Here is a 226,844-nt window from a genome sequence, read left to right as displayed (position 1 = left end):
GTACGACGCCCCGAACACTGCGATCGCGGTCGAGTCCACCTCGAGGCGGGCGTCGTCCACCACCTGCCCGACGAGGCTGCGGAGGTCCGCGCCCTCGACGTCGACGTCGGCGAGGTTCGTCTGGCCCCACGAGTCGCCGAACCCGCGCGCGCTGTAGCGGAGCAACTCGTACCCCGCACCGGTGAGCCGGTCGTCGTACCTCGCCATCGACGCCTGGCTCCCGCCCCAGCCGTGCAGGACGACGACGAGCGGGTGCGGGCCCGCGGTCCGGGGAACCCGGACCGTCGCGTCGAGGAGCGTTCCGTCGACGCCGCTCGCGAGGAAGCCGCTGCAGGTGATCGCCACGCCCGGATCGGCGGGCGCGTCGCACGCGAGCCCCGGGGAGGAGACGCCCTCGCCGGTGAAGACGCCCGTGGCGCGCTGGTCGGGGCCGAAGGCGCGCGCCGGGGGCGGCGCGGCGGGGTCGTGCTGCGCCCGGGCGGGGAGCGCGACGAGCGCGAGCGCGAGCGCGATGGAGGCGACGGGAGCGAGCCGCGGCATGGGCGGGGGTCCTCCGCGCGTGAAAAGCGCGGGAGGAAAGCTGCGCACCGCTCGCCTGCCGGGAACGCCCCGCCTCCGGAACGCCCCGGCGCGCCCTTCGACTCCGGCGCTGCTTCGCACCGCCTGCGCTCAGGGCGACCGGATCCCTCAGCCACGCTCGGGGGACGGGATCCCCGGCCATGCCGGGGTCCCGCCCTCGCTCACCCGAACAGCAGCTCCATCTCGCGGCGGACGCGGACCACCTCTGCGTCCTCGTCGAGGGCGACGTCCGCGAGCGTCACCGGCGCGTCGGCGGCGACCGCGCGCACGAGGGGGACCCCGGTCGCGAGGCCGATGGGCAGCGCGCGCAGCCGGCGCGACACCTCGGCCGGGACGAGGCGCCCGTACACCGCGTACCCGCCCTCGCCGTCGAGCTGCGCGCCCGGCGCGAGGTCGCGGCGCGCGACGGCGATGACATCCGCGCGCCACGCCACGGGCTCGCCGGTGGACTCCCCGCGGAGCGCGGCGGACGCGACGCTCACGCCCAGCTCGAGCCCGGCGAGGTGCGCCGGGCGCCACAGCGCCGCGTACCGCCCGGAGTCGTCCGTCGCGACGCCGTGCTCGCCGAACGCGGTCGCCACGTGTCGCGACGACGCCGCGATCACCACGAAGACGCCGTGCCGGAGGTCGTCCGGTACCGGCGCGCCGTCGCGCTCGATGCTCGAGACCACCTCGACCTGCCCCGCGCGCGCGAGCACGCCGCCGTCCGCCTCGGGCCGGAGCACGCGCGGGAGCTCGCGCGCGCCGCAGGGGTGGAACCCGAGGCCGTTCGGCGGGGCGTCGAGGCCGGTCGCGTTCGCGACGATCGCCATCTCGACGGCCGACTTCGTCCCGTCGAGCACCGCGTTGTACCGCCGCGCGTTCAGCCCGGCGGCCGCCGCCTGCTCGGGCGTGACGCCCGTGTCCGCCCACACCGTCTCGGGCGTGGAGCGGCGGAACCGGGGCAGGAACCGGGTCCCCTTCCCCGCCGCCACGACGTCGAAGCCGGACGCGCGCGCCCAGTCCACGAGGGCGCAGACGAGGGCGGGCTGATCGCCGTTCGCGAGGGAGTACACGCCGCCGCCCTGCCGGACCCGCTCCGCGAGGAGCGGGCCCGCGAGCGCGTCCGCCTCCGCGTTCGCCATCACCAGGCTCTTCGCCGTCGCGGCGCAGGCGAGCGCGTGGCGGACCCCCGCCGCGGGGCTCCCGGTCGCCTCGACGACGATCTCGATCTCCGGCGCGCGGACCACGGAGACGGCGTCCTCGCCGACCCACGTCGTCCCGAGCCGCGCCGCCTCCGAGACGTCGTCCGCGGCGCAGCGCTCCGCGGCGAAGCCGGCCCGCGCGAGGGCGAGCCGGGCGTGGTCCGGCCGCAGGTCCGCGACCGCGACCACGTGCACGCCGGGCGTGCGGCGCGCCTGGGCGAGCCAGGTGCCCCCGAGCTTGCCGGCCCCGACGAGCCCGACGCGGATGGGCCGCCCGTCGGCCTCCCGCTGCGCGAGGAGCGCGGAGAGGGTCATGGCGTTCCTCCGCGGCGCGCCGCGGCGATGGCGCGATCGAGCAGCTCCAGCGGGTGGGCGGCCTCGATCGTGGCGCCGCGCTCTGCGAGGTGGCGCCGGAGCTGGAGCGTGCAGCCAGGGTTCGCGCTCACGACGAGCCGGGCGCCGGTCGAGAGCAGGTTGGCCGCCTTGCGGCTGCCGATCTCCGCCGCGCTCTCCGGCTCGACGAGGTTGTAGACGCCCGCCGAGCCGCAGCACTGGTCACCGTCGGGGATCTCGACGAGCTCGAGCCCCGGGATCGTGGCGAGGAGCCGGCGCGGCTGGTCCACGAGCCGCTGGGCGTGGCCGATGTGGCAGGGCGAGTGGTAGGCGGCGCGGGCGGCGATCGGCGCGCGCGGCGCCCGCGGCGAGAGCGCGGCGAGGAGCTCGGTCGCGTCGCGGACCTTCGCCGCGATGGCCCGGGCCCGCGGCGCGAGCTCCGGGTCGTCCGCGAAGAGGTGGCCGAGGTCCTTGAGGTGAGACCCGCAGCCGGCGGCGTTCACGACGAGCACGTCGTAGTCCTCGCGCTCGAGCCGCTCGATGAGGTCGCGCGCGAGCCGGCGCGCCTCGTCGGCGCGGCCCGCGTGGACGGAGAGCGCGCCGCAGCACCCGAGGCCGCGCGGGGCGACGACCTCGACGCCCTCGGCCGCCAGGACGCGGACGGTGGCCCCGTTCACGTTCGGGAAGAACACGCGCTGCACGCAGCCGGCGAGGAGCGCCGCCCGGAGCCGCCGCTCGCCCACGGCGGGGGTCCGTGCCGGCACCGGCGCGAGCGCCTCCCGGAGCGTGAGCGGCGGCGCGAGGGCCTCCAGCCGCGCGATCGCGGGGAACGCCCGCTGGAAGCCCAGCCTCCGCGCGAGCCATGCGAGCCCGCTCCGGCGCCACGCCCAGAGCGCCAGCGCGGCGACGCGGAGCCGCCGCGGATACGGGAACATCGCGAACACGAGCGAGCGGAAGAGCCGCTCGCGCGGAGACCTCCGGATCGTCCGCTCGACCCGCTCGCGCGCGTCCTCGATGACGTGATCGTACCGCACGCCGGACGGGCACGCGGTGACGCAGGCCATGCACCCGAGGCAGCGGTCGAAGTGCCCGGCGACCACCGGCGAGAGCTCGAGCCGGCCGTCCGACACGGCCCGGAACAGATCGATCCGGCCGCGCGGCGAGTCCATCTCCTCCTGCCAGCTCTGCCACGTCGGGCACACCGGCAGGCAGAAGCCGCAGTGGACGCAGTCCTCGGCGGCGTCGAGCCCGCCGCCGTGCTCGCCGTGCCGCGGCTCCCCCGGCGCCGCCTCGGGGAGGCCGCGCTTCTCCGGCGCGGCCCGGGCGCTCTCGGTGCTCCGTCGTTCGGTCGTCGTCTCGGGCGCCACTTTCAGATCCCCCCCGCCAGCCGGCCCGGCGCCAGGCGGCCGTCCGGATCGAGCTCGTGCTTCAGCCGCTGCATGACCGCGAGGCCGCCCGGCGCGGTGCCCCACGCGTCGAGCCGCGCCCGGAGCGCGGTCGGCGCCGCCGCGACGACCACGGAGCCGTGACCCGCGCGGAGCGCGCCCCGCGCCGCCTCGACCGCGGCGGCGACCGCCGGCGCGGCGCCGTCCTCGAGCGTCCCGGTCACCCAGGCGAGCCCGAGGGTCGGGTAGAGGAGCAGCGCCCCGCCCCGGAGCGCCCGCCCGGCCTCCGCGAGCGAGGCGGCGGCCGCGTCGATCGCCGCCGGGACGAACGCCGCCTTGAGCCACACGTCGCCGGCGGTCCGGAGCGCGTCGTGGCGCGCCCAGGCCGCGGCCTCGTCGGCGCCCGCGAGCCGCTCCGGCCGGCGCCCCTCCGCGACGGCGAGGGCGGCGAGCCGGTCCGCCTGATCCTTCACGCCCGGCCCGAAGCCCTCGAACCGGAGCAGCAGGCGGAACCGGCCGCCCTCCTCCGGGAGGGCGATCGCGGCCGTCGGCTCGAGGAAGGCGGCGGCCGCCGCGCGCGCGACCCCCCGCGCCTCGACGGCCGAGAGGCCCGGCACGACGACGGTCTCGCTCGCCTCCGGCAGCGGGTGCAGCCGCAGGATCACCTCGGCGACGAGCCCGAGCGTCCCGAGCGACCCGCAGAACAGCCGGGGCAGGTCGAAGCCCGCCACGTTCTTCACGACCTTGCCGCCGCCGCGCGCCACCGTGCCGTCCGCGCGCACGACGGTGATGCCGATGACGAGATCCCGGAGCGTGCCGTAGCGCGTCCGCCGCGGGCCGAACCCGTTCGCCGCGAGGAGGCCGCCCAGGGTCGCCCGTTCCGGCCGGGGCGCGTCGAGCGCGAGCCGCTGGCCGTGCGGCGCGAGGTGCCGCTGCAGGGCGGCGAGCGTCAGGCCCGCCCCGACGTGCACGATCTGGTCGGCGGGGGCGTGATCCTTCACGCCGGCGAGGCGGTGCGTGTGCAGCACCGCATCGAGCCTCGCGGGCGCCGCGCCGAGCCCGAGCTCGGTCCCCCCGCCGACGAACGTCACGCAGAGGCGGTCGCGGGCGAGCGCGCTCATCGCGTCGGCCGCCTCCTCGAGCGACGCCGGCTCGAGCGCGACGCGGGCCGGGACGCCGGCCACGACGTCGCTCGCCGCCGCCGTGTGCGCCGCCCAGCTCACCAGCGCTCCGCGAGGCCTGCGACCTCGGCCGGGTGCGGGCGGTAGGGGCCCGGCCGCTCGCCGCAGAGCCGGGGCGTCGGGAAGACCTTGCCGGGGTTGAGCAGCGCCACCGGATCGAACGCGCAGCGGACCTTCCCCATGGTGTCGAGGTCCTCCGGGCGGAACTGCTCGGCCATGTACGCCGCCTTCTCGGCGCCGACCCCGTGCTCGCCGGTGATCGACCCTCCGGAGCGGATGCAGAGGCGCAGGATCTCGCCGCCGAGCCGGGCCGCACGCTCCTCCTGGCCGGGCACCGCCGCGTCGTACAGCACGAGCGGGTGCAGGTTGCCGTCGCCGGCGTGGAACACGTTCGCGACGCGGAGCCCCTCCGCCCTCGCGAGCGCCTCGATCTCCCGGAGCACGCGCGCGATCTCCGAGCGCGGGATCACGCCGTCCTCCACGAGGTAGCTCGGGCTGATCCGCCCCACCGCCGCGAAGGCGCTCTTCCGCCCCTTCCACATGAGCTGCCGCTCCCCCTCGTCGCGCGGCACGCGGACCTCGAGCGCGCCGGCCGCGCGGGCGATCTCCACGGCGCGGGCGGCCACGTGCTCCACCTCCGCCGTCGTGCCGTCCGCGTCCATGAGGAGCGCGGCGCCGACGTCGGGCCAGTCGAGCCCCGTCGCGGCCTTGGCCGCCACGATCGCGAGCCGGTCCATCATCTCGATCGCCGCCGGGAGGATCCCCGCGGCGATGATCCCGGAGACCGCGTTCCCCGCCTCGTCCGTGGACGGGAACGTCGCGAAGAAGGTCCGGGTCGCCTCCGGCTTCCGGAGGAGCCGCAGCGTCGCCTCGACGACGATCCCGCAGAGCCCCTCGCTCCCCACGAGTGCCGCGAGCAGGTCGTAGCCGGGCGCGTCCGGTGCGGGACCGCCCAGCTCGACGAGGCTGCCGTCGGAGAGCACGACCCGGGCCGCGAGGACGTGGTTCGTCGTGAAGCCGTACTTGAGACAGTGCGCGCCGCCGGAGTTCTCCGCGACGTTGCCGCCGATCGAGCAGACGCCCTGCGAGGACGGATCGGGCGCGTAGTACCAGCCCTTCCCCGCCACCGCGCGCGTGACGTCGAGGTTGATCACGCCCGGCTCGACGCGGATCCACCCGTTCTCGAGATCGACCTCGAGGATGCGGCGCATCCGGGCGAGCGACAGCACCGCGGAGCCGATCACCGGCCTCGCTCCGCCGGAGAGCCCCGTCCCCGCGCCGCGCGGAACGAGCGGGACGCCGGCCTCGGCGGCGATCCGCACGACTGCCTGAACATCCTCCGCCGTGCCGGGCAGCAGGACGAGCTCGGGACGGGTCCGGCCGTGGGTGAGGCCGTCGCACTCGTACACGAGCAGCTCGGCCGGATCGCTGATCACGTGCGCGGCGCCGATCGCCGCCGCGAACCGGCGGACGAGCACGTCCGGAGCCAGCGCGTGGTTCGTCGCCTGCTGCATGCGCGCACCTTCCTGGGGACGGAACGCTTTTTTCCCCGGTCCCCGGCGGCGGCAACCTTCGACAGGGTACAGCGTGCCTTTTTCGGTGGCAGCACCTGCGCGCTCGCCGGGTCGCGGCACGCGCCCCCCCGGCGCCGCCGAACCACACGCGCTATCGGGAGGCGGTGCCCTCCCGCCGTGCGCCTCCCGCGCCCGCCGCAGCGCCGCCGCGCACGCTCCGCCGCCGCGCCGCGCTGGTCGTGCCGCTCCGGCCGCCGTTCCGGCTCGATCTCACCGTCCGCCTCCTCCAGCGCCTGCCCGCCCACCCGGTGGAGATCCGCGACGCGGGACGCTACGTCCGCGCCTTCCAGACCCCGGCGGGGGCGGCGGGATGGGTCATCCGCGAGGCGCCGGAGGGAGGCGCTCTCGCGGTGGACCTGTTCGGCGCCGCCGGCGATGCCGGGCCGTGGGTGGCCCGCATCCGGCGCGTGCTCGGGCTCGACGTGGACCTCGGCCCGTTCCACCGGCGCGCGGCCCGGCTCCCCGCGCTCGCGCCGATCGCGCGAGCCGTGTCCGGCGTCCGGCCGCCGCGCTTCGCGGCCCTGCACGAGGCCTTCGCGTCGGTGATCCCGTTCCAGCAGGTGAGCCTCGCGGCGGCCGTCGCGACGCTGCGCCGGGTGGTCCTCTCCCTCTCCGCGCCGGTCCGGCTCGACGGCGTCGTCGCCTGGCCATTCCCCTCCGCGGAAGCGTTCGCCGCCGCGCCCGCCCGCGTCCTCCGCGCCTGCGGCCTCTCGGACGCGAAGGCGCGCGCGCTCCAGGGCGCGTGCCGAGCCGTCGCCGACGGGGCGCTCGACGAGGCATCCCTGGAGCGGCTCCCGACGCGCGCGCTGCTGGAGCGCCTCCGGGAGGTCCCCGGCATCGGCCCGTGGTCGGCGGCGCTCCTCGCGCTCCGCGGCTTCGGGAGGCTCGACGTGTTCCCACCGGGCGACGCCGCGGCGGTGCGCCTCCTCGGCGGCCTCGGCGGCGAACCGCTCGTGGAGCGACTCGGGCCGTGGAGCGGAATGCTCTACTACGCGCTCTTTCTCCGCCGGATGATCCTGTCCCCCGAGGGGGCCTCGGCCGGCGGAGGCGCCCCGACGGTGTCGCACGGTCGGTGACGTACCCGTGACGCCGCGGCGGGAGTGATGAGGGTCATGCGCGCCCTCCTCGTTCAGGCCGCTTCGCCCGCGACGTACTGGGGGTACCAGCACAGCCTGCCGTTCGTCGACAAGGGCGCGACGCTGCCGCCGCTCGGCCTCGCGACGCTCGCCGCGCACCTGCCCGCATCGTGGGAGCTGCGGATCCGGGATCTGCACCTGGAGCCGCTCGACGACGCCGACGTCGCGTGGGCCGACGCCGTGCTCGTGACGGGCATGCTCGTGCAGGCGACGTCGATGCACGCGGTGCTCTCCCGCGCACGCTCGCTCGGGAAGACGACGGTGGTCGGTGGTCCCGCCGCGACGACGAGCCCCGCCGCGTTCCCCGACGCGACCCACGTGTTCCGCGGCGAAGCGGAGGGCCGGCTCGGGATCCTCGTGAAGGCGCTCGAGTGCCCCGGCGCATGGCCGCGCGACCTCACGCCGACCGGCGAGGCGCGACCGGATCTCGCGCTCGCCCGCGTCCCCCGCTTCGACCTGCTGCGGCTCGATCGCTACGCCACCTACGCGATCCAGGTGTCGCGCGGCTGTCCCTTCACCTGCGAGTTCTGCGACATCATCGAGATCTTCGGCCGCGCTCCGCGCGTGAAGGCGCCGGCGCAGGTGCTCGCCGAGCTCGACGCGCTGCATGCCCTCGGCGCGCGGGGGCCGCTGTTCATCGTGGACGACAACTTCATCGGGAACCGCCGCGCGGCGGCCCGCCTCCTGCCCGAGATCGCCGCGTGGCAGCGCGCGCGCGGCACCCCGTTCGACCTCTTCACCGAGGCGAGCCTCGACCTCGCCGCCGAGGATGCCCTCGTCGCGGCCATGATCGACGCCAGCTTCTCGGCGGTGTTCGTCGGGCTCGAGACGCCGGACCCCGACACGCTCGCGCGGACGGGGAAGCGCCAGAACCTGAAGGTCGACCCCGCCGCCGCCATCGAGAAGCTGACCCGCGCCGGCCTCGAGGTCTTCGCCGGGTTCATCGTCGGCTTCGACGGCGACGACGCCGCGGCCGTCGATCGGCAGCGCGCCTTCGTGTCCGCGCTCCCGATCCCGCGGGCGATGGTCGGCATCCTCACGGCGCTACCGGGGACGCAGCTCTGGCGCCGCCTCGAGCGCGAGAGGCGGCTCCGGACCGGCGGCAGCGGCGACCAGTTCGACCGCCCCAACTTCGAGACGACCATGGGCGACGAGGCGCTCGTCGCGGCCTACCGCGACCTCCTCGCCGCCCTCTTCTCGCCGGAGGGCTACTTCGCCCGGTGCGAGCGGCACCTCGACCTCTCTCCGCCGCTCCGCGGCGCGCTGCGTCCCGGCGCCCTCGGGACGGTCCGGAGAGCGCTCTGGGGGCTCGGGATCATCGGCCCGCGGCGGCGCTGGTTCTGGCGGCTCGTCCTCCGCGCCCTCCGCCGGGGCCCGGGCGCGATCCCGCGCGCGGTGACGCTCGCGATCATCGGCGAGCACTTCATCCGCTACACCGAGGAGGCGGTGCTCCCGCGCCTCGACCGGCGCCTCGCGGAGATCCGCGCCGAGCGCGCGGCGCGGCGCCCCGCGCTCCGGGTCCTGCCCGGCGGCGCGCGCGCGGCGGCGCCCGGCGGACCGGCCCCATCCGACGCGCGGGAAGCCGTGCCGGCGGGCGTCCCGGCCGCGCCGCCCGGCGAGCGCTGAGCGCCCCCGCTCCGCCCTCCGGCGCGCCCGGCGCCGCCCGCGCCCGACCTCGACCGGCGCCGCTACCGCGCCGTGCCGCCGGCGGCCGGCTTGCCGCCCACGAGCAGGCGACGGCGCGCGAGGTCGAGCCACGCGCGGGTCGCGGGCGAGACGTGGCGGTCGCGCCGCCAGATCATCGCCACGTTCCAGGGGATGGTGTCCTCGCTCATCCGCACGGCCCGGACCTGCTTCGGGTCGAGCTGCCGGCAGATCGTGTCGGGCAGGAGGGCGACGCCGATGTTCGCGGCGACCATCGCGACGAGGAAGTCCCAGTGCGAGCTCTCGCTCACCACGGTGGGCTTGAACCCGCTGCGCCGGCAGGCCTCGAGGATGTGGCCGTGGAGGGCGAACTCCGGACGGTAGAGGACGAACGGCGTGTGCTCGAGCTCGCGGAGCGCCACCGTCCGCCGCGACGCGAGCGGGTGGCTCGGGTGGAGGACCGCCCGGAGCTCGTCGTGCACGAACGGCATCGTGCCGAACGCCTTCTCGTCGGTGGGGAGCACGATCGCGCCAACGTCGAGGTCGCCCTTCATGATCAGATCCTCGATGTGATGCGAGCCCTCCTCGCGCAGCTCGAGGGCGATGCCGGGGTAGGCGCGGTGGTACTCGGCGAGCAGCGACGGGAAGAACACGACGCCGACGATGGGCGGGATGCCGACGCGGAGCCGCCCGCGCCGCAGCGACGAGAGCTCGACCACCTCCTCCTCGATGAGCCGGAGCGAGTCGAGGACGCCCTGGGCGCGCTCGAGCACGACGCGTCCGGCCTCGGTGAGCTTCACGCGGCGGCGCTCGCGGATCAGGAGCGGCGTGCCGAGCTCGTCCTCGAGCGCCTTCACCATCTTGCTGATCGCGGGCTGGGTGACGTGCAGGGACTCGCTCGCTCGCGTGAAGCCTTCCTTGCGCGCGACCTCGACGAAGTACCGCAGGGCCTGTACGTCCACGTGTGCCTCCATTCCCTGTTGTTATGGTGATGATAGCAAGAATGCATTTCCGTCATGAACGGTTCCTCGGTAGTGTGCCGACCATCGCCGCAGGGGAGCTGCTGCCCCGCGAGACGAACGGAGGAAGACGTGAAGAACGAGGAGCTGCTGCGCGAGGAGGAGCTGGAGCCGGCCTGTTCCATGGGACTCGTGAGCACCGCGCTCGCGACCCACAGGGACGCACCCGGCCGCTTCGCGTGGAGTGCACGCGCACCGGCGCGGGAGGTGACCGCCCTGCTCGGCGGCACCGACCCGCTGCCGCCGCTCTGCGCCGAGGACTTCGTCTTTCCGGTCTGACGCAGCGAATCCCGCGCCCCGTTCTTGACCCGATCGCCGCGGGCCCATAGGCTCGCAAGGCGGGTCGTCGCAAGGGGGGCGACGGGGGATGCCAGGGTCCATCACGACATTGATGGCCGAGAGCCGCGCGCCGCGTGCGCGACGGCTCGCCGTGGTCTCCGTCGCCGCCTTCGTGGCGTTCTGGTTCTTCGACGCGGCGGTCGACGCCTACATCTGGCACGAGGGCACGCTCCGCGAGACCCTCGTTCGCCCGGAGCCGATCGAGCTCTGGTTCCGGGCGGTCGTCACCGCGCTCGTCGTGCTGGTCTACCGCGGACGCTGGGCGTCGGCGCGCCTGCGCCTCCTCTACTCCGCGCTCGACGCCGCACCCGACGGGATCCAGGTCGTCGACCTCCAGGGGGGGATCGCGTACTCGAACGCGGCGGTCGAGACCATCTACGGCTTCTCGCCGGACGAGTTCCACGGGCGCAACGTCAACGACATGAACGCGGACCCGACCTTCGCGGCGCGGGTCATCCTGCCCGCGATCCAGCGCGAGGGGCGCTGGGCGGGCGAGATCGAGGTGAAGCACAAGGACGGGCGGACGTTCACGATCTGGCTCAAGACCTCCGTCGTGCTGAACCGCCGCGGCACCCCCATGGCGGCCATCGGCGTCATCCGCGACATCGCCGAACGCAAGCGCCAGGAGCAGGAGCTCCGGAACTACGCGCGCCAGCTCGAGGAGGCGACGCGCATCAAGGACCTGTTCGCGGACATCCTCCGCCACGACCTGCTCGGCCCGGCGGCGGCGATGCAGATGTCGGTCGAGACGCTCCTCAAGCAGGGGCCGTCCTCGCCGGCCGCGGCCCGACTCCTCGCCGGCGCGAAGCGGAGCTGCGCGAAGCTCACCGACATGATCGAGGCCGCCGCCACGTATGCGAAGCTCTCCGCGGCGCGCGACATCGAGTTCGGGACCGTGGACCTCGGCGGCGTCCTGAACGCCCTCCCCTACGAGTTCGAGCTGCCGCTCGCGGAGCGGAACGCGCGCCTCACCGTCGATGCGCCGGGCGCGTACCCGGCGCGGGCGAACGAGATCGTCTCGCAGGTCTTCTCGAACCTCGTCTCGAACGCGATCAAGTACGGTCCTCCGGGCGGCACGATCGAGGTCGCGGTCTCGGACGCCGGCGAGCGCTGGCGGGTGTCGGTCGCAGACTCCGGCGAGGGGATCCCGGATGCCGACAAGGAGCGCGTGTTCACGCGCTTCGAGCGCGCCGCGAAGGAAGGCGTGAAGGGCACGGGGCTCGGCCTCGCCATCGCGCGCCGGATCGTGGACCTGCACGGCGGCCGGATCTGGATCGAGGACAACCCGCGCGGCGGCGCGGTGTTCTGCGTCGCGCTCCCGAAGGCGTAGGCGCTCGCGGGTTCGCCCGCCCGGGCCACTCGCCGGGTCGTCCCGCCGGCGGGCGACCGCCCGCGCGCCCGCCGGCGTGCTACAGTCGGGCTCGTCGGTGCTTGACCGGCCCCTGGGACGCGTTATCTAGGGACCGTTGGTCTTTGGTTCGCCAGGGGGCGAACTGGTTTCGACGGAGGACGGAAGGCGTCTGGTGCGCGCCGTGGTTGGTCACGAGGCCACGTAAAAACGGGACCAAGCAGAAACGCGAACGAGCCCATGGCTCTCGCGGCCTAACTAAAGGCCGTGCGTTCCCCCGGAAGCGCCGGGTACCGGGTGTGGACGTCAGCTCCGGCTGGACCGAAGCGGGAAGCGACCCGCCTTGCCTCGGTCGAGATCAAAGGGTGAGGACGTGAGCGGTTGCAGGTCCGGAGGCTGCCGCTCACGTAAATTCTCCGGGCTACGCGCGTAGGGCCATTCACTGGAAGTCTTTCGGACCCGGGTTCGATTCCCGGCGCCTCCACTCAGAAGCCCCCGTGACCCGGGGGCTTTTTTCTTGCGGAAGCAAATTGGTAGCAGGTGCTTGGTACCGAGGTCCGGGTTCCAAAGACTTGGGTGTTGGACGGGACCCAGCATCTTGAACTGGGTCCTCCTCTTACCGTAACGACTGCGACCGAGAACGACCGCCGCCGTGGGGCGCGCAACTCCGCGCCTGCACCGTCAGTCTCGGGATGTATGGAAGCGATCTGGAATTCGGAGGTCCTCCGTGCCCCCATCCTCTCCGCCGCTCCAGTCGGTGCTCGACCCCTTCGTCGAGAGCTTCGGCGGGGAACTCGTATCAGGGCTCGTCCCGACCCAGCATCCCCAGCCTGAGCAGGCGGACTATCTCTTTCGTGAGCATGGCGTGATCGCCGAGCTCAAGGCACTCGAAGTGGACAGCTTCGGTGAGGCGTACTCGAGAAAGCTCGGAGAGCTGACCCACGACTGGATGCGGCGTGGCCTCATGCTCGTGTACGGACGGGCGCGCATCGAGATGCACCGGCTTCACCGCATCTGTCAGAACGAGTGGATGGAGGTGCTGACCGAGCCGCTCCAGAAGAAGGTCGTCGCAAAGGCGAACCGCCAGCTGAGGCAGACAGCGGAACTGCTCAACATGCCCAGTGCGAAGGGAGTGCTCTGGGTCGCGAGCGACGGAAACCTTGATCTCCAGCCGCACGACGTCTGGAGGCTGATCGGCAGGATTCTGCGAAAGAAGAACGAGGACGGATCGCGCCAGTATTCGAGCATCGACGGCGTTATCTACTTCAACCCTAGGACGCCCGTGCGGGTTCCAGGAAGCCCAGACGCCGGGATGTTGTGGGTGAGCCACGCACGAGACGACGATCCCGCACTGCTCGCCTTTTTCGAGGCGCTGTCGAACGCGTGGGCCGACCACCTGAGGACGAAGGCCGCCGCGCAAGGCCAGACCTTCACGCAATTCGCGAGCCCGCCCGACATGAGCGCATTCCGGTTCTACGGATCGAGGCCGACGCTGCCCCGTGCGACGGCGTCGCCAAAGACCAAGTAGGGGCTGAGCGCCAGCGCGGCCGCCCCGACCGATCCTCGGATCGCGGGTCGCGTTGTGCGGTGATTCAGGTTCCAGGTCAGGATGCGCAAGGCATCTGGGATGCGGAGTCGGGCGCCGGTCCAGCTAACAGGCGTACCTCAAGTACCGCTCCTGAAGAGCCTCGACCCACTCGCCATCGCAGGTGATGCGACGGGCTGCGACTGCTTCCTCCAGTGTCATCCGCTGGAATGCGGTGCTCTCGGAGTTTCCCAACGTAGGCGTTCACGACGCGGTAGCAGGCTTCGTTTGCAACCGGGCGCATAGACACGAAGAGGCCGTTCTTGCTACATCTCGCCGCGTCCGCCTCGAGCATCGAGAGGGCCAGCAGGTGATCGAACCAGACCTGTTGGGCGTTCTTCCACAACGCCAGTAGCAGCTTGAATAGCACTTTCCATGCTCCTCCCTAAGGAGAGCGAGGGCGTCCCCGAGCAGCCGAGACACCCGCGTGCGCTGTGTCACGGCGGCGACTAACTTCGCGCGATGAGCCGGGACGGTCGGTGCGATCTCACTTCGCCGACGAGGGAAGCTGCTCGATGTACCGATCACCGCTCCAGACGTACGGCACGCGCGAGACTGTTTGCCTACCCTTGCGCAACAAGACAGCTAATCGATACGGGCCCTCGCGCGATGTCTCCGTTTCCAACGCGACCGGATACGGTGACTCCGGTTCGAGCGGGATCTCGACCGATCCGTTCTTGATGAGTCCCTCGCCGGTCAACCGGAAGAACGTCCAGTCGGCGCCTCCGTACCCCTGGTGCAGTTCGCCGTACCGGACCGCGCACATCGTTGTCTTCGCATCGAACTGGTACAGCTTCGGTTCAACAGAAACGATGCCCGGCGTCGGATTGCAGAAATGTGGGGGGACATCAACGACGCGGGTCCGCGTGATCCGATGGTCGGAGTTGACGTCTGAGACCTGAAGGAAGCACGCTGTCTTTGCGTCAGCGCGTGAAGCCTCCACGATCATGCCCACGCGAATCGCGCCATGATCATTCCAGACGATCTGTGACTCGATACGCGCGTCTGTCCACTGGCTCCGGTCGGGACTTTCGCCGGCGGAGGAAAAGAATGCGGCCATCGCTTCAGCATCGTCGATCGGGACCTTAGGAGCGGTTCCCTTCGGCGTCGAAACGGAAGCGCGTCCTCGCTGGGCGGGTGGCGGTGCACGTGACGGCTCACCCGAGGTCGGTCGTGACGACTCGCGTAGAGCAGCGGTCGCGGGCGGATCGCCGCGACGGAGCGCTTCTGGGCCCGGAGAAGACACCGAAGCCCACACGCACAGTACCACTGTTGCTACAACTGCTATTCCCGCTAGGGTGAGCCGCCGATCGCGCTCCGCAGCAGCCCGCTCCGCAGCAGCCCGCTCCGCAGCAGCCCGTTCCGCGGCTGCCCGTTCCGCGGCTGCCCGTTCCGCGGCTGCCCGTTCCGCGGCTGCCCGTTCCGCAGCTGCTCGTTCCGCGGCACGTCGAGCGGCGCGTTTCGCCTCCGCTCGTTCCTTGGCAGCTCGTTCAGCGGCGTCCCTGTCAGCCCCTTCGCGCCCCCTGGTCGCGCGAAAGCCCTCCTTCGTAAGGACGTCGTAAGCCTCCGCGATCCGCTTAAAGGTCTCCTCTGCGATTTTGTTACCAGGGTTCCTGTCGGGATGCGACCAGAACACCAGCTTCCGGTAAGCGGCTTTGATCTCCTCGCTCGAAGCGCTGGAGTCGACCCCCAACGCTTCTAGAGCTTCGGTGCGCGTCATGCGCGTGCCGCGGGTGTGCGCGGCGACTCACGAACGAGCGCGCGGATCTTTGAGACGACCGCCTCCACCTGCTTTCCGGCGTCTCGGAACCAGTCGGTCGACCAGACGCGGTGGATGGTCCACCCGTATCCCTCAAGGACCCGCTGACGGAGCCTATCCCTGTCTCGCGCGGACCTCGCGGAGTGGTAGCTCGCGCCGTCGCACTCCACCCCGAGCACGTACATGCCTGGACGATCCGGATGTACGATTCCAAGATCGATCCAGTATCCGGCGATGCCGACCTGCGGGTGCACCTCGAACCCGTGGGCGCGGAGAGCACGCGCGACCGCCACCTCGAAATCCGAGTCCGGCTCCCTTCCGCTCGGCGCCCCCGTCGCCCACGTGCCGTCCTCCGCGTACCGCAGGTAGTCGTGAAGGACTCGTAGCCCGCGTGGGCTGGCATCTGTGACGCCGAGTTGTCGTGCATCGAAGGAGCAGAACACCTCAACGCGGTGCTTTGCGCGAGTGAAGAGGACGTTCAGGCGGCGCTCCCCGCCTGCTTGGTTAATGGGGCCGAAGTTACGGGAGAACTGACCATTCGGTCTCGGGCCGAACGTGATCGACACGAGAATGACGTCTCGTTCGTCACCCTGCACGTTCTCGAGGTTCTTCACGTCCAGCGGTTCCGGCCCATCCGCATGGCGCCGGCGATACTCGGCGAGCGCAGGGTCCAGGGTCTCAGCCCTCTGGAGCAGCTCGTCGATGAGGTCTGCCTGATGGTAGTTGAGGGTCGCGATCAGCAGCGTCTGTTCCGGGCGCTCGACCGCGTGCTTCCGCACGGCTTCGACGACCGCCTCCGCCTCCTTGAGGTTGCGGTGTCCCTCGTAAACGGCCCCATCCATCCGCCTGAAGAAGACGCCCTCCGTTGCAGTTGCGAACTCCGGAGTGGGAAAGACGATGAGGTCCTCGCCATAGAACTCGCGGTTCGAGAACGCGATGAGCTTCGGGTGGCGCGAGCGGTAGTGCCACCGAAGCATCCGTAGTGGGTACCGAGCCTGTGCCGCAGTGAGGATGCTCTCGGAGCGCTCCAGCACCGTCGGGCCAGTCACAGGAGGCGGTGCCGCGGCACCGTCCGGTCCCCCCTCGGTCTCGTCGTCGTCCCCGTCTCCGTCGCCATCCATCTGGCGATCGAAGAAGCTCGTGGGCCCGAGCTGCATCGGATCGCCAACAACGACCATCTGCTTGGCGCGCGCTATAGCGCCGAGCGCGTCCTCTGGACGGATCTGCGAAGCCTCGTCCATGACGACGAGATCGAAGTCCATGAGGCCTGGGGGGAGAAATTGCGCGATTGCCTGCGGGCTCATCATCAAACACGGCTTCAGGTTGACGATGGCCCGCCCCGCACGCCGGAACAGGTCGCGAATCGTGACCCGCGGCCGCTGGAGCGCCGCGTGGTGCTTGATCAGCGACTCATCCGTCAGGTCCCGAATCGCGCCGTAGCGGTTCCCCGGAATTTCCGGCGCGCTCGCGAGGCTGTGCGCGATGAGCTCCGCAGTGAGGTCGAGCGACTTCTCGTCCAGTTCTGCGAAACGAGCACGCATCTGTTCATGTGCCGTCCCGGAGAATCGGAGGAGCTCGGGATCGCCGCGCAGCATTCCATTCGCAACGGTCCCGTAAGCGGCCGCTTCAAACGCGTCCACGGCGGTAGACGGCGCTATCCGTCGTGCGTCGATGAGCCGACAGATGTGCTCGGCACCCGCAGCGACAGCGCGTGCGCGCGCGTGGACGTACCGAGCCCATGTGTAGATGGCCTTGTCCGCGTCGAGCGCGAGCCGAAGCCGGTGGCGAACCGCTTCCAGGTCCGCATCGTCGACTTGAGATGCCGAACCTCCGAGCCACGCTTTGACGTCGAGGTGAGCGAGTTCGGCGAAGCGATCGCCTGCGGTCCGCACCGAGCGACCATCTTCGACGGCCTCTTCGACCCGCTTCCTGAAGGCGTTCAACGCCTCCTGTTGATCCCCCGTCAGGAGCGCGGCAACCGCCGCCTCTGGTAGGCTCGTCCCCCGCAGAGTGGCGACGTACGACAGAGCTTCACGCAACTCCGCACAGGCAGATGGATCGCTCGCATCCGCCTCGACCCGCGCGAGCTCGGCGATGAGTGGCCGCGCCGCGTCGTCGCGCGTCCACGCGGTGCGTACGAGCTCTAGTCTCGACTTCAGCGCCCTGACCGTCAGCCCCTCCCCCGCTCCAGCGCTCGCGAAGACTCGCGCGACCCCCTCGAGTGAGGTCGCGATGCCAAGAAGGTCGGCGCGCACTTCTGCAAGCGACGCGTCGGGCCAGCGTCGATGAGCGCGATTGAGGTCGCTCGCCAGTGCCGTAAGCCCTTCGACGAGCTTCGACGCATAGTCCGTGGCGGTAGGCTCCTGGGCAGACGCCGCGGCCGCCTCACGCCAGAGCGCCGCTGGAACGTTCCACGCTGCTCCTTGTAGCTTGATACCTTCCGCCCCGGTCCCCAGACCGAGACCTTCGACCTGCCGGAGCCATCGCACCGCGTCGCGGGCAGCTGCGAGCGGCGAGTCGATCCCGCGCGCTGCCGGTCCCAAGAGACGCGCCAGCACAGGGGAAGCGGCAAACCGAGCTGCGTCGTCCTCGAACTCCAGCACCCCCCGGAGTTCCCGAAGCATTTCCAAGCGCTTCGCGCGACGGCCGGTCGCCGTTCGGAACGCGGATACGGCCGCGCGGTACTTCCCCGAGAAGACGCTAGGAAGAAACCGCGGCGCGTTCGCCATCGCGGCGACGTGCTCGCGAATCGCGTTCACGTCCGGCCTCAACGAGATCGGCCATGATTTCGCGAGCTCGTTTCGGCGTTCGATGAGGCGAGCGCCGTTTCCGGATAACTCAACCAGCTCCGCTTCGGCCGCTTCGGCCTTCAATGCGTCATTCCGCAGCTCGAACGCGGCATTCGAGACCGAGCTCGACAGCTGCGCTGCCTTGACGAGCCGCTCGGCAACGCGCGGCGTGATCGCGAACGTCTGGCCGATGGCCTTCTGCATCGTCCACGCGAGCCGCTCGATCGAGTCGATGGCTCGCGCGAGATGATGAATTCGCGTCGCAAGCGCCGTTGTCTCGCCTGCCGTGAGCTGGTCTCCGAACGACTGCTCGGCATCTCGAATCGCTGCCGCACACCCAGCGCCTGCCTCACGCGTCAGCGCGCCTGGACTGCCCCAAGGCCCCTCGATACTTGCCCACGTCTCGCGGCTCGCACGAACGGCGTCGAGAGCACGACCCAGCTCGGGCTCGCGGTGCGTTGCCAGAACGCGCATCGGCATCTGAGAGCGTGCGATCGCCGGGGGAACCTCGACGACGGCCAGGCTGGCGTGCAACTTCTTCAGCGAACTTAGAGAGCGTGCAACGGGTACGCCGGTGGCGCGCTCCACCGCTTCGAGCTTGCCTTCTAGAGCTGCGATCGCGACCGCCCACTCTCGCCCGTCCTCAACCAACTGAACCATCTGGGGCTGCGTCAGCTCGGCATTCGTGAGACCGAACCAGGGATGCGCCCCGAGTGCGCCGCACTCTGCAAGCACATCAGACGTATTCGCGCCGAACTCGCGGACGACCCCCTTCGCCTCCTCGAGTTGCTGCCGAGTGAACTCGAGCGCAGCCGGAACCGCTGCATCGGCGATGACTCGCTGGACTTCAGGCGAGAGTGGCTCGAGCAGCCTCCGCGAACGCCACAGGATCTCGAATCCCGTGAGCTCGAGCTTGGGGTGTGGAGCATTCAACTTCCGGACGTACGCGTTCAGGCGCGCCCGGTGTTGGTCCAGTTCCTCTTGTACGGCGGTCAGGTCGCGTGGGTAGACGACCGTTCCACGCACGCGGATGCGGTCCGCCAGATCGGTCAGGAACGCCTTCTTGTCGGACGTATGACTGTGAAGCGCGAGGCAGTACGGTCCGAGGCCGATTTTCGTGAGGCGCCGGTGCACCACGTCGAGCGCCGCCTTCTTTTCGGCAACGAACAGGACCCGCTTGCCGCGGTGAATCTCGGCAGCGATCAGGTTCGCGATGGTCTGCGACTTGCCGGTTCCCGGGGGCCCCTGCACGACCAGGCTCTTCCCCCTGGCTACGTCCACCAGCACGGAGTGTTGCGAACTGTCCGCGTCGACGACGACCGGCGGGACCTCCACGTGTGGCGGTGGGCTGTCGATCTGATACTCGTCTGTCAGCGCCTCCGGTTGCTCTTCGTCAGGGGCTGGATCGTCCCCGAGCACCTCTCGAAGCAAGCTTTTCGCGAGCAACGACGAATCTCGCGGCCACGTGTTCGCGTCGAGATCCCTCCACATCAGGATCTTGCCGAACGAGACGAGACCGAGCGTGACCCCCCTTCGAACCCGCCAGCCGTCAGTGTGCTGTGCGAGCCATGCTTCGATCCGCGCGAAGTATATCTCGAGCGCTTCGTCGTCCCCGATACCCGGCAGCTCCACACCCTTCTCTCGACGACACTTCTCTTGGAGCGTGACGTTGGTGTCCCAGTCCTCGCCCGTCGCTTTCACCGCGTAAAGGTACGTTCTCGGCCGCGTCTCCGTATCCAGGCGTCCACGCTCGATCCCTACCGGCACGAGGACCAACGGAGCGAGACGGAGGTCCGATCTCGTCGCCTGCCCAGCGGGGACGTCACTCCACTCGACGAACCCGAACAGCAGATGCAGAACGTTCGCGCCTGTCTCCTGCACTGCCGTGCGAGCCTTCTGATGGATTTTGCGCAGGACCGACTCGAGATCCTCCGGCAGCGCAAGCGTCTGAAGAACTCTGTCCCTGTGGCGGCGGTGCTCCGTTTCCTCCACTGCTGGGAGCTCGTACGAGGGGTCCAGGCCAAGCGCAGCCGCGATCGACTTCAGTCTCGCTTCGTGACGGTCGCGCTTCTTTGCTGCCTGGGTGGCTCCCGGTTCCGCAGGGAGGGGCAACTCGAGTTCTTCCCCGTCTTCTGCCTCCTCGTCGGAGCGAAGAGGCGCGAACTCCATCACCTCGCCCGCGGTGATCCGGTCGAAGACCTGTGACGGGATCTCCTCGATCATCCGTACGCAGCTGGTTGGCGTGTGCCGAAAGTTGAGCAGACGGTTCTTCGCCGAAAGGTCGAGAAGCCTGCGACGCATTCGGTCAAGCTGCTGATGGAGCGGCGCGTCCTCCGGAAGGAGGACCTCCAGCGGTTCGGGAGGCGCGGCTCCGAGCGGCTCACGATCCTCAGGCGGTACGCGTGGCCCACGTATCTCGACGGGAGCACCATTCGCAGACCGGAGCGCACCATTTCGCCGTTCACCAACGGTACCGTCGGCCCCTGCGCGCGTAAACGCGAGCGTCACGAGGTGCTGCGCGACCTTCTCCTTGAGCGCGAGCGCCCTGACAGTGTTGCGATGACCGAGTTCTTCGCGGATGGCTTGAAGAACCTTCGAGTCCTGCTGAGATCGGGCTACGAGAGCCTCGAGCCCGTCAATCCCAAGCGATGAGTACGGTCGATCCGGCACGCGTCGCCCCCGCGCGTAGTCAGGCGCTTCAGCGCTCTGACTCGAAGTGAGTGCGAAGAATACCACTGGGGCGGACGACCACAGTGCCCCCGTACTGAGGGACTAGCGACCCTCGAGTGAGTACTGCTTTGCGATCACACGAGATGCCGAGCATCAAGGCATGGCCGCGCAGTCGTCACCGAGACGCTCTGCCGCGCTCTAATCGGGTGACGGGCTGTGCCACACGGATCGCTCGTGACGACCTCCGCCTACTCCCGGATGGCAGCGTGTGTCTCACGTACAACCGCGAGCAACGCTTGGGTCTGCGAGTCGCTCGTCGTGCTCGCCTCGAGCCCTGACTGGATTTGCCCGAGAACGCTTCGCAGCAACTTGTTGACCTCGCGAACGGCGACGGCCTCCACCGCGGTCGCGCCGGGTGACCGCGCGAAGTACTCACTGACCTCAGGAGCGACGGTGCGGCACTCAGCCACGAACCGGCTCCAAGCCTCGACGTTCCGTGCTTGACCGTTGAATTGCTGCAGGTCGCGCTGCAGAAGCTCCGCGAACCTCATCATCGTCTGGACAGCGTCGTCGACAGCTGTAGCTGATGCTCCACGGATGAGGTCGAGCGACTTCCATGACGGCGGCGGCGGCAGAGACCCTCGACGCGTGTTCGAGGCCGGAACCTCCACGGGCGGCCCGAGGGCGCGCGTAGTCGAGTCGGTTGGCGACCGTTCCCCAAGGCGCCTGAGCGCCGTCTGGTACTCGGCCAGTGCTCGCGCGAACAGCTCCACCTTCTCGGCGTTCGAGAACATGTACTGTTCGTTGAGTCCGCTCGGGCTGGTGAGACGAACCCTCCCGTACTGCGCGAGGGGTATCTGGTAGTTGTCCCGGAATCGACGATCCGGGGAGCCGTCCTTGTTGCATTTAGCCCAGGTATGGCCGACTACCGCTGCGTCGGAAGGAACGCTCTCATGCTCGACGAACTGAGACAGGGAGTACTCCACCTGCACTTCCCGTAGATCGACGAGGGCGAGATCGGTTCTGCTTCGCATCAGCAGAAACGCGGGGAAGATGACAAGGTCGGCGCCGTTCGCGTTCTCGAGCCTCAGGCTCTTGCTGGTTGTCTGTAGAACGTCGTCCTCGTCCGTGATGGCGAATCGAACGGGCCGACGGTCGACGGCGGTGTCTGCAGCCGAACGGGTACGGTGTCGGTCGTTCGCGCTCGCGCTCGTGATGTCCCAGATGCAGGCGCATCCGGAGACAGAGACGAACGCTTCCGCCAACTTCGCGAACGATGCGCGCGCTTCATCGTCGAGCGCGAACTCTGCATCGACGAAGGAGCCCTCGAGGCGCTCCTGAAGCGCGCTCAGTTCGGCAGCCTTCGCTTCTACGGCGGCACGCCGCTCCGGAATCTTCTTCTTGAGGAAGAGCCCGAGGAACCAGTTCTGTGCGTTGCGCAGCCGCCGCTCGGCGCGAGCAAGATGATCCTGCGCTCTGGGTATCTCTCGAGACAGTTCGGCTCGTTCGCTCCTCACCCTTAGGATCAGAGCCTTCAGGGCTGCGAGACCATCACTCGTGACCTCCGCGACCGGAGCGCTCTCGATCGCGATCGGCTGAACTCCGACATCGGCCATTGGCGGAGGAACGAGCGACCGGAGCTCCGGAACGGAAGTAGAGGGACCTCCAGCTGAGAACTGATGCCGATAGGATAGACCGGTTCCCGGAATGCCGAGGTTCAGCGCGGTTCCGCGTGGTCCGATGTTTACGCTCGCGCCGCGAGGGCCGACCGTCGCGGAGATGCCACGCGCCGAAAAGTTCAGCCGCACGCCTGGGAACAGCGTGACCCGACGCGAGAAGCGAAACCCCATGGTGATCCCCCTACGTGCGGAGACGCACGGTCATCAGCCGATCACGGCAGAGATGCCGCATAAGCGCAACTGGAGCGTGCGTCACCCAGGCCCGCTTGTACGTCTGTGCGTCTGATAACCTCCCGCCACTCAGCGCGGCCTCGAACCGCGCTCGCGTACTCCGGGGGGAGGCGCCACATGACGCCCGTCGTGGTCGGCCTAGTTACGGTGGCGGTGGTCATCCTCGTAGGGGCAGTTGTCTTGCTCGTGCTGCCGGGTCGCGTCGCGACTGCGACGAGGGCGATCGCGGCAGATCGCTTGGATGAGTTGGAGCGAGGGCTCGAGAAGCTCGACCACGCATTCCGCGATGAGATCGCGCGAAACCGGACGGAGGCGACGCAGTCCGGAGGACTGCTTCGCGACGAAGTGCGGTCAACCCTGAAATCTACCGCCGATTCGCTAGAACAGCGGCTCGACCGTTTTGGCTCGCAGCTGAGCGACCTTTCGGCAGCGGTGGCTCTCCGGCTCGAGGAGTTCCAGAAGACCACTGACGAGCGCCTCCGCACGTCGCATGTTGAGCAGACCTTGAAACTCGATCAGACGAAGGATGCGCTGACGGATGCCGCCGCACACCTTCGGGCTGAGTTGACCCAGTCGATGAAGGGGTTTGGTGATTCACTCGACAGACGGCTCGCGGAGACGGCCAGCTCGCAAGGAGCTCAACTCGGTCTGTTTAGGGCTGGGCTCGACCAACTTCAAGCGACTACTGACGACAGGCTGCAGAGATCGCATGCCGAGCAGACTGCGAAGCTCGATGAGACCAAGACCGCACTGGCGGACGCGACCACGCATCTGCGCTCCGAGTTGACGCAGTCAATGAAGGGGTTCGGTGACTCGATCGACAAGCGCGTAGCCGATACCACCACGGCTCAGATCAGCCAACTCGGCACGTTCGGTACCCGTCTTGACGAGTTTCAGAAGACGATCGACGAACGACTGCACAGCTCGCACGTGGAGCAAACGACAAAGCTCGACCAGACTCGGGGATCGCTCGCTGACGCGACGGTGAATCTTAGAACGGAGCTTACCCAGTCACTGAAGGGCGTAGGGGACTCGCTCGACAAGCGCTTCGCCGAGACGACCAACAGTCAGGTATCGCAGTTCGAGTCCTTCGGCGCGCGCCTCGAGAAGCTCACGGATTCGAACGAAAAGAAGCTCCAAGAGGTTCGCGTCGAACTCTCAGGCGCTTCCGCAACGCAGCGCGCCGAGATGGCGCAGTCCCTCAAGACGCTCTCCACGACTCTCACTGAGCAGGTCACGGCGATTGCTGCCCTCTTGAAGAAGGATATGGAGGCGTTCTCGGGGACGCTCCTCCGGCTCACGGACACCAACGAGAAGCGGCTCGGCGACCTCCGTCAGACGGTAGACACGAAGCTCCAGACGATCCAGGAAGACAACGCCAAGCGCCTCGAGAGCATGCGTCAGACCGTCGACGAGAAGCTCCAAGGCACGCTGGAGAAGAGACTTGGAGAGTCCTTCAAGCTCGTAGGTGACCGCCTGGAGGCGGTCCAGCGTGGCCTCGGCGAGATGCAGACACTCGCCAACGGCGTTGGCGACCTGAAGAAGGTACTCGCGAACGTCAAGGTCCGCGGGACGTGGGGCGAGATTCAACTCGGGAACCTTTTGTCCCAGATGCTCGCCCCCGACCAGTACGCGCACAACGTGGCAACGAAGCCGCAGTCCTCGGAGCGCGTCGAATACGCGATCAGGCTGCCCGGCGGCGAGGACGGGCACGAAGTGCTCCTCCCGATCGATTCGAAGTTCCCGATGGAGGACTACCAGCGTCTTGTGGAGGCATCCGAGCGCTGCGATGCGGCTGCGATAGATGACTGTGCTCGCCAACTCGAGCAGCGGATCAAGGCGTGCGCTCAGGACATCAGCGCCAAGTATCTGAACCCGCCATACACAACCGACTTCGGCATCCTGTTCCTTCCGACCGAAGGCCTTTACGCGGAAGTCGTGAGACGAGACGGCACGCTGGAGGTGCTGCAGCGAGATTACCGGGTCGTCATCGCTGGTCCGACAACCCTCGCCGCGCTGCTGAACAGCCTTCAGATGGGCTTCCGGACTCTTGCGATTCAGAAGCGCTCGAGCGAGGTCTGGCAGGTTCTTGGCGCCGTAAAATCCGAATTCGGCAAGTTCGGGGACGTGCTCAAGGCCGTTGAGAAGAAGCTCGTCGAGGCGTCCAACAAGATCGCTGCGGTTAACACGCGGAGCCGCGCCATCGAGAGACAGCTGAGGACCGTGCAGGAGCTCCCTGCTGCCGAAGCAGAGGCCCTGTTGCTTCCGTCCGGTTCCGACGCCCTCGAGCCACTCGACAACGACGTTCAAGTGCAGCCGTCTCGGCGCGAGCCACTCGTTCCAGCCTAGTTCGGCTGGCGCGTGTGCGAACGATGCGAATGAGAACGCACAGCCAGCTGCGGGCGCGAGCGACCTCAACTGCCTGGAACGACGCGGACTCCGGCTCCGGTCGGACGCGCATCTTCAACCCGCCTCCAGCGGAGACGCCTCGCACCGCGGGAGGGCGCGCCCCTCTCGCCCCGCTCGCCTTGAGCGTAGCCCCGCCAAAGGTGAGCCGAGTCGAAGCGCTCCGGCGACCACGAGGCGTGTGGCACGTTTCTTTCGATGCCAGGTAGAGAGCATCCGATGACCTATTGCCGCACATCGAATATAGCTGTTGACATTTTTCTGCTGTTATGAGATGTGACCAACTCAGGTTGGGGTCGAAGCCCCCGCACGCAAGCCGCGACGATCGCGGCTTTTTTGTGCCCTACGCCGCGGCGACGCCCGCGGCTTTTTTGTGCCCGCTGAGCCGAAAGGAGGCCGTCTTGTCGCGAAAAGCATGGAATGACGTGCCCCTCGGCGACCCCGACCCCGACCGCGCGTCGAGTCTCGCCTAAAGACGCTCCATTCCTAAATGTCCGTCAGCACACGTGGACCAAGCGCCACGAGGGGAAGGACTACGCCTGCCGAACGCTTGGGGTGAACGCGGGCCGAGGAGTTCAGCATCCTTCGCGCTTTCGTAAGACCCAGTCGGCCACACGTTCACGATGAAGGCACCCGAAGGAGTTGTCGCCCCCGTGATCAGCGGGTTCGGAGAGGCGATCCTCTCGAATCGGCGACCCCGAACTAAGGAGGAACCAAACATGCACGTCATCTCTGGTCGCAATGAGTGGCAGTGCGAGACAGTGCCCTGGACAGACAAGCGGCTCGCGAGAATCACCTCCCTGTGCCTGTACGCACCTAGCGGAACTTAGTTGGTTCGACGTCCTCTTTTGTCGCGGGGAAATGCTGGACGGTTCCGGATGCCGGGTACGGCTCCCGTTTGAGCAGCTACCGAAGGGACTCGAGAGAATCACCATCGTCCGGCACGCAAAGAGCGACAGCGTGTTCGCAAAACGCCTGAAGGTGCTCGAGTCGATCATCTACTTGAGTGATGAGAGCCGGAAGCCGCACCTAAAGGCCAATCAGGACGTATCGAACGACTTCGCCGTGCCGTGCCGCAGCGCGGAGTACGTCGCCCGGCGGGGGATCGCCGCATAGCACCGGTTCAGCACCTGCAGATGCCGACACTCCATCCATCTCACACGCGCATTTCGTGCTTGGAGGAACTATGCTGCACGCCTTCGACGAGATCGTACTGGCGTACCGACCTGACCAGCTTGCCGCCTGGAAGCTCGCCCACAAGTAATTGATGCCGCCCTTCGTCGAGAAGAGGTCCATCGTCGCGAACCAGCCGTCCTACTGGTTCGGTGAGGCGTTCGTCCTCGATTACTTCCACCGTACCGAAGGGTGGCTCGGCTTCCGCGACTACATGCTGATGTCCGAGGTCGTCATCGCGCGCCACTACCGCGGGCGCACGACACTGGAGCAGATCGCCCCGGCAGCGAAGCTGCGAGTTCTTCGCGAGGAGAGACGCCGATCGGTCGATCGGTCGGAAGGGCTACGCCTGACCTTTTCTTGTACAAGCCATCGGGCGGATGCAGTTCATCGAAGTGAAGAAGCAGAGCGACGCGGTGAAGGACAATCAGCTCGTGTGCCTCGCGCAGATCCGGGAGTTGCTGGGATGCGCGGCGCACATCGTCTACCTGCGAGAGGCCAGCGGACACCGGAGGGTCGCGACGCGGTACGTCGTCACGCTGCACGCGAGCGCGGCGCCGAAAGTACGCCACGAGCGACGGCCCATCCCGGACAGCGTGACCCGCCCCGAGGACGAGTGCGAGTGCTGTCCCGAGGGACGGACCACGCTGGCAGTGGACGAGTGTGTCCTCTGTTGCAGGCTCGTCTGCATCGAGCACGCGGCAACCGTAGTCGCCACCGCACGCACGATCTGCAGCGAGTGCCTGCGTTTGAGGAACGAGATCGGGCCGTATGTACCGACTATCCGGTTCACGGCGGCGTAGTCGTCCCCACCACGTTGACGCACGACGCAGTTGCGTCTGACTGGAGGAATACGAATGGCGAAGCAGCGTACGTGGACGCATCCGCCTCCCCAGCGGCAGTTCACGATTCTGGGAGTTCAGCCTTGGGGCGGCCCCCCCGGACATTCCAACTCTCGTGACGTGCTCTCAGGCAAGGAGCCGACGCCGCAGGAGTACACCGAGGTACTCGCGGGCTGCGCACTGCTCGCCGACACGGCAGTCGAGGTGAGTAAGTACGTTCCCGAGGAGGTGACACGACTCCAAGAAGTGCACTGCGTGGACCTTCCTGTTCATCCGTACGCGCTCGAAGACGCGATCCGAGAGTACTACACGCGTCACCCGTGGCTGTCTCCGGCCGACGTAATGCGGCACTGTGGTCGCGCCGTGGACCGACTGCTCTTTCTGACGGGTAACCGTGAGTCGCCGAATCCGGAGGTCGCGCAAAGCAACGAGGAGGAGGCACGCCGGGCACAGATGCGCGCGAACAACGTCAGGAAAGCGATCCAGCGCCATTCAATGCGATAGTTGCGAGCGGCTCCATCGGCGTCGGCGCGACCACAAGCGACTCGCAGCGCTCACGGCGGGCGTGCAGGATGGACTCCTCGTCGGCACCGTCCGCACGATGCCGCTCCGAGAAGAAGACGCGCACGGCGTGGCTCTGGACCTTTATCGCCCGCGACGAGGCCGAGAAGGAGACCATCTCCTACGTGTTCGCGCGCAGCCGCTCGGGCGACCCGCCCGTGCGCGTGCTCAGAGAAACGCTCGGAAAGCTCGTGGTGGACGGGTACTCCGGGTACAACCGCGTGACCGTCCCCGGCCGATGCGAGCGCGCCGGCTGCCTCGCCCACCTGCGCCGCAAGTTCTTCGACGCGCAGTCCTCCGCGCCGGACGCAGCGAAGCGCGCGATCAGCTTCATCCTCGATGTTTACCGGATCGAGCGCGCCGCCCTCGACGCCGATCTCCTCGGCACGGACGAGCACCTTGAGATGCGGCAGACGCGGAGCCGCACCGTGATGGACGAGTTCAAGGCGTGGCTCGACGCCGAGCAGCCTCGGCACCCGCCGAAGAGCCCGATCGGCGAGGCGATAAACTACGCCCTCGGCCAGTGGGACGCGCTCACGCTGTTCCTCACTGACCAGCACCTCCCCATCGACAATAACGCCTCGGAGCACGCGTTGCGCGTCGCCAATTAGTCGCGCTTCTTCTTCCGCGGGTGGAGGGTCTCGCCCTCGGCGAGCATCTGCACGTAGGCAGCGATCCGCTTCGCGCGGGTCTCGGGCGATCTCGCGTCGTGGACCCGATAGAGGATCGCGTAGCGGTTGTGGCTGTCCAGCGTCTCGAAGAAGCTTTGCGCCTCCGCATTCGAGTCCAGCGCGCGCTGCAAGTCGGACGGTACCGAGGCGCGACTCTGCGAGTCGTACGCTGCCGCCCACCGCCCGTCGGCCTTCGCGCTCTCGATCGCGGCGAGCCCCGCGGGTCTCACGCGCCCCTCCTTCATGAGCCGCGTCGCGGTGGCGCGGTTCGCCTTGGACCATCGACTCTTTGGGCCGCGAGGCGTGAACTTCTGAAGCCAGAAGGCGGCGTCGAGCGCCCTTTTCTGCCCGTCGATCCAACCGAAGAGAATCGCAACTTCGAGCGCCTGCGCGTACGTGACGGAGGTTGCCCCCGCTCCCCGCTTCGAGATCTTCAGCCAGACGCCCCGTGAGCGACCGTGGTTCGTCTCGAGCCACTTCTCCCACTCGTCCGCTGATGCGAAGAGTTTCGTGGGCAGCTCGTGCGCCCCTGGCTCGAACGATGTCTTGGGCATGTGGTCGTTCTCGTCAACCTTCGGGTCGGGCAAGGCCGTACCGAAGAAAGGCCTCTCCGAACACCCAGCATCACCGGCTCTAGCGCAGCGTTGAGCGGAGTCCGCCGCCTGTGCTGCGAGTCTTCGCTTCGACGGGCCTCATGACAGGCAGCGCCCGGTTCGAGGTTGAGCGTCGAGGAACCTGACCGCAGCTGGACCCCTGCGATCAGACGAGCGGGTCGAACATGATCTCCCGGACCTCCTGCGCGCAGCGGCAGGCCGCCGCGAAGCGGGCAGCCCACTCCAGGGCCTCATCGCGCGAAGGCACGTCGATGATCACGAACCCCCCGATGACCGCCTTCGTCTCCGGGAGCGGGCCGTCGGTGACCGTCCCATCGGTGGCCACGACGCTCGCCCTCTGACGAGCGACCCCGCCACCGAAGATCCACACTCCTGCTCCCTGGGCAGCCCGAACCACCGCGTGCGCAGCCTCTCCGACCGCGGCCAGCTCCTCCTCGGGGAGCGACATCGCGCCGTCGTCGAACGAGATCAGGTACCGCGGCATGTCATGACTCCTTTGTCTGGCGGCGTCTGGACGACCCGTCGACGAAACGCCAAACGAGTTCCGATGCAGCGGTCCCCAGGCGCTGTTCGACCGACACTGCTCGCCAAGCGATCTCATCGGCACCCGAACCGGGCGTGCGACGGTCTGTCCGGTGGCGCCATCTGGGTGCCAGGCTTCCCGGCCTAGCTCGGCACCGGCATCGTCTCGGCGCTCAGCGTCGACGCTCGGGCTCATGCTCTCCGGTGTCAAGGCTCGCCCTCACTGATCGCGCCTGGTTCGTCGCCCGCCTCGCGCGCGGACGTGCTCGTCCTCGACGACCGGGGCCTGGCGCCGCCCAAGGACAGGAGCGGCGTCCCCGGATGCCCTCTCGGAGAGCCCATCGAGCGCCCAAAGACCCGAAGTCGATTCCCGGCGCCTCCACTTCAAGCCTCCGAATCTCGGGGGCTTTTTCTTTTCCGGGCTTGGTCTCGCGTGGTCTCCGCGGCTTGGTCTCGTTCCCCACGCGGACCCCGAAGTCGGGCAGGATTGCCGCGTGACCCGGACCGACGAGACCAAGGACGCCGCGAGCAATGACCTCACGCTCCACCTCCTCAAGTACCGTGAGGCCGCTCGCCACCTCTGGAACTCCTTCCTCCGCGAGGACGACTCGAACGGCGCGGTCCCGGACGGCTTCCTCCTCGACCGCTGGGAGGGCATCCAGGACGAACTCTTCGCTGCCCTCGTACTGCGCTACACGGGCGACGACACCCCGGAGAAGGTGAGACTCGCCCCGGGCGCCGCGAAGCCGCTCCCCTTCCTCAAGGTCGTGCCGACGAGCCCGGACGTTCCCGCCCACGTCAGCAGGACGAAGCCTGCGCAAACGTACTGGGACCATCCAGTCCGGAGGCTCGGCCCGACCGACGACCTGCGGTTCATCGCCTTCTTCGACTTCGGCTCGTATGACTACGTGGACTTCAAGTTCTTCCACGTCTTCATCCAGGGCTCCGAGAGACACCCGGAGCTTGCGGGGCATGAGGCGCTGGTCGAAGTCCAGTACGCCCGAGTGCTCTTGCACGAAGAAGGAACCAGCCCTGCGTAGCCGCGGCACTCTGGGACCGGGGTCGATGCGCGACCTCTCGGAAGTCGGCCTCGACTCGCACTGTCTGTCGTACCTCATCGACGCGCTTGAGGGCATCTCAGCACCGACCGACGGCCTAGCCGACCAGAATGTGGCGCTCGCTCCGGCTGTACCTGTACACGCCCGGCACGCTTTGGGTGACGCCGACGGTCGAGCGGGAGTTCCTGCGCATCCGCCACGCTGTTGTCCTTCGACGCCGATTTCGTGAAGCACCTCGACGCGCACACGGTCCTACTGCTGACGAGGCCCGCCGCGTACTGGGACAGTCTGGGCGTCCCGAGGGGCACCACTCCGACCAAGCTCCCTGCGTATGGCAACCGCTCGCCAACGAGGGCTGGTGGAGGTGGTGATGGCTTGCAGCCGGCCGGCTACGGCGCGGTCCGCTTGCACTCCGCGATGAGCGGCTCAAGAACCTCAAACGGCTCCCGCTTCCCGATGGCCAGCCAGCGTTCCCGTTCCGCGATGGATGCCTCGCCGCCGCCGCCGGCCGGCGACATCGCCATGATGGCGAGCAGGTCGCGCTCCAGGGCGTCGCGCGCCTCCTGAGACGCCTTCATCACTTCGTTCGGGAAGTCCCTGACAGCTTCGACGGCCAGCCACTCAGCCCGGGCCTGGTGGGCCTGGGTCCAGCCGATGGCCACTCGTTCTTGGCTTCCGGTGCCGACGAAAGCCCATCCGACAAGCTGGTGCATCTTGAGCGCCGCGCCGAGGAGCTCGTAGACGCTCGGCGGATCCCCGCGTCCAGGCACAGCGAGGATTTCGGAACGGCTGCGCGCGAGCCAATCCCAGATCTTGCCTCCGACGGTCGCGGTCGTTATACATTCGTCAGAACCGATGAACAGGTGATCTCATGCGCAAGAAGCTCTCCGCCATCGGCAACAGCCTCGGGATCGTCATCGAGAAGCCCATCCTCGAGCTCCTGGACATCGACCGCGACACCGAGCTGGAGATGCGCACCGATGGCGAGCGCCTCATCATCGAGCCCGTCCGGGGCGCCAAGCAGGCGAAGGTCAAGGCCGCTTTGCGGCGCGCGATGCCCGCGCACGACGCGACCCTCCGGAAGCTCGCGAAGTGAGCGACCCAGGATTCCTCGACGTCGAGGACGTGCTCCTGATCCACGAGCAGCAGCTCGCGCGATACGGCGGCTCCGCGGGTGTTCGCGATGCGGCACTGCTGGAGTCCGCCGTCGCAATGCCTCGCGCGACCGCGGGCGGCGAGTTCGCGCACGCCGATCTCTTCTCCATGGCAGCCGCGTATGCGTCGCGCAGAACCAGCCGTTCGTCGACGGCAACAAGCGAACGGGCTTGCTCGCCGCCATCGTCTTCCTGGATCTGAACGGCATCACCATCCGTGATCCGAACGGCCGCCTGTACGATGCCATGATCGCCCTCGCGGAGCGCCGGATGGACAAGCGCGATCTCGCCGAGATCTTCCGGGAGCTCTCGGGGACTGACTGAGCCCGGCCCCAACTACACCACTCTGAGTCGCTTAGCGCGCGCCCACACCTTGTGGGCGCAATGGGCTCTCGATGGGCGCTCATGGGCCATCGAGAGCGCCCGCGATGTCCCGGAATGTCCGCTCGGAGCGCCCATCGAGCGCCCAAAGACCGGAATTCGATTCCCGGCGCCTCCACTCTGAAGCCCCCGGGAACGGGGGCTTCGTCGTTTCTGGGATCAGGCGTTCCATCCAGGCCTCGAGACGACATACGCGCCTGGTTGGCTGTAGACTTCGAAAGGTCCCGCCCCGAGTGCGACGGCCGCCCACACCGAATGGCCGCGATTCGCGTTGCAGACTCCGTCCCGCCTCCTGATTCGACGAGGATCGAAGCGCTCGTCCGCGCCGAGCAGGTCCGCGCGCTGCACGAGAAGCTCGCCATCGCGCAGGCAACGGTCTTCCTGAACTCGTTCGTGGTGGTCCTGGTCGTCTGGGAACGATCCACGCCGTACCGCCTCCTTTCTTGGCTCGCGTTCATCTGGCTGATCGCGTGCGCGCGCGTCTTCGCGGCATTCAGGTATCACCGCTCGACACTCGAGCCGGGCGACGCGGCCCGCTGGGAGTGGACCTTCACCTCGGGCGCCGCCCTGAACGGCATGGGATGGGGCTTGTCCCCGTTGCTCCTGGCCGGCGGAACCCCGGTCGCGTACCTCATGTTCCTGGCGTTCGTCCTCGCCGGGATGACCGCCGGAGCTGCCCTCAGCAATGCGAGCCATCAACCCGCATTCGTCGGGTTCGCCATCCCCGCGCTCGTGCCGGTCACCGCGCTGTTCCTCTCGGCCGGAGACCGCCTGGGGCTCGGAATGGCGGTCATGCTCGTGGTGTACGGGAGCGCAGTCACCGCGGTCTCGCGGTCGGGCGGCAGGGCGCTGGCGGAGGCCACCCGCCTCCGCTTTCGCAACGCGGACCTCGCCGAGCGACTCGCGACATCCGCCGCCGAGCTGGAGCGACGCGTCATCGAGCGCACGTCGGAGCTCGAGGCGTCCGTGTTGCGTGAGCGCGAGGCGGAGCGTCAGCTCGTGAACTCGGTTCGCCTCGCCAGCCTGGGGACCCTCTCCGCAGCCGTGGCGCACGAGGTGAACAGCCCCCTGGCGTCCGTGAGCGCTAACCTGAACTTCGTCCGGCAAGAGTTCACTCGCGCGGCGACGAACCCGGACGTTCACTCGGCGATGGTCGCCGCGCTCGATGACGCCGCCACCGGCCTCGAGCGGGTCAAGAAGATCGTCCGTTACCTCAACGACACCTCGCGAGTCCACCTCCGCGCCGTGACGGAACCCGTCGACCTCCACGCCACGCTCGACCTTTCCATCGGCATCGTCGAGCGTGCGATCCACGCGCGCGCCGTCCTCGTTCGCGAATACAGCGCGGCGCCCCCGGTGATCGCCGGCCATACCTGCCTCGTCCAGGTCTTCCTCAACCTGCTCCACATCACGAGCGAGTCGATCCCCGACGGCGGCTCCGCCGCCCATCGCATCCGGGTCGGCACGAGGTCGGACCCGTCGACGCGGCAAGTCGCCGTCGTGATCGAGGATACGGGCTGCATGCCCGCTGGCTCGCAGCTCGAGCGGACGTGGCCGCCATCCCTCACCGCCCAGCCGTTCCACGACGGGAACGGCCTCGAACTCTCGATCTGCAAGGACCTCCTCGCGCGATGCGGTGGCCATCTCGACGTGCACAGCCGTGATGGCGCAGGTACCACTTTCACGGTCTGGCTCAATGCGGTCGAGCGCGAGCAGGCCAGGTGAGGCGCTGGAACAGGACGCCTCCGGGCGGTACGTCGGCCCAGGCTCGGGACCGTCGCTGCCAGCGCGGATGACTCACTGCCCCTGTCCGCTTCCGGTGCTCGAGGCCCCCGACCCTGGCTTCGCAGTGGCCACGCCTGCGGCGCAGCCCACGGTCTCCCTGCAAGCCTGCGCGATGGTGGACTGGGCGCGGGCCACGTCCTTGTCGTTCACGAAGCCGGAGATGGCATCGGTGATGGGGGTGAGGAAGGCGGGCACGGTCGCGGGGCCGTTCGCCTCGCTCGGGACGAGCGCGTTGGCGGCGAAGTCGGCCATGGCGCCCTTCGAATAGGCGTCGTACTTGCTCTTGTCGGCGTCGACGCGCGCCGGGATCGAGCCCTTCTTCGGGTTGAAGGCGTCCTGGCCCGGCACCGAGGCGAGCACCGCAAGCCACTCGAGCGCCGCCGCCCGGTTCTTGACCTTCTTTGGCAGGCCGAAGGTGTCGGTCACCACGATGAAGCTCCCCTTGGTCCCCGGGGCGGGCGCCCAGCCGAAGTCGGTCCCCACCTCCCAGCCGTTCGAGGTGAAGTACCCCTTGGCCCAGTCACCCATGAGGTTCATCGCAGCCTTGCCGCGCAGGACCAGGCCGGTGGCCTGATCCCAGGTGAGCGTGGCGTGGTCGTCGTTCACGTAGCCGACCACGCGCTTCATGGTCTCGAGAGCCTTTGTGATCCTGGGATCGGTCCACGCCAGCCTGCCGGCCCAGAGCGCCTTGTAGTCGTCCGGCCCGAGGGTGGCGAGCAGGATGTCCTCGAAGAGCTGGAGCGACTCCCACTTGTCCTTGTCGCCCAGGGCCAGCGGCGTGATCCCCTTGGCCTTGAGCTTGTCGGCGGCCGCGAAGAAGGCATCCCATGTCTCCGGCGGCGTGAGGCCGTTATCGGAGAAGATCTTCTTGTTGAACCAGAGGACGCCGTTGCGGTGCACGTTGACCGGCACGGAGTAAGGCTGTCCCTGGTAGCTGACCAGGTCGATGAGCTGCTTCGGGAACTTCTGGTCGAGCCCCTCGTCCTTGTAGAGCTTGGTGAGTGGTTCCATGAACCCCGTCTTCACCCAGGTGTCGATGAGCTCCGCGCCGCCGTGGATCTGGAACGTGTCGGGCGGGTTCCCGCCCTGCATGCGCGTGGCCAGCACGGCGGTGGCGTTGGACCCTGCGCCCCCGGCCACCACGGCATTGCGAATCTGGACGCCCGGGTGCTTCGCAGAGAAGACCTTCTCCAGCGCCGCCAGCCCGTCCGCCTCGCCGCCGGCGGTCCAGTAGGTGAAGATCTCCAGGCCCTGGTCCGCGGCCGCGCCTCGCGACGGCAACCCCGCCGTCAGCACCATCATCGACAGCATCGCCTCGACCTTGAACTTGCCTCGCATCGTCCCGCCCTCCCAGCGTGGCTCGGCCCACCGGGCCGCCGGCCGCCATCCGGACCTGGGGGCCCCACGGCGATAACGTGCGGCCGCGCGGTACCGCGGGCGACGCTACTCGGAGCGCCCCCACGAGCCGACGAGCGGGAAAGGAGGGGAAGGATCCGACCGGACATGCGTCCCCCGCGCCGCCTGGAGGGCGGCGTACCCGGGCGAGCAGGTGCCCACCGCGGGCCTTCGCGGCGCGCCTCCCGCGGTTAGCGCAGGCTCGTGCGAAACGCCCGGCTCACGTTGCTGCTCCTCGCCCCGGCCCTCGCTACCACCGTGCTGTTCGTGTACCTGTTCATCGCCTGGACCGGGTACGCATCGCTGACCGGCTGGAATCAGATCGCGCCGGCGGAGGGCCTGCTACCGCGCTTCCCGTTCGTCGGCCTGGAGAACTACCGCAGCCTGTTCTCCGCCCGCCGCTTCTGGCCCAACGACGCCTTCAACACGGTGGTGTTCACGGCGGCGTTCGAGTTCGTATGCCTGGGTACGGGGCTCTTCCTGGCCATCCTGCTCGATCGAAAGCTGCGGGGCGGGGCCGTGTTCCGGAACGTCTTCCTGCTCCCGATGTCGCTCTCGTTCGTGGTGACCGGCACGATATGGGCCTGGATCTTCAACCCCACCACCGGGATCAACGAGCTGCTGGAGCCCATCGGCGTGAACGCGGTGCGCCGCTGGCTGCTCGACGTCCGGCTGCTCCTGCCGCTGTGGCACCTGCTCGACGCCCTGCGCGTGAACGTGCTCCGGCCAGGGCTCACCACCGACTCCCGCGCGGCGCTGGGAGCGGTAGTGCTCGCCGCTGCCTGGCAGATGTCGGGCTTCACCATGGCCATGTTCCTGGCCGGCCTGCGGGGCATCTCAGACGAGGTACGCGAGGCGGCGCGGGTGGACGGCGCGAGCGAGGTTCAGCTGTACCGGCACGTCCTAGTCCCCATGCTCAGGCCAGTGGTGGTGAGCGCGGTGGTGATCCTGGGCTACACCTCGCTGAAGATCTTCGACCTCGTCTTCGTCATGACCCGCGGCGGACCGGGAACCGCCACGGACTTTCCGTCCATCTACCTGTTCGACTCCGCGTTCAAGGGGAACCAGTGGGCGCGCGGAGCCGCGGTTGCGATGGTGATGCTGCTCGCTTCGGCCGTGGTGGTGCTCCCCTACCTGCGTCGCGAGCTCCGCGCCGGAGGACGGGCGTGACCGCCGCCCGCCGTTCCCGGCGGATCCGTCCCTCGCGCATCGCCCTCTACGCCGCTCTCTGCGTGCTGACCGCCCTCTTCCTCATACCCGTCTACGTGGCCCTGGCCGGGAGCTTCAAGACGCTCCGTGAGGTGAACACCACCAGCATCTGGAGCCTCCCCAGCGGGCTCCACACCCGCGCCTGGCGCGACGCCCTCACGCCGGCGCTGGAGGGCTCGGGCGGAATCGCCCCGGGCCTCCTGAACAGCCTGCTCATGACGATCCCCGCGGTGGCCATCTCCTCGGCCTGGGGTTCACTCAACGGCTATCTCCTGGACAAATGGCGCTTCCGCGGCTCCGAGGCCGTCTTCGCGTTCCTGCTCTATGGAATGTTCATCCCCTACCAGGCGATCCTCATCCCACTGGTGCAGTTCCTGCAGCGGCTCGGCCTCTATGACACGCTCTTCGGGCTGGCGCTCACGCATGTGGCGTACGGCATCCCCATCACCACGCTCATCTTCCGAAACTACTACGCCGGAGTCCCACGCGAGCTCATCGAAGCCGCCGCGCTCGACGGCGCCGGGATCCTCCGCGGCTACCTGCGCATCGCCCTTCCGCTGTCGGTGCCGGGGTTCGTGGTGGTGGGCATCTGGCAATTCACCAGCATCTGGAACGAGTTCCTGTTCGCGGTGACCCTCACGAGCAATCCGGCCTCGCAGCCCGTCACGGTCGCGCTGCAGAACCTCGCGGGCTCCTTCGCCGCCCTGTACAACGTGCAGATGGCCGGCGCCCTCGTCACGGCGCTCCCCACCATGGTGGTCTTCGCGTTCCTGGGGCGCTATTTCCTCGGCGGGCTGATGGCGGGCTCGCTCAAGGGCTGACGGCCCGGCAAGGCTCGGATCGTTCGAGACACTCGAGCGCCTCATGCTCGCAGCCGGCTCACGGGAGTCGGGTGGCTACGTCGTCGGTCGGGTCCTCATGACCGCGCCCGGCGGAACGGCAGGCGTACCTTCTTCGTGCACCGACCAAGATCGACGGCGTAATGCAGCAGTTCACGTTCGCGTCTCGAACGCCCGTGCTCGTAACGCCGCCCATTCAGTGCTCGACGCCGCCCGTTCATCACGGTGCGCAGACCAGCGTGGACGGATAGGCGGCCACGCGCCGCGAGGTCCCGGCGGGCAGCTTGGCGCGGCGAGACCGAAGCGTCGCCTCGACCAGCGCGCGGTTCGCCTCCTCGCGGTAATGGACGAAGGCCGAAGCCACGTCGCCCGCCTGGTCCGAGGCCATGTCGAGCATCAGGACCGGCTCGGCGCAGGCGGACGGGAAGTCGCCGAGCGCGACCGTCTTGACGCTGGGGTGGCGGAGATTCCGGAAATGCACGCGCCGCGCCCGGAGCTCGTAGACGATCTGCCACTGCGTCGAGTCCTCGAACCGAACCGAGTCCAGGATCGCGAAAGCAGCTGCGACGGGGTCGCCCTCGGAGGCGTCCCGGAGCTCACCCGCGAGCCGTGCGAAACGCGTCAGGGACCCATGGGCATTCCCTGCTGGTCTCGTCAGCACGCGGATCGACGCGGCATAGGAGCTGTTGGTCACGGCGCGCACCGGCATCGCGTCGGCGGTCGAGACCACGAGGGCACCGCGCAGGAACTCCAGCGTTGCGCAGGTGGCCCGCGCATCACACAGGAAGTAGTGAAGCCGGGCGTGGACCGGAGCAACGCGGACCTTTCGCGCCAGCTCGACCGCCTCGGACGTGGTGGAGGCCTGGTCGAGCAGGTACTGCACCAGGCCGAGCTCCGTCACGACCGGCCGCCCATCGGGCTTCTCGTACGCGGTGTCGGGCAGGACGAGCACCTCGACCGCGAGCCCAGCCTCGTTGATGCCGCCGTTCGGTTGCTCGCGCCCGTACTGGTTGAAGGTGAGGCTCGAGAGGCGACTGCTCCAGGCCGCGGGCGTCTGGCCGGGCGACAGCACCAGCGCGCGCTTCTCCATCCCGCGCTTGTTCACGAGCACCAGGCCGCGCTCGTCGTCCCAGTCGTAGCTCTTCCCCATCACCGGACCGGCCGGGCCCTCGCGCAGGAAGGCGCTGCACGGGAGCGCCGGCCGGGCGGCGACGACGAGCAGGACGGCGAGGAAAGTGCGCACGCGGAGACGGTAGCACGCGTACGAGACGCGCTCTGGACACCGCGGACCGACCCCCACAATCAGTGGGCATCATGAGCTCTCGATGGGCGCTCGTGGGCCATCGCGCGCGCCCACGATGGCCCGAAATGTCCTCTCGGAGAGCCCATCGAGAGGACAAGAACCGGCATTCGATTCCCGGCGCCTCCACTTCAAGCTCCCGGAACTCGGGGGCTTTGTCGTTTTCGGGTTTGGTCTCCCGTGGTGCCGCGGCTTTGGCCCCCCACTCCGAGTCGAAGTCGGGCAGGATGGGAAGGTGCGAGGCCGGGTCCGGTTCAAGATCCCCACGTTCATCCCCACGTTCAACAGCACGCAGTACAAGGACTCCTTCATCAACCCGTGATGCTTCGGGCATGACGTGTGCCGCTGGGTGAGCAGCGAGTTCCGCGCCCTAGGGTTCGCTGCCGATGAGGAGCCGGGCCGGGAGGACTGTGGGCTGGTATCTTTCGATTTGAGGCAGACGGGACCGAGCACCTCCTTCTCGTCGGGTTCGAGCCCGGCGACGGCGGGACGCCGGGACCTGGCACGGGGTTTGGAACCCACTCGTCCAGGGTGCGGCATCGTCGTCCCCACGCCCCGAGGCCATCACTCATGGCAAAGTTCCGCGACGCGCAGCCCCACGAACAGCCCACGGTGAAGCCAATGATCGACAAGGCGGCTGCGGCGAACCGGATCCTCCTACTCTCTGCACTTGCCCTGCTCGGCGGTTGCGTGCATTTCCCGCAGACCGCGCAGGAATTCCGCGAGCAGATCCCTGGCGCCACCTTCGGACAGAAGCTGACCATCGAGGCGAAGCGGCCGTTCCGCGACGTCGCGAAGACATTCCAGGCGAAGGCCCCTGAGTGCCTCCAGGTGAGCGTACGCACCGTCTCGCACGCGGGAGGCAGCTACCAGAACATCCTCGCGACGTACAAGCCGACGGTGCTGGTCAACCGGCAGAAGCTCGAGCTGCACGTACAGCGCCATTACCAGGGCGGCGGCGTCATCATTCCCGGCAAGGAGCCCGAGGGCGGGCTGTACCTGCTGGTCGCCGACGCCTTCCCGCTCGACGGCAACCGCACGCGCCTCGACGTCTATGCGCCAACCGTCGGGTCCGACCCGCTCATCCGCGCGATCACCGGCTGGGCCACGGGCGAGAACGTCGGCTGTCCCGACATGACGAAGAACTGACGGGCCCGTGCGCCGCGCAATCGCTCTGCTCTGCGGGCTATGTGCCTGCTCCGGCCTGCGAACGTACCCCACCGTCCCGGGTGGCAACCTGTCGGTTCGGCCGCGCCTGGAGGCCGGGGTAACCGCGGCGCTGCACGTCCACCGGCTTGATGCACAATGCCGCGTCGAATACCTGGGCACGGTGAAGCTCGACGACGCGCAACTGACCCTCGACTTGCCTGCCGGCCAGGCAAGCTACCTCTTGGTGACGTTCGACACCTCGTCGTTCTTCGCCGGCCGCCGCAACACGAGCGCGGCCGCGCTGCTCAACCCCCGCGCCGGCTGGCGCTACGAGCTCGACGTGCGCTACCGCGAGGACATCTACGACGTGGCGCTCTCAGAGGCCGACCCGCACACAGGGCAGCGCCGGGTGCTCGCGCGCCGCGACTTGGACGCTTGCCGCCCCGGGCGGTGATCGCGTAGCGGCCGTAGCGTCGCGCGGCCGTACAGACCGAACTACACCAGGACCCACGACGAGAGCGGCTGCGGCTCAGCGGCATCCTCAAGTCGCTCGAGCTCCGCAACGTGGCGCCACCGACTCGAAGCTCTCGTACGTCGAGTTCCTCGCCCAGCTCGTAGAGGACGAGGTGGAGCGACGCGCCCAGCACAAGCTGAAGATGCGCCTGCGCCGCGCCGCCTTCGATCCGCAGACGACGCTCGAGACCTTCGACTTCTCCACCTGTCCGAAGGTCTCGCAGAAGGAGATCGCCGACCTCGCCACCTGCCGCTTCGTCGAGCAGCACCAGAACGTGTTCTTCGTCGGCCCGTCCGGCGTCGGCAAGAGCCACCTCGCGCAGGCCCTCGGTCACGAGGCGTGCCGGCGGGGGTACGATCTGGCCGAACTGGCACCGAACCCTCGTCGCGACGCAAGCCCCACAGTCACCAACGCTTTTGACTTTCGCCCGCTCGCCCGCCCGTCGCATAAACTTAGAAGGAAGCCCCGGAATCTCCGGGGCTCTTCTTCTTTTCGGACCCCTGGGCCCACAACCCGGGTCCGAAAGGGCATGAGCCCCAGAGCTTACTTCAGATCGCGGAAGTCCAGGGTCATCTGACGGCGCTCGACACGAATCTGCCTCACGCGACCGGCGGTGGGCGCGAGCGGCGTGAGTCGCTCCTTCATCTGCGGCGACGGGAGCGCTCCGAACTGAACGAGCCCCTCGCAGCGGCTCGTGCCCGGACACTCGTACAGCTCGGGAACCGGTCCTTGGGCTTGATCCGTTTCGTGGACACCGACCGAAGGGCGGATACGGTCCGTATTCCGGAGGCTTATTCTTCTCGTACCGTAGGCAACCTACCCTGCGGCCACGTACTCGCGCCGCCGAGCCGTGGCCTCGGCTCGGCCATGCGCGCTCCATCTGCGCTCTCGGCAACTTGAATCGGCTGATATGGTCAGCACCCCGAGTTCACTCACGACGACGCGTCGGGAGTATCGTGCCGTTTCGCTGGCGGACACGGGAGCGTGCGCCAGCGACTCACCGCGGACGTTTGTGCCGACAATCAAGGAGTCCCGATGAGCAGCAGGAGAGCCGCGACACACCAAAAGCGCGCTGAGTCTTTTTGGCGACAGCTAAGACACTCTTGGAAGGTGGTCCTTATTGGGACGTCGATCATTGCTGCCACTGCCGCGATGCTCAAGAACACTTCCGAAGTGTCATCATTTTGGGTTCGCCACTTCACTGCCGCCGGAAGAGCACGGGCTTATCTGAATGAGCGCCACATTAGCGAAACCGAGGAGCAGTTGCTGCGATGCGTTCAGGATGACGATTACGGATGCGTGAAGGCGTTTCTCGATTCCAGGAATATAGCTGTTGGCCGGAGGCGCACGCCGCGACAGGATTCCGCGTTAAGCCGTGCCGCCAAGTTTCGACGGATAGAGATTGCACGCCTTCTCGTTGACGCTGGCGCTCGAACCGGCGATGCGTTCGTTCACCTGATCTCGGAAGACAACGTCTTCGCGGTTAGCCAACTATGCGAATGGGGCATGGACGGAAACGCGCCCGACTCGTTCACCGGGTCGCCTCCCCTCTGCTATCTGACTACGACGTGTGAAGCCACGAACAGCTTGGCTTTTCTAAACGTGATGCGTCTGCGTTGCGGTGTGAAGTTGAATGTGACGTGCCCCTCATCGAATTCTAGTCCTTTAACTCTTGCCGCCCAAACGTGCGGCAGTCCCGATTTCATTCAGGCGCTCGTTCGGTACGCCGCCGCTCCCGATGCCAAGGATCCGTTCGGCAGGAGTGCGCAAGATGGCGCGACTCACCCGTCTCGCATTCGAGCCGTCCACGAGACCGCGAGGCAAAGTGACACCAACGCGCGCGCCCCCTGAGGCGGCGGCGTGAGTAGAGGAGGCGTCGGTCTCGTCCACCCCCTCGCGCCCACAACTCGTGGGCGTCGTAGGCTCTCGATGGGCTGTCATGGGTCATCGCGAGCGCCCACGATGTCCCGAGATGTCCTCTCGGAGAGCCCATCGAGAGGACAAAGACCGGAATTCGATTCTCGGCGCCTCCATCTAGAAGCCCCGGATGTTCCGGGGCTTTTCTTCCTTTCGGTTCCTTGGGCCGCAACCCGGGTCCGAAAGGGCATGAGCCCCAGCGCTCACTTCAAATCGCGGAAGTACCGGGTCATCTGACGGCGCTCGACACGAATCCGCCTCGTGCGACCGGCGGTCGGCGCGAGCAGCGTGAGTCGCTCCTTCATCTGCGGCGACGGGAGGGCTCCGAACTGAACGAGCCCTTCGCAGCGGCTCGTGCCCGGGCACGCGTACAGCTCGAGAACCGGTCCCGGCTTCACTGCACAGCCCGCCGGGAACGCAGCGCACAGCGTGCTGACGATGTCCTGCTCGACGTCCTTGCGGGCAGGGCCGTCGCGAAGCAGGACGTGATCCCCGGTCGCCGCGACGTCGTAGCTCACCGTCAGCTGCGTCGGGGCCTCGTCCCTGACCCGGCCGATCTCGGCCCAGACGGTCGCGTCGATCCTCGCGAGCGCGGCTGCATTCGCCTGGACGAACGATGCCACGGTGAACAGGACTCGACGCGGGTCCTGGATGGCACGATCCGCCTGGTCGCCGTACTGCACGACGTCGACGTAGGTGACGCGCAGCGTGAACGTTCCTACGGAGATCTCGAGGCCAGACGACGAGCTCGCGGTCGCACGATGCGGCCACGCGACCAGGAACGCTGCAAAGACACCGAACCCAGCCGCCAGTCCAACGCGCATCGACCGCCCCCACTCGAACGTGCGAGCCCGCGAGAACGCGACGCGATGCAGACCGCGGCACTGCGGCGAACGCCGCGCGCCAGTATATCGCGCACGCGCACCGTGAACCGCCGGGTGACGCCGCTGGCCAGCGGCACGCGTCGAGGGGCCGGCGAACCGCCGCGAGGCCGCCTCATCGCTTCGAGATCGGTCGCGTGGGGGACGGGAGGATCAGCCGCCCGCGATCGCGCCGAGGATGATCAGGGGCTCGACTCCCTTCGCCACCGCTTCCGGCAGCGGAGCGTCGGGCGGCGCGTGGGACAGGTCGTCCTCGCAGGCGAAGAACCGCAGGAACGGGCGGCGCTCGAGCGTGACGTGCTCGCGGATCGTCCCGCGGAGCGCCGGGTAGCGCGCCTCGAGCGCGTCGAGCGCCGCGCGCAGCGTGACGGGTCCGTCGACCTCGACCGTCACCTCGCCGTGGACGCGCGCCAGCGTGCGTAGGTGCGGCGGGAGCACGATCCGGATCATCTCAGCGCCTGCACCTCGACGGAGAGGACGGCGGGCAGATCGCGCACGATGGGCGCCCAGCTCTCGCCGGCGTTGGCCGAGGCGTAGACCTGCCCGCCGGTGGTGCCGAAATAGACGCCGCAGGGTTCGAGCGCGTCGATTGCCATGGCGTCGCGCAGCACGTTCACGTAGCAGTCCCGCTGCGGAAGGCCTTCCGTGAGCGCCTCCCACTCGCCTCCGCCCGTGCGGCTGCGGTAGACACGGAGGCGTCCCTCGGGAGGGAAGTGCTCGGAGTCGCTCTTGATCGGAACCACGTAGATCGTCTCCGGCTCGTGCGCGTGGACGTCGATCACGAACCCGAAGTCGGACGGCAGGTTGCCGCTCACCTCGCGCCAGGACTCGCCGCCGTCATCGCTGCGCATCACGTCCCAGTGCTTCTGCATGAACAGCACGTTCGGGCGCGAGCGGTGCATGGCGATGCGGTGGACGCAGTGGCCCACCTCGGCGGTGGGCTCCGGGATGTACTCCGAGCGAAGCCCACGGTTGATCGGCTTCCACGCCCGGCCGCCGTCGTCGGAGCGGAATGCGCCCGCGGCCGAGATGGCGACGTACATCCGATCGGCGTCGCTCGGATCGAGCAGAATCGTGTGCAGGCACATCCCACCCGCCCCGGGCTGCCAGCGCGGCCCGGTGCCGTGGCCGCGCAGCCCGGGCAGCTCGTGCCACGTCCGGCCGCCGTCCGTCGTCCGGAACAGCGCCGCGTCCTCCACGCCGGCGTAGACGGTATCGGGGTCGGTGAGCGACGGCTCGAGGTGCCACACGCGCTTGAACTGCCAGGGCCGCTGCGAGCCGTCGTAGTGCTGGTGCGTGGTGAGCGGCTTCCCGGTCTCGGGAGAGGTGTCGTAGACGAACTTGTTGCTCTCGCCCTTGGGCATGCCGTCGGGCGTGGTCGTCGACTCGCCGGGAGGGGTGCCGGGCTGGTGCCACGTCCTGCCGCCGTCGTCCGAACGCTGGATGATTTGCCCGAACCACCCGCTGGTCTGGGACGCGTAGAGCCGGTCCGGATCGGCCGGCGATCCCTTCATGTGATAGACCTCCCAGCCCGCAAAATGTGGGCCGGAGACGTCCCACCGCCGGCGCGTGCCGTCGGAGGTGAGCAGGAACGCTCCCTTGCGCGTACCGACCAGGACTCGCACTCCACCACTCATACGCGTCCCCTTTCCGAGCCGCCGCGCGCGCGGGGCGCTCGTCACGCGCACGGCTCCACGCTTCATGCGGCAGCGCAGTTGCCCGGCCGTCCGTCTCTTGGCGCGAGCGCGTCGTGGCCGCACGGGTTTGACCGGGGAGCGTCCTTCGAATCATCGGGCTCATGCGGGACGCCTCGCCTGCCTCCCCCGTCGGGGCGGCAGGACCGTGGGGCGACCTATCACTGGCACGCGATGGCGACCGTCTTGTCCACGAACTCGACCGGGCCGTCATGGCGCGGGACTCTCGCCGCCGCCACGGGGCTGGTGAGGACGGTCGCGAAGACGCAGCCGCTCCCCGGGGTCGTCTCGACGACGCCGACTCGGAGCGTCCCCGCATCGAGCGCGGCGTCAGGGATGGTGATGTCGTAGCCAGTGGAGCCACGCGTCCCAGTCGCCGCGACGACGACCATGTCCGCGCCGAAATCCACCGGAGGCAGCGGCGACGTGGACGCGCTGCCGTGAATCAGCGCCCAGGTGCTGGCCCACTCCTCCTGGGAGCGGATGACCAGTCTCGCAGGCTCCGTGAAACCGGAGCCGCTGGCCCGAGCAGGGGCCGGGGGAGGCGCTCCGCTGGTCCTGATCTCGGTCACCGCCACCGCCGTCCCGGGAAGGTCAACGTGGAGCGAGCTTTGCGGGTGGTCGGCTCCGCAAGCGAGAACGACTGCCGCGGCGGGCAGGATGGCCAGGAAGGTCTTCATGTAGTCAGGCTATCACTCCGACAGTCAAACGGCGGTGCGAGCTGCGCCCCCCGGGTCTGATCGCGCGCGGGTCCCATCTGACGGTGGACCTACGAGCCCGTCGCCGGAGCGGCGCGGTAGACTGGGGCGGAGGGAACCGATGAAGCTGGAGTACTTGGACCAGGCGACCCCCAACCGAAAGCCGACGTTGTTGCTCTACGGCGGTGGCGCCGACGTGGTCCGCGCACTCGCCGAGGCGCTCTCCAGCCTCACGGAGCAGGGGGTCGATCTTTCGACGTTCCCCGGCGTCGAAGCCGTCGATCAGTGCCGGGTCCTCGTGCAGCGGTCGAAGCGGGAGACCGGGATCCGGCGCACGGGGCGGAACGCATTCACGTGGCGCCTCACCAAGGACTCTCTGGATTACGTGCTCGGGCTCTTGGAGCCGTTCATGGAACCCTCGACCGAGAACGGCTTTCAGTGGTTGGAGGAGTACGGCGAGATCGACTTCATCGTCTCGCGGGGGCGGTACTGCTGATTCACATGCGCCTCTTTCTTCCAGAACCGATCTTCTGGGCGTCCGCGATGCACCGGGTCCTCCGATTGCTCGGGCTCTCGCGGAGGATTGCCTACAGGGTGATCGTGCGCGCGGAGCCCGTGTGGTTCAAGGACGTTCCGACCATCTGCGCGCTCGACACATTGAATCGGCTGAAATGGTCAGCGCCCCGGACATGCCGGACTCCGCTTCGAGCGTGAACGCGAACCTTCAAGGCTACGTGGCCGCTGGCTACTTCGTGTCTCGCTGGACCGGCGCCCACGACTGCACCGGCACAAAGCTGCGCCGCGTGTCCATGGCGCACGACCATTCGCAACGCCGCTTCTTCCCCGAGACCTGGGCGCTGTCGTGGTGCAACGAAGCGCGAGAGCGGCGGATCGGGGAAGCGGCGATGTTCGGGATCGCCGAAGCCGAGCTCGACCAGGTGATGAGCTGGGCGGACGCTGCCTTCGGCTCGGTGTTCGGCGCGTGGGATCTGTTCTTCGACCTGGACGATGCCCGCGCCGCTGCGCGGTCGTTCCTGCGCAACGCGGCCGATCTCGAGCTCTGGGGAGTCGGCCTGCACCAGACACTCGTGAGCACGTTCTGCCAGAAGTCCGCACCATCCGCGCCGAAGGCCGGTCACGAACCCCTCCCCACCGCACTCCATCGCGCGATCTGCATGCGCCCTTCACCGCTCGTGGGAGGGGGCATTCCGCTGGGACACGAGGTCCTCGTCGCCTCCGTCGGCTGCACCTTTAACAGCCCAGAGTCGCTCCACATCGACGAGGGAGAGCTCCTGCGAGATGCGAGCGTCGTTCGGAACGCCGATGGCCTCATCGACTCGCTCGATGACGCGCTCGCGTGCTGCCGGCTGCTCGAGCCCGCAGCATCGGACGCGCGGGGCGAGAGTGAGCTGTGGCTGCCATGGTTGATCGCTCGATACGCGCCCTGAGCGCGTTGACGCGCGTCGCCTGCTCCTCGCGGAGTACGCCCGACAGCGCGACGCCCTGTCCCCTCTCCGTGAAGACGTCGTCGGGCGAGGCCGCCAACACGGAGTGCGTCCACATCACCGACTACTCGGAAAACCTCGGGGAGGAAGGCCTCGAGGTCACCGCATGGCTCAGCCAATGGTCTGACTTCGAGCGGCTGGTTCCGGAGCCAGGCCAAACCGTCCACCTCGAGGAAACATCGCAGTAGCGGTCCTTGATTTGGACGCGACGCGCCCCGCAGCCTCGGATGAAGAAACCCGAATCGCGAGCCGGAGGTGTCGCGGATTCGTCACCGGCGCGGGCCGAGTACGCGAATAGGGAACTGGGCCACCACCTCCACGTACGTGCGGTAGCCGGCAGGCTCCTTTGGCCCGCACGCGAGCATCAGGCCTTTCAGCGTCACGAACTTGACCTCCGGGCGCACCTTGATCAGGACGGCGCGCGAAGGTGGCGTATTCGTGTCCAGCGCCTCTCTCACTTCGTGTCGGGTCCTCTCGTCGAGGCTCTCTGCAGATCGCCACTCGCGGACGTACACGCCGTTGGCCGTCTCGAGAACGATCCGCGAATAACCCGCCCCGTCGTCGTGGAGCCAGAGGCTAAGAGCGTCCTTCGGGGCGCGCTCGGCGTCTGTGCGCGAGCGCTCCTCGGCGGGTCCGGCTCCCTGGCTCAGGCTCCACGTAGGCGCGGCAGCCACCGCGATCAGAAGGAAGAGCAGGAGCGTCGCGACCATCGACGGCCACGGACGCTGCGGCGACAAGCTCCGGCCGGGTGCCTCTACGAGAGCCATCGACTCCCCCAGCGTGGGTCGAAAACCTCAGAAGATCGACATTCCCAGGCTACGACATCCACTTCCTCCATCCCAGGCGATTGCCCTGCCGCCCGTGCGGAGGGACGGGTGGGTAGTCCGGTCGTGGTGGGCCCCGTCTCCCCCACCGGGAGCATGACGATGGGAAACCGCACGCATCTTGGGCTCGTCCCCCGTCCTCTGCCTCTGCCCGACGGCTCGGCGCGGACGGGTACTCGTGGTCGTGGGGCGTCGCCGTGAGTGGCGCGAAGAGCTCGTCGCCGCGCTTCCTCTCGTCGAGGTTCGGCCCAGCACCGAGGTCCAAGAATCACCTCTGTCGCCCGTCACTGTCGTGGCGGTTGTTGCCTGTGCCCCATTCACTGGATATGAGATCGTCATGCCGGACTTTGACGCCGCCAGATACAAGCAAACGCAGCATGATCAATGGAACAAGGACGGAGCCGCCTGGCATCGATGGGGACCGACCCTGGAGAACTGGTTCGCAGAGGTGACCGCGACGATGCTCGATCTCGCGGGGATAACCCACGGCGACCGTGTCCTGGACATCGCCGCTGGCGCCGGCGAGCCGGCGCTCAGCGCCGCTGAACGGGTCGGAGCGAGTGGCTACGTGCTGGCGACCGATCTTTCCGAGAACATCATCGCGTTCGCCCGACAGACCGCCGAACAGCGCGGCATGCGGAATTTCGAAACCCGCGTGATGGACGGTGAAAACCCCGATTTGCCCGGCGCTTCATTCGATGCCATCCTGTGTCGCTATGGCTTGATGTATATGCCCGACCGCCATCGCGCTCTCTCTGAATGGTATCGGGTGCTGAGACCCACCGGAAGGGTGGTCGTCGCTGTCTACACGGCGCCAGAGAAGAACGATTGGGGTTCGACGCCACTTTCGGTGATTCGCGGACGTGCCCAGCTTCCGCCGCCCGCTCCGGGGCAGCCGGGACCGTTCAGCCTCGGCGCGGATGGCGTCTTGCGGGACGCGCTGGACCGAGCCGGGTTCGGCAACGTCGTGACGCGCGTTGTTTCCACACCGTTACGGATGCCATCCGCCAGACACTGCATTCGGTTCCAGCGCGAATCGTTCGGTGGGTTCAATCACATGATGGCGCATCTCTCGACGCAGGAGCGTGAGTCGATCTGGGATGAGGTTGAGGAAGTCATGAAACGGTACGAAAGCCCGGACGGATTCGTTGCCCCGTGCGAGTCGCTCGTCGCGGTGGGCTACAAACCGTAGGACTCGCCATTCGCCAGGCGATGGATCTCATCGACGGTGGGATGCCACTGCGTGGGGTTCGCGCACTGCGTCCACTGCGGTCAGCTCACATGATACGACAAGTTCACCCGCGCCCGACCGGCCTCGCGCTCCTGCACCACTCGCTATACGAGCCGACGTACAGGGACGCGCCGTCGAGCTCTGCAATTTCGAGGGCCAGAAGCGTGTGACACGCCGTTACGCCCGAGCCGCAGTGCACCACGACTCTCGCGGGAGGTGTCCCGCCAAGTACGGCCAGGTATTTCTCCCGGAGCGCCGCCGACGACTTGAACCTTCCGTCCGGCTCGAGATTTTCGGCGAACGGCAGATTCACCGTTCCGGGAATCCGGCCGGCCACCGGATCGAGAGTCTCCACTTCTCCGCGCCAGCGCTCTCGGGCTCGAACGTCGAGCACCTTCCAGCTCGGATCCTGCAAGACCTGTTCAAGATCTGCGATCCCGACCCTCGGCCGCTGCCAGTTACCGCAGGGATAGGCGGCGCGTTGTGCCGGCGAAGACGGATCCTCGGTGACAAGTTGCAGGCCAGCACGCAGCGCCGACTCGAGGCCACCGTCCAGCACGCAGACGCGCTCATGGCCAACTGCGCGCAGCATCCACCACATCCGCGCCGCGGCATTACTCCCGTTCGCGGCGTCGTAGATCACGACCGTCGTCTCGGGACCCACTCCCCAGGCGCCCAGCAGGGCGGTCCACGCAGCCAGCGATGGCAGCGGATGTCGGCCACCCATCGCGGGATTGAAGCTCGGCTCGGAGGCGCTGCTGAGGTGAACGTTCAGATCGGCATGGAGGGCACCCGGCACGTGACCAGCTGTGTATGCCGTGCGACCCGGGCGTGCGTCGAACACGCGAAAGGCCGGCAGACGGGCGACCAACTCTTCCCCTGAAATGAGCGGCATGCTCGGTTCTTACCACGGTCGCCGCCCGAGGGTCCGCGCCTGGCGATGGACGCCGATCACGCGGCGCGGCGCGGCGTGGCGCGGATGCGGTACGTCGGTCGACTCGACCGATCACCGCTGTGACAGCGCTGATCAGTTCCCATGAGCCCCGTATCCGTAGCGCCTGAACCCGACGGAAGACTAGAACCTTGCGCGACAGCAGCAGCCGCTGAAGCGAACGGCCCCATTGGAATAAGGACGATGCTGATGGATGTCGATTCCGGAATACGCCGCGGCCACCAAGCGGTAGCGACAAGCCGTCGATGGCCGAACCCCTGCCGTCGTGGTCCTGACGCCGGCTAGCCGTGCTTGACTACCCCATCGCCGGGAGTGTTGCGTAATGCGACCGCTTCGGTATTACATCAACGTCACATTGGACGGGTGCTGCGATCATCGTGCAATGTTGGTGGACGAAGACCTGCATCGTCACGCGACCGAGAACCTCGTCCGGGCCGATGCCCTCCTCTTCGGCCGGGTGACGTACGAGATGATGGAGGCAGCGTGGCGGCCGTCGGCGCCGACGGCAGCGAGGCCTGCCTGGATGGAACCCTTCGCCCGGACGATCGACGCGGCAAAGAAGTACGTCGTGTCGAGCACCCTGGACCGGGTCGATTGGAACGCGGAGCTCGTGCGCGGGGATCTGGGGAAGGCCGTTCAGCAGCTCAAGCGGGAGTCGGGTAAGGGACTGTTGGTGGGAGGCGTGAAGCTTCCGCTGGCGTTGACGGAGCTGGGATTGATCGATGAGTACGAGTTCGTGGTGCAGCCGAGGCTAGCGGGCCACGGGCCGACGTTGTTGGCGGGGCTATCGAAGCATGTCGATCTGAGGCTCGTGAGCCGGTTGGAGTTCGGCTCGGGGGCGGTGGCGATGCGGTATGAGCCGAGAAGGTAGCCGTCGGCCTCGCCAGCCCGAGTCGGCCGCATCACGAAATTCAAAGGAAGCTCTGCAGGGAGCTGCTCGGTGAGATGGACGCTTGCAGCGGCCGCGCTCGCACCCCGGTCCCATCCGGAAGCCTACACGGCCCGGCACGATGAGCGGGGGATGGCCCGATGCGTGGTATTCATGCGCCCTTCACCGGAGTCGCCCGCGATCGAGGCGACAGGAGCGACGGCGATGGATTTCGTGCAGCCCACCCTGACGACCTGGTTCGAGATCCAGACGAAGGACCACGACATGACGGCCCGGGTTCTCGCCGCCGCCGCGAGGGCCTTCGCGGAGCCGTTGCCGCCGACGTCCGGATTCGTCGCCGACCTTCGCGACTACCTCGTGGGCTTCGTCCAGGGGTGGCATCACCAGAAGGAGGAGCGGGCCGTCTTTCCGCGCCTCGCCCAGCGGGCAGCCCAGGCGGAGGGCGGTCTCGTGGCCGCGATGGTGACCGAGCACGCGCAGGCGCGGGAGCTGGTGAGCCGGTTCGATGCGGCGGCGAAGGCATACATCGACGGCGCGCGCGACCGGATCGGCGAGCTCGTCGAGACCTTCCGTGCGTACGCGTCCTTCGACGAGCGGCACCGCCGGAAGGAGAGCGACGTCCTGTACCCACTCGCGAACCGGCTCTTCTCGCCAGAGGACGCCGAGGACGTCCTCGAGGAGATCGCGGAGATGGAAAGGGATCTCGGGTGGGGGACGCGCGAGCGATACTGGAACCTGGCGGCGGAGATCGTCTCGCGCGTGGAGCTGAAGGACCTCTCCTGGGGGCTGAAGCCCGAGGTGCTCGCGGCGATCCTCAACACGCTCCCCATTCAGCTCACCTTCGTCGATCAGGACGATCGCGTCCGGTACTTCAGCCACGAGCGCGGCGCGCAGATCGTCGACCGGTCCCGCGGCGTCATCGGCAAGGAGGTTCAGCGCTGCCATCCGCAGAAGAGCTTCAGCCTGGTCGAAGAGATCCTGGGCGATTTCAAGGCGGGGCGCCGCGAGCTGGTCGAGTTCTGGTTCGACATGGGGCCGCGAAAGATTCACGTCCGCTACTGGCCGGTCCGCGATGAGGGCGGCAAGTACCTCGGCTGCCTCGAGACGGTGCAGGACGTCACCGCGATCCAGAAGCTGACCGGCCAGAATCGGCTGCTCGATCCCGTTGGCTGAACGCGGTGGGCACGCAGCGTCTTCTCAATACTCGCCTTTGATCACGAAGAACGAGCCGCGGATGGTGCCGGCGAGCTTCGACTTCTGCTTCGCGAATTTGAAGCGAGGCGCGAGCTCGGGCGGGACTTCCATCCCGTCGGAGAGCTTGAAGCCGACGGCGCGCTTCTTCTTGTCGTCGATCGTGTACATCACGTTGATCGAGAGCCCGCTCTCGTAGAACACGTACGCAATTCGGATGTTCTCGACCTGAAATGCCGTCGCCTCGAGTGGGCGGGACTGAATGATGAGGTCGCGCTCCTGCTTCAGAATCCGGTGCACCCATTCGATCGTCTTCTGGGCCTTGTCCGCGGGCTCGACCACGAAGTCGTGGTCATACTTGTTCTTGAAGTAGCGGGCCTCGTTGGCACGCAAACCCGCGAGCGCGGCCGCCACTGGCGACGACTCGAGCCCGATGGTCGACACGTTCGTGAAATCCACCTCGTAGGTCATGACCGCAAGCTACGTCGGGCTGAACCCGAAGCCTAGATGCGTCTTCGTCGAAGTCGCCACGAAGCGCAGCGCTCGCGTGCCCCGAGCGTCTCGTGGTCACCGCCCTATCGTGGCGATCTAAGTGCCGATCCGCCCGTACTCCGGCTTCCCGACGCGCTCGAACCGGTGGCTCCTCCCCTTCCCGCTCGCCAGCTCGCTCACCGCTCACGCGCTCGTCGCCAGCGTGCTCTGCCATTCCGTGGTGCAGCGTCGAGAACGGAGCCAGAGTCACGCCTCGCGCAACCACCTTGCGCCCGACGCGTCGATTTCCAGGTACGGCTCCCGTGAGCCTCCGCTGGGATCGCGCCGCCGCGCGCCGAGCGGTAGAAGACCACGCATGCTCGCCGTCCGTTACGACGCCTTCCGCGCTCCGCTCCGCCTGCTCGAGCTCCCGGATCCCGCCCCGGAACCGCACGGCGTCGTCGTCCGCGTCATGGCCACCGGCGTCTGCCGGAGCGACTGGCACGGCTGGATGGGGCACGACCCGGACATCCGGCTCCCGCACGTCCCAGGCCACGAGCTGGCCGGCGTCGTGGAGGCGGCGGGCCCCGGGGTGACGCGGTGGCGGCCGGGCGACCGCGTCACCGTCCCGTTCGTGTGCGGGTGCGGCACCTGCCGCGAGTGCCGCACCGGGAACCACCAGGTCTGCGAGGCGCAGTTCCAGCCGGGTTTCACGCACTGGGGCTCCTTCGCGCGCTACGTCTCGATCCACCATGCCGACGTCAACCTGGTGCGCCTGCCGGACGCGCTCGACTTCACGACCGCGGCGAGCCTCGGCTGCCGCTACGCCACCTCGTTCCGAGCGGTGGCGGATCAGGGTCGGGCAGGCCCGGGCGAGTGGGTGGCGGTGCACGGCTGCGGCGGCGTGGGCCTCTCCGCCGTCCAGATCGCCGCGGCGCTCGGAGCGCAGGTCGTGGCGGTGGACATCGCCGACGACAAGCTCGCCTTCGCGCGCTCGCTCGGCGCAGCGGTCACGGTGAACGCGCGCGCGGTCCCGAGCGTGGTGGACGCCGTGGTCGAGGCCACCGGCGGGGGCGCGCACCTCTCCCTCGACGCGCTCGGGCACCCATCGACCTGCTTCGACTCCGTCGCCTGCCTCCGCCGGCGCGGGCGTCACGTTCAGATCGGGCTCATGCTCGACGAGCACGCCACGCCTCGCATCCCCATGGCCAAGGTCATCGCCCACGAGCTGGAGCTCCGCGGCAGCCACGGCATGCAGGCGCACCGCTATGGCGAGATGCTCGCCATGATCGCGTCGGGCCGCCTCGCGCCGGCGCGGCTGGTCGGCCGGACGATCACCCTGGCGCAGTCCGTCGAGGCGCTCACCTCGATGGATCGCTTCGAGGGCGTCGGCGTCACCGTCGTCATCGAGCCCTGACGGCCTTCGATGTGATCGCAGCGCCCCCGACGCCGGCATCGGGGGCGCTGCAGCATCCTGTCCACGCAAGGGACGCGTGGAGGACCTCCCGGGCGCCTAGCCGGCCAGGTCGTCGCTGACCATCACGATCGTCGGCGGCCCGCCGGTGCTGATGGAGCTCGCGTGCTGGAGCGCCTCGGCGGCGCCCGGCGAGCTGGCGCACTCGAGCAGCGCGTCGAGGCTGGGGAACGTGACGTCCGAGATGGCGTAGTAGGGCGCTCGCTTACCGTCGGCCGACACGACGCGCTGGCTGACCACGCCGGTCGCGCCTCCCAGGCGAGGTCCTGCGTACGGCAGGTGCTCCTCGCGGTAGACGCGGTCGAAGGCCGCGGCGTTCTTCGGGTGGGGGTACATGATGAGTAGATGGGCTGACATCCTGGCTTCCTCCTGCGCCGGGGAATCCGGCGCGCGAGGACTGGTTAGCCAGGTGCCGCCGGCGCGTCCGGTACGGAATTCGTACCGGTTCGCGAACGCGCGGCACGGGCCGCCCGCCGGCACGGAATCCACCAGCCCAGGCCTGCGGGCCCGACTAGGCTACCGGCATGACGAGCTACGGTCAGTTCTGCTCCATCGCGCGCACGCTGGACGTCCTGGGCGAGCGCTGGTCGATCCTCATCGTCCGCGAGCTGCTGAGCGGGAGTCGCCGCTTCAGCGAGATCCAGCGAGGCATCCCGCGCATCTCTCGAACCATGCTCTCCGCCCGCCTGCGCGAGCTGGCCGATCTGCACGTCCTCGTCCGTCACGACGAGGACGGGCCGACGTACTCGCTGACCGAATCGGGCCGGGAGCTGGGCAACGTCGTTCGTGAGCTGGGGGTGTGGGGGCAGCGCTGGTTGCCACGCACGCTCCCGCCCGAGCAGCTCGACGCCGATCTGTTGCTCTGGGACATGCACCGGCGCGTGCGACCCTCGGCGCTCCCCAGCTCACCGTTCCTCGTCCGCCTCGAGATCCCCGACGCCGGCCGCACCGGCGCAGTTCGCTACCTCCTCCTCCGCGCCAGCGAGGTCTCACTCTGCGCGGAGAACCCCGGATTCCCGGAGCGGCTCGTGATCCGCTCCGGCTTGCGGACCCTGGTTGCGTGGTGGCGGGGCGACCTCAGCCTGGCGAAGGCGCGCCGCGAGGGGATGAGGATCGAGGTTCGGCACGGCCGGATTCGGGACCTGGAGCGCTGGTTCGAGCGGTACCTGTTCGCAGATGTCCCGCCGGCGAACGCCGCGGCGGGGTGAACTTCGGCCGTCGCGCGCGGCGATCGCGCGGCGAGCGCGCGACGCAGGAGCTACATGGGCGGCATGAGCTGGCGTTTCGGAGCGTACGAGCTCGACCTGGCGCGCCGCGAGCTGCGAGTCGCCGGGGAGCCGCGGCCGCTCCAGCCGCAGGTCTTCGCGGTGCTCGCCTATCTCGTCCGGAACCGGCATCGCGTCGTCCCCAAGGAGGAGATCCTGCGGGAGCTCTGGCCGGACGCGGTCGTCACGGACGCGTCGCTCCAGCGGGCGGTGAGCCTCGCGCGCCGCGCGCTCCGTCCGGCAGATCGCGGGCTGCTGCGCACCCACGCGCGGCAGGGATACCGGTTCGTGGGCGAGCTCGCGGAGGTCGAGCCGGACCCGGCGGACGCCGTGGCGGACGCGCCCCCGAGGTACGTCCGCTCCGGCGACGTCCACGTCGCGTACCGCACCGTCGGGCGGGGTCCCCTCGACGTCGTCCTCGTGCTCGGGTGGTCGCTCGGCATGCGCGCGGCGCTCGAGCTGCGGGGCGTCTCCGAGATCGTCCGCGCGCTCTCCGCGCGCGCCCGGGTGCTCCTGTTCGACAAGCGCGGGACGGGCGCGAGCGATCGCGTGAAGGCGCTGCCGCAGCTGCCGCAGCGGGTGGAGGACCTCGACGCCGTCCTCGACGCGGTGCGGTCCCCCGGAGCGGTGCTGGTCGGGTTCTCCGAGGGAGGTCCGCTGGCGCTCACCTTCGCCGTGACGCGCCCGCTCCGCGTGCGCGGCCTCGCCCTCGTCGGCGCCTTTGCCCGCATGACGGCCGCGCCGGACCACCCGGCCGGCTGGAGCGAGGTCGAGGTCGCGACGCTGCGCGGGTACATCGCGCACGGCTGGGGCACCGGCGCGACGATGCGCGCGTTCGTCCCCGCCCGCCACCTCACCCCGCCGCTTCGCGCCTGGGCGGCCCGGGCCGAGCAGGAGGGCGCGAGCCCCGGCGCGGCGCTCGAGCTGCTGGGGATGAACCTCGGGATCGACGTCCGGCCGCTGCTGCAGCGCGTGCAGACGCCCTCCGTCGTGCTGCACGCGACCAGCGACCGTGTCGTGCGTGTCGGGAACGGGCGCGCGCTCGCCGCCGCGATCCCGGGCGCGCGCCTCGTCGAGGTCCCCGGCGAGGACCACGCGTTCCTGTTCGGCGGTCGCCCCACCCTCGAGCGTGAGCTCGTGGCGCTGCTCGAGCGGGCGGCCGCCCGGCCCGGCGCGGCGCTCACCTGACCGCGACCGCAGCGATCTGAGGGCGGATCGGCAGGAAGGCCGTGCGCAGCGTGAACGGCGTGATCTCGACGGCGGCGAACCCGGCTTCCCGCAAGAGCGCGGCGACGTCGCGTTGCGTGTCGCAGCCCTCGAAGAACCACCGCCACGGCCGCTTCACGAACCGCTGCACGCGCGCGATCCGGCTCCCCTCCGGCGCCGCGACGTGCTCGACGCACCAGAAGCGGCCGCCGGGTCGGATCACGCGCCGGACCTCCGCGAGTGCGCGCGTCGGATCGGTCACGGTGCAGAGCACGAGGCTCGAGATCACCGCCTCGACGCTCCCGTCCGGCACCGGCAAGTGCTCGGCGACCGCGGCGCGGACGTCCACCGTGACGCGGTGCCGGGCGGCCGCCGCCCGCAGGCTCGCGTGCATGTGGACGTTGGGCTCGATCGCGATCACTCGTGTTCCCGGCTCGAGGTAGCGAAAGTTGGCGCCGTCCCCGGCCCCGATCTCGAGGATCGTGCGCGGCAGCCCTCCGAAGAGCTCGCGCTTCACGCGCCGGTACTTCCGGTGGACGTAGCCGTCCATCGCGCGGAAGAACCACGCGTTGATCCGGGCGCGGATGGGGTGGTCCAGGATCTCGCTCGCGCTCATCGTGTCCCTCAGGTGCGGGTGCATGTCCGTCCTCCTCGTGCGCACGTCGGCGCCACGGGCGAATACGTACGGAGGGGTTCCGCTCACGTCCTGACCGAACCCTGATCTCGCGCCGAACCTGCCGGGGGATCGGCCAAACGTGCACGGGTGAGCCCGTCCGCGGGCGGTGGGAATCCCCGTCGCTCGGGGCATCGGTCGGTGCGTTGGTCGTACAGCAGGTGCGTGCCCGATCTCGGTATTGCGGGAGCCGAGCACGGGAATCAGAGAATTCCACCAGGAGGGGAGACGCGCATGGCCCAGGCGACGACGAAGTCATTCGTGAAGGGCGTTCACGGCGTCCGCTATCAGGTGAAGGACGTCGCTCGCGCCGTGGCGTTCTATACGCAACATCTCGGATTCAAGCTGGAGCACCAGCAGCTCCCCGCGTTCGCGAACGTCTCTCTCGGCGAGGCGCACATCCTGCTCAGCGGCCCAGGCGCATCAGGCTCGCGACCGATGCCGGATGGTCGGCAGCAGGAGCCGGGCGGCTGGAACCGGGTGGTGCTGAAGGTCGCGGATCTTCCGGGCCTCATCGCCGAGCTGAAGAACGCCGGGGTTCGCTTTCGCAACGAGATCGAGACAGGACCTGGCGGTCGACAGGTCCAGCTCGAGGACCTGGACGGGAATCCCATCGAGCTCTTCGAGCCCGCTCGATAGCCGGTGCCGGCGGGCGGGCCCGACCTGACGTGCATCTTCTGCCGCCCCGACCTCGATGGAGGAGCACTCGCCATGGCCAGAGCCGACCTCTCCGACGTCTACCGGGACTACATTGCCTGCCTGAATGCGCAGGACTGGTCGAGGCTGGGACAGTTCGTTCAGGACGAAGTGCGCTACAACGGCCAGCGGATCGGGATATCAGGCTATCGGGAGATGCTCGAGAGAGACTTCCTTTCGATTCCGGACCTTCATTTCGACATTCAGCTGCTCGTCTCGAAACCGCCCCTTGTAGCGTGCCGGCTGCGCTTCGACTGCACGCCGGAGGGAGAGTTCCTCGGCCTGCACGTCGACGGAAGGAAGGTCTCCTTCAGCGAGAACGTGTTCTACGAGTTCCGGAGCGGGAGAATCGCGGAGGTGTGGTCGGTCATCGACAAGGCGGCCATCGAAGCCCAGCTCACGCAAGGCGGCGGGAGGGTGGCGTGAGCGAGTGCGAGCGGTATCCACCTGGCGTCCCCTGCTGAGTCGATCCTGAAGGGCCAGGCGAAGAACTGAGGCGCTGCGGATTCCGGCTGCACGGGGCAGCGGGCTAGCGTTGCCAGAGTCCGTGCTGCACGTCGCCCTGGATCACGATCGCAAAGGTTCCCCGCTGTCCCTGTCGGGTCGGGGGATACGCGATCGTCGCGCCGAGCTCCTCGGCCTTCTTCACCGCTTGCTGGATGTCTTCGACCGCGAGGTAGGTCCGCATGATCGGCTGCTCATGCGCGGCCAGGGGCTTCCGGATGCCGACCAGAGATCCGTCCGCTCGAGTCGCAACTCGGGCCTGCCCGAGATCGGGGTCTGGGGGACCGAAGGAGAGACCGTGCATGCGCTGGTAGAGCGCAGTCAGGGTGTCCACGTCGTTGCTGACGATCTCCAGATAGTGAACAGTCATCTCTGAATTACCCTCTGTCTCGTCGCCCGGCGTCATCCTTGAAGCCGAACGAGTCGCCGTACTTCATGTCGCAAACATACCCGAGCGGCTTCAGGACGCGTTCGTAGAACTTCCGGCTCGCCCTCGAGTCGCTACATCGGAGGCTGACGTGCTCGAGCATGGCGCGGCTCCCGTCTGATGCGTTCGACGGGGACGATGGGCCCTCGGCGCCCGAGTTGCCAGCCCGCCGTGCTCGCAGGGAGACCGCACGGGTGAAGCCCAGGCCCCAGGCCGCCGGCGAGGCGATCAGCTCTTCTCCCCGCAGCCCGCCAGCGCGTCCCCCAGCGCCCGCAGCAGGGCAGCGCCGTCGCCCTTCCATGCGTGCCCGTGCATGCACGCGAGCGTCGAGGGACGGAGGGCGGCGAGCTTCTCGATGAGGGACGAGACCTTCCGCGTCGCGCTGAAGTAGTCGAGCGCCCGCCGCATCGCCTCGCTCGGCGAGAGGATGTCACCCTCGGTCACGGCCGGCCCCTCCGCGCAACCCGGCTGCGTGAAGAGGTCACCGCAGAGCAGCGTCGCCGTGCTCCGCTCGAACAGGTACCCGCATTCCCAGCCGTGAGGGAGGTGCGGGGTGTCGGTCCAGGTCACCTCGTGTCGGCCGAGCCGGAGCGTCTCGCCGTCCGCCATCGCCCTCGGCGCCCGGTCGGCGACGTCGCCGATCGAGACCATCGCGGCGATCTGCCCGCACAGCGGCTCCGCGCGCGGCGCGATCGCCAGCCACTCGTTCAGCGACCCGCACTCGTCCGCCTCGTAATGCGAGAAGCTGATCCAGCGCAGTCGCTCCTGGGGGATCAACGCGCCGACCGCCTCACGTACCAGCGGGAACAGGCGCCGCGGCCCGGTGTGGAAGAGGAGCGGCTCCTCGTCGACGACGAGATACTGGTTGAAGCTGAAGCCGCCCGGCATGGCCGCCGGCGGGATCGGGGTGGAGATGCGGTAGATCCCGCTCGAGACCTCGTCGACGCGGGTTCCGGAGGCGGTGTTCGTGACCATGTGCGTCCCTCGCTTGCCGCGCCCGAGTGGCGGCGCGCGTGCATCGCGGAGGTGCCGCGACCGCGGCCAGCGTTTCGCCGCCACGGAAGGGGCGCCCGCGGCGCCCGACGCCGGCCCGCGTTACGGCCCTGGCCATGGATTGGGCGGAGGCAGCGGGCGCCTTGCAGGACGCGTCCGATGGAGAGCTCGCTCGGCGTGCGGCTTCCGGCGATGGCGCGGCCGAGGAGGCGCTGTGCCGGCGGTTCCACCCGCGGATCCGGCTCTACGGGCTGCGTCACCTTCGCGACGAGGCCGCGGCGGCGGACCTGGCGCAGGACGTCCTCGTCGCCGTCGTGGCGCGGCTCCGCGCGGGCGGCGTGCGCGAGCCGGATCGCGTCGCTTCCTTCGTGCTCGCGACGTGTCGGCAGCTCGCCTGGAGCACGGTCCGCACCCGGCGCCGCCGCGACGCGCTCCTGGCCGCCGACCCCCTCCCCTCCCCGCACGATCCGACGCCGGAGCCGTTCCCGCGCGAACGGCTCGCGCGGTGCCTCGAGGCGCTCGCCTCGCGCGAACGGGCCGTCCTGCTGGCGACGTTCTACGCGGAGCAGGCCGCCGACGAGATCTCGCGGGAGCATGGCCTGAGCGCCGGGAACGTCCGCATCGTGCGCCACCGCGCCCTGCGGCGCCTGCGAACGTGCCTCGGTGTCGAGGAGGCCGCCGGATGACCACCGACCTGCGCTGCGTGACCTGGGACGACCTCGCGGACTGGTGGGCCGGTGACCTCGCCCCGTCGCGTGCGGACGCGCTGGAGGAGCACCTCCTCGATTGCGACGCCTGCTCGCGCCGAGCCGAGCGCGTGGGCGATCTGGCGCGCGCGGTCGCCGCCCTGGCGCGGAGCGGCGCCGTGGCGGGTCCCGCGACCTCCGGCCTCGTGTCCCGGCTCGAGCGCGACGGGGTGCGCGTGCACCGGTACCGGATCGGTCCGGGACAGGTGGTCCCCTGCTCGGCGTGGCCCGAGGATCAGGTCATGGCGGCCGTCCTCGACGTCAGCGCGCTGATCGGCGAGCCGGGCAGCCGGTTCGACCTCCTCGCCCGCTTCGGGGACGAGCCCGTGCTCCGGGCCGAGGACGTGCCGCTGGACCGGACCACCGGCACGCTGACCTGGCTCACGCCCGCCGCCGTCGAGCGAAGCCGACCGGTCACGCAGGTCTCGTTTCAGGTGGTCCGCGTCTCCGGTCACGGTGAGTCGATCGCCGGTGAGTACGCGCTGGCGCACGAGCCCTGGACCGGCCCCGCCTCGCCGCGCTGAGAAGCCGTTGCTCGCGAAGCGCGTGGTAGGGCCGTAGCCCGGCTCGACCGGCTTGACCCGCACGTCGAAGGCCTCGACCTCGAACGCGCTACTTCGTCTTCGTTCACCCGACGCGGCGTTGCTGGTCTCGCTGTTTCCGGCGATGGTGCACGTGCGCGGCGCCGAGCGGCTCTCGGTCCTGGTGCGGCTCAACCGCTGCTCCAGGTAGGAAGAATCAGCGTACTGACCGGTGAGGGACCTCCGCCGCCCCCACTGGGCTCGCGCGCACGCCGCGGCCCCGGCGGATCATGGCTCCGCCGCCTGCGCCCTCCTGGGCGGCGGCCTTTCCCGGGGGTGCGACGTGGCGCTGGAACAGGACTTCGCCGCCGCGCAGGAGCGCGTGAAGAAGCTCGCGAAGCGGCCATCGAACGATCAACTGCTCGCGCTGTACGGCCTCTTCAAGCAGGCCACCGAGGGCGACGTCACCGGCAAACGCCCGGGGATGCTCGACATGGTCGGGCGGGCGAAGCACGACGCGTGGACCGCGCGGCGCGGCACCGACAAGGCTGCCGCGATGCAGGCCTACGTGGCGTTGGTCGAGTCGCTCGTCAAGACGATTGGCTGAGGCGCGGGGGCTGCGGGCTCGCGTTGACGTCCGCGCAAGATTGAGGACTTCGTCGCGCTGGTGGCATACGCTCAGCACGATCCCCGGTTCCTCCGCGCCGTCTCGCCTCGTCGAGCACGCCGACTGCCTTCTTCTCGTCTCCGTTCGTGACCTCGATGGCACCCAGACGCAGGAAGGCCACGGCGACGGTTGCCCGTGCCGTGATCGCGTATCTCGCGTCGAGCGTCGCGTTCACGGTTCTGTTCTTCGAGTTGGGAGGCGGGCACGCCGACATTCCATTCACGATGTTTCCCGACTACTTCGTGGTTGCTCCCGTGCTTCCGGTCCTCGCCATCGTCATGGGCTGGTCCCAGATGCAGGCGAGCGATCTGCTGAGCGTCGCAGCATTCGTCGCGACCTTCGCACTGACATGGATCGGCACCGCCGTGGGCGCGAGAAGATTGCGCAACGAGAAGGACCCCGACCGCCGCGTCGTGTGAACGACCGCCTCGATGACCGTGACGCCCGCCAGCCGTGGGGCCATGGGTGGGCTCTCGCGGGCATCGCGAGTGCGCACGATGTCCCGCGGTGGGCGCTCGGATGCCCCATCGAGCGCTCAGGGACCGGAATGATTCGGGTGGCTACGGTATTGCGAGAAGCCCCGGATTCTCTGGGGCTCTCTTCTTTCGGTCGCCCATCGCGAGCCCCGATGATCGGAAGGGCGCACTTGGCCGCCCTCACGACGGCCCGTATGCACCGAGGCGTCGGCTTCCCGCCTCTCATCGAGGCGCCCGTGGATACCGATCGCGCGGCCCTCACCCGACGCAGACCAGCTCCGCTGTCATGACGGCGGCCTCCCGGACGAACACGGGACAGCGCGTCACGAACAGCCCGTCGCGCATCGCGCGCTCCCGTCCCTCGCTCGTCCCGATGTCGACGCCGAGTAGCTCACGGCAGTTGACCGAGCCGTGCCGCTCGCGAAATCGGTCGAGGAGGGTCCGGGTCGCGGCGTACGTGTTCTGGCGGGCGGGGCCGTTCCCGGGCTCAGCCGTCGCGTGGGCGAGGCCGAGAACCATGAGCGCGCCGTTCACGGCGCCACACGTCTGGGCCGTCCCGGCGATGCCTCCGCCGAACGCGCATGCGGTCCGGACAGCATGCTCCAGCGGCATCCCGTATTTCTCGGCGAACCCACCGAGCACGGCCTGCCCTCAGGTGAAGCCTCGAGAGAAGAGCTCAGCCGCCCGATCCGCGTCCGCGACGTGTGTCATGGCGCAGAGGATACACGGTCGCCCTGGACTGAGTCCGCTGCCCACGACTCGTCGGCATCGTAGGCTCGATGGACGCTCGTGGGCATCGCGAGCGCCCGTCCCGAGATCCACATGTCGTAGCCCACTGGAGCCGCGCGCGACCTGACGGCGCTTGGCGCAGGGGCGAGCGGTCCCGTACTCAACGAGCGTCACAGCGCCCGCACTCCAGTTTTCCCGGCGGTCGGAAGACCTGCTGAACCCCTCGGGGCACGCCAGGTCACCATCAGCCGGGCGGGGCACCTGCCGCTGGGAGTTGCTTCAAGCGATCCGCCGGGAGGCGGGGGAAGTGCGAATCGCTCGTCTCTTGCACCCTCCGCCGCAGCGCCGCAACTCACAGACCAGGCCCTCCGGCCGCTCAGGCGCCGCGACGTGTCTACGTCATCGCCGATGCCCCGAAAGCCAGTCATTCGCGGGCACCACGATGCCTTCTGGCTGAGCTGCTCAGCCGCTGAGGCAACAAGATGGATTCAGGACAGGAGCAGTTCCCGGCGCCCAGCGAAGGTATCGTCCTGACGCACTTCATCACGAGCCGTGACGTCGCTCGTTCGGCCGCGTTCTATCGGGACGTGCTCGGTGGACAGGTCGTCTTCGAGGGCGAGCCAACGGCTGTGAAGCTCGCCAACAGCTGGATCATCATCAACGTCGGAGGTGGACCGACCGACGACAAGCCGGACGTGATCCTCGAGCCACCACGGGATCCTCACAGGACGAGCTCGTTCCTGAACATCCGCGTCGCCGACATCCACGCCGCCTACGAGGAGTGGCGGCGCCGGGGCGCGGAGTTCCTCACGCCCCCGAAGCAGCACGCGGATGAGATCCGTTGTTACATGCGGGATCCCGACGGCTATCTCATCGAGGTCGGACAATTGACCGAGATGCCGGCGTGACCGCCGTCGCGCTCCGGGTCACTGCGAACTCGGGACTTGACCAGCGGTCGCCGAGAAGCGCGGATATCTGAACCTGCCGGTCAGACCGCCTCCTGCGCCGGCGGTTGGCAGTGGCCCGTAACCACGCATGATTCTGGAGGCGATGCACCATGGACCGATTCACCGGCGGTTGCCTGTGCGGCAACGTCCGAATCGTGGCGTCGGGACACCCATACCGGGTCGGCCTCTGTCACTGTCTCGACTGCCGCAAGCATCACGGGGCCCTCTTTCACGCTTCCGCGGTGTTCCCCCAGGATGCGGTGACGATCGATGGGGAAACACGCGACTACGCCGGGCGGTATTTCTGTCCCCGCTGCGGCTCGTCCATCTTCGGACGCAGCGCAGACGAGATCGAAGTGAACCTGGGTTCCCTGGATGCCCCTGACCAGCTGATGCCAACCTACGAGAGCTGGATCGTCCGTCGCGAGTCCTGGTTGCCGCCGTTTCCGCTCACGAGACGATACGACCGCGATCGTGACGCCACGGGTCGCTTCGAGGAGTAGGTCGCAGGAACGGTGCCTGGGCAGGTCGCGGCTGAACGCGAGGGGGGTACGCGCGCGAGCGCCAGAGCGACGGGTGGCTCGTCCCGGCGCACCGCCGAGGCGGCGGAGCGCCGGGAAGTGCGGTTCGCCCTCGGCGTCGACCTCAGTGCACGGTGGGCTGCGACTGCGCGCCCCGCAGCGACCTGAGGCCCGCGCGAACCTCTTGCGACAGGAGTTGCGGCTGTTCCCAGGCCGCAAAGTGCCCGCCCTTGTCGAGCTTGTTGTAATGGATCAGCTTGGGAAACGCCCGCTCTGCCCAGCTCCGCGGGGCTGGATAGAGTTCGTCAGGGAAGACGCTCACGGCAACCGGGATGGAGACGCCTTTGACGTTGAAGAACCCGACTTTGCCCCAGTTCTCCCAGTAGAGACGGGCGCCAGAGAGCGCCGTGTTCGTCAGCCAGGTGATCGTGATGTTGTCGAGGATGTCGTCGCGCGTGAGGCCTTCGGATGCGCCCTGGAAGACGCGCGAGATCAGCTCGTAGCTGCGCGCGTCGTGATCGAGGAAATAGGCCGCCAGGCCGACGGGTGAGTCCGCGATTCCATATAGCGTCTGCGGTCGCAGCCCCATCTGGTACCCGTAGGCGATTCCCTTCTGATAGACGAATTGCAGACGCTCGTAAGCGACCTTCTCATCGGCCGAGAGCCCCGATGGCGCCGGCGCCCCGGAGAGAGCCGCCTTGTCGATGTCGGCCTGAAAGACGCCAGGCATGTTGGTGTGAATGCCGAGCAACTCCGGAGGCGCCTGTACGCCCATGAGCTCGGTGATGATCGCGCCCCAGTCGCCGCCTTGCGCCACGAATTTCGTGTACCCGAGTCGCTTCATCAGCACGACCCAGGCACGCGCGATGTGGGCTGCATCCCACCCCGAGGTGGTCGGTTTGCCCGAGTATCCGTAGCCTGGCATCGACGGGATCACCACATGGAAAGCATCCGAGGCGCTGGCGCCATGCGCCGTGGGATTGGTCAACGGATCGATGACCTTCAGCTGCTCGACGACCGACCCGGGCCATCCATGCGTGACGATGAGCGGCAATGCGTTCTCGTGCTTCGAACGAACGTGAATGAAATGAATGTCCAGCCCATCGATCTCGGTCATGAACTGCGGCAGGGCATTCAGTCTCGCCTCGCACTTGCGCCAGTCGTAATCCGTTGCCCAATACCGGGCGAGCTGCTGAACCGTCGCGAGCTGCACGCCTTGCGATTGATCCGTGACCGTCTCCCGTTCAGGCCACCTCGTCGCCTTGATGCGCCTGCGCAATTCGGTGAGCTCCGCCTCGGAAACATTCACGCGAAACGGACGAACATCTGCGGTCTCTTCGCCGCGACGAACAGCGGCCTCACTGCCGGTCTGGGATACCTCGGTCATGGCTGGTGGCCTTTCTGACGCGCCCGCAAGCGAACGCTGCACCCGGGCGCGAGGGATGCGCGACGTCTCGGCGGCGGAGAGGTGTGCTCGAGCGTGTCGTACGGCGTCGTCGAGGGGCGGGAGGATCGTCCCCTGGCAGTGAGGGCGCAAGAGACGAGCGTCACACCCCCCGCCTCGCGGTCGGCGCTCGCAGCGTTCTCCAGCGGCACGCGCCCCCGACCGCCTGGTCCTCGTGTCGAAGCGTCGTGGGTCCGGCACTCCGCTCGTCGTTTCCAGCGAATCTGTGGTGCACCCGTTCGGCGCGACCTCTCGTGCCTACGCTCTTCGCGTCAACGAAATCCTGTTGCCTTCAGAGCAGGAGGGCTGACCAACGCCTTTCCAGAGGACCGACGCCCATCACGCGACCTGATCGCAGATGAACCGCGCTCGAGCGGGATCCCGCCCGGCGCACGCCGCAGCCCTGACGGCGCGCGCTCGACGCCGGCCTTCGTCCGCTGGTTGGGTCGCGTCCGCCGGTGGAAGGAGGTCAGCGCCGCAGGTAGCTCAGCTCGCCGGGCAGAGCGATGTTGTTTCCGTACGCATCCTCACCGTAGCCATTCGAGGCCAGCAGCCGGATGTCCTCGAGCACACGCCGATCTCCTCGGAAGGTCGCGGTGATGTTCGCGACGATGTCGATCTTGCCGAGCGCCTGGAGCCTGGCGACCGCCTCGACGACGAAGGACAGCACCGGCTGCCCCTCGCCGACGTTGCCTTCGATGGGCGGCAGCGGCTGCTCGTAGAGGATCACCTTGGCTTCCGCTGCCAGGCGCACGAGCACGCTGCGCACGGACCGGACCAGGTCATCGCCCAGCCGGCCGTCGGTCCCACTCACGAGGGTTCCGATCTCCTGGGCCAGCCAGCGGCGCTTCTTGGCGTTGATCAGCTCGTTGGCGCGAAAGAGCTCGAGCGGAGAGGCCGCGTCGTACGTCTCGTCCTCCAACGTCATCGAGACCGCGCTGCCGTAGTGAAGGGCCACGCGGGCCACGAGCGTGGAGGGCCGCACGTGAAAGCCGCGAAACCGCGGAACCGGCACGGTGATCTCGCCCTGCTGGGCGTAGCGCCGGAGCAGCTGCTGGGCGAGGGTCCGGCCGATCTGCACGTACCGGGCTGCGAGCGCGAGCAAGGAGTCGCGCAGCACCGATTCCAGATCCTCCGGCTCGATGCAGTCGGGCTGGCGCGCGAAGAGGCGGACCTCACCATTGGCCGTCGGCGCGTGGAGCACGTGGCGTTCTCGGTAGTGAGTCAGCTCCGTCGCCACGTCGAGGAGGTGATAGACGACCGAGGCGTGACCGCGGAGCGAGAGAAGCTCCGCGTCTCCGTGCTCCGCGTCCGTACGAGCCACGTGGGTGTCGTAGAGCGCCTGCAGGTTGTGGAAGTCCTCGGCCACGAGGCGTAGCTCGTTCTCGGTGGGCAGGGCAGCTCGCGGGCTGTCCCCGCTCCCGGCCGGCGATGCCAGCCGGGAGGCTTCGCCGGCGAGGTTGAGGAAGGCGGTGGCCAGGCGAGCCACCGTCTCCGCAACGTCGTTCACGTGACGAGGGGTACAGTCCTGAGGCAGGCGACCGACGGGCAGGGACTCCTCGCAGATGTCGGCGGGACGAAGCGTGAGACCCAGGGATGGGGCCATCTCCACGAGGCGCCGGCTCCCCGTCTGGAGCACCCGTGCAGCGAATCTCCGAGCCGGGAGCAGACCGGCGGTCAGGTCTCCTTCTTCGGAGAGGAGGCGGTAGTGCGGCGAGGCGTGGGTCAGGTGGACCAGCGTGTAATGGACGCGCGCGAAGAGCTTCATGGCTGCGACCACGCCGCGGAACGGGCGCCAGCGCTCGTTCGCGAGGGCCCCGTAGGCGTCCAGGAGCTCCTCGAGCTGCATGGCCTCGGAGTGGATCACCGCCAGGCGCGGCCGGGTCAGGAACGTGAGCGTGGACTCGAGGTCCGCGAGGTCCACCGCGCTGATCCGCCCGGCGATGCCCAGCAGAGAGCTGGCTCGGGAGGCCACCATCGCGCTGAACTCCGAGGCATCGACGATCGGAGGCTCGCTGCTCATGTACCGTCCTCCTCCCGGAGGAGCTCTCACGCGCTCCGCGGTCGCCCCCTCTTCTCGTTCCGTCGAGCATGATCGAGAGGCTACGGGCGTTCCACTCCGTGAAGGGGCAAGCGCTCCGCTCCCGTCGATGCGAGGAGAGGCGAGGTGCCGGGGCTCGGGAGCCCGCCGGCAGGGCAGGCGCCGTCCCGGATACCTCCCTCCGGGGGTGGGCGCGCTCGGGAAGGCGAGTGGCCGGTCCGGTTCCGGTTCGACGAGGGACTGTCACCTCAACCGAAGGATACGCACGGCTCCGGCGAGCACGAGGAGGCCGACGGCGGCCCCGACGACGAGGTCCGGGATCCGCGACCCCGTCCACGCGACGAGGGCGCCCGCGACGATGACGCCGAAGTTCGCGAGCACGTCGTTCGTGGAGAAGATCCAACTCGCCCTCATGTGCGCGCCGCCGTGGCGATGCCGCGAGATGAGCACGAGGCAGCTCACGTTCGCCGCGAGCGCGATGAGCGAGATCCCGACCATCGCGGGGGCTTCGGGCGCGCTTCCGGCCACGACCCGCCGGAAGACGTCCGCGAGGACCCCGACGGCGAGCACGCCCTGGAACATCCCCGACACGTGCGCCGCGCGGACCTTCGCCGCTGCGGCCTTCCCAACCGCCCACAGGCTCAGCCCGTACACCGTCGCGTCGGCGAGCATGTCGAGCGAGTCGGCGATGAGCCCGCTCGACTGAGCGAGCCAGCCCGCCACGAGCTCGACGATGAACATCGCCGCGTTGATGGCCAGAAGGACGCGCAGCGTCCGGGCCTCCGTCGCGTCGTCCACCGGCACGGCGAGGTCTACGGGGTCGGCCTTCTCCGTCCGCGAGAGGCGCGCACCCAGGCCGAGCGACTCGAGCTTCGCCAGGAGCGGGGCAGGATCTCCCGCATGAGCGACCGTGACCGTGCGCGCCCCGAGGTCGAAGCGGAGGTCCGAGATCCCGACCACACCGTCGAGTGCCATCCGGATCATCCGCTCCTCGGACGGGCAGTCCATCCTCGGCACGGCGAACACGCTCTTCATCGGACCGGGTGCGACCATGGCGGTGCTCAGTAACCCGTCGTCTCGTCGGTGTCCACGGGAGCACGGTGACCTGCTCGAGGTCCGTGAACCAGGTCGTCCGGACGCAGCCGCCGCCGGCGCGGCAGGTCCCGCCTCCCCTTCCCTCACTGGCAGGCGCCGGCGACGCAGGTCGATCCGGCCACGCAGTCTCCGTCGATGGTGCAGAAGGTCCGGCACGCGTTCCCGGTGCCGGTGCACGTGTACGGCGCGCACGACAGCTGGGCCCCGGAGAGGCACGTCCCGGTGCCGTTGCAGCTCGCACCCAGCGTCAGCGTGGAGCCAGTGCAGAACTGCGCGGCGCACTGCGTGGCCGGCGAGGCGTACACGCAGGCCCCGGACCCGGAGCAGATGGCGAGGTTGCAGGTCGTGGCGGAGCCGCACTCGTGCTGCGGGTCGGTCCCGAAGGAGATCGGAGTGCAGCTGCCCGTCGTCCCGGGCGCGTTGCACTCCATGCACGTCCCGGTGCACGAGGTGTTGCAGCAGACCCCGTCCACGCAGAACCCGGTCCCGCAGGAGGAGCTCGAGGTGCACGCGGCCCCCTGAACGAGTTTCGGGACGCAGACGTTGCCCTGACAGAGCCCGCTCGAGCAGTCGGCGTTCAGGTTGCAGCCCTTCCCGTCGGTGCACGGCGCGCACACGCCGCCGCCGCAGTCCACCCCGGTCTCGGCGCCGTCCTGGACCCCGTCGACGCAGCTGGCGGCCGTGCAGACGTTCCCGAGACACAGCCGGCTCGTGCAGTCGCCGCTCGCGAGGCAGGACTTCCCGTCGGGACAGGCTGGGCAGGTGCCGCCGCCGCAGTCGATCGAGGTCTCGGCGCCGTTCTTGACGCCGTCGGTGCAGGTCGCGGCGGTGCAGAAGCCCCCCGAGCAGAAGCCGCTCGCGCAGTCGGTGCCCTGGTTGCAGAGCTTTCCGTCCGGACAGCCCGGGCAGACGCCGCCGCCGCAGTCCACGTTGGTCTCGGCGCCATTCTGGATCCCGTCGCTGCAGGTGGGCACGGTGCAGACGCCACCGAAGCAGAAGGCGCTCGAGCAGTCTGCGTTCAGATTGCAGGCCTTTCCGTTGGAGCAGGGCGGGCAGGTACCGCCGCCGCAGTCGACGGAGGTCTCGGCCCCGTCCTCGAGCCCGTCGCTGCAGGTGGGGGCCCGGCAGGCGCCTCCGATGCAGAGGTTCCCGGCGGTACAGTCGGTAGAATCCGTGCAGCTCGTCCGGCACGCGTCCCCGGCCGCGTTGCAGGTGTACAGCCCGCAGCTTCCCGAGCTCGCCACGGCGCAGGTACCCGTCCCGTCACAGGTCGCCGCCGGGGTGACGGTGCCGCCGCTGCAGGAGCCCGGCGCGCACACCGTCGAGGCGGGCCAGAGCGCACAGCTCCCGGTTCCGTCGCAGACGCCGGCGTTGCCGCAGGTCGACGGCGCCGACGCGGCGCAATCGTTCCTCGGGTCGCTGCCCGCGACGCTCGACGTGCAGGTGCCCCGCGCACCGCCGGCGTCGCACCGCGTGCAGGTGCCGGTGCAGGCGGTGTTGCAGCAGACCCCATCCACGCAGAAGCCGCTCGCGCAGGCGCCGGGCGCGGCGCAGGCGTCGCCGTCCGGCGCGGCGCAGACGTTGCCCCTGCAGGCGCCGCTCGCGCAATCGCCGTTGGAAGCGCAGGTCCTCGCAGTGCCGCAGCGCGGGCAGGTGGTGCCGCCGCAGTCCACGTCGGTCTCGGTGCCGTTCCTCACCGCGTCGGCGCAGCTCGGCGACTGGCACGAGCCCGACGCGCAGACGCCGCTCGAGCAGTCGCGCCCGAGGACGCAGGCCTTGCCGTCGGCGCACGCCGGGCAGGCGCCGCCGCCGCAGTCCACGCCGGTCTCGGCGCCGTCCAGGATCCCGTCGACGCAGGTCGGCGTCGTGCAGACGTTCGCGAGGCAGAGCCCGCCGGCACAGTCGGTCCCGGTGAGGCACTGGACGCAGGTCCCCGCGCCGTCGCACAGCGTGCCGCCGTTCGCGGCGCAGGGCGCTCCGGCCGCCTTGTCCTGCTGGCCGGGCACGCCCGCCGTACAGGAGCCCGAGGTGCACGGTCCGGCCGAGGGCACGTCCGCGTCGTCGTTCCCCAGCACGAGGTGACCGATGCCGTCGCACTGGCTCGACTTGCAGTCACCCACGGTCGCGTCCGAGATCACGGTCCCGGCGCTCTTGTTCGTCTCGCCGCACTGACCGTTCACACAGCTCGGGGTCACGCAGGGTCCGGACGCCGCCGGACAGGTGGTGGCGTCGGTGCAGCCGGGAGCCTTGCTCGAGCCGCTGCTGCAGCCGGCCGCGCCGAGGACGACGAAGAGGGCGACGGCGATCCCGGCGAGGGCGAGGCGCATCACGGCTCCTTGGTGCGGATTGGGTGACATGCCCCCCGTGCGAGTCAGCGACTCGATGCTGGGAATCCGGAGGTCCAGCGGGTGCGGCGGAATGACGCTGCCACCATCGCGGCGGCCACGCAAGCGAGCGCTCGGATCCCCCGTCGGCACTTCCCGCGATCACGGGACATCGACGGCCCCGAGTTCGACAGGGCATCCGAGCTGTTCCCAAGCGAGATGGCGGCCAGAGGCGCGGCGACCCAGCGCCTGACTACGCCGAACGTGATTCCTGCTACTCGCGCAGCGCGGGCAGGACGGCGTCGACGAGGAGCCGGTTGAACTTCTCCCTCTCCTCGGTGTTGGGGAGGTGCGCGGAGCGCTCGAACCAGACGAGCTGCTTCCGGGGAGCCTCGAGGGCCTCGAAGTACCTCGCCGACAGCGCCGACGGCACCTCGCGGTCGTGGCGCCCGAGGCAGAACCAGACCGGCACCTGGAGTGCCGGAGCCTGGACGAAGAGGTCGGTCCGGAACAGCTCCTCGTGGAGAGCATCGAGGGACTGGGAGATGCCGCGGAAGAAGTTGATCCGATCGGTCATCGTGTACTCGCGGGAGAGCACGAGGTTCCGGAGCACGACGCCCAGGGCCCCGATCCTGCTGCCGTGGTACTCGCCGCCGTACCTCGCGAGGAGCTGCCGCTCGGTCAGGAACTTCGACCGGAAGGCGCCCTCATAGGGCGGAGGGCCGATCGCGACGAGCTTCGCGACCGATCGCCGGTCCCCCGCGCTCCGCGCCTGCTCCAGCGTCCACTCGTAGGACAGCCGCTCGCTCTCGGCCATCGTCGACATCTGCCCGATCCCGACGTAGGCGGAGAAGAGGTCCGGCCTCCGGTGGACCGCGAGCGCCCCGATGACGGTGCCCCAGGAGTGGCCGACGAGCAGGATCCGCTCCTTGCGGAACCGCCTCGCCAGGTACGACGACAGGTCGACGACGTCGTCGACGAACTGGCCCATGGTCATCCGGGCTCGATCACGGCCTGCGGCGAAGGACTTGCCGGCGCGCCGCTGATCCCAGTTGACCACGGTGAAGTACCGCTCGAGGGGCCGGGTGTTCCTCCTCATCAGGGTGAGCTGGGCGGTGCCCGGTCCCCCGTGGACGAACAGGACCACCGGGTTGGCCACGTCCTCCGTGCGGATGAGCACCCACTGCCGCGTCTCGGAGACCGGGACCTGCTCGAGGACGGCGAGGCCGTCGGGGTGGGCGCGCGCGTCCATCGCCGGGGTCGAGCCCGGGAAAAGGAAGAGCGCCAGCACCGCCGCCACGATCGCGAGCCAGGGGAGGAGCACGCGCCACCTCAGCCGCGCACGGCTCCTCAGCCCTCGCCGCATCGCGGTGGATCTACAGGAGGTCGTCGACCGCTCGAAGTTGAGCATGGAGGAACGCCCTCCGGTGCTTCCGCTTCGGGTTCCGGACACACTGAGGGTCGTGGGCAAGCACAGGGGACACTCTCGTCGACCTGCGCGAGACTGGGCGCGGCCGCGCGCCCCAAGGAGGCGACCATGGACATCCCGACGCTCACGACGGAACGTCTCGTACTCCGCCCGTTTCGCCTGGACGACGTCGACGCGTACGCCGCGATGAACGCCGACCCGACGGTCATGCGGTACATCGGCGAGGTCCAGGACCGCGCCGCGGCGTTCCGCTCCCTGTGCGCGGCCCTCGGTCACTGGCACCTTCGAGGCTTCGGACCGTGGGCGATCGAGGAGCGCGCCACCGGCGCATTCGTCGGGCGCGCGGGGCTCGTGCGCTTCGAGCCGTGGACCGACGTCGAGGTGGCCTACGCGCTGGTCCCCTCCGCGTGGGGGAAGGGATACGCTCGCGAGGTGGTGGCGCGGTCGCTGCGCTTCGCGCACGAGGTCGTCGGCGCGCGCGGGGTCGTGAGCCACATCCTCGCCAGGAACGCGGCTGCGATCCGCGTCGCGGAGCGGCTCGGCGCGAGGTACGCAGGCGATGCCGACGTAGAGGGGGAGGCCACGGCGATCCGCATCTACGTCTACCCGGACCCGGGCTGACGAGAGTCAGTCCACCGGCACCACTGCCTCAGCGCCCCCGCTCGCGCGACAGCCGGCGCAGCGCCTTCGACACCGCCTTCCATCGCTCGCGCTCCGCCCGCGCCGCCCCGCCCTCGCGCCGCTCCGCCTGCCGCGCGAGCTCGAGCGCGAGCTTGCGGTGGCTCTCGACACGCGCGGCGTCGATGCGCCCGCCGGCGATCGCCTCCCTGACGGCGCACCCTGGCTCGGCCCCGTGCGAGCAGTCCCGGAACCGGCAGCGCGCCGCGATGGCGGCGAGGTCCTCGAACGTCGCGTCGAGCCCGCTCGCGTCCCAGAGCCGCAGCTCGCGGATCCCCGGACCGTCCACCAGGGCACCGCCGCCGGGCACCGGGAAGAGCTCGCGGGCCGACGTCGTATGGACGCCGCGGTCGTCGGAGGCGCGCACCGGCGCGGTGCGCTGCGCCTCGCGGCCGAGTAGCGCGTTCGTGAGGGTGGACTTCCCCGCGCCGGAGGGGCCCACGAGGACGCCGGTCCGGTCCGGGCGCAGGCGCGCCGCGAGCACGGCGACGCCCTCGCCCGTGAGCCCGGACGCGACCTCGACCTCGACGGCGGGCGCGGCGGCGCGCGCCTCGGCGAGCGCGGCGGCGAGGTCCTCCGCCCGGTCCGGCTTCGTGAGGACGATCACCGGCTCCGCGCCGCCCGCATGCACCGCCGCGAGCGTCCGCTCGAGGCGGCGCGGGTTCGGGCCCTCGTCGAGCCCCTGCACGACGAACACGACGTCCACGTTGGCGGCGAGCACCTGCTCCGCGGTCGCGCCGCCCGCGGCGTTCCGGGAGAGCCAGGTGCGGCGCTCGAGGACGCGCGTGACGGTGCGAGCAGGCCCGGGGCTCGCGACGACGAAGTCGCCCACCACCGGGAGGGCGCCCTCGGCGCGCAGCCGACCCGGGACGACCACCGGGTGGTCGCCGTCCGGGAACCGGACGAGGAGGCTGCGGCCGCGGTCCGCGACCGCGCGGCCGACGAGGGAGGACTGGAGCTCCTCCAGGGAGAGCTGTGAAGAGAAGAAGGGACCGAAGCCGATGAGCTCGGGATGGACCACGGCGTACCTCGAGAGCGCGAGTGACGGACGGGATCCGCACCGCTCGACGGCGGCGGCGGGATCCGGACGGGCGCGTCACCTGCCGTTCGGCGGGCGGACGCGGCAACTCGGGCTAGCGGGCACGATCCACGCGTCCCGAATAGACCGGATGCGGGTGCGCTGGCAAGCGGCGCTTGCGGGGCCCCCCGACCGCGACCGCGGCCGCGGACCGCGGCGTTCTGCCCGAAGTGCGAAGCTCGTCCAGTACGTACCCCTTGCGCTCCCTACCCGCGCGCGCGCCCGGGCTCCAGCGCGAGGTCCTCGGCGATCCGCTCGCCCGTCACCCTCGTCCAGCGCTCCCCGTCGCGCCGCAGGATCGCGTGCACCTTGAGCGGCAGCCGCGAGGAGCGCGGGTCGAGCTCGTGGTGGAGCGGCAGGTTGAAGTAATAGAGCCGCGTCCCGGTCCCGAAGCGCAGGCGGCACACCGGCGCGCCGCCGAGGTCGTCGGTCGAGAACTCCGGCGTCTCGATGCGGGCGAGCTTGTGGCGACCGCCGATCACCACCTGCGAGACGCCGTAGCCCGCCGCGGCGTCCACGCCCTCGAGCGCGCTCTCGGCGGAGGCGTTCGCGAAGACGGTGACCGTCTCGCGGACGCCGGGCGTATCCTCGAGGTACTCGCCGTAGAACCCCGAGAGCACGTCGCGGTACGCGCGGTGCTCCGGCTTCGGGTTCGCCTGGAGCACGAAGAGCGCGTCGAGCGTCTGGCGCTCGGTGAAGAAGAGCCGGTTCGCGTGGTCGATGATCCGTCGCGCGTTCGACGCATAGAGATCGCGCCAGAGGTAGTCGAGGCAGACGAGGACCATGCAGTTGAAGCAGGCGGGGCGGCCGCGGAGCAGCCACAGGTGCCGCCCGCGGTAGAGGTCCTGCCACGCGTCGACGAACTCCTCGCCGCGGAACGGGTGCGTCTTCGCCTCGAGGAAGACGCGGAGGCGACCGCTCGCCTCCTTCACCGCGACGCAGGCCGCGTTCACCGGCAGGTCGAGCACGTCGCCCGAGTCCACGTCCCGCTGCACGAGCGCGAGCGCCTCCGCGTTGTCGCGCTCGAAGCGCGCGAGGAGCGCGCGGTAGTCGCGGACGCGCAGGTGCTCCATTCCGAACGCGGTGACGGTGCTCGGCCGGAAGCGGGCAGCGACCGCGTCGAGCACGTCGTCGAGGCGTGCCGCGGGCACGGCCGCCTCTGGGAGCACGAGGAAGTGGAGCTTCTTGAGGTTCTGCTCGCCGTCCGCGACCAGGTCGAGGACCGAGCGGACGAGGTGCCAGTGGCGCTCGGGATCGACGAGGGTGAACCCGTGCTCGCCCCGGCGCAGGCGCACCGGGAGCTGCGCGACGAGGCAGTGGAGGTGGTGCCCGAGGGGGTACTCGAGGTGAACCTCCGTGTCGAGGATCGCGACCATGGCCGTTCACGTCTCGAGGTTCCGCAGCTCCGGGTCGTGCAGCTCGGGGAAGAGCTTCCCGAGGACGTACCGCGTCCCCTCCGGCATGTCGAAGCGCGAGAGCTCCGCGCGCGGGACCCAGCGCGCCTCCGCGACCTCCTCGGGGTTCGGCGCGAGGTCGTGGCGAGACGGCCTGCAGCGGTAGTACAGGATCACGAAATGGTCGTTGTCGGGACCCGGCGTGAGGTGCTCGAAGACGTCCACGAGCGCGCCGACGACGACGTCGATCCCGATCTCCTCCCGCACCTCGCGGTGGAGCGCGCTCAGGATCGGCTCGCCCAGATCGATCTTCCCGCCCGGCATCACCCAGAGCCCGTGGAACGGCGCGACCGCGCGCCGCGTCAGCGCGACGCGTTCGGCGTCGTCGACGATCACGGCGACGACGGACGTGACGACGTGCTGCTTCCGGTACAGGTGCCCGGACACGCGCGGGATCGTACGCCCCACGACCGGCGCGGCGCCGGCCCGCTCGGGGCGGCCGCCTCGCGCCCCGGCTGGCATCGTCGGGCGGAAGCCTACCCGTTCGAGGATGCGGGTAACGGCACCTCGACAGTCGCGTGGAGCGGGGCGCCTTCACGCGCTCGCCTCGCGCGACTTCGCCGCGGCGCGAACCGCCGCGCCGACGAGCGACCCCCACGCGACGGTCGCGAGCAGGAACGCGCCGGACGCGAGGCCGAGCCACGGGCGCGAGCGCGCCGCGTCGACGCCCGCAAGGAGCCGGGACGCGAGCGCGACCAGGAGCAGGCCGGCCATGGCGCGGACCTGCCAGGGCGAGCTCGCGAGCGCATCCGGGCGGCCAGCGTGCGAGAGCGCGACGTGCAGCGAGACCGATAGCGCCATGAGGGCGAAGCCCCCGACGAACACCACGTGCAGCGCGGTGCTCCGGGGCTCCGGAGCGGCCGCCGCGGCGAGATACCCGGCGGGAAGGAGCCAGGCCGAGCTCCAGATGAGCCACCGGTGAAGTCCGGGGATCGACGGGGGCCTCCAGAGCCGCGCCTCCGAGACGAGGACGGCGCCGGAGATCACGCCGCGCAGCGCCAGGCCGGCGCGGGGCGCGAGGTATGCCTCGAGCGGGAAGCTCGCGAGGAAGAGCGCAGCGGCGATCGTCTGCGCGGCGCGGCCCGACGCGGATCCCGCCGCCGGCGCGGCCGCGCCAGGACCACGCGTGAGGACCGGGATCATCGTCCCGCCCACGCCCACGACGAGCGCGGTCAAGAAGCCCTGGAGGAGCAGGCCGCGACCGAGGCGCCAGAGCTCGGGCTCCTCGGCCGGGCCGAGGACGGCCGCCACCGCGACCAGCACCGCGCCGATCACGGCTGCCGCGAGCCCCGCCGGGACCCACACGAACACGCCCGGAAGGCCGCGCAGGCCAGCCCGGCCGAGCACGCGCCGGGAAACGAACACGGCCACGTTGAGCAGACCCGCGCCCCAGAGCGCCTGGGCGAGCGCCACGCGGCCATCCAATGCGGCGAGCGTCGCGGCGACCGGCGCGGCGGCGGCGACGGCGAGCTGGAGGTGGGTGGGCTCGGCCGCCGCGGTGCGGCGCGGGACGAACGTGTAGAGGAACCCGACCGCGAGGCACGTCATGAACCCCTGGATCTGGGCGGTCGCGTGAAAGACGGCGCGGTACTCCGCGGTGGCCCCGACGGCGTACAGGAGCCATTCGAGGACGCCCGCCCACGCGAGGAGCACGCCGAGAGGGAAGAGCACGCGCCATGGATCGTGACGGAGCGTCATGGCCGGTCGCGCCGGAGGGCGCGGAGCCGAAGCGCCTCGTGGGCGGTGCGGAGCCGGGCGTGGACCCCCGGCAGGTACCGCGCGATGAGCCCAGGGGCGGTCATGGCATCGTCGTAAGGCGCGGACCCCGGCCTGGCCACCTGCGGTCGCCGAGACGAAGGTCCGCGACACGCGCACGCGTCGGCCGACGATGATCCGCGCATCGCCGACCCACCTCGGTCACCACCCCTGCATCAGCGTGTAGGAGGCCGACCAGACCGTCGCGTCCTGCGAGATGTCCGGCGCGAAGGGATAGCTCGCGTGGCGGCGCGCCCAGTCCACCGTTCCGCTGACCGCGTGCGGACCGTGGACACGCACCGTCAGCATCGTCTTCGCGAACGACATGTCCTCGTACGAACCCGTGGCGTAGGCCCCCGAGATCCAATACTCGCGAAAGGAGAGGTCCAGGGTGGCGCGATCCGCGAAGTGCCCCCGAAGCTCGAGCATCCCCTGCGCGCCCGGGCCGTAGTGGTAGTCACGGGCGAACAGCGTCTCCATCGAGCCGCCGCCGCCCCACGGCAGGAGCTCGGCCAGCGCCGTCCCGTGGAGCTCGAACCAGCCCCAGCGGTTCATGAGGCTCACGCCCGGGCCGAGGCCCACGCCGGTCGCCTTGAACACGGGAACGCCGATCACGTCGTACGAGGCGAAGAGTCCCCACAGGCCGCCGAAGCCCTCGCCGCGGCCGATCCCGTCTCCGAGGACGAGCCCGCGGATGAGGAGGCTCGCGGTGGGCTCCGCCTTGCCGGCGAAGGCGAGCGCGAAGCTCATGTCGAAGTGGTCCATCGGCTCGCGCAGGCGCAGGTCGGGCGTGCCGGGGACGCCGTAGAGGACGTGGAACCCGACGCTGCCCCACGGCCCGACCGTCGTCTCGGTCGCGCCGGTGCGGTGATCGGCGGCGGAGCCGCCGATCACCATCCCGAGGTGGAGCTGGCCCATCCACGAGGGCGGCAAGAGCATCTCCCCGCGGTACCGGTCGCCCGTCGCCCAGCGGTTGAACCCGGCCACGGGCGCGACGAGGAACGCCGCCGCCTCGCGCCAGGGCGTGGGCTTCGCGCCGCCCGAGTCGAGGACGAGGCGGTACATCCGGTACAGCGCCTCGCCGAGCAGAGTGCCCCCGATCGACGTCGTGATCTGGTCGTTGACGGACGGTGACTGCACCTCCATGAACTGCTCCCAGACGAGCGAGCCGACGAACGACGCGCCGAACGACTCGTAGAAGTCGTGTCCGGTCGAGCGCGCCGCCCAGTAGAAGAGCGCGCCTTCGTACGGATGCCCGAGCTGGTTCACCCAGTACGAATCGGTGTCGATGATCCAGCCCTTCCGGAAGTTCTGGCCGATGGTGTCGAAGCCGATCTTCGAGAAGTCGTTGCCGATCCAGTAGCTGACGAACCACATGCCGAAGTCGATGCCGACCACCTCGCCCAGCGCGAGCGCGGTGTTCTTGCGGGGCTCGAACGCGAACGGCTGGAACCGCGGGTCGGCAAAGGGCGGGGAGAGTCGGTACCACACGGCCCCGCCGTGATCTCCCGTCGCGCCGAACGGCGCCTCGAGCTTCAGGGATTGCTCGCTCGAGGCGACGCGAGCGGGCGGCGATGGGGCAACGGCGGCGGCGCGCTGCGCGGCGGCGACCCGGGGAACGAGCGCGAGGAGCGCCACGGTCGCGACGACGCCCGCGCGGGATGGGAGCTCGGAGGTCATCCGAGCGGATCCGGGTTGCCGTCGCGGTTGTCGTCCATGTAGCCGTCGATCGACGCGGCGACGTTGGCCTCGATCGCCGCCCGCACCGCTGGATCGGCGCTGCCGGGATCCAGGGGCGCACCATCCTGGCCGACGAACCAGCGGTTCGGCGCGATGTTGATCGTGGTGTTGTTGTGGTTCAGCCCGTTACGGAAGGTCGCCGGCCGGACCAGCACCGTCTGCATCGACGACCCGAGGGTGAACGGCCCGCTCGACGCCGTGCGTCCGTGAATGACGAACGTGAGGCCGAGCAACGGCGCCAGGGCAGGGTTCGCGTCGACCTCCGCCTGCGTGACCGGGCGCAGATCGAGGTCCACCTCGTAGTACGACTTCCAGGCGACGTGGGCGGCCGGGACGACCTCCGTCATCGCACCCGGGTCGAGCTGCGTCCCGGAGAGATCCACCAGCACGGGCCCGGGGCCGATCACGGCCTCGCCAGGCGTGTGCTCACCGTTCTGCGTCCTGGACGATTCGAGGCGGATGTCGTGGAGGACGATCTGGAACCGGTCGATGGCGACGCCCGCCGCCAGGAGCGCGCTCGACGTGCTCGACGTGGCCGGGGCGCCGCGCGCCGCGACCTCCTGGGACGAGGGAGGCGGCGAGTCGGGGTTGGGAGGGCGATCCCCCATCCGCACGTCCACGGTCATGTCCTGCCCGCATGCGGTCGCGAACAGCGCCAGCGCGAGCCGCACGAGGGATGAACGGAGTGGGAGCCGACGCGGATCGCGCAGGTCCGCCGTCGAACCCACGCCGCTCTCTTGCCCCGCTGTCACCGACCTGACCGTCATTCTGGCCGACGTTGCCGTACGGGAGACGAAGCCAGCGTACGACTTGGCGTCAAACGATGACGTGGACCTGAGGTGTTCACCTCGATGACCTGCCCTGCTCGCAGCAGTCCGCGCGGGGATGCCCCTCGCAGTGCCGGGAGCCGGCCCCCGGCTCGTCGCGCCTGTAACCGGAGGGTCCCGCGCGCGTATTGGCTGCAACGAGGTCTCCATCAGGTGGTGATGAGACACGTTGCGCCCGCACCCGTTCGCGAAACGTCGATCGCTCGCGAGGACGTCGCGCATCACAATGGAAAGGTGGTAGCGAATGAAGACCCAGGTGGCTCGCTCGGTCGTGGCTGGCTTCGTCGTGCTGACGGTCATGACGTGGCTCACTTCGGAGCCGACGCAAGCGCAGGGCAACACCTCGAGTGATTTCTCCCCGCCGAAGGTGTTCCAGGCGGCGGGGCCGGGCGCCGCCTCGATCCAGGGCACGGTCGACGACTACCGCCACGCCCTGGGAGCGCCCAACGGCAACACGGCAGGGCCCCTCGCCAGCGGTCGTCGCGAGATCAACTGGGACGGCGGCGGCGGGGTCGACGCGACCACGGCCCCGGTCACGCCGTTCAACGTGTTCCTGAATACGCGCGGCGCCCAGTTCACCACGCCGGGGATGGGCCTTTCGCAGGCGCCGCCATCGGGCGGGCCCCAGGGCGGCCTCGCGGGCCTCTTCAACAATCCGACGTACGGCACCATCTTCAGAACCTTCAGCCCGTTGCGGCTCTTCACTCCCGTGGGCAGCAACATCACCGAGGCCTCGTTCTTCGTACCCGGCACGAACGGGACCGTCCCAGCAACGGTCAGCGGCTTCGGCGCGGTGTTCACCGACGTCGACGAGCCGGATGGAAGCGGACCTGGCAAGAAGGAAGGAAACCGTGGAGCCAGCACGCGGATCGAGTACTTCGACATCGACGGACACCTGCTGTTCAGCAGCTTCGTCCCCGCCTCGCCAGGCGATGGAAGCCTGTCCTTCTTCGGCATCAGCTTCGATGCACCGGTCATCGCGAGCTTGCGGATCACGACCGGGGACGTGGCGCCTGGGCCGAATGACGAACCGGGCCGCGACATCGTGATGATGGACGACTTCATCTATGGCGAGCCGCACGCCGTTCCGTGACGCCTTCCGAGCTGAGCCGCGCAATCCCGCATGGCGTGATGTTCCGCGCTACCTCTCGGCGATCGCGATCGCCGAGAGGTCGTCCTTCTCGCGTGCTCGAGGTCGTTGGGCGTGTTCTCAGGACTTGGAAGTGATCTTGCCGGCAAACGATTGCACTCGAATCTTCCCGTCGCGCACGACGAACGTGTCCGTACCCAGCTCATACACGTTGTCGGCAGTCTCTGCCGCCCAGAGGATGAAGCCGTGGTCCCCATCGACGGTGAGCTGCTTCAGTTCGAAGGTCGCTCCGGGCTTTCCGAACTCTGCGAGCATCGCGCGGAAGAACCCCCGAATCGATTCGACGCCTCTGAGCGGGCCCTCCGGCGTGAACAGGACGGCACCCGGCGCGTAGTCGGAGAGGATGCCGTCGAGATTGCGCTCGCCAAAGTGTCCCAGGTGATCATCGATCACCTCCTTCGTCGAACGCTCGTGGTCCTCCACGGCGACGTCGGGACTCGGCCCGGCGGGCCGCTGCGGGTCGAAGGTCGTGTTCGTGGGCTGAAGCATGTTCGTCCTCCTCGTCGCCGAGGCAGTTGGGAGCGGCGACGGAGAGAAGCTAGGCGACGGCGAGGAGCCCCGGCTTGATTCCTCGTCCGGCTCTCTTGCCCTCGCGTCCGCGGCCCGCTCGGAGATTGTCCGCCCGGCCGCGGCGGCTGCCATCGGCCCTGCGACCGGGACGGCACTACTCGTGGCCGGCTGGGCTCGCGGCCGGCCCGGCGAAGCGGCGCGACGACTCGTCGTGCACGAGCACGATCTTGCCTGTCACGCCTCCCTTCCCGAGCAACTCCTGCGCCTGTCTTGCCTCGGCAAGAGGAAATCGCTGCGCGATGAGCGGCTTGATCTTCTGCTGTCGAAGGAGGTCGAGCAGAGCGAGCAGATCCTGTCGAAACCATGCCGGCTTCAGCCGCTTGAGCGTCTGGATGCTGTAGGGGACGACCCGCCTCCGGCCCGGGAGAACCCAGCCGCCGGCGATGTACAGCGCGAAGATGGCGGTTCCGCGAAAGCGCTGACGACGACCTGGACGACTCGAGGTCAATCCCTCCCCACGAATGGAGCTGATGAGGCCATAGCCCACCACCCTCCCGCCAGGACGGAGAGCCTTGCGGGAATGCCAGAGGTGAGCACCACCGATAGGGTCGAAGACGACGTCCACGCCCTCCCTCGTGCGGCGGTGAATTTCCTTCACGAAGTCCTGATGCTGGTAATCAATCGGGATACCGCCCAGGTCGGAGACGGTCTGCGCCCCTCGCGATGAACAGGTCCCGTACATCTCCAGCCCGGCGAGGCGCCCAAGCTGCAATAACGCCGTGCCGACCCCGCCTGCCGCGCCGTGAATCAGCGCGCGCTGGCCCGGTCCGATCTTCGCGGAACGATGCATCATCTGGTACGCCGTGATGTAGTTCAGCACGAGGCAGACAGCCTCGGCGGCGTCCAACCCCGGTGGCACCGGAACCAGTTCATGGTGCGGCAGGCAGACGAACCCCGCGTACGCACCGTGGATCGGCATCGCGGCAACCATCTGGCCTGGTTGGACTCCAGGGACACCGGCGCCGACCCGATCCACCACGCCGACCAGATCCCACCCCGGCGTGAAGGGCACCGGAGGCGTCTCGGGATGAACGCCCTCGCGCGCCATGATGTCGGGCAAGGAGACGCCTGCGGCCAGCACTCTCACCCGCACTTCACCATCCTTCGGCTCGGGGCACTCTTCTTCTATCACCCGAAGTGCATCGGGCCCGCCGTAATGAGTGACGATGATGCGAGTGTTTCTCATGGTCTCAAACGACGGGGGAGACTGCCGCCCAAACGACAGCCCTCGCTCGAGCTGGGCGCCGGCCCGAGATCGACCCGGACTGTGCGCCGATCGGCCGCACGCCGGAACGCGTAACACCATGGGTCGTCGGGTCGCCCCGAACGATGGGGGTCAGGCGCCGTTTCGCGCCACCCTGACGGCAGCGTCTCGGGCCGGTGAGCGGGCGCCGGCTGGCGCGCCCGGCGGTTGGCCAGCGGCCGACGTCCGCGGGCGCTATCCGAAGCCGGCGGTGTGACCGCGGCCGCGTCTCCCCCATCGGGGACCGCTGAGCCTCGGCGTTCCGGCGAGTCGATTCCTCGGCAAGAGCAGAGGGCCCAAGTGAGAAAGCTGATCGTTTCAGAGTTCGTCTCGCTCGACGGTGTCATGCAGGCGCCCGGGGGCGCCGACGAAGACACCGAAGGCGGCTTCCGGCACGGCGGCTGGACCATGCCGTACTGGCACGACGACATCGGGAAGGCGTTCGGTGCGTTGATGCAGGAGGTCGACGCGTTCCTCCTCGGACGCAAGACGTACGTGATTCACGCGACCGCGTTCGAGCCGATGAAGCCTGGCGACCCGTTCGGCGACATGATGAACCCGCCGGCGAAGTACGTCGTCTCGAGGACCCTCGACAAGCCCATCTGGCGGAACACGACCATCATCCGTGACAACCTCGTCGACGCCGTTCGAAAGCTCAAGGCAGCGCCCGGCAAGAGCATCCTCACCGACGGCAGCCACCAGCTCGTGCACACGCTGCTCGAGCACGACCTGGTGGACGAGCTTCATCTCCTGCTCTACCCGCTCATCCTCGGCGGCGGAAAGAGACTGCTTCCGGAAGGCGTTCACAGAACGTTCAAGCTCAGGTCAGCGACGCCCTATCCAAGCGGCGTCGTCGGCCTCCACTACGAACGTGCGCGGTGAGCGGCGCTGGGAAGCCGAAGCCTCTCGCCGCGCTCGGGCCGCGCCGACGAGGGCTCCCCTCGGGTTCTCGGCGGGGCGCCTACCCGCTTGCCGTGGCTCCATCGCCGCACCCGGGCCCGGTCCGCTGGGCTGGAGCTCCTTATCCCTGCCACTGCGATGACGAACGCGATCGAGACGACAGGACTCGTCAAGCACTTCGGTTCGACCCGCGCGCTGGATGGCGTGGATCTCCGCATCCGCCGGGGAAGCGTCTACGGCTTGCTGGGTCCGAACGGAGCCGGCAAGACCACCACCATCCGCATCCTCGCCACGCTGCTCGAGCCGACCGCCGGTAGCGCGACGGTCCTGGGTCACGACGTCGTGCGCGAGGCCGGCGCGGTCCGCAGCAAGGTGAGCCTGACCGGGCAGTTCGCGTCCGTGGACGAGGACCTCTCCGGCCACGAGAACCTCGTGCTCGTGGCACGGCTGCTCGGGCTGTCCTGGCGCGACGCGAGACGGCGCGCGTCGGAGCTCCTCGAGGCGTTCGGGCTCGCCGAGGCCGCCGGGCGGCAGGTGCAGACCTACTCCGGAGGCGAACGACGCCGGATCGACATCGCCGCGAGCCTCGTCGCGATCCCGGAGATCCTCTTCCTCGACGAGCCCACCACCGGCCTCGACCCGCGCAGCCGCACCCAGGTCTGGGACCTCGTGCGCCGCATCGCGGCCGAAGGCACCACGGTGCTCCTGACGACGCAGTACCTCGACGAGGCGGACCGGCTCGCGGAGCGCATGGCGGTGATCGATCACGGTCGGGTCATCGCCGAGGGCACCAGCCGCGAGCTGAAGGCATCGGTCGGCTCGAACGCGCTCCACGTGCGTCTCGTGGACGCCGGCCAGCGCGCGGAGGCGCAGCGGCTCATCACCCGGGTGCTGGGCGACGGCGTGTTGCCCGCGTCGGAGCCGACGGAGGTCACCGCGCGACTCGAGAGGGCGGCGCAGGCGGCGGCCGTCCTCTCGGCGTTGAGCGAGCGCGGGATCGAGGTCGCCCAGTTCTCGGTCGGAGATCCGAGCCTCGACGAGGTGTTCCTCGCGCTCACGGGCCGGCCGGCGGAGACGACGCACACGGAGGCGAAGCGATGAACGCAGCCCACGAGGCCCTCTCGATCCGCGGGCGGCCCCGTCCGGCCTCCGCGGCGTCGGCCGTGCTGACGCTCGCGTGGCGGGCGCTGCTGAAGATCAAGCACGTCCCTTTCCAGCTCTTCGACGTGACCGTCACGCCGATCATGTTCACCCTGCTCTTCACCTTCATCTTCGGCGGGGCGCTCGCCGGCACGCCGCGCCAGTACGTCCAGTACCTGCTTCCGGGCGTCCTGGTGCAGACGGTCCTGTTCATCACGGTCTACACGGGCGTGGGGCTCAACGCGGACATCCACAAAGGGCTTTACGACCGCTTCCGCTCGCTCCCGATGTGGCAGCCCGCCCCGCTGCTCGGTGCGCTGGCGGGCGACGTGTTCCGCTATTCGGTCGCTTCGGCGCTGATCCTCGTCGTCGGGTTCATCCTGGGCTTCCGGCCGCAGGGCGGCGCGACGGGCGTCCTCCTCGCCGTGGCGCTGGTGCTGACGTTCAGCTTCGCGCTGTCCTGGCTCTGGATCATCGTGGGCATGCTCGTTCGAACGCCCGAGTCGGTCATGACGACGAGCTTCGTGTTCCTCATGCCGCTCACGTTCGCGAGCGACATCTTCGTGAACCAGCAAACAATGCCCGGCTGGCTCCAGGCAGCCGTCGGACGCAATCCGGTGACGTACCTGGCGAACGCGTCCCGTAGCCTGATGCACGGACAGCCGGCGGGGGACGCCGTGCTGTGGACCCTGCTGGCGTCCGCCGTCATCGTGCTCGCGGCGTCGCCCGTCGCGATGCGGCTGTACCGCAAGGAGCGCTGACGGAGGCCGCCCCCTCGCGGCTCCGTCGCTCCGTGCTCGGAGAGCTTCGCGAGCCTGTTCGCTACCGCGACGACGAGCTCGCCTGTCCCGGAGGAGCATGGTCGCGGCGCCCATTCGAGGGCGTCAGGACGCCGTGCGGGGGACGTCCACCGAGTACGGTCGAACGGTGCGATGCGAAGCGCCGCAGCGACCCCGGAGGACGAACCATGGCAGCGAGACACGACGCGAAGACGCCGAAGCACGCCGCGATTGCCCTCGAAGATGAAGCGCTGGCCGCCGTCGCCGGCGGGATGGAAGTTCGCGTCGGGGAGGTGTCATCCACCGTCCGAACCACCGACGGCGGCTCGCTGTTATCTCCGGATCTGCTCGGCAACCTCGTCGGCACGGTGCTCGGCGGGATCCGCGACGCCGCGGACCGCGGGAGGCGGCGGCCGCAGTGATCCGGCGGTCGTCCGCACGACGTACCGCTCAGCGCCCCGCTCGATGGTATTCCCTCGGCTTCGAGCTGCGGGCCGCCATCCAGTCGAATGCGGCTCCGGCGGCCCGCTTCAGCGGGCCGAGCCTCGTCGGGTAGTAGTAGTCGGAGTCGAACCAGCCGTGATCGCGGTAATACGCGTGGTCTCGCCTGTCGTCCGCGAGCTCCAGCTCGATGCTCGTGCGGGCCATCCTGAACCCGAAGAGCTGGAGCATCGTCGGCTCGGGATACGGCGGGCTCGCCAGCTGCTCGTGGAATCGCCTGCTCTGCCGGGCGAGGGCTTCGTCCATCTTCCGGCGCTCCTCGTCCAGCATCGGCTCGTGCGCCGTGTCCGGGTTCTTCCTGCAGACGATGCGGCTGCCCTTCACGACGTTGAAGCCCAGCCCGCGTCCGACCAGGCCGAGGTACTTCACCACGCCCCTGCCCCCGTAGAGCCCCTCGACGACGATCGACGTGTACGCTTTCCCGTGGAACCGCGGCCGGTGGAACGCGAAGCCGAGCCGGTCGAGGAACGCCTTCATGTGGGCGGAGACCTGGAACGAGTAGACCGGCGAGGCGAGGACGACGCCATCCGACCTCGCGATCTTTTCGATGAGCAGGTCCCGGTCGTCGTGGAGCGGACAGAACTCCTCGCCCCGGATGAAGCACGCCTTGCAGCCGCTACACAGGCCGATGTCGTACTCGCTCAGGAACACGACCTCGCTCCGGACGTCGCCGAACGACTGCAGGTCGTCGAGGAGCTGAAGCGTCGCGCGGTGGGTCACCCCGTGCCTGCGCGCGCTGCCGACGAAGGCGGTGACGGACTTCATGACGAGGGTCCTCCGCCGCAAACCACGCGCGCCACGCGACGCGAACGCAATCCGGCGGTGAGGCTGGTTCGTTCGCGTGCGACAGACGGGCCCGCTCGGTCGGGCGCCGTGCTCTTGAGCAGGTTCGGGCCCGGCTACGGCTAGTTGCTGCTGCCGTGGGGGCTCTCCGCCTTCTTCATCGCGCCCTCGATCGCCTTCCTCATGGAGAGCGTGTCGGCGCCCTGGCTGGGCGGATACTCCGCAAGGCTCTTCAGGTGTGCCTGGAGGAAGGGGACCGCGGCGGTGGGCGCCCAGAGCTTCGCAGCCACGAACTTTCGGCCGACGTAGCCCCACTCCTCGGAGTCGGGGGTCATCTTCTCCATCGGATCCATGAGCAGGTTCACCACGTAGGGCACGCTCGGATACGACTTCTCGTCGAACCAGGTCCCCTTGTGCTTCACGCCGATGTGCATCTTCCAGCCGTCGACGCGGACCGCCATGAGATCCGTCTCGTCGTAGTAGAAGATCTCGCGGCGGGCCGACTTCTCGCTCTGGCCGGTCCAGTGGGCGAGGTTGTCGTAGCCGTCCAGATGGACCTTGTAGGTCATGCCGCCGATCTTCTTCCCGGTGAGCAGCTCCTGTTTCAGGTTCGGCAGGCCTGCTGCCGCCGCCAGCGTGACGAAGAGATCCTCGTGGCTCTGGATTCCGTTCGAGACGCTGCCCGGCTTGATCTTCCCGGGCCACCGCACGAGCAGCGGCACGCGGAATCCGCCCTCCCACGTGGTGCCCTTCTCGCCGCGGTACGGCGCGTAGCCGCCGTCCGGCCAGAGTAGCAGCTCGTTCCCGTTGTCCGTGGTGTAGACGACGATGGTGTTGTCGGCGACCCCGAGGTCATCGAGCTTCTTGAGGAGCGCGCCGACTTGCTCGTCGTGCTCGATCATCTTGGCCCGCACGACGTCCTCCTCGGCCCGCCCCTCGTCCACCGCCATCTGGACGTACTTCTTGGGCGGGTGCGACCAGATGTGGATCGCCGTCGTGTTGAACCAGCAGAAGAACGGCTTCCCGCTCTTCACGGCCTTGTCGAGCCAGCTCAGCGTCTCGTTCGTGACCTCCTGGTCGAACGTTTCCATGCGCTTGCGGGTGAGCGGTCCGGTGCTCTCGATCCTCTGCTTGCCGACGCGCCCGAACTTCGGGTCCGTCGTCGGGTCGTCCTTGTCCGTGGCCCAGGCGTGCAGCACGCCGCGCGGTCCGAACTTCTTGAGGTACTCCGGGTTCTTCTGCCCCGGATAGTCCAGCTCTTCGGGCTCCTCCTCGGCGTTCAGGTGGTAGAGGTTGCCGAACCACTCGTCGAAGCCATGCACGGTCGGCAGGAACTCGTTCCGGTCGCCGAGGTGGTTCTTCCCGAACTGGCCGGTGGCGTAGCCCTGGGCCTTGAGGACCTCGGCCAGCGTGGGATCGGACTTCTGGATGCCCCTCGTGGATCCGGGGATGCCGATGGTGGTCATGCCCGTGCGGATCGGAAGCTGGCCCGTGATGAACGCGGCGCGGCCCGCCGTGCAGCTCGGCTGGGCGTAGTGATCCGTGAAGAGCATCCCGCCGCTCGCGAGGCTGTCGATGCTCGGGGTCTTCCCCATCATCCCGTGCGTGTAGGCGCCGACGTTCCAGGTGCCGATGTCGTCGCCGAAGATGACGAGGATGTTCGGTCTCGCGGCGGGGGCTTGCGCCTGCGCCATCGCTGGCGCCGCCAGGATCATCACCGTGAGTGACGCACGGATCCCGCTCAGCGGCTTGCGCATACGGTTCCCCCTCGGCCCGCGATGAGCTCCGGCAGCGAGCCTACACGCCGCCGCTGCGGCGCGGTCGCGCTCGACCGGGATCACACCTCCTGGTCAACGCACGCGACACCGCGGCGCGACGTCGCGCTGGCCTTCCGGGATCGGCGCTCGTAGAGCGGCTGCCAGAGGGCGAGTTCAGTAGGGCGTTCCGTGCGCCGCCGCCCCGACCACGCGGCCCGCGACGAGGCGCACCCGCCACACGCCGCCGTTCGGAATGAACTGCGGCGGCGCGACCGGCCCGGGTCCCGGGGCGGCGCAAAGCGCGGCGGCGAGGAACGCCCGCATCACGCCACCGTGGGTCACGAGCACGGCCGGCGACTCGAGGCGCTCGGCGGCCCGGTGGATCGCCGGGACGACACGCGCGAGCAGCGCGTCCGTGGACTCGCCTGCGGGAGGCGGCGCGCGCGGATCGGAGACGTGGCGCGCCCACTCCTCCGGAAACCGCGCCTCGCACTCGCTCCGGGTGAGGCCCTCCCAGCTGCCGTAGGCGCGCTCGCGCAAGCTCGCGTCCACGAACGCGACCTCGAGCCCGAGCGCCTCTCCCACGATCTCCGCGGTGCCACGGGCCCGGCAGAGGTCGCTCGCCGCGATCGCGCGGACGCCCTCGGCGCGCAGCCGCGCCGCGAGCGCGAATGCCTGCGCCCGGCCGGTCGCGTTGAGCGGCACGTCCGTCTGGCCCTGCCACCGCCCGGCGGCGTTCCAGTCCGTCTCGCCGTGGCGCACGAGGAGGAGGTGTCGTTCGGTCGACGGCATCGGAGGGAGTGACCGACGGTGTCAGCCGCGCCGGCGCCGTGCGAACGCCAGGTGGAACTCGGCGATCCGCTTCACGACGGTCTCGATCTCGTCGAGCGGCGGCAGGATGGTCGTGCGGAAGTGGGACGTCCCGGGCGCCTGCCCGAAGCCCGTCCCGTCCACCACGCAGATCCCGGTCTCCTCGAGGAGCGCCATGCACCACTCGGCATCGGTCACGCCGGGAGGGAGCGCGATCCGTGGGAACGCGTACATCGCGCCCGCCACCCGATTGCAGGTGATCCCCTCGACGCGGTTCAGGCCGCGCTCGACGAGCTCGGCCTTCCTCCGGAGCGCCTCGAGCACCTCGCCCTTCTCGCGCGCCCACTGCTCGTACGAGGGCTCGCCGGGGCGGGGCGGATGGACGAGGAGGTACGTGAGCACCTGGCCGACCGAGTTCGCGCACAGCGAGATCGACTGCAGCTTCGTGATCTGCTCGAGCACCGGCTCAGGCACGTTGCGGCACTCGAGGTAGCCGCCGCGGTGGCCGCACTCGCCGAGGTAGCCCTTCGAGGTGGAGTGCAGGCTGAACAGCGAGACGTCGCGGATCCCGCGCTGCTCGAGCACGCTCGCGAACGAGACGAAGCGCGCGCCCGGCTGCCACAGGTTCGTCTGGTAGACCTCGTCTGCGATGACGGAGAGGCCCTTCTCCCGCGCGAACGCGAGGACCATCTCGACGTTCGAGGCGTCGAGCACCCCGCCCGTCGGGTTCCCCGGGTTGATGACGACGATGCACCGGACCCGGATGCCCTCCGAGCGCGCCTTCTCGAACGCGACGTCGAGCGCCTCGCGCGAGAGCTTCCAGTCGTGCGCCTCGTCGAGGTGGTAGCCGACCTGCGCGCCGCCGTAGAGGGTGATCGTCGCGGAGTAGAGCGGGTACTGTGGGATCGGGATCATGATCCCGTCCCGCGGCCCGCCGATGAGGATCCGGAGCACGGACTGCGCGCCCTTGCTCGCCCCGTCGGTCAGGAAGATCGCCTCCGGGTCCGCTGCGATCCCGTCGCGCGCGTGGATGAACTCGGCGATCGCCTCGCGGACGAACCGGTATCCCTTGCTGTCCGTGTACGCGCCGACGCCGTGACCGGAGCCGCGAAGGACGCTCCGCGCGGTCTCGATCACGTCGGCGGGTACGGCGCCGGCCGGGAGCTTGTCCGCGAGCTCCGGCCACTCGACGAGGGAGAGCACCTGGCGAACCCAGGTGAGCGGCTTCTGCCCGAGCGACTGCGGGTTGCCGATGTTGCAGTAGATGATGCGGCGCCCCTGGCGCTCGAGCTCCTGCGCGCGCGCCACGATGGGCCCACGCACCGCGTATTCAGCCTCGCGCACCGCGCGGTCGACGTCTTCGATTCGGATCACGTGTCTCGCCCGTCTGATGGTCCCGGAAATGGCCAGCCTACCGAACCTCGCGGCCGGACGCACCCCGTACCGGCGATCGCGCGCCCCTGCGGCGGAAATCGGTCCTGAAGGAAGCCGCGGGAGCCGCCTTCGACTGGATGGCGGGAGGTCTGCGAGGAGCGCGGCGAGACGATCGCGATCCCGAACCGCTCACATGAGGTGACTCCCTCGTCCGAACGAACCCGGAGGACCCGAAGCTCGCGAGACACCTTCGCGCACGTTCGGGGTTTATCCGTTCGAAGGCCAGGAGGCGCAGCCGAAAGCAAGGACGAGAGGTGATCATCCATGTTCCACGCACGAATCTGGGCCGCGGGCATGCTGGCGCCTGCGATCGCGATCGCGGCGCCGGTGACCTCGGCGCTGCGCACGCTCCACGTCGCGGAGATGACGTCGGCGGGCGGGAACCAGCCCGCGGGGCAGGTCGACCGCTGCCTGGCTCGGCACCTGCGCGTCCCAGCCGACATGGCGGAGCACCTGCCGGACCGGACGGACCTCTGGCTGCACGTGAACCGCTCTGGTGAGGTCAGGGGCGTTCACGCGGCAGACGTCGCGACGAAGGAGATCACGCCCTACATCCGCGAGGCGCTCGGCAAGTGCGACTGGCATCCGCTCGCCGGCGACGAGGTCGACCTGAAGCTCCGGTTCGAGCCGTAGGCGTCTCTCACTGGGGTCATCGACATCGCCATGACGCGCGGGCGCCCGAGATGGGCTATAATGCAGGAGCGCCCAAGGACCTGGATCGATCCTCGGCGCCTCCATTTCAGAAGCCCCCGGTCGTCGGGGGCTTCGTCTTTCTGGGCTGGACTCCGTACCGGGTCCGGCTCGGCGACCACGATCCGATGGACTGACCAAGGAGAGCGATGAGCGAAAAGGAAGAAGGCATCGAGGTGCAGGGCAAGGTGGAGGAGTCGAGCGGTGGCATGTACCGGGTGAAGCTCGATCAGGGCCCCGTGGTGCTGGCCTATGCATCCGGCAAGATGAAGAGGTTCCACATCCGCATCATCACGGGCGACCGGGTGAAGGTGGAGCTGTCTCCGTACGACCTGACTCGCGGCCGCATCACGTATCGCGACAAGTAGGGCCGCCTGAGCGGCGCCGCGTCTACGTGGCGGGCCTTGCTCGAACGAGGGGCGCGACCTTCCCTCGGCATCAGGCGGGCCCCGACGCGTTCACGTTCAGCTGCGCCGACACGAACGACACCAGCGCGCGGTTCACGTCATCGGGCCGCTCCATCGGGCTCAGGTGACCCGCGCCTTCGATCCAGCGCAACTGTGCGCCTGGAATCCCCCGCGCCATGCGTTCGCTCGCCTCGGGCGGATACCCACGGTCCTCCGTTCCACAGACGACGAGCGACGGGATCTCCACTGCGCCGAGACGGTCGAGGATGTCGGGCGCATCGATGGCGACGGCCAGCGCACCGCGGATCAACGCCTCGCGCGGGAGCGCAGTCGCGCTGCGCACGAACTCGTCGACGAGCTCGGGACGCTCCCGACGCGACCGGGGCGAGAACATGGTCGGCGCGATCTGTGTTCTCGCCAGCCACGGAGTCAGTCCGAAGCGCCGCACGATCTCCACGAGGAGCCGGTACTTCACCTTTCGATACCGGGTCGGCGCCTCGGCCGTCGTATCGAGCACGGCCAGGGCGGACACGCGGTCCGGATGCCGCAACGCAAGGTGCAGCGCGAGCGACCCGCCCCAGGACCAGCCGATGCAGACGGCACGCCGGATGTCCATCGCTGGCATCGCACCGGCGAGCGCGTCGGCGTGCTGGGGAAGATCGAACGGCGGCGGGACCTCGCTCCGCCCGTGGCCTGGCATGTCGAGCACCACCACCCGCCCGAGCCGGGCCAGCGGCTCGATCTGGGCCCGCCACATGGCCGAGTCGATGAAGAGGCCGTGGGCGAGGAGGATGTCGGGATCGTCCGGCCGCCGCCGCGCACCGTGGATGGCGTACCCCCACCTGCCCATCGGCGTCTGAACGTCCCGCTGCAGCCCGGTGACGACTCCGGACGTCGCGATGGAGCTCACTGGCATGGCTGCTCCCGAGAAGCAGGATGAGCCGTCGCGCTGCTCCCTCACACCGGAAAGAACGGTATCCCCGGCCGAAGCACGCGGGCGCGACCGCCGCCTGGTCGACGATCAGCAGACGAGCCGGCCGAGCTCGCTCCGAGCCATATCGTTTCACGTCCCCGGTTCGTCGACGGAGGAGACGAACCCGTACGCCGCCGAGGTCGCGTGGACGAAGGGGCCGACGTACGGTGAAACGACGTCGAAGGAGGCAGTCCCATGCCGTGGTGTGGATACTGGGGAACGACCGCCGCTTACTGGTGGATCCTGCCGCTGATCGGTTTCGTCCTCATGGGCATCATGTTCTTCGTCTGTTTCCGTGGCTTCGGATGCATGGGCGGACGCCGGCGCACCTCCGGAGATGTCTCGGGCCTGCAGCGCGAGGTCGAGACCTTGAAGGACGACGTCCGGAAGCTGATGCGCAACCCGAGCTGAGGGAGAAGACACGGCTGCTGCGGTCCCCGCTCACGAGGCGCGCCGAAGCGCCCGTGAGAAGATGGAGCTCCTCGCCGAGCACCCGAACGACCGAGGGCCTGGGTGCCTGCCAGTCACGCGGACGGCCAGCCACGCGGAGAACGCACGGAGCCACTCGCATGAACAGGTCGCGCTCCATCATCGGCGGAGTCGTCCTGCTGTACTTCATCATCGCTCTCGAAGTCCTGGTGATGATCAGCCCGTTCGCTGCGTTCTTCTACTCGGTCTTCAACCCGTTCCTGCTCCTGCTCGCGCGATGGCCAGCCACTCACTGGCTCGCCGACTTCTTCCTGCCGCACATGGTCTCGCCGCCGGGATTCTTCCTGAAGGCCATTCGCGTGGCCGGCTCCGTGCTGTTCGTGGCAGGCGCGATCGCGTTCCTCATCTGTGCGGGGCAGGTGTACTTCCACAAGCTCGCGCGCCGCGGTCCGGCGCTGGGCGGCCTCTACGCCTGGATCCGGCACCCGCAATACCTATCCCTGTCCGTGACCGGCCTCGGGCTCGCCATCCTCTGGCCACGCTTTCTCACGCTCGTGCTCTGGACCGTCATGATCGCGCTCTACGTCCTGCTCGCACGGGACGAGGAGCGCCGGATGGTCGGAGCCTTCGGAGACCAGTACCGAGCGTACATGTCCCGAACTGGAAGGTTCTTGCCCCGGAGCGTGGAGGGCCTGCTCGCGCGCATTCCAGGTCCGAGGTCCGCAGCCCTGCGTTCCGCGCTCGGGCTTCTGCTCATCCTCGCCGTCTCACTGGGGAGTGCGTTCGCGCTCCGTGCCTACACCATCGAGGAGCTGCCGCTCTGGTCCAACGGAAGGGTATGGGTGCTGGCGATCCTTCCGGGTGACGGGGTCATGCTCCAGCACCGCATGGAGGACGTGCTCGAGCTGCCGGAGGTCGAGTCCCGCCTCCCCAGGAACGGTGCCGTCCTCGGTTACTCCGTCCCAGTTCGATACGTGATGCAGGGGATGATCGCCGACACGGGCCCCGCGTATCGCCTGTACGAGCATCACCAGACCGTGCCGATGATCCTCGACTGGATCTTCCACCCGTTCCGGCACCTGGAGGGTGGGCACATGATGATGCATCAGGCGGGAAACGCGACCGGCAACGTCCCGCCGAGCGTCACCGCCAGGCGGATCATCTTTCTTCAGGTCCGGACCAACGGCGACGGCGCCCATGTCGATCCGTCCTCGCTCTTCGCCGTCGGCGCCGTTCGCGTCCCACGGTTCTACATCGACGTCGACATGCACACGCTCACGCTCCTCGACGTCCAGGCCCTTGGACCGGGCACGGGTTGGGGGAGCGTTCCGACGCCGATGTTCTGACCGCGAGCCTTGCCGCCCGCGTTCGCCTCACCGCGCCTCGTGCCTGGACTCACGCCGGCCGGTGCGTCGCCGGCGCACCGGGCGCGCCGGAGTCGACGTGCCGCCGCGGCCAACCGGCGAGCGCGGACACGATGAGCGCGACGCCCAGGCCGATGCACAACAGCGGCACGAGCTCGACGCTCCCGCTGACGCTCTCCCAGATCCCACCCGCGACGAAGAGGCCTCCGACGGTGAGCGAGAAGCGATCGAGCGCGAGCCCCATCAGCTTCCGCGCGACCTGGACGCCGAGCGTGATGAGCCCGACGCCGACGAGCGTGGCGCCCCAGCCGATGCGGGTCGCCAGGGCGATGCCCACCCAGATGAAGAGCAGGCCCCAACCACCGGCGTGCAGCCTCTTCTCGGGCGGTTCGCGTTCCGAAGTGGCAAACATGATCTACCTCCTCGGCAATCATGTAAGCGACCGATGGTGAGCGCCGCGGGGTGCGCAGGGCGCCCCACGCGCGTGCGGCGCGAATGCCCGCGCGGGCGAGCGCTCGCCGAGCGACAGCGGTAGCCCACGGTGGCTCTTCAAGCCTGCGAGCGCGGCGCCTCACGCGGCCCTGCGCCGAGCTCGACGACCTGATCGCGAGGCGGCCTGTCAGATCCTGCACGCTCGACCATCCAAGCCATCAGACCTAGGAGGTCGCCATGAAGACCAAGCGCGAGAACCCGAAGACGGTGCCTGCCCCCCGACGGCTGGACGATGAGGAGCTGAGCGCCGCCTCCGGGGGTGGTGGCGCCAAGGCCGGTCCTTCTGCAGCCGGTGCCGATTCCCGCCCGACGGAGAGCTGTCAATTCTCGTTCACCCAGATCCAGTGGACGTACACGTAGCCGTCGGCGGCGAGAGCGCGGCCCGACGCGAGACGCCAGGTCCGCGCCGGGCCTCGATGGCACGGCCGGCCGCCTGCACGACGCACGATCGGCACCGCGGGACCTGCGGCCGCGCGGCCCGACCCCGCCGAGACCGTGCGCGGGGGTCACGTCCGCGTGCCGACAGGGCACGCGGGGCGCCGGAATAGTCCAGTGATTCGCGAACCGTCGAGCGGCACGCCCTATGCTCCACTCGGGGCAGGTGACGACCATGACCAAGCGGATCGTGACGCTGGTGCTTTCGGGCGTGCTCGGCCTCATCCCGATCGCGACTCATGCCCAGTACGACGAAGAATGGACGGACGAGGGCGCGGGTGCCGCGCCGGCCGCCCCGGACTCCAGCGCCCCCGGGACCCAGGCGCCGACCGACCTTCCGCCCGCACCGCCGACCGCAACGCCTGAAGCTTACGGGCAACCGCAGGCCCCCGCGGCGGTCCCGCCGGGCCAGTGGGTCTACACGCAGCAGTACGGGTGGATCTGGATGCCGTACTCGGACGCGTACGCCTACGTTCCGCCCGGCGGGTACGGCTCGCCGTACGCTTACGTCTACTACCCCGCCGACGCCTGCTGGACGTGGATCTCGGCGCCCTGGATCTGGGGCATCGGACCGTGGCCCTTCTTCGGCACGATCGGGCCGGTGCGGTTTGCCTGGTACGGCCATGGCTGGTGGCGGTACCCATCCCGCTGGCATTACGCGCCGGCGTATCACGGTGGGTATTACGCCGGCCGGCCGGTCCCCGGGTACCGCGGCGGCTACGCGGCGAGGCCGGCGCCGTACGGCGGCGGTTCGTACGGGGGCCGCGCCTTCCCCGCTTCCCGCGGCGGGTACGCGGGGAGGCCGGCGCCGTACGGCGGCGGATTCCGCGGCGCGGGACCGGCACCATCCGCCCGCGCGTTCGTCGGCGGCGGACACGGCGGCGGCGGCTTCGCGTCGCCCCGCGGCTCCGCGGGACGAGGCGGTTCCTGGTCCGCGGCCCCGCGGTCCGGCGGCAGTGGCGGTGGCGGTGGCGGGCGCGGCGGCGGGTTCGGAGGGCACGGCGGGCGCGGTCACCGGTAGGTTGCGCGCGCCGCGAGGTGAACGGAGAGGTGGAGAGGTCTCCCCGTCGGGTTCACCGACGGTTCACCGTCCCGACGCCCCGCGGCCGGCCACCCGGGACCGACGCGCGCGTGCAACCGAGCTCACCAGCCAGCCCGCCGGCTGATGAACGCCCACCACCGTGAGTCACTCCGGCGTCCCCACGCAGCGTGGACTCGCCGGCCCCCGATCGGGTATACGTCCACCCCGGGAACCAGCCACGGCGAGTCACCGCCGCTCGGCACCTCGTGGGGGGGACATGGGACCGGACTGGCTCGACGTCGCTCGGCGTGCGCTCGTGGGCGCCGCCCTTCTCACTGCGTGCACGCGATCCGGCGCGCCCACCCAGCAGCCGTCGCCGCGGTCGCGCGTGGTCGCGACGATCTCGGGCGAGGTCGACGCGGTGGCCGGCACGCTCGCGCTCGGCTCGGACGAGCGGTCCACCTCGGCATCCGTGAGCGGGCCCTACGTCGCCGCCGCGTTCGTCGACGTCCCGGTCGTGCAGGACGGCGTCCCCGGGCAGGGGCCGGCGAACACGGTCGAGCTCGTGACGGAGCGCGCCGCCACCGTCGCCGGAGGCTGCGGCGCCGTCGACGGGTTCGAGGGCGACATCCGGCTGCGCTCGTTCTACGCAGGGTACGAGCTGCGAAACGCCTACGTGGAGATCGTCTCGATCACGCCGACCGGTCGTGAGGCCTGCAACAGCGCGCCGGCGGTCGACGGGGTCTCGGACCAGTACGGGCTCTTCGCCTACGGGACGCTGGCCGGCACGGGCGCGAGCGCGGTGGCGACCTGGCGCTTCCGGTTGCCCGACGCGACGCGGTTCACGTTCACCGGGCGCGTCGTCGCCGAGGTGGTCGACGCGACGCCGCCCACGACGTCGGCCACGCCGCTCGGCAAGGCGTTCGATGCCCCGCAGGTCGTCACGCTGGCCTGCGCCGACGCCGGCAGCGGCTGCGCGGCGACGTACTACACGCTCGACGGCAGCGAGCCGACCACGACGTCGCCCGTGTACGCCGGGCCCATCGCCGTCACCTCGTCGGCGACGATCCGCTTCTTCTCGGTGGACGCCGCGGGAAACGCCGAGGCTCCGCAGGCGCAGACGTACGCGATCGACACCGTCGCGCCGACGGTGGTGGCGGTGAGCCCGCGCGACGCGCAGGGCGACGTCACCGCCGGGGCCGTGGTGCGCGTCACGTTCAGCGAGCCCATGGACCCGGCCACCGTCGCGGAGGCGGTCACCCTGACCGGGCCCGGCGGGCGAGTCTCGGGGACCGTGGCGCTCGACTCCGGCAGCACCTGGGCCTTCACGCCGGCGGCGCCGCTCGACGTCGCGACGCGCTACACGGTCGCGGTCTCGACCGCCGCGCGCGATCCGGTCGGGCACGCCCTCGCCGCCCCGCACGCCTCGTGGTTCGTGACCGTCACCTCGCCGGTCGTGGTGAGCGGCGCTGGCTCGGCGAACTACGTCAACCGCGGCGTCGCGCAGGACGCGAGCGGGAACCGGCTCGCGATCTACAGCGCGAACACGTACGCCGGCGCGAAGCTGCTGTGGTCCTACTACGCCGCCGCCACCGGAACTTGGACGCCCGCACAGGCGATCTACAGCTACCGGAGCATCGCGCCCCCGGAGCTCCCGGTGAACGCGAAGGTCGTGGCGAGCGGGTCGAAGTTCCTCGTGGCCTGGCAGAACCAGAAGGACTCCGCGCTCGAGTCGGCGATCTTCACGAACGGGACGCCGGGCACCGTCACGAAGCACTGGCAGCTCCGCTACGAGTCGAGCGGGCCGGCGTTCGACCTGGCGGGAAACGGAACCGGCTTCGCCATCGCGGGGAGCGACTACGCCACCAATCACGTCTACGGCGCCGTCTACAACGGCACCTCCTGGGATTTCGTCACGGGGAGCGTAGACAGCGGGGCGAGCAGGGCCGATTACCCGTCGGTCGCGCCGCTCGGGACCACGTCCTACGTCGCCGCCTACCGGGCGAGCGGCACGGCCGTGTACACGAGCCGCTACAACGCGGTGTCGCACACGTGGAGCCCCACGCTCCTTCCGGGCGCCTCGGGCACGTCCACGATGCTCGCTCCCGCCGTCGCGGCGAGCGGCACGCGCGCGTGCGTCGGGTGGGGGACGACGACGGGCGCGGTGATGGTGTCGACCGATCTCGGCACGGGCACCTTCGGCACGGCGACCAACCTGAGCACCGGGGTGGGCGAGCCCGCGTCCGCGATCTCGGCGGCGGCGAACGGCAACCGGTTCGCCGTGGTGTGGAACAAGTACGGTGCCACGTACCAGCCAGGAACACCGAGCTACTGGACCGGAGGCCGCGAGCTCACCGGGACGCTCCCAGGCTACGTCGTGTCCTCGGCGGTCGCCCCTGCAGGCGACGGGTTCGTTGCGTCGCTGCGCATCAATGCGACGCTCGGCTCCCCGCCTGCCCACGTCTCCGTCAACAAGGACGTGGCCGCGAGCGGGTTCGCGTGGATGAACGAGGTCCAGGCGGAGAGCTGGGCCGAGGACGTCAAGGACGTGACCATCTCGGGGCGGGCCGGTGGCCCCGCCCTCCTCGCCTGGGATCGCGACGACGGTTCGGCACCGCGAGTCGAGGCGAAGACGTACGACGGCACCACCCTCGGCACCGAGGTGCTGCTGTCGGACCCGCCGGTCCCGGGGAGCGCGGGCGCCGCGGTGCGGCTCGCCCGCAACGGCAACGGTGACGTGCTCGCCGCGTGGCACCAGGACGACGGGGGCATGCTCGCCGTCTTCGCCGCGCTCCGCCGCGGCGGCGCCTGGGGGCCGCCGTTGCGGCTGGCCCGGCACGCCCGCGACCCCGAGGTCGCGTCCGATGGGACGGGGTTCCTGGTCGTGTTCCGGGACATGCCGACGTTCTCGGCGTCCAACCTCACCGCCGTCGAGTACGCCGGCGACACCTGGGGCGCACCGGTGACCCTGCAGACGAACGCATCGCGCCATGCGGTCGCGTCGGACGGCAGCACCTACGCCTCCACCTGGGAGTACGGCGGTGCGCTGATCAACGCCGCGATCAAGGGCACCGCGGGCTGGAGCGCCAGCGTGACCGTCAGCACCTCCACGACCGCGAAGCGGCCCGCGATCGCCGCTCGCCCGGGCGAGTACGTCGTGGCGTGGTACCTGGACGTCAACACGAACAGCCGCTACGTCCGCGCGCGTTCCGCCACCGTGACGAGCACGAGCGGCGCGTGGTCCTGGGGGGCCGACACGACCGTGTTCTCCGGCAGCGCGGCGGTCTCGTCCGGCCCGGCCCTCGCCGCCGGCCCGGGCGGCTACGCCGTCGCCTGGGGCGACGCGACGGCGGCGCGCGCGGCGCTCCGCTCCGGCGCGACCTGGGGCACGCCCGCGGTCCTCGCCTCGACCGGAAACTGCGGCCTCACGAGGATCGCCCCGTCGGCGACCGGGTGGCTCGCCGCCTTCGACTGCTCCGGCGTGCAGCTCGCGTCGTACGCAGCGGGGGCGTGGGGCTCGCCCATCCAGCCTGGCCTGGTCGCGACCGACCTCGCCGTCGCGAGCGACGGCGCCCGCTACAAGGTGCTGGCGCGCGTCGCCGACGGCGCGAGCACGAGCCTGAAACAGATCGACGTGGCCGCCGGCACGGCGTACCCGCCGCTGGTCCTCTCGAGCGGCACGTCCCCGTCCGTCGCTCCCGTCGAAGCCGGGCTCTCCGTCCTGCACGACGGGACGGACTGGGTGGGCGCGTGGATCCAGCAGGGACCCGACCCGGTGGTGAACCGGGTGAACGTCCGGACGGCCTTCTAGTCCGCGGAGCCGACATGAAGACGATCGAGCCTCAGCCGAACGACACGCCGGAGACCGCCTCCGGCCTCGATTCCCCGGCGCAGCCCACGCGCCCCGCGTACGAGCCCCCGCGCATCGTGAAGAAGCGCTCCGTCTCGCGCGCCACCCTGTTCAGCGGCAGCGGCGCCGGCCCGGACCCCAGGGGCGGGCTGGTCGGGAGCGGCTAGCCCGTGCGCCGCGCCGCCCTCGCGCTCGCCGTGGTGGCATCCTCCGCCTGCGGTGGCCCCGCCGCGGTGCCGCCGCGTGACCCGCCGCCGGACCCCTGCGCGGTGAGCACCGACGGCGCTCCCTGGCTCGCCTTCGTCTCGCGGCGGACCGGCGACTACGAGGTCTGGCGGATGCGCATCGACGGCACCTGCCTCGCCCAGGTGACGCACGATCCGGCGGCGGACCTCTTCCCGACCTGGGCCGGCTCGACGCTGGCCTTCGCGAGCGAGCGCGGCGGCAAGCTCCACCTGCGTGCCCACGACCTCCTTACCGGCACCGACGCGCCCATCGCCACCGGCGATCTCGCCTCCGCGACGGCGCCGGCGTTCTCGCCGGATGGCGCATCGCTCGCGTTCGAGGGCCGCGCCGCCGGAGCGACCACCTCCGACGTCTTCGTCGTCCCGGCCGGCGGCGGCACGCCGCTGGCCCTCGCGCCGCACGGCGCGGACGACGGCGGGCCGACCTGGGCGCCCGACGGGCGCACGATCTACTTCGTGTCCACGCGGAGCGGGTCCTACGAGGTCTGGAAGGTCGCGGCGACGGGCGGCGACGCGACCCAGGTCACGACCGCCTCCCGCATCGTGGGCAAGCCGGCCGTGACCGCGGACGGCGCGGCCCTCCTGTTCGCCCGCACGATCTCGGGCTCCACGCTCACCGAGGTGGTCCGGTTCGACCTCGCCACCGGCGAGGCCGTGCCCGTGTCCAGCCTCGACGACTCCGAGCCCGCGGTGTCGCCCGACGGCGCGCACCTGGCCCTCCGGTCCTTCCGCGACGGCCACGCCGACATCGTCCTCGCCTCGCTCGACGGCTCGGGCGCGGCCCTCCTCACCGCCGACGGCGCGTCGGACGGCGCGCCCGCCTTCGCGCTGTCGCCGTAGGACGCGATGCCCACCGCCTGGGTCGCCTTCCACGTCACCGAGCGGTGCTCGCTGCAGTGCCTGCACTGCCTGCGCGACCCAGGGCGTCCCCCGGCGGACCTGCCCGCCGCGCTGGTCGAGCGCGTGCTCGACGAGGCGGTCGCGCTCCACCGGGTGGAGCACGCCAGCTTCACGGGGGGCGAGCCGCTCCTGCACCCCGACCTCGCCGCCGTCGTGGACGCTGCCGTCCGGCGCGGACTCGGGTGGCACCTCGTCACGAGCGGCCGCGAGCTGGACCGCCTCCTCGCGCTGCTCGAGGGCGATCCCCGCCGCCGCGCCGCGCTCACCGCCGTCGATCTCTCGCTCGACGGCGCGACGGCCGCGGTGCACGACCGGATCCGCGGCGACGGCAGCCACCGGGCCGTCCTCGCCGCCGCGCTGGCGCTGCGGGCGCGGGAGGTCCGGTTCAACGTCCAGATGACGGTGCACGCCGGGAACGCCGCCGAGGTGGAGGCGCTCGCGCTGGAGGCGGCCACCCTGGGCGCGGCGAGCGTCTCGTTCAATCTCGCGATGCCCACGGGGACGCCGGCCGACGTGGAGCTCTGGCAGTCCCGGGAGGGCTGGGCGGCGGTGCGGGATCGCGTCGAGCGGCTCGCCGAGGTCCTCGCGATCCCGGTCCGGGCGCCCGAGGGATTCCAGCGCCCGCAGCCGTTCCACGTCTGCGCGCCGTGGCGATCGGAGGTCCTGCACGTCGATCCGCACGGCCGGCTGACCCTGTGCTGTCAGCTCGCCGGCGCGCCGGGCGGCGACGAGGACGTCGTCGCGGACCTCGCCTCCACGCCGCTGCGCGAGGCGCACCGGCTCCTGCTCGAGCGCGTCCACCGCCTGGAACGCGAGCGGCTCGATACCTGCGCAGCGGGCGCGAGGGGGTGGGACGCCCTCCAGTGCAACTGGTGCGCGCGCGTCCATGGCCGGCCGCACTGGGTGGACGGCGGGAGCGCCGGCCCGCGCGCGCAAGGCGCGGGCGGGGGGCGGCGGTGATGCTCGGGGCGCTCGCGCGGGCGGCCACGCTGGGCCTGGCCTCGACCGGGCCCGGGCCGTCCTGGCAGATCCGCGCGAGGGCCGCGGCGCTCCGCGTGGTGCTCGGCGCCCTCCTCCGCCGGCGGCACCTCCCCAACCTGCTCGAGGCGCTCGACGGCAGCGCAGCCGGAGGTGGACCTGCAGGAGATCCCGCCCTCCCCCGCCGCGTCCTCGACCTGCTCCGAAGGTGGCCGGTGAGCTGCCTCTGGCGTGCGCTCACCGGGTGGGCCGCGCTCCGGGACGCCGGCGCGCCGGTGCGGTTCGTCATCGGGGTGCGGGCCGCGGGCGGCGACCTCGTCGCGCACGCCTGGCTCGAGCAGGACGGCGTGCCGCTCGGCGAGGCAGAGGATCCGCGTGCATGCTTCACCGTCGCATTCGTCTTCCCGCGCCCGCCGACGGGCAGCCTCGAGGAGCGCCGCATGGCCGAGCCGACGTCCCACCCCGACGTGATCCTGACCGAGCTGCAGGATGGCACCGGCGTGCTGCTGCACCTCGGGACGAAGTTCTACTACGCGCTCAACCGGACCGGCGTCGTGGTCTGGAAGCAGCTCGAGCAGGGCGTGCGCGAGCCGGACGCGCTCGCGCGCGAGATCGTCCGGCGGTTCGACGGAGTCGCGGAGGCGCGAGCACGGGCGGACGTCGGCGCGCTCCTCGAGGCACTGCGCGCCGAGCGGCTGCTCGCGGGCGAGGGCTGAGCCTGGGGCGCGCGCGGACAGACCGGGCGCTCGTCGTGGAGTGCCTGCTCGCGGTCGCCGGGCCGCGCCCGGCGCTCGCGGGGCTCGCCGCGCGCGCGGCCGACGTCGCCCCGCTCCGGGTCCTCGAGCTGGCGCGGTCGTTCGCGGTCTCGGAGACCTGCGCCCACGCGCTGCTCGCGGCGGACGCGCTGGGTCGCCTCGGCGCGGCGGGGGCCGCCCTGCGCGGCGACGCCGAGAACGCGGCGGCGAAGAACACCCTCCTCGTGGCGGAGGCGGTCCGGCTCCAGCGCGCGCTCGAGGAGGCGAGGATCCCATCGGTCGCGCTCAAGGGTACGGCGCTCGTCGCCGCGCACTACCCCGCCATCGGCGCGCGCCACGTGGGCGATCTCGACCTCCTCGTCCCCCCCGCCGACGCCGCGCGCGCCGCCGAGGTGCTGCAGGCGGCCGGCTGCGCCAGCGATCCGTACGCGCTGCCGGCGCTGGACGGGCGCCCTGCCGCTCCGCGGCCCGGGCACCACCACCTCGCGCCGCTTCGGACCCAAGGCGGGATCTCGTGCGAGCTCCACGTCGCCGTGCCCGGAGTGCGCGGGCGTCGCGCCGACGCCGAGGACGTGCTCGCGCGTTCGGTCGAGGTCCGCTGGCGCGGGTCCGCGCTGCGCGTCCCCTCGCTGGACGATCTGCTCGGCATCGCCTGCACGCATGTGCTCGGCGCGCACCGCGCGGAGCCCCGGTTCGTGCCGCGCCACGTGGCGGACGTCGCGGTGCTGATCGCGGCTGGCGCGGACCCGGGCCGGGCGGAGCGACTCCACCCCGGGCCGGAGGTGGCGGAGTCGCTCGCGCTCGTCGCAGCCGCCCGCGCCGGCCACGCCCCGATGCCGGGCCGCGCCGCCTCCGTTTCCGCGCGAGCCCGGTCCGTCGCCGCCGCGATGGCCGAGGCGCGCCGCGGCGGCGAGCTCCTCCGGCTGTTCTTCCCGGCGCGCCCGTACCTCGCCGCGCGGTACCGGGTCGCGGAGCGGTCCCCCTGGCTCCCCGTCCTGTGGGCGTGGCGCCCGCTCCGCGCCGCGCTGCGGCTGGTGGTCGGCCGATGAGCCCGCCGGCGTTCGACGTCGGCGGCGTGAAGGTCGAGGTCGACGCGGCGCTCGCGGCCGGCGCGCTGCTGGGCGGGTTCCCGCCGGCAAGCCCGGGCCCACCCGCGCTGGTGCTCGCCGTGGCGCCGGATCCGCTCCCGCCGCAGGACCCGGGGGCAGTGCCGAGCTTCTTCCACGAGACGCTCCGCTGCTCGGTTCGCCACGGCTCGTTCCGGGTGCGGGACGGCGCCAGCGTCCTCACCGTCGCCGCCGACGGTCGGCGCATCGAGGTCGCCGGCCCGACCACCGATGGCGTCTCGGAGCTCGCGGTCCTCGTGGCGGTCGTGGTCGCGCTCCGGCACCACGGGCTCTTCCACCTGCACGCGGCCGCCCTCGAGGGGGGCGACGGGCCGCGGGTGCTCGTGGTGGGGACCTCCGGGGCCGGCAAGACGACGCTCGCCCTCGCGCTCGCCGCGGCGGGTCTCACGCCCCTCGGCGACGACGCGGTGCTGCTCACGCGCCGCGGCGGGCCCCTGCGCGTGGTCGGCTTCCCGCGCCCGTTCCACGTCGGCGCGCGCACGGCGGCGGCGTTCCCGGCGCTCGCGCCTCACCTGGGCGCGCCCGGCCGCGAGGGGAAGCGACCGCTCGACGCGCGCGCGGCGCTCGGTGCACATCCGTCCGGCGCGATGCGGTCACCGGACCTGCTGCTCCTCCCGGAGATCACCGCCGACGACGAGACGCAGGTGGAGCCGGCGGGGAGTGCCGAGGCGTTCGGCGCGCTCCTCGAGTCCGGCGCGCTGCTGGTCGCGGACGGGATGCCCGAGGTGGCGGAGCACCTCGCGGTGCTGCGGGCGGTCGCGGACGGCGCGCGCACCGTGCGCGTGCGACTGGGCGGAGACGTGCTGAGCGCGCCTGCGGCGTGTGCGCGTCGGCTGCTCGCGGCCGCAGGTCGAGCCCGGCGATGTGCTCACGGACGATAAGGGTTCGTCTCGCCGATCGAGCGGTACATCGCCCTGCGCAGCGCCGCCTCTCGCGGGTCCTCCAGGTGGGCGCCCATCTGGTTGGGGATGTACGCATAGCCGACCTCGGCATGCGGATCCGCAAGACCGAATGACCCCCCCGTTCCCGGGTGTCCAAAAGAGCTCGGATGAGCGAAGGGATCCGTCGGGCCGGGCTTCGCGAAACCCAGCGAGAACTGGATCTCCACCTTCAGGCACGCATCGCGGAACCCCCGAGCCGGCGGGACCGCGGGCGCCATGAGCTGCCGGAGCGTCTCCTCGCGCAATCCAAGCTCCCTTCCGCCGGTCGCGAACACGCTGTAGGCGCGAGCCATGGCGCGCGCCGTCCCGACGCCTCCCCCGGCAGGCACCTCCAGGTTCCGGGCATAGACGCGCTCGCTCTGCTCCGGCAGCTCCGATCCCAGCAGCGCCCGGCGAAAGCGTGACCGCGGGTTCATCGCCGCGAGCGCCAACGGAACGGGCAGCGCGAAGATCGCGGCCGCCATGTCGAACCGGTGAAGCGGCGCCAGCCTGGAGTCCGGGATCTCCTCCGGCAGCCGGATGTAGAACTCGAGCCCCAGGGGAGTCGCGAGCTCCTCCTGGAAGAACCGGCCCAGGGTCCGGTGCTCGGGATCGACCCGGCGCAGCAGCTCGCTCTCGTAGAATCCGAGGGTGATCGCGTGATAGGCCTGGCGCGTGCCTGGCGGCCAGACCGGCTTCTGCCGGGCCAAGACGGCAGCCAGCCGGTCGGGATCGGCGACGAGGCTCCTGACCGGTCGCTCATCCAGGGCGAACAATCCGGCCTGGTGCGACAGCAGCTGACGGACCGTGATCCTTTCCTTGCCCTGCTGCGCGAACTCCGGCCAGTAGGTGCTCACCCGCTCGTCGTAGTCGAGCAATCCCCGCGAATGGGCGAGCGCCATCGCCAGGCCGGCCATGCCTTTGGTCGTGGAGTGGACCAGGGCCATCGTGTCCGCCTCCCACGGCTCGCCGGTCGCCTTGTTCCGGATGCCGCCCCAGAGGTCGACGACCTTCTCCCCGCGGTAGTAGACGCAGCAGGCCGCTCCCAGCTCGCCGCGGCGTTCGAAGTTCTCGATGAACGCTTCCCGCACGGCCTCGAAGCCTGGCTTGGCAACCCCCGCGACGGCATGACTTCCCGTCTCCGTGCCTTCACGCCGTCTCACCGTCTCCGTCGCTGAACCGGCCATGGATTCCTCCGCGCCGAACCGCGATCTCCGTTCGCGAGGATAGCCCTCCGGACCCACCCGCCCGAGTCGTCATGGGGGGAGCGCCGGATCGGCGCTCGGGCGCCAGGACGCGGGGATCCCCCTTACCGAGCAGGCAACCGCCGCGGCCGCCTTGTGGAGCGTGAGCTGCACCTGTGGATCCCGGTCGACGCCCTGCCGGCGTGCCTCGGCGACCCTCGACGGATGGGATCCGGCCCAGCCGGGAACGAGACGAGCGCTCCGGACGTTGGAGCGTTGCGGCCGCTCGAATGAACGCGCGCTCGCGGGCGACAGCCCGGGGCCGAGCCGTCGCGTGCGCCCCGACACGCGACCTCGACGGCGCACATCACCTCACCGGTCGCGGGACCAAGAGATGACGAGCGCGAGCCGAGAGGCCTTCGAGGCGGTGACGGCCGCGTTTGCGTCCCTCGGCCGCGTGTGCCTGGCGCTCGACGCGCAGTTCGACATCCGCCACCTCTCGCCGAAGCTCGACGGGCTGCTCGGCGACGGCGCGACGAGCCGTTACGAGGGGGCGGCAGCGGAGGCGCTGCTCGGCTCCGAGCTGTTCGGCGCCGCGGGATCGATCCGCGAGGCGCTCGCCGCCGGCGAGCGGCGCGAGGGCTGGCGCGCCTGGCTCAAGACGGAGCCGGAGGGAGCGCGGCTGGTCTCGGTCTCGGCGGCGCCGCTCCTCCACGTCTCCGGCGCCTGCGATCCCGAGGCGGCCTACCTCGTCGTGCTCCGGCCCGCCGACGAGGAGGAGGTCGCCTCCGCCGGCGTGCCCACCTCGTTCGCCGGCCTCGTCGCGCGCTCCCGGCCGATGATGGAGGTGCTCCGGCTGGTCGAGCGGCTGCAGCACTCCGACGTCTCGGTGCTCGTGACGGGGGAGAGCGGCGTCGGCAAGGGCGTGATCGCGCGGGCGCTACACGCGAACTCCCTCCGGCGCGACGGGCCGCTCGTCTCCGTCAACTGCGCCGCGCTCCCGGACGCGCTGCTCGAGAGCGAGCTCTTCGGCCACGTGCGCGGCGCCTTCACCGGCGCGGTGCGCGACCGCGTCGGGCGCTTCGAGCTGGCCGCCGGCGGGACGCTCTTCCTCGACGAGGTGGGCGACCTGCCCCTGCACCTTCAGGCGAAGCTGCTCCGCGTCCTGCAGGACCGCACCTTCGAGCGCGTCGGCGAGAGCCGGACGATCGCCGCGAACGTCCGCGTCATCGCCGCCACGCACCGCGATCTCCGACGAGCCGTGGAGGAGGGGCGCTTCCGGGAGGATCTCCTGTACCGGCTGCGCGTCTTCCCGATCGAGATCCCGCCGCTCCGCGCGCGGCGCGAGGACATCGAGCCGCTCGCGCGCTACCTGCTCGCCCAGATCGGGCAGCGCATGGGGCGCACCCTGCGGCTGTCCCCGGCGGCGAGGCGCGCGCTCATCGCCCACGAGTGGCCCGGCAACGTCCGGGAGCTCGAGAACGCGCTCGAGTACGCCGCCACGGTCGCCCAGGGGCCCGCGCTCGACCGCACCGACCTGCCGCGCGAGATCGGCGACCCCCCCGCAGCCGCGCCGGCGAGACCGCCCGGTCGCGACGCCGGTGCTGGAGCGCTCGTGACATCGCCGCCGGCGCCGCAGGAGGCGGACGATGCCGCCGGATCGCGGCGGCCCGGGCGCGACGCGCCGACGCGCGAGGAGATCGTCGCGGCGCTCGAGACCCGCCGCTGGCGCATCGCCGATGCGTCGCGCTCGCTCGGGATCTCGCGGACGACGCTCTGGCGCCGGATGCGCGAGCTCGGCATCGACCGCTGAAACGTCGCGTTCCGTCCTGGAACGGGACGTTCCACCGACACGTTTCATCGGCGCTCGATGGGCCCATAGGGTGCCGCCAACCCACCATGATCACGGGACATGCGCTCGCTGGCACGCCTCCCGCTTTAGGCCGCCCGCGGGGAGGGAACGGGTCGCCATCGGGGTGCCGATCTCGGGCGAACTCACAACCGATCGGCATGAACAGGAGCAGGGATGGTCAAGACGGTGTTGCGCGTCGCGGGCGCGCTGGCATTGCTCGCCGGAATCGCGTGCGGAGGCTCGCAGGAGAGCGCGGGTGGCACGCCGGAGCAGGTGGCGGCGGCGGCGGCCAATGGCGGTCGAGGCGGCGGCAAACCCAAGGGAACCGCCGCGGTGACCGGCGTGGTGAAGGACATCGCGACGGGCGCGCTGCTCTCGGGCGTGACGATCTCCGATGGGACCCACAGCGCCACGACCTCCAGCACCGGCGCGTACTCGCTCTCGGGCACGGCCGCGGGGACTGCGACGCTCACGGCGACCGGGAACGGCTACCTGCAGACGTCGCAGCTCGTGACCGTCTCCTCCACCGCCGCGAGCACCGTGGACTGGGCCCTCACCCGGTCCTACGGCAACCAGAAGATCCCGGCGGCGAACATGTCGACGGTCGTCCTCGCGTGGAACGACCTCGGCATGCACTGCGATCAGGACGACTACTCGTACTTCATGGTGCTGCCGCCCTTCAACACGCTGCACGCCCAGGTGATCCAGCGGAACAGCGAGTCGAGCGGCCTCACGGTGAGCTACGCCTTCCCGAAGAAGACCGACTCGACGCTCCACACGAACTTCTGGCAGTACGCCGCGCAGTACGGCTACGCCGTCGCGCCCAACGTCGGCATCTCCGGGTCCCCGCTCGCCGGTGACATGAAGCCGGACCCGAACGGCCACGGCTTCATCGCGCAGGGCATCCCGGTGACGCCCTACGACGACGACGGCACCTGGGATCCTTACGGGACGGCGACGCTCACGGTGAAGGACTCGACCGGGAAGGTCCTCCAGACGGCCACGGTGGTGGCGCCGGTCTCCACCGAGATGATGTGCTCGAACTGCCACGGGACCACGAACCCGCAGCTCGACATCCTGCAGAAGCACGACGCCCTGAGCGGCACCTCTCTCGCCGCGGATCACGCGGCCGGCAAGGTCCACGCCTGCTCCGAGTGCCACTCGGACAACGCGATCGGCGCGCCGGGCAAGGCCGGGGTCGAGAGCCTCTCGCTCGCGATGCACAACTTCCACAAGGACAAGATGTCCACGACGTCCGTCGCGGCGAGCACCACGCCCGACTGCTACAACTGCCACCCCGGGCCGAAGACGCAGTGCCTGCGAGGCATCATGGCGCGCGCGGGGAAGACCTGCCACGACTGCCACGGCGACATGAACGCCATGACGAGCGGGCTCCAGGGCGGACGGAAGCCTTGGCTCGAGGAGCCGCGGTGCGGGAGCTGCCACGACGCGAAGCACGCCGAGAACTCCGGGACGCTCTACCGCAACTCACTGCTGCAGAACTCGCCCTCGGGCGAGATGAACGGCCGCTTCTACTGCGAGGCGTGCCACAACGGCCCGCACGCCGAGCTGGCGACGGCGAACTCCGCCGACCCGACCATCCCGATGCAGTTCCAGGGAGACAACTACTGGATCTGGAGCTGCACGGTCTGCCACACGAGCCAGCCGCAGTCGTCGATGCACCGGTAACGATCCCCGCGAATCGAGGAGCTCCCGCCATGTCCGCTCTCCGTCGTCACGTCGCCGTGCGCGCCCTCGCGGGCGTGTTCCTCCTCGCCCTCGCGGCCACCGCCTGCCGGCGCGGCGGAGACGGGCCGCGGGAGCTCCTCGATCGCTACTTCTCCACCGCCGTGCGGCAGGACTACTCCGCCACCTGGGAGTGCTACGACCAGAACTACCGCTCGAAGGTGGACCGGGACGAGTACGTGCAGCACCGTCGCGACGCGTCGCAGCTCGTGACGTGGAAGGTCGTGTCGCTCGAGGAGCACGGCGACACCGCGCGCGCCCAGGTCGACCTCGTGTTCGCGCCTTCGCCGAGGCTCGGCCGTCCCGACCCCGCCGAGAAGAAGGTCGTGGAGGACCTCGTGCGTGAGCGGGGGGAGTGGCGGGTCAAGGTGTGGTGAGGCGGGGCTGGCGCGTCCGTCCTCGATACCGGCGCGTCAGCCGAGCAGCACCTCGTTCCAGTCCTTGATCTCGTACCCCGCGACGACGCCGTTCTCGATGAACGGGTCCGCCTCGACGAAGGCCTCGGCGCCCGCGCGGGACCGGAAGACCGCCATCGATCCGTCGCGCGGGTCGGCCCAGGTGCCGACGGCGAGGAGCTCGCCGCGCCTCTGGAAGTCGTCGAGCCGAGCCTTGTGCGCGGCGAAGTGGATGGGCGCCTTCGTCAGGACGTCGGGACCGGACCGGTAGAACAGCACGGCCTTCATCGTGACCTCCCGCGGATGCCCGGCGCGATGCCGGCGAACGGTGACCGTGATCACCTACGCCACGTCGTCGATGCGTGCACGAGATCCTGTGGCACGACCGGAAGCTCGGCTAGATCCGGTCACGGCCGCGGGCTGGACAGGACGGGTCGAAGGAGGGCAAAAGAACGGTCCCATTCGCGGATGCGGCCCGCGCCGCCGCGAGCAAAGAGAAGGCGACATGCTCGAAGCGAGAAATGGCCCAACGGGCTTCCGGGTGCTGGCCGCGGTGAGCTTCTGTCACTTGCTGAACGACATGCTCCAGTCCGCGATCCCGTCCGCCTATCCGATCTTCAAGAGTGCGTACCACCTCGACTTCGGTCAGATCGGCGTCATCACCCTCACCTCGCAGATCACGGCATCGCTGCTCCAGCCCGTCGTCGGCATGTACACGGATCGGAGGCCGCTGCCGTACTCGCTGGCGATCGGGATGGGCTTCACGCTCGCCGGGCTGCTGATGCTGGCCGTGGCCCCGAGCTACTTCCTGGTCCTGCTCGCCGTCGCGTGCGTGGGCATCGGCTCCGCGGTGTTCCATCCCGAGTCGTCTCGGATCGCGAGGATGGCTTCCGGCGGGCGCCACGGGTTCGCGCAGTCGTTCTTCCAGGTGGGCGGGAACGCGGGCTCGGCGGTCGGGCCGCTGCTCGCGGCGTTCGTCATCCTTCCGTTCGGCCAGCACAGCATCGCGCTGTTCTCGCTGGGCGCGGCGGCCGCGATCCTGGTGCTCCTCCAGGTCGGGCGGTGGTACGCCGGACGCGCGTCGATGGGCAGCCACGCGACGCGCCGAGGCTCGCCGCTTCCCCGCCGGCGCGTCGCCGTCGCGCTGGCCATCCTCGTCGCGCTGGTCTTCTCGAAGTACTTCTACATGGCGAGCCTGAGCAGCTTCTACACGTTCTTCCTCATCCAGAAGTTCCACGTCTCGGTCCGCACGGCGCAGCTGTACCTGTTCCTGTTCCTGGGCGCCGTCGCCGTCGGGACGTTCGTGGGCGGCCCCGTCGGCGATCGGATCGGGCGGAGATACGTCATCTGGGGCTCGATCCTCGGAGTGCTGCCGTTCACGCTCCTGATGCCGTACGCCAACCAGCTCTGGACCGCCGTGCTCACGGTGATCATCGGCCTGGTCCTCTCGTCGGCCTTCTCCGCCATCGTGGTCTACGCGCAGGAGCTCATGCCCGGGAGGATCGGCGCGGTGGCGGGCCTGTTCTTCGGGATCGCGTTCGGAGTCGGCGGGCTCGGAGCGGCACTGCTCGGCGAGGTCGCGGATCTGCGAGGCATCGAGTTCGTGTACCGCGTCTGCTCGTTCCTGCCCGCCATCGGCCTGCTCACGGCCTTCCTCCCCGACATCGAGCGTCGGGCCGCGGCTGCCCAGACGCGCGCGGCCGGTGCGTAGACGGCCCCGGGGCGGGTGCGCTTCCTCGGCTCCCAGGCGACCCGCTCGTCCCCGCCTCAGGAATGGACGGGTCGCTCGCACCACCGTGCTACGGCCGGATGGCAGCAGCCACCCTCCCCGCCCGCCAGGTCCCCACGCTTCTGCACCGGAGCCGCTCCGCCGCCTGCGCGGCGACCCGCCACCTACGCCGCCGGCATGTCCCGCAGCCCACCGGCGTTCACCACGTCCAAGAAACCGGCGCGGCGGAGCACGCCGGCGGCGGCGCCGCTCCGGGCACCGGAGGCGCAGTAGAGCACCACGGGCCGGTCCTTCCGGAGCTCCGAAAGTCGTGACGACAGCGAGCCGAGGGGGATGTTCACCGCCCCGGGCCAGGCGCCCCGCCGGAACTCGTCGGGGGACCGTACGTCGACCACCTTCGCGCCGGCGGCGAGCTTCGCCGCGACGACGCTCGCCGGCGCCTTTCGTCCGGCGACCGCGCGGAGCAGCACGAATACGCCGCCGGCGACCACCGCCCCCACGATCCATGGATCCACGCTCACCGCTCTCTCCTCCGCAGGCGGCCGCCGACGTCCTGCCGGCCCGGACGCGCCCCGCGCGGTGGATTCGAGCGCGGGTGCGCGCAAAGGGTTCTCGGCTCGTGCCAGCTGCCGGTCGAGCGTGGGGATGAGAGCTCCCGCGGCGCGTCCGCGCCGTCGAGAAGAACGCCTCGAAGTTCCGCCGGGTTGGGTTCGCCACGTGGGTCGCGCTCGGATGGGGCTCAGGAGTCAGCCTCGCCCGCCCGCGTCGTCCGTCCCCGAGACGTGGATCGGCATTCCGCCGTCCACCACGGGGGACGCTCGATGACGAGAGCCGCGACGATCGTGTTCGCAGCTGTGGCGCTTGGCGTGACGGTACCCTCCGGCGCGAGGGCCGGGGTGAAGGTGGAGGAGCGGAACACGTTCGAGCTCACAGGGGCGCTCGGCAGCATCGCGAGGATGGTCGGCGCGGGCTCGGGCGAAGGCGAGGTGACGACCGTCGCGGTGAAGGGCGACCGCAAGAAGTCGACGTCCGGCGACACGGGCGACATCGTCGACCTCGGCGAGGGCCACCTGTACGCGTTCGACGTGAAGCGCGGCGAGTACCACGTCTCGAGCTTCGAGGAGCTGCGCCAGGCGGTCGAGAAGGCACGGCGCGACGCGACCACCGAGCGGGAGAAGGCGCCGCCTCGCGCCCCGCGCGCGGCGGACTCCGAGCGCCAGCTGGACGACGCGCTCGCGCAGCTCGAGATCGACGTCGAGCTGAAGAACACGGGCCGGACGAGGACCATCAACGGCTTCGAGACGCGCGAGGTGATGATGACCGTCGCCGCCCACGCGAAGGGGGCGACGCTGGAGCAGAGCGGTGGGATCGCGCTCCGGTCGGACATGTGGCTGGCGCCGAGGATCGCGGCGCTGAAGGAGCTCGCCGACTTCGACCGGCGCTATGCGGGCAGGCTCGCGACCTCGATCTACGGAGGCACGTCGCCGAAGGACGCGTCCGCGATGGACGCCGCTGTGGCGATGCACCCCATGCTGAAGGACGTCCTCGTGCGGATGAAGGCCGAGGGCGGGAAGGTCGAGGGCTCCCCGATCCTGACGGTCGTGACGGTCGACCTCGTCCCGTCGGCCGAGCAGCGGGCGAAGATGGCCGCCGAGGCCGCGCAGCAGAAGCGCGAGGCGAGCGAGCGCTCCCGGCCGGAGCTGGGCAAGGGCCTCGGCGGCCTCCTGGGCGGCTTCGCCAGGCACGCGATCCAGAAGAAGGTCGAGGCGAAGGTGGACGCGAAGCTCGAGGGCGCGAGCGCCGACGCGCAGAGCCCGACGATCCTGAAGTTCACGACCGAGGTGCTCCGGGTCGCGACCACCGTGGGCGGGTCGGACCTCGCGCTCCCCGCCGGGCTCCGCCGCATCAACTAGGGCGGCCGGTCACGAGCTTGCGATGGCGCCGCACCGCCACTCCGGCGCGCTTCAGAGATCGATGACCACGTCCGCGGTGGGCCTCGAGCAGCAGATGAGCAGGCTGCCGGTCGAGGGCGGGTCGAGTGGCTCGGGGTCATAGGCCACCGATCCCGAGATGAGCCCGCTCTTGCAGTTGTGGCAGACGCCCGTGCGGCAAGACCACCTGGCTGGCACGTCGCAGGCCTCGGCGAGCTCGAGCAGGCTCCCGAACGACGGGTTCCACGCGACGGCGACGCCGCTCCTGGCGAAGGAGACGAGCGGTCCAGTTCCGGGCGGCCCGGGGGGTGGGTGCGGCGTGCGGGCGACGGCGGGCGCGATCCCCGGCGTCATCGACTCGCCGGGACCGAACACCTCGGTGTGGATCCGGCCGCGTGCCACCCCCCACCCCGCGAGGCCGCCGGTCAGGTCGCGCAGGAACGCGGGAGGGCCGCACAGGTAGAAGTCCGCATCCCGTGGAACCCCCACCTCCTCGAGTGCGGCGATGGTGAGATGTCCGGGGGCGTCGAAATCGACCCCCGGCAGCTCCTCGGGGCGCGGCCTGCTGTAGCGGACGTGAGAGTGCCCGCCGGAGAGCGCACGTAACAGGCCGCGGGACTCCTCGCGGAACGGGTGCTCGTCGCGGTTGCGTCCGCCGAACAGCCACCACACCGCCCGCCGCGAGGCCTCCGCCGCCAGCACGTGGAGCATCGCGAGCACGGGGGTCGCTCCCACCCCGGCGCTGAGCAGGACCACGGGGCCCTCGCCAGCACGCATCGTGAAGGTTCCCCGGGGCGCGCTCACCTCCACCAGATCGCCCACGCGAGCGCGGTCGAAGAGGTACGTGCTCGCCACGCCGTGGGGCTCGAGCTTCACGCTGATGCGGTATCGCTCGACGCTCGGCGCACCGGAGAGCGAGTAGCTGCGCAGCACGGGAGGCTCACCGGGAGCGGGCCGGAGCCGCAGCACCGCGAACTGTCCACCCAGCGCGGCCACGAGGGGGCGCCCGTCGGCGGGCTCGAGCTCGAAGGACGTCACGCTGCTGCACTCCGGGGCGATGCGGGCGATGCGGAGCGGGCGGAAGCCGGGCCACGCCGGCGGCGGCCCGGACGGAGCGTCGAGGCCGGGGTTTCCGGCCGGCGCCCCTGCGCTCCCTCCCTCGTCATCGAGCATGGCCTGGAACGACCCTCTCCAGCCCGGGCTCAGCGCAGGGATCCGGAGCGCCTTCTCCAGGTCGGCGCGGTCGTGGCCCGGCAGGTAGAGGAGCGCGTTCACCCGCGCAACCGTCATGCGCTCGGGGCCGTCTGCCACCTTGACGATCTCGTCGCCCGCCGCGACCTCGCCCTCCTGGAGGACGCGCAGGTAGAACCCGGGCCTGCCGCGCGAGACGAGCAGCGCAGGCATCCGGGGCTCGTCCATGCGGAGGCCGACGCGGTAGCAGGTCACGCGCGGCTGCGTCACCTCGAAGATCGCTCCCCCGATCCGATACCGGTCCCCGATGCACACCTCGTCATCGGGCAGGCCCTCGACGGTGAAGTTCTCGCCGAATTGCCCGAAGGTGAAGCCACTCCGGCCGAGCTCGGCCTCCCAGAACCGGTAAGAGTCGATCTGGTACACGAGCACGGCTCGCTGCTCGCCGCCGTGGCCGGCCAGGTCGCCCTGCCCGTCGCCGTCGATGTTGAGCCGCCTCACCATGCGCCGGCCAGCGACGGGCGCCTTCCAGACCGACGTGTGAACGGTCCGGCCGTGCCACGAGCGGTCGCGGGGAAGGCCAACGTTCACTGATAGCAAGCGGGCCACCTGGTACCCCCTCGCTCCGTCTCCTCGTCGGCAGGCGCGGCCGACCGGGAAAGAGATGCGTCGATGTTAGGAGGCGGCCTTCCCGGGCGCGATCCGAACCGAACGGCACCTCGTGCTGGCGGCCCAGGGCATGACCTTCCGCGCGTTCATGGGCGTTTCGCCGATTCTGGTTGCGGGCGTCGCGATCCTGCCCATCCTCCAACGAAGGTCCCCGTCCTCCCCGGCACCGCTATCCCCGGCCGCCGGTACGATCCCTCGCGTGAAGGGCGACCGGCAGATGCTGGCGACGCTCGGCGCGTCCGAGCTCCTGCTCCCGGCGCTCGTGAACCGGGCGCTCGCCGCGAACGATCGCGCCAAGTATCTCTTCACCCTCCTGCAGGCCGCGGCGCGCCACGGGGACGACCCCGACGAGCCACCGGTCGACCTGCGGCGCGAGCGGCTGCGTTCCGGCGTCGGGGACGCCGACCTCGACGACGTGCCGGCGCGGACGAGGCGTTGCGCGGACGGGACCTATGAGCTCGCCCGGGCCGACCGGATCCACGCGGCGCTCGGCGACGCGGTCGGGGAGATGGTCGCGGCGGTCGAGGCCGCGCCCGGCCCACCGGAGCGGTGGGGCGAGCGTTCCAGCCGGCTGCTCGCCGCCGCGGTGCCGGTCGATGCCGCTCACGTCTCGGCCGAGTACGTCCACCGCCTGACCTCGGGCGACCGCGCCGCGGGCGACTCGCTGCACCTCCTGGTCATGGACCTCCACCGGCGGCTGCACGAGATCCAGGTCGCCCTCGCCAGCACGTCGGTGGACGGCGCGAGCGCCTACGGCCTGTCCGAGGACGCGACCGAGCTGGTCCGCGCCTTCATGCACGGCGTGCATCGCACCGCGGCGCTCAAGCTCGACCACCCGGGCCTCGGCACCACCGCCACGCAGGTCGGGGCCCGCGTCGTGGTGGAGAACGACCTCGGGACGACCGACGCCCACCTCCTGCTGGTCCGCGTGGAGGGCCTCGAGGCGCGCGTGGTCGCGACCGACGTCCACCTGGAGCGGCTCGGCTTCCTCCGGTCGCTCCTCGCTCCGTTCGACCTGCGCTGGGACACGATCGTCACCCGCCGGAACGATCGGATCGAGGAGGGCGCGTACCACCTCGCGACCGGAGAGTACACCGCGAAGGACCGCGCGGACCTCGCCGGATACCTGGAGCACCTCGGGTCTCGCCTCGTCTTCCTCATCGACTGGAACCGCGCGCGCAAGCGGCTCCGGCTCTTCGTGAAGGCGAAGGACGCGGTGGACCTTCTCCGCTGGGCTGCGGAGCGCGAGCTCGGACACATGCCGTTCCTGGCGCTCGGGGGCGAGCGCCTCGTGTTCGACGCGCTGGAGCGCCTGCCCAGGATCGCGATCCGGTACGGGGAGCAGCTCCATGAGGTGCTGGGGCGCGATCGGGCCATCGCCTTCCTCCGTTTCGTGCTCGAGCGTTGCTCCACCGGGATCCGCGAGGGCCGGTCCGAGTTCCTCATCCGCGACGAGATCCGGGCGGAGCTCATGTCGCAGCTCGCGACGGCGGAGCAGTCGCTGCTCGCCGCGGCGGCGGAGCACGCGTCCCTCGTCGTGGAGCTGGCGGCGTCGGTCCGGGACGCGCTCCAGCGCTTCCCGGGCGACGGACGGGAGGAGCTGGAGCGCGCTGCGGCCCGGGCGGCGGGCTGGGAGCGGCGGGCCGACGGGCTCGTCGAGCGCGCCCGGGTCGCCGCCCGGCGCTGGGAGGGTTCCGACGCGATCGAGCGAATCCTGGTCGAAGCGGACGACATCGCCGACCACCTGGAGGACGTCACGTTCCTCCTCACGATCCTGGCGACCGCTCCGCCGAGCGCAGACGACGTCCGGCCGCTCGCCGAGCTGGCGGAGCTCACGCTCGCCGCCGCGCGCCAGCACCTCATGGCGTTCGAAGGCGCACGGGCGCTCCGGCGCAGCGGAGCCCGCGAGGACCTCCATGACGTGCTCGAGGCGGTCGATCAGGTCGTGCTCCTCGAGCGGCGCAGCGACGATGCGAACCGGCGCGCCAAGCGACGCATCCTCACCACCGTCTCCGACTTCCACCACGCCGAGATCCTCTCCGACATCCGCCGGCACCTCGAGGCCGCGAGCGACGCGCTGAAGCACGTCGCGCTCGCGCTCCGCTCCGTCGTCATGGGCGAGGTGGGGACGGCCTGAGGAGCGATGACGTCGCTCGCGTTCTTCGGCAGTGGTGCTCCGCCGGTCACCGCCGACGCGTCGAGCGCGTCGATCGGTGGCAAGGGCGCGAACCTCGTCGCGCTCACCGCGGCCGGGTTCTCGGTCCCGCCCGGGTTCGCGCTCTCGACCGAGGTGTGCCGACGCGCGCTCCGGGGCGAGGCCGATGACCTCCGCCCCCTGCTCGCCTGCGGTCTCCGCGCGCTCGAGCAGGCCACGGGCCGGAGGTTCGGCGCGGCGCGCCACCCGCTCCTCGTGTCCGTGCGATCGGGCGCGCCCGTCTCCATGCCGGGCATGCTCGATACCGTCCTCGACGTCGGGCTCAACGAGGCGGTCGTCTCCGGGCTCGTCCGCGCCACCGGGAACCCGCGGCTGGCCTGGGACGCGTTTCGGCGCCTCGTCGAGTCCTACGCCGGGACGGTCCACGGCGTCGCTCCCGGCCCGTTCGAGCGCGCGCTCGAGTCGGAGCTCGCGCGGACCGGTGTGGCCTCGGAGCGGGAGCTCGACGTCGCGGCGCTGCGATCGGTCTCCGCGCGGTTCCTCGAGGTCTTCGCGCGCGAGGTCGGAAGGCCGTTCCCGGAGGACCCCATGGAGCAGCTCGCGGAGACGGTGCGCGCCGTCTTCGCGTCATGGAACGGCGCGCGCGCCGTCGCGTACAGGCGCCATCGCGGGATCGACGACGCGCTCGGCACCGCGGCGCTCGTGCAAGCCATGGTGTTCGGCAACGCGGGAGGCCGCTCGGGCGCGGGCGTCGCGTTCACGCGCGACCCGGGCACCGGGGAGAAGGGCATCTACGTCGACTTCCTCCTCGACGCGCAGGGGGAGGACGTCGTTTCGGGGCGGAGGGCGGCGTTCGGGGCCCGGGAGCTCGCTCGCGCGGCGCCGGAGGTCGCCGCCGAGCTCGTTCGCGTCGCCGACCGGCTGGAGCGGCTCTTCCGCGACGTCCAGGACTTCGAGTTCACCGTCGAGGACGGGACGCTGTACCTGCTGCAGACCCGCGCGGCACAGCGAGCGCCCTGGGCGGCGCTGCGCATCGCCGTCGACCTCGTGCACGAGGGGCTCGTCGACGAGCGGACCGCGCTGGCGAGGCTCGACGGGATCGAGCTCCAGCAGATCTCGCGCACGCGGCTGGTCCGGGGACCCGGCCAGTCGCCCGTCGCGCATGCCATCCCGGCCAGCCCGGGCGTGGCGGTGGGGCGCGCCGCGTTCGACGCCGGCACCGCCGTGGCGCGCGCGGCCGCCGGCGAGCCGGTCATCCTGATCCGGCGCGACACCGCCCCGTCGGATCTCCCTGGCATCGTCGCCGCGCAAGGCGTCCTCACCGCGCTCGGGAGCCGCACGGCGCATGCGGCCGTGGTCGCCCGGCAGCTCGGGAAGGTCTGCCTGGTCGGTTGCCGCGAACTCCGGGTCGACCCGTTCGGCGGAGGGGCGGTACTCGGTCCAGCTCGTCTCGGCCCCGGCGATCTCCTCTCGCTGGACGGGGCCACCGGGGACGTGTACGCCGGCGCGCTCGAGGTGGCAGTGGAGCGCCCCAGCGACGAGATCGCGACGGCGCTCGGCTGGGCGGCGCGGCGCGGGACCAGGGACTAGAGCGCCGCGCGCTGAACGTCGTTCCGCGCCGCGGAACGCTCCAGATCACGGGGACGTCCCCGCGCTGGAAGGCCAGCGATGCGACGCCGGCGCGAAGCCGGACGCCGCGTTACGTCCTGGCGGCCAGGCAACCTTTGGAGCGATCGAGGAGTGAGCGTCATGCATGAGCCGGAGCGTGTTCACGCCGTCGTCATCGGAGGTGGCCAGGCTGGCCTCTCGGTCGGCTACCAGCTCGCCCAGCGCGGGGTGGGTTTCGTGATCCTCGACGCCCACGAGCGGATCGGCGATGCCTGGCGGCAGCGCTGGGACTCGCTCCGGCTGTTCAGCCCCGCCCGCTTCGACGGGCTCGCCGGGATGCCCTTCCCCGCCCCGGCGAACGCGTTTCCCACGAAGGACGAGATGGCCGACTACCTCGAGGCCTACGCCGCCCGGTTCGACCTGCCCGTCCGGACGGGCGTCCGGGTCGACGGGCTCTCGAGGCGCGGCGGCCGCTATCTCGTGACCGCAGGTGACCGGTCATTCGAGGCCGAGCAGGTCATCGTGGCGATGTCGAGCTACCAGAGCGGCCGGGTGCCCGCCTTCGCGAGCGAGCTCGTCCCCGGGATCACACAGCTGCACTCGAAGGATTACCGGAACCCGTCCCAGCTGCGGGACGGAGCCGTGCTGGTGGTGGGCGCCGGCAACTCGGGGGCGGAGATCGCGCTCGAGGTCGCGCGCAGCGGCCACCCGACCTGGGTCTCGGGGCGGGACGTCGGGCAGATCCCGTTCCGCATCGGGGGGCTCGCGGCGCGGCTCTTCCTGGCGCGCCTGGTCTTCCGGCTCGTCTTCCACCGGCTGCTGACCCTGAGGACGCCGCTCGGCCGCAAGGCGCACCTGAAGCAGGGCGAGCGAGGCGTGCCGCTCATCCGCACGAAGGCCGAGCACCTCGCAGCGGCCGGGATCCGGCGTGCCCCCCGGGTGGTGGGCGTCCGGGACGGGCTCCCGCTGCTCGAGGGCGGTCGCCCGCTCCCGGTGGCGAACGTGATCTGGTGCACCGGGTTCCATCCCGGGTTCTCCTGGATCGACCTGCCGATCTTCGGCGACGACGGCGCGCCCAGGCACGAGCGCGGCGTGGTCGCCGAGGAGCCGGGCCTCTACTTCGTGGGCCTCCACTTCCTGTACGCGCTGTCGTCGGCGATGGTCCACGGCGTCGGCAGAGACGCGGAGTACGTGGCGGAGATCGTCGCCGCCCGGGCACGCGCCCCTCGCCTCGCCGGAGGCGCGACGCCCTCGCTGCCGGCCGCCGTCGGCGCGTGACGGGAAGCGCGGTCACGGCTTCCACGAGCAGAACACCCCCGTCTTCACGTGGAGCTCGAGGTGCCGCGCCAGCGCCGGGTCGACCTCCGCGACGCGCGTCAGCACGTCGCGGATCCGGCGCTGCACGTTGACGCGCGCCCGCTCGGAGATCGAGCTCGCTCGCCGGTCTCGGCCCCCGAGCCCGACCGCGCGCGCGAGCTCGCTCGCGAGCACGTCGCGCTCGTGCTCGAGGCGGGCGACGCCCTCCCGGTCTCCCCGTTCCTCGGCGTCCTCGAGCGCGTCCTTCAGCTGCTCGAGACGACGCCGGTACGCGGCCTTCGCACGCGCGTCGAGCAGCTCGCCGGCGTCTCCTGGACCATCCACCGCGAGCCCCGACGCGCGCAGCTCGGCCACGCCCGACGCGTCCGCCTGAGCCGCGGCGAGGGTTACGAGGTCGCCCACGTGGAGCTCGCGCCCCGGGTCGCGCAGGAGGGCGGCGAGATAGTGGAGGCCCTTGCTGTCGCGGAGCCGTGCCTGTCGCCCCCCGTGGCTCAGCGTCCAGAACTCGCCATCCTGGTGGAGCCTGGGCGGCGGCTCGGCCTCCGGGGCGCGCGCCGGCGCGCCGGGGCCGAGCGCTTCCAGGGCCCGACGGGCGCGGTCCTCGAGCAACCCGAAGCCGCAGTGCCGGCACAGCGCGACCGCCTCGCGGAGGTGCGCGGCCGCCTGGTCGCGGTCACCGAGTCGCTCGGCGAGGCAGCCGAGATGATACGCGACGGGCCCATCGCACACGAGCAGCCCCACGTTGACGGCGTTCCGCGCGCCGAACGGGAGGAGCCGCTCGTACATGCTCCGCAGCACCTCGGCGTCGCCGAGACGCAGGCAGATCGGCAGCGCCAACCCGAGCAGCGCGGGCCCGAGCGCGGAGAGCGCGGCGAGCGGGCCCTCCGGCGCGAAGCGAGACAGCTCGCACCTCGCCTCCTCGAGCCGGCCCTGGTCGGCGAGAGCCGCCGCGCGCCGGATGGGGGACGACCACGCGCCCATGGGGTCGGGCGCGAGCAGGGCCTCCATCCTCGCGAGCGCCGCGCTCGCCTCGTCGGTGTCGCCGCGAAGCCTCGCGCGCGCGTGCCGGTTCGCCTCCAGGACGGCGAGGCCACGCTGGTCGTCGACCCGGTGCACGAGCTCGCACACCTCCCGCTCGGCGCGCGCGACCTCCTCCTCGTCGCCGCGGAGCGTCGCCCACAGCAACCGCGTGGAGGCGGCCCGCAGCTGGTGCTGCGGCACGCGTGTCGCGTCGGCCAGCTCGCGCTGGATCCGCAGCTGCACCTCGACCGCACCGGGATCGCCCTCCTCGACGGCGAGCAGCGCGAGGCGACCGTGCGCCTGCACCGCGAGGATCCGATCGCCGATGGCGGCGGCGAGCGATGCCAGCTCGCGATCGAGCCCCAGGCGCTCGTCGAGGTCCTGCGCGGGCGTGAACGCGCCGCGCGCCGTGGAGAGCACCTGCGCGAGTACCCGCGGATCCCCGACGGCGCGGGCCTGCGCGATGGCCTCGCGGGCGAGCGCCAGCGGCCGCTCGGCGTGGAGGGTGGGCATCATCGCGGCCGCGAGGCGGGCTGTCACCTGGGCGCGGAGGGCCTCGCTCCCCGGTCCGAGCCGCAGCGCCGCCTCGAGCAGCTCGACGAGCCGCGGGTCGACGCCCCCCGACATGAACTCCGCGCCGCGCGCGAGCGCGGCGCGGGCGAAGATCTCGGGTCGCCCTGCGCGCCCGGCGAGCACGGCTGCGCGCTCGCAGGTGTCCCGTCCCGCCCTGCCCTGCCCCATCCGCACCTGCGAGACGCCGAGCCGCCACAGCAGCTCGGCCCGGCGCGCGTCGTCCGCGCTCCCGGCGTGGTCGAGCGCGGCCAGCGCTCGTTCGAGGTGCCTGGCGGCGTCGTCGAACGCGAAGAGCTCCATCGCGCGGACCGCCGCGCGCGACGAGACCTCCGCCGCCTCTTCCCAGGAGCCGGCCGGCGCGCCCTCGAAGCAGTGGTGCGCCAGCTCGGCGAGGTGCGCGTCGAGCTCGGATGCCGGGAGGCGCTTCAGGACGCCGGCGCACCTGGCGTGCAGCTCGACGCGGCGGGCGGCGGTGAGCGCCTGGTACAGCGCCTCGCGGACGAGGACGTGCGCGAAGCGCACCGGGCTCGACGGCAGGGCCTGCGGTGCGAGGACCCCTGCGCTCACGCCTTCGGCCAGCGCCGCCAGCACCCGCTCCATCGGCCGGTCACACACCCGCTGGAGCCACGCGAGCGGGCACTCCCGGCCGAGCACGGCCGCGGCGTCGAGCACCTCGCGCAGGTCCGGCGAGATCCGGACGAGGCGCTCCTCGACCGTCTCGCGGATGCTGTCCGGCAGGGTGAACCCGGGGAGCAACGCCGCCTGCCCGCGCGAGGCGAGGAGCTGCGACAGCGCGTCGACGAAGAGCGGGTTCCCCTCGGTGGCCGAGAAGACCGCCTCCGCGAGGGCGGGCGACGCCGTGGCGCCCAGGACGTCCTCGAGCCATCGCGCGACGGCCGGGAGGTCGAGCGGCCCGAGCGGCCGGGCCGAGCCCTCGCGCGCGAGCCTCGCCAGGAGCGCGGACACCCGCGGCGCGCGGCGCGCCTCGATCTCGCGGTAGGTGCCGAGCACCAGCACGCGGAGGTCGCGCAGCTCGCGGGCGATGCGCTGGAGGAGGTCGAGGGAGGCGAGGTCGCACGCGTGGAGGTCGTCGAACACGAGCACGAGCGGATCGTCGATGGAGAGACGGCCGAGCAGCGCGACCACGGACTCGCCGAGCCGCAGCGACGCGAGCTCCGGGTCGTCCGGCCGCGGCGCCTGCCCACCGAGGAGCGGCGCGAGGTCGGAGCCGCGCGGGTCCTCGTCGACGAAGCTCGCGCCGGCCCGGGTCTGCGCGCAGGCCCTCAGGATCTGCATCCAGGGCCAGCACGCCGGTGCGCCCTCGACCTCCCAGGCGCGACCCCACACGACGCGAGCGCCGCGCCGGCGCGCGTCCTCCGCGAGCTCCTCGGCGAGCCGGGTCTTCCCGATGCCGGGCTCACCCGAGAGCAGGAAGGTGCTGCCGTGCCCGGCGATGGCGCGCTCGAGGGCGGCCTCGAGATCGGCGAGCTCGCGAGAGCGCCCGAGCAGCGCGCGAAGGCTCATCGACCTCGTACATGTCTCGGGCGCTCCGCCCCGTCGACCCCAAGGTGCGCCTCCGACCGCGCGCCCCGCTCGGGGCCGGCTGGCCGCGCGAGCCGCGAGCTCCCGTCGCGCGGCGGGTGGCCGACGCCGGTGGTCGACCGCATCTCCATCGGCGAAGGCCTGCCATGGCCACCACGCCCCAGAGCGCGCTCGTGCTCATTCCACCTCCGGACGTGTGGCCGCCGATCCAGGCCATCCGGCGGGTGCACGACCGGCAGGTCCGCCGCTGGATGCCACACGTCACGCTGCTCTATCCGTTCGTGCATCGAGCCGCGCTCGAGCAGGCGACCCCCGCGGCGCGAGCGGCGCTCGGGGCGATCCCGCCGTTCGAGGTCTCGCTCGGGCGGTTCGAGGTATTTCCGCATCGCGGCGGCACGTTCACGGTCTGGCTCGCGCCCGAGCCGAAGGAGGCGCTCGTCGCGCTGCATGCGGCGCTCGTGCGAGCGTTCCCGCGGTGCGACGACGGGAACCGCTTCGCCGGCGGGTTCACGCCGCACCTGAGCGTCGGGCAGGCGCGCGGGCCGGAAGCCTTGGACGAATTCCAGCGGGAGCTCGGAGGCTGGATGCCGGTCGTGTTCTCGGCGCGACACGTGACGATCATCGTGCGCGACCCACCACCGCACGACGTGTTCCGGACGTTCGCCGAGGCTCGGCTCGGCGAACCGCAGGGAGATTGAGCGCAGATGCTCGCGGGCAGGGCGGCCGCCCCGGCGCTATTCATCAACCGGGTCCGCACGGACACGAGGAGTCACGCGATGAATCGCCAGTCTGCTTTTCCCGAGCAACCCCAGAGGGCGAGCGGCGCCCACGTCCAGCCGCCGGTCGTCTACGTCGAGCCCACGTGGGAGTACAAGCACGTCGCCCGTGATCTCGAGAAGGAGGCCGCGCCCGACGAGGCCGAGCTGAACGCGCTCGGTGCGGACGGATGGGAGCTGGCCGGGGTCCTGGCCCATGGCAACGCGGCGCACTTCTACTTCAAGCGCCAGAAGGAGTGACGAGCTCGCCCTCGTCGCGAAGGAGCGTTCGGATGAGCCTCCACGAAACCTTCAATCGGTCGGCCTTCTCGCAGTTCATCAACGGCCCGACGGGCCGGATCTTCCGCCTGGTCGCCGGCACGGGATTCCTCGTCTTCGGCTACGCGTATCGGGGTCATGCGCTCGGCCTCCTGTCCATGGCGTGGAGCGTCCTCCCGTTGAGCGCCGGAGCGTTCGACGTCTGCTACATCAGCGCCGCGCTGGGCGGCCCCTTCTCAGGCGCGAGGATCCGGGGGCTGACGCGTGGTGGGGGCCCACGGAGCGCGCGGAGCAGCGATGAAGCATCGCTCGCCCGAGCGCCGGGCAGCGGCGCGCATGACCATCCCGCCGCGCGGTAGGTCACGCGGGCGTCGACCGATCGATCAGCCGGACGGTCCGCTCACGCCGCTTCCGGTGTCCACGCGTGGTAGGCGCGCGACAGCGCCCACCGCGACACCTCCCTGGCTCCACGCTGGACGGAGGTGTGGCCGTCGGTGCACTGAGCCGGGATGACGATGCGTCTCCGGATCGATCGAGCACCGGAGACGCATCGCCCGCGTCGGGCCCATTCGTGGACCATGGCCGCGCGGCGCTCTGCGTTGAGCGCCAGGGAGCATGATCAGGTGAAGAAGTTGAAGCCCGCGACGAGCATGACGGCGAGAACGAGGCCCACGCCGACCGTGAGCTTCGTCTGCAGGCTCCACGTGCGCCAGCCATTGCTGTCTGCCATGTTCGACTCCGTTCGGCGCAGTCTTCCGGCCGTTCCCAGCACCATGTTCCCTTTTCACGCGCGGCGATAGGCCCCGCGGTCGAGAGGCCGTCCGAACCCGCGCTTCGAGTCACGGCTCCCACGATGGCAGCGCTGCGCCCCACGGGCCGTTCGCGCGCGCTGCACCATGTCAGTCCGCGATCACGACGAGAGCCACGACCGGATCTTCTCGTACACCTCGGCCCGGCTGAGCAGGTCGAGGTGACCCATGCCGTGAGCGATCCACTGGTTTGCGTCCGGGATCTCGAGCGTCAGCTCCGGCTTCGCGTGCCGGCCGAGCGCGCTGTCCACCGGTACCAGGCCGTCACCCGGGAGCTTGCCGCCCGCCTCGGACGCCCTCGTCGCGGCGATCGCGTAGCATCGCACGCCGTCGGGGAGCTTCAGCTGGCGGCGGTGATCATGGGCCCGAGCGAAGCGGTCGCGCCCTTGCCAGTGCTCGTCCAGCACGTTGCCGAAGCGCATGTCCGTGACGCCGGCGCTGCGGATCTTGCCGAGCCGCGCGAGCGGAGCGCTGTACCGGCTGACGCCGAGGAGCACGTCGACCCAGTGACCCCCGCGCTCGAGCGGTGCGCCGTGGTGAGGCGAGCCGAGGCAGACCAGCTTGCGCAGCTTCCGGCGCCAGCCGTGGCCCGCGGCCTCGCCGAAGTGGCAAGCGCTCCGCGCCACCAGCCCGCCCATGCTGTGAGCGAGGATCACCAGCTCGTCGAGCGGCGCGGGCCACTCGGCGACGAGCCTCTCGAGCATCGCGGCGAGCGCGCGGCCGTTCGTCGAGATGTGCAAGCCGCTGTTGTAGTGGAGGTAGACGGGCGTGAAACCCAGGTCGCGCGCCAGCGCGCCGCCGTGGTCGTGTCCCAGCCGACTCCATTGCCGATCGCCGAGGCAGGACCCGTGCACCAGGACGAGCAGCTTGCCGCCCGCGTGCGGGAAGGCTGCGCGCAGCGCCCGCTCCTCGAGCTCCAGGGGATGGCCGTCGTGGCGCAGCCGCATCTCGATCGCGAGCGGATTGCCGCTCTCGGCCAGGTAGTCGCCGAGCACGCCATTCAGCGCAGCGAGCACCGCTTCGCGCTCGATCCCGGGCACGCTCTCGCCGAGCAGCGGCGCGACGAGCGGGGCGAGCTGCCCGAGGGCGCGGTCGATGCCGGCGCCCACCATCCGCGTCACGCCCCGGACGCTCCTGTAGATCGGCCCGGTGAGGAGGCGAGTGGGGCCCATGAGCGGGCGGCCCAGGATGGCGGGCCCAGCGCCGATGTTGTGGTGCATCGCCTCGACCAGGTCGACCACGCTCCTGGTCGCCTCGATGGCGAGGCGGGTCGCGCCTCGCAGGTCGTCGAGCGGGTTGCGCGTCTTCTTCGTCAACGGGACAGGCTCACCACGAACGGTTCTCGCGATCAGACCCGGAACAGCCCCGTCGACAGGTACTTGTCGCCGCGATCCGGCAGGATCGTGACGATGGTGGCGCCGTCGACCTCGCCGGCCAGCACGCGCGCAGCCCAGAGCGCCGCGCCGCTGCTCATCCCGGCAAAGATGCCTTCCTCGAGGGCGAGCCGGCGCGCGAGGTCGAACGCGTCCTCGGACTCCACCATGATGTGGCGGTCGATCTTCGCAGGGTCGTAGATCGCCGGGACGATCGCCTCCTCCAGGTTCTTGAGCCCCTGGATGTAGTGGCCGCGGACCGGGTGCGCGCTCACGATCTTCACCTTCGGCAGGCGTTCCTTCAGCGCGAGCCCGACGCCCATGAGCGTGCCGCTCGTCCCGAGCGACGAGACGAAGTAGTCCACCTCGCCGCGGGTCTGCTCCAGGATCTCGACCGCCGTCCCCTCGTAGTGCGCGAGCTGGTTGTACTCGTTCGAGAACTGATCCGGCATGAAGTAGCGGTCCGGGAAGTCCTTCACGAGCTGCCTCGCCTTGAGGATCGCCCCGTCGGTCCCGAGCTTCGGGTCCGTGAGCGTCACCTTGGCGCCGAACGCCTGGATCATCATCCGGCGCTCGATCGACACGGCCTCGCTCATCACGATCTCGACGGGGTAGCGCTTCACCGCCCCGATCATCGCGAGCCCGATCCCGGTGTTGCCGCTCGTGGGCTCGAGGATGGTCTTGCCGGGAGTGAGCGTCCCCTCGCGCTCCGCCTGCTCGATCATCTTGAGCGCAATCCGGTCCTTGATGCTGCCGGTCGGGTTGAAACCCTCCAGCTTCGCGAAGAGGCGCACGCGTGGATTCGGGTTGAGCCGCTCGATTCGCACCATCGGCGTCTTGCCGACGAGCTCGAGGATGTTGTCGACAGGCCCGGGGAATGAAGAGTTCGTCATCTGCCCTCCGTAGGCGCGCAGTGTACCGCCGGAGCGGAGGACGCCGGGCGCGGCGAAGCGCCGAGTCGCGAGAGGGTGCGCCGGGACCGCGCCGCCGCCGCGGCGTGGGCGCGTTCTGGCGCGGGAGCTCGACCCGGGAGAGACTGGGGTTGCATCCCCCCACTCGGAGGTGCTCCAAGCAGACGCGGGGCCCGGCGTCGCTCGCTCCGGTGCCGGCGATACGATGCGTCGAACCGCCAGCACGCGCGCGCCACGGGGGGTGAGGTCATGGGCAAGGACCACCTGGCGTTCATGATCCGCGACAGCGCTCGCGCCCACGGCGCGAAGACCGCCATGCGCTACAAGGACGGCGGCGCCTGGCATTCGATCTCGTACGCCGAGCTGGGTGAGAAGGTCCAGGCGGTGGCGAAGGCCCTGCTGGAGTCCGGCATCCAGGAAGGCGACATGGTCGGGATCTTCGCCCGGAACGCGCCGGAGTGGGCCATCGCGGACTTCGGGATCCTGAGCGCGAGGGCCGTGGCGGTCCCCATCTACGCGACGAACACCACCAGGCAGGCCGAGTACATCGCGCGCGACGCAGGGCTGAAGCTCGTCTTCGTCGGCGATCAGGTCCAGTACGACAAGGTCATGTCCTTCAGGGCCGGCACCCCGCAGCTGCGGAGGGTGATCGCCCTCGACCGGACGACGAAGCTCTCGGGCGACGGCGCCCTCCATTTCGACGACTTCGTCCGCATGGGGGCAGCCTCGACCCGCGACGCCGAGGTGGAGCGACGCCTCGACGCGGCGACCAGCGACGACGTCGCCACGGTCATCTACACCTCGGGAACCACCGGCGATCCGAAGGGCGCCGTCCTGACCCACGCCAACCTCTTCCACCAGTTCCGGGCCATCGACGAGCGCTTCGAGGTGGGCTCCGAGGACAGGAGCATCTGCTTCCTCCCCTTGAGTCACACCTACGAGCGGACCTGGTCCTACTACGTGTTCCGGTGCGGCGCGGAGAACGACTACCTCGCGGATCCGAAGGACGTCGTCACCTACATGCCCGAGGTCAGGCCGACCGCCATGGTGAGCGTCCCGCGCCTCTACGAGAAGATCTGCGCGACCGTCCTCGACCGCATCGGGAAGGCGTCCGCGCCGAGGCGAGCGCTCTTCCGGTGGGCCATGGGCGTCGGCAGGGAGTACCAGTACCGCGAGAAGGAGAAGCGGCGGATCGGCCCGCTGCTGGCGCTGCAGCACCGCGCCGCCGACGCGCTGGTGCTCTCCAAGATCCGGGACGTCGTGGGCGGCGAGAAGAACTTCTTCTCCTGCGGCGGCGCCCCGCTCTCGAAGGACGTGGAGGAGTTCTTCTTCGCCGCCGGCCTCCTCATCTGCCAGGGTTATGGTCTGACCGAGACCTCCCCCATGCTGACCTGCAACGCGCCCGGCGCGTTCAAGTTCGGAACCGTCGGCCGCCCCATCCTCGGCTGCGAGATCAAGATCGCGGACAGCGGCGAGATCCTCGCCCGGGGCGGCAACGTCATGAAGGGCTATTACAACAAGCCGGCCGAGACGGCGGCGAGCTTCGAGGACGGCTGGTTCAAGACCGGGGACGTGGGCGCGATCGACGAGGACGGGTACCTGCACATCACCGACCGCATCAAGGACCTCATCATCACCTCGCACGGCAAGAACGTCGCCCCCCAGCACATCGAGGCCATGTTCGGCAGCGACCCCTACGTCGAGCAGGTCGCGATCCTCGGCGACAAGCGCAACTACGTGAGCGCGCTCGTCGTCCCGTCCTTCCCGGCGCTGGAGCAGCACGCCAGGGAGCACGGCATCGCCTTCGCGTCGCGGGAAGAGCTCGTCACGCGGCCGGAGATCGTCGCGCTCTACGAGGGGCGCATCCGGGCCCTCTGCAAGGACCTCGCCGGCTACGAGCAGATCAAGCGGTTCACGCTCGTGCCCGGGGAGTTCACGCAGGAGGGCGGCGAGCTGACCCCCACCCTCAAGATCAAGCGCCGCTTCGTCGAGCAGAAGTACCGGGCCGTCATCGACGCGATGTACGCAGCCCCGTCGGCGGCCGCCGCGGGGACCAGCATCCGCTCGGCCTGACCGCGAGAACCGCTCGTGGTGAGCCCGTCGAACCACGAACGGGCGCGACGAGCCGCCCTTCGGCAGGCTCGGGGAGCGGCGTGCTCATGCAGCGGCGAGCACCGCGGTCAGGCTCCGCGCGATGGGCGGCCCGGGCTCGCGGCGGAAGCCCGCCCGCTCGGCGGCGGCGAGCGTCGCCTCGAAATCCGCGCGCTTCACGTGCCCGGCAGGCTCGGCCACGAGGACCTTGCCGCTTGGTGCGAGGGCCGCGCGGATCTCGGCGAAGAACCGGGCGGCGTCCGGCAGCTCATGGACGAGCGCGAACGCGAGGACGAAGCTCACGGCGCCGCGGAGGTCCTCCACGCCGAGAGAGTCCCGCGCCGCGACGCGCGTCACGACCCGCGCGCCGAGCCCGGCGCGGTCGGCCCGGCGCCGCAGCCCCGCGAGCATGCGCGGCTGAAGGTCGACCGCGAACACGCGGCCGGCAGGCCCGACCCGCCGCGCCAGCTCCAGCGTGAAGAATCCCATTCCAGGACCGGGCTCGAGGACGGTCATCCCCTCCCGCACGTGAGGCGCCAGGATCCGGGCAGGGTCCTGGAAGAGCTTCCGCACGGGGCTCGCAAGGAGCCATCCGAGCCACCACGGGCACACGCGGGTGCTCATGCTTCCCTCCTCACCGCCCACCATCGCGCCGGGCCATCATGCGCCGATTGCGAGACCGTGAAGAACCCTGAAGCGCGCCCCGCGGTGCCCATCATCGCTCCCCGCCGTAGCGGGAGCCGTGGGGGCTCACCCCGCCGGCCGAGCCTGCTTGCGAACCTTCTTGATGAAGGTCTTCGTGCACCGTCCGTGCGTGCTCTCGTGGTTCACGATCTCGGCGATGAGGCGCGTCTTCGCGTCCGCGGCCAGTACCGTGGAGGCATTCACCTCCTGGGCGAGCTGCAGCCCTTCCGACGTCGCGGGCCCCCTCGGCCCCGTGGACACCGTGACCGCCGGGCGGTGGTGCGATGGCTTCGTCTTGGTGACGTCGTGGAACCCGGACGACGCCTCGGCGCGTCGCCCGGACCCGTGGCAGCTGGGACAGGTGGCGGAGCTGCCGCCGAACGCGTTGCCGACGCGCCCGTCCCCGCCGCATACGCGGCAGGTCTCACCTTCCATGGGATCCTCCGAATGTCGCCCCCGCACGGACCAGCCGGTTCACTCGCATGCGAAGACCGTAGCATGCTGGTCGATCCGACGCCGGGCGGGGGCCGAACCTGCTGCCTTGCCCCTCCCCCACGCACGCTCGCGTGGCTGCCGGGGAGAGTGGTCGCCCTTCGCGCACTCCTCGGCCGCTGCGGCTTCGCGCCGCGCCCCACGCGCTTCCGATTGCTCGCGCTCTCTCCGGAGGCACCTTCAAGACCTCGCTACGTCCCGGACCGACCGATGGCCGCATCGTTCCCGCCATCGCGGCCACCCGGCGAGCTGAACGGGGACGAGGCATGCACCGCGACCGAAAGAGTCGACACGCGCTCACTTTTCGTGAATACCGGAGCCTGCTCGGGGTCCTTGCCCTGGCGGCATGGGGCTGCACGACGGTCCAGCAGGGGGGCACGCAGCGCACGGCGCTGATGGAGGCCAGCGGCACCAGGTTGACCGTCGCCGACCTGCGAGCGATGAGCAACCTCCTCGCCGTGAGCGTGCCGGGGACGATCGAGGCAGCGGCGGACGAGATCGGAGCCCGGAGCCCGGACGCCGCGACGAGGCGCCGCGCCGTCCTCTGGAAGGTCGAGGTGATCCCCGCCTTCTACCAGGCCCTCTTCTACTCGGACAGCCTGGCCGCCGCGCTCGACGCGTGGTCCCTCTCCATCCAGCTCGAGCAGGCCGTGAGCACCGGCGCGTGGCGGGACCGGCTCGGCACGATGCAGCCCGCCGCGGTCGAGGCGACTCACAGGGTTCGCATGCAGATCGAGGCCACCGTGAAGGCCACCGCCAGGACCACGGAGGGCTTCGACCGCGCACGCGTCGTCGTGGAGCGGTGGGCGGGGAACAATCCCGTGGTCGGCCCGATCTCCTCCCGGCCCTCCATCATCCCCGAGCTGGTCCGGCTGGCCGAGGGCGGGCTGGACATCAGCGTGTTCCAGGTGATGGCCAACATCCCCGCAACGGTCGCCGACCTCGCCACGAGGATGGACATCTACGCGGCGTACCTGCCCAAGGCCGCGCGGTGGCAGGCCGAGCTGATGGCCGACGACTTCGCGGGCGGCGCGGAGATGCAGCGCGCGCTCGCCACCCTCGCGTCCGTCGAGAGGCTCACGGAGCGGACGAATGCGCTCCTCTCGCCCGCGGGGCTCCGTGGCGCGCTCGACGACGCCAGCGCCCGGGTCCGCGCCGAGCGCATCGCCGCGCTCGCCTCGATCGACGGGCAGCGCGTCGAGACGCTGGCCTACTTGACGCGCGAGCGCGTCGCCGCCGTCGCCGACCTCGACCACCAGCGCGAGGCCATGGCGCGGCAGGTCGACGAGCTCCGCGGGAAGGTCTCGTCCGACGCGGACGAGCTCGCGGGCCGCGTCATTCGCCGGGCGACGCTGGCGGTCGCGCTGCTGCTCGTGCTCGCCGCGGCGCTGGCGCTGGCCGTCATCCGCCTCGGCCAGCGGTCTCGACGAGGAGGTCCGCGGACCTCCGAGGAAACGTCGAGCGCGCCGCCGATCGTCCCGCCGTGAACCCCCTCCGCGGCAGCCCGCTCGGCGGCGCGTGGATCACTGCCAGTAGTAGCGAAGGCCCAGCGTCGTCACGTACGTGCTGAAGCTCACGTTGACATCCGGGGTGACAGCGAACCTCCGGCCGATGACCTGGATGCCCGCCGCCAGGTCCTTGCGTCCCGTGTAGAAGATTCCGCCGCCGACGTCGGTCACGTGCTGGAGGCCAGTCCCGCTGAAGGGCGCCGTCCAGTTGATCTGCGCCATCAGTCCGATCGGTACGGACGAGATCGCCCGGAAGTCGAAGTCCGCCGCGCCGCCGAGGAACATGGCCTGCCCGTCGAAGGTGCTCCCGGTCTTGGTCTGGGTCGCGCGGACGTACCCGGCGTTGCCGGTGATCCCGAGCGACGAGAACGGGGCCCAGCTCACGGAGACCGCCGGCTGGACGGTGGCCACGTTGGTCGACCCGAACAGCTCGCCCGTATTGACGGTGCACCCCTGACCCCCGGACGCCTTGCACCGATTGACGATGTCCGCGATGCCCGTCCCGATGGTGAGCGACAGGTTCGGTGTGGAGCCGGCGTCGACCAGGAACGCGAGGCGCAACGAGTCTCCCAGCGGCATGCTCGCCGTGAGCCCCAGGGACGCTCCCACCTGCGCCGTCGTCCCGATGACCAGGGCGGACTTTCCCGTGATCCCGGAGTAGATGATTTCCGTGAGGGTGAACCGCGCCGAGAAGTAGTGGAAGAAGGCGTACTCGTAGGCCAGGACCCCACCGACCCCCGCGTAATCGAAGGTGCCGCTGTAGACCTGATCGCCCACCTGCAGGGTCCCGGTGGTGTTCCCGGCGGCGACGACCAGGTAGGAGGCGAGGCTGGTGGTCGTGAAGGGCTGGGAGACGACCGCGGTGGGCATGAAGCGGTGGCCGTTCAAGGTCCGCCCCACCGGCGGACTCGCCGGCTCCGCGCCGGCGACCGGCTGCGCCGCGGCCGGCGTTGCGGGCTCGGCGGCCGGAGCTGCAGGCTCGGCGGCCGGAGCTGCAGGCTCCGTGGCCTGAGCTGCGGCCAGGGTCGGGTGAGCGGCCAGCGCCACCATGAACAGGGCGGCGAGTGCGAAACGGGCGGTACCGGTTCGTCGCATCGGAGCTCCTCGTCGGCCGCGCGGCCGACAGCCGAAAGACGCACTACAGGTGCTACGGCAACGCAACGGTCGCGGGACCGTCGATGCTCCGCAGAGTAACTCCCGCTGGGAGTTGCCGCGGCGTCACCGAGGTGGCTCCAGCGAGATGGGAGGGGGTCCCAAACCGCGCAGCCGGACGGACGCGAACGCACGGGCCGGGCGGCACGGCCTTGGCTCGGGCTCCAACACCCTGAGTGATCGCTCGCTCTCGGGATGGCGCTCTGAACGGACGGTTACGCTCCGGCGCTGTACGCCGGGCGCGCTGTCGCAGCCACACGGGTCAGCTCCCAGCACGCTCTGCCGCCTTGGCGGCACCGCGGGGACGGCGACGGCGAGCCGCCATCACCGATCGGGGACCTCGCTGCGATCACCGGGCGCCGCCGCAGGGTGCAGCCGTCCGACCTCCAGCCTCTCCGCCGGCGCCGGTGCGGACGCCATCTTCGAGGCCGTGAGGCGCGCGGGCGCATCAGCGGCGCTGCGGCCGCCGCCACGCTAGGGATCGCGGGGCGTCCACGCGGTCGCCGAGCCCTCACCGCAATCTCGGAGATCCACATGCAGCCTGAACACGCGCCGGGACCGTGGCCTGAACTGCCGCTCGAGCCGTGGCGAGCGACGCGCGACGCCCTCCACATGTGGACGCAGATCATCGGCAAGACGATGCTCGCGCGCTGCTTCCCGCAGAACCACTGGTGGCACACCGCGCTTCGCGTGTCGGCGCGCGGGCTCGCGACTCCCGCGCCGCTGTGTGATGGAGCGCGGGCGCTGGACGTCGAGCTCGACCTGGTCGATCACCAGCTCGTCATCCGGTGCGACGGACGGTCGATGGCGATGCCGCTCGGGCCGCGCAGCGTCCACTCGTTTTACGACGAGTACCTGGCGATGCTCCGGGCGCTCGGGGTCGAGGTCCACATCTGGCCGATGCCCGTGGAGGTCGCGCACCCGGTCCGTTTCGACGCGGACGACGCGGTCCGCGAGTACGACCCCGCGGCGGCGCACCGATTCTGGCAAGTCCTCCGGCGCTGCGACGCCACGCTGAGGGACCTCGCCGGCTCGTACGTCGGGAAGCAGAGCCCGGTTCAGTTCTTCTGGGGCAGCTTCGATCTCGCCTACACGCGCTTCTCCGGCCGGCGCGCACCGGAGCGGCCGGGGCAGGACCCGGTGACGCGCGAGGCGTACTCGCACGAGGTGATCTCGTTCGGCTTCTGGCCGGGGGGCGTGACGCAGACCGGCGTGGAGGTCGCGGAGCCCGTGCTGTACGCCTATGCCGCGCCGGAACCCGCCGGCTTCCGTGATGCACCGGTGCAGCCGTCCGCGGCCCATTACGACCTGCGGCTGGCCGAATTCATCCTGCCCTACGAGGCGGTACGCACGACCCGCGATCCCGCCGCCGAGGTGCGCGCGTTCAGCGAGGACGTGTACGACGCGGGGGCGACGCTCGGCAGATGGGATCGGGCGGCACTCGAACGCCCTCCGCGATACGTGGCGGAGCGCGGGGGTGCCCACCCCGATGTCCATCCGGCGAATCCCTGATTCGCGCGCTACTTGGGCGGAGCCGCCGCGACGACGCCGAGCATCGCCTCGACGCCCGCCTTGAGCGCGGTCCGCTTGACGTCCTCCCCGGCGAGCCGTTCCCCCTTCTCCTTGCCGTCCCGGAGGAAGACGACGGTCGGGCTCGCGGTGACGCCGAGCTTCGCCGCGAGGCCCGCGTTCGCCTGCCGGTCGACCTTCACGAAGCGGACCTTGCCGGAGAACTTCTCCGCGACTGCGCCGAAGCGGGGGTTGAGCGCCTCGGACGCGCTCGACTCGGCGCCGTGGAAGTGGACCACGACGGGCAGCGCCGCGGCGAGGACCTCCTTCTCCCAGTCGGCCTCCGCGACCTCCTGGACGTGCTTCGCCTCGACGGCCTTGACGGCCGGATCCTCGTTCACGGGAAGTCTCACATTGAATCGATTCGCCATTCGACGGGGTCCTTTCGGCGCACGTGCAGCGGGCTCCGGCGCCGTCGGGCGCGCAGCCGGCTCGTCGTGGCACGAGGGGTGGTGCGGGTGATCGCCGTGTCGCTCACGGCGGCGTACGGGCCGGCGAGCCTCGCCGGCGACTTCACTCATACACCCGCGCGCGCCCCGGCGCTCGTCACAAGCGCGCCGGCGGCATTTCGGGGGCCCCTCCGTGTGCCGCCGCGCGATGCGCGCTAGAACACAGGTCCACCACGAACGCAGGACCGAGGCGGTCGATGAGCTTCAAGGATCTCGAGAAGAAGAACGCAGCGCCGCATGTGGACACGCCGGCCCAGGCCGAGGCGAGGGCTGCGGCCGCCGCCGACCTGAAGGCGAAGACCGACGCGAAGGCGGCCCGGAACGCCGCGCAGCGCGACGCGAAGTCGAAGCACGAGCCCGCGAAGGCCGGCGCCGCTGCCCACGAGCCGAAGGGCGCCCCGACGCAGAAGTAGCTCGCCTCCGGGTTCGGATCGGCACGTCACGAGCGATGGCGCGAGCTGCCGGCTCTGCCATCCGATGTGCAGGACCCGCCGCGGCTCACCACCGGCCGGCCCACGAGGATGAGCGCCTCCTTCTCGCCCACGTCTACCTCGAGCGAGCGCGGGCCGGCGCGCCGGACCGGGACGTCGCGCTCCGCGATGGCGTCCCACGACGGCAACGGCCCTCCCGGTGAGACGTCGAGGCGGAGCCGCGCGGCACCTCCGAAGTTGAGCACCACGAGGGCGCGCCCAGCCGGACCGGCGTCGCGGAGGAACGCGAACGCGGCCGGCTGACCGGGCACGGCGACGCGGCGGTACGAGCCGCGCCGCAGCGCGGGCAGCTCCTCGCGGAGCACGGCGAGCCGGCGGTACAGCGGGCGGAGCCCGTGCGCGTCCACCCAGGAGATGGGCGGGCCTTCCTCGTAGGGCTCGAACTCCGCCCCGACCTCGTCGCCCGTGTAGACGACGGCGATGCCCGGCAGCGCGTGCATGAGCACCGCCGCGACGCGCGTCGTCGCGAGGCCGTGCCGCGTGACGAACCTCTCCCCCGTGTCGTTGTTGTTGAGGAAGCGCGCCACGCGGTACATGGGGGTCGCGTGAGAGGAGAGCGCGGCGTCGAGCGCGCGGCCGATCCGGGAAGGATCGTCGAAGACCTTCTCCCACGCCCACTTGCCGAGCTCACCGGTCCAGTCGTACGCCGCGTCGAAGCCGCTCCGGACGTAGAACGGATCGCGCGCGCTCGCCTCCGCGAGGAGGAAGATCCCGGGCTTCACGCGCGCGAGGTGGCGGTGCAGCTCGGCCCAGAAGCCAGGCGCGCGCTGGCGGATCCCCCAGGCCGCGTCCACGCGGAACCCGTCCACGTCGTACTCGCGGACCCAGTACGTGAACGCGTCCTCCATCATCTGGCGGACCGTGGCGTTCCGGTAGTCGAGGTTCGCGAGGTGCTTCCAGTCGAAGTAGTGCCTCACGTTCCCCCGTGCGTCGCGGTCGTACCAGCCCCAGTAGGGCGAGGCGCGACCGCGCGCCTCGGCGTCGCGATAATGCGGATGCCCCACCGACGTGTGGTTCGGGACGAAGTCGAGCAGGATGCGGATGCCGCGCGCGTGCGCCTCGCGGACCAGGGTGCGGAGGTCCTCGGGCGTACCGAAGTCCGCGCGGACGGCGAAGTAGTCCGTGATCGCGTAGCTCACGTCGCCCGGATCGTCGGTCGGGTTGATGGGCGCGAGCCAGAGCGCGTCCACGCCGAGCTCGCGGAGATCGTCGAGCCGTTCGGTGACCGCCTTCAGGGGGTGGGGGCCGAAGCGTGGCGGGATGACGCCGTAGACGACGGCGCTCCGATACCAGTCCGGGTCCTTCGGGACGTCGGCTTCCGCCCGGAAGGCAGCGGTGCCGAGGAGCGCCAGGACGGCGGCGAGGCGGGCGAGGCGGGCGAGCGGACGGGACCGCATCCCCGCATCAACGCGCTTCGCGCGGCGGGTGTTCCGGCGTCGTCGATCGGCCGATCGGCGGTGCCGAAGGTCCGCGCGGTCACCCCATCCTCGCCCCGCGCGCCGCGAGCAGCTCGCGCAACACCGAGCGGTGGCAGCGCGCCTCGTCCTCGCAGTAGCACCCGACCGAGAAGCTCGCCGTATGCGAGAGGGCAGCGAGGAGGTCGAGGGTGCGGCTCGCCGTGGGGTCGGCCATCTCTGCGCGGAACCTCTTCGCGAACACCGCCCACTCCCGCTCGGTCTGCGCCGTCCTGCCGAGCTTCATCGTCTCCACGCTCGGCGCGAGGTTCGGATACCAGACGTCGTACCAGTCCTCCGAGGCGAAGCGCGCCGCCGGCACGCCACGCGGCGGACGGCGCACCGTACCGATGCGCAGGCCCTCGCCGGGGGCGCGGGGATTCCCGAGGCGAACGATGAGAACCGTCATGACTTCCCCTTGCCTACCTGGCAGGCGACATCGAAGCTGGCTTCGACGATGGCACGTAACGCGAGCCGCTGCCGCGTATACAACACCAGCGGCCCTCGGGAGACCCGTCCCGTGTCACGTCTGCTCGTCCCACTCCTCCTCCTCACCGCCGCGAGCCGCGGCTCCCCTGCCCTCGCACCCGCGGTCCCGAACGAGGCCGTGGTGCTCGTCGAGCTCTTCACCTCGGAGGGGTGCTCGTCCTGCCCACCCGCAGACGCGCTCCTCGCGGAGCTCGCAGACGAGCGCGCATCGGGGTCGCGCATCGTCGCGCTGTCGGAGCACGTCGACTACTGGGACGGTCCCGACTGGCGGGACCGGTTCTCGTCACCGGTCTTCACGCAGCGGCAGCAGGCCTACGCGCGCCGGCTCGGGCTCTCCTCGGTCTACACCCCGCAGCTCGTGGTGGCGGGCCGAACCGACGTGCTCGGGAGCGACCGGCGCGCGGCGCGGGCCGCGATCGCCCTGGCGGCCCGGGAGCCGTCCGGGCGCGTCGCCGCCCGGATCGTTTCCGCTGCTGCCGCGAAGCTGTCCCTCAGGGTCGACGCGACCTGGTCGGGCAGCGTGCCCGCCGACGTCCTCGTCGCCGTCGTGCAGGACCGCGCGACGACGCGTGTGGCGGGCGGCGAGAACGCCGGCCGCACCATCGAGCACGTGGCGGTCGCACGGTCGCTCACGGCGGTCGGCAGCGGGGCGGGGGCCTTCTCGGGGTCGGTGACGCTCGCGCTCCCGGACGCGAACCGCGCCGGTCACGTGGTGGTGTTCGTGCAGGAACGCGAGGGCGGCCCGGTGCTCGGAGCGTCGACCGTCCTTCTCCCATGAGCCTTGGGTGGGCAGCGCCTCGAGCGCGCCCTCTCCGCGGCGCGCACCAGGTGGTCCCGCTCCCCACAGACCCTCGACGCCTGCTTGCTCGCCTGTAGGGCGAGCACGACTCGCGCGGTACCTTGGCCCCGAATGGATCCTCGTCCCCTCTCCGGGCGCTCGCGCGGGCGTCGCTGGTCCCGTCTACGCCCCCGCGCCGCCGCTTTCGTCCTGGCGCTGCCCGCGGCGGCGAACGCGGTCACGGAGAGCTCGGCCGGGCACGTCGCCCCGCCCGAGCGGCCCGAGCTGATGATCAAGACGATCCTCGGCCTGCTCGCCGTCGTCGCGCTCGCGTACCTCGGCGGCCACGCCCGGGTGCGCAGATGGGAGGAGAAGCTTCGCGTCTCCCAGGTCATCACCGCGGGCTTTCCGTTCGTGCTGCTCGGCCTCGCCGCCCGGCACCCTGCGGTCGGCATCGTGACCGAGCCGGTGCTCGGTCAGATGAGCACGGGGCTCGCGGTCGCGCTCGGCTGGATCGGGCTCGTCGCGGGCTTCCGCTTCGACGCACGGCTCGTCAGCGGCGTCCCCGCGGGGGCCGCGCGCGTGGTCGCGCTCGCCACGTCGATGCCCTTCGCCTTCGTCGTCGGCCTCGCCGGGCTCGCGCTGCTCTCGCTGGCGGGCGGCCTCTCGAGCGAGGCGGTGCGCGACCCGGCGTTCCTCCGCGACGCGCTCATCCTCGGCACCGCCGGAGCGATGACCGCGAACACGAGCGCGCGGCTGGTGCGGCCCACCGAGTCTGCCGAGATCCTCTCGCGAACGATCCGCGTCGAGGAGCTCGCTGGCGTGGCCGGCCTCGCGTTCGTCGCGGCGTATTTCCGTCCGCTCTCCGAGGGCGCCTGGCGCCTCCCCGGCACCGCGTGGCTCCTGCTGACCCTCGGCGTCGGCGTCGCCGTGGGCATCGTGACCCACGCGATGCTGGAGTGGACGAAGCACGGGCGAGCCGAGTTCGTCGTCCTCGCCCTCGGGTCGGTCAGCTTCGCAGCGGGCGTCGCCGGCTCGCTGCACCTCTCGCCGCTCGTGGTGACCTTCATCGCCGGCGTCTTCCTCGCGAACTTCCCCGGCACGTACCACACCCGGCTGGGCGCGGCGCTTCGCCGGTTCGAGCGGCCCGCGTACCTCGTGTCCCTCTTCGCGATCGGCGCCCTCTGGGACGTCCGCGACTGGCGCGGGTGGCTCCTCGCGCCCGTGTTCATGGCGACGCGGCTCGTGGGCAAGCGCGTCGGCGCGAACCTCGCCGCGCGGGCGCCGGAGCTGCGCCTCGGCCCCGCGGAGCGAGAGGCGCTCGCCGTCTCGCCGATGGGGCCGCTCGCCATCGCGATCGTGGTGAACGCGCAGCTCCTCAATCCGGGAGGCTCCATCTCGCTGATCGCGTCGGCCGTGATCGGCGGGGCCATCCTCACCGAGGTGGTGGTGCAGCTCGTGACCCATGGAAAGCTCGCGACGCTGGAGCGCCGCCGCGGGCCCCGCGCGTCGTCCGGGGATGGCGGCGACGATCCGTCGCGGGAGGTGGTCGGTTGAACCTCGTCATGCTGCTCGTGCTGGCCGGCCTCATGCACGCGACGCGCTCGTTCGGCAGCGCCGGCGCGGGGAGCGCCTCGACCCTGCTCGCCCTCGGCTACGTGCTCGTCTCGGCGTTCTTCGCGGGCGGGCTGTTCAAGCAGCTGCGGCTCCCGCGGCTGACCGGCTACATCGTCTCGGGCGTCGTGGCGGGCCCGATGGTGCTCGGGCTCCTCTCCCGGGACATGGTCGCGAGCCTCGAGCTCGTGAACGGGATCGCCATCGCGATGATCGCGCTCACGGCCGGGAACGAGATCGAGCTTCGCTCGATCCGGCCGTTGCTGCGATCCATCGGCGGGATCACGATCCTCGGCGTCCTCGGGACCACCGTGCTCCTCGCCGCCGCGGTCTGGTTCCTCCGGCCGCTCCTCCCGTTCATGCGGGACCTCCCCGCCGCCCAGGCCGTCGCGGTGTCGGCCGTCCTCGGGGTGGTCCTGGTCGCCCAGTCACCGGCGGTCGTGGTCGCGCTCCGGGACGAGCTGCGCGCCGACGGCGTGGTGATGCGCACCGCGCTCGCCGTCGTCGTCCTCGGCGATCTCCTCGTGGTCGCGCTCTTCCCAGTCGCGTCCACCCTCGCGAAGGCGACGTTCGGCGCCGGCGCGAACGTGGCGCACACCGCCCGGCTGCTCGCCTGGGAGATCTTCGGATCCCTCGGCGCCGGCGCCGTGGTCGGCGTCGTCCTGGCGGTGTACCTCCGGAAGGTGAAGGGTGCCGCCTCGATGTTCCTCCTCCTCGTGGCGGTGGTCGTCGCCGAGGTGGGGAAGCGCCTTCATTTCGATACGCTGCTCGTGGCGCTCGCCGCCGGGGTCATCGTCCGCAACGTGACGCGCGTGGGCGACGCGCTCCACCACGAGATCCAGCCTTCCTCCCTTCCGGTCTCGATCGTGTTCTTCGCGGTCGCCGGCGCGAGCCTGCACCTCGACGTCCTCGCGGTCGTGTGGCTCCCCGCGACGCTGCTCGTGATCGTGCGCGCGGCCGGGCTGCTGCTGGGCTCGCGGGTCGGAGCGCTTCTCGCCGGCGCGCCCCGCCCGGTGCAGCGCTGGGCGGGCGTCGGGCTCCTCCCGCAGGCCGGCCTCGCGCTCGGGCTCGCGGCGCTCTTCGCGAACGCGTTCCCGGAGTTCGGCGCAGCGGCGAGCGCGCTCCTGATCGGCGTGGTCACGCTCAACGAGCTGCTCGCGCCGGCGGCGTTCCGGCTCGCGTTGATCCGGACCGGCGAGGTCGGGCAGCGCGGCGCCGCGGACGCGGCCGTCGACGACGCGCCCGTGGAGCTCGCGATCCACTGACGGTCGAGGCCGCGTCGCGAGCGCCTGCCCCCACACGTCGGGAGCAGCGTGAGCGCTGCGTGCGGGCGCCGACCGCCGCTCCAGGCGCGGGCGCCGGCCGACGCCGACCTGCCACTACCCTCGAGTACGGGTTCGGACGAGCGAGTCCCGACGCGAGCCGATCTGCCGCGCTCGCCCGGGGGTCTCCGTCAGGCGATGCCAGCCCCCGGTCATCGCCCTCGCCCGATGCTGCTAACGTGGTGCGCACCTGAACGGAAGGCGGGCCGCTCATGCCGCGATCACTGATCGTCGCTGCCGCCGTCGCCGCCGAGCTCCTGGGCGTCCCCTCCGCGCGAGCCGAGTACCCCTGCGCCGACGACGTGAAGCAGTTCTGTGCGGAGGTCCGGCCTGGCGGCGGCCGCGTCCACAACTGCCTCCGTGAGAACGCTGCGAAGCTCTCGCCCGCGTGCGGCGCCAGGCTCGCCGCCACCGAGGAAAGGATCCGGAGCCGTCTCGAGCGATTCGGCGTGGCCTGCCGGCGGGACATCGGTCGGCTCTGCGGCGCGGTCAAGCCGGGCGGCGGCCGCCTCCTCGCATGTCTCTTCAGGAACCAGGATCGGCTCTCGAGCGCCTGCGAGGAAGAGGTCGAGAGCATCCAGGAGGCGCGGGAGAAGGTCACCGCGGTGCGGGAAGCGTGCAGGGCGGACGTCGAGCGGCTGTGCAGCGACGTGCCGTCCGAGGCCGGCCTGCTGGTGGACTGCCTGAAGGCGAACGAGGGCCAGCTGTCCAGGTCCTGCCGTTCCGTCGATCCCGGCCTCACGAGCGCGGCGGCGGAGCTGATCGACGCGGTCGAGGCGATGTCGGGCCAGGAGCGGACGCGGGAAGCCCTGGAGATCCTCCAGGGCGTCGACACGATCGCCTTCTCGCGGAGCCAGGTGCTGTTCCAGGTCGACAGCTATCAGGGGCTGGGGGGGCGCGGGAACGCCAACCGGCTGCTGTTCAACCCTCAGCTCGTCTTCGGCGACCGGAGCCAGTTCGCGCTCCAGCTGAAGGCGCCGGTCCTCGCGGTCTATCCCGGCGCGGTGGGGGGCTCTGCCCAGACCGGGCTGGGCGACGTCACGACGTCGCTCGCGTGGGCCTTCTCCGGGAGCCGGCGGTCCCACCAGTACCTCTCGCTCGGGCTCCAGTGGCACACGGCCGCGCGGCCCGCCCTCGGCGGCACCTGGGCCGTGACGCCCGCCTATGCGACCTCCTTCGGGCTCGCGCGATGGCTCTCGCTCACCGGGCAGCTCGCCTGGGCCCGCTCGTTCGCCGAGGACGGCAACCAGAAGCTGAACCTGCTGGTGCTCGAGCCCGTGATCGTCGCCAATCTCCCCGGCCGGTCGTTCCTGGTGCTCGACACCAGGCTCGGATGGAACCTCGTCGACGATTCGTTCGTGCCGGTGATGAAGGGAGTCGTCGGCATCTTCACCGACCGGCAGAAGTCCCTGTCCATCTCCGCCTGGTATCAGGCTGCACTCTCGAGCGCTGCGAAGGCTCAGTTCTTCGAATGGGCGGTCGGGTCCGGCCTCGCGTACTTCTTCGACTGGTGACCTCGCGCTCCCCTCCGTCGCTCAGGGCAGCGCCGCGAGGAGCGCCAGCGCGAACTGCGGCATCGGGACGTCCGGGAACTTCTGCGCGTTGCCTCGCGCCTCGAGCCCCGAAAGGCCCGCCGCGGTCCTGCCCGACCAGAGGTTCTTGGCCGTCCGGGTGAAGTCGTAGGACGGGCCACCCGCGCGACCGGTCAGCTTCTTCGGGCTGATGTCGAGCCAGACCTTCCGCTGGAACCACAGGCCGCGGATGGTGACCTGATCGCCCTCCGAGATGATGTTCAGGTCGACGCCGGCCCCGGTGAGCTTGCCGGGCGCGGCGGTGAGCCGGACGTCTCGCCCGTCGAGGTTCCCCGCCCACTTCCCGTCGGCGGTGTACGTCAGGTTCACGGTCGGCCCGACCACCCGGTGCAGGCTGTACGCGGCGCTCCGGCCTCCGGTGAAGAGGAGCTCGCCGATCGGCTCGAACGGCGCGCCGCTCGGCGGCGGTGCCCCGAGCTCGGTCATCTTCACGGGGGTACCGGAGGGCGTCGTCGCGCACGCCGCGAGCAGGAGCACGGCGATGGCGCCGTGACGCGCTACCCCGCGAACGGACCGGCGAGGCGCGATGGGCTCGGCGCCATGGATCAGGCGGTTCATGGCAGCTCCTTCGCCGCACCCGGCACGCCGCGATGGCGGGCTCGGACCGTCGGCTGAGCCATCTCTCGCGCGATCGGCCGGCCATGAGAATTGGGCCTTGTGCCGACGACGGCACGCTCGCCGCAGCTCGAGGCGGCGGACGGACGCGCAGCACCGCCCCGATCGGGGCCGGCCGCGCGCCGATGGATGACTGCGCGATCCTTGCCGCAGCCGGCGCTGGGCCTGCGGTTCGAAGGCGCACCCGCCTTGACGTCTCTTCCGCACGCGCGCACAGACTGGTGCGTCTCGAACCGGAGGAGTCCGATGATCCGCCGACTCTGGCTCGCCGTTGCGCTGCTGACCTTCGCAGCGGCGGCTCGCGCGGAGGACCCCTGCGCGGCCGAGATGGCCAGGCTCTGCCCGCAGTCCCGCGGCGACCTGGAGCCGATGAAGTGCCTGCGGGCACACGAGGCGCAGCTCTCACGCGCCTGCAAGAGCGACCTCGACGCCGTGGTCGCGAAGGCCCGGTCCATCGCGAAGGGCGACTGCGACGGGGACGTCTACCGTCTGTGCAGGGACGTGGAGCCGGGCGAGGGCCGGGTGGCGGCGTGCCTCAGGGATCACGAGAGCGAGCTGTCCCAGTCGTGCCAGGGGGCGTTCAACAAGTGGCGCGTCGCGCGCATGGAGCTTGCCGCCGCGTGCTCGGGCGACGTCGGCAAGTTCTGCCACGACGTCCCGGAGGGCAGCGGCCGGATCTGGACCTGCCTGAAGGCTCGCCTCCCGGAGCTCACGTCCGACTGCAGGGCGGCGGTCCAGAAGCTGTAGCAGCCGTGGCGCCTCGCGGTCCTCCTCGACCGTGCAGAGCGCGCGCCGGTAGTCCCGCTCACGTCTGCCTCGAGAGCCGGTCGAGCCTCTCCAGCTCGTCGCGGCCGAGGTCGAGGTTCATGGCCGCCGCGGCCTCGGTGGCCTGGCTCGGCTTCGACGCGCCGGGGATGGCCACGACGACGTCTCCCCAGAAGCTCACCACCCAGCTCAGCGCCACCTGGCTCGGAGTGGCGCCGTGGGCGGCCGCGATGCGCTGGAGCTCCTCCACGAGAGGGCGCGTCCGCTTCAGCGCGGCGGGCCCGAGCGAGCCGGACACCCTCCTCCCCCAGGACACGGACGCCACGGCCGCCGGATCGTCATGGAAGCGTCCGGTGAGCACCCCCTGGGCGAGCGGCGAGTAGGCGATGAGCGTGATGCCGAGGCGCCTCGCGGCCTCGAGGACGCCGTTCCGCTCGATCGAGCGGTCGAGGAGGCTGATCCTCACCTGGTTCGAGACGAGCGGGATGCCCCTCCTCGCGAGGACCGCGTGTGCCTCCTCCATGGCGTTCGCGGAGAAGTTGCTCACTCCGACCGACCCGACCTTCCCCGCCTCGACGAGATCGCCCATCGCGTCGATCTGCTTCGCCACCGACGAGAGGCTGAAGGGCTGGTGGATCTGGTACAGGTCGATCGCCCAGGGCGAAAGGCATTCGAGCCGCTCGTCGATGGTCCTCGGGATGTTGCCCGCGGTCCTCAGCATCGGCCACCACTTCGTCGCGATCCGCACCGATCCCGGGGTCACCTTCAGGGTCGTGAGGGCACGCGCGAGGCTCCGCTCGGATTCGCCCCGGCCGTAGATCTCGGCCGTGTCGAACCAGGAGACGCCTCGTTCGAGGGACGCCGCGACGACTGCAGTCGTCGCCTCGTCGTCGAGGCTCTTCCAGAACCCTCCCACGAGCCCCCGGCCCTTGGAGAACTGCCAGGTGCCGAGACCGACGGGCGTCAGCTCGATGTCGCTCCTGCCCAGCCTGCGGCTCTGCGTCGACACTCCTCGACCCTCCAGCGGTCCGCCGCGCACGGCCGGCCTGCCGCGTGTCATATCGACACGCTCCAGGAGCTCATCGAGGGGGCAGAGGTGCTTCGGGACCTCCCTACCGCCCGACCTGCAGCACCACCCGGAAGCGCGCCCGGTTCGTGATCATCCGCTGGTAGGCCTCGTTCACCTGCGCGAGGGGGAACGTCTCGTTCCGCGAGGCGACCGCGTTGAGCGCGCTGAACGCGAGGGTCTCCTCGGAGTCCTTCGCCGTCCCGCTGGGCCAGCCCAGCACGCGCCGGCGGCGGCCGATGAGCTGGAACGGCGAGACCTGGATGGCATCCGCCGTCGCGCCGACGACGAGGAGCGTGCCGTTGCGGCCGAGGCCGTCGATCAGGCTCGACATGAGCTGCGCGTTCGGCGCCGTGGCGAGGACGACGCGGGCACCGCCCAGCTTCTGCAGCGCAGCCGCCGCGTCGCCCGTCTCCTGATCCACGTACTCGTGCGCGCCGAGCTCGAGCGCGAGCGCGCGCTTGTCGGCGCCGCGAGAGAGCGCGACGGTCCGGAACCCGAGCCTGCGGGCGTACTGCAGGCCGAGGTGCCCGAGCCCGCCGATCCCCTGCACCGCGACGAGATCGCCCGCCCGGGCATCGCTGTGGCGCAGCGAGTTGAAGGTCGTGACCCCGGCGCAGAGCAGCGGCGCGGCGGCCACCGCGTCGAGGGCGTCGGGGATCGCGGCGAGCGCCTCCTGCGGTGCGACCATGAACTCCGCGTAGCCGCCGTCGTAGCTGATCCCGCAGACGAGGCCGCGCTCGCACTCGATGAAGTCGCCCGAGCGGCACGCCTCGCACACGAAGCAATGCCCGCCGTGCCAGCCCACGCCGACCCGTTGCCCGGGGCGCCAGGCGGTCACGCCGGCGCCGACCGCATCGACACGGCCAACCACCTCGTGGCCCGGCACGCGCGGATAGGCCAGGCCCGGGTAGGTACCGTCTCGCACCAATGCGTCCGAATGGCAGATGCCGCAGGCGTCGACCGCGATGCGCACACGGCCGGCCGCGGGCTCGGGCACCGGACGCTCGACCAGCGCGAAGCCTGCGCCGGGCTTCGTGACCTCGACGGCTCGCATCGTCCTCGCCACGGCGACACCTCCGACCCGCGTCCGCCCGGCGCGCGACTCCGCCATCCGCCGGACGCGGCCGCCTCACGATGATCACCGTGCGATCGCGGGGCCCGCTGCGACGGCCGGTCCTCGTTCGCTCGGGTGACGAACGTCCAGCCCGCCGCCGGTACCGGTCCCCCGCAGCGCTGACGCCGCCACTGGCGACGCCTCGAGTCCTTCCTCGGCGAGACGCTCGCGTGACGTGCCTCGGTGGTCCACGGCCCGCTCGACCTCGAGGATCCAGCCCGCCTCGCCGCGCGCGAGCGCTACTCGAGCTGCCGCGTGCCGCCCGTCGGCCTCGCGTTCACGGCGGCGTCCGATGCACCGTGCGGACGAGCCGGGCGGTCTCGTACCCCTGCGCGGAGAGCCTGCCGAGGATGGACCGATACAGCTCGGGGCTCATGGACGGCGTCCGGGAGAGGATCCAGAGGTAGTCGCGGCCGGGGTGCCCGACGACCGCGTGGCCGTAGTCGTCCCCGAGCTCGACGATCCAGTAGTCGCCCCAGAACGGCCGGAAGAAGCTCACCTCGAGCTTGGCGTTCGTCGCCCGGTCGACGACTCGCGCGCGGCCCCTGGCCACCTTCTCCGGACCGTCCGGCGATCCTTGCCGGCAGCGGTTCACGACGTCGATGTCGCCGTCCTCGCGCAGCGTGTAGGTCGCCGTCGTCGCGGTGCAGCCCCGCTGGAAGCTCTGCGGGAAGCTGGCGATCTCGTACCAGGTGCCGAGGTAGCGCCCGAGGTCGACGTGCGGCACCGTCTGGAGCGGCGGCAGGTGCAACCGATCGGTCGTCGAGGTCGCGCAGCCGGTCGCGAGCAGGCTCGCGACGAGCGTCCGGAGACGCCTCATGGTGTCCTCCTCCATCTTCAGTAGTCCTTCGACCAGATGACGCTCGCGTCGCCTGCGTGCGCGTCGCCGTACCGGAGCTCGAAGTTCCAGCGCGGCGCGATCTGGTACTCCGCCTTCACCTCGTTCACGTTCTCGTTCTCCTCCGGCTTCGCGTCGAAGCTGTACGCGTAGCCGATGAAGAGCTTGTCCGTGAGGTACTTGCCGGCGCGGACCCTGGAGGTCTCGACCGAGATCTGGTCGACCGGCAGCTTGTTCGCCACGAGCCCCGTGAAGACCGCGCTCACGGCTGCGCTGACCATCGCCGCACCCGCCTCCTCCGACGAGACCGTGTTCACCCCGCTCGTGTTCAGGTTGATCTCGGTGCGGCCGGTGGCGATGAGCATCGCGATGGAGGCGTCGTCCATGCTGGGCGTCGAGGAGAGCCGGATCGACGGCCTCGCCACCGTCTCGCCGATGGTGACGGTCACGACCGCCTGGGGGTTGTCGTAACGAGCCACCACGTCGAGCTGAGCCGCCTTGACTCCGCCGCCCGGGAAGATGACGCGCCCCCGCTCGACGTGGAACACGCGCCCCGAGATCGGCTCGACCGTGCCGCGCACCACCTCCACGACCCCCTCGACCGTGAGCTCGCCGGCCAGGAGGTGCCAGGTCGAGTCTCCCTTCAGCTCCAGGTTCACCGCGGGGTACTCGCTCCTCACGAAGAGCTTGCCGGGGATGAGGAGTCGACAGCGCACCTCGAGCGGCTTCGGCGCCTCGGCCGTGGCGACCGCAACCTGCCTGCCCTCCGGCTCCACCTCCACGATGTCGCTGCGCTTCTCGACCGACTGGAGCGCGCGCGACGGCTTCAAGGGGAGCCGGATGGTGCCGGCCGCGAGCGTGACCGTGGCGTCGAGGAGCCGGTCGCCGAGGCTCGCCTCGAGCTCGATCGGGAGGTCCAGCGTGGCGAGCTCCTCGCCGTCCCGCGTCACCGTCACGCGCTGGAACTCCAGCCGGCCGGCGCCCCTGGCCACCGTCGTCCCCAGGCCGTGCACGGAGACCCGGCCGGAGACGCGACCTGCGCCGTGCCGGGCCTCGAGGCGCGACACCTCCATCGACCGATCCCCGAGCGTCGCCACGAGCTCGACGCCGGACCAGTCACCCAGCGTGGCGATGGCGGCGCGCCCGCCCTCGAGCTTCACCGTTCCGCGGGGTCGGAGTCCCCCGAGGGGGCCCGAGGCGGCGAGATCGATGGTGAGCCGCCCCGACGCGCTCCGCACCAGCCCGGGCACCAGCGCCGGGAGGAAGCCGAGATCGAGCGCGTCGCTCTTGATCTGGAGCGTGGCCGCCGCCTGGCGCAGCGCCCGTGGCTCGCGGAGCCCGTGCGGCGCGACCAGCGTGCCGCCGGCCCACAGGACGCCGCCCGACGGCGGGCGAAGGGAGAGCTCGGCCGTGGTGGTCGTGGCCTCGTGGCGGACCACGGCGGCGAGATCGCCGAGCGGCCGGCCCTCCAGCTCGACGGCCTTGCCGCCCAGATCGAGCCGCGCCTCGAGGCGCGCCAGCGTGCCCTTCGCCGAGAGGTGGCCGGAGAGCGTCCCGGCGATCGGCGTCGAACCGCCGGCGGCCCGCGCGAGCGGCAGCGGGGGCACGGTCGCCTCGAGCGTCAGCTGCGCCGCGCGCAGCTTCGCCGGGTCGGAGAGCCGCTCGACGGGGGCGCCGAGCGCGCCGTCGGCCCGGAGCGCCTCCGCGCCGCCGATCGAGGCTCGCGCGGTGAACGCGGTTCGCTCCGCCTCCGCCGTCAGCTCCACGCGCGCCGCGACGTCCCTGTAGCCCCCCCAGGCGCCGCCCGCGACCGAGAGCGTGCCGCTGCCGCGCAGAGCGGACGGCATGCCGCCGAGCGAGGCGGTACCGCTGACCGTGCCCGCCAGACCCTCCGGAAGCCCGGCCTTGCCGGCCAGCTTCGCGAGATCCACCCCGGCCAGCTCGAGCGCACCGCTGATCGGCGCGTGAGCGAGCGCGCGGAGCGTCGCCTCGGGATGGCGCACCAGGCCGACGAGATCGACGGGCAGGCGGACGGCGGCGTCGAGGAGCGGCGCACCTGCGAGCTTCGTCGCCGCCGTGATCCGCACCACGCCGCTCCCGCTCTCCAGCGCGACGGCGGCGGCGAGCGGGCCCAGGTCCTCCACGATCGCGTCGTCGAGCGCGAGCGCCACGTCCAGCCGCGGCGCAGCCGCGGTCCCCGAGAGCGCGACGCGCCCTCCCAGCGTACCCGTCACCGGAGCGGCCACGCTCGCCAGCTCGCGGAGCGCCTCGACGGGCCACTCCGCCGCATCCACGGTGAGCGCGACCGGCTCCTTCGATCGGCCGGCCGCGAGAGGCACCGCCAGATCGGCGGCGAGGTGGAGCGAGCCGCCGGCGGTCCGGAGTAGGCCGACGTCGCCGGTGAGCCGGCCGCGGCCGTTCCACCGAACGTCGCCGAGGACCTGCAGTCCGGTGAGGCCGCGCACCCCGGCGTCCGTGAGCTCGATGTGGGCCGCCACGCCGGGCGTCCGGGTCGCGCCGGTGACGCGCGCGTCGAGCGAGAGCTCGCCGACCACGCCGGCTTCGGCCGGCACGAGGCCGGGCGGAAGCCGGGCGAGGTCGAGGTGGACCGTCTCCACCCGGACGTCGAGCTCACCCCGCGAGCCCAGCCCGCCCGAGAGCGCAACCGAGCCCTGTCTGCCCAGGAGCTCCAGCCGATCCACGGCCGGCGGCGCGAAGGTGACGGCGGCAGGCCGGGCGAGGGCGAAGCGCGCGCCGGGCCATCGGATCGAGAGCTTCCGCACGTCCGCACCGCGCCGGTCCCGGGCGAGCCGCGCCGCGCATTCCAGCGCCACCGGGTCGGGTCCGACGGAGGGAACGGCGCCCGTGAGCGAGACCACCGCGTCGCCGCCGGCGGCGAGCGCCGCCGCCAGCTCCAGCCCGCGCGCCTCGGTCCCATTGATCACGGCGCGAGCCGCGCGCGCGGCGAGCCGGATCCGCGCCGCCGCCATCGGACCGGCCGCCTCCAGGGAGAGCGTCACCGCCTCGGCGCGCGTGGCGCCGAGGCTCAGGGCCGGCGCGTCCACCTTCGCCGTGACGGACGGGGCGACGCCGGTGCCGGACAGGGCGGCGCGCGCGCGGAGCCGCCCGCCGAGAGGCGGAACGGCCACGCCGGTGAGCACGCCGAGGTTGCGGGCGAGCAGCTCGAGGTCGCTGGCGTCCACCGTGACGTCGCCTCCGACGGCGCCCCGCTCGCGCCAGCGGCCGCGCCCGGAGACGGCCAGCCCGGGCAGCCGCGCCTCGAGTCGCTCCACCACCACGACGCCCTCGCCGGCGCGCCCCACGAGAGAGATCGGGCCCAGCTGCGCGTTGCGCAGCCGCGACGGAGCCAGCTCGAGCGCGATCCGGCCGCGCCCGTCGGAGAGCCCGCGACCGGCGGCGGCCCCCCGGGCGACGAGGTCGAGCCGTCCCCGCGGCGCCTGCGCCAGCAGCCGCGACGGATCGAACGCCGCGAGCGCCACGTCGAAGCCGAGGGCGGCAGGTGCGCCCGCGAGCTCGACCGCCACGGCGGCGCGCGCGGTGCCCGCGCGCTCACCGCCGCCGTCCGGCGCCGCGTCCAGCGCGGCGCTGACGATCGCCCCGTCGGACTCGGCGTAGCCCTTGCCGACGACGTCACCGCCGAGCGAGGCCGCCGCGCCGCCGAGCCGTCGCGCGTCGACCGCCACCACGCCGAGCCGCGTCACCGCGACCCGGAACGCGCGGGTGTGGAGGTCGCCCTCGCCGAGCGCCTCGACCCGGGTGTCGCCGAGCGCGGCGTCGAGCACCGTCACCTCGAGCCGGCCGCCCCGGATCGCCGCCGCAGCGTCGAGGGCGAGCGGCCCCGGCACGGGCGCGCCGACGGCGGCGCGCAGCCGAAGCCTCACGAAGCCGCCCGCCTCGCCCAGGGCCCCCTCGGCCTCGGCGTCGATCCCGGTCGCCTCCGCCGCCGTGCTCCCGTCCCGCCACAGCCACCGGAGGTCGCCGCCGCGAACGGTGAGCCGGGACAGCTCGATCGTCCAGCTCCGGCGCCCCGGCGCCGCGCCCGGTGGTCGGCCCGCGATCTGGGCCGGGTGCGCCGGGGCGACGGCGCGCGCCAGGGACGGATCGCCATCCGGCGACGGGACGAGGAGGATCGAGGGACCGTCGACCTGCACCGCGACGCCCACCTCTTGCTGGGCGAGCCGGGTGAGGTCGGCGAAGATCTGCGCGCGCGCGACGCCGAGCACGAGCCGCCCGTCGGGATCGCGGAGCTGGAGGCGACGGACCTCGAGGCCGCCGCCGGGAAGGACCTCCACGCCGTCGACCGTGAGCCGGCCCGCGATCAGCCCGTGCAGCTCGCGGGTGAGCAGCTCGGCGACCCACGCCCGGCCCGGAGGCGAGCAGGAGAAGCCCGCCAGGGCGGAGAGGCTCACTCCGAGGAGCGCGAGGGCCCCGAGCAGCGTCCAGCCGGCGGCCGCGACGAGCCTCGAGACGACGCGCCCCATGGCTAGTACGCCTCCCCGAGGGACGCGTGGAAGACGAGGATGGGCTCGCGGTGGCCGGAGTCGCCGGGCACGGTGGGGAACCGCTGCGAGAACGGGACGCCCGCGCTCAGATCGTTGGGGAGCCGGCAGCCCAGGTCGGCGCGGATCGGGCCGACGGACGTGACGTAGCGGATGCCCACGCCGAGCGCGAACTGCAGGTGGCTCAGGTCGAGCACCTCGTTGAACTGTGACGGCTTGCCGGAGGCCTCGGAGACGTTGCCGGCGTCGAGGAACAGGGCGCCCACGAGGTTGCCGGAGAGCTTGCGGCGCACCTCCACCGACGCCTCGAGGACCCCGTTCCCGCCGGTCGGAACCCAGATCCCCTCCTTGTTGACCATGGGGGAGAGCCGCTCCACCCCGTAGCCGCGCATGGAGGCGGCTCCGCCCGCGGTGAAGAGGCTCACGATCGGGGCCGCCCCCGACTCGTTGATCGGCACGATCGCCCCGAGGCGGGCCCGCGCGGCCAGCACGGAGCGACTGCCGAGCGGCGTGAAGTAGCGCACCTCGGGCACGAAGCGGAAGTAGGTGTAGCCGAGGCCACCGGCGGGGAACCCCTCCTGCAGCGAGAGCGACAGGTAGAGACCCTCCGTGGTGACGAGCGGGTGGTCGCGGAGGTCCCAGGTGACGCGCTGCTCCAGGTACGAGAGGAGGCACTGCTCCTGCGGGCAGTTCTGCACACCTGGGAGGTCGCTGATCTCGCCCACGACGTCGCTGAGCTGGTAGATCTCGAGGTTGTAGCTCGGCACGACCGTCCAGCGCGGCGCCGGCCGGAACGGGGTCCCGAACGAGACCTTCTCCGAGAACGAGCCGTAGGCCTGCTGCAGGTCCTTCTCCAGCTCGATCTTGACCGAGAGGTCCACCGCGTCGCCGAACACGCCGGGCTGCGTGAACTCCGCGGAGGCCTTGCCCACCACCCCCTCGCGGATCGGCGCGAACGGATCGGGGATCCACGCATACCCACCGTGTAGATCGAGCTTCAGCTGCCGCAGGTCGCCGAGCCAGTTCCGGTGCGTCCAGGAGACCTGCCCCAGCGCCTCCCAGCGCGAGGGCTCGAACCCGAGACCAGGCCCGAGCCGGAGCGTGTGGAAGGGGGCCTCGCGAACGGAGACGACGACCGGCACGGTGCCGAGCTCGGGATCGGGCGGGCCTCGGCTCACGCGCACGCCGGAGAACACGCCGAGCTCGAAGACGCGCGCCTGGATCCGCTCCAGCCTCCGCTCGTCGAACCAGTCGCCCGGCTTCACCTGGCGCGCGGCCTGCGCCACGACCTTCTTCTCCGGCACGGCGGCGGTGCCGATCACCGAGATCGGACCGAACCGCAAGCGCGGTCCCGCCTCGACCTTGTACGTCACCTCGGCGGCTCCTTCGGCTCCGCGGACGAGGGCCGCCTGCGTCACCGTGCCGGTGGCGTACCCGGTGGTCGCGAGCGCCGACTGGAGCTGGACGCGGGTCGCGTCGAAGGCCGCCCAGGTGAAGACCTGCCCCTGGCCGAGCGCCAGCGAACCGGCCTTTGCGCGCGCCTCCGGGGCCGCGTCGAGCCCCTCGATGTCGAGCCGGGCGACGTGCACCGGGCTCCCCTCGCGAACGCGGATCACGACGCGCACGCGCCCGTCACCCTCCGGCAGGACCTGCACGTCCTCCACGGCGGCGCGGTAGTACCCGCGCTCCTTGTAGAAGGCCACCACGCGCCGGCGGTCGAGCGCGAGGGCGTCGGGGTCGAGCCGCCGGGCGTCTCCCCACGCGAAGCGGTCCGACGCCCGCGTCGCCAGCTTGGCCCGGAGCGCGGACTCGTCCACCTCCTTCACTCCCTCGAACTCCAGGGAGACGATGACCGGCTCGTCGGGCGTGCCGCGGGTCCGGAGGCAGCCGCCGCCGGCGAGGAGGAGCGCGACGAGCGCAGCGAGCCGGACGGACCGCACGCCCGCGGCGCGAGGTCCCGCCCGCACCGACGCGTCGTGTCCTCTCGCCATGTGGCAGAACGCCCCGTCCGATCAGGATGGACGGTCCCGCTCGTACCGCGCCTCGCGGCACGTCTCCATCGGACCTTCGTCCACGAGCGGACGGGACCAAGGGCCGATCCCCGGAGGGACCCCTCCCGGGCGATGAACCGCCGCGTAAGCTCGCGTCACCATGCCGATCGGCTGCGCGGTCCTCGTCGCCCTCCTCGCCGCCGCGGGGGCGCCCCCGCCCCCCTCCTCCGCCGCCACACTGACCGTGGCGAACCGCGACATCGTCACCTTCCGCGCGACGGTCATCGGGAACGATCCCGCCGAGCGCGTCCGGGTCGCCCTGAGGCGCATCGACGACCTCCCTCCCGCGTCGCTCGGCGAGCCCGTCACGTTCGACCGCGTGTCGGTCGGCGACGAGCACGGGTTCGCGGTGCTCGTCGGGCGCAGGCTCGCTTTCTTCGTCACCGACGGCGACAGGGACCCGCTCGGCGACGAGGCGACGGACCGCGTCGCGGCGGCGGCGGCGGACCGGCTCGCCGACGCCCTGCGCGCCGGGCGCGAGCAGCGGTCGGCTCGGGTCGTGCTTCGCGGTCTCTGGCAGAGCGGCGTGGCGAGCGCGGTGCTGGCGCTCGCCCTCTGGCTCCTGGTGCGGCTGCGGCGAGTGATCGCTCGCGCCCTCTCGACGTACGCGAACCGCAGCGCGGCGTCGGTGCTTCGCGGCCGGATCGACGTCGCGCCGGTCGTCACGGCGGCCGTCCGCAGCGTCGTCTTCGTCCTGTTCTGGTCGGCCATCGCGCTGCTCCTCGACGTCTGGAGCACCTTCGTCCTCGGGCGGTTCCCGCTCACCTCGCCCTGGGCCGGCATCTTCACGGGTCGCGTCCTCGGCATCTTCGCCGCGGTCGGGCTCGCGGGGCTCCGAGCGCTCCCGGGGCTCGTCACGGTGGCGGTCATCTTCCTCGTCGCCCGCTTCGTCGCCCGCTTCCTGAAGGGGGTGTTCGACCGCGTCGAGCGCGGCGCCCTCGCCGTCCCCGGCCTGTACCCGGAGACCGTCTCGGCCACGCGGCGGCTGGTGTCGGCGCTCGTGTGGCTCGTGGCGCTCGCCGCGGCGTACCCCTACATTCCCGGCTCCGACTCGGGAGCCGTGAAGGGGCTGAGCGTGCTCGTGGGCGTGATGCTCTCGCTCGGCTCGACGGGGCTCGTGTCGCAGGCGATGAGCGGCCTCGCGCTCATCTACTCGCGCGCGCTCTCGGTCGGCGACACGGTACGGGTCGGCGACACCGAGGGGGTGGTGACCGAGGTCGGCCTCCTCTCGACGAAGGTCGTCACCGTCCCCGGCGAGGAGGTCACGTTCCCGAACTCGGTCGTGATCGGCGGCGCGGTGCGCAACTACACGCGGCTGTCGGGCGGGGGCGGACCGCTCGTCACAACGAGCGTGACGATCGGCTACGACGCGCCCTGGCGCCAGGTGCACGCGCTGCTGCTCGGCGCCGCGCGAGAGACCCGGGGCCTCGCGCGCGAACCGGCCCCTTTCGTCCTGCAACGCACGCTCGGCGACTTCTACGTCGAGTACCAGGTACTGGCACGGCTCGAGGTGCCCCTGGAGCGCGCGCGGGTGCTGTCGGACCTCCACGCGCACGTCCAGGACGCCTTCAACGCGGCCGGCGTCCAGATCATGTCGCCGCACTTCGTCGTGCAGCCGCAGGCCCCGGTGGTGGTCCCGCGGGAGCGCTGGGAGGGCGAGCCCGCGCCGCTGCAACGCGGGCGCGGGTGAGCTCGAGCGCGGCGGGGCGGCGCGCGTGACGCCGCGCCGCCCCGGCCTGCCTTCGCGTCTCGAGCGTCGCTCGCGTCAGCGGGGCTCGACCACCGGCGCCTCGTAGTCGGCCGGCGTGAGGGCGATCTCGATGCGGCGGTTCTGGCTGCGGTTCGCCGGCGTGTCGTTCGCGACGATCGGCCGGAACTCCGAGAACCCCGCCGCGCCGAGCATGTGAGGCGGGACGCCCCTCGACGTGAGGTACCGCACCACGGCGACGGCGCGCGCCGTGGACAGCTCCCAGTTGTCGCGGTACTGCCCGGACGCCACCGGGATGTCGTCGGTGAAGCCCGCGACGACGACGTTCTTCCCCTTCATGTCCTTGAACACGTCGGCCACGACGCCGAGCGCTGCGCGCCCTTCCTCGCTCAGCTTCGCCGACCCGGACGAGAACAGGATCTTGTCCTTCAGCTTCACGATCATCTTCCCGCGCAGCTCCGAGATCTCGATCTGCCCGGCCCGGATCTGGCGCTGCAGCGAGCCGGCGAGCTGCTCGTACTGGGCGCTCTTCGCCTCGGCGGCGGCCGCCTGCACCTTCAGCTCCTGATGCGCCTGCGTGGCGGCGGTGAGGTCCCTCTGCAGCGACTCGTTGCTCGCGGTGAGCGCGGCGACCTGCTCCTCGCACGCCTTCGCCCGCGTCTCGTTCGCCGCCGACTCCTTCGCCTTCTTCTCGTACTTGCCCGAGGTGACGCACCCCGCCGCCCCGACGAGGAACAGCACCACTCCGACCTTGATCTGTACTTGCATGGATCGCCCCCTGCGCTCGTGTTCTGCGACGGAGCGCTTATCGCGGCGAGCCCTCGGTCGGAATAGGACCAAGGCCGCACCGACGATCGGACCTGGGCTCGACCTCGGGCTCACCAGTGGTACTTCAGCTGGATCTGCGCGAGGAGGGCGCTCGAGTCGAGGTTCCGGACCGAGAAGGTCCGGCGCCCCAGCTCGACCCCGAGCGCGAGCGCGGGGCGGCCGGTGTAGAACACGCCGCCCGAGACGCTGGTGGCGCGTGAGACGCCGTTGGATCCGAGCGGCGCCGTGACGCCGTACCCGGCGAGGAGCGCGACCGGTACGCCCGTGAACGTCCCGAGGTCGAGATCGGCGGCGATCGCCGCGTCGAGCCCCGACTGTTGCTGCGTCTCCGCGCCCGACGCGGCGAGCCACACCCACTGGTAGTCCACGCTCGTGATGAGCCCCAGCGACCGGAACGGAGCCCACGCGAGCGCCAGGCCTGGCTTGAGCGTCCAGACGTTGCTCTGATTGAGCGCCGCGCCGGTCTCGAGGCTGCCGGAGTCGAGCGCCTTCTTGATCGCGTCGAACACCTGGATGGCGAGCCGCGGGGCGTAGCTGGCATCGAACGTGGCGGCCGCCCGGACGGGGCCGAAGCGGTGGCCGGCGGTCACGCGCCCGAACGCGCCGAACTGGACCTCCGCCCCGACGACGACCGCGGAGGGACCGTCGATCCCGGAGTAGAGCTGGGTCAGCGCGCCCAGCCCCGCGGAGATGCCCTCGTGGAGCTTCTTCTCGTAGGAGAAGCTCTGGGCCGTGGCCGCGAACGAGTACGTCGCGTCCCCCACGACCTCGCCGTGGACGTCGTACGTCGGCCCGGTCGCGCTCCCGGACCCGTACAGGAGATCCGCCTCGAATGCGGTGACGGCGAACGGGGAGCGGACGAGGAGCGACGGGGTGAAGACGTGGCCCGCGAGCATCCGGTCCGCGGCTCCCGGCGCCGCGTTCGTGTCCACCGGGCCGACGATCTGCGCCGACGCGGGCCTGCTCGCGAGGGCCGCGAGGACCGCCGCCACCACGCCCGCTCGACCGGGGAGCGCTACCACTCCGTACCCCAGGCGCCTTGCCGCCCCTTCATCGACACCTCCAGCCCTCCTCGTGCGTCCCGCTCCGAGGTCAGCGGACGCCTCGCCCGCCGTTCTCACGCGATCGACGCAGGAAGCGAAGCCGATCAGAAATGGGACGAAGGACGTATCCCGGTGTCGCGTGGCCGCCCCTCCCGGCTGGCGGTTCCTGCCGCCCGCGCCGTGACCGCCGAACGCGTGCGCGGTCCAGGCGAACCCCTCGCAGGGCTGGACCTTGGTCGTCTGTCCCGTCGTGGCGGCGTGCGCGATCGATCGCTCACCAGACGAAGGACGCCGCCTCATGCGCACCCAGCTCGTTCGGCTCGCCGCCCTCGTCGCCGTGGTCGGCGGCGGGCGCGCGCTCGCGGACGCGCCCTGCCTCGCCGACGCGGACCGGCTCTGCCCGGGGATCCCGGCCGGCGACGGCCGGCTCTGGGCGTGCCTCCTGCGCAACGAGTTTCAGCTGTCGTCGTCGTGCCAGCAGAACGTGCGCGAGGTGCAGCGACGCGCCGCCGAGTTCAACGCGGACTGCGCCCCGGACGTCTACCGCTTCTGTCCGAGGATGCCGCCCGGAGCAGGGCGGATCCTCGACTGCCTGCGCGTCCACGTGGGCCGTCGCGAGCTGGCCACGAACTGCGAGGACGCGGTCGTCACCGCGCTCGAGCGGCTCCAGGACTTCGCGGACTCCTGCGCGGAGGACGCGGCGCGCCTCTGCGCGGGCGTCCCGGCCGGAGGGGGAAGGTTGTTCCTGTGCCTGCGGTCCCAGTCCGAGCGGTTGTCGAGCCGCTGCCGGCGCGCGGTGTCCCCGTGACGACGCCGGCCCCGCCGAACGTCCCCGCCGCGAGGAAGGGGAGCGTCTCGCGGGGACCCGCTCGACGGACGCTGGCTTCGCTGCTCGTCCTTTCGCTCTCGGCGGTGCCCGGGAGCGCCGTGCCGGCACCGCCCGTGGGCCCGCGCAGCGCCCTCGTCCGGATCGAGTACGACCCTCCGAAGGAGCCCGCCCACCGTCCGCTGTACGAGCACCTCCGGGAGCGGAAGGTGCTCGAGACGTTCGCCGAGGTGTTCGGCGTCGTCCGCCTGCCGCGCCCGCTGACGGTCCGGTTCGCGGGGTGCGACGGTGAGTCCAACGCCTGGTACGAGAGCGAGGACCTCACCGTCACGTTCTGCTACGAGCTCGTCGCCGAGTTCGAGCGCGCCTCGGCGGGCGCCGCCCCGTATGGCGTCTCCCGGGACGACGCCATCGAAGGACCCGTGGTCTTCGTGCTCCTCCACGAGGCCGGGCACGCCATCTTCGACCTCCTCGACGTCCCGATCCTGGGGCGCGAGGAGGACGCGGCCGACCACCTCGCCGCGTACGTCCTGCTCCAGGCGGGCAAGGGCATCGCCCGGCGGATCCTCACCGGCGCGGCGTGGATGTACAGGCACGACGCCGCGAGCCGCGCGCCGGACGAGAGCGACTTCTCCGACGTCCACGGCCTGGACGCGCAGCGCCACTACAACGTCCTCTGCATGGCGTACGGCAGCGACGCGGAGTCCTACCGTGGCCTCGTCGACAGGGGGTACCTGCCGAAGAACCGCGCCCAGGGGTGTCACGACGAGTACGAGCAAGTCGCTTTCGCCATGCGGCAGCTCGTCTGGGCGAGCCTCGATGCCGGGGGAGCCGGTCGGACGCGCGTGCTACATCAGCCGTCGTTCGACGTGCCCCGCGGGGCGGCGCCCGCGACGCGGAACGCGGCGGGTGCGCCCGCGCCCGGGACGGAGGGCAGGTGACCGGGCGGGCGGAGGCGCGTCGCCGGCGACCGATGCGCGCTCACCTCCTCCTCGTCGCGCTCCTGGTCGCCACGCGTGGGGCGCCCGCCGCGCGCGCCTCGGACGACGGCGCCGCGCCAGGCATAGACGAGGGCGCCGCGCCCATCGAGGGCACGACCGCCGCGGAGCCCTGCACGTCGAGCACCTCCTGCGCCGCCCGCCTCGGCCACGGCAACGTCTGCGTCGCAGGGCGCTGCACGGAGTACTTCGATCGCCGCGACGCCTACGGCCTGCTCGGCCTGCGGACGACCGCGGCGCCCACCCCGCAGCGCCTCGTGCCGTTCGTGGCGGCGGTCCCCGCGATCGGCTACTCGCCGTCGTCGGGGCTCCTCCTCGGGTTCGCGGGGACGATGGGCATGCTCCTCGGCGAACCCGAGGACACCACCATCTCGAACGCCACGGGCACGCTCCTCTACACGACGAAGAACCAGCTCATCGTCAGCGTCGCCGCCACGGCCATGACGGCCGGGAACGAGTGGGAGATCCTGGGCGACTGGCGCTTGCTCCTGTTCAACCAGGACACGTACGGGCTCGGCGCCTCGTCGTCACCGCTCGCGACCGGGGTCAGCATCAACGGCTGGGGCGACCTCGCCGCCATCCCCGGCGCCCAGCCGATGGACTTCGACCTGCTCCGCCTCCACCAGAGCGCGTTGCGCCACGTGGCCGGGAGCATCTACCTGGGAGTCGGGTACCGGTTCGACCGTTACTACGGCATCGTGGACCGGAGGCTCGATCTCTCGGCCTCGCCGCCGGTGGTGACGAGCCACTTCGCGTACAGCCGCGTGCAGGGATTCGATCCCGGCGCGTACACGCTCTCGGGCCTCAGCCTCGAGGCGATGTCCGAATCGCGCGACTCGACGATCGCGCCGTATCGCGGCTGGTATGCGCACCTGCGCTTCACCGGCCACCCCACGTGGCTTGGGAGCACGCAATCGAGCACGATGATCTCGGCCGACGGGCGCATCTACGTCGGGCTGTCGGACGAGGATCCCCGGAACCTGCTCGCGTTCTGGGTCCTCGGGTCGGGGGTCACGAGCGGCCGGGTCCCGTACCTCGCGCTCCCGGCCAGCGGCTGGGACCCGCGCAGCACGTCCGGCCGCGGCTATGTCCAGGGACGGTTCCGAGGGACGGCGATGGTCTACGGCGAGGCGGAGTGGCGGTTCCGGCTGACCGCCGATGGGCTCCTCGGCGGGACCGTCTTCGCGAGCGCGCAGACCTTCTCGCGCCCGGCGGTGAAACTCCCCGCGTACGGCTACACGGAGCACGGAGAGGACCTCTTCGACACGATCCGCCCCGCGGGCGGCCTGGGGCTCCGCGTCATGCTCCTGAAGCAGTCGCGCACCGCGCTGCGCGTGGACATCGCCGGCGGTGAGCGCTCGATCGGCTTCTACCTGGGGGCAGGCGAGGCGTTCTGACGTGCGGGCGCTAGAGGTGAGCCGCCAGCTCGGTCGGGGGGGCGGTCCGATGCACCTCTCCGGCGGGAGCGCCGTCCACCGACGCTGCGATCCCGAGCCGGTCGGCCATGCGGACCAGGTCCGCGAGCGAGCGCGCCCCCATCTTCTCGATGACGCGCGCCCGCTGCACCTTGACCGTCTTCTCGGAGGTCCCGAGCTCGTACCCCACCTGCTTGTTGAGCAGGCCGGCGGTGACGAGGGCGAAGACCTGCCGCTCGCGCGGCGTGAGCGTCCGGTAGCGCTCGCGGAGATCGTGGACCCGATGACGCGTCTCCTCGTTCTTGAGGGCGCGCTCGATCGCGGCGGCGACCGCGGCGAGGAGCACGTCCGAGGAGACGGGCTTCTCGAGCAGGTCGAGCGCCCCGTGCTTCATCGCGCGGAGGGTGGTCGGGACGTCGGCGAACCCGGTCAGGAACACGAGCGCGGGCGCGGTCCCCGAGCCGAGCTCCTCCAGGAGCGCGAGCCCATCCATCCCCGGCATCCGGACGTCGCTCACGATGCAGCACGGCAGGTCGACGCTCGGCAGGCGCGAGAGGAGCTGGCGCGCCCCTTCGAACGCCTCCACCGCGTAGCCCGCGGAGCGGAGCACACGGGTGAGGCCGGTCCGCACCGACTCGTCGTCGTCCACCACCAGGACCAGCGTGTCGGCTGTCATGAGGGCCTCCCCCGGACGTCCGCGGCGCCGGCGCTCGGCGCTGCGGGTAGATGGAACTCGAACGTGGCCCCGCGGTCGGCGTTGTTGCGGGCGAGGAGCCGGCCACCGTGCGCTTCCACGATCGACCGGCTGATCGGCAACCCCATGCCGAGACCGCGCGGCTTCGTCGTGAAGAAGGTGTCGAACGCATGCGCCAGGGCCTCGTCGTCGAGCCCCGGTCCGCTGTCCCGGATCGAGACGTCTACGCCGTCGGGCTGCGTCCGCCGTGCCCGGATCGCGATCGTCCGCGGGGGGCTCTCCCCGCCCATCGCCTCGAACGCGTTCAGGACGAGGTTCATGACGACCTGCTCGACTTGCACGGGATCGCCCAGCACGGGCGGCAGCCCCGCGATGACGTCCACCGAGATCCGGATGGCGCGAGCCACGGCCTCCTCCCGGAAGCGCCGCGCGACGTCTCCGAGCAGCGCCGCCAGGTCGAGCGGCGAGCGCTCGACCTCCTTGCGCCGGAGCATCTCGCGCATGCGCCCGAGCACGTCCGCCGCGCGGCGCGTCTCGTTCACCACGTCGCGGAGCGTCTCGCGGAGCTCGTCGGGGTCGCGTCCGGCCGAGGAGCCGAGGAGCCGCTGCGCCGTCTCCGCGTTGCTGAGGATGGCCGTGAGTGGCTGGTTCAGCTCATGGGCGATGCCGGATCCCATCTCGGCGAGCAGCGCCGTCCGGCTCATGAAGGCGAGCTCGTTCCGCAGCCGGGTCGTCTCCTCCTGCGCCCGGCGGTCGTCGCTGACGTCGCGGATCCCGCAGCAGAACAGCTCGCCCGCCGCCGTCCGCAGCTCGCGCAACGTCACCTGCACCGGCACGGTGGAGCCGTCGCCGCGGCGCGCGCACAGCTGCTGTGGGCCTTCGCTCGCCAGGAGCACGTCGATGGCGCTGCGGCCGGCGAGCCAGGCGGCCTCCGGAGCGAGGACGAGCAGATCCTGGAGGCGCTGGGCGCGGAGCTCGTCGCGCGTGCGGAAGAGGATCGCCGTCGCGCGGCCGTTCACGAGCTGGATCCGCCCGTTCCGGTCGGCGAGCAGGATGGCGTCCGGACCGGCCTCGAGCACGCCGGCGAGACGACCCTCCGTCTCCACGGAAGCTTCGTGGGCCCGCTTGCGCACGATCGCGGTGGCGAGGACCACTCCGACCTGCTCCACGACGGAGAGGGTCGCGCGCCTCCACGAACGTTCCCGCCTCATCGTCCCGACGACGAGCACCGCCTCCGTCGTGTCGCCGACGACGAGCGGGAGGATCGCGGCTGATCGCGGGCCGTGGCGCGCATAGAACTTCCGCTCGCGAAACGCCTCGCGAGGCAGCATCGCACAGGAGCGGAATGCGACGCGGCGGCCCGCCCGCAGCTGTTCCATCAGCCACGGGTGCTCGTCCGCGGTGATGGTCGCGACGGGGAGCGCGCAGCCGTGCCGAGACCACTCGTGGGCGAGCGCGAGCCGTCGCTCGGGCCACCTCGACTCCCACAGCATCACGCGGTCCGCGCGCAGCCGCCGCCCCACGGCCTCCAGCGCGGCGACGATCTCGTCGGGCAGCGCCGAGACCGTCGCGTGGACGAGCCGCCTCGCGAGGGCGTCGACGAGGCTCTGGTGAGGTGTCCTCCCGAGCCCCTCTCGCCCGCGTCGCGGCTGCATCGGTTCGCCCCCTGGTCCGTCGCGAATTCTTGTGCAACGGTGGGGCGGCCCACAACAAGCTCACTGGGGGTGCCTCGCCTTCTCACCCGTTGGTGCGCCGGCCGGATGCAGTAAGCGACGACGCGTGCGGCTGCAGGACGCGTGCGGATGGACCCGGGAGGACGCTCGCCGCCCGCTCGCATGCACGGACGAGGAGGGTGCGCGACGACGTCCACGGGCAGCGCTCGACGGATCGGCGGGCCGTGGACGTCGTGGTGATGCGGGAGGCGTGCGACGCGACGCGCGCCGGGGTCACTTCTTCTTCTTCTTCGCCTCGTGCACGTCGGCGGCCAGTGTCTCACTGTAGGCGAACCCCACCCGCGTACCCACCGTGACGCCCTCGAGGTTCTTCGGGTCGCGCACGGCGAGCTTCACGCGATTTCCCCTCGGGCCCTTGAGCGTGACGGAGCTCTTGTCCGGCGCGATCGCCTCCACGGTCGCGACCCCGCCCAGATCCGAGGTCATCATCACTCCCGGCTTCTGGCCGGCCGGTGCGCGATAGACTTCCGAACCGACGGAGAGCTCGGGAGCGGGCTGGTCGGCGGCGAGCAGCCACAGCGTGAGCTGCTGGTCGAGCGTCGCGGTGACCACGTCTCCCGGCTTGACCTGCTTCAGGTTCCGCGCCTCCTCGCTGGCCTTGAAGGTGGTCTCGGATCCGTCCTTGCCGACCAGCGTCACCATCCGTGTCTTCTGATCGATCGTCTTGACCTTCGCGGTGATCGTCTCGGTGCGCGACGCGCTGAACTGCTTCTGGTCCGCCGCCGAAGCCTGCGCGGCGGCGAGACACAGGGCGACCGCGACGAGGTTCCTCGTGATCATGGGTCCATCCTTTCGTCGCCCCCCAAGCGCGACGGGTGCCGCGAGACGTCGGGGACGCGGCTCGACTATTCGCGAACGGCGAGCGAAAGGTCATTGGCCAAAGGTCGGAGTGCGTCGCCGAGGCGGCCCTCGTCGCACTGGCCGCGCCCGTTCGCGCTGGCGCTGCCGCGGAGGCGCCACGCGGAGCGGGACCAAGGTCCGATTTCCCTGCGGGGCTGGCCCCCCGGATGATGGCGTCGATGCCCGCGAGCCCCATCCCGGCGGTGCTCGTCCTGCTCCTCGCGCCCGCCGCGGCCGCGCGGGCGCAGGAGCCCACGGCGCCGCCGGTGGAAACTCCCGCGGTCCCGCCGGCGTCCTCCGCCGCCCCGGCGGCTCCGGCCGAGGCGCCCGCGACGAGGAAGGGGTTCGCGGTGCAAGGGGGCTGGGGCTACTACGAGGTCACGCACGTCGGGGTCTCGTACCACCTGGACGAGCGCGCGGCCGTCGCGCTGTTCGGCGGGTACGGGGTCGCGGGCGGCGCGCACACCACGACGATCGGCGCGACCTTCTCGCACGCGCTCTTCCGCCCGTTCTGGACGCTCGAGCCGGGGTGGGACCTCAAGGCGATCTACTGGACGCGATCGGACCCGAGCTACGACTGGACGAACCTCTCGTTCGTGCTCGGCGCCTATCTCGCGAAGGCTCTCGGACCGCGGCTCCGGCTCGCGCTCGACGGCGGGGTCGCGCTCACCGGGGTGCTCGAGTCGGATCGGAAGCAGAACTTCGACTTCGGTCACCCCACACGATGGAACGGCAGCGTATGCGTCGAGATCAGCTACCGGCTCGGCGGGCCATGAGCGTCGCCGGACGCGCGGCGGCGGCGGTGCTCGTCCTCGCGGCGTGCGAGAAGATCGACTACCTGCCGCCGAACCCGGTGGCGCCGTGGCCGACCCGTGTGCTCATGCACCGCGGCGGCGGCTCGGACGGGCCGTACCTCCCGAACACCCTCCCCGCCGTCGAGTGGGGCGCGTCGATCCTCGACGGCGTCGAGATCGACATCCAGCTCAGCGCCGATGGGACCCTCTGGCTCGGCCACGACAACGAGGTGCTCGGCTGCGACGGACAGGGCGTCGGGTGCTTCCAGGATCTTCACGACGGCGAGATCGAGGCGGTCGCGTACTGCGACGACCCCTCGTCCGGCGCTCCGGTCCAGCACTACGTGCGGCTCGCCGAGGTGTTCGCCGCGATCTCCGTCGAGTTCCCGGACAGCCTCTTCTCCCTCGACATCAAGGGCCAGTATTGCCGGTCGGTCGGGAGGGACGAGGCCGAGGCCATGGCGGACGAGCTGGATCGCCTGGTTCTCGCGAACGGCATGGGCGGGAGAGTCGCCGTCGAGAGCGAGCAGCGCGCCTTCCTGGAGCGCGTCGTCGAGAAGTCCACGCCGGTGTTCACGTTCGTGAACGCGCTCGGCGACATCGACGGGCCGCTCACGGCGGCGTCGAACCTCGGCGCCACCGGGATCTCGTTCAAGTACGACCCCTCGAGCGAGCCGCTCGACGCGAGCGTCGTCGAGGGCCTGCACCGGGTCGGCTACCGGATCATCGTGTGGACGATCAACACGCCCGAGGACATCGCGAAGGTCTGGCCCATGCAGCCGGACGTCATCGAGACCGACAGCGCCGACTTCATGAGCCACGTCCCGCAGTGATCGCCCCACCGGAGGAAACATGGAAGCTCGCCGCCGCTTCGCCACGGTCCTCGCGCTCGCCTGCGCCGCCACGCCGGTCGCCGCGCTCGCGCAGTACGCTCCCTCCCCGCCGCCCATGAGCTCCTCCGGGCCGCACCGCGGCCGCACGGAGGTGACCGCTCTCGCCGGGTACCAGCTCAACACCGACGTGAGCACGGTCGAGGGGCACGTGAGCGTCGGCGACGCGCCCGTGTACGGCGCGGCGGTCGACATCGAGACCCTCCCCGGCGCGTGGGCCGAGCTGATCTGGCTCTACTCCGAGCCGACCGTCACCTTCTCCGGGACGCCCCTCCTCTCCGGCAGCTCACCGATGAACGTCGCGACGCACTACTTCCAGATCGGCGGGATGAAGGGGGTCCGGCGCGACCGCGCGACCCTCTTCGGCGGCGCGACCATCGGGGCGGCGCTGTTCATGCCCGGGACGCTCCGGTACGCGAACGGGTCGAGCACCTCGCTGAGCGACACCTGGCGCTTCGCCTTCACGCTCGGCGCCGGCCTGAAGGTGGACCTCTCGGAGCACGTCGCCCTCCGCTTCGACGCACGCGTCGCGGCCCCGGTGTACTTCAGCAGCGGCGCCATCTACGTCGGCGGGGGCGGAGCCGGGCTGGCCGTGAGCGGCGGCATCCCGGTGTGGCAGTGGAACTTCCTGGGCGGCCTCGTCCTCCTGCCCTGACCCGCCGCGCAGCGGCGCGCTACTTCTTCGGCGGGTACGCCTCCAGCAGGTGGCGCACCGCGTCGTCGATCGTGTCCTTCACGTTCGCGGTGCTGGTGACCGTGTCCGTCGCGGTCCCGCGCCAGAAGAGCTTGTGGGTCTTCGCGTCGACGAAGTCGAGGAGCAGGGTGCCGTCGGTGTACTCGGCGACGTCCGCCACCGGGACGGCGACCGGCGACGGCCCGTACGGACCGTACACGTAGGCGCCGCCGTACGCGTAGCCGTAGTTCGTGACCTCGATGCGGCTGTGGGACCATCCCAGCACCGAGACGAGGAAGTCGGGCTCCTTGTCCGGAGCGGCCAGGAGGAGCCCTCTCTTCGCCATCTCGCGGTCGATCGCGGTCACGATCATCGCGCGCACGGCCGGGTTGCGGACCGGAGCGGCCTGCTCGGCCCCGGGAGCGGTCGTGATCCACGCGTAGGTGCGGTACTCGGAGAACGGCGTGGCGGGGTCGTACTGGGTGTTGATCTTCACCGTCGAGCAGCCGGCGAGCGCGGCGGCGACGGCCAGCAGCGAGCAGCGTGCGGGTGTCATCCTCTCCTCCTCGTGTGGCGCCGGCACGGGCCGCCGGGGGCTCGGGTGGACGGCCTCGCGCAGCTGCGCCAGCGGCGCCACCCCTCTCAGCGAGTACCGCAGTCAGTCGGGAGCCGGGATGGGACCTTGGTCTCCCGCGCCCGTCCGCGCGGACCGCGCCCGCGCTGCACGGGAGCGGACGGGCCCACGCCGGTCGGCGTGCGTCCTACGGGCTGGGACCATCGTCCAATTCTCCGGACCGGCGGGCCGGGCTTCTCATCCCGGCCACGGCCGCCGCCGCGCACTCTGCGCTCGCAGCGGTTCGCGCCGCCAAACGCCGCCTCACAGGAGGTCCGCACCATGAAGAAACGCCTGCTCGTCGCCACGCTCGCGCTCACCGGAGCCGTCCCGTCCTTCGCGCAGCAGCCGGCCCAGGCTCCGCCGCCTCCTGCCGCCCAGCCTGCCGCCCCGGCGCAGAAGTCGCTGTCGCAGCAGTGGGGACTCTACGTGTATCCGTCCAAGGGCCAGACCAAGGACGTCCAGGACAAGGACGAGTACGACTGCTACCAGTGGGCGAAGCAGCAGAGCGGGATCGATCCGCTCGCGCCCGCGACCGCGGCGCCGGCCCAGCCCGCGGAGGCCCCGAAGGGCGGGGCGGTGAAGGGCGCGGCCAAGGGAGCAGCGGCGGGCGCCGCCATCGGCGCCGTCGCGGGCGACGCGGGCAAGGGCGCCGCGATCGGCGCGACCGCCGGCGGGGTGAAGGGCGTGGCGGGCAAGAAGAAGCAGCAGGAGGCGGCCGCGAAGGAGGCGACCGCGGCGACGCAGCAGCAGGCGCAGCAGACGACGGCCACGTTCAACAAGGCGTTCGGCGTCTGCCTCGAGGGGCGGGGCTACTCGGTGAAGTGATCGCGCTCGCCCGGACGTCCGACCGGGGAGACAGGCCCGCCGCCGACGAGCTCGCGACGCTCGCCGGCGGCGGTCGCGCCACGGCCCCTAGTACCCGCCGAACACGCCGATCACCACCGCGAGCGACTGGGCGTCGTTCACGGAGAGGAAGTCGGCGGTCGTGTAGTTGTACCGGACCGCGAAGTTGAGCCCGATGGAGGAGGCTCCATGGGCCGCCGTGAACGTGAGGCCGACCTCCGGGCTCGCGATGAAGTCGAACCCGTCGTCCGCCCTGGCGAGGTCCGTCGTCTGCGCGTAGGCGTACGTCCAGACGCCGCCGAGCCCGACGCCGATGTACGGCTGCAGGGGGCCCTCCAGGAGGTACGCGTGCACGAGCGCCTTGAACCCGAGCTGGTCCGCGTACCGGTACACCGGCCCGCTCAGCGTCCCGCCGTTTGGCGTCGTGGTGGACAGGAGCGAGTGCGTCTGCTCGAACCGGTTGTAGGTGAACCCGAGGCCGACCGAGAGCCTCTCCTTCACCATCGACCGGCCCTCGAAAGAGAAGCCGCGCCAGCTGGTGGAGCTCACGAACTTGTCCGAGAAGCTGCCGAGCGCGGTCGAGACCTCGTAGTTCAGGATGTACATCGTCTGGCGCGGCCGGTACGTCTCGAACCCCTGCGCGCCCGCGCTTCCCGCGGCGAGGAGCGCGCCGACCACGGCGGCCCTGGCGATCGTCGTCTTCATGGCATCCCTTTCACGGTGGTCAGTGGGTGTCGAGGTACGGCGACTGCGCGAAGGCGCGGTCGACCGCGTTGACCGCGCGCTGGACGTCCACCGTCCCCGTAGTCGCAACCCCGTACATGGCGGCGACCCACCGGATCGGGAGGGTCCCGCCCGCCGGCGCCGTGAGATCGCCCATCTCGAGGATCACGCTCCCGAAGTGATAGCTGCCCGCGTAGCTCCAGCCGTAGTAGCACCCGGAGTACGAGTAGTAGCCGCACCAGTAGCCGGGGTAGTAGACCGTCCCCGTGCCCTTCAGCAGGGAGGCATGGAGCCCCACGTTGGCCACGGCGAGCGGCGCCGCCGTGTACCCGAGCGCCGCCATGTGCGAGTCGATCGCGCTCTGGAGGCCGGAAGGCAACGGCTCGGTCGTCGACACCGTGTCGTTCACGACCTTCATGGTCGGGTCGAGGTAGTACGTCGAGAGCGGCTTGAAGTCGAAGCCGGGCGACTGTTGCGTGTACACGGCCTCGCCGAACACCACCTCGTCCGGCGCGCCGTAGCTGCCGCAAGACGCGAGGAGCGCCGCGGCGAGCCCCCAGAAGAATCGATGCGTTCTCATTCGGACCTCCAGCAGGAACCGGAACCCAGCCCTTGACCGGTCGTTACATCGCGTGTTTCCACGCTTCCGAGAATTGGACGATGGACCTACCCCCGAAGCCGCGCGACCCGCGGCCGCGCCGAGCGCGTGGCGGCGAGCTTCCCTCCCGCGGCGCATCATCCCGCCAGGGGATGGACCTTGGTCGTCTGTCGCGGCGCCGTCGCCTGGGCGAACAGTGCAGCGGTGCAGCTCGTACCGGGCGCTGGAACTGGAGCGGCCATGGTGGATGCGGCGGCCGGACGAATCCTCGTCGTGGACGACGACGAGTCCGTGTGCCGCGCGCTGTCCCGGCTCCTCCGGTCGTTCGGGTTCGAGGTGAGCACCTTCGGGTCCGCGGCGGAGCTGCTCGCATCGGGTCCGCCGGACGACACCGTCTGCCTCGTCGCGGACGTGCGGATGCCGGAGATGAGCGGCGTCGAGCTGTGCGAGCATCTCCACGCGTCCGGGCGCTACCTCCCGACCGTCTTCGTCACGGCGCACGGCACGGAAGGCCTGCGCTCGCTCGTGCTCGAGGGCTCGCAGGTGCTCGAGAAGCCGGTCAGCGCCGAACGGCTCATCGCCGCGATCGGCGTGGCGCGCCGGCAGAGGCCCCCGCACCGGCCGTGGTGAGCCCTCGCCCGGCGAGGCGACGCGCGGGTCCACGAAGGACGCATCCGACCCGGAGACGGGCTCTCGATGGGTTCCCGGTGGCGATCGAGGCGACGCCGCTCACCCGTGCCCGCACAGGATCCGGCGACCGGGAGGGACGACATGGCCGCCACCCCTGCAGGACCCAGGACCTGGCTTTCCGAGGCCGACTGCGAGCTGGAGGACTTCCGGGCGCTCGTCGAGCGGGCGACCGAGATCCGCGACTACCCGCTCGCCGCGTCGGTCGAGGGGAACGTGCTCCTGTACGACGGCGATCGACTCCGTGGCCTCGCCGCCGACCCGGCGCGCCGCCGAGAGGTGCAGGCGGAGCTGTCCCGGGCGCTCTCCGACGGCCCCGGCATCGTCGTGCTCGAGCACGCCTTCCCCGATCCCGAGGTCGTCGACCGGGCCACCGAGGTCTTCGAGGCCCTGATCGCCGACCAGCACCTGGCCGGCGCGACCGCGGGCGACCACTTCGCGAAGCCGGGCGCGAACGACCGGGTGTGGAACGCCCTGGAGAAGCTCGCCGTCCGCGCCCCGGAGGTCTTCGCCGACTACTACGCCAACGACCTCGTCGCCCTGGTCTGCACCGCGTGGCTCGGCCCCGCCTACCAGATCACCTCGCAGGTGAACGTGGTCAACCCCGGCGCCGCCGCCCAGACCGTCCACCGCGACTATCACCTGGGCTTCCTCCCGCCCGAGGTCGCCGCGCGGTACCCGGCGCAGGTCCACCGGCTCTCGCGCTTCCTGACGCTCCAGGGCGCCGTCGCCCACCGGGACATGCCGGTCGAGAGCGGCCCGACGATGTACCTGCCCCGCTCGCACAGGTACGAGCCCGGCTATCTCGCCTGGTGGCGGCCGGAGTTCCGCGCGTACTTCGAGGCCCACCACGTCCAGCTTCCGCTGCGGAAGGGGGACGCGGTCTTCTTCGACCCCGCGCTCTTCCACGCCGCCGGTCGGAACCGGACCGCGGACGTCCGGCGCATGGCGAACCTGCTGCAGATCTCCTCCGCGTTCGGCCGCGCCATGGAGGCGGTGGACCGCGAGCGCGTGGTGAACGCCGTCTACCCCGTGCTGCTCCGGCGGAAGGCCCAGGGCGCCGGAGAGCCGTGGCTCGCCAACGTGGTCGCGGCCTGCGCCGAGGGCTATCCGTTCCCGACCAACCTCGACCGGGACCCGCCGGTGGACGGCCTCGCCCCGCGCGCCCAGGCGGAGCTCGTGCTGCGCGCGCTGCGCGAGGAGTGGACCCCGGACGCGCTGAGGCTGGAGCTGCGGGCCGGCGCCGTGCGCCGCGAGAGCTGACGACCGCTCACCCCGCGATGAGCGCGATGGCCCCGAGCACCGCGAGGATGCCCGCGCCCTGCGGCCGGCTCACGCGCTCGCGGAGCACGGCGGCCGCGAGCAGCACGGTGCTCGCCGGGTACATCGAGGACAGGACCGCGGCGACGTCGAGGCGGCCGGCCTGCGTCGCGAGCACGAAGAACGCGTTCCCGCCTGCGTCGAGCGCGCCGGAGAGGACGACGAGCGGTGCCGCCGACCGCGGCGGCGCCCACGCCCGGCGGCGTACCGTCGCCGCGCCGAGCGCCATCGCCAGGGACGTCCCGCGCGCGGCGGCGAGCGGCCAGAAGGTCCCGCCCTGCGCTCCGTGGTGCATGAGCACGAGGAAGGCGCCGAAGCCGCAGCCGGCGAGCAACGCGAGCGCGAGCCCCTCCCGTCCCTCCCCGGGCGGCCCCGCGCGCGCGACGAGCCAGATCCCCGCGAGCGCGAGCGCGAACCCCGCGAGCTTCGAGCCCGGCGGGATCCCCTCCGCGAGCGCGCTCCACACCACCGGGATCGCCGCCGAGAGCACCGCGGAGACGGGCGCGACGACCGCCATCCGCCCCACCGCGAGCCCGCGGTACAGCGCGGCGAGCCCGACGGCCCCCGCCGCGCCGCCCGCGACGGCCCAGGCGACGGCGGCGCGCGCAGGCGACGGCTCGCCCAGGAGGAGCGCCGTCGCGACGATCAGGGTCACGCCGGTGGCCTGGCCGACCACCAGGACGCCGAGGACGGGCGAGCGCTTCGACGCGAGCCCGCCGGTGAAGTCGCCCGACCCCCATGAGGCGGCGGACCCGAGACCGAGCAGGACGGCGGCGACGCTGGAGGGCATCCGCCGGGAGCCTACCCGGACTCATCCGGAGAGCGCGATGGTGGGATGCCGTAGCCTGGGCGGCCGGTGGCGGGCCGGCAGGTGGAGCCTCGGCCCCGCGGGGGGTCAGTCGGCGCCGAACTCGCACTCGGCGCAGAGGAGCACGGCGTCGGGGCCGTCGCCCTGCTCGACCGCCGTCTCGCGGTGAACGGGCTGGCCGCAGCGGTCACACTCGGCGGTGGTGTCGAGGTCGAGGCGCGCCCGGGTGTCGATCGGCGGCCGGGTGAAGGAAGGGAGCTCGGTGGCGGTGTGCATGTATGCTTGCTAGTGCGCGATGGCGCGCACCGCGACGCTCCGGCGTGTTCCCGCCGCCGAGTGATCCCGAACCGTGGGTGCGGGCGGCGAGGACGCGAGCAGGGCAGCGTGGCGACGCTCGAAGAAGCGCGGCCACGACCGGAACCGCAGCCGCGATCGATACCGAGCGCCCCCCGCGCCGCTGCGCAAGCAGGACGTCGGCGGGACGCGTGGCGCTTCTGGTCGCGTTCGGTGGAACGAACCCGAGCTCCCTTCGTCGCAGCCGCGCCGGAGCGAGACGCTCCCGACCATGGGACACCTCCATCGCCTGAAGCAGCAGTACAGCGAGCTCGTCGAGCGGCTCGGCGCGGGGTCGGTCGCGATGCCCGAGCCGGACGACGCGCGCGCCCGGCAGGGCTGGCAGGAGCTTCTCGAGATCCTGTTCACGCCGGAAGAGGCGGCGCTCGCGTCGCGGCTGCCCGTCCGACCCATGACGCTCGGCGCCCTCGCGACGCGCCTCGGGACCGACGCCGCGACGCTGCGCGCGCGCCTCGAGCCGCTCTGTGACAAGGGGATCGTGCTCGACGTCGTGGATCCACGCGGCGGCGAGCCGGTCTACGTGCTCGCGCCGCCCGTCGTGGGCTTCTTCGAGTTCTCCCTGATGCGCACCGACGACGGCCTCCCGAAGAAGCGCCTCTCCGAGGCGTACGAGGCGTACATGCACGGCGACGACACGTTCGCCCGCGAGGCCCTCGGCGGCGACACGAGCCTGGGGCGCGCGCTCGTGCACGAGTCGAAGCTCGCGGACGAGCCGATGCCGGACGTGCTCGACTGGGAGCGGGCATCGGAGGTCGTGTCGAGCGCGAGGGCCTGGTCGGTCACGAGCTGCTACTGCCGGCACAAGGCGCTCCACCTCGGTCGCGCGTGCGACGCGCCCATGGAGATCTGCATGTCCCTGAACGGCGGCGCGGAGTTCGTCGCACGCCGCGGCTTCGGGCGCGCCGTCGAGCGGAGCGAGGCGCTGGAGGTGCTCGCGGCCGCCCGCGAGCGCGGCCTGGTGCAGATCTGTGACAACGTCCAGCGGACGCCGGCGTGGCTGTGCAACTGCTGCGGCTGCTGCTGCGAGCTGCTCGCGGGAATCACGCGCTACGATCTCGCGGCGGTGAACCCGAGCGGCTTCCTGCCGCGACGAGATCCGGACCGGTGCGCCGGGTGCTCGCGATGCGCACGGGCCTGCCCCGTCGGGGCGATCACCATGGTGCCGGTGCGCGAGCCGGGGACGAGGAAGAACGAGCTCGCGCCCGTGCGCGACGACGATCGGTGCATCGGGTGCGGCGTCTGCGCGGACGCGTGCCTGAAGCACGCGCTCGTGATGGCGCGTAGCGAGCGCCCCCGCGTCCCGGTGAACGCCGTCGAGCGGGCGGTGCGGATGTCGCTCGAGCGCGGGCGCCTCGCCGAGCTGCTCGTGGACGGCGGCGATCGGCTGGGGGCGCGATTCCTGCGACGCGCCCTCTCCGCCATCACGAACCTGCCGCCCGCGAAGCAGCTCCTCGCGACCGAGCAGGTCCGGTCCCGCTTCGTCCGAGCCGCCCTGTCGCGGACCTGAGCGCGGCGGACCGCCCGCGGGGCGGACCCAGCCACGACGCTCGATGCGGCGCCGACCGCGCCGCGCTCGGGCTGCTTCGCTCTGCCGGATTGCGGCGCTGCGATTCACGCCTCGCCTGCTCGCCGGTCCGACACGTTTCGCGTGACCCGGCGCGCGTGTCCCGGTTAGACGGGGGGACCGATAATACGCCGCACCAACCGCCGGAGGGCCGATGGGATCGAGGGCTCGCATCACGATGGTTTCGCTGGGCGCACTGGCCTCGGTCGGCGCGATCGACGCCGCGGCGTCCGCACCGGATCCGGAGTCGTTCAGCGCCCCCCTCCCCGGCCTCGACGCCGAGCAGCGCGCGCGCTTCGAGGCCGGTCGCGCGCAGTTCGAGACGCGCGAGGGGATCGCGGACGGGCTCGGGCCCATCTTCAACGGCGTGAGCGGGGGCGAGACCCCGGCGGTCGCATGCGCGAGCTGCCATGACGTGGGCGGAGCCGGCGGCGGCAGCGATCTCTTCGAGACGCGGTTCGGCCGGCGGCTCGATGGCGGAGGCTTCGATCCGCTCGCGGCGCTCGGGGGGACGCTCCTCCAGGCGTTCGCGATCCCCGGCTTCGACGCCGAGAAGGTGCCCGCCGAGGCCGACGTCACCGCGCGGCGGCGGTCGATCCCGCTCTTCGGCCTCGGCCTCGTCGACGCGGTGCCCGACGAGACCTTCCACTCGATCGCGGCGGCGCAGCGAGAGAAGACGCCCGAGACCGCCGGGCGCGTGAGCATCGCGACCAGCCGGGCCAACCGGCAGCCGGCCGTCGCGAAGTTCGGCTGGAAGGCCCAGATCCAGTCGCTCCTGGAGTTCGCCGGGAGCGCGTACGTGAACGAGATGGGGATAACGAGCTCGGCGTTCCCGGTCGAGAACTGCCCCGGCGCCGCTCCGGGCACCTGCGACGACGGTGTCGCCGACCCGGAGGACGACGGGACCGACGTCGCGCGGTTCAGGGACTTCATGACCTTCCTCGCGCCCCCGCCGCGGGGGCGAATCACGCCAGGCGCGGTGCGCGGAGAGGCCGCCTTCGAGCGCGTCGGCTGTGCGGACTGCCACGTGCCCACGCTCACCACGGGCTCGAGCCGGTTCGCCGCCCTGGACAACAAGGCGTTCCACCCCTACTCCGACTTCCTGCTGCACGACATGGGCTCCCTCGGCGATGGGATCGGCGGGGCGCAGGCGGACGCGAGCGGGATCGAGGCGGTGGCCACGCGCAACGAGATGCGGACCCAGCCGCTCTGGGGCCTGAGGCTCGTCGACCGTTACCTGCACGATGGGCGCGCCACGACGTTGCCGGACGCGATCGCGGCCCACGACGGCCAGGCCGCGACGGCGCGGCGGAGGTTCTTCGAGCTCGGCCCGGACGAGCAGGAGGATGTCGTCGCGTTCCTGAAGTCGCTTTGACGCTCGGCAACCGTTCACCGCGTGCCCGGTCTAGCATGCGAGGATCCTTCCGCTCCTCCTCGCCCCTCGCCGTGAGACTACCGGCGCGAACTCCTGCCGCACCTCTCTTGCGCTATCCGACAAACCGCGATCTCGCGCCGGCTCGGTGATGGAAGCTCGGGACGTGTCCTCGCCCAGGAGGCGTCGATGTTCCGGCTCTCCCTCGTGCTGCCGCTCGCCGCTCTGCTCGTGCCCGCCGCCGCGTCCGCGGCCGCGCCGGTCCTCCCGCTCCCCGTACCGCAGAAGCAGGGCACCGTCAGCGTCGAGTCCGCGCTCGCGGCGCGACGCTCCGTTCGTGCCTTCACGAACGAGGCGCTCACCGTGGCGGAGCTCGGCCAGCTCCTCTGGGCGGCGCAGGGCGTCAGCGGACCGGACGGCAAGCGCACCGCCCCGTCGGCGCGGCACCTGTATCCGCTCGAGCTCGCGGTGGTGGTGCAGAACGTGGAGGGTCTGGCGCGGGGCAGCTACCGGTACGTGCCGGCTCGCCACGCCCTCGAGCTGCTCGCGCCGGCCAGGGGCGGCGACCCGATGCTGACCCGCGCCACCTCGCAGCCGCAGGTCCATGCCGCGCCCGTCGTCTTCGTCGTCGCCGCGGTGTACGAGCGCATGGACGCCGGGGCGCGGAGCACCACCTGGACCGACTACGAGGCGGGCCTCGCGAGCGAGAACCTCCTGCTCCAGGTCGTCGCCCTCCGGCTCGCGGCGGTCGTCGTCGGCGGCATGGATCCCGCCGCCGTCCGGGAAGCCGTTCGCTTCACCGGGCACGAGCGTGTCATCGTGCTGATCCCTGCGGGTCATCCGGCCGGATGACCCGCGGCCCCGGTGGCGTGCAGCCGTCAACGCCGTCGCGCAGCGCGCCGGATCGCGCCGGCCACCGAGACGACGGCGGCGACCAGGATGAGCCACGCGCCCTCTCCACCGCGTACCATCGCAGGCCTCTCAGGGCTCGGGATCGGTGGTCGCGGCTTCGAGGCCGTACCGCTTCACCCGCTCCGCGAGCGTTCCGCGGCTCACGCCGAGCCGGCGCGCCGCCCGGGTCCGGTTCCCTCCGGCGGCCGCGAGGGTCCGGGCGATGACGCTCCGCTCGAGCGCCTCGACCTGCTCCCTGAGCGAGACGCGGGGCTGCCGGAGCGGGGGCACCGCTGGCTCCCGCCCGAGGGCCGGAGCGCCGCGGCCGAGCGCGTCGAGGCCTATCTCGGGCCCGCCGCCGAGCGCGACCATGCGCGCCACCGCGTTCTCGAGCTCCCGCACGTTCCCCGGCCACTCCGCTTCGCGGAGCGCCTCGACGACCTCCGGCGAGAGCGACACCTCGCCGGCGCCGAACCGCTTCGCGTAACGGCTCGCGAGGTCCGCGACCAGCGCGGGGATGTCCTCGCGGCGCTCGCGCAGCGGCGGGACGCGCAGCTCGATGACCGCGAGCCTGTAGTAGAGGTCCTCGCGGAAGCGCCCCGCGCGCACCTCCGCGGCGAGATCCCGGTTCGTGCAGGCCACGACGCGGACGTCGATGCGCTCGATCCGACCCGCGCCGACGGGCTGGATCTCGCCGGACTGCAGCACACGCAGGAGCTTGGCCTGCAGCGGGGCCGGCAGCTCGCCCACCTCGTCGAGCACGAGCGTCCCGCCGTCCGCCTGCGCGAAGAAGCCCCGCCGAGCGTCCGTCGCGCCGGTGAACGCGCCGCGCGCGTGCCCGAACAGCTCCGACTCCGCGAGCTCGGCGGGGATCGCGGCGCAGTTGAAGACCACCAGGGGCGCCGAGGCGCGCTGGCTGCGGGCGTGCACCCGCGCGGCCACGAGCTCCTTCCCGCTCCCCGTCTCGCCGTGCACCAGGATGGTGATGTCCCTCGGCGCGACCCGGTCCGCCGCGTCGAGCAGCCGCCGCATCGCGAGCGAGCGGGCGACGAGCGAGCCGTCGGGCGCGCGCCACGCCGCCGCGCGAGCGGGCTCCAGCCGGAGCACGGGCCCGCCGCCCGTCCCTCCGGCGCGCTCTCGCGCAGCCCCGCCGTCCGTGCGTGATGTCACGTACATCTCGGTCTCCGTTCCGGGCCCCTGCCGCGGCCCCGTCCCGCGATGGCGCGCGGACGGAGGACGGCACTGCAACGGCGGCGCCATGACGGGCTCGCGCGGGAACCGCCCGGGAACCCCCTGGATCGCGGGCCTCCCGCACCGATCCGGCCGTGAGCCGTCGGGATTTCACGAGATCTCGTGACCGGAACGGCGGCTCAGTCGTGCCGGAAGCGGTGCTTGCTGATCCGCAGCGATCGGATCCTGGAGTCCAGGGTCGAAGGCGGGATGCCGAGCCTCGCCGCGGCCCCGGCCGGACCCGAGACCTTCCCGCCGCTCTCCGCCAGGGCCGCCTCGATCATCTCCCGCTCCCGGCTCGCGAGCTTCTCGCGGAACGGACGCGGCACGGGCTGGGCCTTGCTCGATTCCCCTCCGAGCCAGCTCTCGTCGACGGAGAAGGTGTCCGTCTCGCACAGGATGACGGAGCGCTCGATGACGTTCTGGAGCTCCCGGACGTTGCCGGGCCACGGATAGGCCTGGAGCCGCTCCAGCGTCCTCCGGTCGACGCGGGCAAAGCGCTTCCCGACCGCGCTCGCGTACCGCGCCACGAGGTGCTCCACCAGCAGCGGGACGTCCTCGCGCCGGTCGCGGAGCGGCGGGACCTCGATGGGGAAGACGCCGAGGCGGTAGAAGAGATCGCTCCGGAACGTGCCGGCGTCGATGGCGGCCCGCAGGTCGCGGTTCGTGGCCGCGATGACGCGCACGTCCGCTCGCAGGGGCTGCGACCCGCCGACGCGCTCGAACTCGCGCTCCTGCAGCACGCGCAGGAGCGCGACCTGCGTCTCCATCGAGAGCTCGCCGATCTCGTCGAGGAAGAGGGTGCCTCCGTCCGCGAGCTCGAACCTGCCGAGGCGACGCTGGAGGGCCCCCGTGAAGGCGCCCTTCTCGTGCCCGAACAGCTCGGACAGGATCAGGGTGGCCGGGACCGCGGCGCAGTTCAGGCCGACGAATGCGCGCGCGGCCCGCTGGGAGCGCTTGTGGATGGCCCGCGCGAACAGCTCCTTTCCGGTCCCGGTCTCCCCGGTGATGAGCACGGTCGAGTCGGTCGGAGCGACCTTGGCGACCCGACCGAGGACGGCGCGCAGCGCCGGCGAGCGCCCCACGATCTCCTCGAACATCGACGAGCGATCGATCTCTTCCTTGAGCGCCAGGTTCTCGTGCTGGAGCCGGTCCTTGAGGGCGCCGAGCTCTCCGAGCGCCCGCTCGAGGTCGCCGTAGAGGCGGGCGTTCTCGAGGGAGATCGCCGCCTGCGACGCGAGCAGCTCGAGGACCGAGGTCCGGGCGGGCGTGAACACGCCCGGCGCGAGATCGTTCTCGAGGTACAGCACGCCGACGGGCCTCGCCTGCTTCACGAGGGGCAGGCACAGGATCGAGCGAGCGCGTCGCTGGATCACGTAGGGGTCGTCCGTGAACGGGCCCGAGATCGCGGCGTCGTCCAGGATCACGCGCTCCCCGGTGCGCAGGACGTGCTCGAGCACGGCGCGGGGCAGCTCCGTCGAGGTCGCGGGCGCCTCGAGGAGGCGGACCGCGATGCCGTCCGGAGCCGTGGTGGCCTCCGCGTGGATCCGGTGCTCGTCGCCGGAGGGCAGGACGAGGAGGCCGCGCGCCGCGCCGGCGTGCTCGACCGCGATCACCATCAGCGTCCGGATGAGCCGCTCGAGCACGATCTCGCCGGAGACCGCCTGGGAGGTCCTGACCACCATGGCGAGATCGAGCTGCTCCACCGACGCGCCGATGGTCGTCGTCGGGCGAGGCGAGGCCACCTCGGCGCGCAGCGACGGATGGCGCTCCTCGAGCTGCCGCACCTTGCCGTCGGCGCCCCACCGGGCGTGGGCGTCCCTGCTCGCGCGGAGGTGCGCGTGGGCGATCGTGTCGAGGCCGCGGGCGACGTGGAACCGCGCCGCCAGGTCGTGCGCCAGCGCCTCGAGCTGGACGAAGCCGCTCTCGCGCGCCAGGGCCACGGCTCGCTCGTGGAGGCGCATGGCCTCGACGTCCCGGCCCTCGAGGCGCGCGAGCTCCGCGTCGACCAGGGCCACCCGGCTGTCGAAGTTCGCCGGGCAGTGCTCGGCCCACGCCGCGAGCTGGCCCCGGCTGGCACGGACCGCCTCCAGGTGCGCGCCCCGCTCGGCGCCCGGCGCGCGGTCGTGGGCCGCCGCGTGCGCGACCGCGGCGTAGAGGTGGTATTCCGCGACCTCGAAGAACGAGTACGAGGTCCAGAGGAGGGGCTCCGCCCGCGCCGCCGGCTCCACCGCGGATGCGGGATCGCCGACGTGGCAGCGCGCCTGCATCTCCCGGATCCACGTCCAGCACGCGAGCACGTCCGGACGCCCGGCGCCGTCGCGGCGCTCCCCGGGCCTCACGCCGCCCACCGCGCCGCCATCGCCGGTCCCGCCGCGGAGGGTCCGGACGAGCGCGAGCTGCCCGGCGATCAGCTCCGCGATCAGGCCGAACCGGGCGTTGCGGGCGAACTCGAGCCCGAGCGCAGCCTCCCGCTCCACCTCCGGGAGCGGCTCTCCCGAGGCGAGCAGGTTCGTCACGAGGTTCGCACACGCGTACGCGGCGAAGGTGAGATCTCCGCTATCCTGCGCCGCCACGAACGCGCGCCGGATCAGCGGCCGCGCCGCGTGGAGGTGATGCATCCAGGGGACGACGTGGTGCCCGTAGAGCAGGTGGACGCGCGCGGCGAAGCGGTCCAGCCCACGGCGCTCCACGAGCTCCTCGGCCAGCTTGCCGAACGCGAAGCCCGCGCGATCGTCGCCGAAAAACGGCCCCAGGATCATCCCGAGGTAGCCGTACGCGATGCACGATGCGTCGGTGTTCCCGTGCTCGAGGCTCACGTTCGCCATCCGCGCGACGACCAGGCAGTACAGGTTCCGGTCCGCCCATGACGCGGGCGGGAGGACCTCGACGAGGACGTCCAGCGTGGCGCGCCACTCCGGATCGCGCATGGGAGGCAGATCGACGAGCGCGTCGATGCTGCGGTCCCCGAGCTGGCGCCAGATCCGGTCGTACTCCAGCCGGACCTCCTCGTCGCCCGGGTGCGGCGACCAGTCGACGCCGAGCTGCCGGAGGTACTCGAGGCCGACCTCGATGGCGCGATCGCTCCGGCCCGCGGTCATGTAGAGCGCCGCCCGCACGCACGTCACGGCGGCGCGCTCGACGTGATCGCCCGCGCAGCCGGAGAGCGCCGCGAGGCGCGCCTCCGCCGCCGGAAGGTCTCCGGTCAGGAACTCGCACTCCGCGCGGTGGAACGAGAGCCCGAACGCGAGCGCGTGCCGTCGCGACCACGCGTCGGCGGGCAGCATCGCCTCCCCGGCGGCGAGGTAGCGGAGCGCGGACGCATAGGCCGTCGACGCGCGCGCGCGCTTGCCGGCGAGGAGGTCGAGCTCGACGACGCGCTCCCGCTCGTCCTCCGCGCGAAGGAGCGAGGCCCCCCGGTCGAGCTGGTTCACGATCTCGAAGATCCGCTCCTCGAGCTCGCCCGGCGGCGTCCGGGCCGCGAGGAGCCGGCCGATCCGGAGGTGGACGGCGGGCCGCTCCGCGGGCGGGAGCAGCGCGTACGCCGCCTCCTGCACGCGGTCGTGGAGGAACGCGTATGCGCCGTCCACCGGCTCCACGAGGCCCGCCCGCACGGCCTCCCAGAGCGCCGCGTCGACCTCCGCTCCGGAGGCCTCGAGGACCAGCGCGAGGGTCGCACGCTCCGCGCGATTCCCGAGGCACGCGAGCAGCTTCAGCGCCTCCCGGGCTCCGGCGGGCAGGCGGGTCAGCTTCCCGACCATGAGGTCCACCACGTTGTCGGTGAACCCCTTGGCGCGGATGCGCGCGAGCTCCCAGGTCCATCCGGCGGCGTGAGGATCGAGCGCGAGCAGCCCCTCCTCGACGAGCGCCGTCAGGAACTGGATCGCGAAGAACGGATTGCCCCCGGTCTTCTCGTGCACGAGGCGCGCGAGCGGCTCCGCCCGGTCGCGATCGCAGCGGAGCGCGTCCGCGACGAGCCGGCCGACGTCGTCGCGCACCAGCGGCCCGAGGACGATCTCGCGCACGCGCCCCCCGCCCCTGCGGATGGCCTCGAGCGTCCCCGCGAGCGGGTGCCCGGGGCCAACCTCGTTGTCCCGGTAGGCGCCGATCACCAGGAGGTGCCGCACGTCGGGCGCGGTGAGCAGGTGCTCGAGGAGGTGGAGCGTCGCCGCGTCCAGCCACTGCAGGTCGTCGAGGAACAGCACGAGCGGGTGCTCGCGCCGGGCGAACGTCCCGAGGAAGCGCCGGAACACGAGCTGGAACCGGTTCTGGGCTTCCTGCGCGGGGAGGTCCGGGAGCGGCGGCTGCGGCCCCGTCACGCGCTCGAGCTCCGGGACGAGGCTCACGACGAGCTGGCCGTTCGGGCCGAGCGCCCGGCGGAGGGCGTCCCGCCACCGCCCGAGCTCCGCCTCGCCCTGGGCGAGGATGGGGCGAACGAGGCCGTCGAAGGCCTGGGCGATCGTCGCGTACGGAATGTCCCGCCGGTACTGGTCGAACTTGCCGGCCGCGAAGAGGCCGCGGGACGGGACGAGCGCCCCGTGCAGCTCGCGAACGACCGAGGACTTGCCGATCCCGGAGTACCCGCGCACGAGCACCAGCTCCGGCGCGCCGTGGTTCACGACGCGCTCGAACGCGGCGAGGAGCGTCTCGATCTCCGCCTCCCGGCCGTACAGCTTCTCCGGGATCCGCAGCCGGTCCGGCGCGTCGTGCGCGCCCAGCGGGAACGGCTCGATGCGGCCGCGCCGCTCCCACCCGGCGAGGCACCGTCGCAGATCGGCCTCCAGGCCCGCCGCAGTCTGGTAGCGCTCCTCGCCCGCCTTCGCGAGGAGCTTCATGACGATCGCCGAGAGCACCACCGGCACCCCCGCCACCCGCTCCGCGGGCGGCACCGGCTGGCGCGCGACGTGGCAGTGGACCCACTCCATCGGCTCCGTCGCGGCGAACGGGAGCGCGCCCGTGAGCAGCTCGTAGAGCGTGACGCCGCACGCGTACAGATCGCTGCGCGAGTCCACGGAGCGGTTCATGCGTCCCGTCTGCTCCGGGGCCATGTAGGCGAGCGTTCCGGCGATCACCTCCGGCGGCTCCGGCGCCTGCCGCTCGCGCGGGAACCGCGACGCGATCCCGAAGCCGGTCAGCCACACCTCGCCCGTCACCGCGTCCGCGAGCACGTTCCCCGGCTTCACGTCCTTGTGGATGAGGCCCCGCCCGTGGACGCCGCGGAGCGCGCCGGCGAGCCCGATCGCGACGCGGAGGAACGGCTCGACGCCCCAGGGGCGCCCGACCTGGCGCGCGAGGAGCTCACCGCCCGGGTCCTCGAGCAGCAGCGTCTGCTGCCCGTCCCGGCGAACCAGCTCCAGCGGGCGAGCCGCCCACGCGGGATCGAGGCTCTCGCGCAGGGCCCACTCGTGCTCGAGCCGCACGCCGCCGCAACGCCCGGGCCGCGTCGGACGGGCGCGCACCACGAGCAGGCCCGGCCGCTCGCCGTCCGGCGGGCTCCGGGAAAGGACGAGCGCCTCGTCCTCCCAGACGGTCTCGAGCGGTCGCGCCGATGGTTCCGCCATGCCCGATCGATTCCCTCGCGTGGATGTAGGCGGGGCGACCGGGCGACGCAGCGCCGTCGGCCTCGCCGGACGGGGTGCTCCCGGCCCGGCGCCTGGGTGGTGACGGAACCCGGAGCAGCCCGCGCAGACGTCGAGCGCATCCGACCAGGATCCGAGCGGGCGGGCAGCCGGCGCGCCTCCGGGGCCACCCCCGCATCCCGGCGAGATCGCGCTCCTCGCGCACCTGGCGCGGTCGCTGCAACCCCGGGTCTCCGCAGCACCCACGGACAGCATTCACCCCGAGCGGAAGCTCGAAAGGAAGGATCATGATGTCGAAGCTCGCCCTGCCCCTCGCCGCGGCCCTCGCGCTCGCGGCGAGGTCCGTCGCCCTCGCCGCCCCGGTCCCCTCGTCCACCGACGAGGCCCGCGCGATGGCCGGGGACAACGCCACGCCGGAATGCCCGAAGCCACCCGCCGCGCGGGTGCCCTCGTCGACCGACGAGGCGCGCGCCGTCGCCGCTGCCGCGCTCGACCGGGCGCCGCCGAAGGCGCCGACCGACGAGGGCCCCACGACCATCTCCAGCACGGACGACGCGCGCGCCGTCGCGGCGGCCGCGGCCGACGAGAAGCCCGCGCTCCACGCGTGCGCCGCCCCGCCTGCGGACGACCACGCCTGAGTCGAGGAGACCGACATGACGACGATCGCGATTCTCGGCACCGGCAGGATGGGCGGTGCCTTCGCGAGACGGCTTCACGCCTCGGGGTTCCAGCTCACGCTCTGGGACCGGACCCGGAAGAAGGCGGAGCGGGTCGGCGTGGGACGGGCCGCCGCCACGCCCGCGGAGGCGGTCCGCGACGCCGCGGTCGTGCTGAGCAGCCTGACCGGGCCCTCCGCGGTCCGCGAGGTCTATCTCGGCCCGGGCGGCGTGCTGGAGGAGGCCGCCGGCAAGGTGCTCGTGGAGATGAGCACCGCCGGCGCCGGGGTCATCGAGGAGCTGGGCCGGCGGACCGTGGCGAGGGGCGCCGTGCTCGTCGAGGCGCCGGTGATGGGCAGCGTCCCCGCCGCCGAGGCAGGGACCCTGGCCGTCCTCGCGGGCGGCGCGCGGGAGGACGTCGACCGCGTCCGCCCGGTCCTGGAACGCCTCGGCGAGCTGCACCACGTCGGCCCGCTCGGGAGCGCATCCCGCCTCAAGCTCGTCGCGAACTCGACGCTCGCCATCACGAGCGCCGCCGCCGCGGAGCTGCTCGCCGCCGGCACGCGCGTGGGGCTCCAGCGCGAGCAGGTCTACTGGGCGCTGGCCCGGCTCGTCCCGGGCCTCGACGCGCGGAGGGCCGGCTACCTGCTGGACGGCCCGCAGCCGACGCTGTTCGCGGTGCGAGACCTCCTGAAAGACCTGGTGCTCGCGCTCGATCTCTACGCGCCGTCGGGCGTGCCGGTCCCGCTCACGTCGCTCGCGCGCGAGCTGTTCGGAGCGACGGCGCAGGACTGGGCCGACCTGGACATCTCCGCCATCGCCGGCCCGCCGGCGACCCATTCCCGGATCGCCGACGCCGGCATGGAGGTGCGGTCATGACGCTCCCGACGCGACCGCTGGGCAGCAGCGGGCTCCACGTCACGCCCGTCGGCTTCGGGGCGTGGGCGATCGGCGGCGGAGGATGGGCGTACGGCTGGGGCGCGCAGGAGGACCGCGACTCCATCGCCGCCATCCGGCGCGCGGTGGACCGCGGGGTGAACTGGATCGACACCGCCGCGATCTACGGCCATGGCCACTCCGAGGAGGTCGTCGGCCGGGCGCTCCGCGAGCTCCCCGCTCCGGACCGGCCGCTCGTCTTCACCAAGGGCGGCATGATCCCGGATCTCACGCGCCCGTTCGACGAGCCGACCCGGAACCTGCGCCCCGAGTCCATCCGCCGGGAAGTCGAGGCCTCGCTCCGGCGGCTTCGCGTCGACCGGATCGATCTCTACCAGTTCCACTGGCCGGACGAGCTCGGGACGGCGATCGAGGACTCGTGGGCGGAGCTGGCGCGCCTCGTCGACGCGGGGAAGGTGCGCGCCGCCGGGCTCTCGAACCACCCGGTCCCGCTCCTCGAGCGCGCCGAGGCGGTCCGCCATGTCGACGCCATCCAGCCGCCGTTCTCGCTGATCCGGCGCGAGGCGGCCGCGGACGTGATCCCCTGGAGCGCGACCCACTCCACCGGCGTCATCGTCTACAGCCCCATGCAGTCGGGCCTTCTCACCGACCGCTTCAGCCGCGCGCGCGTCGAGCGGCTGGCGGAGGACGACTGGCGCCGGCGGAGCCCGGAGTTTCGCGACCCGAGGCTCGGCCGGAACCTGGCGCTCCGTGACGCCCTCGTCCCGGTCGCCGCTCGCCACGGCGTCACGGTGGCCGCGCTGGCGGCCGCGTGGGCGGCGAGCTGGCCGGGCGTCACCGGCGCGATCGTCGGCGCGCGGTCGCCGGAGCAGGTCGACGGCTGGGTCGCTGCGGCCACGGTCGTGCTCGGGCCGGACGACCTCGACGAGATCTCGCGGGCGGTGGACCGCACGGGGGCGGGCGAAGGTCCGACCCAGCTGGCCTGGAGCCGCTACCGGCGCGCGAGCGGCGAGCGCCCATGAGCCGCACCGTCCTCCTCGATCGACCCGGGACGCGGCCGGAGCCGCCCCGGCGAGCCCGCGACGACGCTCGCAGGAGCGCAGTCCGCCTGCGCCGGACCTCCGGCAGGGCGCTCCGCTCGCGCCGCGAGCGCGCGGAGGAGGAGCTCGCCGGCCGTGCGCGGCAACAGGCGGCGGTCGCGGCGCTCGGGCTGAGCGCGCTGCGCGGCGCCGAGCTGCAGGACCTCCTGGAGGAGGCCGTGATCCTCGTCGCCCGCACGCTGGGCGCTGATCACTGCAAGGTGATGCAGCTCGTCGAGCCCGACACCCTGCTGCTCAGGGCCGGGTTCGGGTGGCGAGCCGGGCAGGTGGGTCGCTACACGACGGGCCTGAGCGCCGAGTCGCCGTGCGGGTACTCCCTGCGGAGCGGCGCGCCGATCGTGGTCGAGGACTTCGCGACCGACGCGCGCTTCCCCTCCCCGCCACAGCTCCTCCACGAGCACGGGATCGTCAGCGCCGCGAGCGTGCTCATCCGTGACCGGCACGGGACCTTCGGCGTCCTCGGCGCCTACACCCGGAGCCGGCGCGCGTTCGGCCAGGACGATCTCGACTTCCTCCAGTCGGTCGCGAACGTGCTCGCGACGACCGTCGAGCGCCACCGCGTCGAGGACCAGCTCCGCGATCACCGGGAGCAGCTCCAGGCGCTCTCGCGGCGGCTGCTCGAGGCCCAGGAGGCGGAGCGGCGCGCCGTCGCCCGGGATCTCCACGACGAGCTCGGGCAGCTCCTCACGGCCCTGAAGATGGATCTCCGCTGGCTCGAGCGGAGGCTCGGCGCGCTCGACCCGGCCGAGCGGAGCGGCGCGATGATCGACCGGGCGGTGGCGGCGTCCTCGCTCGTGGACCAGACCGTGAGGACGGTGCAGCGGATGGCCGCCGACCTGCGGTCCGGCCCCCTCGAGCGGCTGGGGCTCGGCTCCGCGCTGGGCTGCGAGGGCCGCAGGTTCCAGGAGCGAACGGGGATCTCCTGCGAGGTGCGCCTGGCAGAGCAGCTCCCCGAGCTGCCGATGGCGGTGGCGACCGCGCTGTACCGGATCGCGCAGGAGGCGCTCACCAACGTCGCGCGCCACGCGGGAGCGCAGCGCGTCGTGATCCTCCTGCGCGCCGGCGGCAGCGAGCTCGCCCTCCGGATCCAGGATGACGGGCGGGGCATCGACGATGCGGCCGCGGGCGCCGGGCTCGGGCTCGGGCTGCTGGGCATGCACGAGCGCGCCTCGATGCTGGGCGGCCACGTGAAGATCGCCCGGGGCCCGGCGGGCGGCACCGTCGTCACGACCCGTGTTCCGCTCGCCCCCACCGCAGTCGCGAGCCCGGAGGTCGCGACATGACCCGGATCCTGATCGTCGACGACCACGAGGTCGTGCGGCGCGGTCTCGAGCAGATCCTCGCCGAGGGCTTCGGCGAGCCGCGGTTCGGCTCCGCCGCGACCGCTCCCGCCGCGCTCGACCGCCTCTCCCGGGAGACGTGGGATCTCCTCCTCCTCGACGTCAACCTCCCGGGCCGGGGCGGGCTCGAGCTGCTCGAGGAGGTCCGGGAGCGCTGGCCGCGCCTGCCGGTGCTCGTCGTGAGCGCGTATCCGGAGGAGGAGTTCGCGGTCCGCAGCATCCGGCTCGGCGCGGCCGGCTACGTGACCAAGGACAGCGCGTCCGACGAGCTCGTCACGGCAGCCCGGAGGGTCCTCGAGGGCCGTCGCTACCTGACCGCGACGCTCGCCGAGCGGCTCGCGGCGGTCCTCGGCGGCGACGACGGACACGACCCGCTCGAGCTGCTCTCCAGCCGCGAGCTCCAGGTGCTGCGCCTCGTCGCGAGCGCGCGCACGCTCCGCGAGATCGCCGGCGAGCTCCACCTGAGCGAGAAGACGATCGCCACGTATCGCGCGCGCATCTCGCAGAAGCTCGGCGTCGGCAGCAGCGTCGAGCTGACCCGGTACGCGCTGCGCCACGGCCTCGTCCAGTGATGCGCCCCGCCCCGCGCCGCCGCTGCTGCTGCCGGACGGGCCAGAGCCACGAGCGTCCCGCCGTGTCGAGCGTTCGCCCGACACGGCGTCGGCAGATCGTCCGCGTCGCGCCGCTCCGGATCCTCACGCCATCTCGGGGCTCGGGCCCGATGCCGGAGGCGAGCCGCGGGCCCTACCTCTGTGTCGTGAACGCGCGCCGCTGCCCGGCGGGATGGACCCGCGGACGACGCGGCGCGGTTCACCGAGAGAGGAGTCACACGTGAAGACGAGGATCCGTTTCGGAGTCGCGGCGGCGACGGTGCTGGCGTTCACGCGGGCATGGGCGGGGGACGCCTCGGCGGACGCCGCGGCCCCGGGGAAGCCGCCACCGAGCGCGACGAGCGACGACACGACCTACCCGGCCTCCGGGAGCGACGCCGGCCAGGGAGCCGGCACCGGCTCCGGCGCGATCGCGGCGCCCGGCGCGACGCCCGCCATGAGCGGCGACTCGCAGGCCGCCCAGGAGGCCACCGCGCCCGCCGACGGGAGCGGCTCCAGGGCCACCTCGCAGGACGGACAGCCGCAGGGCAACGGGACCGCAGCCACCCCGGAGCCGACCACCTCGGACCAGCGATGATCGGCCAGCCGACCTCGCCGTGACGCCGCGGACGAGCGGAGGTCGCGAGCCGCGCCGTGCGGCGGCTCGCGACCACCGCGGCCGGACGGGCGCGAGGCCGACCCCGAACCTTGCGGAAGGGAGCACGTGATGTGGATCGTTCGACTGGCCCTGCGGCGCCCGTACACGATCGTGGTCCTCGCGATCATGATCCTGCTGCTCGGGGCGCTCGCCGTCCTGACGACGCCGAAGGACATCTTTCCGAGCATCGACATCCCCGTCGTGAGCGTCCTGTGGAGCTACAACGGCCTGTCCGCCGACGAGATGGCCGCGCGGATCGTGACGGTGCACGAGCGGGCGCTGACCACGACCGTCAACGACATCGAGCACATGGAGTCGCAGTCGCTGGACGGGATCGCGGTCGAGAAGATCTTCTTCCAGCCCGGCGCCCAGGTCGCGAACGCCGTGGCGCAGGTGACGTCGACGTCCCAGGCGGTCATGCGGCAGATGCCCCCGGGGGCGACGCCTCCGCTCGTCATCACCTACAGCGCGTCGAGCGTGCCGGTCCTGCAGCTCGCGCTGTCGGGGAACGGCCTGTCCGAGCAGCAGCTGAACGACTTCGCGGTGAACTTCGTGCGGACCGACCTCGCGACGGTCCGGGGCGCGTCGGTGCCGTTCCCCTACGGCGGCAAGATCCGGCAGGTCCAGGTGGACCTCGACAACTCGGCGCTCCAGGCGAAGGGGATGTCGCCCCTCGACGTGGTGAACGCCATCAGCGCCCAGAACCTGATCCTGCCCGCCGGAACCGCGAAGATCGGGAGCCTGGAGTACGACGTCGATCTGAACGGCAGCCCGCGGAACGTCGCGGTGCTGAACGATCTGCCCATCAAGACGATGCCCGACGGCAGCACCCTCTACGTCCGGGACGTCGCGAACGTGCGCGACGGCTCTCCCCCCCAGACGAACATCGTGCGGGTCGACGGCCAGCGGTCGTCCCTGCTCACGGTCCAGAAGTTCGGCAGCGCCTCCACGCTCGACGTGATCGGCCGCGTCCGGGCGCTCCTGCCTCGCATCCAGGCCGGGCTGCCGCAAGCGCTGCGAATCGAGCCGCTCGCGGACCAGTCGATCTTCGTGCGCGCGGCGATCCAGGGGGTCCTGCGCGAGGCGCTGATCGCCGCGTGCCTCACCGGGTTCATGATCCTGGTCTTCCTCGGCAGCTGGCGCAGCACGCTCATCATCGCGGCCTCGATCCCGCTGTCGATCCTCTCGTCCATCGCGGCGATGAGCGCCCTGGGACAGACCCTCAACATCATGACGCTCGGCGGGCTGGCGCTCGCCGTCGGCATCCTCGTCGACGACGCCACCGTGGAGATCGAGAACATCAACCGCAACCTCGACCAGGGGAAGGAGCTCGAGACCGCGATCCTCGACGGCGCACGGGAGATCGCGGTCCCCGCCCTCGTCTCCACGCTGTCCATCTGCATCGTCTTCGTCCCGATGTTCTTCCACACCGGCGTGGCCCGGTTCCTCTTCGTCCCGCTCGCCGAGGCGGTGGTGTTCGCGATGATCGCCTCCTACGTGCTCTCGCGCACGCTGGTCCCGACGATGGCCAGGCACCTCCTGGGGCGCCGCGCCGTCGAACGAACCGCCGACGCCCGGCGGGGGAATCCGTTCCAGCGCGCGCAGGCCGCTTTCGAGGCGAGGTTCGAGGGCGCGCGCGACGCCTACCACCGCGTGCTGGAGGCCTGCCTCGCCCGTCGGCTGGGGTTCGTCGGTGCGTTCCTGGCGTTCTGCGTCGGATCGCTGGCGCTCATCCCGTGGCTCGGGCAGGACTTCTTCCCCTCCACCGACGGCGGGCAGCTCGACCTGCACCTGCGCGCGCGGACCGGCACGCGCATCGAGGAGACGGCGAGGCTGACGGACGAGGTGGAGAAGGTGATCCGGCAGACGATCCCTTCCGCGGAGCTGCGGACCGTCGTGGACGACATCGGGGTCCCCTACAGCGGCATCAACCTCTCCTACAGCACCTCGGCGCCCATCGGGACGTCCGACGCGGACGTCCTCGTGACGCTCGGGCCGGATCACCACCCCACCGACGGCTACGTCCACGACCTCCGGCTGAAGCTCCGGGACGCGTTCCCGGGCGTCGAGTTCGCCTTCCTCCCCGCGGACATGGTGAGCCAGATCCTGAACTTCGGGCTCCCGGCGCCGATCGACGTCCAGGTCGTCGGGCGAGACCGCGAGGGAAACCGCCGCCTCGCCGACGTGCTGCTGCATCGGCTCCGGGAGGTGCCGGGCATGGCGGACGTGCGGATCCAGCAGAAGTTCGACCGACCCCGCCTGCACCTCTCCATCGACCGGACGAAGCTCAATCAGGTCGGGTTCACGCAGCGCGAGGCCGCCACGAACGTGCTCGTGTCGCTCTCCGGGAGCTTCCAGACCTCGCCCACCTTCTGGCTCGATCCGAAGAGCGGCGTCTCCTACCCCGTCGCGATCCAGACGCCGCAGCAGCGGCTCCAGTCGCTCCAGGACCTCGAGACGATCCCCATCACCGGAGCGAGCGGCCGCGCGCCGCAGCTGCTGGGCAGCGTCGCCTCCGTCGTGCGCCAGCCCAGCGCGTCCGTCGCGTCGGACTACGACATCCAGCCGGTCCTCGACATCTACGGCTCGGTCCAGGGTCGCGATCTCGGGGGGGTCTCGCGCGACGTGGAGCGAATCGTGAAGGCCAGCGCCAGCGCCACTCCGCGCGGAACGCGCGTGGTCGTGCGCGGGCAGGTGGCGACGATGAACGGCTCGTACACCGGGCTGCTGGCCGGGCTCTGCTTCGCGATCGTCCTCGTGTACCTGCTCATCGTGGTGAACTTCCAGTCGTGGCTCGACCCGTTCATCATCGTCGCCACCCTCCCCGCCGCCCTCGCCGGGATCGTCTGGTTCCTGTTCGTCACGCGTACGACCGTCAGCGTCCCGGCGCTGACCGGCGCGATCATGTGCATGGGCGTGGCGACCGCGAACAGCATCCTCGTCGTCCAGTTCGCGAAGGAGAGCCTCGCGGGCGGAGCGTCCGCCGCGGCCGCGGCGCTGCAGGCGGGGGTGACGCGCTTCCGCCCGGTGCTGATGACCGCGCTCGCGATGATCATCGGCATGGCCCCCATGGCCCTCGGGCTCGGCGAGGGCGGCGAGCAGAACGCGCCGCTGGGCCGCGCCGTCATCGGGGGGCTGATGCTCGCCACGGTCTCGACGCTGCTCTTCGTTCCCGCGGTCTTCAGTGCGATCCACGGAGCCCGTACCGCTCGGGCCCGGTGAGCACCGCACATCCCGGAGGTGTACCCATGAGCACGAGCCCCAACCCGAAGCTTCGCGTCGCATCCGACGGCCCGCCTCCCGCGCGCCCTGCGGGCTCACGCAGGTGGGGACGGTTGCTCGCGGCCGGCCTGTTCACGGTCGTGGGTCCGGTGATCGCGGGTCGCGGCCTCGCCCGCCGGCACGACGAGGCCGCCGTCGCCGCGGAGACCAGGTACCTGGCCGTCCCGACGGTGTCGGTGGTCCGCCCCAGGCGTGCGTCGGACGTCGTGGACCTGTCGTTGCCCGCGACGGTCCAGGCGTACACCGACGCGCCGATCTACGCGCGCACGAGCGGCTACCTGAAGCGCTGGCACTTCGACATCGGATCCCATGTCCGGGCGGGCGAGCTCCTCGCCGAGATCGAGGCTCCCGAGGTCGACGAGCAGCTTCGCCAGGCTCGCTCCCAGCTCGCCACGGCGCAGGCCAACTACCGGCTGGCGGCCACCACGGACACCCGGTACCAGCGGCTCCTCGAGCGGCACGGGGTCTCCAGCCAGGACGCGGACAACGCTCACGGCAACTTCGCGGCGCAGCGCGCGACGGTGCAGGCCGCGGTGGCGAACGTCCGGCGGCTCGAGGACCTGCAGCGGTTCGAGAAGGTCTACGCGCCGTTCGACGGGATCGTCACGGTCCGCAACACGGACGTCGGGGCGCTCATCGACGCGGGCAGCAGCGGCGGCCCCACCCGGGAGCTGTTCCACGTCGCGGACACGCGCACGATGCGCGTGTACGTCAACGTCCCGGAGACGTATTCGCGGTCGGTGAAGCTCGGGATGACGGCGGTCCTCACCTTGACGGAGTTCCCGGGCCGCAGGTTCCAGGCGGTGCTGCGCCGGACCACCCAGGCCATCGACCCGAGCTCTCGCACGCTCCTCGCCGAGTTCTCGGTGCCGAACCCGGACGGCGACCTGATGCCCGGCTCGTACGCGGTGATCCACCTCGGCGCCAGCCGAGGCGCGCCGACGTACCTGCTGCCCGTCGCCGCGCTGCTCTTCCGCTCGGAGGGGCTGCGCGTGGCCACCGTCGACGCCGGCGGCAAGGCGGTCCTTCGACCGATCGAGACGGGTCGCGATCTCGGCAACGAGGTCGAGGTCCTCTCGGGCCTCGGTGACGACGAGGCCGTCATCGTCGACCCGCCGGACTCCATCGCGCCCGGTGAGCTGGTGCGCGTGTCGCGGCAGGCGGGATAGGGAGCAAGACGTGCAACGGGAACGAGCGATGATCCGGGGGACCCTCGCGCACGGGCCCTGGGTCGCGGTGGCGTCGATGGTGCTGGCCGCCTGCGCCGTGGGGCCGAACTACACCAGGCCAGGCGTGGCGGCGCCGGCGGCCTTCCAGGGCGTCCGGGCGCAGCGGCCGGGTGGAGACGGCGACGGGACGCTGCCGAGCGGGTGGTGGAGGATCTTCGGCGACGCCCGGCTCGACTCCCTCGAGGCGCGGATCGACGTGTCGAGCGAGACCCTGAAGGCGGCGGTCGCCGCGTTTCGCCAGGCGCGCGCGCTCGCGCAGTACGACCGGGCCGGGTACCTGCCGATCGTGACCGCGGGCTTCTCGGCCACCCGGGAGCGGCTGTCGCGGAACCGCCCCCAGAACCTCGGCGCGGCGGGGCCGTACGACGACTTCGTGGTCCCCCTCGACATGTCCTACGAGCTCGACGTGTGGGGCCGGGTCCGGCGCACGGTCGAGGGTGGCCGCGCGAGCGCGGAGGCGAGCGCGGCGGACGTCGCCACGGTGCGGCTGAGCCTGCAGGCCGAGCTGGCGATGGACTGGTTCCAGCTCCGCACGGTCGACGCCCAGGAGCGGTTGCTGGAGCGCACGGTGAAGAGCTACGAGGCCGCGCTCGAGCTGACCCAGGTGCGCTACGAGGGGGGCGTCGCTCCCGAGGTGGATCTCGCGCAGGCGCGGACGCAGCTCGAGTCCACGCGGTCGTCCGAGATCGACCTGCAGGAACAGCGGGCCCAGCTCGAGCACGCCATCGCCACGCTCGTCGGGGTCTCCGCTCCGACCTTCGACCTCCCGCGCACGCCCCTCGAGGCGACGCCGCCCCAGATCCCGGTGGGCTTGCCTTCCGCCCTGCTGGAGCGCCGGCCCGACCTCGTCGGCGCGGAGCGGAGGGTCGCCGCGGCGAGCGCGCAGATCGGCGTCGCGCGCTCGGCGTACCTCCCCTCGATCGCGCTGACCGGGACGGGCGGGTTCGAGAGCGCCGCGCTGCGGACGCTGATCTCGCCCGCGAGCGTCCTCTGGACCCTCGGCGCCAGCCTCTCCGAGACCTTGTTCGACGGCGGGAGGCGCAAGGCGCTTTCGGAGGAGGCCGTGGCGGCTTACGACGGCGCCGTCGCGACCTACCGGCAGGCGGCGCTCACGGCGTTCGAGGAGGTGGAGGACGATCTCTCCGCGCTGCGGGTGCTCTCCGACGAGGCGGAGACGCAATCGGCCGCGGTCGCCGCGGCCGAGCGATCTCTCGTGCTGTCGCAGACCCGGTACGAGGGCGGCGTCACGACGTACCTCGAGGTGCTCACCGCCCAGAGCGCGGCGCTCGCGAACGAGCGCGCGGCGGTCGCCGTGCAGGGCCGACGCTTCGTCGCGAGCGTCCTCCTCGCGAAGGCGCTGGGCGGCGGGTGGAGCGGCTCGCTGGCGATGCCCCCTCCCCCACCGGGCTCGTGATTCGTCACGTGTCTATGCGGCCCGACGCGTCGGCCTCGTGACCGCCGGGACCTGCGCGACCGGTGGGCGAGCGGGGAAGGGGCTCTAGAAGAAGGGGGACGGCCGGGGCGGCGCCGCGGGGACGAGACGCCGCCGCGGGGATCGGCCTGCAAGAAGCCTGCGTCGCGACGACGGCGATGAGCCCGGCCGGCCGGAGGATCCGGGTGGCACTTCCGCGCGCGCCGATGGTTCAGGGTGGGCCGGTCAGAGCCGAGGCGGGAACGTCGAAGCGCGCACCCGCCGAGCCGGCGTCGCGGCGTCCCGTCACCGCAGTCGCCTTGCGGGCCGGCGCGTACCTGTCCATCCATGCATCGCCGAAGATCTTCCGTGCGGCGAGCAAGTTGTGGCGAGCGCAGAGGAGGCGAACGTTCTCGATCGTCGATGGGCCGCCCAGGGCCTTCGGCTGGATGTGATCGTACTGGAGACGGTGGCGCGAGCCGCAGACGCCGCCGTTCTCGAGAGCCCATTGGCAGCAGCCGCCGTCCCGGACCCAGACCGCCCGCTTCACCTGCGCCGGGAGGTGGTCCGGCTTGGACGGCCGCCGCGCGCGCCGGGGCTTCTCGACCAGGCCCTTCCGCTTCTTGGCCCGGTCGAGCAGGAGATCGAGCGCGGCCTCGAGGATCACCTCGGTGCTCGCCCCCGGATGCGAGTGAGAGAGCGCGTCCCTGGCGTCGGCGACCTTCGCCTCGAACCGCTTCGTGATGGTGAGGTGCATCCGGCGGAGGTCGGCGGTGAGCGGCTCGAAGGTCGGCGGCGTCGTCCGGGAAATCGGGTCGTTCACGGTTCGTGTGGCCACTTTGGCATCGACGAGTTCTGCCGGCGAACCGGGCGCAATGACACAGGCGGTCGCCCGCGCGCCGAGCTCGAGCGCTGCGGCGGGTTCGGGGTCGCGAGCCGGCGGCGGCGCCGCGACGCGAACGGTCGTCACGACCTCCCGGCGCGGAGGCCGCTCCACCGGCTTCAGCTCAGCGACGACCGCCCGCGCCTCCTGCTTCGAGAGGTGGAGGAACCGGGGGATCACCTGGTCCCGGTTCTCCGGCGTGAGCACCTGGGCGAGCTCGCCGACGGTGGAGAGGCACAGCTTGCCGTCCTCGAGCGGCTCGACCAGCTCGGGGAAGCGCTGGATGAGCTCGGCGGCGGTCTTCCGGTAGAAGGCCGCGCTCTTCGACAGCCCGAGCTCCCGGTTCAGGTAGGTGAAGAGGCTCGGGTAGCCGAGCTCGAGCCACAGCCGCTTCGCGTCGAAGTCGGCCAGGGCGACGAGGAAGGCCGCCATCGCGTGGTGCTCGCGGCGGAGGAGCTCGGAGAGGCGGATCGAGGAGTCGCGGGCGTTCATGCGGGCATCGTCTCACGCGAATTCTCACCCTCCGCAAACGCACGGATTCGAGCGCTGGCGCGAGAATCAGCGCGCTGCGTCGCGCCGGGGTTCGGATGCCGCTCGCGCCGCCTCACGCGCGTGGAGCGCTGCGAGCGCGGCGTCCTCGTGCGAGCGCGGCGCGCGAACCGCGTGACCGCCGAGGGAGCGTCAACCGCTCGATCCGATCGGTTGGGTTCCCCCGAAAGCGCTCGCGCCCCCCGCGCTCCGCCGCGACCTCTGCGGTCGCTGCGACGCAGGCTTCTTGGAGGCCGATCCACACGGCCGACGTTTCCCCAGCGCGGCCCCCGCCTCGGCCGTCCCCTCTTCTTCTCAGCCCTCTTCACGTCCGCCGACCGAGCCCGCTCGGGCGTGAGGCGCCGCCCTCGACGGAGTCATGAGGAATCATGACCCCACCGGGCTAGGCGCTCCCTCAGCTCCCCTGCGCCGCCGCCGGCGCGGACGCCTGCGCCGCGGCCGGCTCCGAGCGCTCGCGCCAGCCTCCGCCGAGCGCGCGGTACAGGTCGACGAGGTTCGTGAGCCGCGCCAGGCGCGACTGGATGAGGAGCTGCTGCGCCGCGAAGAGATCGCGCTGCGCCTGGAGCACGCCGAGGTAGCTGTCCACGCCCTTGCGGTAGCGGAGGTCCGAGAGCTCGTAGCGGCGCTGCTCGGCGTCGACGCGGGCGCGCTGGGAGACGAGCTGCTCCTCGAGGGCGGAGCGCGCGACGAGCGCGTCCGCGACCTCGCGGAACGCGCCCTGGATCGCGCGCTCGTACTGCGCGATCTGGATCGACTTCCGCACGTTCGCCACGTCGAGGCTCGCCCTGAGCTCCCCGCCCCGGAAGATCGGCACGTCGATCCGCGGCGTGAAGCTCCACATCCCGGCCCCGCTCCCGAACAGGCCGGAGAGGTCCGCGCTCGAGCTGCCCGCGAACGCGGTGAGGGTGATCGACGGGAAGAAGGCGGCGCGGGCGGCGCCGATGACGGCGTTCGCCCCGCGGAGCGCGTGCTCCGCGGCGAGGATGTCCGGCCGGCGGAGCAGCACGTCGGACGGGACGCCCGGGGGGAGGTCCGCGAGGAACGGCTGCGCGTCGAGCGGCATCGGCGGTGGCAGGTCGGCGGGCAGCGGCTGCCCGACGAGGAGCACCAGCGCGTGCTCCGCCTGCGCGCGTTGCTCCAGCGCGTTCGAGAGGTTGATCCGCGCGGACAGGACCTGCGTCTCGGCGATCCGCACGTCGAGCTCGGACGTCCGGCCGCCCTCGTACGTGCGCTTGTTCAGCGCGTACGACGCCTCCACGGCCTCGAGCGTGCGGCGCGCGAGCGCCACCTGGTCGTCCAGGGCGCGCTCGACGAGGTACTGCGTCGCGACCTCGGCGACGAGCGCGAGGTGCGCGCTGCGCCGCGCCTCGTCCGTCGCGAGGTACTGCTCGAGCGCGGCGGTGGAGAGGCTCCGCACGCGCCCGAAGAGATCGAGCTCGAACGCGGTGGCGCCGAGGCCGACCGTGTAGCTCGTCACGGTGACCGCGCGGCCGGACGTGCTCAGGTCGGCGGGGACGCGCTGGCGCGTCCCGCTCGCGGTGCCGTTCACGGCCGGCAGCTGCTCCGCGCGCTGGATCCGGTACTGCGCGCGCGCGAGCTCCACGTTGAGGGCCGCGACGCGAAGGTCACGGTTGTTCTGGAGCGCGAGGGCGACCAGCGCCTTGAGGCGCTCGTCTCCGAACACGTCGCGCCAGCCGAGATCCTCCACCGCGGCGGCGGCCCCGGGCGCGCCCTCCGCGCCGACCGCGGGCGGGACGGGCGCCGCGGGCCGCTGGTACCGGGGCGCGAGCGAGCAGGCGGAGACGGCGAGCGCGAGCGCCGCGAGCGGGAGGCGCGGGCTACGCATGGGCCGTCCCCCTCGCCGCCGCGGCCCGGCTGACCTCGTCCTCCTCCTCCGCGCGCGCGTCCTCGTCGGCGTCGCGCAGCTCCTGCCGCGGCGCCGGCGGTTTCGCGCGTCGCGCGATGAGCGCGAAGAAGAGCGGCACGAACAGCACCGCGAGGACGGTCGCCGAGACCATGCCGCCGATGACGGCGGTCCCGATCGCGATCTGCCCGCCGGCCCCGGCGCCGTGCGCCACCGCGAGCGGGAGGACGCCGAGGATGAAGGCGAGCGAGGTCATCAGGATCGGCCGGAGCCGCATGCGCGCCGCCTCGAGCGCCGCGGCCACGACGCCTCTTCCGCGCTCGTGCAGCTCCTTCGCGAACTCCACGATGAGGATCGCGTTCTTGGCGGAGAGGCCCACCGTGGTGAGGAGGCCCACCTGGAAGAAGACGTCGTTCGCGAGGCCGCGGGACATGGTCGCGAGCACCGCACCGAGGACGCCGAGCGGCACGACGAGCATGACGGACACCGGGATGGACCAGCTCTCGTAGAGCGCCGCGAGGCAGAGGAAGACGACGAGCAGGGAGATCGCGTAGAGCGCGGGCGCGTTCGCGCCCGAGATCCGCTCCTCGTAGGAGAGGCCGGACCACTCGGAGCCGATCCCGGCCGGCAGCTTGGCGACGATCTCCTCGAGCGCCGCCATGGCGTCGCCGGAGCTCTTGCCCGCCGCGGGCTCGCCCTGGATCGCCATCGAAGGGATGCCGTTGAAGCGCTCGAGCTTCGGCGGCCCGAACGTCCAGCGGCTGCTCGCGATCGCGGAGAACGGGACCATCTCGCCCTGCCGGTTCCGGACGTACCAGCGGTCGAGGTCCTGCGGGTTCATGCGGAAGGGCGCGTCCGCCTGCATGTACACGCGCTTCGTCCGGCCCTTGTCCATGAAGTCGTTCACGTACGCGACGCCCCAGGTCGAGGCGAGCGTCTGGTTCACGTCGGCGAGCGACACGCCGAGCGCGGTGGCCTTCTGCTGGTCCACCTCGACGTTGAACTGCGGGTTGTCCTCCAGGCCCGAGGGGCGCACCTTCGCGAGCCGCGGGTCCTTCCGGGCGAGGTCGAGGAGCTGGTTGCGCGCCGCCATCAGCGCGTCGTGCCCGAGGTTGCCGCGGTCCTCGAGCTGGAGCTCGAAGCCGGTGGCGTTGCCGAGCTCGGTCACGGCGGGCGGCGTGAAGACGAAGACGTTCGCCCCCTTGTACGTCGCGAACGCCTTCTGCACGCGCGCGGCCACCGCGTCCGCGCGGAGGCGCTCCGACCCCCGCTCGTCCCACGGCTTCAGCCGCACGAACCCGACGCCCGCGTTCTGGCCCCGGGAGCCGAAGTTGAAACCCCCGATGGACATCACGGACTCGACGGCGTCCTTCTCCTCCGTGAGGAGGTGGTTCGAGACCTGCTCCAGCCCCTTCTTCGTCATCTCGAGCGTGCTGCCCGGCGGCAGGACCATCTGGACGTACATGAGGCCCTGGTCCTCCTGCGGGAGGAAGCCGGTGGGGACGCGCCCGAAGAGCACCGCCAGGGCGACGACGAGCACGGCGTACCCGATCATCCCGCGCACCCGCCGGCGCACCAGGAACTCGACGATGCGCTGGTACCGGCCGGCGCCGCGATCGTAGGTCCGGTTGAACCAACCGAAGAAGCCCTTCCGCGCGAGCCCGTGCCCCTTCTCCACCGGCTTCAGGATCGTGGCGCAGAGCGCCGGCGTGAGCGAGAGCGCCACGAGGACGGAGAGCGCCATCGACGAGACGATGGTGATCGAGAACTGCCGGTAGATGACGCCGACGGAGCCGCCGAAGAAGGCCATCGGGACGAACACGGCGGCGAGGACGAGCGCGATGCCCACGAGGGCGCCCGTGATCTGGCGCATCGACTTCTGGGTCGCGGACTTCGGCGGGAGGCCCTCCTCGCTCATCACGCGCTCGACGTTCTCGACGACGACGATCGCGTCGTCGACGAGGAGGCCGATCGCGAGCACGAGGCCGAACATCGTCAGCGTGTTGATGCTGAACCCGAACGCGGCGAGGACGCCGAACGTGCCGAGGAGCACCACCGGGACGGCGATGGTGGGGATCAGCGTCGCCCGGAAGTTCTGGAGGAACAGGAACATCACGAGGAACACGAGGCCGATCGCCTCGAGGAGCGTCTTCACGACCTCCTCGATGGAGAGCCGGACGAAGGGCGTCGTGTCCACCGGGTAGACGACCTTGAGCCCGGGCGGGAAGAACTTCGCGAGCTCGTCGACCCGCGCGCGGACCGCGTTCGCGGTCTGGAGCGCGTTCGCGCCGGCGGCGAGGCGCACGCCGATCCCGGACGAAGGTCGCCCGTTGATGTAGGTCTCGATCTCCGAGGTCTCGCCCGCGAGCTCGACGCGGGCCACGTCCCCGAGCCGCACCTGCGAGCCGTCGGGGTTCACGCGGAGCAGGATGGCGCGGAACTGCTCCGGCGTCTGGAGCCGGGTCTGGGCGGTGATGGTCGCCGTGAGGCGCTGGCCCTCGACGGCGGGGAGGCCGCCGAGCTGGCCTGCGGACACCTGGGCGTTCTGCGCCTGGACCGCCTGCGAGACGTCGAGCGGCGTGAGGCGGAACTTCGTGAGCTGGTCCGGGTTCAGCCAGATCCGCATCGCGTACGCCGAGCCGAACGTGTTCACCTCGCCCACGCCCGACACGCGGCTGATCTGGTCCTGCATCGACGAGTACGCGTAGTCGGAGATGTCGTTGCGGCTCATCGAGCCGTCCTCGGAGACGAGGCCGATGATGAGCAGGTAGTTCGACACCGACTTCGCGACGCGGACGCCCTGGCGCTGCACCTCCTGCGGGAGCTGGGGCATCGCGAGCTGCAGCTTGTTCTGGACCTGCACCTGCGCGATGTCGGGGTTCGTCCCGGCGTCGAACGTGAGCGTCACCTGCGCGTTGCCGGCCGAGTCCGACTGCGAGGCCATGTAGCGCAGGTTGTCGAGCCCGTTCATCCGCTGCTCGATCACCTGCGTGACCGTGTCCTCGAGCGTCTTCGCGGAGGCCCCGGGATAGGTCGCGTAGACGCTGATCTGGGGCGGCGCGATGGCCGGGTACTGCGAGACCGGCAGCCCGAAGATGGAGAGCGCGCCGGCCAGCATCACGAGGAGGCCGACGACCCACGCGAAGATCGGTCGTTCGATGAAGAACTGGGCCACGAGCGTGCTCCTGGAGCCTGGGGTTCGGTCCGCGGGCGCGGGCTACCGCGCCGCCTGCTTCGCGCCGCCGGCCGGCACCGGGTTCACGAGGGCGCCGGGCCGGACCTTCTGCAGCCCCTCGACGATGACCTGCTCCCCCGGCTTCACGCCCCCGGTGACGAGCCACGCGTCGCCGACGGCGCGGTCGGTGACGAGCTGCCGGCGCTCGACCTTCTTCTCGGCGTTCACGACGAGCGCGATGGGGAGCCCCTTCTGATCGCGCGTGACGCCCACCTGCGGCACGAGGAGCGCCTGCGGGTTCACGCCCTCCTCCAGGCGCGCGCGCACGAACATGCCGGGCAGCAGCTCGCCCTTGGGGTTCGGGAAGATCGCGCGGAGGGCGATCGAGCCGGTGCTCGGGTCGACGGTGACGTCGGCGAACTGCAGGGCGCCGTCCGCGCCGTACTCGTGGCCGTCCTCGGTGACGAGGCGCACCTTCGCGCGCCCCTGGCCGGCGCTGCGGAGCTTGCCGCTCTCGAGCTCGCGCCGGAGCTTCAGCACCTCTGCGGTCGACTGCGTGAGGTCCACGTAGACGGGATCGAGCTGCTGGACGACCGCGAGGAGCGTCGCCTGCCCGGCCTGCACGTAGGCGCCCTCCGTCACGGAGGACCGGCCGATGCGGCCCGACACCGGCGAGGTCACGGTGGTGTACCCGAGGTTGATCCGGGCGGTCTGCTCCGCGGCGTGCGCCGCGGCGACGTCGGCCTCCGCCGCCTTCAGCCCCGCCATCGCGTTGTCGTACTCCTGCCGGCTCACCGCGTTGTCCTTCAGGAGGTCGGCGTTCCGGTCCGCCAGGAGCTTCGCGTTCGCGACGTTCGCCTCGGCGCGGGCGAGCGCGGCCCTCGCGCCGTCGAGCGCGGCCTGGTACGGCGCGGGGTCGATGAGGAAGAGCCGCTGCCCCTCCTTCACGTCCGCCCCCTCCGTGAAGAGCCGCTTCAGGACGATGCCGTTCACGCGCGCGCGAACCTCCGCCACCCGGAAGGCCGAGGTCCGGCCGGGGAGCTCGCGGGTGAGCGTGACCGCGGTGGGCTCGAGGGTGACGACGCCGACCTCGACCGGACCGGCGGGCCCGGCCGGCTTCGCTCCCGACCGGCCGCACGCTGCGAGCAGGGTGACGAGCACGGCACCGGCGATCACCGGGCCACCGCGGCGCGGGTCGCGGCGGGACCCGGGCGAGGCGACGATTTGCGTCGGGGTCGGGGCGGTGTGGGTCATGGTCAGTGCTTTCCGTTCGGCGCGACGTGCGCTGGAGCGCGCATCCGCGCACAGGAGCGGTTGACAGTCAAGACTGAACCGTTCAGTTTAGCGTAATCGTGAACGAAGACGCCGCAATGCCGATTCCCGAGTCGGTCCCCCTGAAGCGCCGGCAGATCCTGGCCGGGGCGCGCCAGGTCTTCGGCGAGCTCGGCTTCGAGCGGGCGAGCGTGGACCTGATCGCCAGCCGCGCGGGCGTCTCGAAGGCCACGGTCTACAACCACTTCGAGGACAAGAAGGCGCTCTTCGTCGCCGCGGTGGTCCAGGAGTGCGAGGACATGCGCGCCGGCCTGCAGCGCTGCCGCGAGAAGCCGGTCGGCGACGTCGAGCAGAGCCTGCGGGCGCTCGGCGAGAAGGTGATGGGGATCTTCCTCTCACCGTCGATCGCGGGCCTCTACCGGCAGGCGATCGCCGAGTCGGCGCGGCTGCCGGAGATCGGGCGGCTCGTGTTCGAGCGCGGGACGGCGTCCGTCCAGGACGCCGTCGCGTCGCACCTGGCGCGCTGGAACGAGACCGGCGCCCTCCGCATCGACGACGCGCGCGCCGCGGCGATCGACTTCGTCGGGCTCTGCCAGGGCGACCTGGGCGTCCGGTCCCGGCTCGGCCTCCTCGAGTACCCGGTCGACGACGAGGTCCGCGAGACCGTGAGACGCGCGGTCGGGATCTTCGTGCGCGCCTATCGACCGTGATCGCTGGGCCGCGGCGGGCGACCCGCTCCCGCGCCGCCTGACCTACGGCAGCGAGGAGACGAACGCGTTCGTCATCGTGTAGGTGAGGTACTTCACCGGATCGGGTCGGCTCTTCCCGCGCGCACCGGAAGCGGTGCTCAGCTCCTCGTCGGTGAGCGGTCTCGGCGCAGGCGCGCCGGCGATGAAGCTTCCGTTCCGGACGTTCTTCTTGGTGGCCATGATCCGTGGACGACCCACGAGGCGCGATCTGACCGGCAGCAACCGTTCGCGGCGAGCCCGACCATGGAACCCGGACGTAGCCAGGAACTCGGCGCGGGCGGGGACGGAGGCCCGTGATCCTCCGTCCCCGCCCGGCCGTCCGCGCTGCTACATCGCCGCCTTGAAGATCTCGACCACCTGCTGGAGCGTGGCCGTGCGGGGGTTCGTGAGCTGGCAGGCGTCCTTCTTCGCGTTCTCCGCCATCGTCGGGAGATCGGCCTCCTTCACGCCGAGCTCCTTCAGGCCGGCGGGGATGCCGATCGACCGCGAGAGCTTGCGGATGGCTGCGATGCCCTTGGCCGCGGCGTCGATGGGCGCGAGGCCGTCGATCTGCTCCCCGAGCGCCACGGCGACGTCGCCGAGCCGCTTCGCCGCCGCGATGGCGTTGAACTCGCACACGGAGGGAAGGAGGATCGCGTTGCAGACGCCGTGCGGCAGGTTGTAGAAGCCGCCGAGCTGATGCGCCATCGCGTGCACGTACCCGAGGCTCGCGTTGTTGAAGGCCATGCCGGCGAGGTACTCGGCGTACGCCATCTTGTCGCGCGCGTCGAGGTTCGCGCCGTTCGCCACCGCCGGCTGGAGGTTCTCGGCGATGAGCTCGATGGCCTTGATGGCGCAGGCGTCGGTGATGGGCGTCGCCGCGATCGAGACGTACGCCTCGACGGCGTGCGTGAGCGCGTCCATCCCGGTCGCGGCCGTGAGGGCGGGCGGCTTGCCCACCATCAGCACCGGGTCGTTGATCGCGACGTTCGGCGTACAGCGCCAGTCGACGATCGCCATCTTCACGTGCGTGCTGGTGTTCGTGATGATGCAGAAGCGCGTCATCTCGCTCGCCGTGCCCGCCGTCGTGTTGATGGCGACGAACGGCGGCATCGGCTTCTTGGTCTTGTTGATGCCCTCGAGATCGCGGATGTTGCCGCCGTTGGTGGCGACCATCCCGACGCCCTTGGCGCAGTCGTGGGCGCTGCCTCCGCCGAGCGACACGATCGCGTCGCACTTCTCGTGCTGGTACACCTTGAGGCCGTCGTGGACGTTCGTGTCCGTCGGGTTCGGCTCGGCGCCGTCGAAGATGACGGCCTTCACGCCGGCCTCCTCGAGCTGGCCCCTGATCCGGGCCGCCACGCCGAGCTGGTTCAGCACCTTGTCCGTGACGATGAGCGCCTTCGTCGCGCCGAGCGCCTTCGCCTGCTCGCCCGCCTGCTTCGAGGAGCCGACTCCCATCAGGGAGACGTTGGGGATGTAGAAGCCGTACACCTGGTCTGCGAGAGCCATGGATCGATCTTCCGTTCGTGAGGGTGGAGCGGTCCGCTGCGAGGCACGGCGACCGAGACGCTCCGGCCCCGCAGACGTGCTCCCCCTCACATGAGCAACGGACGCGCCAACCGTGCGGAAATGTGGACCTATCCGCTCCGCGCGAATTATCTCAAGGCGTTCGCGAGCAATTGGCGCGCGTCCCGTTTGGCGCCTCGTTCCCGGTTCATTTCCGGTCCGAGACATGTCACGGAACCGTTACGCGAGCTGTCGCGCACCCGCGACGGCATGCGCGCCGTCCCCCGCGTGACTCGGCAATCAGGCCCGGACCGTCATGCCCCCGTGCCTCCACGGGAGGCGCTTCACGCTCCGCGCGGCGGCGCCGCTTTCGGCGCAGGTCCGGACCAGCTCCTCCACCACCGCGCTCAGCTCCTCCACGTTCTTCACGACCTCGACGCGATCGCAGTACGGGGCATACGTGCTCATCAGGCAGTCGCCGAGATCCCACGAGCTCCGGTCCTCGGGGGTGAGCCACATCACGTAGCCGGCCTTCTCGCGGATCTCCGCGAGCGCCGACTCGTGGGCCTCGTTGTAGTTGTTGCGCGCGTCCCCGAGGACGATCACCGCTGGGCGGCCTCGGAGGCTCGCGAGGTGGTTCCGCTCGAAAGCGACGAACGCGTGGCCGAAGTCGCTGTTGTCCTCGAGGTCGACGACGCCGCCGCCGTCGATGAGCTCGAGCACCTCGTTCAGGCGCATGCTCCGCAGCAGCGGCGTCACCTCCGCGAGCTCGCGGTTGAAGACGAAGCTGCGGACGTCGAGCAGCCCCTTCTGCAGGGTGTGGAGGAGGAGCAGCATGAACCGCGACGCGTGGCTGACCGAGAAGCTCACGTCACAGAGCACGACGAGCCGTGGCGTCTGCTTCCGCTTGCGCCGCAGCACCTTCACGAACGGGACCATCCCGTGGCGATGGTTGCGCTGCAGCGTCTTGATGACGCTCAGCCTCCCCCGCCGCTGACGTGACCTCGTCTGACGGACGTCCTTCTGGAGGCGCCGGACCATCCGGGCGACCACGTCCTCCATCGCCTCCTCCTCCTCCGGGAGGAACGGCTTCACCCCCTGGTTCCTCCATTTCGCCAGGAACTCGTCGTCCAGGCTCACGTAGATGGGGCCCTGCGTGTAGTTGCCGACGCGGCTCGGCGTCCGCGCCTTCTCCCCGCGGTAGCGCCTCGTCTCGACCGCGAGCCTCGGCCCGCCCGAGGCGTCCCCGTCCTGCGGCTGCAGCCCGTCGAGGTCGAGCTCCGCGCCGTCGCACGAACCGTCGTCGACGGCGAGCGTCGCCCCCGACCGCTCGCCCTCGTCGTTCGGCGGCCGGGCGAGGCTCCGCTGTCCGTCCAGCGCGACGGTCGCGTCGTCCTCGACCTCCGCCGCGGCCCGGCGCGCGCCCGCGCCGGCGCCATCGCCGAAGAACTCCTCGAAGACCGCCTCGAAGACCTCCGCGTCCTTCAGGCTCTTCACGAGCGTGAGCTGGAGGACGGCGCGGGCATGCGCGCGCCCCCCCTCCGCCGCCGGGGCGGCACCGAGCGCGCGCACCGCGTCGACGCTCTCTCCCGGGGATACGCGGACCCCTCGTTGCCGGAGCCGCGCCACGAACCGGGTGACGATCCGCTCCATGGCCTACGCGAGCTCCTGGGCCGCGAGCTCCTGGATGCGGGCGAGATCCGCCTGGTGTTTGGCGATCGCGCCCGCGGTGCTCACGACGGTGCCCGGCGAGAGCTCCCGCACCCCGAGGATGGAGAGCACCCGCGCCCAGTCGAGGCTCTCCGAAACGCTGGGCGGTTTGCGCAGGCCGAGCGTCCGCGCCCTGTGCACGAACCCGACGAGCTGCCTCGCGAGCGCCTCGCACGTCGCCGGGACGTTCTGCCGGATGATGGCCACCTCGCGCTCGAGGTCCGGGTACCCGATGTGGAGGTAGAGGCAGCGCCGGCGCAGCGCGTCCGAGATGAGCCGCGTCCCGTTGCTGGTGAGGATCACCAGCGGCTTCTGCCGCGCCTCGATCATCCCGAGCTCGGGGATCGAGATCTGGAACTCGCTCAGGCTCTCGAGGAGCAGCGCCTCGAACTCGTCGTCCGATCGATCGATCTCGTCGATGAGGAGCACGGAGCGCTTCTCGGAGCGAAAGCTCTTGAGGACCGGCCGCTCCACGAGGAAGTGCTCGGAGAAGAAGAGGCTCTCCTCCGCGCTCAGCCTGCCCACCGCCTCGCGGAGCGAGGACGCGCCCTCCAGGTAGCTGTCGAGCTGCGTCCGGAGGAGCTGGGTGTAGAGGAGCTGCTTCCCGTACTCCCAGTCATAGAGCGCCTTGCCCTCGTCGATGCCCTCGTAGCACTGCAGCCGGACGAGCGGCAGCTCGAGGATGGCCGAGAGCGCCTTCGCGAGCGCGGTCTTCCCCACGCCCGGCGGCCCCTCGATCAAGATCGGCTTCTCCATCGACACCGACAAGAACACCGCGGTCGCGATGACGTCGTCGGCGACGTAGCCGCCGGCCTGCAGCGTCCTTCTCACCTTCTCCACTGAGCTGAGCGGCACGTTTCACCTCGTCGGATGGGACCTTCTCGCGCATGGGCGCAGGACGGCGGCCGGATCGCGTCCGGCGCGGGGGCCGTCGTCCTCGCGCCAGCCATACACGGCCTTCCGGAGCTCGCAGCGGTCCTCGACCGCCATCAGGTCCCCGGTCGCGGCGTGCGCGCGCCCCATGCAGCCGCCGCCGCAGTGGAGCCGCCCCGAGCACTCGAGGCACGGGCGAAGGCTCCCGTGCCGCCGCTGCTTCACCTCGAGGAGCCGCGACCACGGCGGCATGGCCTCGGCGAGCGTCGCCGCGAGCGGCCTCTCGAACGCGCCACGCACGGCGAGCTCGTCCACGCGGCAGAGGGCGCACGGGTAGACGGTCCCGTCGGCGGTCACGTACGGATGCTCGCCGAGAGTGCAGCAGTCGGGGCCGGCCTCGGCCCGCCCCTTCCACCACTCGATCGCCGCGACCTCGCCGTGCTCGGCGTAGAGCTGCTGGAACCGGCCATCGGCGTGGTACCGGGAGAGGAGTGCCCGGTACTGGGCGGGCGTGGGCGGCGCGAGCTCTCCCTTCGCCGCCCGGCCCTGCGCCAGGAGCGTCCCGCTCACGACGCGGCGCACGCCGAGCGCCTCCACCAGTGCGAGGAGCGCCGGGAGGTCGTCCATGTTGTGGCGCATCTCCGTGAACGCGACGGAGATGTGGCCGCCGAGCCCCGCCGCGACGAGCCGCCGGACGCCGTCGAGGGTCCGCTCGAAGCTCCCGCGCCCCCGGACGCGGTCGTGGGTCCGGGGAGCGCTCCCGTCGAGGCTCACCTGGATCCGGAGCCCCTCGAACCGGAGCGCCCGCAGCGCGCCGACCTGGGCGCCACCGAGGAGCGCGCCGTTGGTCTGGACGCCGACGGTCCGGAGCGACGGTCCGCGGCAGCATGCGGAGAGGATGTCGAGCCATTGAGGATGAAGGAGCGGCTCGCCGCCCGTCAGCCAGAGCTCCTCGCCGCCGAGGGCGGCGAACTCGCCGACGATCCGCCGGATCGCGTCGGCCGGGACGTGGTGCGGGTCGGCCCTCGGCCCCGCCTCGACGAGGCAATGGCGGCAGCTCAGGTTGCACAGCCCGGTGACCGCGAGCGAGAGCGCGCGCGGGAGCCGCAGCCCCGCCCTTCCCGTGCACTCCATGAGTCGGCTCCAGTCCACGTCGCGTCCTTGCTCCTCGCTGCCGTTCACTGCTTCACCGAGAGCACCGGCCGGTAGCTGCCGAACGACCCCAGCCGCACGCAGCCGCAGAACACGCCCGCACCGTAGGCGAGGTGCTCGGCGAGATAGAGACCGAGGAACTCGGGGAAGCGGAGTGCGGGGCGCCGCACCGTGCGATCCACCGCAGCGCAGAGCACGGCGAGGGTGGCGGCGAGCGCGCCGAGCCTCGGCCAGGCGACACCGGCGACGATCAGCACCGGCGCGTAGTAGCGGGTCAGATGGAACGCGACGTGATAGGCGAGGCTCCCCCACGCGCGGAGCCGCGCGCCGATCACCCACTCCGGCGGGACGCGCGCGCCCTCGCGGCGGAGCGTCGCCCAGAGCCGGGCCACGTCGAGCAGGATGAGCGCCGCGCCGGCCACTGCGGGCCACGCCGCGCGGGCGAGCCACGCGGCCGCGACGAGCGCGGTCGCGGCAGCCAGCGGCCAGGGCATGACCATCTGCTTCCTCCGCTCCGGGTGGAGCACCTGGAGGAGCCCCTCGGACGTCCCGTACTGGAACCGCCGGCGGAGGAACGCGCCGAGCCGGTTCCGGTGCTCGTGGAAGATGCGGCCATGCGGCGTGTAGAGCACCCTCCCGCCCCGATCCCGGAGCCGCCACGTGAGGTCCACGTCCTCTCCGACGTGCAGCTCCTCACGGAACCCGCCGCTCGCCGCGAACGCGCGCCTCCGGACGAGCAGGTTGCAGCTCGGGAGGTAGAAGGTGTCTGTCCCGCCCTGCCCGGAACGATCGCGCGGCCCGAGGGAGAGGCTCGACATCTCGGCCTCGTAGCGATCCAGCGCCGACGACGCGTGCATCCCCGCCACCCGGCCGCCGACCGCGACGACCTCCGGATCCTCGAAGCGCCCGGTGAGCTCGGCGAGCCAGCCCTCGGAGGCGGTGCAGTCCGAGTCGATGAAGGCCAGGAGCGCCCCGCTCGCGACGGCCGCGCCACGGTTCCGGGCCGCCGCCGGGCCCCGGCCTCGACCGCCCGACGAGATCACGGTGGCGCCGAGCGCGCGCGCCACCGCCGGTGTCGCGTCGCGGCTCCCATCGTCCACCACGACGATCTCGAGGCGCGCCCGAGGGTAGCGAACGCGCCTCAGCGACTCGAGGCATCGCCGCAGCTCCTCGGCCCGGTCCTTCACCGGGATGACGACGCTCACCGTCGGGAGCCGGTCGGCGGGGAGCGCGTCGTCCGGGACGCGCGCGAGCAGGCCGCGCTCGAAGAGGGCGTCGAGCGCCCGCGCCTCCGTCGGGGTGCGCGCGACCAGCTCCCCGGCGTCGAAGCGCTCCGCGAAGGCGGCGCTCACCTTCACGAGGCGGAGCGGCGCCCGGGAGAGCAGGGCCGGGCCACCGCGCACCTCCACGCGCGCGACGCCGCTCGCGAGCCTGTACCTCACCGCGCGCTCCTCGGGACGAGCCCCTCCTCGCCGAGGATCTCCAGGATCCGGCTCGCGGCCTCGTCGGCCGTCCCGAAGTGCATCCGCCCCCCGCGCGGCCGGATCCCGCCGGAGAACAGCTGGCGCACGCGCTCGTGCGCGGGGAGGCTCGCGTCCGGGGCCTCCACGCGCAGCGGATCGCAGCGGGGCACCCCCACCCCCGCCGCCCGGAGCGCCGCGCCGTCGAAGCCGAGCGCGCGGGCGGGGAGCCCCAGCTCCTCGATCCCCCAGCGCTCCACCGGCGCCTCGATCGAGCGGAGGACCGCGGGCAGATCGGGGTAGCGGGGCTCCGCGGCCGCCGCGTCCACGAGGACGGCGCACGGGAGGTGGAGCGCGACGCGCTGCCGGGCGCCCTTCTCGGACCTCCGGACGACCTCCGCCCGGTCCCGGTCCGGGTCGAGCCGGAGCGACAGCGCGGCGCTCGCGAGGGGCAGCCCCGCCGAGGCGGCCGCGAGCGCTGGCGAAGGATCGTCGCCGCGGTCGAGGAGCCGGGTCCCGGCGAGGAACAGCGCCGGGCGGAGGATCTCGAGGACTCGGCGGAGGACCCTCGCCTCGGCGACCGCGTCCCCGTCCTCCATCGCGTCGTCCCAGACCCGCACGGCCCGGGCGGCGCCCATCGAGAGCGCGAGCCGGAGCGCGTCGTCGAGCCGATCGCTCCCCAGCGCGACCGCGGTCACTGCCGCGTCCCTCGCGTCGGCGAGCCCCGCGGCGACCTCGAGCGCGCTCAGGTCGTCCGGGTTCACGATCCGGCGGAGGCCGGTGTCGCGCACCGCCGCGCCGCCGCCGGCGAGCCGCGCCGGCGGGCGCGGATCGCGGACCTCGCGCAGCAGCACCACGATGTCGAGCCGTTTCGAAGCCATGATTCGGTCCTCGAGTGCGCGCGAGCGCGCGCGGAAGAAGGTCGGGTTCCGCCTGCGCTCACGTCATCCGGTACGAGACGCCGAACCCGCCCCGCGGGTACCGCCACCGCGTGAACGCGCGCTTCTCGCAGACGACGTAACAGGTGCCGCACTCGAGGCACCCCGCGAACACGAACGTCATCTTCCGGTCCTTCTCGGACCAGGTGTAGCAACGGGCGGGGCAGGTGGTGGTGCACGGCCGGGCCGTGCACACGCCGCAGCGCGCCGCGTCGAGCACGATGTGCGGCTCGCGATCGATGTTGAAGCTCGTGTAGTCGAACAGGTCGTCCACGTTGATCATCCGCGCCTCCGGAGCGCGCGCGGCCGGGCTGCGCCGCGCGCCGGTCCTAGATCGTTCTCCAGGTGGTCCAGGCGTCGCGCACGAGGTTCCTCGTGCCGACCTTCGCCCTCGTCATGGCGAGGCCCATCTTGAGCAGGCTCTCCTTCGGCGATCCGTCGACCCGGTACATGCGATCCATGAAGTCGCAGATGACCTCCGGGTACGCCTCGTAGAGCCGGTCGATCTCCAGGAGCTCCGGCGCGCGCTGGAACGTCCGGAGGTCCTTCAGGACGAAGCTCTCGTCGAGCATGCGCCGGTAGCAGGCGAGCGCGCGGGCCGAGTGGTCCTTCGCGGCGCGGGCCTCGAGCACCGCGCGCGCCGCGAGCACGCCGGAGTGGGTGGCGAGGTTGATGCCCTCGAGGTTCGGGCCCTTCGCGTAGCAGAAAGCGGCCGCGTCGCCTGCGACCAGGATCCCGTCGCCGACGAGCTCCGGCATCATCTTGTAGCCGCCCTCCGGGATCACGTGGGCGGAGTACTCGAGGAGCCGTGCGCCGCGCACGAGCTTCGCGATCTGCGGCTGGTCGAGGAAGTCGTTCAGGAGGTCGTAGGGACGCCTCCCGCTGTCGCGCAGGCTCCCGAGGTGCAGCACGATGCCGGCGGAGAGCGAGCTGTGGTTGGTGTACAGGAACCCGCCGCCGTGGACGCCGGAGCTCGAGCCGACGAACTCGCGCGAGGCGCCCTGGTCACGGACCAGCCCGAACCGATCGTCGATGACCTCCTTCGGGAGCTCGAGGAGGGCCTTCACCCCGAGCGCGAGGTGGTCGGGATCGAACAGCGGCCGCCGCAGGCCAGCCTTGAGCGCGGTGAAGGAGAGGACCCCGTCCGCGGCGATCACCACCGGCGCCCGGAGCGCGCCGCCGCCTCGCAGGACCGTGACGCCGGCGACCGCTCCACCCTCCGTGATCACGCCGTCCACGGTGCAGCGCGTGAGGAGCGTCGCGCCCGCGCGCTGGGCCTCGGTCGCGAGCCAGCGGTCGAACGAGGGCCGGAACACCGTGTAGCCGTTGTACGGCGTCCGGTCGAAGCTCTCCGTCTCGTACTCGACGTTCAGGCTCCGCCCCGGCGTCATGAACGTGAGCGTCTTCTTCACGATGTGGCGCTGGAGCGGAGCGCGGTCCCAGAAGTCCGGGAAGATCTCCTCGAGGGCCGGCATCCGGTGGAGGATCCCGCCGAACATGTTCTTCTCGCCGGGGTGCGCACCCCGCTCCACGAGCGCGACGTCCACCCCGGCGCGCGCGAGCGTCAGGGCCGCGCTCGCGCCCGCCGGTCCGGCGCCCACCACGATGGCCTCGAAGGAGCGCGTCATCGCTTCACCTCTCGTGAATCGACCGCCGCGTGCACGTGCGCGAGCACCCGGGGGAGCACCTCGCGCACGTCGGCGACGAAGCCCTCGTCCGCGCTCGGAAAGATCGCGGCCTTCGGGTCCAGGTTCATGCAGACGATCCGCCTCGACTCCGTGATCCCGCCGACGTGGTGCATGGAGCCCGAGATCCCCCACGCGAAGTACAGGCGCGGGACCACCGTCTTCCCGGTCTGCCCGATCATCCGCTCGAACCCGGTCCACCCGAGGTCGTAGACCGGGCGGGTGACCCCGACGGACGCGCCGACGAGCCGCGCGAGCTCGCACATCGCCTCGAACGTCCCCCGATCGCAGCCCTTCCCCGCCGTGAAGATCACCTGCGCCTCGGCGACATCCACGGTCTGCGGGTCGGGCGGGATGCGCTCGGTCACGCGGGCGCCCTCGCCCGTCGCGTCCACGCGCGCGGTCCTGGAGGTGCGCCGCGCCTCGCCGCGGGGCGTGCCGGGCGGCACCACTGCCGAGAGCGCGCGACGCGACATCGTTAGGACGAGCGGCGTCACCGCGCCCTCGCCGCACGATGCGTCGCGCGCGGCGTCCGTCCAGATCCGCTGCTCGACCACCTGCGCGCCGAGCGCCTGCCGGCGAAGCGTGAGCCCGGCGAAGTCGCGGCCGTAGGAGACCGCCTCCGTGAAGATCGCGGCAGAGAGGCGCGCGGCCATCACCGGCGCGAGGCTCGCGCCCTGGTCCGTGTGCGCGAGGAGGATCACCTTCGCGCCGAGAGCCCGGGCGGCGTCGACGAGCGCCTCGGCCTGGGCTTCCGGCAGATCGGCGAGACCGGGCGGTCCGTCGATCTCCACGAGGTCCGGGACGCCGGCGCGCCGGAAGGCCTCCTGAGCCGCGCCGCCCGCGGCCGCGAAGCACCCGGCCGCCCACGAGGTGCCGAGGGTGGTCGCGAGCCTTCGCCCCTCGGCGAGGATCCCCTTCCCCGCGTCGTCCAGCTCGCCGGCGGAGAGCTCCGCGAAGACGAGCACGCCCGCGTGCCGCGTCATCAGATCTCCCTCCCGACCTTGTGACCCTCCCAGATGGCCATGTCGACCTTCCGGGGCGCCACGCAGTCGCCGATCCGGTACAGCTCCTTCGTCTTGCCCTTGAGCGCCTTGTAGAGCCGGTCCTCCACCTCCTGCTGGATCGCGAGCACGATCGAGTCGAACGGGCCGAGCTCGGACATCGCGTTCGAGTAGACGTTGATGGCCTTCAGCACCTTGGCGCCCGCCTCGCCGGCGATCTCGATCACCACCGTGTCCGGCGTGAACGTGCAGCCCTTCTGCAGGAGCCGCTGCCGCGTGAGGTACAGGTCCTGCGTCGGCCCGAGCTCGGCGCCGACGAAGAGGCTGGAGCACAGGATGTGGACGCTCTTCCCCTGGCTGGCGATGAACTCCGCGGTGGCGGTCGCGCGGTGGTGGCCGTCGGTGTCGATGAGGCAGACCTTCTGGCCGAGCTCGGCCTTGCCGAGGAGCACCTGCCACACGTCGTAGATGGCCGGCCCCTTCGCCCCGGCGATCGGCGGGTTCCGCGCCGGCACGCTCCCCGTCGCGCAGATGACGACGTCGGGCTGCTCGCGCTCGACGAGGTCCGGTGTCACCTCCACGCCGAGGTGGACGTTCACGCCCGCCTTCTCGACCTGATCCTTCTCGTTCCGGATGAGGACGCCGAACTCGTCCCGGCCCGAGCCCTTCATCGCGATGAGGACCTGCCCGCCGAGCTGATCGTTCTTCTCGTAGAGGTCGACCTGGTGGCCCCGCCGGCCTGCCATCTTGGCGGCCCACATCCCGCCGGGTCCGGCGCCGACGATCATCACCTTCTTCTTGACGGGCGCCGGCTTCGAGGTGCCCTCGCCCCACTTCTTCTCGAGGCCCACCGCCGGGTTCTGGATGCACGCGAGCGGCTTGTTCATGCCGATCCGGCCGATGCAGTTCTGGTTGTCGCCGATGCAGTATCGGATGTCCGCGAGCCGGGCCTCCTGGGCCTTCTTCGGGAGGAAGGGGTCGCAGATGAGCGCCCGGCACATGCCGATCACGTCGGCCTGGCCGTTGGCGAGCACCTTCTCGGCCATCACCGGATCGTTGATCCGCCCCGTGCAGAAGACGGGGAGCTTCACCTTCGAGCGGATCCCGGCCGCCAGCGGGACGGTGTAGCCGAGCGGCGTGTGCATCGATCCTTCGACGAGGTACAGGTTGTAGAAGGTGCCGACGGACAGGTCCATGAAGTCGATGAGCCCGCTCGCTTCGAAGCGCGCGGCGAGGTCCTGGACGTCTGCGAGGTTCAGGCCGCCCCAGGGGATCATCTCGTCGGCGCAGAGGCGGATGCCGACGGTGAAGTCGTCACCCACCGCCTTCCTCACCGCCGCGATGAACAGGAGCGGCGCGCGCATGCGGTTCTCGACGCTGCCGCCGAACGCGTCCTGCCGCTGGTTCGAGAGCGGGGAGAGGAACTGGCGCGCCAGGCTCGAGTGCCCGAACTGGATCTCGATCCCGTCGAAGCCGCCCTCGCGGACGTGGACCGCGCTCTTCGCGAAGTAGCGGGCGACCTCCTCGATGTCCTCCGGCTCCATCTCCTTCGGGATCTCGCGGAAGAGCGGGTCGGGGACCGGGCTCGGCGCGAACACCGGGAGCCGCGACAGCGACCCGTCGCACTGCTGCCCGTTGTGGTTGAGCTGGGCGAAGATCCTCGTCCCGAACGCGTGGACGTGATCGGTGATCTTCCGGAACCCGGGGAGCACCTCGGGCTGGAACGCCTCGATGAGCTTCTCGTACGCGCGATCCGTCGGGTGAACGCTCATCTCCTCGGTGATGATGAGCCCGGCGCCGCCCTTCGCCCGCTCGCCCCAGTAGTGGACGTGGCGCTCCGAGGGCAGCGTGTCGACTGCGAAGTTGGTGAGATGGGGCTGGAACGAGATCCGGTTGCGGAGCTCCACCCGGCCGAGCTTGAGAGGAGAGAAGAGGTATCGAAACATCATGGCGAGGACTCCTCCTGGGAGGTGACCGGCGACGGGTGGATCACGCGCAGCTCGTCACGCAGTTCACGAGGCACTCCGGATCGCCTCCGGCGACGCCGCGGCCGAGGTGGTAGGCGACGGCGGGGCAGCCGCCGTGGCACTGGTCGTAGCGATGGCAGTCCTCGCAGGAGTGGATGCGCAGACTGCGGAAGCTCCTGAACACGTCCGAGCGGTCCCAGATCTCCTGGAACGACCGCTCCCGCAGCGACCCGGCCCGGAACTCCTCGCGCTGCAGGAACGCGCAGGGATAGAGGCTCCCGTCCGGGCCGAGGCAGGCGGTGAGCTTCGCCGCGCCGCAGAGGTTCAGGCCGAGGCCCTGGCGCTCCTGCGGCGTGAGCGAGAAGAAGCTGTCTCCGGTCCGGACGCTCGCGGTGCTCGTGAGCCACGTGGAGAACGCGAGGAGCTGGGCCGGCGAGGGACGGAGGCCGTCCCAGTTCACGGCGCCGCGCCCCGACGGCCGGAAGCGGCTCACGCGGAGCGACACGCCGAGCGAACCCGCGAGGTCGTAGAGGGCGGGGATCTCGCCCGCGTTCGGTCCGGTGAGGACCGTGTTGATGCTCGTCGGGATCGCGCTCTCGCGGAGGAGCTCGAGGGCGCGGAGCGCCCGGTCGAACGTGCCGTCGCCGCGGAGCGCGTCGCAGGTCTCGCGGCGCGCGCCGTCTAGGCTCACCTGGATGGCGACGAGGCCGCTCCGCGAGAGGCGCTCCACCCGAGCGGCGTCGAGGAGGGTGCCGTTCGTCGAGATGCACGTCACCATGCCGCGCGCGTGGCAGGCGTCGAGGATGGCCTCGAAGTCCGTTCGGATGAACGGCTCGCCGCCGCCGAAGTTGAGCTGGAACACGCCGGCCCGGTGGAGCTGGTCCACCGCCTCGAGCGCCTCGGCGGTGCCGAGCTCGCCCGGACCGGCCGCGCCGGACGACGACAGGCAGTGACGGCAGCGCAGGTTGCAGGCGAGTGTCACCTCCCAGGTGAGGTTCACCGGCGCGGAGAGACCCTGATCAACGAACCGATTGCTCACGGAGGAACCCCTTCTGCACGAGGGACTGTAGGAGGCGCTCGACCCGGCCCTGCACGGCCTCTGGCCGGTCGCAGAGGTCGTCCGTTCCGGCGCCTCCGCCGCGGAGGCGTTCCGCGGAGACGAGACCTCCCGTCTCCGCGAAGAGGAGCCTCGGGCCCCGCAGGTCGTAGAACAGGAGCCCGAAGCTCTCCTCGCGCACGCGGCAGGCCGGGTGGAGAACGTATCTGGTCATCGCGGTGGTCCTCGCCCGGCCAGCGGGTCAGTACACGCCGCAGATCCCGTCGATCGCGAGCTCCTCGACGCAGATCTCGTCGAGGATCAGCGGCTCCTCGGCCGGCCGCTCCACGGCGGGCTTCCGCTCGCGGCTCCCGTCGCAGCTCGTGAGCTGGGCCTTCTCCACGTCCGTCTCGCTTCGCAGGGCCTTCGACACCTTCGTCTCCTCTCGCAGGGACTTCGTGAACATCGACACACCGTGATGCGCCTTCGCCAACGTCGCCTCCTTCCGCCGCTCGTGCGGCGGCCAATCGATTCAACTCGAGACGAAGTCGCCCACGGCGACCGCGTCCTCCTCGATGCGCTGCGAGCTCCGAACAGCCGGCCCCGGGGAGCGGCCGGATTGCGCCGCTCCCCGAGACCGCTCCACCCTCACGTGGAGACCTAGGACTTGCCGTTCGCGCCCGGCGCCATGCAGTGCCGGAAGATCATCTTCACGACGTCCGGCGTGACGACGCGCGGGTTGCCGAGCGTGCAGACGTCCTGCATCACGACCGGGGTGAACTTCTCGAGGTGCTCTTCCTTGAGTCCCAGCGTGGCGAACGTCTCGGTGATGCCGAGATCCGCGCGGAGCTTCTCGAGCTCGTCGACCGCCGCCTCGGCGGCCTTCCACGTGGTCATCCCGCGCGTGTCGACGCCCATCGCCTCGGCGATGTCCCGGAACTTGTCCGGGCAGGCCACCATGTTGTAGCGCTCGACCGGGACGAGACCGATCGCGTTGCACTGACCGTGCGGAGAGTCGAAGAGCGCGCCGAGCGTGTGCGCCATGGAGTGGACGATGCCGAGGCCGGCGCTGTTGAACGCGTGGCCCGCGGTGTACTGCGCCCAGGCCATGTTCTCCCGGGCCTCGGCGTTGGTCGGGTTCGCGTAGGCGTCGCGGAGCCCCCGCGAGATCATCTTGATCGCGTGGAGGCCGAGCCCCTGCGAGGTCCTCACGCCGAGGCGCGAGACGTACGCTTCCACCGCGTGGGTCATGGCGTCCATGCCGGTCCACGCCGTCAGGTACGGCGGCATGGTGCGCATGAGCGCGGGATCGACGATCGCGCGCGACGAGATGATGTTCGGGTCGAAGATCACCATCTTGTACATCTTCTGGGTGTCGGTGATGACCGCCGCCCAGCTCGTCTCCGAGCCGGTGCCCGCAGTGGTGGTGATGGCGAGCTGCGGGACGGTGATCGGCTTCTTCGTGGTGCACATCCCGTTGAACTCGCGGATGCTCTGCCCGTCGTGCGCGTCGACGATGCGGACGGCCTTCGCGCAGTCGTGCGAGCTGCCGCCGCCCACCGAGACGACGCCGTCGCACCTGTTCTGCTTGAACACCTTGTGGGCGGCGTGGACCTCGTGGTCCTTCGGGTTCGACGTCACGCCCGCGTAGATCGAGACCGAGATGCCCGCCGCCTTGAGGACCCCGGCCACCTCGTCGAGGATCCCCGTGCCCTTGAGCCCGGAGCTCACGATGAGGGCGTTCTTGATGCCGATGGCCTTGGCCTCCTCGCCGGCCATGCGGTACGCGCCCCAGCCGATGGTCGCCCGCGGCGTCGCATGAAAGTTGCGCAGCGGGAATTCCGTCGAAGCGATATTGAAGCTGCTCATATTTTTCTCCCTCGGTTCTCGATCAACTCGATTGCGCAGCGTCCGTGATGACGACGCTCGCCCCTCTTCAACGGGCGAGCCAATGCTCGGGCGCCGCCCGCAATCGTGCGTAAGGAACGGCTTTTTGCGGATCACTGATCGTGACGTACCGCGCGCCGACGGTGTTCCGCCTGTCACACGTCCGAGACGTGACATGTCCCGGACCCGGTACAGACGGCCCTCGCGACTGATCCGCGTCAGCTCGGGAAATCGCGGGAATCCGCTGCTCTCCGAGGCGGCGAAAAAGCTGCTCGAAGAAAATTCGCCCGGGGAAGCGCAGACGATGCCGCGAAAACGCTGCACCGGGAGGTCCTGTGCCTCCCGGCGTCGGCGGCGGAGCACGGCGGCGTCCCCCAGCGCGCGCTCCAGCCGGATCGACGGCGGCGTTCGCGAGCGGACGCTCCAGCCGAATCGATTGCGCAATCGGGTTGGATCGAGATCGGGTGCCGGATCGTCAGGCGCTGCAGCGCGCGATCACGACTCTCGCTCGTCTTCGGGCGCGGGCGGCACGGGCTCGACTCGATTCGCCCCCGGCCTCGTCGGGAGGCCGTACCGGTGCAGCCGACGGTAGAGCGTCATCCTGGAGACGCCGAGCCGCCGCGCCGACTGGACGATGTTCCAGCTGCACGCCTCGAGCACCTCCACGAGCGCGGCGCAGTCCGAGTCGCCTCGCGCACCCTGGAGCGCCCTCCGTGGCCGCGCGGCGCCAGGCGCGCGCGGCTCGACGGGTGCGTGCCGGATGGGAAGGTCGTGAGCCCGGAGCTGCGCGCGCGGCGACGTCGCTCCCGCCCTCGAGATCACATCGTACCGCGCCGCTCGGCGCGCGGGGGCACCGCGGTCCCGGGCGCGGGGGGCGGCGGCAGAGACGCGCAGGACCGCACCGACCGTCGTGCCGTCGTACTGGACCGGCGACGCGACGACGATCCGGCCCTCCGGCGTCGCGACCCGCACGTCGCCGCCGAGGGTCCCGGGCGCGCAAAGCGCAGCGGCGATCGTCTCCCGCGTACGTCTCGGGAGCGCGCCGGCCTCGATGATGCCTCGCCGGACGGCCGCTTCGTTCGCGGCGATGGCCCGGCCGCGCGCGTCCACGGCGACGAGCGCGTCGCCGGCCTCCTGCGCCGCCCGGAACGCGTAGCGGACCACCTCGTTCCGCACGCCGATCGCCGCCCGGAGCCGCTCCTCGACGGTCCGTGCGATCGCCTTCGCGATGACCAGGGCGTGCCGGCGCTGGACCTCCCATGGCGCGGTGAGGTTCACGACGCCCACCGGCGATGCGTGCGCCGGCGCGAGCACCGGCGCAGCGGCGCAGCTCCACGGGTGCCACGCGGCGACGAAGTGCTCGGCGGAGAACACCTCGACGGGCCCTCTCTCGACGAGCGCGGTGCCGGGGCCGTTCGTGCCGGCCACCGCCTCCGCCCAGCACGACCCGGGTCGGAAGTCGATCTCCCCGGCCTCGTCGATCAGCGCGCGGTCGCCGTCGATCGAGAGCATGACGCCCTCGCCGTCGAGGTACGCGAGGACGGTCTCGTGGAGCCCGAGCCGCCGCGCGAAGTCGGCGAGGATGGGCGCCGCGAGCCGGAACACCTCGTCGTGCTCGCGCCGGGCCGCGAGGGCCGGCGCCGCGAGGACCCGCCCGCCCGGCCGCGTGATCCCGGGATCGATCCGGTAGAGGTTGCGCGCGCGCCGCCACGAGCGCGCGATCTCCTCGCCGACGCCGGCGGGCTCGTCGGCACCCTGGACGACGTAGCTGCGCCAGGCCTCCTCGACGAGGCGGCGCCGCTCGCGGCGCTGGAGGATCGGTCGAAGCGTCCGCATCGCGTCGTCAGCCGCTCACCGCGAGCGCTCGGCTCAGCCTCCGATGGAGGCGAGGGTCGGCGTCCCCCCCGGTGCCCCTTCGTCGAGCAGGTGCGACGCCGGCTTCTCGGCGATGCCCGTCCGGATCACGTCCATCAGCTCACGGACGAGAGCGTCGGACCGGAGGTACGGACGTAGCGGGATCTTCCGCTCCCCGAAGAGGCACAGCTTCAGGTCCCCCGTCGAGGAGACGCGCACGCGGTTGCAGGCGTCGCAGAAGCCAGGGGTATAGGGCGCGATGAGCCCCGCCTTGCCCGCGTGCGCAGGATGGCCGTAGGTGATCGCCGGCCCGTCGTTCCGGTCGCGTGCGAGGCGCGACCAGCCGCGCCGCTCGAGCCCGGCGCGGATCTCGTCGGCGCGGACGTGGTGCTCGCGGAAGAACGTGGCGTTCTCGCCCGTCTGCATCAGCTCGATGAATCGCACCGCGAGCGGGCGTTCCCGCGTCCAGGCGAGGAAGCGATCGAGCTCGGCGTCGTCCATCCCGCGGAGCAGCACGACGTTCACCTTCACGGAGGGGATCCCCGCCGACAGCGCCGCCTCGACGCCGGCGACGATCCGCTCGAGGCGCGAGCAGCCGGTGATCTCCTCGAACCGGGCCGGATCGAGGCTGTCGAGGCTCACGTTCACCGAGACGAGCCCCGCGTCGCGCAGCTCCGTCGCGAGGCCCGCGAGGCGGTAGCCGTTGGTCGTGAGCCCGACGCGGCGGACCCCCGGCGTCCCCGCGACGGCGCGGACGATCTCGGGGATGTCCCGCCGCATCGTGGGCTCACCGCCGGTGAGCCTCACCTTCCAGACGCCCAGGGCCGCGAACGCGCGCACGAGCCGCTCGATCTCGACGACGGAGAGCGGCTCGTCGCCCGCCCCGCGGGGGCACCCGTCCGGCAGGCAATAGGCGCAGCGGAAGTTGCATCGGTCGGTGACCGAGAGCCGCAGGTACTGGAGCTGCCGCCCGAAGGCGTCCTGGAGCTGGAGCATGGGGTTCCCCGGCGGGACCTCGAGGGCCGCGTCAGTCGACGACGCAGCGGTGACGGAACGACCACTTCCGGACGGCGCGCGGCAGGTGGCTCCCGACCGCGCCGAGCGCGAGCGCGGCGAGGGTCGCGGCCCGCCCCGGGAGCGCCGGGACGAGGAGGAGCGCGGGCGCGCCGAGGTGCAGGAACGTGAGGACGCCGCGGGCCTGGTACGGCCAGTGACGGCTGTGACGCGCCTCGAGCGCGAGCAGCGCGAGGCCGCTCGCGGCGGTGAGCGCGAGCCAGGGGTGGAGCGCCTGACGCGGGGCCGCGAGCTGGACCCCGCCGACGAGGACCGCCATCGCGCCGAGGTGGACGGTGCGGACCGCGATCGCGATTCCCCTCCCCCACGCCAGCCGCGAGCCGCCGTCGGCGCGCACGCTAGGCCTCGACCCCGCCGCGCAGCATCTGCACGTCCACGAGGTCCCCGGCGCCCACGGATCCCCAGTCGGCGGGGATCACCGCGATCCCGTCGGCCTGCAGCATCGTCTTCAGGATCCCCGTGTCCTGGTTCCCGGAGGTCCAGGCGAGGAGGCCGCCGTTGCGGCGCTCGAGCCGGACGCGCAGGAACGAGACGCGGCCGGGCTTGCGCGGGAAGTCCTCCTGGAACACCGCCCGGACCACGGGGCGGAGCACCGTGCGGTGGCCCATCATCTTGAGCAGCGCAGGGCGCACGAACTGCTCGAACGTGACGAGCGTCGAGACCGGGTTCCCGGGGAGCGAGAAGACCGGCTTGCTCCCGTGAACGGCGAACGCGGTGGGTCGGCCGGGCTTGATGTCCACCTTCCAGAAGATCTGCCGGACCGAGAGCTCGTGGAGGACCTCGCGGACCAGATCGCGGTCCCCCATCGACACGCCGGCGGACGTGACGAGCGCGTCCGCACGCAGCCCCTCGACGAGGAGCGCCCGCAGCGAGGCTCGATCGTCGCGCGCGATGCCGAGCTGGACCGGCTCGCCGCCGAGCTGCAGCACCGCCGCCGCGACCGCGAGCGCGTTGCTGTCGTAGATCTTCCCGGGCGCGAGCGCGCCCCCCGCCTCGACCAGCTCGTCGCCCGTCGAGAGGATCGCCACCCGCGGGCGCCGGACCACCGGGATCGACAGCCGCGAGAACGACGCGAGGAGGGACACCTCCGACGGGCCGATCACGGTGCCGGCCCTCAGGATCGTCTCGCTCGCGCGGATGTCCTCGCCCTTCCGGCGGACGTGGGCACCCGGGCGGACCGGCTGCCGCACGAGGACGCTCCCGTCGCGCGCGTCGGTGTCCTCGACGGGGACGACGGCGTCGGCGCCCGGGGGGAGCGGCGCGCCGGTGAGGATCTTCGCCGCCGTACCCGCCGCCACCACGTCGGAGGAGTGGCTGCCGGCGGGGATGTAGCCGGCGATCCTGAGGCCCGCGGCCGCGGTCGTGTCCGCGGCCCGCACCGCGTACCCGTCCATCGCGGAGTTGTCCCAGAGCGGCATGTCCCACGGCGCTTCCACGTCGGCAGCGAGCACGCGCCCGACCGCCGCCAGCACCGGCACGCTCTCGGATCCGAGCACGGTGACGTGATCGAGGATGGTCGCCCGCGCTTCTTCGAAGGTCGGCATGGGCGAAGCTCCTGAGCACGCGTCAGGCCAACGCCGCCGCGCCGCGCCGGCGATGGGCCGGCGCCTCGCAGTTTCAACGGGTTCCGCGCCGCGCGCGCGGGCGTTCGGCCGCCCGGCGCGCGGCCGGCATCCCGCGTGACATGTCACAGAGCTGAGCCGCCCGCAGCCCCGCCCGCGAGGGGATGTCTCAGAGCCGTGACGCTCGGGACGGGCGCCGCGCGCGGCGTCGGCGCCGGCGAGCGCCCGAAGTTCCTCGTGAACCCGGCCGCGTACGCGGGCCGCGCCCCGCGCGCGCCGAGCTGGCCCGCGCATTGCTCTCATGCCGGGCTCCTCCTCCTCGCGGAATCGAGAGGCAACGAACATGGACAAGATCCTCAGAATCGACTTGGGCGCGCCGGGCGGGCCGAAGGCGGCCGTCGAGCCGGTCGGCGAGTACGCCGGACTGGGCGGCCGCGGTCTCACCTCCTTCATCGTGGCGAAGGAGGTCGACCCGCTGTGTCACCCCCTCTCGGCCGCGAACAAGCTCGTCATCGCCCCGGGGCTGCTCACCGGCTCGAGCGCCTCGACGAGCGGCCGGCTCTCCGTCGGCTGCAAGAGCCCCCTCACCGGCGGCATCAAGGAGTCCAACGCCGGCGGTCAGGCGGCGCAGGCGCTCGCGCGCCTCGGCTACCTCGCCGTGATCCTGGAGGGGCGGCCCGCGGGCGACGACCTCTGGAAGATCCTCATCGACAAGGGCGGGGTCCGGTTCGAGAAGGCGAACGGGCTCCGCATGCTCGGGAACTACGACGCGGTCGCCGCGCTGCGGAAGGAGCACGGCGACAAGGTCGCGTACATGACGATCGGCCAGGCCGGCGAGATGAGGCTCGGGGCCGCGTCGATCGCGTGCACGGACCGCGAGCTCCGGCCGACCCGCCACTGCGGTCGCGGGGGCGTGGGCGCGGTGATGGGCTCGAAGCAGGTGAAGGCGATCGTCATCGACGAGGCCGGCACGACGCTCCGCGGGCCGAAGGACCCGGTGAAGTTCAAGGCCGCGGTGAAGGTCTTCAACGAGGGGCTCCAGAAGCACGCCGTCACCGGCCAGGGCCTCCCCGCGTTCGGCACGAACGTCCTGACGAACGTGCTGAACGAGGCGGGCGCGTACCCGACCTTCAACTTCCAGCAGGGCCGGTTCGACGGCGCCGCGAAGATCAGCGGCGAGGCCCAGGCCGAGCTCGAGGTGAAGCGCGGCGGCCTCGCCACGCACGCGTGCCACCGCGGCTGCATCATCCAGTGCTCCGGCATCTTCAACGACGCGGAGGGCAACTACGTCACGAAGCAGCCCGAGTACGAGACGGTCTGGTCGCACGGCGGCAACTGCGGGATCGACGACCTCGACGTGATCGCCCAGCTGGACCGGATGGACGACGACATCGGCCTCGACACGATCGAGATGGGCGTGACCATCGGCGTCGCGATGGAGGCGGGCGTGATCCCCTTCGGGGACAAGGCAGGCGCCCTCCGGCTCCTCGGCGAGGTCGGTCAGGGGACGCCGCTCGGACGCATCCTCGGCTCCGGCGCGGGGATCACGGGCAAGGTGTTCGGCGTGGAGCGCGTCCCGGTGGTGAAGAACCAGGCGCTGCCCGCGTACGACCCGCGCGGCGTGCAGGGCATCGGCGTCACGTACGCGACGACGCCCCAGGGCGCCGACCACACCGCCGGGTACGCCATCGCGACCAACATCCTCAAGGTGGGCGGCTTCGTCGATCCCCTCCAGACCGAGGGGCAGGTGGAGCTGTCGCGCAACCTCCAGATCGCCACGGCTGCGGTCGACTCGACGGGGATGTGCCTCTTCATCGCGTTCGCGGTGCTCGACCAGCCCGAGACCTTCCAGGCGCTGGTCGACCTGCTGAACTCCTTCTACGGCCTCTCGCTCACGGGCGACGACGTGGCGGCGCTCGGGAAGAAGATCCTCTCCGCGGAGCGCGACTTCAATGCGCGCGCCGGCTTCACCGCCGCGGACGACCGGCTGCCGCGGTTCTTCGAGCAGGAGCCGCTCGCGCCGCACCACGTGACGTTCAACGTGAAGCCGCAGGAGCTCGATCAGGTCTTCAACTGGCAGTGACACCAGCGGGGGGAGGCGGCCCCGGGTCGCCTCCCCCACGCGTCGAGGGCCCCGTGCATACTCCACCGCTCGACGTCTTCCCAGTGAAGGACACGTGGCGGGTGACCCTCGCCCTCGCGCCCGCGCAATTCCACGCCGTCACCGGCCTGCTCCAGGCCGGCGTGACCGTCCCGGTCCGCACCGGCTGCTCGGTGCTGAGCTTCCTCACGGACGAGCTCGGCATCGATCCCCGCGACGTCCAGGCGCGCATCACGACCGTGTTCCTCGACGGCAAGGTGGTCGACGCGCTCGACGCCGCGATCATCCAGGACGGCTCGTGGCTGGCGCTGTCCGCGGCGATGCCCGGCCTCGTCGGCGCCACGCTGCGACGCAGCGGGGCGTACTCCGCGATGCGCGCCGAGATCACCTGGTCGCGGGATCCCACGGAGCACGCGCCCACGGGCGTGCACGGGCTCGTGCACGTGAAGCTGTTCAACCTCCTCATCGACGAGCTCGGCCCGGCGCTCCTCCGGCGCGGGATCGTGCTCGGGGCCCGCGAGGCGTCCGAGGCGTTCCCGCTCGGACGCGAAGAGGACGGTGGACCGCCTCCGGGTGCGCGCGTCTTCCTCCAGGCCTCCTTCGGAGAGGTGGTGTCCAGATGGCGCTGACCATCAAGCTCTTTGCGACGTTCCAGAGGGGCCGGTTCGACGTGGCGGCGCGGGAGTATCCGTCGGGCACCACCCTCGGCGCGATCGTCGACGACCTCGGCATCGCGCGGGAGGAGATCGGCGTCATGCTCGTCGGCGGACGCCACGCGGAGCTCGCGCAGGCGCCGGGCCCCGGCGACACGGTGGCGATCTTCCCGCTCCTCGGTGGAGGGTGATCATGGCGACGGAACGGATGCACGCGTTCCTTCGGGAGCGCGCCGAGGGCGACCTCCTCCCCTGGCGTGCGCAGTGCGATTTGGCCGAGCGCTTCGACGCGAGCCTCGGCGAGATCGAGGACGCCGCGCTGGCCGCGGGGCTGCTGCCGGGACGCTACCGCCGGAACCGCGAGACGGTGTCCGTCGAGGAGCAGCTCCGGCTCTTCC

General features: G+C 71.3%; 202 protein-coding genes, 1 other RNA gene and 6 pseudogenes (2 of these 209 running past the window's edge). 107 read left to right on the top strand and 102 right to left on the bottom strand.

Features of this window, described 5'->3' with window-relative positions; all coding sequences use genetic code 11:
• The 5 genes from AMOR_RS23910 to AMOR_RS23890 form a co-directional block, all read right to left on the bottom strand.
• A protein-coding gene (locus AMOR_RS23910) for an alpha/beta hydrolase family protein (RefSeq protein WP_248354871.1) crosses the window boundary here: on the bottom strand, positions 1–540 show its beginning. It extends 1,269 nt beyond the left edge of the window; 540 of the gene's 1,809 nt are visible here — the first part of the coding sequence; the start codon lies at positions 538–540; its stop codon lies off the left edge, out of view.
• A gap of 200 nt (positions 541–740) precedes the next feature.
• Positions 741–2,078 (bottom strand): NAD(P)H-dependent oxidoreductase, encoded by a 1,338-nt coding sequence (locus AMOR_RS23905; protein ID WP_248354869.1) that lies wholly within the window; start codon positions 2,076–2,078, stop codon positions 741–743.
• Entirely contained in the window at positions 2,075–3,463 is a 1,389-nt protein-coding gene (locus AMOR_RS23900) for a (Fe-S)-binding protein (protein WP_248354867.1), read from the bottom strand. The genes AMOR_RS23905 and AMOR_RS23900 overlap by 4 nt, the downstream gene beginning before the upstream one ends.
• Positions 3,464–3,465: 2 nt before the next feature.
• Positions 3,466–4,704: an FAD-binding oxidoreductase gene (locus AMOR_RS23895; RefSeq protein ID WP_248354865.1), complete on the bottom strand. Its 1,239-nt coding sequence runs from the start codon at positions 4,702–4,704 to the stop codon at positions 3,466–3,468.
• The gene (locus AMOR_RS23890) at positions 4,701–6,176 is read right to left on the bottom strand and encodes an FAD-linked oxidase C-terminal domain-containing protein (protein WP_248354863.1); all 1,476 of its coding nucleotides are present in this window, start codon (positions 6,174–6,176) and stop codon (positions 4,701–4,703) included. The genes AMOR_RS23895 and AMOR_RS23890 overlap by 4 nt, the downstream gene beginning before the upstream one ends.
• Before the next feature lie 164 nt (positions 6,177–6,340).
• Between AMOR_RS23890 and AMOR_RS23885 the strand changes: the two genes are divergently transcribed.
• Together AMOR_RS23885 and AMOR_RS23880 are read left to right on the top strand one after the other, a co-directional pair.
• The gene (locus AMOR_RS23885) at positions 6,341–7,312 is read left to right on the top strand and encodes a DNA-3-methyladenine glycosylase family protein (RefSeq protein WP_248354861.1); all 972 of its coding nucleotides are present in this window, start codon (positions 6,341–6,343) and stop codon (positions 7,310–7,312) included.
• A 36-nt stretch (positions 7,313–7,348) separates the two neighbouring features.
• The gene (locus tag AMOR_RS23880) at positions 7,349–8,998 is read left to right on the top strand and encodes a B12-binding domain-containing radical SAM protein (protein ID WP_248354859.1); all 1,650 of its coding nucleotides are present in this window, start codon (positions 7,349–7,351) and stop codon (positions 8,996–8,998) included.
• A gap of 62 nt (positions 8,999–9,060) precedes the next feature.
• On the opposite strand, the gene AMOR_RS23875 is transcribed toward AMOR_RS23880, so the two are convergent.
• Complete coding sequence (locus AMOR_RS23875; RefSeq protein ID WP_248354857.1) at positions 9,061–9,978, bottom strand: LysR family transcriptional regulator; 918 nt, start codon at positions 9,976–9,978, stop codon at positions 9,061–9,063.
• A 129-nt stretch (positions 9,979–10,107) separates the two neighbouring features.
• Here AMOR_RS23875 and AMOR_RS23870 point away from each other — a divergent pair, with 129 nt between their 5' ends.
• The 4 genes from AMOR_RS23870 to AMOR_RS23855 all read left to right on the top strand — a co-directional run bounded on the left by AMOR_RS23870 (position 10,108) and on the right by AMOR_RS23855 (position 13,250).
• Entirely contained in the window at positions 10,108–10,314 is a 207-nt protein-coding gene (locus tag AMOR_RS23870; protein WP_248354855.1) for a hypothetical protein, read from the top strand.
• Positions 10,315–10,426: 112 nt separating this feature from the next.
• Positions 10,427–11,704 (top strand): PAS domain-containing sensor histidine kinase, encoded by a 1,278-nt coding sequence (locus tag AMOR_RS23865; protein ID WP_248354853.1) that lies wholly within the window; start codon positions 10,427–10,429, stop codon positions 11,702–11,704.
• A gap of 154 nt (positions 11,705–11,858) precedes the next feature.
• Positions 11,859–12,209, top strand: a transfer-messenger RNA (tmRNA) gene (gene ssrA / locus AMOR_RS23860).
• Between the two features lie 240 nt (positions 12,210–12,449).
• Positions 12,450–13,250, top strand: coding sequence for a hypothetical protein (locus AMOR_RS23855; protein WP_248354851.1), 801 nt, complete (start codon positions 12,450–12,452; stop codon positions 13,248–13,250).
• A 544-nt stretch (positions 13,251–13,794) separates the two neighbouring features.
• Here the strand turns inward: AMOR_RS23855 and AMOR_RS23850 are convergent.
• On the bottom strand, positions 13,795–14,367 hold the full coding sequence (locus AMOR_RS23850) for a hypothetical protein (protein ID WP_248362678.1): 573 nt from the start codon (positions 14,365–14,367) through the stop codon (positions 13,795–13,797).
• Between the two features lie 249 nt (positions 14,368–14,616).
• Here AMOR_RS23850 and AMOR_RS29890 point away from each other — a divergent pair.
• Positions 14,617–14,715 (top strand): annotated as a pseudogene (locus tag AMOR_RS29890) (hypothetical protein); the annotation flags it as partial.
• 183 nt (positions 14,716–14,898) lie between these two features.
• Here AMOR_RS29890 and AMOR_RS29885 read toward each other — a convergent pair.
• Positions 14,899–15,027, bottom strand: a pseudogene (locus AMOR_RS29885) (DnaJ domain-containing protein); the annotation flags it as partial.
• The gene (locus AMOR_RS23835) at positions 15,024–20,156 is read right to left on the bottom strand and encodes a DUF4011 domain-containing protein (RefSeq protein ID WP_248354849.1); all 5,133 of its coding nucleotides are present in this window, start codon (positions 20,154–20,156) and stop codon (positions 15,024–15,026) included. The gene AMOR_RS23835 and the pseudogene AMOR_RS29885, both read right to left, overlap by 4 nt.
• A gap of 15 nt (positions 20,157–20,171) precedes the next feature.
• Between AMOR_RS23835 and AMOR_RS23830 the strand changes: the two genes are divergently transcribed.
• Positions 20,172–20,507, top strand: coding sequence for a hypothetical protein (locus tag AMOR_RS23830; RefSeq protein ID WP_248354847.1), 336 nt, complete (start codon positions 20,172–20,174; stop codon positions 20,505–20,507).
• Between the two features lie 266 nt (positions 20,508–20,773).
• Here the strand turns inward: AMOR_RS23830 and AMOR_RS23825 are convergent, their stop codons facing one another.
• Complete coding sequence (locus AMOR_RS23825) at positions 20,774–22,141, bottom strand: hypothetical protein (protein ID WP_248354845.1); 1,368 nt, start codon at positions 22,139–22,141, stop codon at positions 20,774–20,776.
• Positions 22,142–22,267: 126 nt separating this feature from the next.
• Positions 22,268–22,375, bottom strand: a pseudogene (locus AMOR_RS29880) (DUF4236 domain-containing protein); the annotation flags it as partial.
• A gap of 177 nt (positions 22,376–22,552) precedes the next feature.
• Here AMOR_RS29880 and rmuC point away from each other — a divergent pair.
• The gene (gene rmuC / locus AMOR_RS23820; RefSeq protein WP_248354843.1) at positions 22,553–24,784 is read left to right on the top strand and encodes a DNA recombination protein RmuC; all 2,232 of its coding nucleotides are present in this window, start codon (positions 22,553–22,555) and stop codon (positions 24,782–24,784) included.
• 918 nt (positions 24,785–25,702) lie between these two features.
• Positions 25,703–25,957, top strand: coding sequence for a hypothetical protein (locus AMOR_RS23815; RefSeq protein WP_248354841.1), 255 nt, complete (start codon positions 25,703–25,705; stop codon positions 25,955–25,957).
• 40 nt (positions 25,958–25,997) lie between these two features.
• Here the strand turns inward: AMOR_RS23815 and AMOR_RS23810 are convergent, their stop codons facing one another.
• On the bottom strand, positions 25,998–26,195 hold the full coding sequence (locus AMOR_RS23810; protein WP_248354839.1) for a hypothetical protein: 198 nt from the start codon (positions 26,193–26,195) through the stop codon (positions 25,998–26,000).
• Positions 26,196–26,394: 199 nt separating this feature from the next.
• On the opposite strand from AMOR_RS23810, the gene AMOR_RS23805 reads away from it, so the two are divergent.
• The 3 genes and pseudogenes from AMOR_RS23805 to AMOR_RS23795 all read left to right on the top strand — a co-directional run.
• Positions 26,395–26,817 carry a hypothetical protein gene (locus AMOR_RS23805; protein WP_248354837.1) on the top strand — a complete coding sequence of 141 codons (423 nt, stop codon included), beginning with the start codon at positions 26,395–26,397 and terminating at the stop codon, positions 26,815–26,817.
• Between the two features lie 159 nt (positions 26,818–26,976).
• Positions 26,977–27,360, top strand: coding sequence for a hypothetical protein (locus tag AMOR_RS23800; protein ID WP_248354835.1), 384 nt, complete (start codon positions 26,977–26,979; stop codon positions 27,358–27,360).
• 110 nt (positions 27,361–27,470) lie between these two features.
• A pseudogene (locus AMOR_RS23795) lies at positions 27,471–28,022 on the top strand (IS66 family transposase); the annotation flags it as partial.
• A gap of 2 nt (positions 28,023–28,024) precedes the next feature.
• Here AMOR_RS23795 and AMOR_RS23790 read toward each other — a convergent pair.
• On the bottom strand, positions 28,025–28,675 hold the full coding sequence (locus AMOR_RS23790; RefSeq protein ID WP_248354833.1) for a YdeI/OmpD-associated family protein: 651 nt from the start codon (positions 28,673–28,675) through the stop codon (positions 28,025–28,027).
• Positions 28,676–28,847: 172 nt separating this feature from the next.
• On the bottom strand, positions 28,848–29,186 hold the full coding sequence (locus tag AMOR_RS23785) for a YciI family protein (RefSeq protein ID WP_248354831.1): 339 nt from the start codon (positions 29,184–29,186) through the stop codon (positions 28,848–28,850).
• A 532-nt stretch (positions 29,187–29,718) separates the two neighbouring features.
• Here AMOR_RS23785 and AMOR_RS23780 point away from each other — a divergent pair.
• On the top strand, positions 29,719–30,264 hold the full coding sequence (locus AMOR_RS23780; RefSeq protein WP_248354829.1) for a hypothetical protein: 546 nt from the start codon (positions 29,719–29,721) through the stop codon (positions 30,262–30,264).
• 407 nt (positions 30,265–30,671) lie between these two features.
• On the opposite strand, the gene AMOR_RS23775 is transcribed toward AMOR_RS23780, so the two are convergent.
• A complete protein-coding gene (locus tag AMOR_RS23775) occupies positions 30,672–30,944 on the bottom strand; it encodes a hypothetical protein (RefSeq protein WP_248354827.1) in 273 nt (90 codons plus the stop codon).
• A gap of 209 nt (positions 30,945–31,153) precedes the next feature.
• Between AMOR_RS23775 and AMOR_RS23770 the strand changes: the two genes are divergently transcribed.
• The 4 genes and pseudogenes from AMOR_RS23770 to AMOR_RS23760 all read left to right on the top strand — a co-directional run bounded on the left by AMOR_RS23770 (position 31,154) and on the right by AMOR_RS23760 (position 33,542).
• A complete protein-coding gene (locus AMOR_RS23770) occupies positions 31,154–31,378 on the top strand; it encodes an AbrB/MazE/SpoVT family DNA-binding domain-containing protein (RefSeq protein ID WP_248354825.1) in 225 nt (74 codons plus the stop codon).
• Positions 31,379–31,388: 10 nt separating this feature from the next.
• Positions 31,389–31,601 (top strand): annotated as a pseudogene (locus AMOR_RS29875) (hypothetical protein); the annotation flags it as partial.
• A 6-nt stretch (positions 31,602–31,607) separates the two neighbouring features.
• On the top strand, positions 31,608–31,760 hold the full coding sequence (locus AMOR_RS23765; RefSeq protein ID WP_248354823.1) for a hypothetical protein: 153 nt from the start codon (positions 31,608–31,610) through the stop codon (positions 31,758–31,760).
• 114 nt (positions 31,761–31,874) lie between these two features.
• The gene (locus AMOR_RS23760; protein ID WP_248354821.1) at positions 31,875–33,542 is read left to right on the top strand and encodes a sensor histidine kinase; all 1,668 of its coding nucleotides are present in this window, start codon (positions 31,875–31,877) and stop codon (positions 33,540–33,542) included.
• Between the two features lie 72 nt (positions 33,543–33,614).
• On the opposite strand, the gene AMOR_RS23755 is transcribed toward AMOR_RS23760, so the two are convergent.
• Positions 33,615–34,940 carry an ABC transporter substrate-binding protein gene (locus AMOR_RS23755; RefSeq protein ID WP_248354819.1) on the bottom strand — a complete coding sequence of 442 codons (1,326 nt, stop codon included), beginning with the start codon at positions 34,938–34,940 and terminating at the stop codon, positions 33,615–33,617.
• A gap of 261 nt (positions 34,941–35,201) precedes the next feature.
• Between AMOR_RS23755 and AMOR_RS23750 the strand changes: the two genes are divergently transcribed.
• Complete coding sequence (locus AMOR_RS23750) at positions 35,202–36,167, top strand: carbohydrate ABC transporter permease (protein WP_248354817.1); 966 nt, start codon at positions 35,202–35,204, stop codon at positions 36,165–36,167.
• Positions 36,164–37,027 carry a carbohydrate ABC transporter permease gene (locus AMOR_RS23745; RefSeq protein WP_248354815.1) on the top strand — a complete coding sequence of 288 codons (864 nt, stop codon included), beginning with the start codon at positions 36,164–36,166 and terminating at the stop codon, positions 37,025–37,027. The genes AMOR_RS23750 and AMOR_RS23745 overlap by 4 nt, the downstream gene beginning before the upstream one ends.
• 238 nt (positions 37,028–37,265) lie before the next feature.
• On the opposite strand, the gene AMOR_RS23740 is transcribed toward AMOR_RS23745, so the two are convergent.
• The gene (locus tag AMOR_RS23740; RefSeq protein ID WP_248354814.1) at positions 37,266–38,288 is read right to left on the bottom strand and encodes a carcinine hydrolase/isopenicillin-N N-acyltransferase family protein; all 1,023 of its coding nucleotides are present in this window, start codon (positions 38,286–38,288) and stop codon (positions 37,266–37,268) included.
• 627 nt (positions 38,289–38,915) lie between these two features.
• Here AMOR_RS23740 and AMOR_RS23735 point away from each other — a divergent pair.
• From AMOR_RS23735 to AMOR_RS23725, 3 genes and pseudogenes are all read left to right on the top strand, one after another.
• Positions 38,916–39,494 (top strand): hypothetical protein, encoded by a 579-nt coding sequence (locus tag AMOR_RS23735; RefSeq protein ID WP_248354812.1) that lies wholly within the window; start codon positions 38,916–38,918, stop codon positions 39,492–39,494.
• Between the two features lie 7 nt (positions 39,495–39,501).
• Positions 39,502–39,948: a hypothetical protein gene (locus AMOR_RS23730; protein ID WP_248354810.1), complete on the top strand. Its 447-nt coding sequence runs from the start codon at positions 39,502–39,504 to the stop codon at positions 39,946–39,948.
• Positions 39,949–40,117: 169 nt separating this feature from the next.
• Positions 40,118–40,585, top strand: a pseudogene (locus AMOR_RS23725) (ATP-binding protein); the annotation flags it as partial.
• Between the two features lie 1,543 nt (positions 40,586–42,128).
• Here the strand turns inward: AMOR_RS23725 and AMOR_RS23720 are convergent.
• From AMOR_RS23720 to AMOR_RS23705, 4 genes are all read right to left on the bottom strand, one after another.
• Complete coding sequence (locus AMOR_RS23720; RefSeq protein WP_248354809.1) at positions 42,129–42,608, bottom strand: hypothetical protein; 480 nt, start codon at positions 42,606–42,608, stop codon at positions 42,129–42,131.
• A gap of 351 nt (positions 42,609–42,959) precedes the next feature.
• Positions 42,960–43,256, bottom strand: a complete 297-nt coding sequence (locus AMOR_RS23715) for a MoaD/ThiS family protein (RefSeq protein WP_248354807.1) — start codon at positions 43,254–43,256, stop codon at positions 42,960–42,962.
• Complete coding sequence (locus AMOR_RS23710) at positions 43,253–44,431, bottom strand: sialidase family protein (RefSeq protein WP_248354805.1); 1,179 nt, start codon at positions 44,429–44,431, stop codon at positions 43,253–43,255. Before AMOR_RS23710 ends, AMOR_RS23715 begins: the two co-directional genes overlap by 4 nt.
• Before the next feature lie 230 nt (positions 44,432–44,661).
• Positions 44,662–45,180 carry a protease complex subunit PrcB family protein gene (locus AMOR_RS23705; protein ID WP_248354803.1) on the bottom strand — a complete coding sequence of 173 codons (519 nt, stop codon included), beginning with the start codon at positions 45,178–45,180 and terminating at the stop codon, positions 44,662–44,664.
• A 139-nt stretch (positions 45,181–45,319) separates the two neighbouring features.
• On the opposite strand from AMOR_RS23705, the gene AMOR_RS23700 reads away from it, so the two are divergent.
• The 3 genes from AMOR_RS23700 to AMOR_RS23690 all read left to right on the top strand — a co-directional run bounded on the left by AMOR_RS23700 (position 45,320) and on the right by AMOR_RS23690 (position 46,891).
• Positions 45,320–45,694 (top strand): hypothetical protein, encoded by a 375-nt coding sequence (locus tag AMOR_RS23700; protein WP_248354801.1) that lies wholly within the window; start codon positions 45,320–45,322, stop codon positions 45,692–45,694.
• A 175-nt stretch (positions 45,695–45,869) separates the two neighbouring features.
• A complete protein-coding gene (locus AMOR_RS23695; RefSeq protein WP_248354799.1) occupies positions 45,870–46,646 on the top strand; it encodes a hypothetical protein in 777 nt (258 codons plus the stop codon).
• Positions 46,619–46,891 carry a hypothetical protein gene (locus AMOR_RS23690; RefSeq protein ID WP_248354797.1) on the top strand — a complete coding sequence of 91 codons (273 nt, stop codon included), beginning with the start codon at positions 46,619–46,621 and terminating at the stop codon, positions 46,889–46,891. The genes AMOR_RS23695 and AMOR_RS23690 overlap by 28 nt, the downstream gene beginning before the upstream one ends.
• Before the next feature lie 81 nt (positions 46,892–46,972).
• On the opposite strand, the gene AMOR_RS23685 is transcribed toward AMOR_RS23690, so the two are convergent.
• Positions 46,973–47,413, bottom strand: coding sequence for a hypothetical protein (locus AMOR_RS23685; protein WP_248354795.1), 441 nt, complete (start codon positions 47,411–47,413; stop codon positions 46,973–46,975).
• Positions 47,414–47,864: 451 nt separating this feature from the next.
• Between AMOR_RS23685 and AMOR_RS23680 the strand changes: the two genes are divergently transcribed.
• Entirely contained in the window at positions 47,865–48,719 is an 855-nt protein-coding gene (locus tag AMOR_RS23680) for a class I SAM-dependent methyltransferase (protein WP_248354794.1), read from the top strand.
• 103 nt (positions 48,720–48,822) lie between these two features.
• Here AMOR_RS23680 and AMOR_RS23675 read toward each other — a convergent pair whose 3' ends face one another.
• Entirely contained in the window at positions 48,823–49,653 is an 831-nt protein-coding gene (locus AMOR_RS23675; RefSeq protein WP_248354792.1) for a sulfurtransferase, read from the bottom strand.
• Between the two features lie 439 nt (positions 49,654–50,092).
• On the opposite strand from AMOR_RS23675, the gene AMOR_RS23670 reads away from it, so the two are divergent.
• Together AMOR_RS23670 and AMOR_RS23665 are read left to right on the top strand one after the other, a co-directional pair.
• Positions 50,093–50,581 (top strand): dihydrofolate reductase family protein, encoded by a 489-nt coding sequence (locus tag AMOR_RS23670; RefSeq protein ID WP_248354790.1) that lies wholly within the window; start codon positions 50,093–50,095, stop codon positions 50,579–50,581.
• A gap of 222 nt (positions 50,582–50,803) precedes the next feature.
• Positions 50,804–51,772 (top strand): PAS domain-containing protein, encoded by a 969-nt coding sequence (locus tag AMOR_RS23665; RefSeq protein WP_248354788.1) that lies wholly within the window; start codon positions 50,804–50,806, stop codon positions 51,770–51,772.
• Between the two features lie 24 nt (positions 51,773–51,796).
• Here the strand turns inward: AMOR_RS23665 and AMOR_RS23660 are convergent, their stop codons facing one another.
• A complete protein-coding gene (locus tag AMOR_RS23660; protein WP_248354786.1) occupies positions 51,797–52,261 on the bottom strand; it encodes a hypothetical protein in 465 nt (154 codons plus the stop codon).
• A gap of 376 nt (positions 52,262–52,637) precedes the next feature.
• Between AMOR_RS23660 and AMOR_RS23655 the strand changes: the two genes are divergently transcribed.
• On the top strand, positions 52,638–53,678 hold the full coding sequence (locus tag AMOR_RS23655; RefSeq protein WP_248354784.1) for a zinc-dependent alcohol dehydrogenase family protein: 1,041 nt from the start codon (positions 52,638–52,640) through the stop codon (positions 53,676–53,678).
• A 96-nt stretch (positions 53,679–53,774) separates the two neighbouring features.
• Here AMOR_RS23655 and AMOR_RS23650 read toward each other — a convergent pair whose 3' ends face one another.
• Positions 53,775–54,092: an EthD family reductase gene (locus AMOR_RS23650; RefSeq protein WP_248354782.1), complete on the bottom strand. Its 318-nt coding sequence runs from the start codon at positions 54,090–54,092 to the stop codon at positions 53,775–53,777.
• Positions 54,093–54,259: 167 nt separating this feature from the next.
• Between AMOR_RS23650 and AMOR_RS23645 the strand changes: the two genes are divergently transcribed.
• Positions 54,260–54,943 carry a winged helix-turn-helix transcriptional regulator gene (locus tag AMOR_RS23645; protein ID WP_248354781.1) on the top strand — a complete coding sequence of 228 codons (684 nt, stop codon included), beginning with the start codon at positions 54,260–54,262 and terminating at the stop codon, positions 54,941–54,943.
• 63 nt (positions 54,944–55,006) lie between these two features.
• Positions 55,007–56,188 (top strand): alpha/beta fold hydrolase, encoded by a 1,182-nt coding sequence (locus tag AMOR_RS23640; RefSeq protein ID WP_248354779.1) that lies wholly within the window; start codon positions 55,007–55,009, stop codon positions 56,186–56,188.
• Here the strand turns inward: AMOR_RS23640 and AMOR_RS23635 are convergent.
• Positions 56,181–56,846 carry a class I SAM-dependent methyltransferase gene (locus AMOR_RS23635; RefSeq protein WP_248354777.1) on the bottom strand — a complete coding sequence of 222 codons (666 nt, stop codon included), beginning with the start codon at positions 56,844–56,846 and terminating at the stop codon, positions 56,181–56,183. The two genes, AMOR_RS23640 and AMOR_RS23635, sit on opposite strands and share 8 nt — an antisense overlap.
• 267 nt (positions 56,847–57,113) lie before the next feature.
• On the opposite strand from AMOR_RS23635, the gene AMOR_RS23630 reads away from it, so the two are divergent.
• Entirely contained in the window at positions 57,114–57,518 is a 405-nt protein-coding gene (locus AMOR_RS23630) for a VOC family protein (protein WP_248354775.1), read from the top strand.
• Between the two features lie 72 nt (positions 57,519–57,590).
• Positions 57,591–58,001, top strand: coding sequence for an ester cyclase (locus tag AMOR_RS23625; RefSeq protein WP_248354773.1), 411 nt, complete (start codon positions 57,591–57,593; stop codon positions 57,999–58,001).
• A 103-nt stretch (positions 58,002–58,104) separates the two neighbouring features.
• Here the strand turns inward: AMOR_RS23625 and AMOR_RS23620 are convergent, their stop codons facing one another.
• Both AMOR_RS23620 and AMOR_RS23615 read right to left on the bottom strand, forming a co-directional pair.
• A complete protein-coding gene (locus AMOR_RS23620; protein WP_248354771.1) occupies positions 58,105–58,485 on the bottom strand; it encodes a VOC family protein in 381 nt (126 codons plus the stop codon).
• A gap of 249 nt (positions 58,486–58,734) precedes the next feature.
• Positions 58,735–59,481, bottom strand: coding sequence for an oxygen-binding di-iron domain-containing protein (locus tag AMOR_RS23615; protein WP_248354769.1), 747 nt, complete (start codon positions 59,479–59,481; stop codon positions 58,735–58,737).
• A 134-nt stretch (positions 59,482–59,615) separates the two neighbouring features.
• Between AMOR_RS23615 and AMOR_RS23610 the strand changes: the two genes are divergently transcribed.
• From AMOR_RS23610 to AMOR_RS23595, 4 genes are all read left to right on the top strand, one after another.
• Positions 59,616–60,185 carry an RNA polymerase sigma factor gene (locus AMOR_RS23610; RefSeq protein WP_248354767.1) on the top strand — a complete coding sequence of 190 codons (570 nt, stop codon included), beginning with the start codon at positions 59,616–59,618 and terminating at the stop codon, positions 60,183–60,185.
• A complete protein-coding gene (locus AMOR_RS23605) occupies positions 60,182–60,769 on the top strand; it encodes a zf-HC2 domain-containing protein (protein WP_248354765.1) in 588 nt (195 codons plus the stop codon). Before AMOR_RS23610 ends, AMOR_RS23605 begins: the two co-directional genes overlap by 4 nt.
• Positions 60,770–61,109: 340 nt before the next feature.
• Complete coding sequence (locus AMOR_RS23600) at positions 61,110–61,373, top strand: acyl-CoA-binding protein (RefSeq protein WP_248354763.1); 264 nt, start codon at positions 61,110–61,112, stop codon at positions 61,371–61,373.
• A gap of 200 nt (positions 61,374–61,573) precedes the next feature.
• Positions 61,574–61,852 carry a hypothetical protein gene (locus AMOR_RS23595; RefSeq protein WP_248354761.1) on the top strand — a complete coding sequence of 93 codons (279 nt, stop codon included), beginning with the start codon at positions 61,574–61,576 and terminating at the stop codon, positions 61,850–61,852.
• Between the two features lie 315 nt (positions 61,853–62,167).
• Here AMOR_RS23595 and AMOR_RS23590 read toward each other — a convergent pair whose 3' ends face one another.
• The gene (locus tag AMOR_RS23590) at positions 62,168–62,521 is read right to left on the bottom strand and encodes a C-GCAxxG-C-C family protein (protein ID WP_248354759.1); all 354 of its coding nucleotides are present in this window, start codon (positions 62,519–62,521) and stop codon (positions 62,168–62,170) included.
• Between the two features lie 599 nt (positions 62,522–63,120).
• Here AMOR_RS23590 and AMOR_RS23585 point away from each other — a divergent pair.
• A complete protein-coding gene (locus AMOR_RS23585) occupies positions 63,121–63,546 on the top strand; it encodes a VOC family protein (RefSeq protein WP_248354757.1) in 426 nt (141 codons plus the stop codon).
• 149 nt (positions 63,547–63,695) lie between these two features.
• Complete coding sequence (locus tag AMOR_RS23580) at positions 63,696–64,088, top strand: GFA family protein (RefSeq protein WP_248354755.1); 393 nt, start codon at positions 63,696–63,698, stop codon at positions 64,086–64,088.
• 142 nt (positions 64,089–64,230) lie between these two features.
• On the opposite strand, the gene AMOR_RS23575 is transcribed toward AMOR_RS23580, so the two are convergent.
• The 4 genes from AMOR_RS23575 to AMOR_RS23560 form a co-directional block, all read right to left on the bottom strand.
• Complete coding sequence (locus AMOR_RS23575) at positions 64,231–65,493, bottom strand: epoxide hydrolase family protein (RefSeq protein ID WP_248354753.1); 1,263 nt, start codon at positions 65,491–65,493, stop codon at positions 64,231–64,233.
• A gap of 526 nt (positions 65,494–66,019) precedes the next feature.
• Positions 66,020–67,573, bottom strand: a complete 1,554-nt coding sequence (locus AMOR_RS23570) for a hypothetical protein (RefSeq protein WP_248354752.1) — start codon at positions 67,571–67,573, stop codon at positions 66,020–66,022.
• A gap of 261 nt (positions 67,574–67,834) precedes the next feature.
• Positions 67,835–68,644 (bottom strand): cation transporter, encoded by an 810-nt coding sequence (locus AMOR_RS23565; RefSeq protein ID WP_248354750.1) that lies wholly within the window; start codon positions 68,642–68,644, stop codon positions 67,835–67,837.
• Between the two features lie 125 nt (positions 68,645–68,769).
• Positions 68,770–69,660: a hypothetical protein gene (locus tag AMOR_RS23560; RefSeq protein ID WP_248354748.1), complete on the bottom strand. Its 891-nt coding sequence runs from the start codon at positions 69,658–69,660 to the stop codon at positions 68,770–68,772.
• A 199-nt stretch (positions 69,661–69,859) separates the two neighbouring features.
• Between AMOR_RS23560 and AMOR_RS23555 the strand changes: the two genes are divergently transcribed.
• Positions 69,860–70,768 carry a hypothetical protein gene (locus AMOR_RS23555; RefSeq protein WP_248354746.1) on the top strand — a complete coding sequence of 303 codons (909 nt, stop codon included), beginning with the start codon at positions 69,860–69,862 and terminating at the stop codon, positions 70,766–70,768.
• 516 nt (positions 70,769–71,284) lie between these two features.
• Here the strand turns inward: AMOR_RS23555 and AMOR_RS23550 are convergent.
• Positions 71,285–72,334 (bottom strand): alpha/beta fold hydrolase, encoded by a 1,050-nt coding sequence (locus tag AMOR_RS23550; protein WP_248354744.1) that lies wholly within the window; start codon positions 72,332–72,334, stop codon positions 71,285–71,287.
• Between the two features lie 213 nt (positions 72,335–72,547).
• Here AMOR_RS23550 and AMOR_RS23545 point away from each other — a divergent pair, with 213 nt between their 5' ends.
• Positions 72,548–73,060, top strand: a complete 513-nt coding sequence (locus AMOR_RS23545; RefSeq protein WP_248354742.1) for a GNAT family N-acetyltransferase — start codon at positions 72,548–72,550, stop codon at positions 73,058–73,060.
• Between the two features lie 28 nt (positions 73,061–73,088).
• Here AMOR_RS23545 and rsgA read toward each other — a convergent pair whose 3' ends face one another.
• From rsgA to AMOR_RS23515, 6 genes are all read right to left on the bottom strand, one after another.
• Entirely contained in the window at positions 73,089–74,138 is a 1,050-nt protein-coding gene (gene rsgA / locus AMOR_RS23540) for a ribosome small subunit-dependent GTPase A (protein ID WP_248354740.1), read from the bottom strand.
• Positions 74,139–74,401: 263 nt separating this feature from the next.
• The gene (locus AMOR_RS23535; RefSeq protein ID WP_248354738.1) at positions 74,402–75,571 is read right to left on the bottom strand and encodes a hypothetical protein; all 1,170 of its coding nucleotides are present in this window, start codon (positions 75,569–75,571) and stop codon (positions 74,402–74,404) included.
• 6 nt (positions 75,572–75,577) lie between these two features.
• Complete coding sequence (locus AMOR_RS23530; protein WP_248354736.1) at positions 75,578–76,036, bottom strand: NUDIX domain-containing protein; 459 nt, start codon at positions 76,034–76,036, stop codon at positions 75,578–75,580.
• A 147-nt stretch (positions 76,037–76,183) separates the two neighbouring features.
• Complete coding sequence (locus AMOR_RS23525) at positions 76,184–77,320, bottom strand: NnrS family protein (protein WP_248354734.1); 1,137 nt, start codon at positions 77,318–77,320, stop codon at positions 76,184–76,186.
• 246 nt (positions 77,321–77,566) lie between these two features.
• Positions 77,567–79,084, bottom strand: a complete 1,518-nt coding sequence (locus AMOR_RS23520; RefSeq protein WP_248354732.1) for a DUF3943 domain-containing protein — start codon at positions 79,082–79,084, stop codon at positions 77,567–77,569.
• The gene (locus AMOR_RS23515) at positions 79,081–79,815 is read right to left on the bottom strand and encodes a hypothetical protein (protein WP_248354730.1); all 735 of its coding nucleotides are present in this window, start codon (positions 79,813–79,815) and stop codon (positions 79,081–79,083) included. Before AMOR_RS23515 ends, AMOR_RS23520 begins: the two co-directional genes overlap by 4 nt.
• A gap of 400 nt (positions 79,816–80,215) precedes the next feature.
• Between AMOR_RS23515 and AMOR_RS23510 the strand changes: the two genes are divergently transcribed.
• Positions 80,216–81,064, top strand: a complete 849-nt coding sequence (locus tag AMOR_RS23510; protein WP_248354728.1) for a hypothetical protein — start codon at positions 80,216–80,218, stop codon at positions 81,062–81,064.
• A gap of 117 nt (positions 81,065–81,181) precedes the next feature.
• On the opposite strand, the gene AMOR_RS23505 is transcribed toward AMOR_RS23510, so the two are convergent.
• Both AMOR_RS23505 and AMOR_RS23500 read right to left on the bottom strand, forming a co-directional pair.
• A complete protein-coding gene (locus tag AMOR_RS23505) occupies positions 81,182–81,763 on the bottom strand; it encodes a nuclear transport factor 2 family protein (protein ID WP_248354727.1) in 582 nt (193 codons plus the stop codon).
• Positions 81,764–81,785: 22 nt separating this feature from the next.
• On the bottom strand, positions 81,786–82,877 hold the full coding sequence (locus AMOR_RS23500; RefSeq protein WP_248354725.1) for a medium chain dehydrogenase/reductase family protein: 1,092 nt from the start codon (positions 82,875–82,877) through the stop codon (positions 81,786–81,788).
• A 357-nt stretch (positions 82,878–83,234) separates the two neighbouring features.
• On the opposite strand from AMOR_RS23500, the gene AMOR_RS23495 reads away from it, so the two are divergent.
• The 4 genes from AMOR_RS23495 (at position 83,235) to AMOR_RS23480 (ending at position 86,175) form a co-directional block, all read left to right on the top strand.
• On the top strand, positions 83,235–83,816 hold the full coding sequence (locus AMOR_RS23495) for a dihydrofolate reductase family protein (RefSeq protein WP_248354723.1): 582 nt from the start codon (positions 83,235–83,237) through the stop codon (positions 83,814–83,816).
• A 156-nt stretch (positions 83,817–83,972) separates the two neighbouring features.
• On the top strand, positions 83,973–84,935 hold the full coding sequence (locus AMOR_RS23490; RefSeq protein WP_248354722.1) for an ATP-binding cassette domain-containing protein: 963 nt from the start codon (positions 83,973–83,975) through the stop codon (positions 84,933–84,935).
• On the top strand, positions 84,932–85,735 hold the full coding sequence (locus tag AMOR_RS23485) for an ABC transporter permease (protein WP_248354720.1): 804 nt from the start codon (positions 84,932–84,934) through the stop codon (positions 85,733–85,735). Before AMOR_RS23490 ends, AMOR_RS23485 begins: the two co-directional genes overlap by 4 nt.
• Before the next feature lie 206 nt (positions 85,736–85,941).
• Positions 85,942–86,175 (top strand): hypothetical protein, encoded by a 234-nt coding sequence (locus tag AMOR_RS23480; RefSeq protein ID WP_248354718.1) that lies wholly within the window; start codon positions 85,942–85,944, stop codon positions 86,173–86,175.
• 28 nt (positions 86,176–86,203) lie between these two features.
• On the opposite strand, the gene AMOR_RS23475 is transcribed toward AMOR_RS23480, so the two are convergent.
• From AMOR_RS23475 to AMOR_RS23460, 4 genes are all read right to left on the bottom strand, one after another.
• Positions 86,204–87,019: a flavodoxin family protein gene (locus AMOR_RS23475; RefSeq protein ID WP_248354716.1), complete on the bottom strand. Its 816-nt coding sequence runs from the start codon at positions 87,017–87,019 to the stop codon at positions 86,204–86,206.
• Between the two features lie 140 nt (positions 87,020–87,159).
• A complete protein-coding gene (locus AMOR_RS23470; RefSeq protein ID WP_248354714.1) occupies positions 87,160–88,794 on the bottom strand; it encodes an arylsulfatase in 1,635 nt (544 codons plus the stop codon).
• A 174-nt stretch (positions 88,795–88,968) separates the two neighbouring features.
• Positions 88,969–89,586, bottom strand: coding sequence for a histidine phosphatase family protein (locus AMOR_RS23465; RefSeq protein WP_248354712.1), 618 nt, complete (start codon positions 89,584–89,586; stop codon positions 88,969–88,971).
• 21 nt (positions 89,587–89,607) lie between these two features.
• Positions 89,608–90,978, bottom strand: a complete 1,371-nt coding sequence (locus tag AMOR_RS23460; RefSeq protein ID WP_248354711.1) for an aminotransferase class I/II-fold pyridoxal phosphate-dependent enzyme — start codon at positions 90,976–90,978, stop codon at positions 89,608–89,610.
• A 324-nt stretch (positions 90,979–91,302) separates the two neighbouring features.
• Here AMOR_RS23460 and AMOR_RS23455 point away from each other — a divergent pair, with 324 nt between their 5' ends.
• Both AMOR_RS23455 and infA read left to right on the top strand, forming a co-directional pair.
• Positions 91,303–91,671, top strand: coding sequence for a hypothetical protein (locus tag AMOR_RS23455; protein ID WP_248354709.1), 369 nt, complete (start codon positions 91,303–91,305; stop codon positions 91,669–91,671).
• A gap of 206 nt (positions 91,672–91,877) precedes the next feature.
• Positions 91,878–92,096, top strand: coding sequence for a translation initiation factor IF-1 (gene infA / locus AMOR_RS23450; protein ID WP_248354707.1), 219 nt, complete (start codon positions 91,878–91,880; stop codon positions 92,094–92,096).
• A gap of 70 nt (positions 92,097–92,166) precedes the next feature.
• Here the strand turns inward: infA and AMOR_RS23445 are convergent, their stop codons facing one another.
• Positions 92,167–93,045: an alpha/beta fold hydrolase gene (locus AMOR_RS23445; protein ID WP_248354706.1), complete on the bottom strand. Its 879-nt coding sequence runs from the start codon at positions 93,043–93,045 to the stop codon at positions 92,167–92,169.
• Between the two features lie 258 nt (positions 93,046–93,303).
• On the opposite strand from AMOR_RS23445, the gene AMOR_RS23440 reads away from it, so the two are divergent.
• Entirely contained in the window at positions 93,304–93,519 is a 216-nt protein-coding gene (locus tag AMOR_RS23440) for a hypothetical protein (protein WP_248354704.1), read from the top strand.
• A gap of 158 nt (positions 93,520–93,677) precedes the next feature.
• Positions 93,678–94,883 (top strand): methyltransferase family protein, encoded by a 1,206-nt coding sequence (locus AMOR_RS23435; RefSeq protein WP_248354702.1) that lies wholly within the window; start codon positions 93,678–93,680, stop codon positions 94,881–94,883.
• Positions 94,884–94,932: 49 nt separating this feature from the next.
• Here the strand turns inward: AMOR_RS23435 and AMOR_RS23430 are convergent, their stop codons facing one another.
• On the bottom strand, positions 94,933–95,313 hold the full coding sequence (locus AMOR_RS23430) for a hypothetical protein (protein ID WP_248354701.1): 381 nt from the start codon (positions 95,311–95,313) through the stop codon (positions 94,933–94,935).
• Between the two features lie 257 nt (positions 95,314–95,570).
• On the opposite strand from AMOR_RS23430, the gene AMOR_RS23425 reads away from it, so the two are divergent.
• The 9 genes from AMOR_RS23425 (at position 95,571) to AMOR_RS23385 (ending at position 105,585) form a co-directional block, all read left to right on the top strand.
• Positions 95,571–95,753, top strand: a complete 183-nt coding sequence (locus tag AMOR_RS23425) for a hypothetical protein (protein ID WP_248354699.1) — start codon at positions 95,571–95,573, stop codon at positions 95,751–95,753.
• A gap of 250 nt (positions 95,754–96,003) precedes the next feature.
• Complete coding sequence (locus tag AMOR_RS23420) at positions 96,004–96,849, top strand: hypothetical protein (RefSeq protein ID WP_248354697.1); 846 nt, start codon at positions 96,004–96,006, stop codon at positions 96,847–96,849.
• Positions 96,850–97,126: 277 nt separating this feature from the next.
• Positions 97,127–100,660, top strand: a complete 3,534-nt coding sequence (locus AMOR_RS23415) for an Ig-like domain-containing protein (protein WP_248354696.1) — start codon at positions 97,127–97,129, stop codon at positions 100,658–100,660.
• A gap of 14 nt (positions 100,661–100,674) precedes the next feature.
• Entirely contained in the window at positions 100,675–100,866 is a 192-nt protein-coding gene (locus tag AMOR_RS23410) for a hypothetical protein (protein ID WP_248354694.1), read from the top strand.
• 3 nt (positions 100,867–100,869) lie between these two features.
• Entirely contained in the window at positions 100,870–101,784 is a 915-nt protein-coding gene (locus AMOR_RS23405) for a hypothetical protein (protein WP_248354693.1), read from the top strand.
• A gap of 6 nt (positions 101,785–101,790) precedes the next feature.
• Entirely contained in the window at positions 101,791–102,804 is a 1,014-nt protein-coding gene (locus AMOR_RS23400; RefSeq protein ID WP_248354692.1) for a radical SAM protein, read from the top strand.
• Complete coding sequence (locus AMOR_RS23395) at positions 102,804–103,538, top strand: lasso peptide biosynthesis B2 protein (protein ID WP_248354690.1); 735 nt, start codon at positions 102,804–102,806, stop codon at positions 103,536–103,538. Before AMOR_RS23400 ends, AMOR_RS23395 begins: the two co-directional genes overlap by 1 nt.
• 35 nt (positions 103,539–103,573) lie before the next feature.
• Entirely contained in the window at positions 103,574–104,626 is a 1,053-nt protein-coding gene (locus AMOR_RS23390) for a nucleotidyltransferase family protein (protein ID WP_248354688.1), read from the top strand.
• A complete protein-coding gene (locus tag AMOR_RS23385) occupies positions 104,623–105,585 on the top strand; it encodes a hypothetical protein (protein ID WP_248354686.1) in 963 nt (320 codons plus the stop codon). The genes AMOR_RS23390 and AMOR_RS23385 overlap by 4 nt, the downstream gene beginning before the upstream one ends.
• Here the strand turns inward: AMOR_RS23385 and AMOR_RS23380 are convergent.
• Positions 105,573–106,811 carry a serine hydrolase domain-containing protein gene (locus tag AMOR_RS23380; RefSeq protein ID WP_248354685.1) on the bottom strand — a complete coding sequence of 413 codons (1,239 nt, stop codon included), beginning with the start codon at positions 106,809–106,811 and terminating at the stop codon, positions 105,573–105,575. The genes AMOR_RS23385 and AMOR_RS23380 overlap by 13 nt on opposite strands.
• A 391-nt stretch (positions 106,812–107,202) precedes the next feature.
• Between AMOR_RS23380 and AMOR_RS23375 the strand changes: the two genes are divergently transcribed.
• The 3 genes from AMOR_RS23375 (at position 107,203) to AMOR_RS23365 (ending at position 110,783) form a co-directional block, all read left to right on the top strand.
• Positions 107,203–108,621, top strand: coding sequence for a sigma-54 interaction domain-containing protein (locus AMOR_RS23375; RefSeq protein ID WP_248354683.1), 1,419 nt, complete (start codon positions 107,203–107,205; stop codon positions 108,619–108,621).
• Between the two features lie 213 nt (positions 108,622–108,834).
• Positions 108,835–110,349, top strand: a complete 1,515-nt coding sequence (locus AMOR_RS23370) for a carboxypeptidase-like regulatory domain-containing protein (RefSeq protein WP_248354681.1) — start codon at positions 108,835–108,837, stop codon at positions 110,347–110,349.
• A gap of 29 nt (positions 110,350–110,378) precedes the next feature.
• Complete coding sequence (locus AMOR_RS23365) at positions 110,379–110,783, top strand: hypothetical protein (RefSeq protein ID WP_248354680.1); 405 nt, start codon at positions 110,379–110,381, stop codon at positions 110,781–110,783.
• Positions 110,784–110,819: 36 nt separating this feature from the next.
• Here the strand turns inward: AMOR_RS23365 and AMOR_RS23360 are convergent, their stop codons facing one another.
• Positions 110,820–111,089 carry a YciI family protein gene (locus AMOR_RS23360; RefSeq protein WP_248354678.1) on the bottom strand — a complete coding sequence of 90 codons (270 nt, stop codon included), beginning with the start codon at positions 111,087–111,089 and terminating at the stop codon, positions 110,820–110,822.
• 217 nt (positions 111,090–111,306) lie between these two features.
• On the opposite strand from AMOR_RS23360, the gene AMOR_RS23355 reads away from it, so the two are divergent.
• Positions 111,307–112,512, top strand: a complete 1,206-nt coding sequence (locus AMOR_RS23355; RefSeq protein ID WP_318653825.1) for an MFS transporter — start codon at positions 111,307–111,309, stop codon at positions 112,510–112,512.
• 182 nt (positions 112,513–112,694) lie between these two features.
• Here AMOR_RS23355 and AMOR_RS23350 read toward each other — a convergent pair whose 3' ends face one another.
• A complete protein-coding gene (locus tag AMOR_RS23350) occupies positions 112,695–113,051 on the bottom strand; it encodes a rhodanese-like domain-containing protein (protein ID WP_248354676.1) in 357 nt (118 codons plus the stop codon).
• A 300-nt stretch (positions 113,052–113,351) separates the two neighbouring features.
• Between AMOR_RS23350 and AMOR_RS23345 the strand changes: the two genes are divergently transcribed.
• Positions 113,352–114,443 (top strand): hypothetical protein, encoded by a 1,092-nt coding sequence (locus AMOR_RS23345; protein ID WP_248354674.1) that lies wholly within the window; start codon positions 113,352–113,354, stop codon positions 114,441–114,443.
• Between the two features lie 51 nt (positions 114,444–114,494).
• On the opposite strand, the gene AMOR_RS23340 is transcribed toward AMOR_RS23345, so the two are convergent.
• Complete coding sequence (locus AMOR_RS23340; protein ID WP_248354672.1) at positions 114,495–116,156, bottom strand: MOSC and FAD-binding oxidoreductase domain-containing protein; 1,662 nt, start codon at positions 116,154–116,156, stop codon at positions 114,495–114,497.
• 364 nt (positions 116,157–116,520) lie between these two features.
• Here AMOR_RS23340 and AMOR_RS23335 point away from each other — a divergent pair, with 364 nt between their 5' ends.
• The 3 genes from AMOR_RS23335 to AMOR_RS23325 all read left to right on the top strand — a co-directional run bounded on the left by AMOR_RS23335 (position 116,521) and on the right by AMOR_RS23325 (position 121,362).
• Complete coding sequence (locus tag AMOR_RS23335) at positions 116,521–118,458, top strand: DUF47 family protein (protein ID WP_248354670.1); 1,938 nt, start codon at positions 116,521–116,523, stop codon at positions 118,456–118,458.
• 6 nt (positions 118,459–118,464) lie between these two features.
• The gene (locus AMOR_RS23330; RefSeq protein WP_248354668.1) at positions 118,465–120,066 is read left to right on the top strand and encodes a pyruvate, phosphate dikinase; all 1,602 of its coding nucleotides are present in this window, start codon (positions 118,465–118,467) and stop codon (positions 120,064–120,066) included.
• A gap of 159 nt (positions 120,067–120,225) precedes the next feature.
• Positions 120,226–121,362, top strand: a complete 1,137-nt coding sequence (locus AMOR_RS23325) for a flavin-containing monooxygenase (RefSeq protein ID WP_248362592.1) — start codon at positions 120,226–120,228, stop codon at positions 121,360–121,362.
• A gap of 12 nt (positions 121,363–121,374) precedes the next feature.
• On the opposite strand, the gene AMOR_RS23320 is transcribed toward AMOR_RS23325, so the two are convergent.
• Positions 121,375–124,518 (bottom strand): ATP-binding protein, encoded by a 3,144-nt coding sequence (locus AMOR_RS23320; RefSeq protein WP_248354666.1) that lies wholly within the window; start codon positions 124,516–124,518, stop codon positions 121,375–121,377.
• Between the two features lie 164 nt (positions 124,519–124,682).
• Here AMOR_RS23320 and AMOR_RS23315 point away from each other — a divergent pair, with 164 nt between their 5' ends.
• The 3 genes from AMOR_RS23315 to AMOR_RS23305 all read left to right on the top strand — a co-directional run bounded on the left by AMOR_RS23315 (position 124,683) and on the right by AMOR_RS23305 (position 125,929).
• Positions 124,683–125,234, top strand: a complete 552-nt coding sequence (locus tag AMOR_RS23315; RefSeq protein ID WP_248354664.1) for a 2'-5' RNA ligase family protein — start codon at positions 124,683–124,685, stop codon at positions 125,232–125,234.
• A gap of 78 nt (positions 125,235–125,312) precedes the next feature.
• Positions 125,313–125,552, top strand: a complete 240-nt coding sequence (locus AMOR_RS23310) for a DUF4177 domain-containing protein (RefSeq protein ID WP_248354662.1) — start codon at positions 125,313–125,315, stop codon at positions 125,550–125,552.
• Between the two features lie 32 nt (positions 125,553–125,584).
• Positions 125,585–125,929 carry a hypothetical protein gene (locus tag AMOR_RS23305; protein ID WP_248354660.1) on the top strand — a complete coding sequence of 115 codons (345 nt, stop codon included), beginning with the start codon at positions 125,585–125,587 and terminating at the stop codon, positions 125,927–125,929.
• A gap of 551 nt (positions 125,930–126,480) precedes the next feature.
• Here the strand turns inward: AMOR_RS23305 and AMOR_RS23300 are convergent.
• Positions 126,481–127,695: an esterase/lipase family protein gene (locus AMOR_RS23300; protein ID WP_248354658.1), complete on the bottom strand. Its 1,215-nt coding sequence runs from the start codon at positions 127,693–127,695 to the stop codon at positions 126,481–126,483.
• 32 nt (positions 127,696–127,727) lie between these two features.
• Entirely contained in the window at positions 127,728–128,645 is a 918-nt protein-coding gene (locus AMOR_RS23295) for a PLP-dependent cysteine synthase family protein (protein ID WP_248354655.1), read from the bottom strand.
• Between the two features lie 267 nt (positions 128,646–128,912).
• Here AMOR_RS23295 and AMOR_RS23290 point away from each other — a divergent pair, with 267 nt between their 5' ends.
• The gene (locus AMOR_RS23290; protein WP_248354654.1) at positions 128,913–130,736 is read left to right on the top strand and encodes an AMP-dependent synthetase/ligase; all 1,824 of its coding nucleotides are present in this window, start codon (positions 128,913–128,915) and stop codon (positions 130,734–130,736) included.
• 84 nt (positions 130,737–130,820) lie between these two features.
• On the opposite strand, the gene AMOR_RS23285 is transcribed toward AMOR_RS23290, so the two are convergent.
• Positions 130,821–131,378 (bottom strand): class I SAM-dependent methyltransferase, encoded by a 558-nt coding sequence (locus tag AMOR_RS23285; RefSeq protein WP_248354652.1) that lies wholly within the window; start codon positions 131,376–131,378, stop codon positions 130,821–130,823.
• Between the two features lie 126 nt (positions 131,379–131,504).
• Positions 131,505–131,873, bottom strand: a complete 369-nt coding sequence (locus AMOR_RS23280; RefSeq protein ID WP_248354650.1) for a molecular chaperone DnaJ — start codon at positions 131,871–131,873, stop codon at positions 131,505–131,507.
• A gap of 323 nt (positions 131,874–132,196) precedes the next feature.
• Between AMOR_RS23280 and AMOR_RS23275 the strand changes: the two genes are divergently transcribed.
• The gene (locus AMOR_RS23275; protein WP_248354648.1) at positions 132,197–133,417 is read left to right on the top strand and encodes a hypothetical protein; all 1,221 of its coding nucleotides are present in this window, start codon (positions 132,197–132,199) and stop codon (positions 133,415–133,417) included.
• Positions 133,418–133,453: 36 nt separating this feature from the next.
• On the opposite strand, the gene AMOR_RS23270 is transcribed toward AMOR_RS23275, so the two are convergent.
• Entirely contained in the window at positions 133,454–134,533 is a 1,080-nt protein-coding gene (locus AMOR_RS23270) for a hypothetical protein (protein WP_248354646.1), read from the bottom strand.
• Between the two features lie 591 nt (positions 134,534–135,124).
• Here AMOR_RS23270 and AMOR_RS23265 point away from each other — a divergent pair.
• On the top strand, positions 135,125–136,102 hold the full coding sequence (locus AMOR_RS23265; RefSeq protein WP_248354644.1) for a DUF5996 family protein: 978 nt from the start codon (positions 135,125–135,127) through the stop codon (positions 136,100–136,102).
• Positions 136,103–136,110: 8 nt separating this feature from the next.
• On the opposite strand, the gene AMOR_RS23260 is transcribed toward AMOR_RS23265, so the two are convergent.
• Positions 136,111–136,500, bottom strand: coding sequence for a thioredoxin family protein (locus tag AMOR_RS23260; RefSeq protein ID WP_248354642.1), 390 nt, complete (start codon positions 136,498–136,500; stop codon positions 136,111–136,113).
• 305 nt (positions 136,501–136,805) lie between these two features.
• Here AMOR_RS23260 and AMOR_RS23255 point away from each other — a divergent pair, with 305 nt between their 5' ends.
• Positions 136,806–137,021, top strand: a complete 216-nt coding sequence (locus tag AMOR_RS23255) for a hypothetical protein (protein WP_248354640.1) — start codon at positions 136,806–136,808, stop codon at positions 137,019–137,021.
• 26 nt (positions 137,022–137,047) lie between these two features.
• On the opposite strand, the gene AMOR_RS23250 is transcribed toward AMOR_RS23255, so the two are convergent.
• Entirely contained in the window at positions 137,048–138,496 is a 1,449-nt protein-coding gene (locus tag AMOR_RS23250) for an alpha-amylase family glycosyl hydrolase (RefSeq protein WP_248354638.1), read from the bottom strand.
• Positions 138,497–138,575: 79 nt separating this feature from the next.
• Positions 138,576–138,962 carry a DUF488 domain-containing protein gene (locus AMOR_RS23245; RefSeq protein WP_248354636.1) on the bottom strand — a complete coding sequence of 129 codons (387 nt, stop codon included), beginning with the start codon at positions 138,960–138,962 and terminating at the stop codon, positions 138,576–138,578.
• 111 nt (positions 138,963–139,073) lie between these two features.
• Here AMOR_RS23245 and AMOR_RS23240 point away from each other — a divergent pair, with 111 nt between their 5' ends.
• From AMOR_RS23240 to AMOR_RS23225, 4 genes are all read left to right on the top strand, one after another.
• Positions 139,074–139,820 (top strand): DUF1223 domain-containing protein, encoded by a 747-nt coding sequence (locus tag AMOR_RS23240; RefSeq protein ID WP_248354634.1) that lies wholly within the window; start codon positions 139,074–139,076, stop codon positions 139,818–139,820.
• Between the two features lie 132 nt (positions 139,821–139,952).
• Positions 139,953–141,377, top strand: a complete 1,425-nt coding sequence (locus AMOR_RS23235) for a hypothetical protein (RefSeq protein WP_248354632.1) — start codon at positions 139,953–139,955, stop codon at positions 141,375–141,377.
• Entirely contained in the window at positions 141,374–142,699 is a 1,326-nt protein-coding gene (locus AMOR_RS23230; RefSeq protein WP_248354630.1) for a cation:proton antiporter, read from the top strand. Before AMOR_RS23235 ends, AMOR_RS23230 begins: the two co-directional genes overlap by 4 nt.
• A 269-nt stretch (positions 142,700–142,968) precedes the next feature.
• Positions 142,969–144,270, top strand: a complete 1,302-nt coding sequence (locus AMOR_RS23225; RefSeq protein WP_248354628.1) for a cysteine rich repeat-containing protein — start codon at positions 142,969–142,971, stop codon at positions 144,268–144,270.
• A 21-nt stretch (positions 144,271–144,291) separates the two neighbouring features.
• On the opposite strand, the gene AMOR_RS23220 is transcribed toward AMOR_RS23225, so the two are convergent.
• Complete coding sequence (locus AMOR_RS23220; protein ID WP_248354626.1) at positions 144,292–144,906, bottom strand: hypothetical protein; 615 nt, start codon at positions 144,904–144,906, stop codon at positions 144,292–144,294.
• Positions 144,907–145,209: 303 nt separating this feature from the next.
• Here AMOR_RS23220 and AMOR_RS23215 point away from each other — a divergent pair, with 303 nt between their 5' ends.
• Entirely contained in the window at positions 145,210–145,710 is a 501-nt protein-coding gene (locus AMOR_RS23215) for a hypothetical protein (RefSeq protein WP_248354624.1), read from the top strand.
• A gap of 58 nt (positions 145,711–145,768) precedes the next feature.
• Here the strand turns inward: AMOR_RS23215 and AMOR_RS23210 are convergent, their stop codons facing one another.
• The 5 genes from AMOR_RS23210 to AMOR_RS23190 all read right to left on the bottom strand — a co-directional run bounded on the left by AMOR_RS23210 (position 145,769) and on the right by AMOR_RS23190 (position 155,260).
• A complete protein-coding gene (locus tag AMOR_RS23210; protein WP_248354622.1) occupies positions 145,769–146,737 on the bottom strand; it encodes an aldo/keto reductase in 969 nt (322 codons plus the stop codon).
• A gap of 103 nt (positions 146,738–146,840) precedes the next feature.
• Complete coding sequence (locus tag AMOR_RS23205) at positions 146,841–147,863, bottom strand: alcohol dehydrogenase (protein ID WP_248354620.1); 1,023 nt, start codon at positions 147,861–147,863, stop codon at positions 146,841–146,843.
• A 325-nt stretch (positions 147,864–148,188) separates the two neighbouring features.
• Complete coding sequence (locus AMOR_RS23200) at positions 148,189–148,731, bottom strand: lipocalin family protein (protein WP_248354618.1); 543 nt, start codon at positions 148,729–148,731, stop codon at positions 148,189–148,191.
• A gap of 17 nt (positions 148,732–148,748) precedes the next feature.
• Entirely contained in the window at positions 148,749–153,251 is a 4,503-nt protein-coding gene (locus tag AMOR_RS23195) for a translocation/assembly module TamB domain-containing protein (protein WP_248354616.1), read from the bottom strand.
• A gap of 2 nt (positions 153,252–153,253) precedes the next feature.
• Positions 153,254–155,260, bottom strand: a complete 2,007-nt coding sequence (locus tag AMOR_RS23190; RefSeq protein WP_248354614.1) for a BamA/OMP85 family outer membrane protein — start codon at positions 155,258–155,260, stop codon at positions 153,254–153,256.
• 160 nt (positions 155,261–155,420) lie between these two features.
• Between AMOR_RS23190 and AMOR_RS23185 the strand changes: the two genes are divergently transcribed.
• A complete protein-coding gene (locus AMOR_RS23185; protein ID WP_248354612.1) occupies positions 155,421–157,010 on the top strand; it encodes a mechanosensitive ion channel family protein in 1,590 nt (529 codons plus the stop codon).
• 75 nt (positions 157,011–157,085) lie between these two features.
• Here the strand turns inward: AMOR_RS23185 and AMOR_RS23180 are convergent, their stop codons facing one another.
• Both AMOR_RS23180 and AMOR_RS23175 read right to left on the bottom strand, forming a co-directional pair.
• A complete protein-coding gene (locus AMOR_RS23180) occupies positions 157,086–157,796 on the bottom strand; it encodes an OmpA/MotB family protein (RefSeq protein ID WP_248354611.1) in 711 nt (236 codons plus the stop codon).
• A gap of 110 nt (positions 157,797–157,906) precedes the next feature.
• Entirely contained in the window at positions 157,907–158,848 is a 942-nt protein-coding gene (locus AMOR_RS23175) for a hypothetical protein (RefSeq protein WP_248354609.1), read from the bottom strand.
• A gap of 349 nt (positions 158,849–159,197) precedes the next feature.
• Between AMOR_RS23175 and AMOR_RS23170 the strand changes: the two genes are divergently transcribed.
• The 3 genes from AMOR_RS23170 to AMOR_RS23160 all read left to right on the top strand — a co-directional run bounded on the left by AMOR_RS23170 (position 159,198) and on the right by AMOR_RS23160 (position 162,120).
• Positions 159,198–159,707: a cysteine rich repeat-containing protein gene (locus AMOR_RS23170; RefSeq protein ID WP_248354607.1), complete on the top strand. Its 510-nt coding sequence runs from the start codon at positions 159,198–159,200 to the stop codon at positions 159,705–159,707.
• Between the two features lie 119 nt (positions 159,708–159,826).
• Positions 159,827–160,666 (top strand): DUF4344 domain-containing metallopeptidase, encoded by an 840-nt coding sequence (locus tag AMOR_RS23165; RefSeq protein ID WP_248354606.1) that lies wholly within the window; start codon positions 159,827–159,829, stop codon positions 160,664–160,666.
• Positions 160,667–160,698: 32 nt separating this feature from the next.
• Positions 160,699–162,120: a BamA/TamA family outer membrane protein gene (locus tag AMOR_RS23160; protein ID WP_248354604.1), complete on the top strand. Its 1,422-nt coding sequence runs from the start codon at positions 160,699–160,701 to the stop codon at positions 162,118–162,120.
• 10 nt (positions 162,121–162,130) lie between these two features.
• Here AMOR_RS23160 and AMOR_RS23155 read toward each other — a convergent pair whose 3' ends face one another.
• The 3 genes from AMOR_RS23155 to AMOR_RS23145 all read right to left on the bottom strand — a co-directional run bounded on the left by AMOR_RS23155 (position 162,131) and on the right by AMOR_RS23145 (position 165,345).
• Positions 162,131–162,814, bottom strand: coding sequence for a response regulator transcription factor (locus AMOR_RS23155; RefSeq protein WP_248354602.1), 684 nt, complete (start codon positions 162,812–162,814; stop codon positions 162,131–162,133).
• Positions 162,811–164,487, bottom strand: coding sequence for an ATP-binding protein (locus AMOR_RS23150; protein ID WP_248354600.1), 1,677 nt, complete (start codon positions 164,485–164,487; stop codon positions 162,811–162,813). Before AMOR_RS23150 ends, AMOR_RS23155 begins: the two co-directional genes overlap by 4 nt.
• A 291-nt stretch (positions 164,488–164,778) precedes the next feature.
• The gene (locus tag AMOR_RS23145; protein ID WP_248354598.1) at positions 164,779–165,345 is read right to left on the bottom strand and encodes a hypothetical protein; all 567 of its coding nucleotides are present in this window, start codon (positions 165,343–165,345) and stop codon (positions 164,779–164,781) included.
• Between the two features lie 239 nt (positions 165,346–165,584).
• On the opposite strand from AMOR_RS23145, the gene AMOR_RS23140 reads away from it, so the two are divergent.
• From AMOR_RS23140 to AMOR_RS23130, 3 genes are read left to right on the top strand one after another with little or no spacing between them, the layout of a single operon-like run.
• A complete protein-coding gene (locus AMOR_RS23140) occupies positions 165,585–166,181 on the top strand; it encodes a hypothetical protein (protein ID WP_248354596.1) in 597 nt (198 codons plus the stop codon).
• Positions 166,178–167,032 carry a glycerophosphodiester phosphodiesterase gene (locus AMOR_RS23135; RefSeq protein ID WP_248354594.1) on the top strand — a complete coding sequence of 285 codons (855 nt, stop codon included), beginning with the start codon at positions 166,178–166,180 and terminating at the stop codon, positions 167,030–167,032. The genes AMOR_RS23140 and AMOR_RS23135 overlap by 4 nt, the downstream gene beginning before the upstream one ends.
• 19 nt (positions 167,033–167,051) lie before the next feature.
• The gene (locus AMOR_RS23130; RefSeq protein WP_248354592.1) at positions 167,052–167,744 is read left to right on the top strand and encodes an outer membrane protein; all 693 of its coding nucleotides are present in this window, start codon (positions 167,052–167,054) and stop codon (positions 167,742–167,744) included.
• A 19-nt stretch (positions 167,745–167,763) separates the two neighbouring features.
• On the opposite strand, the gene AMOR_RS23125 is transcribed toward AMOR_RS23130, so the two are convergent.
• Positions 167,764–168,318: a DUF4136 domain-containing protein gene (locus tag AMOR_RS23125; RefSeq protein WP_248354589.1), complete on the bottom strand. Its 555-nt coding sequence runs from the start codon at positions 168,316–168,318 to the stop codon at positions 167,764–167,766.
• Positions 168,319–168,657: 339 nt separating this feature from the next.
• Here AMOR_RS23125 and AMOR_RS23120 point away from each other — a divergent pair, with 339 nt between their 5' ends.
• A complete protein-coding gene (locus AMOR_RS23120; RefSeq protein ID WP_248354587.1) occupies positions 168,658–169,203 on the top strand; it encodes a glycine zipper family protein in 546 nt (181 codons plus the stop codon).
• Positions 169,204–169,290: 87 nt separating this feature from the next.
• Here the strand turns inward: AMOR_RS23120 and AMOR_RS23115 are convergent, their stop codons facing one another.
• A complete protein-coding gene (locus tag AMOR_RS23115) occupies positions 169,291–169,926 on the bottom strand; it encodes a hypothetical protein (protein ID WP_248354585.1) in 636 nt (211 codons plus the stop codon).
• A gap of 19 nt (positions 169,927–169,945) precedes the next feature.
• A complete protein-coding gene (locus tag AMOR_RS23110; RefSeq protein ID WP_248354583.1) occupies positions 169,946–170,524 on the bottom strand; it encodes a DUF4136 domain-containing protein in 579 nt (192 codons plus the stop codon).
• A gap of 258 nt (positions 170,525–170,782) precedes the next feature.
• Between AMOR_RS23110 and AMOR_RS23105 the strand changes: the two genes are divergently transcribed.
• Both AMOR_RS23105 and AMOR_RS23100 read left to right on the top strand, forming a co-directional pair.
• On the top strand, positions 170,783–171,172 hold the full coding sequence (locus AMOR_RS23105) for a response regulator (RefSeq protein WP_248354581.1): 390 nt from the start codon (positions 170,783–170,785) through the stop codon (positions 171,170–171,172).
• 141 nt (positions 171,173–171,313) lie between these two features.
• Positions 171,314–172,492 carry a phytanoyl-CoA dioxygenase family protein gene (locus AMOR_RS23100; RefSeq protein ID WP_248354579.1) on the top strand — a complete coding sequence of 393 codons (1,179 nt, stop codon included), beginning with the start codon at positions 171,314–171,316 and terminating at the stop codon, positions 172,490–172,492.
• Between the two features lie 7 nt (positions 172,493–172,499).
• Here the strand turns inward: AMOR_RS23100 and AMOR_RS23095 are convergent, their stop codons facing one another.
• Together AMOR_RS23095 and AMOR_RS23090 are read right to left on the bottom strand one after the other, a co-directional pair.
• Complete coding sequence (locus AMOR_RS23095; protein ID WP_248354577.1) at positions 172,500–173,339, bottom strand: DMT family transporter; 840 nt, start codon at positions 173,337–173,339, stop codon at positions 172,500–172,502.
• Between the two features lie 105 nt (positions 173,340–173,444).
• On the bottom strand, positions 173,445–173,633 hold the full coding sequence (locus AMOR_RS23090; protein ID WP_248354576.1) for a hypothetical protein: 189 nt from the start codon (positions 173,631–173,633) through the stop codon (positions 173,445–173,447).
• 289 nt (positions 173,634–173,922) lie between these two features.
• Between AMOR_RS23090 and AMOR_RS23085 the strand changes: the two genes are divergently transcribed.
• The 3 genes from AMOR_RS23085 to AMOR_RS23075 all read left to right on the top strand — a co-directional run bounded on the left by AMOR_RS23085 (position 173,923) and on the right by AMOR_RS23075 (position 177,499).
• Positions 173,923–175,218, top strand: coding sequence for a 4Fe-4S dicluster domain-containing protein (locus AMOR_RS23085; RefSeq protein ID WP_248354574.1), 1,296 nt, complete (start codon positions 173,923–173,925; stop codon positions 175,216–175,218).
• Between the two features lie 211 nt (positions 175,219–175,429).
• A complete protein-coding gene (locus tag AMOR_RS23080; protein ID WP_248354573.1) occupies positions 175,430–176,650 on the top strand; it encodes a di-heme oxidoredictase family protein in 1,221 nt (406 codons plus the stop codon).
• 186 nt (positions 176,651–176,836) lie between these two features.
• A complete protein-coding gene (locus AMOR_RS23075) occupies positions 176,837–177,499 on the top strand; it encodes a SagB/ThcOx family dehydrogenase (protein ID WP_248354571.1) in 663 nt (220 codons plus the stop codon).
• A gap of 129 nt (positions 177,500–177,628) precedes the next feature.
• On the opposite strand, the gene AMOR_RS23070 is transcribed toward AMOR_RS23075, so the two are convergent.
• Together AMOR_RS23070 and AMOR_RS23065 are read right to left on the bottom strand one after the other, a co-directional pair.
• Positions 177,629–178,714, bottom strand: coding sequence for a sigma-54 interaction domain-containing protein (locus AMOR_RS23070; protein ID WP_248354569.1), 1,086 nt, complete (start codon positions 178,712–178,714; stop codon positions 177,629–177,631).
• 194 nt (positions 178,715–178,908) lie between these two features.
• Positions 178,909–184,329, bottom strand: a complete 5,421-nt coding sequence (locus AMOR_RS23065; protein WP_248354567.1) for a sigma 54-interacting transcriptional regulator — start codon at positions 184,327–184,329, stop codon at positions 178,909–178,911.
• A gap of 305 nt (positions 184,330–184,634) precedes the next feature.
• On the opposite strand from AMOR_RS23065, the gene AMOR_RS23060 reads away from it, so the two are divergent.
• From AMOR_RS23060 to AMOR_RS23020, 9 genes are all read left to right on the top strand, one after another.
• Entirely contained in the window at positions 184,635–184,985 is a 351-nt protein-coding gene (locus AMOR_RS23060) for a hypothetical protein (RefSeq protein WP_248354565.1), read from the top strand.
• Between the two features lie 15 nt (positions 184,986–185,000).
• On the top strand, positions 185,001–185,882 hold the full coding sequence (locus AMOR_RS23055) for an NAD(P)-dependent oxidoreductase (RefSeq protein ID WP_248354563.1): 882 nt from the start codon (positions 185,001–185,003) through the stop codon (positions 185,880–185,882).
• The gene (locus AMOR_RS23050; RefSeq protein WP_248354561.1) at positions 185,879–186,922 is read left to right on the top strand and encodes an aldo/keto reductase; all 1,044 of its coding nucleotides are present in this window, start codon (positions 185,879–185,881) and stop codon (positions 186,920–186,922) included. Before AMOR_RS23055 ends, AMOR_RS23050 begins: the two co-directional genes overlap by 4 nt.
• Positions 186,919–188,283, top strand: coding sequence for a GAF domain-containing sensor histidine kinase (locus AMOR_RS23045; RefSeq protein WP_248354559.1), 1,365 nt, complete (start codon positions 186,919–186,921; stop codon positions 188,281–188,283). The genes AMOR_RS23050 and AMOR_RS23045 overlap by 4 nt, the downstream gene beginning before the upstream one ends.
• Positions 188,280–188,912, top strand: coding sequence for a response regulator (locus AMOR_RS23040; RefSeq protein WP_248354557.1), 633 nt, complete (start codon positions 188,280–188,282; stop codon positions 188,910–188,912). Before AMOR_RS23045 ends, AMOR_RS23040 begins: the two co-directional genes overlap by 4 nt.
• A gap of 259 nt (positions 188,913–189,171) precedes the next feature.
• Positions 189,172–189,528: a hypothetical protein gene (locus tag AMOR_RS23035; protein ID WP_248354555.1), complete on the top strand. Its 357-nt coding sequence runs from the start codon at positions 189,172–189,174 to the stop codon at positions 189,526–189,528.
• Between the two features lie 129 nt (positions 189,529–189,657).
• The gene (locus AMOR_RS23030; RefSeq protein ID WP_248354553.1) at positions 189,658–192,810 is read left to right on the top strand and encodes an efflux RND transporter permease subunit; all 3,153 of its coding nucleotides are present in this window, start codon (positions 189,658–189,660) and stop codon (positions 192,808–192,810) included.
• 26 nt (positions 192,811–192,836) lie between these two features.
• Positions 192,837–194,039 (top strand): efflux RND transporter periplasmic adaptor subunit, encoded by a 1,203-nt coding sequence (locus AMOR_RS23025; protein ID WP_248354551.1) that lies wholly within the window; start codon positions 192,837–192,839, stop codon positions 194,037–194,039.
• 10 nt (positions 194,040–194,049) lie between these two features.
• The gene (locus AMOR_RS23020) at positions 194,050–195,513 is read left to right on the top strand and encodes an efflux transporter outer membrane subunit (protein ID WP_248354549.1); all 1,464 of its coding nucleotides are present in this window, start codon (positions 194,050–194,052) and stop codon (positions 195,511–195,513) included.
• Positions 195,514–195,742: 229 nt separating this feature from the next.
• Here the strand turns inward: AMOR_RS23020 and AMOR_RS23015 are convergent, their stop codons facing one another.
• From AMOR_RS23015 to AMOR_RS23000, 4 genes are all read right to left on the bottom strand, one after another.
• Positions 195,743–196,885 carry an HNH endonuclease gene (locus AMOR_RS23015; protein ID WP_248354547.1) on the bottom strand — a complete coding sequence of 381 codons (1,143 nt, stop codon included), beginning with the start codon at positions 196,883–196,885 and terminating at the stop codon, positions 195,743–195,745.
• A 451-nt stretch (positions 196,886–197,336) separates the two neighbouring features.
• Positions 197,337–198,788, bottom strand: a complete 1,452-nt coding sequence (locus AMOR_RS23010) for an efflux transporter outer membrane subunit (protein WP_248354545.1) — start codon at positions 198,786–198,788, stop codon at positions 197,337–197,339.
• Positions 198,781–201,981, bottom strand: a complete 3,201-nt coding sequence (locus tag AMOR_RS23005; RefSeq protein WP_248354543.1) for an efflux RND transporter permease subunit — start codon at positions 201,979–201,981, stop codon at positions 198,781–198,783. Before AMOR_RS23005 ends, AMOR_RS23010 begins: the two co-directional genes overlap by 8 nt.
• Positions 201,982–202,023: 42 nt before the next feature.
• Positions 202,024–203,235: an efflux RND transporter periplasmic adaptor subunit gene (locus AMOR_RS23000; RefSeq protein WP_248354542.1), complete on the bottom strand. Its 1,212-nt coding sequence runs from the start codon at positions 203,233–203,235 to the stop codon at positions 202,024–202,026.
• A 116-nt stretch (positions 203,236–203,351) separates the two neighbouring features.
• Between AMOR_RS23000 and AMOR_RS22995 the strand changes: the two genes are divergently transcribed.
• The gene (locus AMOR_RS22995; protein ID WP_248354540.1) at positions 203,352–203,963 is read left to right on the top strand and encodes a TetR/AcrR family transcriptional regulator; all 612 of its coding nucleotides are present in this window, start codon (positions 203,352–203,354) and stop codon (positions 203,961–203,963) included.
• A 42-nt stretch (positions 203,964–204,005) separates the two neighbouring features.
• On the opposite strand, the gene AMOR_RS22990 is transcribed toward AMOR_RS22995, so the two are convergent.
• The 19 genes from AMOR_RS22990 to AMOR_RS22900 all read right to left on the bottom strand — a co-directional run bounded on the left by AMOR_RS22990 (position 204,006) and on the right by AMOR_RS22900 (position 223,674).
• The gene (locus AMOR_RS22990; RefSeq protein ID WP_248354538.1) at positions 204,006–204,182 is read right to left on the bottom strand and encodes a hypothetical protein; all 177 of its coding nucleotides are present in this window, start codon (positions 204,180–204,182) and stop codon (positions 204,006–204,008) included.
• A 147-nt stretch (positions 204,183–204,329) separates the two neighbouring features.
• Positions 204,330–205,493 carry an iron-containing alcohol dehydrogenase gene (locus AMOR_RS22985; protein ID WP_248354536.1) on the bottom strand — a complete coding sequence of 388 codons (1,164 nt, stop codon included), beginning with the start codon at positions 205,491–205,493 and terminating at the stop codon, positions 204,330–204,332.
• A gap of 297 nt (positions 205,494–205,790) precedes the next feature.
• Positions 205,791–207,143: a VWA domain-containing protein gene (locus AMOR_RS22980; RefSeq protein WP_248354534.1), complete on the bottom strand. Its 1,353-nt coding sequence runs from the start codon at positions 207,141–207,143 to the stop codon at positions 205,791–205,793.
• Between the two features lie 3 nt (positions 207,144–207,146).
• Positions 207,147–208,055, bottom strand: a complete 909-nt coding sequence (locus AMOR_RS22975) for an AAA family ATPase (RefSeq protein ID WP_248354532.1) — start codon at positions 208,053–208,055, stop codon at positions 207,147–207,149.
• 3 nt (positions 208,056–208,058) lie between these two features.
• Positions 208,059–209,225 (bottom strand): radical SAM/SPASM domain-containing protein, encoded by a 1,167-nt coding sequence (locus AMOR_RS22970; RefSeq protein ID WP_248354530.1) that lies wholly within the window; start codon positions 209,223–209,225, stop codon positions 208,059–208,061.
• Positions 209,226–209,251: 26 nt separating this feature from the next.
• Complete coding sequence (gene mftF, locus AMOR_RS22965; protein WP_248354528.1) at positions 209,252–210,667, bottom strand: mycofactocin biosynthesis glycosyltransferase MftF; 1,416 nt, start codon at positions 210,665–210,667, stop codon at positions 209,252–209,254.
• A complete protein-coding gene (locus tag AMOR_RS22960; RefSeq protein WP_248354526.1) occupies positions 210,664–211,566 on the bottom strand; it encodes an electron transfer flavoprotein subunit beta/FixA family protein in 903 nt (300 codons plus the stop codon). The genes mftF and AMOR_RS22960 overlap by 4 nt, the downstream gene beginning before the upstream one ends.
• Before the next feature lie 58 nt (positions 211,567–211,624).
• Positions 211,625–211,906 carry a ferredoxin family protein gene (locus tag AMOR_RS22955; protein ID WP_248354524.1) on the bottom strand — a complete coding sequence of 94 codons (282 nt, stop codon included), beginning with the start codon at positions 211,904–211,906 and terminating at the stop codon, positions 211,625–211,627.
• Between the two features lie 46 nt (positions 211,907–211,952).
• Positions 211,953–213,251 (bottom strand): FAD-dependent oxidoreductase, encoded by a 1,299-nt coding sequence (locus AMOR_RS22950; protein ID WP_248354522.1) that lies wholly within the window; start codon positions 213,249–213,251, stop codon positions 211,953–211,955.
• Complete coding sequence (locus tag AMOR_RS22945; RefSeq protein ID WP_248354520.1) at positions 213,248–214,294, bottom strand: electron transfer flavoprotein subunit alpha/FixB family protein; 1,047 nt, start codon at positions 214,292–214,294, stop codon at positions 213,248–213,250. Before AMOR_RS22945 ends, AMOR_RS22950 begins: the two co-directional genes overlap by 4 nt.
• Positions 214,294–216,261 carry a mycofactocin system FadH/OYE family oxidoreductase 2 gene (locus AMOR_RS22940; protein ID WP_248354518.1) on the bottom strand — a complete coding sequence of 656 codons (1,968 nt, stop codon included), beginning with the start codon at positions 216,259–216,261 and terminating at the stop codon, positions 214,294–214,296. The genes AMOR_RS22945 and AMOR_RS22940 overlap by 1 nt, the downstream gene beginning before the upstream one ends.
• A gap of 40 nt (positions 216,262–216,301) precedes the next feature.
• The gene (gene mftC, locus AMOR_RS22935; RefSeq protein ID WP_248354516.1) at positions 216,302–217,318 is read right to left on the bottom strand and encodes a mycofactocin radical SAM maturase; all 1,017 of its coding nucleotides are present in this window, start codon (positions 217,316–217,318) and stop codon (positions 216,302–216,304) included.
• Positions 217,299–217,550, bottom strand: a complete 252-nt coding sequence (gene mftB, locus AMOR_RS22930; RefSeq protein ID WP_248354514.1) for a mycofactocin biosynthesis chaperone MftB — start codon at positions 217,548–217,550, stop codon at positions 217,299–217,301. The genes mftC and mftB overlap by 20 nt, the downstream gene beginning before the upstream one ends.
• Before the next feature lie 27 nt (positions 217,551–217,577).
• Entirely contained in the window at positions 217,578–217,781 is a 204-nt protein-coding gene (gene mftA, locus AMOR_RS22925; protein WP_248354512.1) for a variant-type mycofactocin precursor, read from the bottom strand.
• A gap of 194 nt (positions 217,782–217,975) precedes the next feature.
• Positions 217,976–219,184, bottom strand: a complete 1,209-nt coding sequence (locus AMOR_RS22920; protein WP_248354511.1) for an iron-containing alcohol dehydrogenase family protein — start codon at positions 219,182–219,184, stop codon at positions 217,976–217,978.
• 513 nt (positions 219,185–219,697) lie between these two features.
• On the bottom strand, positions 219,698–221,038 hold the full coding sequence (locus AMOR_RS22915; RefSeq protein ID WP_248354509.1) for a helix-turn-helix domain-containing protein: 1,341 nt from the start codon (positions 221,036–221,038) through the stop codon (positions 219,698–219,700).
• A gap of 33 nt (positions 221,039–221,071) precedes the next feature.
• Entirely contained in the window at positions 221,072–222,052 is a 981-nt protein-coding gene (gene moaA, locus AMOR_RS22910) for a GTP 3',8-cyclase MoaA (protein WP_248354508.1), read from the bottom strand.
• A gap of 31 nt (positions 222,053–222,083) precedes the next feature.
• Positions 222,084–222,467 carry a hypothetical protein gene (locus AMOR_RS22905; RefSeq protein ID WP_248354507.1) on the bottom strand — a complete coding sequence of 128 codons (384 nt, stop codon included), beginning with the start codon at positions 222,465–222,467 and terminating at the stop codon, positions 222,084–222,086.
• Between the two features lies 1 nt (position 222,468).
• The gene (locus AMOR_RS22900; protein ID WP_248354505.1) at positions 222,469–223,674 is read right to left on the bottom strand and encodes a molybdopterin molybdotransferase MoeA; all 1,206 of its coding nucleotides are present in this window, start codon (positions 223,672–223,674) and stop codon (positions 222,469–222,471) included.
• Between the two features lie 361 nt (positions 223,675–224,035).
• On the opposite strand from AMOR_RS22900, the gene AMOR_RS22895 reads away from it, so the two are divergent.
• The 4 genes in view from AMOR_RS22895 to AMOR_RS22880 are tightly spaced (at most 53 nt apart) and all read left to right on the top strand, a layout consistent with a single transcriptional unit that may run on beyond the window.
• A complete protein-coding gene (locus tag AMOR_RS22895) occupies positions 224,036–225,775 on the top strand; it encodes an aldehyde ferredoxin oxidoreductase family protein (protein ID WP_248354503.1) in 1,740 nt (579 codons plus the stop codon).
• Positions 225,776–225,828: 53 nt separating this feature from the next.
• Positions 225,829–226,422: a hypothetical protein gene (locus AMOR_RS22890; protein ID WP_248354501.1), complete on the top strand. Its 594-nt coding sequence runs from the start codon at positions 225,829–225,831 to the stop codon at positions 226,420–226,422.
• Positions 226,413–226,637: a MoaD/ThiS family protein gene (locus tag AMOR_RS22885; protein ID WP_248354499.1), complete on the top strand. Its 225-nt coding sequence runs from the start codon at positions 226,413–226,415 to the stop codon at positions 226,635–226,637. Before AMOR_RS22890 ends, AMOR_RS22885 begins: the two co-directional genes overlap by 10 nt.
• A gap of 2 nt (positions 226,638–226,639) precedes the next feature.
• On the top strand, positions 226,640–226,844 hold the 5' end (the start) of the coding sequence (locus tag AMOR_RS22880; RefSeq protein ID WP_248354497.1) for a HesA/MoeB/ThiF family protein. The gene runs 623 nt beyond the window's last position; only the first 205 of its 828 coding nucleotides appear in the window; its start codon is at positions 226,640–226,642; the stop codon falls past the right edge of the window.

The sequence above is a fragment of the Anaeromyxobacter oryzae genome, from assembly GCF_023169945.1.
Lineage (GTDB): Bacteria > Myxococcota > Myxococcia > Myxococcales > Anaeromyxobacteraceae > Anaeromyxobacter > Anaeromyxobacter oryzae.
Note: the sequence above shows the minus strand (reverse complement) of the source record. Positions and strands in the feature narration are given on the sequence as shown.

Excerpts from the sequence above, each read along its gene's own strand:
- AMOR_RS23120 (WP_248354587.1), top strand. The coding sequence starts at position 168,658 with ATGAAGAAACGCCTGCTCGTCGCCACGCTCGCGCTCACCGGAGCCGTC.
- AMOR_RS23665 (WP_248354788.1), top strand. The coding sequence starts at position 50,804 with ATGGATTTCGTGCAGCCCACCCTGACGACCTGGTTCGAGATCCAGACG.
- AMOR_RS23110 (WP_248354583.1), bottom strand. The coding sequence starts at position 170,524 with ATGAGAACGCATCGATTCTTCTGGGGGCTCGCCGCGGCGCTCCTCGCG.
- AMOR_RS23685 (WP_248354795.1), bottom strand. The coding sequence starts at position 47,413 with ATGGTCGCGACGCTCCTGCTCTTCCTTCTGATCGCGGTGGCTGCCGCG.
- AMOR_RS23310 (WP_248354662.1), top strand. The coding sequence starts at position 125,313 with ATGAATCGCCAGTCTGCTTTTCCCGAGCAACCCCAGAGGGCGAGCGGC.
- AMOR_RS23155 (WP_248354602.1), bottom strand. The coding sequence starts at position 162,814 with ATGACAGCCGACACGCTGGTCCTGGTGGTGGACGACGACGAGTCGGTG.
- AMOR_RS23055 (WP_248354563.1), top strand. The coding sequence starts at position 185,001 with ATGACGACGATCGCGATTCTCGGCACCGGCAGGATGGGCGGTGCCTTC.
- AMOR_RS23420 (WP_248354697.1), top strand. The coding sequence starts at position 96,004 with ATGACCAAGCGGATCGTGACGCTGGTGCTTTCGGGCGTGCTCGGCCTC.
- AMOR_RS23395 (WP_248354690.1), top strand. The coding sequence starts at position 102,804 with ATGCTCGGGGCGCTCGCGCGGGCGGCCACGCTGGGCCTGGCCTCGACC.
- AMOR_RS23880 (WP_248354859.1), top strand. The coding sequence starts at position 7,349 with ATGCGCGCCCTCCTCGTTCAGGCCGCTTCGCCCGCGACGTACTGGGGG.
- infA (WP_248354707.1), top strand. The coding sequence starts at position 91,878 with ATGAGCGAAAAGGAAGAAGGCATCGAGGTGCAGGGCAAGGTGGAGGAG.
- AMOR_RS23000 (WP_248354542.1), bottom strand. The coding sequence starts at position 203,235 with ATGACCCACACCGCCCCGACCCCGACGCAAATCGTCGCCTCGCCCGGG.
- AMOR_RS23325 (WP_248362592.1), top strand. The coding sequence starts at position 120,226 with ATGCATGAGCCGGAGCGTGTTCACGCCGTCGTCATCGGAGGTGGCCAG.
- AMOR_RS23490 (WP_248354722.1), top strand. The coding sequence starts at position 83,973 with ATGACGAACGCGATCGAGACGACAGGACTCGTCAAGCACTTCGGTTCG.
- AMOR_RS23315 (WP_248354664.1), top strand. The coding sequence starts at position 124,683 with ATGGCCACCACGCCCCAGAGCGCGCTCGTGCTCATTCCACCTCCGGAC.
- AMOR_RS22885 (WP_248354499.1), top strand. The coding sequence starts at position 226,413 with ATGGCGCTGACCATCAAGCTCTTTGCGACGTTCCAGAGGGGCCGGTTC.
- AMOR_RS23815 (WP_248354841.1), top strand. The coding sequence starts at position 25,703 with ATGCTGGACGGTTCCGGATGCCGGGTACGGCTCCCGTTTGAGCAGCTA.
- AMOR_RS23610 (WP_248354767.1), top strand. The coding sequence starts at position 59,616 with ATGGATTGGGCGGAGGCAGCGGGCGCCTTGCAGGACGCGTCCGATGGA.
- AMOR_RS23040 (WP_248354557.1), top strand. The coding sequence starts at position 188,280 with ATGACCCGGATCCTGATCGTCGACGACCACGAGGTCGTGCGGCGCGGT.
- AMOR_RS23150 (WP_248354600.1), bottom strand. The coding sequence starts at position 164,487 with ATGCAGCCGCGACGCGGGCGAGAGGGGCTCGGGAGGACACCTCACCAG.
- AMOR_RS23465 (WP_248354712.1), bottom strand. The coding sequence starts at position 89,586 with ATGCCGTCGACCGAACGACACCTCCTCCTCGTGCGCCACGGCGAGACG.
- mftA (WP_248354512.1), bottom strand. The coding sequence starts at position 217,781 with ATGTTCACGAAGTCCCTGCGAGAGGAGACGAAGGTGTCGAAGGCCCTG.
- AMOR_RS22955 (WP_248354524.1), bottom strand. The coding sequence starts at position 211,906 with ATGATCAACGTGGACGACCTGTTCGACTACACGAGCTTCAACATCGAT.
- AMOR_RS23160 (WP_248354604.1), top strand. The coding sequence starts at position 160,699 with ATGCGCGCTCACCTCCTCCTCGTCGCGCTCCTGGTCGCCACGCGTGGG.
- AMOR_RS23535 (WP_248354738.1), bottom strand. The coding sequence starts at position 75,571 with ATGGTCGCGATCCTCGACACGGAGGTTCACCTCGAGTACCCCCTCGGG.
- AMOR_RS23770 (WP_248354825.1), top strand. The coding sequence starts at position 31,154 with ATGCGCAAGAAGCTCTCCGCCATCGGCAACAGCCTCGGGATCGTCATC.
- AMOR_RS23660 (WP_248354786.1), bottom strand. The coding sequence starts at position 52,261 with ATGACCTACGAGGTGGATTTCACGAACGTGTCGACCATCGGGCTCGAG.
- AMOR_RS23070 (WP_248354569.1), bottom strand. The coding sequence starts at position 178,714 with ATGTACGTGACATCACGCACGGACGGCGGGGCTGCGCGAGAGCGCGCC.
- AMOR_RS22920 (WP_248354511.1), bottom strand. The coding sequence starts at position 219,184 with ATGAGCAGCTTCAATATCGCTTCGACGGAATTCCCGCTGCGCAACTTT.
- AMOR_RS23585 (WP_248354757.1), top strand. The coding sequence starts at position 63,121 with ATGGATTCAGGACAGGAGCAGTTCCCGGCGCCCAGCGAAGGTATCGTC.
- AMOR_RS23075 (WP_248354571.1), top strand. The coding sequence starts at position 176,837 with ATGTTCCGGCTCTCCCTCGTGCTGCCGCTCGCCGCTCTGCTCGTGCCC.
- AMOR_RS23100 (WP_248354579.1), top strand. The coding sequence starts at position 171,314 with ATGGCCGCCACCCCTGCAGGACCCAGGACCTGGCTTTCCGAGGCCGAC.
- AMOR_RS23470 (WP_248354714.1), bottom strand. The coding sequence starts at position 88,794 with ATGCGCAAGCCGCTGAGCGGGATCCGTGCGTCACTCACGGTGATGATC.
- AMOR_RS22940 (WP_248354518.1), bottom strand. The coding sequence starts at position 216,261 with ATGATGTTTCGATACCTCTTCTCTCCTCTCAAGCTCGGCCGGGTGGAG.
- AMOR_RS23655 (WP_248354784.1), top strand. The coding sequence starts at position 52,638 with ATGCTCGCCGTCCGTTACGACGCCTTCCGCGCTCCGCTCCGCCTGCTC.
- AMOR_RS23545 (WP_248354742.1), top strand. The coding sequence starts at position 72,548 with ATGGACATCCCGACGCTCACGACGGAACGTCTCGTACTCCGCCCGTTT.
- AMOR_RS23195 (WP_248354616.1), bottom strand. The coding sequence starts at position 153,251 with ATGGGGCGCGTCGTCTCGAGGCTCGTCGCGGCCGCCGGCTGGACGCTG.
- AMOR_RS23415 (WP_248354696.1), top strand. The coding sequence starts at position 97,127 with ATGGGACCGGACTGGCTCGACGTCGCTCGGCGTGCGCTCGTGGGCGCC.
- AMOR_RS23280 (WP_248354650.1), bottom strand. The coding sequence starts at position 131,873 with ATGGAAGGTGAGACCTGCCGCGTATGCGGCGGGGACGGGCGCGTCGGC.
- AMOR_RS23760 (WP_248354821.1), top strand. The coding sequence starts at position 31,875 with ATGTCCGCTCGGAGCGCCCATCGAGCGCCCAAAGACCGGAATTCGATT.
- AMOR_RS23675 (WP_248354792.1), bottom strand. The coding sequence starts at position 49,653 with ATGCCGCTCATTTCAGGGGAAGAGTTGGTCGCCCGTCTGCCGGCCTTT.
- AMOR_RS23865 (WP_248354853.1), top strand. The coding sequence starts at position 10,427 with ATGGCCGAGAGCCGCGCGCCGCGTGCGCGACGGCTCGCCGTGGTCTCC.
- AMOR_RS23105 (WP_248354581.1), top strand. The coding sequence starts at position 170,783 with ATGGTGGATGCGGCGGCCGGACGAATCCTCGTCGTGGACGACGACGAG.
- AMOR_RS23625 (WP_248354773.1), top strand. The coding sequence starts at position 57,591 with ATGGCCAGAGCCGACCTCTCCGACGTCTACCGGGACTACATTGCCTGC.
- AMOR_RS23850 (WP_248362678.1), bottom strand. The coding sequence starts at position 14,367 with ATGGCCGCATTCTTTTCCTCCGCCGGCGAAAGTCCCGACCGGAGCCAG.
- AMOR_RS23345 (WP_248354674.1), top strand. The coding sequence starts at position 113,352 with ATGACGAGAGCCGCGACGATCGTGTTCGCAGCTGTGGCGCTTGGCGTG.
- AMOR_RS23330 (WP_248354668.1), top strand. The coding sequence starts at position 118,465 with ATGACGTCGCTCGCGTTCTTCGGCAGTGGTGCTCCGCCGGTCACCGCC.
- AMOR_RS23580 (WP_248354755.1), top strand. The coding sequence starts at position 63,696 with ATGGACCGATTCACCGGCGGTTGCCTGTGCGGCAACGTCCGAATCGTG.
- AMOR_RS22980 (WP_248354534.1), bottom strand. The coding sequence starts at position 207,143 with ATGGAGCGGATCGTCACCCGGTTCGTGGCGCGGCTCCGGCAACGAGGG.
- AMOR_RS23355 (WP_318653825.1), top strand. The coding sequence starts at position 111,307 with ATGCTCGAAGCGAGAAATGGCCCAACGGGCTTCCGGGTGCTGGCCGCG.
- AMOR_RS23095 (WP_248354577.1), bottom strand. The coding sequence starts at position 173,339 with ATGCCCTCCAGCGTCGCCGCCGTCCTGCTCGGTCTCGGGTCCGCCGCC.
- rmuC (WP_248354843.1), top strand. The coding sequence starts at position 22,553 with ATGACGCCCGTCGTGGTCGGCCTAGTTACGGTGGCGGTGGTCATCCTC.
- AMOR_RS23755 (WP_248354819.1), bottom strand. The coding sequence starts at position 34,940 with ATGCGAGGCAAGTTCAAGGTCGAGGCGATGCTGTCGATGATGGTGCTG.
- AMOR_RS23190 (WP_248354614.1), bottom strand. The coding sequence starts at position 155,260 with ATGGCGAGAGGACACGACGCGTCGGTGCGGGCGGGACCTCGCGCCGCG.
- AMOR_RS23890 (WP_248354863.1), bottom strand. The coding sequence starts at position 6,176 with ATGCAGCAGGCGACGAACCACGCGCTGGCTCCGGACGTGCTCGTCCGC.
- AMOR_RS23565 (WP_248354750.1), bottom strand. The coding sequence starts at position 68,644 with ATGGTCGCACCCGGTCCGATGAAGAGCGTGTTCGCCGTGCCGAGGATG.
- AMOR_RS23265 (WP_248354644.1), top strand. The coding sequence starts at position 135,125 with ATGCAGCCTGAACACGCGCCGGGACCGTGGCCTGAACTGCCGCTCGAG.
- AMOR_RS23370 (WP_248354681.1), top strand. The coding sequence starts at position 108,835 with ATGGTCAAGACGGTGTTGCGCGTCGCGGGCGCGCTGGCATTGCTCGCC.
- AMOR_RS23340 (WP_248354672.1), bottom strand. The coding sequence starts at position 116,156 with ATGGTGAGGCGGCTCAACATCGACGGCGACGGGCAGGGCGACCTGGCC.
- AMOR_RS23135 (WP_248354594.1), top strand. The coding sequence starts at position 166,178 with ATGAGCGTCGCCGGACGCGCGGCGGCGGCGGTGCTCGTCCTCGCGGCG.
- AMOR_RS23140 (WP_248354596.1), top strand. The coding sequence starts at position 165,585 with ATGCCCGCGAGCCCCATCCCGGCGGTGCTCGTCCTGCTCCTCGCGCCC.
- AMOR_RS23145 (WP_248354598.1), bottom strand. The coding sequence starts at position 165,345 with ATGATCACGAGGAACCTCGTCGCGGTCGCCCTGTGTCTCGCCGCCGCG.
- AMOR_RS23030 (WP_248354553.1), top strand. The coding sequence starts at position 189,658 with ATGTGGATCGTTCGACTGGCCCTGCGGCGCCCGTACACGATCGTGGTC.
- AMOR_RS23670 (WP_248354790.1), top strand. The coding sequence starts at position 50,093 with ATGTTGGTGGACGAAGACCTGCATCGTCACGCGACCGAGAACCTCGTC.
- AMOR_RS23375 (WP_248354683.1), top strand. The coding sequence starts at position 107,203 with ATGACGAGCGCGAGCCGAGAGGCCTTCGAGGCGGTGACGGCCGCGTTT.
- AMOR_RS23510 (WP_248354728.1), top strand. The coding sequence starts at position 80,216 with ATGAAGACCCAGGTGGCTCGCTCGGTCGTGGCTGGCTTCGTCGTGCTG.
- AMOR_RS23700 (WP_248354801.1), top strand. The coding sequence starts at position 45,320 with ATGAAGCTGGAGTACTTGGACCAGGCGACCCCCAACCGAAAGCCGACG.
- AMOR_RS23425 (WP_248354699.1), top strand. The coding sequence starts at position 95,571 with ATGAAGACCAAGCGCGAGAACCCGAAGACGGTGCCTGCCCCCCGACGG.
- AMOR_RS23680 (WP_248354794.1), top strand. The coding sequence starts at position 47,865 with ATGCCGGACTTTGACGCCGCCAGATACAAGCAAACGCAGCATGATCAA.
- AMOR_RS23130 (WP_248354592.1), top strand. The coding sequence starts at position 167,052 with ATGGAAGCTCGCCGCCGCTTCGCCACGGTCCTCGCGCTCGCCTGCGCC.
- AMOR_RS23440 (WP_248354704.1), top strand. The coding sequence starts at position 93,304 with ATGCCGTGGTGTGGATACTGGGGAACGACCGCCGCTTACTGGTGGATC.
- AMOR_RS23645 (WP_248354781.1), top strand. The coding sequence starts at position 54,260 with ATGACGAGCTACGGTCAGTTCTGCTCCATCGCGCGCACGCTGGACGTC.
- AMOR_RS22895 (WP_248354503.1), top strand. The coding sequence starts at position 224,036 with ATGGACAAGATCCTCAGAATCGACTTGGGCGCGCCGGGCGGGCCGAAG.
- AMOR_RS23620 (WP_248354771.1), bottom strand. The coding sequence starts at position 58,485 with ATGACGCCGGGCGACGAGACAGAGGGTAATTCAGAGATGACTGTTCAC.
- AMOR_RS23250 (WP_248354638.1), bottom strand. The coding sequence starts at position 138,496 with ATGCGGTCCCGTCCGCTCGCCCGCCTCGCCCGCCTCGCCGCCGTCCTG.
- AMOR_RS23505 (WP_248354727.1), bottom strand. The coding sequence starts at position 81,763 with ATGGCAGCCGCCGCGGCCGGGCGGACAATCTCCGAGCGGGCCGCGGAC.
- AMOR_RS23125 (WP_248354589.1), bottom strand. The coding sequence starts at position 168,318 with ATGACACCCGCACGCTGCTCGCTGCTGGCCGTCGCCGCCGCGCTCGCC.
- AMOR_RS23305 (WP_248354660.1), top strand. The coding sequence starts at position 125,585 with ATGAGCCTCCACGAAACCTTCAATCGGTCGGCCTTCTCGCAGTTCATC.
- AMOR_RS22990 (WP_248354538.1), bottom strand. The coding sequence starts at position 204,182 with ATGGCCACCAAGAAGAACGTCCGGAACGGAAGCTTCATCGCCGGCGCG.
- AMOR_RS23590 (WP_248354759.1), bottom strand. The coding sequence starts at position 62,521 with ATGCCGCTGGAGCATGCTGTCCGGACCGCATGCGCGTTCGGCGGAGGC.
- AMOR_RS23380 (WP_248354685.1), bottom strand. The coding sequence starts at position 106,811 with ATGGCCGGTTCAGCGACGGAGACGGTGAGACGGCGTGAAGGCACGGAG.
- AMOR_RS23480 (WP_248354718.1), top strand. The coding sequence starts at position 85,942 with ATGGCAGCGAGACACGACGCGAAGACGCCGAAGCACGCCGCGATTGCC.
- AMOR_RS23520 (WP_248354732.1), bottom strand. The coding sequence starts at position 79,084 with ATGACCTCCGAGCTCCCATCCCGCGCGGGCGTCGTCGCGACCGTGGCG.
- AMOR_RS23185 (WP_248354612.1), top strand. The coding sequence starts at position 155,421 with ATGCCGATCGGCTGCGCGGTCCTCGTCGCCCTCCTCGCCGCCGCGGGG.
- AMOR_RS23500 (WP_248354725.1), bottom strand. The coding sequence starts at position 82,877 with ATGAGAAACACTCGCATCATCGTCACTCATTACGGCGGGCCCGATGCA.
- AMOR_RS22945 (WP_248354520.1), bottom strand. The coding sequence starts at position 214,294 with ATGACGCGGCACGCGGGCGTGCTCGTCTTCGCGGAGCTCTCCGCCGGC.
- AMOR_RS23400 (WP_248354692.1), top strand. The coding sequence starts at position 101,791 with ATGCCCACCGCCTGGGTCGCCTTCCACGTCACCGAGCGGTGCTCGCTG.
- AMOR_RS23045 (WP_248354559.1), top strand. The coding sequence starts at position 186,919 with ATGAGCCGCACCGTCCTCCTCGATCGACCCGGGACGCGGCCGGAGCCG.
- AMOR_RS23690 (WP_248354797.1), top strand. The coding sequence starts at position 46,619 with ATGGTTGATCGCTCGATACGCGCCCTGAGCGCGTTGACGCGCGTCGCC.
- AMOR_RS23200 (WP_248354618.1), bottom strand. The coding sequence starts at position 148,731 with ATGAGGCGTCTCCGGACGCTCGTCGCGAGCCTGCTCGCGACCGGCTGC.
- AMOR_RS23015 (WP_248354547.1), bottom strand. The coding sequence starts at position 196,885 with ATGAACGCCCGCGACTCCTCGATCCGCCTCTCCGAGCTCCTCCGCCGC.
- AMOR_RS23830 (WP_248354847.1), top strand. The coding sequence starts at position 20,172 with ATGGAGCGGCGCGTCCTCCGGAAGGAGGACCTCCAGCGGTTCGGGAGG.
- AMOR_RS23025 (WP_248354551.1), top strand. The coding sequence starts at position 192,837 with ATGAGCACGAGCCCCAACCCGAAGCTTCGCGTCGCATCCGACGGCCCG.
- AMOR_RS23170 (WP_248354607.1), top strand. The coding sequence starts at position 159,198 with ATGCGCACCCAGCTCGTTCGGCTCGCCGCCCTCGTCGCCGTGGTCGGC.
- AMOR_RS23575 (WP_248354753.1), bottom strand. The coding sequence starts at position 65,493 with ATGACCGAGGTATCCCAGACCGGCAGTGAGGCCGCTGTTCGTCGCGGC.
- AMOR_RS23285 (WP_248354652.1), bottom strand. The coding sequence starts at position 131,378 with ATGAGCACCCGCGTGTGCCCGTGGTGGCTCGGATGGCTCCTTGCGAGC.
- AMOR_RS23735 (WP_248354812.1), top strand. The coding sequence starts at position 38,916 with ATGGCAAAGTTCCGCGACGCGCAGCCCCACGAACAGCCCACGGTGAAG.
- AMOR_RS23825 (WP_248354845.1), bottom strand. The coding sequence starts at position 22,141 with ATGGCCGATGTCGGAGTTCAGCCGATCGCGATCGAGAGCGCTCCGGTC.
- AMOR_RS23080 (WP_248354573.1), top strand. The coding sequence starts at position 175,430 with ATGGGATCGAGGGCTCGCATCACGATGGTTTCGCTGGGCGCACTGGCC.
- AMOR_RS23475 (WP_248354716.1), bottom strand. The coding sequence starts at position 87,019 with ATGAAGTCCGTCACCGCCTTCGTCGGCAGCGCGCGCAGGCACGGGGTG.
- AMOR_RS22960 (WP_248354526.1), bottom strand. The coding sequence starts at position 211,566 with ATGGCTTCGAAACGGCTCGACATCGTGGTGCTGCTGCGCGAGGTCCGC.
- AMOR_RS23050 (WP_248354561.1), top strand. The coding sequence starts at position 185,879 with ATGACGCTCCCGACGCGACCGCTGGGCAGCAGCGGGCTCCACGTCACG.
- AMOR_RS23215 (WP_248354624.1), top strand. The coding sequence starts at position 145,210 with ATGATCCGCCGACTCTGGCTCGCCGTTGCGCTGCTGACCTTCGCAGCG.
- AMOR_RS23225 (WP_248354628.1), top strand. The coding sequence starts at position 142,969 with ATGCCGCGATCACTGATCGTCGCTGCCGCCGTCGCCGCCGAGCTCCTG.
- AMOR_RS23615 (WP_248354769.1), bottom strand. The coding sequence starts at position 59,481 with ATGGTCACGAACACCGCCTCCGGAACCCGCGTCGACGAGGTCTCGAGC.
- AMOR_RS23270 (WP_248354646.1), bottom strand. The coding sequence starts at position 134,533 with ATGCGACGAACCGGTACCGCCCGTTTCGCACTCGCCGCCCTGTTCATG.
- AMOR_RS23115 (WP_248354585.1), bottom strand. The coding sequence starts at position 169,926 with ATGAAGACGACGATCGCCAGGGCCGCCGTGGTCGGCGCGCTCCTCGCC.
- AMOR_RS23065 (WP_248354567.1), bottom strand. The coding sequence starts at position 184,329 with ATGGCGGAACCATCGGCGCGACCGCTCGAGACCGTCTGGGAGGACGAG.
- AMOR_RS23320 (WP_248354666.1), bottom strand. The coding sequence starts at position 124,518 with ATGAGCCTTCGCGCGCTGCTCGGGCGCTCTCGCGAGCTCGCCGATCTC.
- AMOR_RS23235 (WP_248354632.1), top strand. The coding sequence starts at position 139,953 with ATGGATCCTCGTCCCCTCTCCGGGCGCTCGCGCGGGCGTCGCTGGTCC.
- AMOR_RS23290 (WP_248354654.1), top strand. The coding sequence starts at position 128,913 with ATGGGCAAGGACCACCTGGCGTTCATGATCCGCGACAGCGCTCGCGCC.
- AMOR_RS23905 (WP_248354869.1), bottom strand. The coding sequence starts at position 2,078 with ATGACCCTCTCCGCGCTCCTCGCGCAGCGGGAGGCCGACGGGCGGCCC.
- AMOR_RS23360 (WP_248354678.1), bottom strand. The coding sequence starts at position 111,089 with ATGAAGGCCGTGCTGTTCTACCGGTCCGGTCCCGACGTCCTGACGAAG.
- AMOR_RS22915 (WP_248354509.1), bottom strand. The coding sequence starts at position 221,038 with ATGCGGACGCTTCGACCGATCCTCCAGCGCCGCGAGCGGCGCCGCCTC.
- AMOR_RS22950 (WP_248354522.1), bottom strand. The coding sequence starts at position 213,251 with ATGACGCGCTCCTTCGAGGCCATCGTGGTGGGCGCCGGACCGGCGGGC.
- AMOR_RS23570 (WP_248354752.1), bottom strand. The coding sequence starts at position 67,573 with ATGAGCAGCGAGCCTCCGATCGTCGATGCCTCGGAGTTCAGCGCGATG.
- AMOR_RS23630 (WP_248354775.1), top strand. The coding sequence starts at position 57,114 with ATGGCCCAGGCGACGACGAAGTCATTCGTGAAGGGCGTTCACGGCGTC.
- AMOR_RS23010 (WP_248354545.1), bottom strand. The coding sequence starts at position 198,788 with ATGCGTAGCCCGCGCCTCCCGCTCGCGGCGCTCGCGCTCGCCGTCTCC.
- AMOR_RS23650 (WP_248354782.1), bottom strand. The coding sequence starts at position 54,092 with ATGTCAGCCCATCTACTCATCATGTACCCCCACCCGAAGAACGCCGCG.
- AMOR_RS23430 (WP_248354701.1), bottom strand. The coding sequence starts at position 95,313 with ATGTTTGCCACTTCGGAACGCGAACCGCCCGAGAAGAGGCTGCACGCC.
- AMOR_RS23715 (WP_248354807.1), bottom strand. The coding sequence starts at position 43,256 with ATGATCCGGATCGTGCTCCCGCCGCACCTACGCACGCTGGCGCGCGTC.
- AMOR_RS22985 (WP_248354536.1), bottom strand. The coding sequence starts at position 205,493 with ATGGCTCTCGCAGACCAGGTGTACGGCTTCTACATCCCCAACGTCTCC.
- AMOR_RS23635 (WP_248354777.1), bottom strand. The coding sequence starts at position 56,846 with ATGCACCCGCACCTGAGGGACACGATGAGCGCGAGCGAGATCCTGGAC.
- AMOR_RS23640 (WP_248354779.1), top strand. The coding sequence starts at position 55,007 with ATGAGCTGGCGTTTCGGAGCGTACGAGCTCGACCTGGCGCGCCGCGAG.
- AMOR_RS23835 (WP_248354849.1), bottom strand. The coding sequence starts at position 20,156 with ATGCGTCGCAGGCTTCTCGACCTTTCGGCGAAGAACCGTCTGCTCAAC.
- AMOR_RS23485 (WP_248354720.1), top strand. The coding sequence starts at position 84,932 with ATGAACGCAGCCCACGAGGCCCTCTCGATCCGCGGGCGGCCCCGTCCG.
- AMOR_RS23180 (WP_248354611.1), bottom strand. The coding sequence starts at position 157,796 with ATGCAAGTACAGATCAAGGTCGGAGTGGTGCTGTTCCTCGTCGGGGCG.
- AMOR_RS23275 (WP_248354648.1), top strand. The coding sequence starts at position 132,197 with ATGCACCGCGACCGAAAGAGTCGACACGCGCTCACTTTTCGTGAATAC.
- moaA (WP_248354508.1), bottom strand. The coding sequence starts at position 222,052 with ATGCTCCAGCTCCAGGACGCCTTCGGGCGGCAGCTCCAGTACCTGCGG.
- AMOR_RS23365 (WP_248354680.1), top strand. The coding sequence starts at position 110,379 with ATGTCCGCTCTCCGTCGTCACGTCGCCGTGCGCGCCCTCGCGGGCGTG.
- AMOR_RS23090 (WP_248354576.1), bottom strand. The coding sequence starts at position 173,633 with ATGCACACCGCCACCGAGCTCCCTTCCTTCACCCGGCCGCCGATCGAC.
- AMOR_RS23705 (WP_248354803.1), bottom strand. The coding sequence starts at position 45,180 with ATGAAGACCTTCCTGGCCATCCTGCCCGCCGCGGCAGTCGTTCTCGCT.
- AMOR_RS23410 (WP_248354694.1), top strand. The coding sequence starts at position 100,675 with ATGAAGACGATCGAGCCTCAGCCGAACGACACGCCGGAGACCGCCTCC.
- AMOR_RS23605 (WP_248354765.1), top strand. The coding sequence starts at position 60,182 with ATGACCACCGACCTGCGCTGCGTGACCTGGGACGACCTCGCGGACTGG.
- AMOR_RS23385 (WP_248354686.1), top strand. The coding sequence starts at position 104,623 with ATGAGCCCGCCGGCGTTCGACGTCGGCGGCGTGAAGGTCGAGGTCGAC.
- AMOR_RS23695 (WP_248354799.1), top strand. The coding sequence starts at position 45,870 with ATGGTCAGCGCCCCGGACATGCCGGACTCCGCTTCGAGCGTGAACGCG.
- AMOR_RS22995 (WP_248354540.1), top strand. The coding sequence starts at position 203,352 with ATGCCGATTCCCGAGTCGGTCCCCCTGAAGCGCCGGCAGATCCTGGCC.
- AMOR_RS23435 (WP_248354702.1), top strand. The coding sequence starts at position 93,678 with ATGAACAGGTCGCGCTCCATCATCGGCGGAGTCGTCCTGCTGTACTTC.
- AMOR_RS23455 (WP_248354709.1), top strand. The coding sequence starts at position 91,303 with ATGTTCCACGCACGAATCTGGGCCGCGGGCATGCTGGCGCCTGCGATC.
- AMOR_RS22900 (WP_248354505.1), bottom strand. The coding sequence starts at position 223,674 with ATGCCGACCTTCGAAGAAGCGCGGGCGACCATCCTCGATCACGTCACC.
- AMOR_RS23255 (WP_248354640.1), top strand. The coding sequence starts at position 136,806 with ATGAGCTTCAAGGATCTCGAGAAGAAGAACGCAGCGCCGCATGTGGAC.
- AMOR_RS23085 (WP_248354574.1), top strand. The coding sequence starts at position 173,923 with ATGGGACACCTCCATCGCCTGAAGCAGCAGTACAGCGAGCTCGTCGAG.
- mftB (WP_248354514.1), bottom strand. The coding sequence starts at position 217,550 with ATGACCAGATACGTTCTCCACCCGGCCTGCCGCGTGCGCGAGGAGAGC.
- AMOR_RS23220 (WP_248354626.1), bottom strand. The coding sequence starts at position 144,906 with ATGAACCGCCTGATCCATGGCGCCGAGCCCATCGCGCCTCGCCGGTCC.
- AMOR_RS23785 (WP_248354831.1), bottom strand. The coding sequence starts at position 29,186 with ATGCCGCGGTACCTGATCTCGTTCGACGACGGCGCGATGTCGCTCCCC.
- AMOR_RS23245 (WP_248354636.1), bottom strand. The coding sequence starts at position 138,962 with ATGACGGTTCTCATCGTTCGCCTCGGGAATCCCCGCGCCCCCGGCGAG.
- AMOR_RS23805 (WP_248354837.1), top strand. The coding sequence starts at position 26,395 with ATGCAGTTCATCGAAGTGAAGAAGCAGAGCGACGCGGTGAAGGACAAT.
- AMOR_RS23295 (WP_248354655.1), bottom strand. The coding sequence starts at position 128,645 with ATGACGAACTCTTCATTCCCCGGGCCTGTCGACAACATCCTCGAGCTC.
- AMOR_RS23060 (WP_248354565.1), top strand. The coding sequence starts at position 184,635 with ATGATGTCGAAGCTCGCCCTGCCCCTCGCCGCGGCCCTCGCGCTCGCG.